The sequence below is a fragment of the Roseateles oligotrophus genome, from assembly GCF_025717515.1.
Taxonomy (GTDB): domain Bacteria; phylum Pseudomonadota; class Gammaproteobacteria; order Burkholderiales; family Burkholderiaceae_C; genus Paucibacter_A; species Paucibacter_A oligotrophus.
Genome location: NZ_JAJIRN010000001.1, coordinates 110,845 through 339,179, shown reverse-complemented (window position 1 = coordinate 339,179; position 228,335 = coordinate 110,845). Strand labels below are relative to the sequence as shown.

Here is a 228,335-nt window from a genome sequence, read left to right as displayed (position 1 = left end):
CACCACCAAAACGCCGGTCTCGTTCACGGAAGGTCTCGATCGCGGCGTCAAGCTGCTTCTCGCCGAACTCGGGCCAGAGGCAATCGGAAAACACGAACTCGGTATAGGCCACTTGCCAGAGCATGAAGTTGCTGATGCGCACCTCGCCGCCGGTACGGATAAACAGATCTGGATCGGGGGCGTAGCTCATTGCCATGAATTCGGACAGGCGCGCCTCGGTCAACTCGGCTGCCGGTACGCCGGCATTGATCGCCGCCTTGCAGGCCTGCACAATGTCCCAGCGGCCGCCGTAATTGAAGGCCACCGACATCGTCAGCTTGGTGTTGTGCGCGGTGGCCGACTCGGCCTCATTCCAGGCATTACGCAACTTAGGCGACACGGCATCACGGTCACCTACGATGCGGATGCGCACGCCCATCCGCCCCATTTTGGCCAGGTAGCGCGAGACCGCCGCCAACACCAATCCCATCAAGCCGGAAACCTCATCGCTGGGTCGCTTCCAGTTCTCGGACGAGAAGGCGAAGACGGTCAAATACTCGACATCACGGTCGATGCAGGCCTGCACCACCTTGACCAAGCTATCGACACCCGCCTTGTGACCAAAAAAACGCGGCAGAAAGCGTTTTTTGGCCCAGCGACCATTACCGTCCATCACGATGGCGATGTGGCGCGGCCCCGCCGCTTGTTCGCCACTAGCGGCCTTTGCGTCTTTTGTCACTCGGCTATGCCCACTCAAACAGCCAGAATTTCGGCTTCCTTGCCGGCGATCAGGCGATCGATTTCGGCAATCGTACGGTCGGTCAGCTTTTGCGCATCGTCAAGGCTGCGGCGCTCGTCGTCTTCGCTGATCAACTTTTCCTTGGTCAGCTTCTTGGCCTGTTCGTTGGCGTCACGGCGCAGATTACGCACCGCGATCTTGGCATCCTCACCGACATTGCGTACCAACTTGGTCAGGTCGCGGCGGCGCTCTTCGTTCAGCGCCGGCATTGGCACCCGAATCAAGTCGCCCTGCGACGCGGGATTCAAGCCCAGATCGGACTCACGAATGGCCTTCTCGATCTTGGCGCCCATGCCTTTTTCCCAAGGCTGCACGCTGATCGTGCGGGCATCCAACAGGGTCACATTGGCAACCTGGGTAATCGGCACCAAGCTGCCGTAATAGTCAACGCTGACCTGGTCCAGAATGCCCGGGTGGGCACGACCGGTACGGATTTTGTGCAACTCGCCTTTGAAAGCCTCGATCGACTTCGCCATCTTTGCTTCGGCGTTCTGCTTGATGTCTGCAATGCTCATGATTCTCGACCTTGATAACCTGATTCACCCATCATTTCTTAATTAACGCTGCTCTACGCTCAAACGTGGACCAGTGTGCCTTCATCCTCACCCATAACGACCCGCTTCAGCGCCCCCGTTTTCAGGATGCTAAAAACCCGGATCGGCAGCTTTTGGTCACGGCACAGCGCAAAGGCGGTAGCGTCCAAGACCTGCAAATTCTTGCTGATCGCGTCATCAAACGAGATCCGGGAATAGCGCGTGGCCGACGGATCCTTCTTCGGGTCGGCACTATAAACGCCGTCCACCTTGGTTGCCTTCAGAACGATCTCGGCGCCGATTTCCGCACCGCGCAGCGCAGCGGCCGTGTCGGTGGTGAAAAAGGGATTGCCGGTGCCGGCAGCGAACACGACAACCTTGCCTTCTTCCAGATACTGCAAGGCCTTGGGACGCACATAGGGCTCGACGACTTGCTCGATGCCAATGGCTGACATCACCCGCGCCACGATGCCTTCTTGACGCATGGTGTCGGCCAGAGCGAGCGAATTCATCACCGTGGCCAGCATGCCCATATAGTCGGCCGTCGCTCGGTCCATGCCGACCGAACCACCGGCCACACCGCGGAAGATATTGCCACCACCGATCACTACCGCGACCTCAACGCCAGTTTGCGTGACTTCGCGAATTTCTTGCACCATCCGCACAATGGTCGCGCGATTGATACCGAAAGCGTCATCGCCCATCAGGGCTTCGCCGGAGAGCTTGAGCAGAATGCGTTTGTACGCGGGCATGATCTTGACCTCTTGATGCTAGGTTGGTACAGGGTTGCTGCTGAGTCGCGGCACTTACTACTGTCTTGCACCGCCACGCTCAAGCCTCGTGAGCGTCCGCGCAGCGGCACAAGTGTAAAGGGCGCCAGTGGCGCCCTTTGTCTTGCGTCGGAGCTTATTGCCCCTTGGCTGCGGCCACTTGCGCGGCCACTTCGGCAGCAAAGTCGTCGACCTTCTTCTCAATGCCCTCGCCCACAACGTAGAGCGTGAAGCCCTTGACCGTCGTAGCCTTATCCTTGAGCATGCCGGCGACGGTTTGTTTGCCGTCCGCTGCCTTGACGAAGACCTGATCCAGCAAGGAAACTTCCTTCAGGAACTTCTGAACCGAACCTTCGACCATCTTGGCGACGATGTCGGCAGGCTTGCCGGACTCGGCAGCCTTCTCGGCAGCGATCTTGCGCTCCTTCTCGACCAATTCTGCCGAAACATCGGCAGACGACAGGGCAGCGGGCTTCATCGCAGCCACGTGCATGGCGACGTCCTTGGCGGCAACTTCGTCGCCGTCGAACTCAACCATCACGCCAATGCGTGTACCGTGCAGATAGGAAGCCAGCTTGGCGCCCGATGCATACAGCTTGATACGGCGCAGCGACATGTTCTCGCCGATCTTGCCGATCAAGCCGCGACGCACGTCTTCCACCGTCGGGCCAAAACCCTCTTGCGCCAAAGGCAAGGCAGCCAGGGCCGCAACGTCGGCAACGGCATGCTCGGCAGCCAACACGGCGCAAGCATTCACGAAAGCCAGGAACGCATCGTTCTTGGTCACGAAGTCGGTTTCGCAGTTCACTTCCAGCAGAGCGCCGGTGTTGCCGATCACGGCAGCAGCAACAACGCCCTCGGCGGTCACGCGCGACGAAGCCTTACCGGCCTTGTTGCCCAGCTTGACGCGCAGAATTTCTTCACCACGGACCAGATCGCCTTCGGCTTCGGTCAGTGCCTTCTTGCACTCCATCATTGGGGCGTCGGTGCGGGCACGCAGCTCAGCCACCATGCTTGCGGTAATTGCAACCATTATTAATCTCCGTATTCAAGCGGTTTGCGGGCAAGACAACAATCGCCACCCGATCAAACCAAAAAGCTATGCTTTGAAAAAAAGGGGACTGAATCAGCCCCCTCCTTATTTAAGCGCCGAGAACTTAAGCGCCTTCGCTGACTTCCACGAACTCGTCGCCTGCAGGAGCGGCGGCTTGCACGACGGTGTTACCGGCGTTAGCACGACCTTCCAGCACCGCATCGGCCACGGCGCGGGCATACAAAGCCACGGCCTTGGCCGAGTCATCGTTACCTGGGATCACGTAGTCGATACCGATTGGCGAGTGGTTGGTGTCAACCACGCCAATGACCGGGATACCCAGCTTCTTGGCTTCGGCCACGGCGATCTTGTGGAAACCCACGTCGATCACGAAGATGGCGTCAGGCAGACCATTCATATCCTGAATGCCGCCGATATTGCGCTCGAGCTTGGTCAAGTCGCGCTGAAACATCAAGGCTTCTTTCTTGATGGCGGGCTGCGTGCCAGCATCAACTTGAGCCTGCATGTCCTTCAACGCCTTCAAGGAAACCTTGACGGTCTTGAAGTTGGTCATCATGCCGCCCAACCAACGCTGGTCGACATAAGGCATGCCGCAACGCTGGGCTTCCAAAGCGATCACTTCACGAGCTTGGCGCTTGGTGCCAATCATCATGATGCGGCCACCCTTGGACGACAGATTGCGGATGAAAGTCATCGCCTCTTCAAACGCAGGCAGCGTCTTCTCGAGGTTGATGATGTGAATCTTGTTGCGGTGGCCGTAGATATACGGGGCCATCTTGGGGTGCCAAAAACGAGTTTGGTGACCAAAGTGGACGCCGGCTTCCAGCATTTCGCGCATTGTTACGGACATATTCATTGACTCCGAAGGTTGTGTCTTAAATCCGGCCCGAATTGCTCTGCAGCTTGACGCTCATTCGCTAGCGCAAGCAAATGCGCACTAACGATAGAACTCGAATACAGCAGCAACACCTCTGAGTGGCCGGTTTGCGATTGACGTACAAAAACTTACCGATGATTCACCAATCGAGACAAGGGCAAACCCTTGTTCGCTCAGCAAAACCCAAGGAGTATACACGATCCTCGGACCCACCCCGAAGGCCGTCAGGCGGAGGCATTGAGACCCCCCTCCATCACCGGGCAGCAGATCATGACTCAAACCACCACCGCAGCCGACCCATTGAGTCGCCGCAACGTCGTCACGCCTTGAGGCACTACACTGGCACGCTTTGGCGCCGCCATTGATCCAAGCAGACCGTTTGTGTATTGGAGCCGGGCAGTCAAGCAGCTCGCAGCGAGCAGCGAGCCCTTCCGTTCCGGGCCATCAGTCCACGCGGCGGCATCGCGATCTCGCCTCCCCGCCATCGACTCGACGAGTTAGCGATGTCCTTGATGGCTTGGCGCATGACCGGACTAGATGACTTAGCGCTGGGGTTGAGCCAGCTTGTTGAAAATACGTTGAGCAGAGAATATTGAGATGCGCATTGCCATCATCGGGGCCGGCATTGCCGGCGTCACCACCGCCTACGAATGCGCAGCAGATGGGCACCAGGTCACCGTCTTCGAGCGCTGCGGCAGCGTTGCCGCCGAGGGCAGCTTTGCGAACGCAGGCATCACCGCCCCCGGCCTGAGCTTGCCGTGGAGCCCTCCGCAGCTGCCGTGCCTTGGCGGCGGCGCCAAGCTGGCCTGGGGCTGGCAACGCTGGCGCGCCGGCCGTGACAAAACTCGAAACGAACAGCATGAGCGCCTGCTGAAGCTGGCTCTTTTCAGTCATGCACGACTAGCAGAACTGCGCCGCAGCTTGCAGATGGACTACGAGCGCGCCGACGGCGTGCTGGTGCTGCTGCGTAGCGAGCGCGAATTGAGCACCGCGCAGGCTGGCTTGGCCCTGCTGGGACAACAGGACATAAGCGCACAAGTATTGTCGGCCGAACAATGCCTGCGCATTGAGCCCGGCCTGAATCCAGACACCCAACTGCATGGCGGCGTGCATTTGGAGCAAGGCGAGGCGGGCAACTGCCGGCAATTCACCCATCTGATGCGCATCGCGGCACAGCGTCTGGGCGTGCAATTTCGCTTTCATACGACGGTGCGGCAACTGACACCCGGCGCACCTGCGCGACTGATTCACGAATACACACCGCCGCCGGCCAATCTGGCCGAGCGCCCTCGGCAGACCGAGAACGGGGAAAGCAACGACAGCGGCGACACCCGACCGGCGCCAATGGGCTGCATCGAAGACAGTTTCGATGCCGTCATCATCTGCGCCGGCGCAGGCGCCGCCAGCCTGTTGCAGACATTGAAACTCAAGCCGGCTCTGACCACCGTACACGGCTACTCGATCACCGCACCACTGCGACAACTTGAGGCCTACCCCGACCTTGGACCCAGGGCCGCCTTGTTTGACCAACAACAGCAAGTCTCGATCAGCCGCATCGGGCAGCGGATTCGGCTTGCCGGTGGCATCGAGCCAGGCGCCGCCAGCGAACGCCAGAAGACCTCGACTCACGCTCTGTTGCACCGCATTCTGAACGACTGGTTCCCGGGCTCGATGCTCAACAGCCAGATACAACAATGGCAGGGTTCGCAAGCGCTGGCGGCCGACGGCCTACCCCTGCTCGGGGCAAGCGGCCGAGACGGTATCTGGTTGAATCTGGCACAGGGTTCCGCGTCGGTACTGGGGTGGCCGCTGGCCTGCGGCGCCGCCCGAGCCTTGGCGACTCAAGTCGCCGGCCGCGAGCGCGGCGGCGAGGCCCCCGACATCACGGGGCTAGACATTTGCCGCTTCGCCTGACAAGCTGTCGGCGTGCTAACCCGACTCCTCCCCACCCAGGTCAATTGGCCCTTGTTCAACGCGGCCAGCAGCCGCCGCATTGAGGCCGAGGCCTTGGCCGCCCTTGCGCCAAGTCGCCAAACCGACAGCCTGATGGAGCGCGCCGGTTTGGCGGCAGCCCGCTTGAGCTTGGCCTTAGCCCCAAACGATGCAGGGCCCATCTGGATTGCCTGCGGGCCCGGCAACAACGGCGGCGACGGCTTGGTGGCGGCGCGACTGCTGCACCAGCGGGGCGTGCCGGTGCAAGTCAGCCTGATCGCCGGCACCAGCAACCCACCCGCTGATGCCGCCGCCGCCTTGGCTGCAGCGCAGCAAGCCGGCCTGAAGATCAGCAACGATATGAGCGCACCGGCAGGTACGCGCTTGGCGCTGGACGCCCTGCTCGGCCTGGGCCTGAGCCGCGCGCCCAGCCCCGCGATGGCTGCCGCCATCCACGCATTGAACGAGCTGTCCGCGCCGGTGTTGGCACTTGACCTTCCGAGTGGCCTGCATTCAGACAAGGGCAGTTTGACCGGAGCAGTCGCCGTGCGCGCCCAGCATTGCTTGGCACTACTGACTCTCAAGCCAGGCCTATTCACCGCTGAAGGCCGTGAGCATTGCGGGCAAATTTGGTTCGATGATTTGGACGTTCGCTCGCCAACAACAGAGGACGCACGGCTGCTCGGCGCCGAACATTTGAAGCATTGGCGGAGTCAAGCCGCCACCGGCCACGCCAAGCACAAAGGCAGCCAAGGCGATGTACTGGTAATTGGCGGCGCCCCCGGCATGCGTGGAGCCGCACGATTAGCTGCGCGCGCCGCCCTCGCGGCCGGCGCCGGCCGCGTCTACGCCAGCCTGCTGGGCGGGCCGGCAGATGAAGTGGACCCGCAGAGGCCGGAGTTGATGCGCTTCGATCAGGCGCAGCTGACGGGTTCGACGGCCGCTGCATGGTCCAGCAAGGTGTTGGTCTGCGGCTGCGGCGGAGGCAGCGAAATCGCCGACCACTTAGCCACGCTACTCCAGCATGGCGAGCGCCTGGTTCTCGACGCCGACGGCTTGAACGCCGTCTCTGCCAACGCATCCTTGCGTGCATTGCTCAAGCAACGGCAAGCCTTGGGCCTGGCCACTATTTTGACCCCGCACCCGCTCGAAGCCGCACGCTTGTTAGGTTGTGAGACAGCGCTAGTTCAGGCCGACCGCGTTGCCGCCGCACAGAGATTGGCCGATGAACTGGCCTGCCATATTGTTCTGAAAGGATCGGGTAGCATCATCGCCGGCCCGCATCACCGGCCCGCCATCAACTCCAGCGGCAGCTCAGCCCTGGCCACTGCAGGCAGCGGCGATGTGCTGGCCGGCTGGCTCGGCGGGCTTTGGGCACAGCAAGCCAAGGCCGACCCCTTTGACATCGCCAGCCTGGCTTGCCATTGGCATGGCTTGGCCGCCGAAACCCAAGCGGCCGGCCCTTTGCGCGCGGCCGATTTGGTGGAGCGCATGCACGCATTCCACGCCGATCCCAGGTCAAGCTAACGGCGCTTGCGAGCGCGCGGCTCGGCGGCAACGGCAGCACCCGACTTGGGCGAAGCCGCACCACGCGCCGTCTGACGCGCAGCCTTGACGGGATGCGCGGCAGCTTGACCACCCCCACCACCACCACGAGCCTGCCTACCCTTGCGGGCATTCTTGGCGTCACTCTTGACTTCGCGATCGGTACGCCGTACTTGCTCCAAGGCCTCGACGGAGTTGCCGGGCTGACGCTCGGCCGCCCCAAGCCCTGCCTTGTCGCGCATCGCCCTCGCCACCAGCTTGGCCTCCTCGTTGTCGGTAACGAGGCGGAAATCAATCTTGCGTGCATCCAAATCAACCCGACTGACCTGCACCTGCACGCGCGCGCCGGTCGCATAACGCAGACCGCTGCGCTCTCCGCGCAATTCCTGCCGAACCTCATCAAAGCGGAAGTACTCACCGCCCAATTCGGTGATGTGAATCAAGCCCTCGACATAGAGCGCATCCAGCTGAACGAACAAGCCAAAACTGGTGACGGCGCTGACGGTTCCGGCAAATTCCTCACCCAGATGCTCGCGCATATAGCGGCATTTGAGCCAGGCTTCGACATCGCGCGAGGCCTCATCGGCACGCCGCTCATTTGCACTGCAATGCGCACCCACCACCTCCCAGCGCTCAATTTCGGTACTCGCCTTGGCGGGGTCAATGGGCGCCGCGCGGCCCGGCCGTTTAGCCGCCATCGGCACATCCATCTTGCCGCTGTCGAGGTGATAACGCTTATCGGCCAGAATCGCCTTGATGACCCGGTGCACCAGCAAATCGGGGTAACGCCGAATCGGGCTGGTGAAATGGGTGTAGGCCAGGTATGACAGACCGAAGTGCCCGGCGTTGGCCGAGGTATAGATCGCCTGTTGCATCGAACGCAAGAGCATGGCGTGGATTTGCGTCGAATCTACGCGATCCTTGGTGGCTGCGGCAATCGCCTGGTACTCGCTGGGCTTGGGGTTGTCGCTGATCGACAGCCCTAGCCCCAGGGCGCGCAGATAGGCCTGCAAGGCGACGCGCTTCTCGGGCGTCGGCCCCTCATGGACACGGAACAAGGAGCCATGCTTGGAATGCGCAATGAAATCAGCCGCGCAAACATTGGCCGCCAGCATCGCCTCTTCGATCAGCTTATGCGCTTCGTTACGGGTACGCGGAATGATCTTCTCGATACGGCCGTTGTCGTCGCAGACGATTTGCGTTTCTACGGTATCAAAGTCGATCGCACCACGGCGCCCTCGTTCGGCCAGCAAGGCCCGGTAAACCTCATGCAGATGCAGCAAATGAGGCACCAATTCGCGCCGTTTGGCGGCCTCGGGGCCATGGGTATTGCCCAGCACCGCCGCCACCTCGGTATAGGTGAAACGGGCATGCGAGCGGATCACGGCCGGGTAGAACTGATAGGCCTGAACCTCACCACTTTCGGTGACCAACATATCGCAGACCATCGACAAGCGATCTTCATTCGGATTCAGCGAGCACAGGCCATTGGAAAGCTTTTCCGGCAGCATCGGGATGACTCGACGCGGGAAATAGACCGAGGTCGCCCGTTCATAAGCATCGCCGTCCAAGGGGTCGCCCGGCTTCACATAATGGCTGACATCAGCAATCGCCACCAACAAACGCCAACCACTGAAAGCCGTCTTGCCACGCCCTTGCTTGTGCGGCTCACAGTAGACCGCGTCGTCAAAATCGCGCGCATCTTCACCGTCAATCGTCACCAGGGCGACGTCACGCAAATCGACGCGCTGTTTCAAATCTACGGCGCGCAGCTTTTCCGGCAACTTGCCGGCCTGCGCCAGCGTTTCGGCGCTGAAGCGATGCGGCACCTCGTACTTGCGCACGGCGATTTCGATCTCCATGCCGGCGTCGTCAATTTCACCCAACACCTCAACGATCCGGCCAACCGGCTTCGAGTACAGCGAAGGCGGCTCGATCAATTCCACCGCGACCACTTGGCCCGCCGTCGCATTGGCCAGCCCGTTCTTGGGAATCAGAATGTCTTGGCCCATGCGCTTGTCCTCGGGCGCCACCAACCACACCCCCGATTCCAATAACAGCCGCCCGATGATGGGGCGCTTTTTACGCTCCAAGATTTCCAGCACCCGCCCCTCGGGCCGCCCCCGTTTATCGGTACGGACAATGCGCACCCGCAGACGGTCGCCATGCATGACGGCGCGCATCTCCTGAACCGACAAATAGACGTCCTGAGTGCCCACATCGGGAATCAGGAAACCATGACCATCGCGGTGCCCTTGCACCACCCCTTCGATTTCGCCCAGCAATCCCGCGCTGTCTTGCGGGGCCGCACTTGCGCTTTTAATATTTTTGATGATAGAATCCTTGCTTTCCTGAGATGCCCAGGTGGCGGAATTGGTAGACGCACTAGTTTCAGGTACTAGCGGGTAACTCCGTGGAGGTTCGAGTCCTCTCCTGGGCACCAAGATTTATATGTGGCAACAAGCTTGCCAATAGAAAAAAGACAAAATACCCGGATTACTGAAATGGCTGCCTGTCGTATGACACGCAGCCATTTTTCATTGTGCAAACAGTTTGCCAAGCTTGTCACGAACGACGTTGCATCCAAGTCGGCACAAATAAAACAAGCCGACTCGCATTCACAAAGTCGGCTTGTTGCTTGCATTGAATAAGGCCAGTCGCTGAACTTAGACGACGAATTTCTTGGCCAATGCGTCCGGCCGCATATCGTCATACTCTTCAAACGGCTGATGTATCCAAGGGCTGCTCTCCAGCATCTCGACATAGTAGTCCGGCGTGTAAGTCGACACACCCTTGGTCCAGATCACCGCCGAGCGCAACTCGGTGATAGCGGGCATGCCGCGCAGGCGCTCCACCACCGCCTTCAGTGTCACGCCCGAGTCGGCCAAATCATCGACCAGCAAAACCCGGCCAGCCAAATCGCCTTTGGGCATGGTGATGTATTTGGCAATGTCCAAACGACCTTGAATCGTGCCGGCCTCGGCGCGATAGGAGCTCGTCGACATGATGCCCAGCGGCCTGTCAAACACCCGCGACAACACATCACCAGGGCGCATACCGCCACGGGCCAAACACAAAATCTGATCAAAGTCCCAGCCGGATGCATGAATCTTCAGCGCCAAGCGCTCAGTCAACATGTGGTACTCGTCCCAGGACACGTACAAATGCTTGCCGTCATCGGTCAACATAAAGGACAACTCCTGTTTGATGAATTAAAAACTAAGCGCTTCAAGCCTGATAGGGGTGGCGCAGCAAAATGGTGTGCTCGCGATCCGGGCCGGTAGAGACCATGTCTATCGGCGCGCCAATCACTTCCTTGATGCGCTGCAGATAATTGCGAGCATTCTGCGGCAAGGCATCCCACTGCGTCACACCGAAGGTCACCTCGGACCAACCCGGGAAAGTCTCGAAGATGGGTTTGCACGCGGCAATTTCGTCTCCATCCAAAGGCAGGATGTCGAGTTGACGACCATCGATTTCATAGCCGACGCACATCTTGATCTCGGCCAGACCATCCAGCACATCAAGCTTGGTGATACATAGGCCGGTAATGCCATTGATGATGACCGAGCGCTTCAGCGCAGCGGCGTCAAACCAGCCGCAACGACGCGCGCGCCCCGTGACCGTGCCGCGCTCTTGACCGACGGTCGCCAGGTGGTAGCCGACGGTGCCGGGCACCTCCCAATCCAGCTCGGTCGGGAATGGTCCCGAGCCAACGCGGGTGGTGTACGCCTTGGTGATGCCGAGCATGTAATGCAGCATCTGCGGGCCCACCCCAGCACCGGCGGCGGCATTGCCGGCAACGCAATTGCTCGAGGTCACATAGGGATAAGTGCCGTGATCAATGTCCAGCAGCGTACCCTGCGCACCTTCAAACAAGACATTGGCGCCGGCCAAATGGGCCTTGTGGATCAAGTACCCAACATCGGCCATCATCGGCTTGATGATTTCGGCCATCTTCATCGCTTGATCGAAGATCGGCTGGAATTCCAAGGCCGTCGAATTCAGGTAGCCGGTCAAAGCGAAGTTGTGCAGTGCCAACAACTCACGCAGCTTTTTGGCGAAACGATCCGGATGCTTCAAGTCCTGCACGCGCAATGCACGGCGAGCGACCTTGTCTTCGTAAGCCGGGCCAATACCCTTGCCGGTGGTGCCGATCTTTCCGGCGCCGCTGCTCTCACGCAGGGCTTCCCTAGCCTTGTCCACTTCCACATGGAAAGGCAGGATCAAAGGGCAGGACTCGCTGATGAAGAGGCGCGAACGCACCTCCACGCCGGCTTTTTCCAAACGCTCGATCTCGCTCAGCAAATGCGTCGGATCGACCACAACGCCGTTGCCGATATAACAAGCCACGCCGTCGCGCATGATGCCCGAAGGGATCAATTGCAAGGCGGTTTTGACGCCCTTGATGACCAATGTGTGGCCGGCGTTATGACCACCCTGAAAGCGCACCACGGCTTGCGCGTGATCGGTCATCCAATCGACAACCTTGCCCTTGCCTTCATCACCCCACTGGGTTCCTACAACGACCACATTACGGCCACGCGCAATTTCGCTATTCATTTTGATTACCCGCTGATCAAAAATTTAGATTCTTCGGTGAACTGCGGCTCAAAGCGCGCGCAGCACCCACTGTGTATCGATCTGCGCCAGTTCGCGGTCGCAGTCGAATTCATCACCTTCGTGTTCGTGGCCCGGCAAGACACAAACCACAGTTTCACCCGCCGCGCGCAAGGCCCGCACCGCGGCACGCAAACCCGCGGCCTCACTCCAGGGTGCCTTGACCGCCGCACGCAGAGGTGTCGGCGGGCTCAAAGCCTCAAGAGCTTTCAAGTCGAGACTGAAACCGACCGCAGGACGACGGCGCCCAAAAACCGCACCAACCTCGTCGTAACGCCCACCGCGCAATACCGCGTCGCTTGACCCCTCGGCATACAGCGCGAAACGAACTCCGCTGTAATACGCGTACCCAGTCAGATCAGCCAAGTCAAAACCAAGCCGAGTCTCGGGATGGGTCTGCAACAAATGCGCAGACAACCACTGCAAGTCATCCAGAGCCGCCGTGATCAAAGGGTGGGCCGGCAACTGCTGGCGAGCCAAGCTCAGGACTTCAATCCCGCCGTACAAAGACAATAACTGCTGAAGCCCCTGGCGCACGCCAAGCGGCAAGGTTTGACTTAAAGCGCCCAAAGCGGCACTGTCCTTGGTTGCCAAGGCCGAGACCAACTCGTCCATCGCCGCCGCACTCAAGACCACTTCACCGAGTACGCCGCGCACCAAACGGGCATCACCCAAATCCAAGGTCGTGTGCTTCAAGCCGGCTCGCTGGACGGCATCCAACGCCAGTTCCTGCACCTCAAGGTCGGCCTCGAGCCCACCATGCCCGTAAATTTCAATGCCGAATTGCAGCGGCTCGCGCGTGGAATGCAAGCCTGCCGGCCGCGTGTGTAGCACAGGGCCGCAATAGCAAAGCCGCGTCACTCCAGCGCGGTTCAGCAAATGAGCATCGATGCGGGCAACTTGCGGCGTGGTGTCAGCGCGCAGCCCAAGGCTGCGCCCGGACAATTGATCGACCAGTTTGAAGGTCTGCAAATCAAGCGCATGACCGGTACCGGAAAGCAGCGAATCCAGGTGCTCCAACAAGGGCGGCATCACCAATTCGCAGCCATAGCTGCGTGCCATGTCCAGCAGTTCGCGGCGGAGTTCCTCGATGCGTCTAGCCTGTGAAGGCAGCACATCGGCAATGTGCTCAGGCAGCAGCCAGGCAGAAGCCATGTTGATAGTGGATCCGGTTAAAAACGGCATTGTACCGGGGGTAAATGCTAGGCAAGTGCAAGGAGCCGCTCATCTCCACACAAACAACAAAGCAAGAGCACCGACCGCAATACTGGACAAACCAATGAATCGGATCTGACCATCGCTCATCGCCAACATGCGGGCAAAAACCTGCCGCCATGCGGCCGGACTGATGAAGGGCAACAGCCCTTCAATCACCAGCATCAGGGCCAAGGCCATCCACAAAGAATCGGACAAAACAGACGGCCCGGTTCTATTACTTGCGCGCCGGCGCCGGAGCGGCCGAACCGGCGGAGCCCGAGCCGCGCATCGCCTTGAAGAAGTCGCTGCTAGGGTCGACAACCATCACGTCGGTCTTGTTGCGGAAGCTGGTCCGGTACGCTTCGAGCGAACGATAGAACTGGGCGAATTGAGGGTCACGCCCGAAAGCGTCGGCATACAAAGCAGATGCTTTCGCGTCGCCCTCGCCCTTGATCTTCTGAGCATCCCGGTAGGCCTCAGCCACGATCACTTCGCGTTGACGATCCGCGTCGGCGCGAATCTTTTCGCCATCGGCGCCGCCAGTAGAGCGCAACTCATTGGCGACCCGCTTGCGCTCGGACTCCATCCGGCGATAGACCGAATCGGTGATGTTGGCCGCAAAGTCCACGCGCTTGATCCGCACGTCCAAGATCTCGATACCGAACTGCTTGGCCTCATCTTCGAGCCGCTTGCGAACGTCATTCATGACCTTGTCGCGCTCGGTGGACAAGACCGCCAAAACGGTACGCTTGGTGACCTCCTCGTTGAACGCCGCCTGCACAACCGGGCTCAGCCTATTCTCAACGTTACGCATATCGGCGCCATTGTTGCGAATGAACTGGCGCGGCTCGGCCACGCGCCACTTCACCAGCCAATCAATCACCAAACTTTTCTTCTCAGCGGTAAATATCGGCCGCGATTCTGGACTGTCCAGGGTTTGCACGCGGCGATCCAGCAAAACCACATTTTGCAGAGGTGGCGGCAGCTTGAACTTCAAGCCCGGCTCGGTGATAACTTCTTTGATTTCACCCAAGGCATAGACAACGGCGAACTGGCGCTGATCAATGATGAACAGCGTGGAGCTGGCCAACATAAATGCGATCAAGGCACCGACAACGATAGAGGCAATACGATTCATCTGTGTAACTCCCTGGACTCAGCGGCCGTCACGGCTGCGCAAGCCGTCGCGCGAGCGAACATCGTTGGCGGCAGCAGGTGCCGCGCCATCGGTCGAAGGCACCGGCGCGGGAGCGGTCGCAGTGACCGTTCCACCAGCCTGCTGGACCAATTTATCCAAGGGCAAATAGAGTAGATTTGAACCGCTGCGGCTATCAACCATGACCTTGCTGACGTTCGAGTAGACCTGTTGCATCGTGTCGATGTAGAGCCGATCCCGCGTCACACCCGGCGCCTTCTGATACTCGGTCAGGACACTGCGAAAACGCTGCGCATCACCTTCCGCTTGCGCCACCACACGAGACTTGTAGCCTTCGGCTTCTTCCAGCAAGCGGGCCGAGGTGCCCTGTGCCTTCGGAATTACATCGTTGGCGTAGGCTTGACCTTCGTTCTTCAGGCGCTCACGATCAGCACCCGCCTTGAACGCGTCATCAAACGCGGCCTGCACCTGCTCGGGAGGCGCCACGTTTTGCACATTGACGTTCTTGATCTGAATGCCAGCTTTCAAGCGGTCGAGCTGAGCCTGCACCGACTTGGCCAAATCCACAGCGATGGCATCGCGCTGCTCATAAAGTACCGAATCCATCTTGCTCTTGCCGACGATTTCCCGCACCGCCGACTCTGCCGCCAAGGTCACCGCCTCGTCCGGATTGCGGTTTTCGAACAGAAAGTCGCGCGCGTTTTTCAGCGTGTACTGCACGGTGAAACGGATGTCGACTATGTTCTCGTCCAAGGTCAACATCGAAGAATCGCGCAGCCCGGTCGCAGCAACGACCGAATTCCGACCCACTTCCACCTGCCGCAACTGGGTCACCGAGACAATCTCATCGGCCTGAAAAGGATAGGGCAGGCGCCACTGAAAGCCCGCCTCGACCGTCTTGCTGAATTTACCGAATGAGGTTACGACGCCCTGCTGGCCTTCTTGCACAATGAAGAAACCGCTGCCCAGCCAACCCAGTAGCACGACGCCACCGATCAGGCCTGCACCGATGCCGGCGTTTTTCATGTCGGGAGCTTGAAAGTTATTTCCACCGCCACCCGAATCGTTGCCGCCCGAACCCTCGGGCTTGCCTCCGAACAAGCCGGAAAGCTTGCGATTGAAATCGCGCCACAACTCGTCAAGGTCGGGCGGACCGTCATTGCGGCCATTGCTCTCATGCCGGCCGGCACGCCAGCCGCTAGGCAACAAGCCCGCAAGCAAGGCCATGGCGGCCGCAGCCAAGGGCTTCAATCGACCGGCCGTGCCGTTTTGCACTTGCCGCTGACGGCTCACTGGCTCAAAGGTATTCATGCTCATGCCTGTGTGGGATGGGTTGCTGCGGAATCCATATCGTTTTCCGCGCTTAAGTCTTCGGGATCAAGCTCAACTTCGCTATCTGGGGGAGGCTCAGGAAAATTCAAGGCCGCAGCAGACGTGGCGATTTCACCTTGGTGGCTCTGCATAGCCAACACAATTTGCTCACGCAAGATATCAAGCCCGCTGCCGTCCAGCGCGCTGACGAAGACGCGCGCGGCCCGCAGGCCAGCACCGTCGCCGTCGCCTGGGCGCTCGACCCAGTCAAGCATTTCGCGCGGGCGCTGATCTTCTTCAAGCATGTCTTGCTTGTTGTAAACAATGATTTGCGGGATAGACGCGGCGCCGATGTCATCCAGCACTCGCTCCACTTCCAACATCTGCTCATCCAATACCGGCGAGGCGGCATCGACGATGTGAAGCAACAAATCGGCATCAGCGGCCTCTTGCAAGGTCGCGCGAAACGCCACCACCAACTTGTGCGGCAGGTCGCGAATGAAACCGACGGTATCCGACAGCGACACACTGGTGCCCGCCTGCTCCAGATAAAGTGAGCGGGTGGTCGTATCCAGGGTCGCGAACAGCTGATCAGCGGCGTAGGTGCGCGCCTTCACCAAGGCATTGAAGAGCGTCGACTTACCGGCATTGGTATATCCGACCAGCGACACACGAAATACGCTATTACGTGCGCGGGCCCGTTGCTGCGTACTACGCTGGCGCTCAACCTTCTTGAGTTTTTCCTTGATGGTCTTGATGCGGTCGTCGATCATGCGTCGATCAAGCTCGATCTGCGCCTCGCCGGGACCACCACGCATGCCGATACCGCCGCTTTGACGCTCCAGATGGCTCCAGCGCCGCACCAGTCGTGTGGCCAGATATTGCAGCCTGGCCAATTCGACCTGCATCTTGCCTTCGGCACTCTTGGCCCGAGCGGCAAAAATCTCCAAAATCAAGGCGGTGCGATCCGCCACCGGCACCCCCAACACCCGTTCCAGATTGCGCTGCTGAGCGGGCGAAATCGCCTGGTCAAACAAGACCGTGTGGGCCTGATGGGCCTGTACCAGCAGCTTAATCTCGTCGGCCTTGCCGGAACCGACAAAGAGTGCGGCGTCGGGTGCTTGGCGGCGTGCAATGACGCGCGCCACCGGCGTGTCACCGGCCGACTCAGCCAGCAAGGCCAATTCATCGAGGGTGGCATCGAACGGTGATCCGGCCTTGGAAGAACGGCCGAAATCGACGCCAACAAGAATCGCACGAGCCTCGTCCGGAGGCGGTTGCGCGGCGTGGGCCAAGTGAGAGGAGGAGGATGCCAAGGTGATTAGATTGGTCTCTGTTCGACTAAGCGGAATGCAACGCTCAGGCAGCGCTGTCGTCTTCGCCGCCGTCGGCGGTATGGAAGTTCACCGCCCGACCCGGCACCACGGTCGAAATAGCGTGTTTGTAGACCATCTGCGTAACGGTATTACGCAGCAGCACCACATACTGGTCGAAGGACTCGATCTGACCTTGCAACTTGATGCCGTTGACCAAATAGATGGACACCGGCACATGCTCTTTGCGCAGCAGGTTCAGGAAGGGGTCTTGCAGAAGTTGGCCTTTATTACTCACGATATGCTCCGTGTTGTGAGAGGGTTAAAAAATATAGATTCGACCTTAACACAGGCGCGCAAGCGCTGACCCGTGAGGCCACTGGCAGAGTTCAGTCTTTGTCGCTGAACGGATTCTTCGAAGAGCGCATTTCAATGCGCATCGGTGTGCCGACCAATTTGTAGTGCGCGCGAATGCGGCCCTCCAAATAACGCTTATAGACCTCGGTCACACCTTCCAGCGAATTGCCATGCACGATCACCAGGGGCGGATTCATGCCGCCCTGGTGGGCATAGCGTAGCTTGGGTCTGAAGTGACCGCTGCGTTTCGGCGTTTGGTGCTCGACCGCCTCCTGAATCAGACGGGTCAATACCGGCGTCGTCATCTTGCGGAAAGCCGAGGCATAGGCGTCGGCAAATGCCCCCCACAAGGGCGCGATGCCCTGGCGCTTGAGGGCCGAAATATTGTGAATCGGGGCGAACTTCAAGAAGCCCAGGCGCTGCACGATCGAGCGTTGCAAGATCTCGCGCTGATAGCTGTCGATGGCGTCCCATTTATTGATGGCCAAGACCACCGCGCGGCCGCTCTCCAGGATGTAGCCGGCAATATGGGCATCTTGGTCCGACACGCCTTGAGTTGCATCCAGCAAGAGCAGCACCACATTGGCGTCGGCAATCGCCTGCAAGGTCTTCACGACCGAGAACTTTTCAACCGCCTCGAACACCTTGCCCTTGCGGCGCAGACCGGCCGTATCGATCAACTCGAACTTCTGACCGTTGCGCTCGAAGGGCACGCTGATGGCGTCGCGCGTGGTGCCGGGCATATCGAAGGCCACCAGGCGCTCCTCACCCAACCAAGTGTTGATCAAGGTGCTCTTGCCCACATTGGGGCGGCCGGCCACAGCCAGGCGAATCACGCCGTCCGGCGCCTGTTCTTCCGCGCCCTCTTCTTCGTCCTCGAACTCAAACGGCTCCAGCACCGCTTCCATCAGGCTACGGATGCCCTGGCCATGCGAGGCCGAAATCGGATGAGGCTCGCCCATGCCGAGCTCAAAGAACTCGCCCAGGAGCGGCGATTCACTCATGCCCTCGGCCTTGTTGACGCACAGGAAAATGCGCTTGCTGGCTTGGCGCAGATAACGCGCAATGTCCGAATCCTGCGCCGACAGGCCCAGCCTCACATCGACCACAAAAACCACCGCGTCGGCCTCGGCCACCGCTTGGCGGGTCTGCTTGGCCATCTCTTTGACGATGCCGGTGGTGCTGTCGGGCTCGAAGCCGCCGGTGTCGATGACGGTGAACTCTTGATTGCCGATGCGGCCATCCCCGTAATGGCGATCGCGGGTCAGGCCGGCAAAGTCGGCCACGATCGCATCACGCGTCTTGGTCAACCGGTTGAAGAGCGTGGACTTGCCCACATTGGGGCGACCTACCAGGGCGATGACGGGTTTCATATTTTTATTTTTCTCACTACAAAGAATTCAAGGCCGATTCGCACAAGGAATCAGGCACCGATTTTCGGTCCTATTCGGGTCGCATGGCAAACAGGCCACCATTTCGGGTGGCTATCAAGATCGTGTTGCCCAGCACGACGGGCGCCGCAACCACGGCCGAGCCATCGGTGGAGAGGCGCAGCTGCGTCTTGCCGGTGGCTGCAGAGAGGAAGTGCACATAGCCCTCGAAGTCCCCCACAATCACCGTAGCGCCCAATAACAGCGGCGAGCTCAAACGCCGATTGAGAAACTGCTCGGCGGTCCAAAGCACATCACCATTGGGCGTGCTCCAGGCGCTTAGGCGGTCGGACGCATCGCCACCGACGATTTGCTTCGCATCGCCGCCGACACCCAAGGTGCCACCGACATTGCGCGTCCACATCAGACTGCCGCGCTCGGCATTGACACAGCCAACAGCCGACTGGAAAGCACGAGCGCAAAGCGTCTCGCCGCTGCGCACGATGGGGCCGACCAAATCGGCCAGACGCTCGACTTCATTGGTGCCTCGCGGGCTGGCCACACTGGCCTCCCAGCGGATCGTGCCGCGCAAAGGGTCAACACCCGCCATGCGGGTACCCTGGCCAACGATCAAGGTGTCTTTGTAGGCTGCAATCACGCCCGGCTGCGCCAACGTCAAGGGCTCGCCCGGGCGGCGCAAGATCCATATCTTGTCGCCATTTTTTGCATCAAACGCATGCACTTGACGGTCAACCGTCAGCACGAAAACCCGCTCTCCGGCCACCAAGGGCGCCGCGACGACCGGCGTCGGCAGCGTCTTGCGCCAGATCACCTGGCCTTCTTCCAGCGCCACCACTTCATTGCCCGTTGTCACGACGGCGGCAAAGCGGCCATCACTGCCCACTCCGGCCGCCAGCTTTTGACCGACATTGGCACTCCATAGCGCACGCCCATCGCTGGCTTGCAGCGACTGCACCGTGCCGTCCCCGCCGGCGACCACGAATTGATCTCGAACTGCCGCGATCGAAAGTGGAAACTTGACGCTATCAAGCCGAGCCGTCCAGACCACAGTGCCGGCAATGGCGGGCGTCACCTGCTCCAACACAGCGGGCTTCGTCGCCGTGGACGAGCTAAATACGGAGCAGCCGGCCAGCAAGCCGACCAACAGAGCCGCAGCAACGAAGTTCTTGCCGATCATTTGGCGGCTCCCTTGGCCGCCCCGGAAGCGGCCGCTTCTACGGACGCCACGCCCAGGGTTGCCAGCTTGGCTTCGATCAAACGACGATAGTCCTGCTTGCTATTCATCGCCGCATAGGCCTTTTGATACTCGGCGCGCGCCAACTCGGGCTTGGCCTGCAGCACAAACAAATCGCCACGGCGGTCGGCCTGCAGCGCGGTGAAGTCGGGCAACTTGATCGCATCAAGCGTCTTGGCGGCCTCGGCGAATTGCTTGGCTTCCATTTGCAAACCGGCCAAACGCAGACGCGCCAGATCACGGTACTCATCGTCGGCGGCGTTGTCGGCCGCCCAAGCCAAGCTGGCGCGCGCAGCCTCGGCCTGACCCTTGTCGTATTGCAGCTTGGCCGCTTGCATCGCCGCCTGGGCGGTGTAAGTCGTTTTCGGGTAGCGCTCTTTCAGATCACCAAACACGCGCCCGGCCTTGTCGGCATCCAAGGCCTGCACAGCACGGTCAAGCTCTTCATACATGGCCGCAGCCTTGACGGCCTGATCACGTTGCCACCAGGTCCAGCCGTTCCAGGCCGCAAAGCCGGCCAACACCAAGGTGATGGTCCAGGTGATCAGGTTGCCATATTGCTTCCAAAAAGCCTTCAGCTGGTCCAGCTGTTCTTGTTCTTCGAGATCGAGATGCGTCGCCATGGATGAAATTTGCTCGGAATTTATTGGAATAGAAATGGGCGAAATTAGCCCGCGATTATGCGTTGAGCAGCTCGGCGGCCCAATCAGCGGCACAAGAAATACTGCGCATCCCCTGCTCGCCGCCTTCGCGGCGCAGTGGCTTGACGGCCACCAGACCCTGCGCCAACTCATCCTCACCGAAGATCAGCGCATAGCCGGCACCGCTGGCATCGGCCTTCTTGAACTGCGACTTCATGCTGCTCTGACCGGGATGGAATTGCACAGACACACCCGCGCCGCGCAGCGCCTCCAAGGCCACCATCACCTGCGGCAGGCCCTGACTTGAGGGCACGATGGCGTAGGCATGCAAGGTCGGCGCAGCAGCCAGCACGCCCACCTCCTCCAGCAGCAAAAGCATGCGCTCCATACCCATGCCAAAGCCGACCGCCGGCGCGGCCTTGCCGCCCAGCTGTTCGATCAAACCGTCGTAACGCCCACCACCACAGACCGTGCCTTGCGAGCCGAGCTTGTCGGTCACCCACTCGAACACGGTCAAGTTGTAATAGTCCAGGCCACGTACCAAGCGCGGATTGATGCGATAGCCCACGCCGGCCGCGTCAAGAATGGCCCGCACCCCGTTGAAATGGGCCATCGAGGCCTCGCCCAAAAAGTCCAGCAACTTAGGCGCCGCATTGACCATCTCCTGCATGGTCGGATTCTTGGTGTCCAGCACACGCAGCGGATTGCTGTAGAGGCGGCGCTGGCTGTCTTCGTCCAGCAAGTCCTTGTGCTGCTCCAGATAAGCGATCAAGGCCTCGCGGTGGGCGAGGCGCTCGGCGGTTTCGCCCAGGCAGTTCAGCTCCAAGGTGAAATGCTCACCGGCGATCAAGCCCAACTCACGCAAGAGCCGGCTGCCCAGCAGGATCACTTCGGCGTCGACATCCGGGCCGGCAAAGCCCAAGGCCTCCACACCCATCTGGTGGAACTGGCGGGAGCGCCCTTTTTGAGGCTTCTCACGCCGGAACATCGGACCGAAGTAGTAAAGACGGCGGCCCGAGTCACGCAGGTAGGAGTGCTCGATCATGGCGCGCACCACGCCGGCCGTCATCTCGGGGCGCAGCGCCAAATGCTCGGCTTGGCCATGCTTGTCGGCGCGGTCTTCGAAGGCATACATCTCCTTCTCGACGATGTCGGTGACCTCGCCAATACCGCGCACAAACAAGGCGGTCTGCTCAACGATGGGCGTGCGCACATTGGCATAGCCATAGCGCTGCAAGACGCTGCGCATCTTGTCTTCCAGCCATTCCCAGCGCGCGGCTTCGGCCGGCAAAATATCGTTCATGCCCTTTACGGCACGCAAGACTTCTGGCTTTTGCGCGCTCTTCTGGGCGTTTGTCTTCAAGTCAACTGCAGTCATTCTCGTATCCAGCTCAGGCACTTGGTTCAGGCAGCGATCACGCCACCAAAACGCTTCTCAATATAGTTTTCAACCAAAACCTGGAACTCATCGGCGATGGCGGCGCCACGCAGCGTCAAGGCTTTTTCGCCGTCGATGAAAACGGGGGCTGCCGGGGCTTCGCCGGTGCCGGGCAGACTGATGCCAATGTCGGCATGCTTGCTTTCACCGGGGCCGTTGACGATGCAGCCCATCACCGCGACCTTCATATTCTCGACGCCCGGATACTTGGCACGCCAGATCGGCATCTGCGCACGCAGGAAGTCATCGATCTGCTTGGCCAACTCCTGGAAGGTGGTGCTGGTAGTGCGACCGCACCCCGGGCAGGCGGTCACGCTCGGGTTAAAGGCACGCAGACCCAAGGACTGCAAAATCTCCAGCCCGACCACCACCTCTTGGGTGCGCGCTTCGCCCGGCTGCGGTGTCAGTGAAATTCGAATCGTGTCGCCGATGCCTTCTTGCAGCAGGATGGACAAGGCAGTCGCCGAGGCGACCGTGCCCTTGGTGCCCATGCCGGCTTCGGTCAGGCCCAGATGCAGCGCGTAGTCGCAGCGCTTGGCCAAGGCTCGGTAGACCGAAATCAGATCCTGCACGCCGCTGACCTTGCAGCTGATGATGATGTTGTCGGGATTCAGGCCGAGCTCGCGTGCGTAGGCGGCCGACGTTAGTGCTGATTGAATCAACGCCTGGTACATCACCTGCTGGGCATCCCAGGGCTCGGCCCGCGCGGCGTTCTCGTCCATCATCTGCGCCAGCAACTCGGAGTCGAGGCTGCCCCAGTTGACGCCAATCCGCACGACCTTGTCGTAACGCGCCGCCGCTTCGATCATCTGACCGAATTGACGGTCGCGCTTATCGCCCTTGCCGACATTGCCTGGGTTGATGCGGTACTTGGACAAGGCCTGCGCCATCGCCGGGAAGTCGGTCAACAAGCGGTGGCCGTTGAAGTGAAAGTCACCGACCAAGGGCACATCGATGCCCATTCGGTCGAGTTGATCGCGGATATGCGGCACGGCCTCGGCCGCCTCGGGCGTGTTGACGGTGATGCGCACCATCTCGGAGCCGGCAATCGCCAGCTCCTTGACCTGAATGGCGGTGCCGATGACGTCAACCGTATCGGTATTGGTCATCGACTGAATGCGCACTGGCGCGTCGCCGCCGACCGTGACGACCCGGTCGCCCCACACCACCCTTGCCTGGCGCGAGCGGCGCGGCGCGGGCCTGGCGGCCGCGATGGCTTCTTCCAAGGAACTGGTGGTGTCAATCAAGGGTGCGCTCATAGTCTTCAATCAATCGGTTCAGTGCAATTCAGTTCAACTCAATACGGGCGACATTGTTCTGGGCTTGCCCAGCAAGATCAACCTTGCTGCCGCGCAAATGCATCTCGGTGCCGGCGACATTGCCGACCTTGACCTTGAGCGGGGGCAAACCGGCCAAAGCCTGCTCTTCGCCGGCCCGCAGGGTCTTGGACAGCAAGACTTGGCCCCTTGCGTCGACGACCTCTACCCAAGTCTCGGCCGAGGCCTTGACGGCCAGCGGCACGGCGCCGGCAGGCGGCGCGCCGGCAACTGGCGCCGAGGCCGCTGGGACGGAAGCCAGGATCGAGTTAAGGGCCGAAACGCCGCGTACCGCCGAAGCCGACGAGGCCGCAGCGGGTACAACGATGGCAACCTTCTCCTCCAGCGCCACCGCGGGGGCCGATGCCGAGGCGGTTGGCTCAATCAGGGTCGGCTCCACGACTGCCGGGCCGGGCAGAGGCACCGACACCGCCTCGGGTGCTTTGGGCTGAGCCTGCCCCAAGCGATCGACCCAGCCCGCCGGCATCAAGTAGATCGCCGCCGCACCCAGCAATAACAAGAGGGAGCCCCACACGAGCGGACGCCGCAAAACCGCCAGAGACAAGCCCTCGGAGCGTCCATCGTGCTCACGATAGGGCTGATTCAAGCCTCGCGAAACCATCAACTCCGGCTCATTGCTTCTGGGCAGCAGGGCCAGCACCGCGGCCGCGTCAACCTTCAAGACCCGGCACATGGCCTTGGCCAGCGCGCGGGCAAACGTTGCGTCGGGCAGCTCGTCCCAACGATCGGACTCCAGCGCCTCCAACTTGGCCTGCGGAACCTTCAACATCGCGGCCATGGCGCCAATGTGCAAACCCTGCTTCATACGCAACTCGCGCAGCATTGCGCCGGCACTTGAATGCGGCGCAGGCGTTAGCAACAAGGGCGGCGCCTCGCTCAGGTCTGAAGACATGCGTTCTCCCTCATTCATCGAAGCGGCCATCATCCAATGCCAGTCGCTCGGGCGACTCTGAATATTTATTCCGCAAGGTCTGGCTCAGCTCATCCACTGTTCTTGTATTGCCCAGGCGGCGCTCAATGCGCAAGGCCAGCCACAGGCTCTGGGCATTGCTGAATTCGGGCTGGGCGTTGACCCGTTTGATATAAAACTGCGCCCGCGTATATTGTCCGTTACGGTAGAGAACCTCGGCGAAATTCACGGCCACGGCCGGGCTCGCCGGATCAAACTCGAAGGCCTTGGCCAGACTGCGCTCAGCCTCACTCATGCGGCCGGAACGCGCTTCGCAAATGCCTTTGGCCATCAATGTTCTGGACGGCGCACGGTAATTCGCTTGCAATAGGGCCAAGTCGAACTGCGCATCGGCCTCGGCCCAGCGCTGCTCCTGACACAGCAGCCAGCCATAGTTATGCAAGGTATCCGGGTCGCGGGGAAAGAGCTGCAAGGCTCGCCTGAAGCTGTCTTCGGCCAACTTGGTTTCGCCCATGGCGGCATAGATCAAACCACGCAGATTGACCGCCTCGCGCAGATCCGGCTTCAAACTCAAGGCCAACTTGACCTCATCCAAGGCGGTATTGAATTGACCGCGACCAAAATAGGCCGCCGCCAACTCCATGCGCACACTGGCGCGGCGATCGGCGTCGGTCTGATCAGACGCGGTCCGGGGCTCTTCTCCTTTGGGCTCCGACGGCACGGCGCAAGCAGCCACAGCCAACACCGCAAGGGCCGCCGCAAAACAGGCGCTCAAGCGCGCCAATACGCTGGGCAGAGCAGAGACTGACAAGGCAATATTCATGCGATTCATGCGGCTATGACTCGTTGTTGGCATTCAGGAAGAACCTGCGCCTTTTACCATCATTGGCGCGCGCACCATGCGCACCTGAACCTGGGTCCGATCCTGAACCTCGCCAGCCAACTGACCGCAAGCCGCGTCAATATCATCACCGCGGGTTTTGCGCACGGTGGTGACCAAGCCGGACTGGATCAAGATTTCGGCAAACGCCATCACCCGCTCACGCGAGCTGCGCTTCAAACCCGATGCGGGAAACGGATTGAACGGGATCAGATTGATCTTGCAAGACACATGGCCGCGCAACAAGTCGACCAAGGCATGCGCCTGCTCCGGCGTGTCATTGACACCGTCCAACATGCAGTACTCGAAGGTGATGAAATCGCGCGGCGCCTTGTCCAGATAGCGATTGCAGGCATCCAGCAACTCGGCGATCGGGTACTTCTTGTTCAGCGGCACCAACTGGTCACGCAGCGGATCGGTCGGCGAATGCAGCGACACGGCCAGCGCCACCGGGCAATCATCGCGCAGACGGTCGATCATCGGCACCACGCCCGAGGTCGACACCGTCACCCGTCGGCGCGACAAGCCGTAGCCATGGTCGTCCAGCATCATGCGCAGCGCCGGCACCAGCGCGTTGTAGTTTTGCAGCGGCTCGCCCATGCCCATCATGACGACGTTGGAGATGACGCGCTCGCTTTTCCCTAAGCGCTTGCGCATGCTGTGCTCGGCGTACCAAAGCTGGGCAATGATTTCGCCGGTGTCCAGATTGCGACTAAAACCTTGATGGCCGGTCGAACAGAAACGGCAGCCGACGGCACAACCGGCCTGACTGGAAATGCACAGCGTGCCACGGTCGGTTTCGGGAATGAACACCGCCTCGACCGCATCGCCGGCGCCAACGTCAAACAGCCACTTGACCGTGCCGTCGGCAGAAAGATGTTCGGAGATCACCGGCAACGCAGTGATATGCGCCCGGGAAGCCAATTTGTCGCGCAGCGACTTGGCCAGGTCGGACATCTGATCAAAATCAGACGCACCTTTTTGATGAATCCAACGAAACAACTGGGTGGCGCGAAAGCGCTTTTCACCCAGCTGCTCGCAGTATGCGGCCAGGCCCTCTAGATCGAAACCGATTAGGTTCGTCAAACCAAGTAGGTTGACCGCGTCCATGATGATGCCTCTCGCCTCTCAGGCCTCAAGGCCCGAGCGGCTGTGAGGCAAAACCAATTCAAGCCAAATTAACGGCTGTAAACATTCATGCCAGGGAAGAAGAACGCGATTTCGACTGCGGCTGTTTCAGCGGCGTCGGAACCGTGCACGGCATTGGCGTCGATGCTGTCGGCGAAGTCGGCGCGGATCGTGCCCTTCTCGGCCTTCTTAGGATCGGTGGCGCCCATCAGATCACGGTGCGTCAGGATGGCGTTCTCGCCTTCCAGAGCCTGGATCATCACGGGACCGGAGATCATGAAGTTCACCAGGTCGTTGAAGAAAGGACGGGCCTTGTGCACGCCATAGAACGCTTCGGCTTCGCCGCGCGACAGGTGCGCCATACGCGCTGCCACGATCTTCAGGCCAGCGCCTTCGAAACGGGCGTAGATTTGGCCGATAACATTCTTAGCCACTGCGTCGGGCTTGATGATGGAAAGGGTGCGTTCGATAGCCATGGGTATTCTCCTGAAATCTTAGGGCTTGGCAAAACCAAGAATTGTACTGTGTGACGGTGACAGACGGCTTGGCCGGGCTGCCGAGCCAATCTGACCCGGCATCAAAACTCAACGGTTGCGGCCGCCGTAGCCGCCGCCCGAACGGCCACCGCCACCCGAGTTGCCGCCCTGCCCGCCTTGGCCGCCACGACCACCGCCACCGCCGCCGCGCCCACTGCGACGCACAAAGGCATCGGCGCCGATATAGCCGACCGAAGTCTGCAGCGGATCGGGCTGACGCGGACCGTCGCCACGACCGCCATCGCCACGGCCGCCTTGCCTGCCGCCACGATCCGGGGCGCTGCCACCGGCACCGAAACCGGATGGGATACCGCGACCCTTGCCGGCAAAGCGACGATCGAAGGTCTGCTCCAGCGGATTGATATTGCGCGGGATTGCGTCTTCGAAATCGTCATCGCCACGATCGGGACCGCGCTCGTTGGCGCGCTCCGGTGGCCGCTCACTGAAGCGCTCGGACGGCCTGTCATTGCCCCGCTCCGGGCCACGGCCTTGCGGACGGTCACCACGATCATTGCGATCACCACGGTCGTTGCCTGGCGCACGTTCCGGACGCTCCGCCACCCGACTTGGGCGTGGGCCTACACCGGCATGGCGGCCATCGGCACGCCGACCACGGGTATTCGCATTGCCACGCTCGGCATTGCGCTCACCACCACGATCCGGTCCGCGCTCGGCACCGCGCTCAAGGCCACGGTTGTCGCCACGCTCGCCACCACGGTTGTCGCCACGCTCATTGGATCGATTGCCGCGCTCACCGCCACGCTCAGCGCCGCGCTCACTACGGTCGCCGCGTCCACCGCGCGCCTGATCACCACCGGCCAAACGACGAATCACCTGCACATCGTCCTCGCCCAACTCGATCCAGACGCAGCGCTTGAGGCCGCGCGGCAGCACCACCGTGCCATAGCGGATACGGATCAAACGGCTCACCGTCAAACCCATCGAGTCGAACAACTTGCGCACTTCGCGATTGCGACCTTCGGTGATGACGACGCGGTACCAGCGATTGATGCCCTCGCCGCCGCCGTCTTCGATGCTCTTGAAGGCCGCCTTCTGGCCCTCAATGATCACGCCTTCAAGCAAACGAGCGCGCTGCTCATTATTCAAGGTGCCTAGGACGCGCACCGCGTATTCACGCTCGACGCCGAAGCGTGGGTGCATCAACTGGTTCGCCAATTCACCCGAGTTGGTGAACAAGAGCAAACCTTCAGTATTCATGTCCAAACGGCCCACCGCCTGCCACTTGCCTTGCTGCAAGCGTGGCAGGTGACGGAACACCGTCGGGCGGCCTTCCGGGTCATTGAAGGTCACGACCTCGCCGGCCGGCTTGTGATACGCCAGGATGCGCGGCGGCGGCGGAGAAATCCGGATGCGGATCGGCTTGCCCGCCACTCGCACATTGTCACCAAAGGAGATGCGCTGGCCGATATGCGCCACTTCGCCATTCACCTCGATCTTGCCATCGGCAATCATGTCCTCGATGTCACGGCGCGAACCGATACCCGCCTGAGCCAACACTTTTTGCAGCTTGGGCGCGTCGGCTTCGGCGGCCAAGACGCGCTTGCTCTCGACCTCTTCTTCCTGAACCTCGGGCAGCTCGTCCACCTCATCATCGGCCTCGCCGAACTCGCCGGCCAGTACCTCGGCAAAGCGCTCACCGACCGCCGCCACCAACTCGGGCGCAGGCTCGACACTTGCAGGCTCGGCACGTGGCGGGCGCTCGTCAAAACCATCGACGCCGTCCTTGCGGCCACGACGGCGATTGCGGTTTCGCCCACCGCGCTCGCCTGCTTCATGAGCTGCATTGGCTTCGCTGGCCTCATTGGCTTGACCGCCTTCAGCACCCTCGGCCAACTCGGCGCCACGCATATCCACTGGCTCCGGCGCCAACGTGAACATTGGCTGAGGCTGGCTTGGCTCGGCCACTGGGGCTTCCGCAACTTCAACGGCGACCGACTTGGCCGCAGTCTTGCGCGGCGCACGGCGCTTAGGCGCTTCTTCGGTGGAAACGCCGGCAATCGCCTCAACCGCCGCCGCTGCTACAGCGACCTCGGCCGCGACATCGGCGACAACAGCAGCAACCTGATCCGGAGCCACCTTCTTGGCGGCCGTCTTGCGCGGAGCGCGCGGCTTGACCGCTGCAACAGCCTCGACGCTGCTTGCCGTATCGGCCACAGCAGCAACGGCCTCAGCGGCCTCAACCTTAGGCTTCGCCGGACTGCGCTTGCGCTTAGGTGCAGCGACCTCGCCCACCTCACTGAGGGAAGCACCGAGTGCGTCGGACTTGGCTTTAGGATCGATATCGTTTGAATTCATGCGTCGGTGTGCACCTGTTCGGCGGCGTCAGACTGTGGATCCGGCATTGCCGGAACGGATACGCCCGTATCGCTGACGATAGGCGCGGAGAGGGAATTAACGGAAAGCTCGGACCCCAATTCAGGGTCACCAGCCTGGTCGGCAGCGGCCTCATCAGGCTCGGCCACCGCAATAGGTTCATCAATCAAAAGGCCTTGCAAGCCGGCCGTATCGGCCAAGGCCTGAGCGGGCGCAACGCCAAACTCCAAAGCCGGCAACTGCTCAAGACTGTTCAGGCCAAGATCGTCTAGAAACTGACGTGTGGTGGCGTACAGCGCCGGTCGTCCGGGCGCCTCGCGGTAACCAATCACATCAATCCACCCTCGATCTTCCAACTGTTTAACAATTTGCGTCGAGACCACAACGCCTCGAATATCTTCAATATCGCCCCGCGTCACCGGTTGCCGATAGGCAATGATGGCCAAGGTCTCCATCACCGCCCGCGAGTAACGTTGCGGCTTCTCGGGATGCAAACGATCCAAATACTCGCGCAATTCGGGCCGACTCTGAAAGCGCCATCCCGAAGCCACGGCGACCAACTCAACGCCGCGGCCCTCCCAATCTTGCGTCAACTCATCCAAGACATTTCGCAAAGTATCCGGCCCGACAGCGTCGGCAAACAAGCTGCGCATTTCACGCAGGGTCAACGGTTGCTGAGCACATATCAGCGCGGTCTCGAGGACGCGCTTAGCATCCTGTGTATTCATTGACTTTCGTCATTTTTCCCGATTCATGCGGGGTTTTATCTGAGTCCAGTCCTCTGGAGCTGACCATGCCTGCAGATATTCATACCTGAGGCTCGCCCGCGTCTTGAGAGGCGGAGAAAGAGCGGTTTGCTTGAACACGACAAAAATCAAACAAAGCGCCCACAAGGAGCCAAGGGAGAAGATGCTCGCCGGTCGGGTTGAATATCTGATATCGCTCACCCAAGGCGTCATTACTGCTTCGGCCAGCGGCAATTGTAGCGCCCTCAATACGCCGAAGCGGGGAATTGAGGTTCGTCCAAACCCAGTAAAGCCCAGGCAGATGCCAAATCCTGTGGCAAAGGCGCATCAAATTGTAGCGCCTCACCGCTGATCGGGTGGGTAAACCCGAGTCTAGCCGCATGCAATGCCTGCCTGGTCAGGCCCAAGGCGGGCACCCCGCCATACAGCGCATCCGCCACAAGCGGATAGCCCTTGTAGGCCAAATGCACGCGGATCTGATGCGTGCGCCCGCTGTGCAACACACAATGAACCGCACTGATGCTGCGCACGCCCTGCTCGCCCACACCCAAGGCATAGACATCCGTGCGCGACGGTTTGCCGGTCGCCAGCACCGCCATCTTGATGCGCGAAATGAGGTCACGGCGAATCGGCGCATTGACTTCCATTTGCTCAGGCACGCGGCCAAACACCAGCGCCAAATATTCCCGGTGCACCTCGCGCGCGCCAATCATCCGCGTCAACGCCGTCACCGCTTCTCGACTCTTGCCCACCATCATCAAGCCGGTGGTGTCTTTGTCCAGGCGATGCACGATGCCGGCCCTTGGCAAAGCCGCCGCCGCCGGATGATGAGCCAATAGACCATTCATGACCGTACCGGACCAATTACCGGAGGCCGGATGCACCACCATGCCTGCCGCCTTGTTCAGCACCAGCAAATGCTCATCCTCATAGACGATGTCCAGATGCAGCGCCTCGGCCTTGAAGGCGCGGCTCTCGGCCGTCGGCTGCAATTCGATGCGCACGTTCTGGCCGGCCTGCAATTTTCGCGAGGCACTTTTGGCGGGCAAGCCGTTGATGGTGACGCAACCAATATCAATCAGGCTTTGCAGATGATTGCGCGAAAACTCCGGCGCAATTTGTACCAACCACCGGTCCAACCTTTGGTTGTGCCAAGTCGCGTCGACCTGCGCCTCACGCGCTTCGACCTCTTCCACAATGCCTGTTTGTTCGGCATCCCATTCGTCATCGCCAACCGTCTGGGCAATGGGCTCACTTGCAGGCAGGGCCTGAACCATATAATCGGTGCTCCGTTTTCAGCGTAAGGGCCGGTGATACGCACCGCCCTGTAGGGATCATGATAGAAAAATGCGTGGAACGCCACCCATCACAGGTGTCGCAGCAGGATGCTTTGGCTTCAGGCCAGGGTTCGCCCGACAAGGCTTCGCGCCGCCCGTCCCGCCCATCAAGCTGGCTGCTCTGTGCTGCAGGTCTGCTTGCCTTGACGCTGGCGGCCTGCTCATCCGATCCAAAGGATGATCCAAACTCTCAAGCCAATTTGGACAAATTGTACGCAGAGGCCAAGGATGACTTGGCTTCGGGCAGTTTTGACCGCGCCATCAAGACGCTGGAAAAGGTCGAAGGTCGGGCCGCCGGCACCTTGCTTGGCCAACAAGTGCAGCTCGACTTGGCTTGGGCCTACCACCGCGCGGGTGAGCGGGCGCAGGCCGTCACTACTTTGGAGCGTTTCATCAAGCTCAATCCGTCCAGCCCTGCGATGGACTATGCGATCTACATGAAGGGCCTGGTCAATTTCAACGAAGATCTGGGCATGTTCGGTCGCTTGGCCAGCCAGGACATCTCGGAGCGGGATCAACAGGCGGCACGCGACGCCTTGCTCGCCTTCAGACAAGTGCTTGAACAATTCCCCGAGTCAAAGTACGCGCCCGATGCAAGCGTGCGAGTGAACTACATCACCAACACCTTGGCCAGCTACGAGGTGCATGTGGCACGCTACTACTACAACCGGAGCGCCTATGTAGCGGCAGCCAATCGGGCGCAGCGCGCGGTGCAGGAATTCCAGAATGCACCGGCCACCGAAGAAGCCCTCTACCTGATGGTCCAGAGCTATGACAAGCTGGGTTTGCTGCCGCTGCGCGACGATGCCCAACGGGTGCTGCAGAAGAGCTTCCCGACCGGCATCTACGCCAGCGGAGGCGCGAATGCCGACAAGGCTTGGTGGAAGTTTTGGTGATTGCCATCGGCTAAAAACAAAACGCGTGCCAGGCACGCGTTTTTTTTGCCTTTCGAACTCTAGCTCCGCTCCTCGGCCAACAGCGCCAGCCAATCCAATGCCTCGACCTCCTCGGCCAAACGGGTCATCGGCGGCAAGGCCTCGCGCAAACGTCGACCGTAATTCATGCCCGCCATGCGGGGGTCGCAAACGACCAGCAAACCTTTATCTTGCTCGGTACGGATCAGCCGCCCACCACCCTGCTTCAAAGCAATCGCAGCCTCGGCGATGAAGTAATGGGCGAAGGCATTGCGCCCGGCCGCCTCGAGGCGCTTGACCCGAGCCTCAACCAGCGGATCGTTCGGCGGCGGGAACGGCAACTTGTCGATCAATACGCATTGCAGCGTATCGCCGGGCACATCGATGCCCTCCCAAAAACTCGCCGATCCGACCAAGACCGAACGCGGATCGTCGATGAACTGTTGCAACAGCACTCGTTTGGGCGCCGCACCTTGCTGCAAGACCATCAAACTGTCACCACCCTGCTCGAACTCGCGCCGCAAGCCGTCGCCGATGGATTGCAATGCGCGCAAAGTCGTCGTTAGCACAAAGGTGCGGCCGCCCAAGGCACGCGCGCAACGGGCCGCCAACGCGGCCACTTGGAGCGGGTGCTCGGCCTCGCTCGGCTTGGGAAAGTTGCGCGGAATATAGAGCCGGGCATGGTCCGCGTAGTTGAACGGGCTGCCGACCCGCAACACGGTCGCATCGTCCAGTCCGGCGGGTTCGGTGAACCAAGTCAGGCGCTCGTCATCGCCTAGCGTGGCCGAGGTAAAGATCCAGGCCTTGGGCGCCCGCGCCAACTGCTCGATCATCGCCTCGCGAATATCCAAGGGCGACTCGATCAAGCGGGCCTGATGAGGTGTCAGGTCGATCCAGCGCACATCGGCCGCCTCGGGTTCACTGGCAAAAACCTCGGCCAGCGCTCGCAACTCGACCGCCCGCTCATGCAGCCGCACAAAGTCGGGCGAGCTGTCCATCACGGTCGCCAACATCTCGATCGCCAGTTCGGCCGCCGCGCTGACATCGGCCAAGGCCACATCAAAGCCAGGCCGGCCGGCGCGCTCGGCCCAGGCGAGTTTGAGCATGCCGCGAACCTCCCGCCCATTGGCCGCCAAGGGCCCCGCGCAGACCAGGCGCAACTCGCGCGCCGCTCGTTCGAGGCGCAACTGCAGGCCCTGCCAGTCCTGTAAACCCCTTGCTTGGGCCAATCCGAGGCCCAAAACATCGCGGCCGAAATCGAGCAACTGTGCCGTGCCTAGCATCTGACCGAGAAACTGCACACCCGCCTCGGCCAGTTGATGCGCCTCGTCAAACACGGCCAAGTCAACGCTTGGCAGCAACTCGGCCACGCCGGTGTCCCGCAAGGTCATGTCAGCAAAGAAAAGATGATGATTGACGACCACCACATCGGCCTCCATCGCCTCGCGCCGTGCTTTGACCACATAGCAGGCGCGGAACTCAGGGCACTCACTGCCCAGGCAGTTATCACGGGTCGAGCTAACCAGCGGAATCACCGGCGAGCGCTCGTCCAGCCCGTCCATTTCGGCCAGATCGCCGCTCTTGGTTTGCTGCGCCCAGATCTCAATCCTGGACAGCGCCATCACCGCCCGTCGATCCGGCAACTCGCTGCTGTAGCGAGCCTGGTTCATGCGATGAATGCACAGATAGCTGCTGCGCCCTTTCAGCAAGGCGATGCGCACCGGCATCTGCAAGGCCTCACAGAGCCGCGGCAGGTCGCGCATAAAGAGCTGATCTTGGAGATTTTTGGTCGCGGTGCTGATCAAGGCGCGCCCGCCGGACAACAGCGCCGGCACCAGATAGGCAAAGGTCTTGCCGACCCCGGTGCCCGCCTCGACCACCAACGTCTCACGACGAGCGATCGCTTTGGCCACGGCCTGGCTCATCGCCAACTGCTGCTCACGCGGTTTATAGCCTTCATCACTTCGCGCCAGCGGCCCGCCCTCATCAAAGGCTGCTGCCACCCATTGCTCGAGCTCGCTGATCGGCGGCAATTGAACTTCAAACGGATCGGCCGACTCGTCTACGAATTCGTCAGGCTTGGGCGGAGAGGGTTGCGTCAAAGTGGCGTCAGTTCAGGCGAAGTGGAAAACGGGTCAAGCCAACTCATCGGGATCGCAAGCCTGCTCGATGCGCACAATCAAATCACGCAGACCCAGACGACGTTTCTTCAAACGCCGCAAACTCAGCTCATCCAGCGGCTGCTCCAAGGCAACACGGTCGATCAAAACATCCAAATCCGCATGTTCCATACGCAATTCGATCAGACGCCGCGGTAGAGAGTGAAGTTGTTCATCCATATGGGCCCGGCCAGGCTGTTGTACTGTTGATAAACGATTATAGTTTTGACGAACTTCAGGCCTCGCCATGACTCGCACCCCCCCGGGCTTTCGCCTGAGCGCCGCCACCGGTACCCACCGGGGCGACCGGCAATACCAACAAGATCAGGTCGAGGTGATCAGACACCCTCACAACAGCGCCTGCCTGCTCGCCGTTGTCGCCGATGGCATGGGCGGCAAGAGCGGTGGGCGCAAGGCCGCCGACCAAGTGTTGCTGACCAGCCAACAGCTGTTTGAACGCTATGTGCCGGGCGAGGAGTCTGCGGAAGACTTGCTCAAGCAGATCCTCTCCGAAGCCCATTTGATGATCAAGTTGACCGCCTTGTCGGCCGAAGAGGAGCCCCACAGCACCTTGGCGGCCTTCATGATAGGGGCAGATCGACGCTGCCATTGGATTCACGCAGGCGACTCACGCATCTATTTATTCCGTGGACCCAATCTGGTCAAACGGACGCTCGATCATTCCTTTGTGCAGCGCCTGGTGGACGAGGGCCAAATCACCGAGTCCGAAGCCGCCGTGCACCCGCAGTCGAACTTACTGACCGGTTGCCTGGGCACGGTGCAAGACCCGGTGGGCAGCAGCGATTGCATCGAGGCGATCGAGGAAGGTGACACCCTGATCTGCTGCAGCGACGGCCTTTGGCATTACTTCACGCCGAGCGAATTGGGCACCGTGCTGCACAGCTTGCCGCCACGCGAGGCGGCCGAACTCTTGATCAGCAAGGCCAGGCAACGCGCTCGCAGTGGCGGCGACAACCTATCGCTGGCGATCGTAAAAATGGAAGCCTTGACTTGATCAGCGCTTGATCGCCGACGCCGCGCTGCCGGCCGCCTCGATCTCGGCTGCACTCGGGATAGGCAGGGCCATCGGCGCCTTCTTGCCCTTCAACTTAGCTTCGGCAATGGCCTGCCTGCGCTCGGCCTCTTTTTGCCGCGCGGCCTGTTCACTTTGAAAGTTTGCCTTTTGCTGCTGGCGGCGCTGAGCGTCCTCTAGCGCCATGACCGATTTGGCCTGCTGTGCTTCTTGAGGGCTGGATGGATGGTGCTTCGATGCGGGCATTGGCTTGGCCTTGGCGGGAGCCGATGCGACCGGGGCGGCGGGGGCCAGTAACTGCGCAGTACGGCGGCGCCCCTCGGCCTCGGCGAACTCGCGTTCACGCTCTGCCACGCGCTCCCGCTGGGCGTCGGCTCTGGCACGCCGCTCATTGGCCTCAATCGCCGCCTCGCGTTCCTGCAGCGATTTCAGGCCGGCACTGCGCTTGGCCTTGGCCTCATCCAGGCAGGCGTTGACGAAGAAGCGGCGCGCGCAAACATCACTCTCGGCCTTGAATTGCGTCTCTATGGCGGAGCGCTCTGCGTTCAGGCGCTGCAGCTCGGCGCGGTCATCCTGGCTCAGCGCGACTAAGGCCTTACTCGGAGCCTCAAGGGCCAGGGCGAGCTGACTCATGGCAAGCGAAGCAAGTGCGATCAAAGTCGACAAATTTCGCATAGCTCGGTCGTCCTTCAAGTCAAAGAGGTGTCGACGTCGCGGCGCGCCAGGGCCAAATACTCCGAGGATTGCATCTCCTGCAGCCGCGACACCGTGCGCGGGAATTCATGCGCCAACGGTCCTTCGGTATAGAGCGCCTCGGGCGCAACGGCGGCCGACATCACCAGCTTGACGCGCCGGTCATAGAGCACATCGATCAACCAGGTGAAACGGCGCGCCTCGCTCGACAGGCGCGGCGGCATCTCGGGCACATTGCTGAGCAAAACGGTGTGGAACTGAGTCGCCAACTCGAGATAGTCGTTCTGCGAGCGCGGCCCGCCGCACAAGGTCGTGAAGTCGAACCAGACCACGCCGCCAGCCCGGCGCCGGGCGCGGATCAAGCGCTGCTCGATATGCAGATCCGGATCTTCGTCGCGCGCCTCGGCCAAGGCCTCAAACGCGGTGTTCAGCGCCTTGTCGGCGGCCTCATCGAGCGGGCAGTGATAAAGCTCCACCTGATCGAGCGTACGGCTGCGGTAGTCAAAGCCGTTGTCGACATTGATGACCTCGAGCCTCTCGTTCAGCAGCGCGATCGCCGGCAAGATGCGGTCGCGGTGCAGGCCATTGGGGTAGAGCCCATCGGGCTTGAAGTTAGAGGTGGTGACGATGCTGACGCGGTTGCGGAACAAGGCATCCAGCAAGCGATGCAGAATCATCGCGTCGGTCACGTCCGACACATGGAATTCGTCAAAGCAAATCAGGCGAAAGCGCTTGGCAATGCGCTTGCCCAACTCCTCCAGCGGATCGGCAATGCCCTTGAGCTCATACAACTCGCGGTGCACCTCGCGCATGAACTCATGGAAGTGCAAGCGGGTCTTGCGCGTCAGCGGCACGGCCTGGAAAAAGCAGTCCATCAAAAAGCTCTTGCCCCGCCCGACGCCGCCGTACATATAGACGCCACGCGGCAAGGGCGGGCGCACCAAGAGCTTGGTCACGACATTGCCGCGGCGCGCCTTGTAGTCGGCCCATTCATCCTGGCAGCGCTGCAGCGCCGCGACCGCGCACAGCTGCGCTGGGTCGGCCGTAAAGCCGCGCTCGGCGAGGGTCTGCAGGTAAAGCTCGGTAACCGTGGTCTCAGGTGACGTCATGCCTAATTTCCAATGAAAAGGGGCGACACCCGCCGCCCCTTCTCGGTCAACACATCAAACTCGAATCAGAAATTCAGCGTGCGCTTGTCAACCGCCAGCGCCGCTTCCTTGGTCGCTTCGGACAGCGAAGGATGGGCATGGCAGATGCGCGCGATGTCCTCGGCCGAGGCCTTGAACTCCATCGCCACCACGGCTTCCGAGATCAGCTCGGAAGCAAACGGGCCGATGATGTGCACGCCGAGGATTTCGTCGGTCTTGGCATCGGCCAGGAACTTGACGAAACCATTGGTGTCGCCCAAAGCGCGCGCGCGGCCATTCGCCATGAAGGGGAACTGCCCCGCCTTGTAGGCGACGCCGTCGGCCTTCAACTGCTGCTCGGTGCGACCGACCCAGGCAATCTCCGGGCTGGTGTAGATCACCCAAGGAATGGTGTTGAAGTTGACATGGCCGTGCTGACCGGCAATGCGTTCGGCCACGGCAACGCCCTCTTCCTCGGCCTTGTGCGCCAGCATCGGGCCGCGCACCACATCGCCGACCGCCCAGACATTGGCCAGATTGGTTTTGCAGTCGCCGTCCACCTCGATGGCACCGCGCTCGTCCAGCTTCAGGCCGACCGCTTCAGCGTTCAGACCGATGGTGTTGGCGACACGGCCGATCGAGATGATCAGCTTGTCGAACTCGGCCTTCTGCTCGACGCCCTTGGCGTCGGTGTAGCTGACGCTAACGCTCTTCTTGCTCGCCTTGACTTCGCCGATCTTGACGCCGAGTTCGATCTTCAGTCCCTGCTTCTTGAACAGCTTGGCGGCTTCCTTGGCCACGCCTTCGTCGACCGCGCCGAGGAAGGTCGGCAGACCTTCCAAGACCGTCACGTCGGCACCCAGGCGGCGCCAGACCGAACCCATTTCCAGGCCGATCACACCGGAGCCGATAACGCCCAGCTTCTTCGGCACCGCGCCGATGCGCAGCGCACCGTCGTTGGACAGAATCATCTCCTCGTCAAACGCCGCGCCGGGCAGCTGACGCGCATTCGAGCCGGTGGCCAGAATCACATGCTTGGCCAGCACGGTTTCCTCGCCGGCCTTGAGCTCGTACAGACCGTCCTTGGCGCCGACAAAGGAGCCGCGACCATGGAAGAACGTGACCTTGTTCTTCTTGAACAGATACAAGATGCCGTCGTTGTTCTGCTTCACGACCATGTCTTTGCGGGCCAGCATTTTGCTGACGTCCATCTTGACGTTATCGGCCGAGATGCCGTGCTCGGCAAAGTGATGGTTGGCGTGGTCGAAATGCTCGGAGGACTGCAGCAAGGCCTTGGATGGAATGCAGCCGACATTGGTGCAAGTGCCGCCGGGCGCAGGGCCGCCCTTCTCGTTCTTCCACTCATCAACGCAGGCCACATTGAAGCCGAGTTGCGCCGCGCGGATCGCCGCGATGTAGCCGCCGGGGCCGCCGCCGATGACGAGGACGTCGAATTGTTTGGTGCTCATGAATCTAGTCTCCGATTCAGATATCAAACAGCAGGCGCGATGGATCTTCCAGCGCATCCTTCATCGTGACCAAGCCCAGCACGGCTTCGCGGCCGTCAATGATGCGGTGGTCATAGGACATGGCCAGATAGTTGATCGGGCGCACCACCACTTGACCGTTCTCGACCACGGCACGGTCCTTGGTCGCGTGCACGCCCAGAATCGCCGACTGAGGCGGGTTGATGATGGGCGTCGACAGCATCGAGCCGAAGGTGCCGCCGTTGGAGATCGAGAAGGTGCCGCCGGTCAGATCGTCAAGCGAGATCTTGCCTTCCTTGGCCTTTTGGCCGAATTCGGCAATCTTCTTCTCGATGTCGGCAAAGCTCATCTGGTCCGCATTGCGGATCACCGGCACGACCAAGCCCCGTGGCGAGCCGACCGCGATGCCGATGTCGAAGTAGCCGTGATAGACGATGTCGTTGCCATCCACCGACGCATTCAAGACCGGGAACTTCTTCAAGGCGGCGACCGCGGCCTTGACGAAGAAGCTCATGAAGCCGAGCTTGACGCCATGCTCTTTTTCGAACTTATCCTGGAAGCGCTTGCGCATCTCCATCAGCGGCGCCATGTTCACCTCGTTGAAGGTGGTCAGGATGGCGTTGGTGGCTTGCGACTGCAGCAGACGCTCGGCCACGCGCGCGCGCAGGCGGCTCATCGGCACGCGCTGCTCGGGGCGATCGCCCAGATTGATAGCGGCCGGTGGAGCCACGGCCGGCAGCGGCTTGGCCACCGCTGCGGCGACAGGCACGGCCACCGGAGCCGGCACGGCGGCCTTGGCACCGCCAGCAACCGCGGCCAACACATCACCCTTGGTGACGCGGCCATCCTTGCCGGAGCCGGCAACGGCGCCGGCCGTCATGCCGGCTTCGGCCAGTAGCTTGGCGGCGGCGGGCATGGCGACATCACCCTTGCTGCTTGTGGCGGCAGGAGTTGCAGCGGCGGGAGCGGCGGCCACCACGGCCTTGACTTCCAGCGGACTGACCTGGGCCTTACCCTCGGTATCGATACGGGCGATGACTTCTTCGCTGAGTACGCTTTCGCCGTCGTTCTTGACGATTTGAGCCATCACGCCGGCGCTCGGCGCGGGCACTTCCAACACCACCTTGTCGGTTTCGATTTCAACCAGAATTTCGTCGATGGCGACGGACTCGCCGGGCTTCTTCTTCCAGGTCAGCAGGGTGCCGTCGGCAACGGACTCGGACAACTGGGGGACTTTGACTTCTACGATGGCCATGATGAGCTAACTTTCAATGTATTCGGGGTGCTGAGCGAGCGGCGTCGCGGACACGCGACGCCGGGCTGCTTACTTGGTGAGGATGAAGCCCTTGAGCTTGCCGAAGGCCTGATCCAGCAGCGACTTCAGCTGCTCCTGATGCAGGTGCGCATAACCGCAGGCCGGCGAGGCCGAGGCCGGACGGCCGGCGTAGCCCAACTTCTGGCCCTCAGACATGTTCTCGTGCACATAGTGCTGAACGAAGAACCATGAACCCTGATTCTGCGGCTCGTCCTGGCACCAGACGATCTCGGCCAGGTTCGGGTACTTCTTCAACTCGGCGGCAAAGGCCTTGTGCGGGAAGGGGTAGAGCTGCTCGACGCGGATCAGCGCCACATCGCTGGCCTTGCGCTCGGCGCGTGACTTGACCAGGTCGTAATAGACCTTGCCCGAGCAAGCGACCACGCGCTTGACCTTTGCCGCATCAATCGTCGTATCGCGCTCACCGATGACGGTCTTGAACTCGCCCTTGGTGAACTCGGTGATCGGCGAGGTCGCGTCCTTGTTACGCAGCAGCGACTTCGGCGTCATGATGATCAGCGGCTTGCGGAACATGCGCAGTTGCTGGCGACGCAGCAAGTGGAAAATCTGCGAAGCGGAGGTCGGCTGCACCACCTGCATATTGTTGTCGGCGGCCAATTGCATGAAGCGCTCCAGGCGCGCCGAGCTGTGCTCGGGGCCTTGGCCTTCATAGCCGTGCGGCAACATCAGCGTCAGGCCATTGGCGCGGCCCCACTTGACTTCACCGGAGGCAATGAACTGGTCGATCACGACCTGAGCACCGTTGACGAAGTCGCCGAACTGGGCTTCCCAGATCGTCAAGGTGACAGGGTCGGCCGAGGCGTAACCGTACTCGAAGCCGAGCACCGCTTCTTCGGACAGCAAGGAGTCGATGACGACAAACGGCGCCTGACCTTCGGCGACGTTTTGCAGCGGCACATAGGTGCCCGAATCCCACTTCTCGCGGTTCTGATCGTGCAAGACGGCATGGCGGTGCACAAAGGTGCCGCGCCCACAATCCTCACCCGAAAGACGCACCGGGTAGCCACTGGCTACCAGCGACGCGAACGCCATGTGCTCGCCCATGCCCCAGTCGACATTGATCTCGCCACGGCCCATCGCTGCGCGGTCGGCCAAGACCTTCTCGACCAAGGAGTGCACCTTGAAGGTATCCGGCACCGTGGTGATGCGCTCGGCCAGGCGCTTGAACTCGGCCGTCGGCAGCGCGGTATCGCAGCTGTCGGTCCACTTCTTGCCCAGGTACGGTGACCAATCGGTCGCGTACTTGCTCTTGAAGTTGGTCAGCACGGGGTCGATGGTGTGACGGCCTTCGTCCATCGCAGCGCGGTAGGCCTTGAACATATCGTCCGGGCCGCTCGCGGTCAGCACGCCTTGGGCAATCAGCTTGTCGCCGTAGAGCTTACGGGTACCGGGGTGCTGAGCAATCTTCTTGTACATCAGCGGCTGGGTCAGCGCCGGTGTATCTTGCTCGTTATGGCCCAGCTTGCGGTAGCAGATGATGTCGACGACGACATCCTTCTTGAACTGCTGACGGTACTCCAAAGCCAGCTGCGTGCACAGCACGACGGCTTCCGGATCATCGGCATTCACGTGCAAGACCGGTGCCTCGATCATCTTGACGACGTCGGTGCAATACAAGGTCGAACGGCTGTCGCGCGGGTCGGAGGTGGTGAAACCGATCTGGTTGTTGATGACCAGATGGACGGTGCCGCCGGTGAAATAGCCGCGCGTTTGCGCCAGCGCCAGCGTCTCCATCACCACGCCCTGACCGGCAAAAGCCGCATCACCGTGCACCAGCACCGGCAGCACTTGCGCGCCAGTCTTGTCGCCGCGCCGGTCCATGCGGGCCTTGACCGAACCCTCGACGACCGGGTTGACGATCTCCAGGTGCGAAGGGTTGAAGGACAGCGTCAAATGGATAGGGCCGCCGCGGCTGGTCACATCGCTGGAGAAGCCTTGGTGGTACTTGACGTCACCGGCGGGCAGATCTTCGGGGGCCTTGTGCTCGAACTCGTCGAACAGGTCCTTGGGCATCTTGCCCAGCGTGTTCACCAGCACATTGAGGCGGCCGCGGTGGGCCATGCCGATGACGATTTCTTGCACGCCGGACGCGCCGCCGCCTTGCACCAACTCGTCCATCGCGGCGATGAAGCTTTCACCGCCCTCGAGCGAGAAGCGCTTCTGGCCCACGTACTTGGTGTGCAGGTAACGCTCCAGTCCTTCGGCGGCGGTCAGGCGGCCGAGGATGTGCTTCTTCTGATCGGGCGTGAAACTGGGCTTGGAGCGGATCGCTTCCAGGCGTTCTTGCCACCAGCGCTTCTCGTTCTGATCGGTGGTGTGCATGTACTCGGCACCGATGCTGCCGCAGTAGGTTTCACGCAGAGCCTGCACGATCTGACGCAGCGTCATGTTCTCGGCGGTCGAGAAATAGGTGTTCGTGGCGCTGAACGGGATGTCCATATCGGACTCGGTCAGGTCGTAGAACGAAGGCTCCAACTCGGGGATGCGCGGGCGCTCGGTGCGCTGCAGCGGGTCCAGATCGGCCCAGCGCGAACCGACATTGCGGTAGGCGGCGATCAGCGATTGCACATGGACCTGCTTGCGGGCCACGGCCAGATCGGCGCCGCTGGCCTTGTTGCCGAAGGCATTGGCCTTGGCACGCTGAGCAAAGGATTCGATCACCGGCGCATGAGCCACATCGCGGGCATCGCTGCCATCCGCTGCGGGCACATGCTGGAGCGCATCGAAATAGGTGCGCCAGGTGTCGGACACCGAGGCCGGGTTGTCGAGGTAAGCCTCGTACATCTCTTCTACATAGGGCGCATTGCCCCCGAACAGGTAGGAATTGGACCTGTGTTGCTGCATCATCTCGCTCACCTCTAACCCGGCTTCCGGGAATCTGGCTGGTTAAAAAAAACCTTCCGCGGCACGGCTCTACCGGTTGGCGGATTGCGACCCACCGAAGCTGTTGCCAGCCAAGGGGACGGGAAGGACCATAAGTCTCAAGGGGCGGACTTTATCACCGTTGCCGATGATGACAGCGCAAAGTCAAGCGCCTGGACTCCCGGCCTTATCGGTACAAAGTCTCGCAACCTGAAGCCCGATGCTCGCGCCCCATGCTCCATACGGCCCATCAAGAAATTCATGCAAACGTTTGCGAAGTCGCTGAGCTTGGCCTAGACTTGCTCCCGCACGCCAGACCCCGCGATTGAATGGCCTGGCGTCGGGACACACAGGAGATCCCATGCAAGTACAGGTTGTTGACTACCGGGCCGCCGACGCGGCCGAGCAATTCACCCGCTCGCTGCACGAGACCGGCTTCGGCGTACTCGTCAATCACCCGATCGAGCAGGCAAGGGTCGAAAAGATCTATGCCGACTGGCTGAGCTTTTTCAACTCCGATGAGAAGCAGCAGTTCGCCTTTTCAAAAGAAACGCAGGACGGCTATTTCTCCACGGCCATCTCCGAGACGGCCAAGGGCGCGGCGCTGAGGGACATCAAGGAATATTTCCATTACTACCCCTGGGGCCGGGTGCCGCCGGCCTTGCAGGCCGAAGCACAGGCCTACTTTGAGCAGGCCAATGGCTTGGCCCAAGAGCTCTTGTCATGGGTCGAACGCTTCACGCCGCCGCAGATTGCCCGGCATTACCGCGAGCCTCTGTCGCACATGATCGAGGACAGCAAGCTGACCTTGTTGCGCGTGCTGCGCTACCCGCCGCTGACGGGGCAGGAGCCGGCCGGCGCCTTGCGGGCTGCCGCGCATGGCGACATCAATCTGCTGACGATTCTGCCGGCCGCCAACGAGCCCGGCCTGCAAGTGCAAGGGCGGGACGGTGCCTGGTTCGATGTGCCCTGCGACTTCGGCATGCTGATCATCAATATCGGCGACATGCTGCAAGAGGCGTCACAGGGCTATTACCCCTCGACCCAGCACCGGGTGGTGAACCCGACCGGTGACGGGGCCAAGCGCAGCCGCATTTCGCTGCCGCTGTTCTTGCACCCGCGCAACGAGGTCGTGCTGTCGGATCGCTACACGGCGGATGAATATTTGCAAGAGCGCTTGAGAGAACTCGGCGTCAAGACCTGACCCTTGGCAAACATAAGGTCGAGGCAGCGCTACAGTCGCGCATGCCCACAAAGCACGATCAAGTCATCCAGATCCACCCGGCCGCGCCGACCAAACCGGCCGAGGGCCAGCCCTGCAATGGCTGCGGCGTTTGCTGCCTGAGCGAGCCCTGCCCGATCGGCATGCTGGTCAGCCGGCGCCGGCAGGGTTCCTGCTGCGCCTTGCTATGGTCAGACCCAGACCGGCGTTATGTCTGCGGCATGTTGATCGCGCCGCTGCAGGTCTTGGGTTGGCGCGGCGCCGCGACGGGCCGCTTGTCCAAGCTGCTGACTCGAATCAGCGCGCGCTGGATCGCGGCCGGTATCGGCTGTGACTCAAGTCTGCAAATCCAATCCGGGCAAGCCACTAGAGCCGAGCCCGGCGCGGACGGCTAGCATCCTGCTCGTTCAGACCATTTGAAGGAAATCAAGATGCACAAATTCAAACGCAGTGCCGCCGCCATCTTGGCGATGACGCTGGGACTGGCCGCCGGTACGGCTCATGCCGTGCCGCTGCGCTGGGCCGCCCAGAACGACATCCAGACGCTGGACCCGCATTCGCAGAATCACGCCACGACCAATGGCATCAATGCTTACGCCTATGAAGGCCTGACGCGCTACAACGAAAAGTTCCAGCCCGAACCCGCGCTGGCGACCAAATGGACCGCCATCAGCCCGACCCAAATTCGTTTCGAGCTGCGCCGAGGCGTGAAGTTTCATGACGGCACGCCCTTCACCGCCGATGACGTGGTGTTCTCCTTCGGGCGCATCAAGCAGCCGCAAGCGAATAACCAGATCTTTGTGGCCGGCATCAAGGAGATCAAGAAGGTCGACGATTTCACCGTCGATCTGATGCTGGACGGCGCCAGCCCGGTGCTGCTGCGCAACTTGACCGACTTCCGCATCATGAGCAAGGCTTGGGCGGAGAAGAATAAATCGGTCAATCCGCAGGACTACAAGGCCAAGGAAGACACCTACGCCGCCCGCAATGCGATGGGAACCGGCCCTTACAAAATCACCAGTTGGCAGCCCGATCAGAAGATCAGCATGGTCGCCAACAAGGATTGGTGGGACCAAAACAAGGGCAATGTGACCGAGATCAGCTATATGCCGATCAAGAGCGACGCGACGCGCGTGGCGGCCTTGCTCTCCGGTGATGTGGACCTGCTGACCGATCTACCGACCCAGGACGTGGCCAAACTCAAGGCCGACCCCAAGCTCAAGGTGCTGGACGGCCTCGAGAATCGAACCATCTTCTTCGCCATGGACGAGGGCAGCGATGAGTTGCGCGGCGCCAGCGTCAAGGGCAAGAACCCGTTCAAGGACAAGCGCGTGCGCGAGGCGATGAGCAGCGCCATCGACCGCGAAGCGATCAAGCGCAGCCTGATGCGCGGCCTATCGATGCCGGCCGGCATCATGGTGGCGCCCGGCGTCAACGGCAACACACCCGATATCGACGTCGCGCCCAAGGTTGACCTTGATCGAGCCAGAAAACTGCTGGCCGAGGCGGGTTACCCGGACGGCTTCGAAGTGCCGCTGAATTGCCCGAATGACCGCTATGTCAATGACGAAGAAATCTGCCAGGCGGTGGTGGCGATGTGGGCCAAGATCGGCATCAAGGCCAAACTGAGCGCGCTGCCGATGTCTCAGCATTCGGTCTTGCTGCAAAAAATGGAATCGCCGCTCTACCTCTACGGCTGGGGCGTGACCACCTTTGACGCTCAATACACCTTGCAAGACGTGATCCACAGTCGCACGACCGGCGTTGATGGCAAGGGCAATTACTCCCGCGTCAGCGACGCCAAGGTAGATGCCATGGTGCAGGCGATGAAGACCGAAACCGATGTCGCCAAGCGCAATGCGCTGATTCGCGAGGCCCTTTTGCGCGTGCGCGATGAATTCCTGTTCATCCCCATCCACCATCAAGTTCGCCCCTGGGCGATGCGCAGCAATGTCGAGACATTGCACCGCGCGGATGACAAGCCACAGGCGCGTTTCACCACGCTGAAGTAAGCCGGAACTTCAACACCCCTCGAGAAACCACCCACGCGGTGGTTTCCTTTTTTTGCTTTCATTCATTCGTGGAATGGATTCCTCATGTACAAGACAAAACTCGCCGCTGCGATCATCACATTGGGCCTGGCCATCGGCAGCGCCGACGCCACGCCACTTCGCTGGGCCGCTCAGAACGACATTCTGACGATGGACCCGCATTCACAGAATCACACGACCACCATCGCCATCCTGATGCATGCCTACGAGGGCTTGACCCGTTATGGCGACAAATACCAGGTCGAGCCAGCGCTGGCGACCAAATGGACCTACATCACGCCAACGCAGGTTCGCTTTGACTTGCGCAAGGGCGTCAAGTTTCATGACGGCTCGCCCTTCACCGCCGACGATGTGATCTTCACCTTCGGGCGTATCAGCCAGCCGCAGGGCACGATGCAGACCTATGTGGCCGGCATCAAGGAGATCAAGAAAATCGACGAGCACACCGTCGATTTCATCTTGAGCGCTCCAACCCCGATCTTGCTTCGCAGCATCATCGACTTCCGCATCATGAGCAAGGCCTGGGCGGAGAAGAACAAGACCAGCAATGTGCAGGACTACAAGGCCAAGGAAGACAACTACGCCTCGCGCAACGCGATGGGCACCGGCGCCTACAAGATCACCGGCTGGCAGCCCGACCAGAAGATCTCCATGGTCGCCAACAAAGACTGGTGGGACGCAAAGAATGCCAGCAATATCAGCGAAGTGGTCTACACCCCGATCAAATCGGACCCGACCCGGGTGGCGGCACTCTTGTCCGGTGACGTGGACATGCTGACTGACTTGCCAACCCAAGATGTGGCCAAGCTCAAGCTTGATGCCAAGCTCAAGGTGGTCGAAGGCCCCGAGGTGCGCACCATCTTCTTCGCGATGGACCAGAGCAGCGAAGAGTTGGCCGGGGCCAGCGTCAAGGGCAAAAACCCCTTCAAGGATAGAAGAGTTCGCGAGGCGATGAGCGTGGCAATCGACCGCGAGGCGATCAAGCGCACCATCATGCGCGGCCTGTCCATCCCCGCCGGCATCATGGTGGCGCCCGGCGTCAACGGCAACACGCCCGATCTCGATGTGCCGCTCAAGGCAGACACCGACAAGGCCAAGAAGCTGTTAGCCGAGGCCGGCTACGCGAGCGGCTTTGAGGTGCCGCTGAACTGCCCGAACAACCGCTATGTCAACGACGAAGAGGTCTGCCAGGCGGTGGTGGCGATGTGGGCCAAGATCGGCATCAAGGCGCGTCTGGCCGCCCTGCCCTTCTCGCAACACAGCCAGACCTTCCAGCGCTTCGAGGCGCCGCTCTATATGCTGGGCTGGGGGGTGGCCACCTTCGACGCACAGTTCACCCTGCAAAGCCTGGCCCACACCCGCACCAGCGGCGCCGATGGCAATTTCAACTATTCAAAGTTGAGCGACGCGCAGCTCGATCATTTGATCGACAGCATGAAGACCGAGGTTGATGTGGCCAAGCGCAATGCCTTGATCCGCGAGGCCTTGCTGCGCGTGCGGGACGAGTCCTTCTTCATCCCGCTGCACCATCAGATGCGGCCCTGGGCGATGCGCGCCAACGTTGAAACCGTGCACCGCTCGGATGACCGGCCGGAAGCTCGCTTCACCAATATCAAGTAAGGGCCAAGATGCTTGCGCGCCTGGACGATTCAGGCCCGCAAGCGCTCGCGCAGACCCGAGGGCGTCTGCCCAAACCAGCGCCGCACGGTGCGGCTGAAGTTGGACGTATCCTCGAAACCGAGCTGTGCGGCAATCTCTTCCACCGAGTTCTGGGTGTGACGCAGCTGCCAAAGCGCCTGCTCCTGGCGCACGCCGTCCAGCAAGGCCTGGTAGCTGCTGCCTTCGGCGCGCAAGCGGCGTATCAGCGTGCGCACCGAAACATGGCATGCCTCGGCCAAGGCCAGCGCCGTCGGATAGGGCTGCGGCGGGCGCCGCTGCAGCAATTGCTGGCGCAAGCGCTGCGACCAGGGACCGATGCCTCCCGCCGTCAGCGCGAGTTCTCGTTCGCAATCTTCGCGCGCCGCCTCAAAGGCGCGTGCATTCGACGTTATGCATTGCGCCTCAAGCATGGCCGCACCGAGGTGAAAAGCCAGCAAAGGCGCATCGAAGACAAGCACACTGCCGTCAGCGCAGCGCTCGTATTGCTCTCGCCAAGCCGGCTCGGTAAAAGGCAGCTCGACGCGCAAGCCCCGCAGCCTGTAGCCCACCACGGTCTCCATCAAGCGCATTGCGGTGCCGAACACGGTGTCCAGCACAAAGCCACGGGCCGCGCCCAGGTCGGTACTTTCATACACCCGCAGTACGGCGCCGCTAGGCTGTTCGTCCAAGTCAAAGCGCAGCAAATCATTGCGCAGGCTGGAAAAACGGACCACCGTGGCCAGCGCCTGGCGCAGGTCGCGGCTGGCCACCACCGCCGAGCCTACCGCGCCGTGGGCCGAGATATGCGCCATCTGCCCCAACTCGATGCCCAACCAGGGCCGGCCACTAGATGCAATTGCCGCTTGCGCCAACAGCTGCACGACAGCAAAGTCCAGCATCTTCTCCTCAGTCGCGAGCCCCTCCCAGCTCAAACCGGCCTCGGCCAACGCCAGCTCCATGTCCGCCCCCAGGCCGCGCAGCAACATGCATAACAGCCGCGCATAGGTGGGATGCACCTTCGCTGCTTGGATGGGGTTTTGCTGATGACTCATTGTTTGTCACTTTAGGACGATCACTTGCCACTTGCCACGGTGTTTGCACGGGGGCGAGCCGGCCACACTGACACAAACAACAGGAGACAGACAATGACCCTCAGCGTGCCCAAGCCTATGCAACAAGAACCGGCCCAAGTCCCCTATGTGGACCGCAAGCGTTATGCCTGGCTGATGAGCCTGCTGGTGCCGGCGTCGGTGACCTTGGGGCCGGCCCTGCTACTGTGGAGCGGCGACGCGCGCCTGCTGTGGCTGCCGGTGGCCTTTCTTTACGGCGTGGTGCCCTTGATCGACTGGCTCTTGGGCAGCGACCGCAGCAACCCGCCCGAGTCCGCCGTGCCGGCCTTGGACGCCGACCTGTTCTATCGCCGCATCACCTATGCGCTGGTGCCGATCTTGTGGCTGGCCTTCACCTTCTGCGCCTGGTTTGTCGCCACGCATGACTTGCCCTGGCATGGCGTGTTGGCTATGGTGATCATCACCGGCTCGGTCGGCGGCTTTTGCATCAACCTGGGCCATGAGTTGGGCCACAAGCAAACAACGCTCGAGCGCTGGCTGGCCAAGCTGGTGCTGGCCACCACCGCCTATGGTCATTTCTATATTGAACATAACCGCGGCCATCACCGGGATGTGGCAACGCCGCTGGACCCGGCTTCCTCGCGCATGGGCGAGTCGATTTACCGCTTCGTGCTGCGCGAAATGCCCGGCGCCTTCAAGCGCGCCTGGGGCTTGGAAAGCACGCGGCTGCGCAAGGCGGAACTGCCGGTCTGGTCGCTGCACAACGAGATCTTGCAGCCGGCGCTGATCACGGTGGCGCTCTGGGGTGGCTTGGTGGTTTGGCTCGGGCCAGCATTGCTGCCTTTCATCCTGGCCACCGCCTTCTGGGCCAACTTCCAGCTGACTTCTGCCAACTACATTGAGCATTACGGTCTGCTGCGCCAAAAGCTGCCCAACGGCCGCTACGAGCAATGCCAGCCGCATCACTCCTGGAACAGCAATCACATCTTTTCCAACTGGGCAGTGTTCCATTTGCAGCGCCACTCGGACCACCATGCCCACCCGCTGCGCCGCTACCAATCGCTGCGCCATTTCGAGAATCTGCCGCAACTGCCCAGCGGCTATTTCGGCATGTTCAGCATCGCCTATATCCCGCCGCTGTGGTTTCGCGTGATGGATGAGCGGCTGCTGGCCGTGGTCGGGCGCGACCCGGCGCGCATCAATTTCGAACCCTCACGCCGAGCCGATTTGATGAGCCGGTACCGCCTGGGCTGAGCGTCGCCGGCTGTTGCCCTGTATGTAAATCCCCTCATATCCAGACCAGCCCGCCGGACGCAAGATGCCGCATCGTCGACATCGGAGTCCATCGTGCAAGCCAAAACACCCATTTACAAATCGCTCTACGCCCAGGTCATCACCGCCATCGTCTTGGGTGTGTTGCTGGGCCATTTCTACCCGGAGAGCGGCGCGGCGATGAAGCCGCTCGGCGACGGCTTCATCAAGCTGATCAAGATGATCATCGCGCCCATCATCTTCTGCACCGTGGTGGTCGGCATCGCCGGCATGGAAGACATGAAGAAGGTCGGCAAGACCGGCGGCCTGGCCCTGCTCTACTTCGAGATCGTCTCCAGCCTGGCCTTGGTGATTGGCCTGATCGTCGTCAACCTGCTGCAGCCCGGCGCCGGCATGAATGTGGACCCGGCCGCGCTGGACACCAAGAGCATTGCCGCCTATACGGCGCCCGGCAAGATGCAGACCACCACCGAGTTCTTGCTCGCCATCATCCCCAGCACCGTGGTCGATGCCTTCGCCAAGGGCGAGATGCTGCAAGTGCTCTTGATCGCGCTGCTGTTTGGCTTTGCCCTGCACCGCTTTGGCGGCCGCGGCACGCTGGTGTTCGACCTGATCGAGAAGAGCTCGCATGTGCTGTTCGTGATCGTCGGCTACATCATGAAGCTGGCCCCGATCGGTGCCTTCGGTGCGATGGCATTCACCATCGGCAAATACGGCCTGGGCTCGCTGCTGCAGTTGGCCAAGCTGATGGGCAGCTTCTACCTGACCTGCCTGCTATTCATCGTCATCGTGCTGGGCAGCATCGCTCGCGCCCATGGCTTCTCGATCTTCAAGTTCATCCGCTACATCAAGGAAGAACTGCTGATCGTGCTGGGCACCTCCTCGTCGGAATCGGTGCTGCCGCGCATGATGGCCAAGATGGAGAACCTGGGCGCCAAGAAGTCCACCGTCGGCCTGGTGATCCCGACCGGCTATTCCTTCAATCTGGACGGCACCTCGATCTATCTGACCATGGCCGCCGTCTTCATCGCACAAGCCACCAACACACCGATGACGCTGACGCAACAACTGACCCTGTTGGCTGTGCTGCTCTTGACCTCCAAGGGCGCGGCCGGCGTGACCGGCAGCGGCTTCATCGTGCTGGCCGCCACGCTCAGCGCCGTCGGCGGCATCCCGGTCGCGGGCCTGGCCTTGATCCTGGGCATCGATCGCTTCATGAGTGAGGCGCGCGCGCTGACCAATTTGATCGGCAACGGCGTGGCCACCCTGGTGGTGGCCAAATGGACCGGTGATCTGGACGTAGAGCGCCTGAACAGTCAACTGAACAACGAGAACGACCTGGAAGCCGACGCGCCCGAGCAGGTGCTGGACCGCGTCAACCTGCAGCTCAAGACCTGATCAGCGCAACGCTAAACGCGCCCGGGCGGCCTGATACTCGGCCGCCAGGCGTGCGACCAGTTGGCCGGCCGGCAGCACCTCGCGCACCGCGCCAATGCCCTGGCCGCAGCCCCAGATTTCTTTCCAGGCCTTGGCGGAGCTGCCGCCGAAGTTCATCGCACTCGGGTCGCTCTCGGGCAGATGGTCCGGGTCCATGCCGGCATTGACGATGGAGCCGCGCAGATAGTTGCCGTGCACGCCGGTGAACAAATTGCTGTAGACGATGTCGTCGCTATTGCTGTCCACAATCATCTGCTTGTAGGCGTCCGCCGCGCGCGCTTCCTCGGTGGCGATAAAGGCCGAGCCGATATAGGCGAAGTCCGCGCCCATGGCCTGCGCCGCCAACACGGCATCGCCGGTGGCGATCGAGCCCGACAAGGCGACCGGGCCGTCGAACCACTGACGAATTTCCTGGATCAGCGCGAACGGGCTCTTCACACCCGCATGGCCTCCCGCGCCGGCCGCCACGGCGATCAGGCCGTCGGCGCCTTTTTCGATCGCCTTCTTGGCGAACTTGTTGTTGATGATGTCATGCAGCACGATGCCGCCCCAGGCATGCACCGCCTGGTTGACATCTTCACGCGCGCCCAGCGAGGTGATGATGATGGGCACCTTGTACTTGGCGCAGACGGCCATGTCATGCTCAAGCCGGTCGTTACTTTTGTGCACGATCTGGTTGATCGCAAACGGCGCGGCCGGCTTGTCCGGGTTGGCCAGGTTGTAGGCCGCCAGCTCGGTGGTGATCTCGTTCAGCCACTCGTCCAGCAGCTCGGCTGGGCGGGCATTCAGCGCCGGCATGGCGCCGACCACGCCGGCCTTGCACTGGGCAATCAGCAGCTTCGGATTGCTGATGATGAAGAGTGGCGAGCCGATGATGGGCAGCGGCAGGTTTTGCAGAATTGGAGGCAAGGACATTGAAATAGTCTCCGATCAGAAAGCGTCGAGCGACATCGCGGTGACGCTGTCCGCGCCCTCGACGATGGCATCGCGCAGGCCGCCGGAGCGGCTCAGAATATGCTCGGCATAAAAGCGCGCGGTGGCGATCTTGGCGGACATGAAGGCGGCGTCCTCGCCGGCCGCCAACCGGTCCTCGGCCACCAAGAGCGAGCGCGCCAATTGCCAGCCAGCGACGAGATTGCCGGCCAACATCAGATAAGGCACCGAGCCAGCATAGGCGGCGTTCGGATTGCTGCGCGAATTCGCCGCGATGAAGTCCACCACATCGAGGTAAGCCAAGCGTGCGGCCGACAAACGCTTCAACATGGATTGGGCCGCCGCGCTGCTAACGCGCAAGACCAACTGCGCCTCGGTCGCCTCGACCAGGCCGGCCACCGAGCGGGCGAAAGCGCCGCCGTCGCGGCCGGTTTTGCGGCCGACCAGATCATTGGCCTGGATCGCGGTTGTGCCCTCGTAAATGGTCAGGATCTTGGCGTCACGGTAATGCTGAGCCGCGCCGGTCTCCTCGATGAAGCCCATGCCGCCATGCACTTGCACGCCCAGGTCGGTGACCTCCAAACTCATCTCGGTGCTGTAACCCTTGACCAGAGGAACCAGGAATTCATAGAAGGTCTGCGCCTGCTTGGCGACCGCTGGGTCACCGTGGTGATGGGCGGTGTCATAGGCGCTGGCCGCCACGCTGGACATCGCCCGGCAACCTTCGGTCAGCGCACGCATCGTCATCAACATGCGGCGCACATCGGGGTGGTGCAGGATGGGTGCTGCGCCGCCACCGGCTGCGGTGCTGCCGTCGACCGGGCGCGACTGCACGCGCTCGCGGGCGAAGCTCGCCGCTTGTTGGTAGGAACGCTCGGCCACCGCAATGCCCTGCACGCCGACGCCGAAGCGGGCCGCATTCATCATGATGAACATGTATTCCAGGCCACGGTTTTCTTCACCGATCAAGGTCCCAACGGCACCACCATGGTCGCCAAATTGCAGCACCGCGGTCGGGCTGGCCTTGATGCCCATCTTGTGCTCGATCGACACGCAATGCGCGTCGTTGCGGGCGCCCAAGCTGCCGTCGGCATTGACCATGAATTTCGGCACCAGGAACAGGCTGATGCCCTTGACGCCCTCGGGCGCGCCGACCACGCGGGCCAGCACCAGATGGACGATGTTCTCGGCCATATCGTGTTCGCCATAGGTGATGAAAATCTTGGTGCCGAAGATCTTATAAGTGCCGCCGGCTTGAGGCTCGGCGCGCGTGCGCACTTGAGCCAGGTCGGAGCCGGCTTGTGGCTCGGTCAGGTTCATCGTGCCGGTCCAGCTGCCGTCGACCAACTTGGGCAGGTAGACCGATTTTTGCTCGTCGGAGCCGGCCGTCAGCAAGGCCTCGATCGCGCCGTCGGTCAGCAGTGGGCACAGCGCAAAGCTGACGTTGGCGCTATTGATCATCTCGCCGCAGGCCGCGCCTATGGTCTTGGGCAAGCCCTGCCCCCCGAACTCGCCCGGGTGCTGCAGGCCCTGCCAGCCACCTTCGGCGAATTGTTTGAACGCTTCCTTGAAACCGGGCGTGGTGAAGACCTGACCGTCTTTCCAATAGGAAGGGTTCTTGTCACCTTCCCAATTCAACGGGGCGATCACGGCCTCGCTCAGCTTCGCGCATTCTTCCAACACGGCTTGCGCGGTGTCGAGGTCGAAGTCGGCAAAAGCGGGAATCTTGTTCAGGGCCGGCAGGTCGGCAAGCGCCTGCATATTGAACAACATGTCTTTAACGGGGGCGCGGTAGCTCATTGTCTTGTCTCCAGAAAAAAGGCGCCGCGACCATGTAGTCGGGCGCCTTCGGGCTTGTTTCTCAAACGGGTGAAATCAAAGCGACTTGACCAGTTCCGGCACGGCCACGAACAGATCGGCTTCCAGGCCGTAATCGGCGACCGAGAAGATCGGTGCTTCGGCATCCTTGTTGATCGCGACGATCACCTTGGAGTCCTTCATGCCGGCCAGATGCTGGATCGCACCCGAGATGCCGCAGGCGATGTAGAGCTGCGGGGCGACGATCTTGCCGGTCTGGCCGACCTGCCAGTCGTTCGGCGCATAACCGGCATCCACAGCGGCGCGCGAGGCACCGAGTGCGGCGCCGAGCTTGTCGGCCAAGGGCGTCAGCACTTCCATGAACTTGTCGTTGGAACCCAGGGCGCGGCCGCCGGAGACGATCACCTTGGCTGCCGTCAGCTCGGGGCGGTCGTTCTTGGTCACTTCACGGCCGGCAAAGCTGCTCTTGCCGCTGTCGGCAGCGGCTGCGATCACTTCAACAGCGGCGCTGCCACCGCTGGCGGCGGCAGCGTCAAAGCCGGTCGTGCGCACGGTCAGGATCTTGACCGCGTCACCGCTTTGCACGGTGGCGATCGCGTTGCCGGCGTAGATCGGGCGCTCGAAGGTGTCGGCGCTGATGACCTTGGTGACGTCGGACAGTTGGGCCATGTCCAGCAAGGCGGCCACACGCGGCGCCACGTTCTTGCCCGAGGCGGTAGCCGGGAACAGGATGTGGGTGTAGCCGGACGCAATCGCCAACACTTGGGCGGCGAGGTTCTCGGCCAAGCCGTTTTCCAGCGCAGCGGCGTCGGCATGCAAGACCTTGGCCACACCGGCGATCTGCGCAGCGGCAGCGGCGGCTGCGGCGGCATTGAAGCCGGCCACCAGCAGGTCAACCTCGGCGCCGATCGCCACAGCAGCGGTGACGGTATTCAAAGTGGCGCCCTTGATATGGGCGTTGTCGTGTTCAGCAATAACGAGTGCGCGCATCTCAGATCACCTTCGCTTCTGTCTTCAATTTACTAACCAGAGTAGCCACATCGGCCACCTTAATGCCGGCGCTGCGCTTGGGCGGCTCCTCGACCTTGAGGGTCTTGATGCGCGGCGCGACGTCCACACCCAGATCGGCCGGCTTGATCACGTCCATCTGCTTTTTCTTGGCCTTCATGATGTTGGGCAGCGTCACATAACGCGGCTCATTCAGGCGCAGGTCGGTGGTGATGACGGCAGGCAGGCTCAGCTTGACCGTTTCTAGGCCACCGTCGACTTCACGCGTCACGGCCACCGAGTCTGCGGTCAGCTCGACCTTGCTGGCAAACGTGCCCTGCGGCATGCCGGTCAGCGCGGCCAGCATCTGGCCGGTCTGGTTGCAGTCATCATCGATCGCCTGCTTGCCCAGGATCACCAGGCCGGGCTGCTCCTTGTCGACCAGCGCCTTGAGCAGCTTGGCAACGGCCAAGGGCTGCAACTCGGCATCGGTCTCGATCAGGATGGCACGGTCGGCGCCGATCGCCATTGCGGTGCGCAGGGTTTCCTGGCATTGCGTGACGCCGCAAGAGACGGCGATCACCTCGGTGACGATGCCCTTCTCTTTCAGGCGCACCGCTTCTTCGATGGCGATTTCATCAAAGGGGTTCATCGACATTTTCACGTTGGCGATATCCACGCCGCTGCCGTCGCTCTTGACGCGCACCTTGACGTTGTAGTCGACCACGCGTTTGACTGGGACCAGGACTTTCATCTTTCGATTACTCCAAGACTAATTGACGTTAACGTTAACCAGATTCTACGGGGGCGGCTCGGCAGCCCGGCAGCTTCTTTGCGGCAAAGGCGCAAAAAAGCACGATCGTTCTATTCTAGCCACGAAGCCGAGGCCGCCTGTCTACAAAAGCTAGACTGCCGCACTTAATGATGACAAGCCCTTCTTCCCCTCAAGCCTGCCTGGGTGTTTTTGACTCTGGTGTGGGTGGTCTGACCGTGCTGCGCGAGTTGCGCCGGCAATTGCCCGATGTGCCGATGCTTTATGTGGCCGACACCGCGCATGCGCCCTATGGTCAGCGCGAACCCGACTACATCATTCGGCGCAGCCTGACCGTGGCCGAACACTTGATAGCCCAGGGCGCCCGCGTTTTGGTCGTGGCCTGCAACACCGCCACCGCGCACGCGATTGGCGCACTGAGGCAGCGCTGGCCGGACTTGCCCATCGTCGGCACCGAGCCCGGCATCAAGCCGGCGGTGGCGGCCAGCCGCAACGGCCGCATTGGCGTGATGGCAACCCCGTCCACCATTGCCAGCGCCCGCTTTGCCGACCTGATCGCCCGCCATGCCGGGCAAACCGAGGTCTTCAGCCAGCCCTGCCCGGGGCTGGTCGCCTTGATTGAACGAGGCGAGTTGGACACGCCTGCCCTGAGGCAATTGCTGATGCAGTTATGCGAACCGCTGATCGCCGCCGAGGTGGACACCGTCTTGATGGGTTGCACCCATTACCCTTTGATTCAGTCGGCGCTGCAGCAGGCGCTCGGGCCGCAGGTACAACTGCTGAATATCGAATCGGCGGTGGCGCAACAGACTGCCAAGCAGTGGCAGGCATTGGGCGTGAGCGGTCAGGCCGCGCCGCCAATTCTGCAGACCACCGGCAGCGCCGAGGCCTTGACGGGCTTCGTGCAGCGGGCTCTCGCTTGGCCTTTGCAAGCCCAGGCCTTGCGGCTCTGAAAGCTCACTTCACCTCGCGCGCCAGCTTCAGCATGTGCGAGCTAAGTATCAAGCCGCGGCGCTTGGCCTCGGTGTGATTGATGCGAAAAGCCAAACCGTTGGGCTCGGCCACCAGCGCGATCACCGCGCCATTGCGGAAGGCTTCGGCGCTGTCACCCACCACCAGGACGGGCTCATTCGTCAGTGCCGCCTGCCAGCGTTGCAATTGGGCCCTGTCGTCAAAACCGAGCAGCAGCAAATGGCATTGCGCCGCCTGCTGGGGGTCGGTCAACACCTGCAGGCGGCTGTTCACTTCGCCATGTGATTTCAAAGTTAGCGCCTGTAGCGCGGTCTGCATGCCGACGTTGCCGGCCACACAATAGATGAACTCTCGCGCCGGCGGTGGCGGCCATTGGGTGAACTGGGCAAAGCGATAGATGAAGGCAGCCTTCAATTGTGCGTCATCCAGCGCCGGGGCGGCGCGAGTACCGAACGCCGACAAAAAGCCAAGCAGCAGCAACCATGTTTTGACTGCGCATCTCATGAGTCGAACCTCCAAGTCAGACCGAGTTGCACCGTGCGCCCGGCTTGTCTGGCCGGCGGCATATCAATCCGGGGGCGATCAAAGTAGGCTGTATTGCCAAGGTTGTAGACACCCAGACTCAAATCCAAATCAAGGCGCGGGCGCCATAGCAAATTGACGTTATTGAGCAAATAACCCGGCAAATCTTCAGCCGCGGTGTGGCGCCTGCTCATCGCAAACACCTGCCATGAAGCTTGCAGGGAGTCGCCCAAAATCGGCTGGCTGAAAAACAGCTTGAACAGCGCCGGCGGCGAATTACTCAGACCAGCGCCCGCCTGATCCCGCGTGCGCTGCAGGGACAGGCCCGCACGCAGTCGCGCGCCCTGATCCCAGCGCCGCTCCAGCTCCAATTCAGCGCCGTAGTTGCGCAACGCCGCGCTGTTTTCATATACCGGCAAGTCCACTTGATTGAGGTCGATCAGATCCAAAAACCTCGAAACATAAAGCGACAGCCGGTATTGCAACTGCGGGGTCAGGGCCTGATCCCAGGCCGCTTCCAGCGTCTTCACCCGTTCCGGCTTTGGCGGAGCCACTTCCCAAGATCTATTGAGCGAAAATTCATTCAAATTGGCGGCCCGAAACGCGCTGCCATACATCAGCTTCAGCGTCGCATCGGGGATGCCGCTCCAGACCCAGGCCAGTCTTGGGTTGACACTGGACTCGGCCACCCTCGAGCTGTCCCGACGCAAGCCAAGAATCAAGCGCTGCGTGTCATTCAAGGTCCACTCATCTTGAATGAAAAAACCCACCCGCCGGTTGTCGCCAAAGAATTCAGCAAAGGGCGGCTCGCCCTCCATGCCCAAAGAGATGCGCTGCTCGGCATCGTCTTGAACTTCGACACCGGCCATCAAGCGATGTGCCACCCAGCGCCTTGTACTCAGGCGCAGATCCCAATTCGACCAGCGACCTCGCGCCGTCATACCGTAAAAACGCTGGCGGCCGGTTTCGGGGTCGTTGGATGGGTAGCGCTCCTTGTACAGGCTGCGCTTGACCGACATACTGGCAAACAAGTCCCAGTCAGGGGTGAGGCTGCGCTCGTGGCTCAATGCAACGAAGCTGTTGTCGCTATGAATAGAGGCTTGCTCAAATGCCAGCGGAATGCTGTTTGGCATCAATTCCGGCAAACCATTGATCAATTCGCTGACGCCGCCACGCAGCGCCCAGCCGCCCGCGCCAACATTACCCAACAGGCGCTTGCTTCGAACCCAAAAGCGTTCACGCCGCCCGTCCACCTCTTCGGCGAGGGTTTCGTAGGGCAAGCGTATGCGGTCTTGCCTGAACTCACTGGCGGCCAGCCATCCTTCCCAACCGGCCTCGGAGCGATGGCCCCAACTGGCTCGCAATTGCTGCAGACCGAGCGAGTCGCGACTGGCATGGACCTCCGCCCCGGCCAATTTATCCGCCCGCTTGGTCATTACATTGACCACACCCAAGAAAGCATTATTGCCATACAGCGCCGAGCCCGGCCCGGGCGCGAACTCGACTCGTTCGATCAACTCGGTGTCGACGAAAAAGTCTCCGCCCAGCAAGCCGGCGTCGAAGACATTTTCATTCACACGCATGCCGTCGACAAGGAAGAGCAGGCGCGAATTGAGGTCACCCGGCCGCCCCAAGCCACGCGCACCCACATAAGTAAAAGTCCCATCCCCTGTGGTGTAAAGCCCGGGTAGAGCCTGCAGAATGTCCGCCATATTGCGCAAGCCGAAGCGGACAATATCTGCGGCCGTGATGACGTAGGTGGCCGACGGCGCCTGCGCGGCGCTTTGCGCGAAACGCGAAGATGTGCTGACTTCGACATCACGCGGCACTTGCGTGAGCGGTTGGCGCAGCAACTCTTCAAGACCCATTTCCTGCGCAGGCTCGTCGCCGGCCTGCGTCAACGCCGGCGCCGCCATACATAGCAGCAACAGGCTTGCAGACAGCAGATTAGGACGAAGCAGCATGTCCGGCCCTCCTAAAGGTGTTCTTGCCGGCCCGCTTGGCCGCATACATCGCCACATCGGCAGCACTCAAAAGCCGTGACGCCTCGACCTCATCGATGGGACAAAAGGCCAGACCCACCGTTGCGCCTATAGGCATCAAATGATCACCGATGATCATAGGCTCCCGAATCGCAGCGATCAGGCGCAGCGCCAAAGCTTCGGCGGGGGCCTCATCGGCCAGTTCCGGCAAGATAAGCCCGAACTCATCGCCACCCAGCCGGCACAGCACGTCGCCCGCCCGCAAAACCCGCGACATGCGGGCGGCCACCTCGCGCAACACCGCATCACCAGCGTCATGCCCATGCTTGTCATTGACGGTTTTGAAGTTATCCAGGTCAATGAACATCAAGGCCATCAACTTGCCAAGTTCGCAACTGCTGGCGATATTCCGCTGCAAGGCCGACTGGAAATACAGGCGATTGGGCAACTGGGTCAGGCTGTCTTGATGGGCCAACTGTTCAAACTGCTGGCCAAGCAATTGCTCGCGTTGCAATTGCTGGTTCAGCTCGGTCTGGCTGATCTCCACCCGCTTGAGCATCTGATTGAAGCGCTCGCTCAAGCGCCCCACCTCGTCGGCACGGTGGACGCGCGCGCGCTGACTGTAGTCCTGACTGGTGGAAACCTGTTCAGCCAGTTCAGAGAGCTCAACGATCGGCGCCAAAGCCCGTTTTTGGACCCAACGCAATAATCGCCCGGCCACCAAGATCGCCAAGCCTATCAAGATCGCCGCCACACCAACCATGCGCAGCACCGTGTGTTGCAATGCTCTCAAACTCTGATGAACGTTCAGTGCCCCCACCAACTCACCCTTGAGCTTGATGGGCACCCAAACATTGAGCGAATTCAGATGCATCTGCCGCAAGGCCGGAATGTTTGCCAACTCAGGCGGCATCAGCTTCAATGCTTGGCTGGCCTGCCCTTGCTCAAGCCAATGAGTAAATGCGGCGTTGCCAACCTTCAAAACCTGCACCTCAAGCACACCGCCACGCCGGGCGAAGACCGTCAATTCAAGCTGGGCTGCATCAACATCCTCAAACACCAGCATCGGTGCCAGGCTATTGGCCAACAATTGCGCATCTTGTTCGGCCGATTGTGCCTGCTGACTTCGGGCCACCAGCAGCGAGGCCGTGGCGATCAAGGCAAAGGTCAGCATCATCGTCACCGCCAATACCAGCAAGTTGACGCGCGTCAAGCGGCGGACCAGCGAGTCCGATTTAGCTTCCGTTTGCAGTTCGGAGTTTGTCATGCGGGCTGACATGAAATGGCCGCTGTCACCTTGACAAGGGCAAGGCCGCAGTTTTACCACCCACAGCGATTTTCCATCAATGGAAAAACACCCCTCGCCGGCACTAGCTCAACTCGCCACCAAACCGTTGCGAATGGCGTACACCGTCAGCTCGGAATTATTCGCCAGGCCCAACTTCTCCAGCACCCGCGCACGGTAAACGCTCACCGTCTTGGGGCTCAGCGTCAATTCTTCGGCAATATCGGACAGGCGCTTGCCCGAGGCGATCATCACCAAGGTCTGCAGTTCGCGGTCGGAAAGCTTTTGGTGCGCCTGCTCATTGACCGGCGCGGTCAGGCTCTCGACCAGCATCTGCGCGATCTCGGGCGTCACGTATTTGCGCCCCTGCGCTACCGTGCGCACCGCCTGCACCAGCACCTGCGGGTCGCCACCTTTGTTGACATAACCATAGGCCCCGGCGCGCAGGGCCCGGATCGCGTATTGATCCTCCGGGTACATCGAGACGATCAACGTGCGGATGGAGGTGCCTTCGTCCTTCATCACATGCAACACGTCAAGGCCACTGCGGCCCGGCATATTGATGTCCAGCACCAGCACATCGATGGCCGAATTCGGCCCCAGATCACGCAGCAGGCTGCGCAATTCGCCATAGTCGGACGCTTCGCCGATGACCTCGATATCGGGCACATCGGACAAGGTGTCGCGGATGCCGCGACGAATCAGCGCATGGTCATCACAAAGAATGACCTTGATCATGGCCGCGCCCACACCGTCGACTCGGTCGACTCGCCCGCAGCGCGCCCAGAGGCCAACTGTTCATCGACGCCGGCGAAGTCCACCGACTCCATTTGCAGTGGCACCGAAAGTATCAGGCTCACGCCTTTGTTATTGCTGCTCAAGTCCACCCATCCCCCTACGGTTGCGGCGCGTTCATGCAGACCGCGAATGCCAAAGCTGCGCGCCTTGGCCAAGGCCCCGGGCGCAATGCCGACCCCATTGTCGCTAACTTCAAGTGTCAAGACCCCGGAATCGACGCTCAGGTCGATATCAACCCGGCTGGCATTCGCGTGTTTGGAAACATTCGTAAGTGCTTCTTGGGCCGTGCGGTAAGCCACCAGGGGCACCCCAGCTGGCAACTGCATGTCGTTTTCACTGCTGCAACGCAGGGTCACCACGATGCCGGTGCGGCGCTCGAAGCGCGCCGCCATCCACTGCACCGCTGCCACCAGACCCTGCTCCAGAATCGCCGGCCGCAGGTTTTGCATGATGCGCTGACTGGCTTCGATCGCGCCGGTGACGGTCTCCAAAGCAGACTCGACACGTTGCAAAACGCCCGCATCCTTGGCGTGACGCTGGATCCAGGCCAAGTCGAACTTCAGGGCGGTCAAGGAGCCACCCACATCATCATGAATCTCGCGCGCTATGGCGGCGCGCTCCATCTCGACACTCGTTTGCAAATGGCCGGCCAATTCATGCAGGCGCTGCTTGGACTTGATCAACTCTCGATCGGCCTCAATCCGCGCGCGCTCCGACTCACTCGCCTCAATCGCATGCAAAAGCGCAGGCGCCAAGCGGGCCAGGTCCTTCTTCAATAGATAGTCGGAAGCTCCGGTGCGCATCGCCGCCACGGCGGTGTCCTCGCCAATTTCTCCCGAGACCAAGATGAAGGGCAAGAGCTGCTTGCTGGCCTTCAACATGTCAAGCACCACCAAGCCCGAAAACCCGGGCAAGTTGTAGTCTGAAATCAAGGCATCCCAGGGCTCGGTCAAGGCACGACTAACCTCGGCCAAGGTATCTATGCGCTCAAGCTGGATATTCAGTCCGGCACGGCGCAACTGCGCCATGATCAATTGATGATCCAGCTCGGAGTCTTCTATATGGAGTACGCGCAAGTGGCGCTCGGCAGTTGGAATCGGCATGGGGGAGAAGTATGCAGGCATTGCGTGAACGTAAACCCTGGGGGAACCCGTCTCATTGGATAGTTTGCTGCATGATTTTGCCCAAACAAGGGGTTAACCCTTGCCACAAATCGGGAGCCTGTGTAGATTCCGAGAAATAGCCTGCTTCTGTAGCCATTGTCCAGTCGACAGACGAGCAAGAAATGCCGAAGATGCGTTCAAGCAACTGGTCGCCGTGGTGTGTCCAAGCCGACTTCTTTTTTGAGGGTCAGGTTTTGCCGCCAGGAGAACAATAAGCATGGAGCAAAGATGCCGATGAACGAATCAATCGATCCCTTCGACCCAGGGATGACCCCTTTGCTGGCGGCCGCCGAGCTGCAGGATCATCTGATGACAGTAACCAATGATCTGGAGCGGCTGCAGCGCCTACTGGATGATGCGGGAGAGGCGCTCTCCCTGCACTTCTACAGCGCATCGAATCATGTCAATGGATTGATCCAGAGTTCTGGAGAGCAGGCGTCAAATGCCAATCCAATTTTGAAAAAAGTCATGGAAGACATTGCCGGAGCCATCACGGCCTTGCAATTTCAGGACATGGCCACGCAGTTGATTGCCCACACCAGCCAGCGCCTGCGCAACTGCGCCGATCAACTCGCACGCGACACCTTTGGTGACGATGAAGACGGCGAATCCGTCGTTGAACTTGCACCCTTGCGACCCAACCCGGTCACGCAAGACGAGATGGACGCCGGTTCGATCGAATTGTTCTAAAGAATCCAAGATATTTACCGAAATCAGCTTGATACCCCGGAGAGACAACAATGCACTCAATCCTTGCCGTGGACGATTCGGCCTCGATGCGCCAAATGGTCGCCTTCACACTCAAAAACGCTGGCTTCAATGTCGTTGAAGCGGTTGATGGGCAAGACGCGCTGGAGAAGTCGACGACACGTGACTTCGACTTGGTACTGACCGACCAGAACATGCCGCGTATGGACGGCATTAGCCTGACCAAGAAGTTACGCGACAACCCCAAGTTCAAGACCACCCCTATCCTGATCCTGACGACCGAGTCCAGCGACCAGATGAAGCAGGCTGGTCGCGCCGCAGGTGCAACCGGCTGGTTGGTGAAGCCCTTCGACCCAGCCAAGCTGATCGAAGTGATTGGCAAAGTCATTCGCTAAACCGTCGTCAAATTGGAGTAGAGCATGGGAGAAATGACTTCCGAGGGCGCCAGCCTGAGCGCTGGAATCGACCTCAGCCAGTTTTACCAGGTCTTCTTTGAGGAAGCCGGTGAGAATCTCGACAATATGGAGCAGATGCTGCTCAACCTCAACATCGAGACCGCCGACGACGAAGAGCTGAATGCGATTTTTCGTTGCGCTCACTCGATCAAGGGCGGGGCCGCGACATTCGGCTTCAGCGATGTGGCCGAGTTGACGCACCAGATGGAGACCCTGCTCGACAAGTTGCGTCGCCACGAGCTCAGCCCGACCTCTCCGATGGTCGACACTTTGCTGCAATCGGGCGATGCCTTGCGCGCCCAGCTGGGTCGCCACCAAGGATCCGGCGCGGCCGCTGTCGACACCACCGATCTCTTGACCAGCATCCGTGGTTTCGTAGAGAGCGAGCAGGAGGAGTTTTACGAACCACAGGCGGCGCCTGCTCCTGCCCCGGTCGCCGCAGCGCCCAAAGCCAGCAAGGCTGCCCCAGTAAGACCTGGCGTGCGCGAATTGGAAATGCGTGTCGGCCCTTTGACCGACCTGAGCTTGGCCGATAACCTGGTTGATCTCTTCAAAGAGATTACCGACCTCGGCACGATTGAACCCTTGGACGGGGGCGTGGCAGCGGACGGCGTGCGTCGCTTCAAAATTCTAACCAGCAGTTCAGACGGTGATCTGCTGGATCTCTTTACCTTCCACGTGGCCCGTGAGCAGGTTGAGCTCTTGCCCCTCGGGCCGGGCTTCGGCTTCCACGAGGGCTCGCCCGGATCTCCCGCTGCGACGCCAGCCTCATCTCAAGAAGCCGACTTGGGCTATGGCTTCTTTGACAATGCGCCGGGCCTGCCCGAAGCCTCCGCCGCCACCAGCGAATTGAAGGTGCAGGCCGAACCGGCCAAGCCCGCCACCGTCACCCCGGCCGCAGTCGCCCGCCCCGCCGCGGGTCCTGCCGCAGGCATGGAGCAATCGACGCTGCGGGTATCGATCGAAAAAGTTGACCAACTGATCAACTTGGTCGGTGAATTGGTGATTACGCAAGCCATGCTGGCACAGAACAGCCGCGATGTGGCGCCAGGCCTGTATCAGCAACTGACCTCCGGCCTGGCCGATCTGGAACGCAACACCCGCGACTTGCAAGAGTCGGTGATGTCGATTCGGATGATCCCGATGTCGATCGTGTTCAACCGCTTCCCGCGCATGTTGCGTGATTTGGCGGCCAAGCTGGGCAAAAAGGTCGAATTGGTAACGCAAGGCGAATCGACCGAACTGGATAAGAGCTTGGTCGAGAAGATCACCGATCCGCTGACGCACTTGGTTAGAAATAGCTGCGACCACGGCATCGAGATGCCTGCCGACCGTTTGGCCAAAGGCAAGCCCGAGCATGGCACCATCACCCTGGTCGCCTCGCACCAAGGCGGCTCCATCGTGATTGAAGTGCGCGACGACGGCAACGGCCTGAACCGCAACCGTCTGATCAAGAAGGCGCGCGAAAAAGGCATCGACGCGCCCGATTCGATGAGCGATTCGGACGTCTGGAACTTGATCTTCGCACCGGGCTTCTCGACCGCCGATCAAGTCACCGATGTTTCCGGGCGCGGAGTCGGCATGGACGTGGTGAAACGAAACATCACCTCGCTCGGCGGCACGGTCGAGATCGACTCCGCCGAAGGCTATGGCATGAAGGTCTCGGTTCGTTTGCCGCTGACCCTGGCCATCATGGACGGCATGAGCGTTGGCGTCGGCGAAGAGGTCTATATCTTGCCGCTGTCTTCGGTGATCGAATCCTTCCAGGTGCAGGCCGACACCATCAAGACGGTGGCCGGTTCGGGCCGGGTGGTCGAGGTGCGTGACGAATACATGCCGGTGATCGGACTCGAGACGATCTTCCAGGTGCCGCGCTTCGACTTTGAGCATGTCAGCACCATCATGGTGGTGGTTGAGGCCGAGGGCGGGCGTGTTGCTCTGCTGGTCGACGAATTGCTCGGCCAGCAACAAGTCGTGGTCAAGAACCTCGAAGCCAACTATCGCAAGGTGCCCGATGTTTCGGGGGCCACCATCATGGGCGATGGCCGGGTTGCGCTGATTCTCGACGTTGGCAGCTTGGTGCGGCGCTCGCGCCATTGACGCCTTCCGTCCTAAAACAAACTTTGAGAAGGTCATTCAATGAATATGAGCGCGATGATTCGCCAGTTCAGTATTCGCACCCGCATGGTCGGTGCGATTGCCATGGTTCTGACGCTGCTGCTGTTAGTGGGCGGCGTGGGCTATACGGGCATGAACACCTTGAGGGATCAGAACCGGCAGATCGTTGAAAACTCGGGCGCCTTGGTCAAACAGGCAACTGCCTTGGCGCAACACCTGGAGTCTGGCGCGGCCAAAGAAGGCGGTGCGCAACAAGACAAGTTGCTGAACGAAATCCGTGCGACGCTGAAGCAGAGTTCGGAGATATCACAAGCCTCCGGCAAGGGCGCTCAAGACAATAGCCTGATGGTCTTCATCATCGTGCTGGGGCTGGGTGCGATCATTGTCGTGCCGCTGACCTTGTTGAATATGCAGAGTATCTGCACACCCTTGGCACAGGCCGATGCTTTGGCCAACGCCATTGCCAATGGCGACTTGACCGGCTCGTCCGCGCAGATTGAAGGTCAGGACGAAGCCTCGCATCTGATGCGCTCCTTGCAGCATATGCAGCAGGCCTTGCAAAGTCTGGTGAGTCAATTGCGCACCTCGGCTGACAGTATTCGCACCGCCTCGGTTGAGATTGCCTCGGGCAACCAAGATCTCTCCAACCGGACGGAGCAAACCGCCTCCAACCTGCAACAAGCAGCGTCCTCGATGGTGCAGTTGACTGGCACGGTCAGGCAAACCGCAGACTCGGCCCGCACCGCCAATCAACTTGCCACCTCGGCATCGCATGCGGCGGCCAAAGGCGGGGAAGTTGTCGGGCAAGTGGTCTCGACCATGGACGACATCAACACCAGTTCGAAGAAGATCAGCGACATCATCGGCGTCATCGACAGCATTGCCTTCCAGACCAACATCCTGGCCTTGAATGCCGCGGTCGAAGCGGCCAGGGCCGGTGAGCAAGGGCGCGGCTTCGCCGTGGTCGCCAGTGAGGTGAGATCCCTGGCGCAGCGCAGCGCCGAGGCGGCCCGGGAAATCAAGACCCTGATTGGCGCCAGTGTTGAGCGGGTCGAAGTGGGCTCTCGCCTGGTGCAAGAAGCCGGCGCCTCGATGACCGACATCGTCTCCAGCGTGCAACGCGTCTCCGACATCATCGGCGAGATCACGGCGGCCGCAAGCGAACAGAGCGACGGCATCGAGCAGGTCAATCAGTCCGTTGTACAGCTGGATCAAATGACCCAGCAAAACGCCGCGCTGGTAGAAGAATCGGCCGCAGCAGCCGAAAGTCTGAAAGATCAAGCCGAGCAATTGGCCGATGCCGTGGGCAAATTCAGAACCAGCGCCGAGGCCAAGCCCCAGCATCGTGTGGCCAAAGCTGTGCACAAGCCCAGTCCAATGAAGCCGGGGGCGAAAACGTCTTTGCACTCGGCAGCAAGTCGTCTGAGCCCTGCCCGCACACCCGCCCCGACTCCAGTCGCTCGGCATGCCGTAGCGCCAAAGGCAGCCGCACAGACCGCTGCCCCAGCGTCCGCGCCGAAAGCAAAAGCTCCCGCCCCGTCCAGTCAGGCCGAGAGCGAGTGGGAATCTTTCTAACAGTATTTGTTCGTCACCCATCCATCCCCGATACACAAGGAGGTAAGCCATGGAAACCACCCGAGAAAACGTGCCGGCCCTGCGTCAAGAAACCGGCAGCCTGACGATGAAGAACCACGGCCCGGCCAGCGGGGAGTTTTTGACCTTCCGCCTGGGCGCCGAAGAATACGGCATCGACATCCTGAAGGTGCAAGAAATCCGTTCCTACGAGCCGCCTACCCGCATCGCCAATGCACCCGACTTCATCAAGGGTGTCGTCAACCTGCGTGGCGTGATCGTGCCCATCGTTGACCTGCGCTTGAAGCTAGGTTGCCCCACGGCCGAGTACAACAGCTTCACCGTGGTGATCGTCTTGAACGTCAGGAACCGCGTGGTTGGCGCCGTCGTTGACTCGGTGTCCGATGTGCTTGAGTTGAACCGCGATGCGATTCGACCCGCGCCGGAACTCAGCTCCACTTCGGTTGACACCAGCTTCATCACCGGTATTGGTACCGTCAATGACCGGATGCTGATCCTGATGGACATCGAAGGCCTGATGAGCAGCGCCGACATGGGCTTGATGGACTCACTGACGGTCTAAGCCAGGCGCCCGCATGTCCCGCGCGAACCGCCAAGCGATGCACTGCGGGGACCGACTGACCAGGGCAGACACATTGAAAAGAACATTGGCGGAGTATTCGCAATGACGACCAAGTCCACCTCGATCGCCCGCCGCGTATCGACCATCGGCGGAATTACCCTTGCGGTCGTTCTGCTCACCGTCAGCGGCATCGTCAGCGTGATGCTGACCCGCGACGCAAACCAACGCGTGCAGACTTGGGTCGGTGACAAAGCACAGTCACTGGTGGACTCGATGCACGCGATGGATGAATCCTCGCGCATCTTGGTGGAGCGTAACTTCGGCTCGCTGCGCCAAGAATTCGGGCCCAGCTTCACCTTGGACGAGACCACCGGTGACCTGCGCGATTGGGGGCCGAAACTGAACGGCAACTTCACGCAAGTAGACAAATTTGCCGGCGCAACCGGTGGCGTCGCAGCCGTATTTGCGGCCAAGGGCGATGACTTCGAACTCATCACCACATCGCTGAAGAACGCCAAGGGCGAGCGCGCGATGGGCACCCTGATGGGCAAGGACCACCCAGCCTTTGCAACGGTCAAGGCGAGCAAGCCCTTCTCAGGCCGCGCCGTGCTGTCCGGCCGAGCCTATATGACGCATTATTCGCCCATCAAAAACGACGACGGCAAGCTGATCGGCCTGCTTTTCGTGGGCTTCGATTTGGACGCATTTGAAGTGGCGATGGCAAGTTTGAGCGCCGGCGCCAAATTTTTCGACAGCGGCGGCACTTTTCTTGTCTCTGCGGGCAAGGATTTGTCCAAGGCCACCTTCGCCGCCCACCCCACGGCCAAAGGCAAGCTGGTCGCCGATTTCATGCCGGGTCTGGACAAGGCCTTGGCCGAGCTGGGCGAAAGCAGCGATGGCTATTTATCCAAGTTCCCCAATGTGCTGGCCTCGCCGCGCGACGATAACTTCGCGATAGTCCGCAAGAGCGACAAGACCGGCCTGTGGGTGGTGGCGCAAGTTTCCAGGGGCGAAGCAATGGCCTCGCATTGGGCCACCTTGATCCCATTTTGGGTCATGCTGACGCTCACCACGGTGGGCCTTGGTCTGGGTCTGTTCTGGATGATGCGCAACTGGGTAGCGACACCCTTAGGCGCACTGACCAGCGCGGTCGGCGCGATCGCGCAAGGTGATTTGTCGCAGTCGGTCATCAGCACGCGTGACGACGAAATCGGCTTGCTGATTCAGCGAACCGAAGCGATGCGCGAGCGCCTGGCCGAAACCATCGGCACGGTGCGGATGTCGGTCGACTCGATAGGCACCGCCAGCGCCGAGATCGCCACCGGCAACCAAGACCTGAGCCAGCGCACCGAGCAAACCGCATCGAATCTTCAGCTGGCTTCTTCGTCCATGACAGAGTTGACCGGCACCGTCAAACAAACCGCCGACTCCGCCCGCACCGCCAATCAACTGGTGATGTCGGCTGCCAATGCTGCGGCCAAAGGCGGCCAGGTCGTGGGTCAAGTCGTCTCCACCATGGATGACATCAACACCAGTTCACGCAAGATCAACGACATCATCGGCGTCATCGACGGCATCGCCTTCCAGACCAATATCTTGGCCCTGAATGCGGCGGTGGAGGCCGCTCGCGCCGGCGAGCAAGGGCGTGGCTTTGCGGTCGTCGCCAGTGAAGTGCGTTCGCTGGCGCAACGCAGTGCCGCCGCCGCCAAAGAAATCAAGACCCTGATTGGCGCCAGCGTCGAACGGGTGGAAATGGGTTCGCGCCTGGTGCAAGACGCCGGCACCTCAATGACGGAAATCGTCTCCAGTGTGCAGCGTGTGCAAGACATCATCGGTGAAATCACCGCTGCGGCCAGCGAACAAAGCGACGGCATCGGCCAAGTCAATCAATCGGTGACGCAACTGGACCAGATGACGCAGCAAAACGCAGCCTTGGTCGAAGAGTCTGCGGCCGCAGCGGAAAGTCTAAAGGACCAAGCGCAACGACTGATCGAGGCCGTCGCCATCTTCCGCTTGGCTCAGGACAGCCGCAGAAATGAGCCCTCAGCGGCACAGCACAAGCGCGCTGCGCCCGCAGGCGCGGCCTACAAAGCAAACGCGCCAACACCAACCAAATCGGTTGCAATGTCTGGCCCTAGGCCGAGCAAGACCGCTGCGTCGCCGTCTCCGGTCGCGCCCAGACCCAAACCGGCGACTGCCACTCCTGCCGCCCCACCCGCCTCGAATGAGAGCGAATGGGAGAGTTTCTAAGCCTTCACCTTTAAGCATCAGTCCTTGACTGGGGAGCATCCATGTTTGATTCAATCAAAACCCGTTTGATCGCGCTGTGCATAGGCGTTGTGGTATTGGGCTTGTGTATTGCGACGACCGCCAACTACGTCATCGTGCGCAGCCATACCCATACTCAAGTACTGGCGAATTTGGACGCCGTGTCCGCCGCACGCGCTTCGACCATCAATCAATGGATAAGCTCCCAGCGCGCCATCGTCGGCGCTCTGGCGCCGGTTGCGCAGCAGGCCGAACCGATTCCCTTCTTGGTGCAAGCGGCCAAATCGGGCGGTTTGGAGGCCGCCTATATCGCCCATTCAGACAAGCGGATCTTCTTCAATTCGCCGCAGAACCTGCCGCCCGACTATGACCCGACCGGTCGGCCATGGTTCACCCAGGCTGCGGCAGCCAGCGGGACCATCTTGACCGAACCCTATATGGACGCGGCGCGCAAACTGCTGGTGGTGACCTTTGCCCAGGCCATCAAAGAAGGCGGGCAAACCAAGGCCGTGGTCGCGACCGATGTGTTTCTGGACGAGGTCTCCAACACGGTCAAGGCCATCAAGCCGACACCGAGCGGTTTTGCATTTTTGGTCTCGACCAAGGGCGTCATCGTGGCGCATCCGGACACCAATCTGGCGCTGAAGCCACTCTCCGCCTTGTCGCCTCAGTTGGATGACAAGGCGATGAAGCAACTCCGCGACGCCGGCGCCGATTGGGTGGAGAGCCGAATCGGCGAGCAAGACTTTTTGCTGCGAGGCGTGGCCATTCCCGATACCGATTGGATCCTCGTCGCGGCCGCTGACAAGAGTGAAGCGCTGGCCTCCGTGAACTCGCTGCTGCGCGCCGCTGCCATCGTGCTCTTGCTGGTGATCGCCGTTGCCGGTGCATTGATGGCGACCATGATCACCGCCATGCTGAGAGGTCTCAGCCGCGTGCAAGCGGCGCTGGACGAAATCAGCGCCGGCGGTGGCGACCTGACCCAACGTCTGCCGGAGAGCGGCAAGGATGAAATTGCCCGCATCGCCGGCGCCTTCAATTTGTTCGCAAAGAAGATCCAAGACATTCTTCTGGACGTGAGGTCGGCCAGCAATTCGATCACGACGGCGTCAAGTGAGATTGCGCTGGGAGCGCAAGATCTGTCGCAGCGCACCGAGCAAACCGCGGCCAATCTGGAAGAAGCCGCCTCGTCGATGGAAACCTTGACCAGCACCGTCAGGCAAACCGCCGACGCGGCGCAAACCGCCAATCAACTCGCCTCCTCGGCCTCCACCGCGGCGGCCAAGGGCGGCACCGTGGTCAGCCAGGTGGTGACCACCATGGACGAGATCAACGCGAGTTCGAAGAAGATCAGCGACATCATCGGCGTGATCGACGGGATCGCCTTTCAGACCAATATTTTGGCCTTGAACGCCGCCGTTGAAGCTGCACGCGCCGGCGAACAAGGTCGCGGCTTTGCCGTCGTCGCCAGCGAGGTACGCTCACTGGCGCAGCGCAGTGCCGAAGCCGCCAAAGAGATCAAGGGCCTGATCGGCGCCAGTGTCGACCGCGTCGAAGTTGGTACTCGGCTGGTCGAAGAGGCCGGCAACTCGATGAACGATATTGTCTCCAGCGTGCAGCGTGTGACCGACATCATCGGCGAGATCACGGCCGCCTCCACCGAACAAAGCGATGGCATCGGGCAGGTCAATGGAGCCGTCGTGCAACTCGACAAAATGACCCAGCAAAATGCCGCCCTGGTCGAAGAGTCGGCCGCCGCCGCCGAGAGCCTGAAGGATCAGGCGCAGCGCCTGACCGAGGTCGTGTCCGTGTTCAAACTCAGCAGCGATGAGGGCCACCGTGCGCATGGCTATACGCCGTCCGCAGCGCCGAAAAGCACTCACATGTCGAAGCCGGCGAGCCACTCCTTCAAGTCGAGCATGAAGCCGGCGACGTCGAAAGCATCGGCCGCTCCGGCTCCGGCGCCCGCACCGGCAAGTCGTGTGGCCAAGCCACCCGCTCCCAAGCCAGCAGCCAATGCCATGAACAGCCCAGCACCGGCTCGCTCCCCAGCCCCAGCTGCCGCCGCAGCCAAGGACGACAGCGACGACTGGCAATCGTTTTAAGACGCCCCCCGAATAACGGGGCACGTCAACGGACTATAAACGGGCCCTCGGGTCCGTTTTTTTATTGAACGTCGGCTTCCCGCAAGGTCTGAGTCACCGGGCGCTTGAGCACGCCGCGCAAGCTCCACCACCCCGCCGTCAATGCCAGGCAGGCACCGGCGGCCATCGTGATCAGCGGAACCCAGTAATTGATGCTCCAGGAAAAGCCGAACACATAACGCGCCAACAAGCCGCTCAAGATCAAAGCGACCAAGCCGGCCAAGAATCCGGCCAATGAGCCAACACCCAGCAGCTCGGCCCTTTGCACCTGACTCAAGAGCCCGGAACTCGCACCCAAGGCTCTCATCAAGGCGAACTCACGCGTGCGAGCATCCCGCGTGCTATTGACGCTGGCCAGCAAGACCACCAAACCGGTCGCCAAGGAAAACGCAAACAGATACTGCACCGCCTGAATCACCTGGTTCAGTACCGCCTGCACCTGGTTGAGCTGGGTCGACACATCGACCAAGGTCAAATTCGGAAACTCGCGTGTGATGGCCCGGTCCAGATCAGTTCCCACAGGGGCACGAAATGCAGCGACAAAGGTACGCGGCAACTCGGGCATCGCCGCGCGCGGGAACATCACAAAGAAGTTCACCCGCATCGACGCCCAATCGACCTTGCGAACACTGTTGATGCGACCTTCAACCGGCACTCCCGCCACATCGAACTTCAAACGGTCACCGATCCGCAAACCCAGCGACTTGGCCAAGCCCTCCTCCACGCTCAAGCCTTCGGCATCATCATTGATCCAGGCTCCACCCACGACTTGGTTGCGTGCCGGCAATAGCTCGGAATGGCTCAAATTGAACTCGCGTTCCGCCAGTCGTTGAGCGCGCTCGTCGTCGAACTTTTGTGTTTGAACTTGCTTGCCATTGATACTCAGCAAACGGCCGCGAATCATCGGGTAGAAATCGTATTGCCGCACCCCGGCCGCCGCCAAACGGGCCTGAAACGGCTCGGCCTGATCGGGTTGGATATTGATCACAAAGCGATCCGGCCCATTCGCCGGCGTCGCTTGGCGCCAACTGTCGATCAGGTCCGTGCGCAAAAGCACCAGCAAGGCCAGCGCCAACAAGCCCACCGCCAAGGACGACACCTGCACCACCGCAAAACCGGGGCGCGCGGCCACCTGCCTTGTCGCCAAAAGCAACCAACGCGGCGCTTGGGTGCCGTTGACCGTCAGCGGCACGATCCGCCGCAGCACGATCACGGCCAACCACGAAAGCAAGGCAAACAAGGCCACCGCAAGGCCGAAACCGCCGGCGGCAATCGCGCCCAGAACCAGGTCACCCGACAAGGCCATCAAGATCGCGGTGAAACCCAGAACACCGGCTATCAGCACCAGCATGGAGCCCGCCTTCAAGCTCCCCAGATCGCGCCGAATGACCCGCAAGGCCGGCACCGCTGCCAACTGCAACACGGGAGGCAAGCCAAAGCCCAATAGCAAGCTCAAGCCCAAACCGAAGCCCAAGCCCACCGGCCACCAACTCGGATTGGGCAAGCTAACGTCGAGAAGCCCCGCCAGCAGGCTGACGAAGCCATAGTGCAAGGCCCAGCCCATCAACACGCCCAAGGCACTGCCGACCAAGCCTGCGACACCAAACTCGAGCCCATAGGTCCAGGCGATGCGCCGCTGCGACTGCCCCAGCACCCGCAGCATCGCGCAATCATCCATATGGCGGGCGGCAAAGTCGCGCGCGGCCAAAGCCACCGCCACCGCCGCCAGCAGCGCCGCCAGCATCGCCACCAAGCTCAGGAACTTGGCGGCTCGGTCGAGGGTTTGACGCATTTCTGGGCGACCGCTTTCAAGCGAATCCAGCCGCACACCGCGCCAGCCCGAACTCTCGATCAAGGCCTTTGCGCGGCTCACGAAACTCGCCACCGCCTTGCCATCGCCGCCACTGGACGCCACCGCCAGCCGGTAGCTGACCCGGCTGGCCGGTTGCACCAGACCGGTGGCCGCGAGATCTGCCTCTGCAAGCATCACGCGCGGCGCGAAATTGAGAAAACCGGCCCCCCGATCGGGTTCCGTCGCGATGATGCCGGCGATGCGCAAGCTCTTTTCGCCCAGCAGCAAGGAATCCCCTTGCTTGAGCGCCAGGGCCGTCAACACGGGCCCATCCACCCAGACCTCGCCCGCCGCCGGGGCTTGCACCGACCGCCCATCTTGCAAGACCAGTCGGCCGCGCAAGGGATAGGCGGCCCCGACCGCCTTCACCGCCACCAAACGACTGCCTCCGCCTTGCGCCTCCGAAGCCCTCGCCATGCTGGGGAAGTTGACACTGATCAAGTGTTGCAGCTTCAGCTCATCGGCCAGCGCCAACAAGGGCAGCGGCGTGGGCTGATCACTGAGCAAGACGGCGTCGCCGCCCATCAACTGAGCCGCGTCGCGGCGCAGGCCTTGATCCAAACGGTCCGACAAAAAACTCACCGCGCATAGGGCGGCCACCGCCAGCGCGACCGCCAACATCAAAAGGCGCAACTCGCCTGCTCGCCAATCGCGCCAGAGTTGGCGCCAAGCCATCTGCAGCACGGTCGGCGGACGCATGATTTGGGCGTGCGCATGGAGATTGTTTGTACTCATGGCTCGCACTGTAGCGATTGTCCGAGGGCATCAACTGCTCGGCATGCAAAAGCCCTGAACGACGGATTCAATTGCCCGCCACCACGGCACGGCCAGCCTCGGATTCAATCAAGCCCATGATGAACACAGATCACTTCCCCCCCTTGTTTCTTTCACATGGCTCGCCAATGACCGCCTTGGAGCCGCGTGAAGCGGGTGCCTTCATGCACAAACTGGGTCGAGTCCTTGATACCGGCTTGGGGCGCCCGCGCGCGGTCTTGATGATTTCGGCTCACACCAGCGCCAAGCAGGTGCTCCTGCTTGGCGGCTTGCAGCATCAAGCCATTTATGACTTCGGTGGCTTTGCCGATCAACTCCGCACACTGCGTTACGACGCAAACGGCGCGCCCGACTTGGCCGAAGAAATCGTCGCTCTGACCCGACACGCCGCGCAATCGATACAGCTCACTGAGCAAAGTGGTCTGGACCACGGCGCCTGGGTGCCGCTGCGCTACCTCTATCCGGATGCCGACGTGCCCGTCCTGCCGCTGGCATTTGTCGCCAACGCGAGCCCGGCGCAGCAATTCGCGCTCGGGCAAATGCTGGCGCCCTTGGCCCAGTCCGGCGTGCTGATCATTGCCAGCGGCAGCATCACCCACAACCTCGGTCTGGTCTTTGGCCAAGGCCGACCGCCGGCCATTGACGCCCCCGAAATTGAAGCCTCGCGGGTCTTTCGTAACTGGTGGCTTGAGCGCAGTGCCGCAAGAGACTGGCAGGCCTTGCTCGATTACAGAGCGCAAGCGCCGTTCGGTATTGCCATGCACCCGACCGATGAGCATCTGCTGCCCTGGTTCATCACCGCAGGCGCTGGCGGTGTCGAGGCCGCGCCGCATCGCCTGCACTCAAGCCTGACCTTTGGCTCACTGGGAATGGACGCTTATGCCTTTGGTCCAGCCACGCCCAGGCTCGTTCAGGCCCTGGCCACCAATCAGTCGGCAGCCGCTATACTGCCGGCCATGCGGGTGTAGTTCAATGGTAGAACTCTTGCTTCCCAAGCAAATCACGTGGGTTCGATTCCCATCACCCGCTCCAAATGTGTGAATGACAAGAATTCACAAAGCATCAAACCCCTAAGTAAATCAAAGACTTAGGGGTTTTTTACGTCATACCGGCACATATCGGGGCTAGACAGCGCAATAAGTACGGGGGGAACAATGCGGGGAACAAGCCGGGATGCCGGGACACCAACGAAGTGACTGTTCCCCCTGTTTTGCTCTCCGGTCGTGCGACAGCCGAAGCCGGCAAATGCGCTGCCGACAAGCGCCGGCGCGCGCAAGCTACTTGACGCGCACGAAGTCGACTGTCCCCACCAGAAAGCCGCCCTTCCGACTCGTGGTCGCCATCCAGAAGCCCTTGACCTCGTAGGCATGCGTGAGCTTCAAGGACATCACGCCATGCGAACGCAAGGTGGACTCGGGGTCATCGGAATGAACGAAGGTGTACTGCAGATACGCCGCCCCCCGAAAATGGGAGCCCAGGCCATAGATCAAGCCCGGCATCTTGGCCTCGCCAGGCCTTGTCAGAGAGGTGCTGCAGACGAAGCTCGCGCGGTCGGCCGTCAGCCGAATGCGTGCATCCTCGATGTCCTCGTACGCATTCAACTGCGCGTCTTCGATGGGTTCGAGAACCAAGTCGGTCGAGATGTATGAGTCGCGGAAACGACCGCGACAGTGAATCTCTTCGATCACCTGATCCGAGGGCAGTTCGTCGCGCACCCGCTCACGGGCAATCGACTTGCGGATTTCATTGCAGGCCGGACCGAGCGCGGCCGCCAAGTTCGCGGCCGCGCGCTGCGGGTCGTAGGTCGCCAGCGTGATGCCTGCGAGATCCGATGGCAACTTGAAGTTGGCCTGTTCGCTGCGCACGACGAAGGTTCTGTTGCGCCCGAGCCGCCCCATGAAAAGACCTAACTCGAAGATCACGTTGTCGCGCGGCGCCTGCGCCTCTCCGCCCTTGGAGAGCACGAAGTCGTCAGTCGACAACACCAAGACCGCGAAATCGAATTCCTGCACGCTGCGGTCAAGTTGCTCGAGTGTCCCGCTGCTCAACTCGAACAGGCCCTGGTTCCAGACCGTTGTGTCGGCGTGGCTCTTCAGTTGGGCCTGAATCTCATAGGCTATCTCTGAACCCTGGGTCGATGAGCCGATGAACAAAGTAGGTTTTTGCCGCATCACAGTGATCTCCCCAAACCAGCCTCTGAAGCGCGCCAAGCCGCATGCCTAGCCACTCGCTGTCGATGCTAGCCAGGCGTATGCCGACGGGCTTGCGTTCCGTCAACGCCGTGACCAGGCCGGCGGTGAACCGCCGCAAGCTAGAACATCAAGCCTTGTTTTTGACCGCCCCATAACGCGCCAAAGTGGCGGTGCGCGCTTCGTCGTGGCGAACAATGGGCAAGGGGTAGTCGCGGCCCAGCAAGACGCCGCAAGCCTGCAAATCCAATGGCTTGGCGGACCAGGGTGCGTGGATCAACTTCGGCGGCAACTTGGCCAACTGCGGCAAATAACGTTTGATGAATTTGCCCTCGGCATCAAATTTTTCGCTCTGCGTGACCGGATTGAAAATCCGAAAATAAGGTTGTGCGTCACAGCCGCTGGAGGCCGCCCATTGCCAGCCGCCGTTATTGGCCGCGAGGTCAAAGTCCAAGAGTTTCTCGGCAAAGTAGGCCTCACCGCGGCGCCAATCCAGCCCCAGATCCTTGATCAGGAAACAGGCGGTGACCATGCGCAGCCGGTTATGCATATAGCCGGTTTGATTAAGCTGCAGCATGGCCGCGTCGACCAACGGGTAGCCGGTGGCACCCGCACACCAAGCGTCGAAAAGCCGGTCTGCCGCAGGGCCTTGCTCCCAGATGATCGCGTCATATTCCGGACGGAAGGCGCTGCTCATCGCGTGCGGGTGGTGGTGCATGATTTGGTGATAGAAGTCGCGCCAGATCAGCTCGGACAGCCAAACTTCAGCGCCATGCTGGCCGGCCTGCATGCGTTGCCAAGCCGCCATCGCCAATTGCCGGATCGACACCGTGCCAAAGCGCAGGTGCACGCTGAGGTAACTGGGTCCTTTGACGGACGGGAAGTTGCGGTTGTCGTCGTAGCGGTCGATGCGCTGCAAAAATTCATCCAACAAGTCTTGCGCGCCGGCACTGCCCGCCCCCAGATGTGGACTCAATCCCGCCGCCTCAAAACCAATCTCGGCCAAGCCGGGCACGCCCGTCGCGAGCGGACTGGTGGCCAATGCATCGGCGTAAGGAGCCACCGGGTAGGCCAATAGATAGAAGGGCTCCAGCTTGCGCAGCCAAGCATTTTTATAGGGTGTGAACACGCTATAGGGCTTGCCCACGGCCGTCAGCACCTCGCTGCGCTCGAAGATGACATGGTCCTTGAAGCTCTTGAAATCGCAGGCAAAGCTGCCTAGGCGCTGTGCCACCAGCGCGTCGCGAGCCAAAGCGGCGGGCTCATCGTCGTGGTTGCACAACACCGCCTGAACCTTCAGTTCGGCCGCCAATTGCGGAATCAAATCGCCGGCGTGGCCATGACGCACGATCAGGCCGGCGCCGGGTTTGAGCCCACGCAGGTCGGCGTCGAGCGCGTTCAAAGCGGCCCAGATGAACTCGACCCGGCGGTCGGCACGCGGCAGGCCGTCGAGGATGTCGCGGTCAAGCACAAAGACGCAAAACACCTGTTCGGCCGATTTCAAAGCATGGTGCAAGGCGGCTTGATCGGCCACACGCAGGTCACGTCTGAACCAGAGCAAGACTCGTTTGAATTTCTTTTCCATAGGCCAAGTGTCGCCGGCCAGCGATGGGCGAATAAAATGATGCCATGTCACAAGCCCGGATCGTCCTCACCAATCAATTTTTGATCGCCATGCCCGGCATGCTTGATGAAGGCTTCAAAGGCGCTGTGATTTATATGTGCGAGCACAACGAGAACGGCGCCTTGGGATTGGTCATCAACCGGCCCATCGCGATGACGCTTGGCAATCTATTTGAAAAAGTCGACTTGAGCCCCCCCAAAGACGCCTTGGCGGATCGGCCGGTGTTCTACGGCGGGCCGGTTCAGCCCGAACGTGGCTTCGTACTGCATGAACCGCTGGACGCGGCCGGCAACCATTACAACGCCACCATGATCGTGCCCGGCGGCCTTGAGATGACCACCAGCCGCGATGTGCTCGAGGCCTTGTCGAATGGCGCGGGCCCCAAACGGGTGTTTGTCACCCTGGGTTATAGCGGCTGGGCTGCGGGGCAGTTGGAGGAAGAAATCGGCCGCAATGGCTGGCTGACCGTTGAAGCCAGTCATGAAATTATTTTCGACACCCCGGTTGAGCTGCGTTACGAGCGCGCCTTGGGTTTGCTCGGCGTCGACCCCCGCATGCTGAGCCAAGAGGCCGGTCACGCATGATCTCGTCGGCAAGCTCTGCGCAGTCTCTGCTGGCCTTCGACTTCGGCACCAAACGCGTCGGTGTCGCCAACGGCAGCCGTTTCACCGGCCGGGGCGAGCCGCTCAAAGCGATTGCCGTTGACGGCGAGGCGCGCTTTTTGGCGATCGCCAAGCTGATCAAGGACTGGCAGCCCGACGCCTTGGTGATTGGCGTACCTTTTCATCCCGACGGTGCCGAACATGAAATCACCCAGCGCGCGCGCCGCTTCGGCCGCCAGCTCAAAGGTCGCTTCAAGCTGCCGGTATTTGAGGTCGATGAGCGCTACACCAGCGTCGAGGCCGAGAGTTATGGCGTTCGCGATGTCGACTCCACCGCCGCCGCGCTGATTCTTGAACAATTTTTTAACGAGAACATATGACAACCCCCACGCAAACCTTGTTTGCTGCCCCCCGAGGGGGCGCAGTCCTTTCTTGGGGCGGCCCGGCGAAAGGACTCGCATGAGCACACTCCTACTTGATGCCGAGGCGATTTATGCCGATCTGCTGCAGGGCGTCCGCAAACTGATGCGCCCGGACAGTGCGCTGGTCGGCATCTGGTCCGGCGGCGCCTGGCTGGCCGAGCGCTTGCAGGCCGATCTGGGCCTGGCGGGCAGCGCCGGCGTGATCTCCAGCTCGCTGCACCGCGATGACTTCGGCTCGCGCGGCATGTCCGCCAGCGCCGATCACACCAAGCTGCCTTTTGACGTCAGCGGGCGCCACATCCTGCTGATCGACGATGTGCTGTACACCGGCCGCACGACGCGCGCGGTGATCAACGAGTTGTTCGACTTTGGCCGCCCGGCCAGCGTGACGCTGGCGGTGCTGGTGGACCGCGGCGGGCGCGAGCTGCCGATCGAGCCGGCGTTTTCCGCAGCGCGCATTCATCTGGCGGCCGAGCAACGTTTGCGGCTCGCCAAAGATGCCGAAGGTCGCTTCCAATTTGATTTGAAGGGGGACTGACCCATGCTCTCCAAGCGCAATCCTCAACTGAACAAGCATGGCGAACTGGTCCACCTGCTCTCCGTCGAAGGCCTGCCGCAGGCCAATATTCATCAGATTCTGGACACCGCCGGCAGCTTTCTCTCGGTCAATGACCGCGAGGTCAAGAAGGTGCCGCTGCTGCGCGGCAAGTCGGTGTTCAATCTGTTTTTCGAGAACAGCACGCGCACCCGCACCACCTTCGAGATCGCGGCCAAACGCCTGTCGGCCGATGTATTGAATCTGGACATCGCGCGCAGCTCAACGGCCAAGGGCGAGACCCTGCTCGACACCGTGGCCAATCTGTCCGCCATGCATGCCGATATGTTCGTCGTGCGCCACAGCGAGAGCGGCGCGCCCTATCTGATCGCCCAGCATTGCGCGCCCCATGTGCATGTGGTCAACGCCGGTGACGGCCGCCACGCCCACCCGACGCAGGGTCTGCTGGACATGTACACGATCCGGCATTTCAAGAAGGACTTCCGCAATCTGACGGTGGCCATCGTCGGCGACATCGTGCATTCGCGCGTCGCCCGCTCGGACATCCATGCGCTGAACATCCTCGGCGTGCCCGAGATTCGCGCCGTCGGCCCCAAGACCTTGGTGCCCGGCGACCTGCGGGAGATGGGCGTCAGGGTCTGCCACGATATGGCCGAGGGCGTGCGCGGCGCCGACGTGATCATCATGCTGCGCCTGCAAAACGAGCGCATGAATGGCGGCATGTTGCCCAGCGCCGGAGAGTTCTTCAAGAACTTCGGCCTGACGCCGGAAAAGCTCGCGCTGGCCAAGCCCGACGCGATCGTGATGCACCCGGGGCCCATCAACCGCGGCGTGGAAATCTCGTCCACGGTGGCCGACGGGGCGCAAAGCGTGATCCTGCCGCAGGTGACCTTTGGTATCGCGGTGCGCATGGCGGTGATGTCGATACTTGCTGGAAACGAAGCATGAAGATTTTGATCAAGAACGGTCGATTGATCGACCCCGCCTCCGGCCTTGACTGCATCGGCGACCTGGCGATTGCCAACGGCCGCATCGTGGCCCTGGGAGAGCCCAGCGAGTTCGCTGCCGACCGCGTCATTGACGCAGGCGGCCTGATCGTCGCCCCCGGCCTGGTCGACTTGGCGGCGCGTTTGCGCGAGCCCGGTCACGAACATGAAGGCATGCTGGAGAGCGAGTTGGCCGCGGCCGCGGCCGGTGGCGTCACCAGCCTGGTCTGCCCGCCCGACACCGAGCCGGTGCTGGATGAGCCGGGCTTGGTCGAAATGCTGAAGTTCCGCGCCCGCAAGCTGAGCCGTTGCCGGCTCTTTCCCCTCGGCGCCTTGACGCAGGGTTTGCAGGGTCAGTCCTTGACCGAGATGGCTGAGTTGACCGAGGCCGGTTGCATTGGTTTCTCGCAGGCCGAAGTGCCAGTGCGCGACACCTTGGTGCTGGCGCGCGCCCTGCTCTATGCTGCGACCTATGACTATCAGGTCTGGCTGCGCCCGCAAGACGCTTATCTGGGCGGCGGCGTCGCGGCCAGTGGCGCGATGGCGACAAGGCTGGGCCTGAGCGGCGTGCCGGTAATGGCCGAGACCGTCGCGCTGCACACCATTTTCGAGCTGATGCGCTCGACCGGCGCGCGCGTGCACATCTGCCGTATTTCGAGCGCAGCCGGCGTCGCCTTGGTGCGCGCAGCCAAGCTTGAGGGCCTGAAGCTGACCGCCGATGTGTCGATCAACTCGCTGCACCTGACCGATGTGGATATCGGTTACTTCAACCCCGCGATGCGCGTGACGCCGCCGCTGCGCCAGGGCCGAGACCGCGATGCGCTGCGCGCCGGCTTGGCGGACGGCACGCTGGACGCCTTGGTCAGCGACCATATGCCGGTCACCGCCGATGAGAAGAACGTGCCCTTTGCCGAAGCCACGCCGGGTGCCACCGGCCTGGAGCTGCTCTTGAGCCTGGCCCTGCGCTGGGCGGCCGACGAGGGCTTGAGCGTGGCGCGCGCCTTGGAGGTTGTCACCGCCAAGCCGGTGCAGGTCTTGGGCCAAGCGCTGGGTTCGCTGGGCGCCAGTGCGGGCCGTTTGGTGAGCGGCGGCGTCGCCGACATCTGCGTGTTCGACCCGGCCGCACATTGGGCCGTAACGCCTGCAGGCTTGAGCAGCCAGGGCAAACACACGCCGTTCGCCTATGAGACCAGCGGCTTCGAGCTGCCGGCAAAAGTGCGCTACACCTTGGTGGCAGGGCATATCGCGTTCGAGGCCGCGCCAGAGGTGGCCCAAGCCGCATGAGGAATTTGCTCGCGGTCTATCGGCTCTTGCGTTTCAGCCTGCATGTGCTGCACGGCCTGGCCTTGATCAAGCTGCGCTTTGGCGGCTTGGACATGCCGGCCAGGCAGGCCCATATCAAGCGCTGGTCCGGCAAGATGCTGGCCATCTTCGGCGTTCAATTGGAGGTGTCGGGTCTTGCCGCAAGACCTGGCGCCAAGCTGCTGGTCGCCAATCACATCTCCTGGCTGGATATCGCCGCCGTGCATGCGGTGATCCCGGAGGCTCGTTTTGTTTCCAAGGCCGATGTCAAGCATTGGCCGGTGGTGGGATGGCTGGTCGACGGCGTGGGCACGCTCTTCATCGAGCGCGCCAGCAAGCGCGACGCCTTGCGGGTCGTGCACCAGACGGCCGAGGCCCTGAAGGCCGGCGACACGGTGGCCGTATTCCCCGAGGGCACGACCAGCGCCGGCCCCGAGCTGCTGCCCTTTCACGGCAATCTGCTGCAAGCGGCGATCTCGACCGAGACGCCAATCCAGCCGCTGGTGCTGCGCTGGTTCGAGCCCGGCGAACGCTTCAGCAGTTCCGCCCGCTTCATCGGCGACACGACCTTGGTCCAAAGTCTTTGGCTGGTATTGACCGCCAAGGGCTTGGGCGTCAAGGTGCAGGTGCTGCAGCCGATGGCGACGGTCCATGCCGACCGGCGCCTGCTGGCCGAGCATGTGCGCGACGAAATCCAGCAGCAATTGAATCGGAGCTGAGGGGCGACAACGCATCGCCCCCCGGCTCATTCGCGCCGCTCGACAATGCGGTGGCCACCCTCGGCATAGCGCTGATGCAAGTCATCAATGCCCTCCCCGATCCGCTGCGCCAGCGGCGCGGGGAGCTGCTGCCCATGGTGGTTCAAGGTGGCGCGAGCCAGCTTGATGATGCGGGTATTGAGGCTGCGCCCGGCCAGCTCCAACAAGGCCTCCAAGGTGAGCTGGTGCTTCTTGCTGACCAGATGCGTCATCGCATCACGGGCCGCTTCATTGATGCCGGCCGCGGCATTGCGCACCGCCGTCTCCAGCGAAGGCAGCTGCACCGCGGCCATCTCCAGCAAGCGCGTGCGGGGTTTCGAGATCGCATAGCGCTGCGCCGCCAACTCGGCCCAGCGCATGGCGCCGGGCACCCGTTGATTGCGGGCGCAACGGGACAATAGCTGCAGCAGGTTGCAGGCCATCTCGAAGGTGAATTCCGGCTGGTCAAGCTGCGCCGCCATTTGCCCCAGCGCCGCCAGGCTTGCCTCCTGCCGGCGCAGCAGCATAGACATCGCGGCCTCCAGCGCCAACACCAGCATCTGCAGACGATAGCTATAGGTCGGGTAGCGGGCAATGGCGTCCTGCAGACATTGCTGAGCACGGTCGCAGCCATCTTCGTCGCCGGTATCCACGCAAGCAATGCCCAGCGCCACCACACCTTGAAAATCAAGCGCACGCGAATGCAGGCCTATGTTCAAGGCCGCGCCCAGATGCCGGGCCGCCGCTTCGCTATCACCCAAAAAGAGCTGAAGTGAGCCCAGCTTTTGAAGCCGCGCCACATTGCCCGGCGTGATTTGAACGGCCTTGCCTAGCATCTCTACCGCGGCCTCAAACTTCATCTCCTCCAGCAAGGCTCGGCCATAAACGTCGTAGGCGTCCACATAGGCGGGGTTATCGGCCAGCAGCGTCTCCAGCGTGCGGCAAGCGGTCGCCGAGTCGGCATTGGCCAACTCAATTTTCGCCAGGCCTAGCCGCGCCCAGGGCACAGCCTTTGTCGCCAGCAAAGCCTCGAACATGCGCTTGGCCGCGTCGATTTGCCCCAGCCGCAGATAAAGCTCCGAGCCAATCCTTGCCGCATAGACGCGGTAGGTGGCGCTGGCCGCAAACATGGCCTCGCAGAGCTGGGCGGCCAGCACAAAGTCGCTCGCATCGATGGCCGCAAAGACCTCCCGCAACGCATGCTTGCGCTCAAGAATCACGCGCAGCCGCTCATCAAACTGGCGTGCATTGAAGGGCTTGAGCAAATAGTCATCGAGTGCGCCCTCGACGGCGTCGGCCACATGCTGATAGCGGGCCTCATCGGTGACCATGATGAAGGCGGTCTGCATCGGCAGCCCGCGCGCTTGGCGCAACTCGTCAAGCAGGTCCTGGCCGGTCAAATCATGCGAGCTTTGGCGCGAGAAGTGGAAGTCGGTGATGATGATGTCGTAGGCCGGCGAGGCGCCCTTGATCATGCTGCGCGCCGCCTCCGGCCGCCTGGCCGAATGAACATGAGCCACACCAAGATCGCGCAGCATATTGCTGAGCACCGAACGGGTCAGCTCGCCCTCATCGATGATCAGGGCCTTCAGTCGACTCGGGTCTACCCCGGCCGGCAAGCCTCGAGGCCGCTTGTGCTCCAATCTCCCACCCCTTGCTGTTTACGCGACGCCACAGAGCCGCTAGCGTAACGCCTTCTTCGCGCAGGGCGCGCGCCTATCGCCTAATTTGCCGCCGGCAAACGTTGAATACGCCCGGGCGAAATCTGCGTCGCTGCGGCCGGATTTTCCTGCAACAACTCGACCATCGCATCCACGTCCACGCCGATGCTGGCCCTCTCGCTCCCCTGGCGCAAGACACCTTGATCGTCGCCCCCCTCGGCCATGAAATTATTCACGACCAAACGGTACTTGCGCGCCATGTCCAAGGGCTGGCCGCCAACGGTGACATTGAGGAGTTGCGCCACGCCATCCGCGCCCATCCGCCATTGGTAGCGCAGGCTGTTCGACACCTGCAATAAGCGCGGCGGCGCATCGCCCTTGGGCAATTGGCGCTGCAGCAAGTCGCGCAGTTGCGCGCCGCTGATCGTCATCACCACCAACTCATTTGCAAAGGGCTGGATCGCGAACAAATCGCTCATCGTCACCGGACGGCCGGGCTCCACCGTCAGGTCGGCGCGGATGCCGCCCGGATTCATCAAAGCCAGGTCGGCCGGGCCGCGCTTCTTGGCATAGGCCAGCTGCGAGTCGGCGACCAGATTGCCCAGCGGCGAATCGCCGTAAGGCGCCGCAGACGAGCGCTGCGCGCCCTGCTTCAACTCGGCCACCGGCTTGTTGCGCACGGCGGCCGTCAACTCGGCGGCACGCTGCACCAAGGCCACAAAGGCCGGGTTCGGCGCGTAGACGGACTGTAAGACCGGATGATTGACCGCCTGTGAGTTCAATACCTTGCCACCGGCGTCGAGCGTGAGCCGGCTCTCGGTCACCCAGCCGCCATAACTGCCCGCTTGCACGAGCAGCCGCCCGTTGATCTTGCAGGTATAGGCCTGGTGGGTATGGCCGCTGATGATGACGGCGTAGGCCGGGTCAAGGCGGCGCGCAATATCGACACCGCGCCCTTGCAGACCCGGGCATTCGTAGCTGGCGTCATTCGCACCACCTTGATGCGTTGCACCTTCATGCATCACGGCCACCAAGATTTGTGCACCTTCGGCGCGCAGCTGTGGCAGCAGCGCATTGAGCGTGTCGGCCTCGTCCGCAAAGCGCAGGCCGACAATTGATTTGGGCACCACGACCATCGGCGTGTCGCGCGTCACGGCGCCCACAAAAGCGACCTTGAAACCGGCAATTTCCTTGATGACATGAGTACCCAGAATCGGCTTTCCGGTCTGTGCATCTAACATATTAGCCGCCAGGTAGGGGAAGCCCGGCCCCTTGTAGCCTGGCCAAGCGCAGCCATCTTTCGGGCATTCGCCCTTGGCCTTGCGGGCGAGTTCGAACAAGCCGGCGTCCAACTCATGATTCCCCAAGGCGCTGGCGACCAGATCAAGTTCACCCAAGGCGGCCAGGCTGGGCTCATCCTTCAACAGCGAAGACAGCAAGGGCGAGGCGCCGATCAAATCGCCGGCCGCGACAAACGCCGAATGCTCTCGCCCGGCGCGCAGCTTGCTCATCGCCGCAGCAAGATAGGCGATCCCGCCGGCGGCCTGCGGCTTGATCTCACCGGTCTGCGCGTCGGGCAGGCGCGGCATCAAGGGCGTCGGGGACTTGGGTTGAATATGGCCGTGAAAGTCGTTGATCGAAAAGATGCTCAACTCACGCGTTGCCGGCGCAGTCGAGGTCGGCAAGGGCTCCCGAGTGGAACAAGCCGACAAGCACAAAGCGAACAAGGCCGCTAGCAACGCAGCCGAAGTCGACTTCGGAGCCGGTGAGCACGCGCGCTCGCTGGCCTGCTGCGCAAGACGGGAATGAGTAGGCGACATCAAGACAGGCTCCGGTAGACAAGGTTTGGCCATTTGAAAGGCCAAGGGCGGCGGATCTTAACGCCGCCCCGCCCGACCTTCGGATCAGCCAGCCGCACTGCCCGGTGTCGGCTCAGCCACCCCTGTCGCACAAACGCTACACAGCCTTGAAAATCCTCAGCCGTCACATAGCTTGCACATTCAAACCGCAAACTCCGCCAAGAAGCTTGTGGATTTGAGTCAATTTTTGTTTGTTTGAGTGCTTTGTGCGGCAGTGCCTCGTCGCAAGGTCAAGATCCACTGGCGTCGCGTTTGCGAGGCAACCCTGCAAGGGGAAGCAAAACGGCAAAGCAGGCACAAAATTTGCTGGTAATGAATTTGCGCAAACGTTTACTTGCCCAGGAACTGAGGCCCGGCTCTGATTTTCCAGTTGCTTGCACAAGGCTTGAAATTTTGCAAGACGGGCTTTCTTCAATGTGGCGATGGCGCGCATTTGCAAACCAAGTAAACGTTTGCGCGCACCTTCGGTGTACATTTTTGTTAATGGTTTTTTACGCATATCTGCGTTTTTTTGAGGAGTCTTTGCGATGAGCAATAGGTGTTGGTCAGAGTTTTCACGGACGGCGGTCTGCGCTGCCATTTCAACGATTGCCATCGTGGCAGCAGCGCCCGCAATGGCGCAGAACACGACCTCGGCGGTCAGCGGCCGTGTGACCACCGCCGACGGTAAACCCGTCGCTGGCGCAAACGTTGCCGTCGCTCACCAAGAGTCCGGCTCGGTCAACAATCTGGTCACCGACGCGGATGGGCGCTACTCGGTGCGTGGCCTGCGCGTAGGTGGCCCTTACATCATCACCGTCAGCAAGGGCGGCGACAAGGTTGTCCGCGAAGCCGTTTATCTGCAGTTGGCTGAGAACCAAGCCATCGACCTGACGCTGGGCGCCCAGCAACTCAGCACCGTGGTTGTCGCGGGCAGCAGCGCGGCCAACAACCGCTTCAACTCCTCGTCCATGGGTGCCGGCACCAGCATTGGCCGCAAGGAACTGGAAGCGCAGGCCTCGATCGCGCGCAATCTGCAGGACTACGCCCGCAGCGACCCACGTGTGGCGCAAACCGACAAGGAACGCGGCGAAATTTCGGCCCTGGGCCAGAACGTTCGCTTCAACTCGCTGACCATCGACGGTGTGCGCACCAACGACACCTTCGGCCTCGAGGCCAACAATATGCCGACGGCCAAGCAGCCGATCTCGATCGATGCGATCCAGGCGGTGCAGGTCAACCTGTCCAACTACGATGTCACGCAGCAGGGCTACACCGGCGCCAACATCAATGCGGTGACCAAGTCCGGCACCAACGAGTTCAAGGGCAGCGTCTATTACGTCTATCGCGATGACAGCATGGCCGGCAAGCGCTATGACCGCGTCAAGGACAGCTTCTACGATCCACCCAGCTTCAAGGAAGACACCAAGGGCTTTACGCTGGGCGGCCCGATCATCAAGGACACCTTGTTCTTCTTCGGCAGCTATGAAGAGCTGAAGAGCACCCGCGCCGCGCCCGCCTATGGTCCGGTTGGCAGTGCGATGACCAATGTGGGCATCACGCCGGCACAGATTGCCGCCGCTCAGGCGGTGGCCAAGGCCAAAGGCATCGACATTGGCACGTCCGACATCCCGGCCGGCACCGAGTTGGCGGTCAAGGACTATTTGCTGAAGCTGGACTGGAACATCAACGCGCAGCACCGCGCCAGCCTACGCTACGCCAAGACCGAGCAGGGCGAGCCGACTTTTGCCGGTTTCGGCTCAACCGCGCTGTCCTTGAGCAGCTACTGGTGGACCCAGAAGAAGGACATCGAGACCGTCGTCGGCCAATGGTTTGCCGACTGGACCCCGGACTTTTCGACCGAGTTCAAGATCTCCAACCGCAAGTACGACAGCACGCCAACGAACAACGCCAACCTGCCACAGATCGGCCTGGTCTTCCCGGGTGATCCCAAGGCCGGCGGCATCTACCAGAACGATCGCACGCTGTTCTTCGGCACCGAGAACAGCCGCCATTTCAACGAGTTGCACACCAAGACGCTGGACGCCTATCTGGCCGGCAACTGGGTCAAGGGCGATCATGAAATGAAGTTCGGCGGCGACTATGCCTCCAACGACACCTTCAACGCCTTCCTGCAAAACACCAAGGGCACTTACACATTCCGGGGCGCCGATCCGGCCGCCCTGTGGTCTGCCGGCGTCCCTTCGTCCTACTCGGTGCAACTGCCTCTCAACGGCAACACGATAGACAGCGGCGCGGCCAACTGGACCTTGCAGAACATCGGTCTGTTTGTGCAGGACACCTGGACCGTCAATGATCAGCTGACGCTGACCGGTGGCCTGCGTCTGGATCAAGCCAAGACCGGCGACAGCCCCTTATTCAATCAGGCCGCGCTGACTAAGTTTGGCTACAACAACAGCCAGACCATTGATGGCCAAAAGCTGTTCCAACCTCGCGTCGGCTTCAACTACGCCTTTGCCGGCCTGGAGAAGAAGAAGTCGCAGCTGCGGGGCGGCTTCGGTTTGTTCCAAGGTGCGGCGGCCAATGTCTGGTTGTCCAACCCCTTCTCGAACACCGGCATGGCGACGGCCAACTTCAGCTGCGGCGCGACCACCGTGCCTTGCAACACGGTCAAGTTCAATGCTGACCCGGCCAGCCAGCAGGAAATCAAGGGTGTGCCACCGGCCGCCAATATCGATTTCATCTCCACCGAGCTGAAGCAGCCTTCGGTCTGGAAGATGAACCTCGCCCTGGACACCGAGCTACCTTGGGCGGGCCTGGTGGCCGGCGCCGAATGGTTGCACACCAAGACGCAGGACGGCATCTACTACAAGCACCTGAACCTGGGTGCACCAAGTGCCGTCAAGGGCATTGACGGTCGCGAGCTGTATTACGACGCCAAGGGCCTGAGCACCGGTTGCTGGACGGCCGGCGGCTCAACCGCCACGACCGGTTGCGGCGCCAACTCCAAGGCCTTGCGTGACAAGAACTGGGGCAACGTCTTGCTGGCCGAGCGCACCTCGCAGGGCGGCGGCGACGCCTTGACCTTCAGCTTGTCGCAGCAAAACCTGGGCTGGGGCTGGCAAGCGGCCTACACCCGCACCAATGCGAAGGAAGTCAGCCCGCTGACCTCCTCGACCTCGGGCTCCAACTACGCCAACCGTGCGGTCTTCAACCCGAACGAAGAAGTCAACTCGACCTCCTCGTCCTTGATCAAAGACCGTTTCAACGGCTCGCTGAACTGGTCGCAAGCCTTGATCGGCAAGTACCGCACCACCTTCGGTCTGTTCTATGAAGGCCGCGCCGGCAAGCCCTATAGCTGGACCTTCAAGAACGATATGAACGGCGACGGCTATAGCGGCAATGACTTGATGTACATCCCCACAGCTGCGGGTTCGGGCGAAGTGCTGTTCCGTCTGCCGGGTCAAACCGTGGCGGCCTCCGGCGCTGCGGCAGAAGCCAAGTTCTGGGCTGTCGTGGATGGCAATGCGGACCTCAGCTCGGCCAAGGGCGGCGTGATCGGCCGCAACACGGCCAAGTCCAAGTTCGCCAACACCTTTGACTTGCGCCTGAGCCAGGAAGTACCCGGCTTCTTCGGCAACCAGAAGGGCGTGGTCTCGCTGGACATGCTCAACTTCGGCAATATGCTGAACAAGAAATGGGGCCATATCGACGAAATCCCGTTCACCGCCGGTGGCGGAAACGGCGGCAATCGTCGCGGCTTTGTGAACTTCGCCGGCATGGAAAATGGCAAATATGTCTACAGCGTGCTGGACGCCGATGACTATGAAACACGCCAGGCCAAGGGCGAATCGCAGTGGGCCGTTCAAGTCACGCTTCGCTACGAGTTCTGAGCTCGCACACAAATGCCGGAAGGCATTTGTGGTTGCCAACAAACAAAGAGGCCCCTCGCGAGGGGCCTCTTTTTCGTTCGGCGTCTACCGAGGCATCACTTGTTGATGTCCCCCAAGCACAGATACTTGATCTCCACATAATCATCCACGCCCTGATGCGCGCCCTCGCGGCCCAGACCACTTTGCTTGACGCCGCCAAACGGCACTTCGGCGGTGGCGATCAGGCCGGTGTTGATGCCGACCATGCCGTATTCCAGCGCCTCGCCGACACGGAAAACGCGGCCGATGTCGCGGCTGTAGAAATAGCTGGCCAGTCCGAACTCGGTGTTATTGGCCAAGGCGATCACTTCCGCCTCGCTCGTGAACTTGAACACCGGCGCCACCGGGCCGAAGGTTTCTTCGCGCGAGCAGAGCATGGCCGGCGTCACGTCGGCCAGCAAGGTCGGCTCGAAGAATTGCGCGCCGGTCTCGACCGAGCGCTTGCCGCCGGCCACCAGGCGCGCACCCAGCGCCAGCGCGTCGGCCACATGCGATTCGACCTTGGCAACGGCCGCCTCATCGATCAGCGGACCCACGTTGATGCCCGGCTCGAAGCCATTGCCCACCTTCAAGCCGCCCACCTTGGCCGCCAGTTTCTCGAGGAAGGCGTCGTACACGCCGGCCTGCACATAAAAGCGATTCGCACAGACGCAGGTCTGGCCGGCGTTGCGGTATTTGCTGGCGATGGCGCCCTCGACCGCGCTGTCCAGGTCGGCATCGTCAAACACGATGAAAGGCGCGTTACCGCCCAACTCGAGTGACAGCTTCTTGACCGTCTGCGCGCATTGGCGGGCCAGGATGCGGCCGACCTCGGTCGAACCGGTGAAGGACAGATGGCGCACCACATCGCTGTCGCACAGCACATGGCCGATGGCGACCGAGTTGTCCGCGTCGGCCGTCAACACATTCAAGACCCCGGCCGGCATGCCGGCGCGCTGCGCCAACTCGGCCACGGCCAGCGCCGACAGCGGCGTCGCCTCGGCCGGCTTGATCACCACCGTGCAACCGGCGGCCAAGGCGGGCGCCACCTTGCGGGTGATCATCGCGACGGGGAAGTTCCAGGGCGTGATCGCCGCGCAAACGCCCATTGCCTGCTTGATGACCAGATAGCGCTTGTTGTTGTCGGTGGTCGGGATGGTTTCGCCGTAGATGCGCTTGCCTTCCTCGGCAAACCACTCGATGAAGCTGGCGCCGTAGACCACCTCGCCGCGCGCCTCGGCCAAGGGCTTGCCCTGCTCGGCCGTCATGATGCGGGCCAGGTCGTCGGCATGTTTGATCAGCAATTGTTGCCAGCGCATCAGAATGGCGCCGCGCTCCTTGGCGGTCTTGGCGCGCCAGGGGGCGAGCGCATTGTTGGCGGCGGCGATGGCGCTCTCGGCCTCGGCCGCGCCCAGATTGGCCACCTCGGCCAGCAAGGCGCCAGTGGCCGGGTCGGTAACGGCGAACTGAGCGCCGCCGGCGACCCATTCGCCATTGATCAGCGCCTGCGTGCGCAAAAGGCTGGCGTCATCCAGGCCGGCCAGCGGTGAAATCTTGTTGCTCGTCATTTGTCCATCTCCTAATGCGCAGGTATTGAGTCAGCACTCTAACCGCTCTCGATGAACTCGCTGTCGCGGCTGGGTCACCCCCCGCCCTTATAATCAAAAGCTCCAAAAATCAAGCATTTACTGCACTCACCAGCGCAGTCACAGCAGAAAGCCCCCGGGAATGAAAGCAGCAGAAATCCGTTCGACCTTTCTGAAGTTCTTCGAGAGCAAGGGTCACCAGATAGTCGCGTCCAGCCCGGTCGTGCCCGGCGATGACCCGACGCTGCTGTTCACCAACGCCGGCATGAACCAGTTCAAGGATGTGTTCCTGGGCTTTGACAAGCGCGCCTACAGCCGCGCCACCACCAGCCAGAAATGCATACGCGCCGGCGGCAAGCACAACGACCTCGACAACGTCGGCTACACCGCGCGCCACCACACCTTCTTCGAGATGCTGGGCAATTTCAGCTTCGGCGACTATTTCAAGGAAGACGCGATTGCCTACGCCTGGGAGCTGCTGACCGAGCATTTCCACCTGCCGGCCGAAAAGCTCTGGGTGACGGTCTACGCCGAGGACGACGAGGCCTACGAGATCTGGAACAAAAAGGTCGGCATCCCGGCCGAGCGCATCGTGCGCATCGGCGACAACAAGGGCGGCCGCTACCTGAGCGACAACTTCTGGATGATGGGCGACACCGGGCCTTGCGGGCCTTGCACCGAAATCTTCTTCGACCATGGCCCCGAAGTGGCCGGCGGCCCACCCGGCAGCCCGGACGAAAACGGCGACCGCTATATCGAAATCTGGAACAACGTCTTCATGCAGTTCAACCGCACCGAAGACGGTGTGATGCACAAGTTGCCCAAGCCCTCGGTCGATACCGGCATGGGCCTGGAGCGCTTGGCGGCGGTGCTGCAACATGTGCACTCGAACTATTCGATCGACACCTTCTCCGCGCTGCTCGAAGCGGCCAAGAAGGCCGTCGACGAAGCCGGCGCGCTGGACTGCGACAAGGACAGCGCCTCGCTGAAGGTCATCGCCGACCATATCCGCGCTTGCAGCTTCACCATCGTGGACGGCATCATCCCGGGCAATGAAGGTCGCGGTTATGTGCTGCGCCGCATCGCGCGCCGCGCCATCCGCCATGGCTACAAGCTCGGCGCCCGCACCACCTTCTTCCACAAGATCGTGGGGGAGTTGGTCAACCAGATGGGCGACGCATACCCTGAGCTGCGCCAGGCACAAGCCCGCGTGACCGAAGTGCTGCGCCAGGAAGAAGAGCGCTTCTTCCAGACCATCGCCAATGGCATGGAAATCTTGGAAGGCGCGCTGACGCCGGGCCTGAAGCAACTCGACGGCGAGCTGGCCTTCAAGCTGCATGACACCTTTGGCTTCCCGGTCGACCTGACCGCCGATGTCTGCCGCGAGCGCGATGTGACGGTTGATCAAGCCGGCTTCGACGCCGCGATGGCGCGCCAGCGCACGCAGGCCCGCGCAGCCGGCAAGTTCAAGATGGCGCAAGGCCTCGCCTATGCCGGCGTGCCGACCGCCTTCCACGGCTATGAGCACCTGGTCTGCGAGACGTCCAAGGTCACGGCCGTCTATATCGACGGCGTCAGCGTCGCTTCGGCCAAGGCCGGCGACGATGCGGTGGTGGTGCTGGATCACACGCCTTTCTACGCCGAGAGCGGCGGCCAAGCCGGTGACGCGGGCGAGCTGCGCAACCCAAGCAGCCGCTTCGCGGTGGAAGACACGCTGAAGATTCAGGCCGATGTATTCGGCCACCATGGCCGCGTGCTTGAAGGCGCGGTCGCGGTCGGCGATGTGTTCACCGCCAAGGTCGACGCCGAGTTGCGCATCAAATCGGTGCGCAACCACAGCGCCACTCACTTGATGCACAAGGCCTTGCGCGAAGTGCTGGGCAGCCATGTGCAGCAAAAGGGCTCGCTGGTGAATGCCGAGCGCACCCGCTTTGACTTTGCGCATAACGCGCCGGTCACGGCCGAGGAGATCGCCAAGATCGAAGCGATCGTCAACGCCGAGGTGCTGGCCAATGCCGCCGCCTCCGCCGAAGTGATGGCGCTGGACGACGCCCAGAAGAGCGGTGCGATGATGCTGTTCGGCGAGAAATACGGCGAGACCGTGCGCGTGTTGACGATCGGCAGCTCCAAAGAGCTGTGCGGCGGCACCCACGTCAAGGCCAGCGGCGATATCGGTCTGTTCAAGATCGTCAGCGAAGGCGGCGTGGCCGCCGGCGTGCGCCGGATTGAAGCCGTCACCGGCGACAACGCCTTGGCCTATTGCCAGTCCCTGGAGAACCAAGTCGGCCGCGCCGCTCAGGCCTTGAAGACCGCGCCGGCCGAGCTGGAAACGCGTCTGCATGCAGTGCTGGACCAGGTCAAGTCGCTGGAAAAAGACTTGGCTGCCGCCAAGAGCCGGCTGGCCTCGGCGCAGAGCAACGAGTTGCTGAGCCAGGCCGTTGATGTGCAAGGTGTCAAGGTGCTGACGGCGACGCTGAGCGGTGCCGATGCCAAGACCCTGCGCGAAACCATCGACAAGCTGCGGGACAAGATGCAATCGGCGGTGATCGTGCTGGGCGCGGTCGATGGCGACAAGGTCAATTTGGCGGCCGGCGTGACAGCCGACCATATGGCCCGCGGCTTCAAGGCCGGCGAACTGGTCAATTTTGTCGCCCAGCAATGTGGCGGCAAGGGTGGTGGCAAGGCCGATCTGGCGATGGCAGGCGGCACAGTACCCGCAGCCTTGCCGGCGGCATTGGCCAGCGTGGTGGGATGGGTAAGCGCCAAGCTTTAGTTTGCAGGGCCTCAGGGGTTCTAGGGTAATACCTCCCCCTTAAGTAGTGGGGTACCGCTAATTTCCTATCTATACGGTGGCAATATCCCGATCTTGTGAAATCGAAAAGATCAGGGAGAGACTATGCGACGTCAAAGTTTGGAAATCAGCTTGGCTGCTGTTTTGGGATTGCTCGGCTGCGAATTGGCTTTAGCAGATGGCACCGCCTTCACCAGTCTTGGCAACCTCAAGTACTACGTCATCGACACCGACCTCAACGACGGCATTTCGGCGTCGGCGACCTTTCTTGGATTGGCTTCGCATATGGTCGAAGCAGAATCCACGGAGGGTGTCACCTCGGGAGGAGCCTCACTTCCTAGCATTGCCTATATGGACAGCGGCAATGGGATCGTTCAGGCGTCATTGACCGGCGGTACTGCGCTTGACAGCTTTGCGCTCAACGCAGCAGCGGCCTCAACCTTTTCCTATGGCACAGCGAGAAGCACGATTTACCTGAACTTTTCCCTCAGCAAAAATGCGATCTTTGTTTTAAGCGGAGATGCTTCCGTGTCTGCAGCAACGACAATTGGGCAGACCGCCAGAGGTCCCGAAAGGTCAGATGCCATAGCACAGATGGAATTCACGCAAACGGGTAGCAATACGCGTCTTGGATCGACTGGAGTCTTAAGTGCCGGATTGCATGGCAAGGCCGGCCAAGTTAGTAACAGTGGAACCATCTTGGCAAGTTTTCAAAACACGTCTGGAGCAGAATTTCTTTTGACAGGCTACGCAAAATCTTGGGCGCAATCCTTCGTCCCTCCAACGCCGGTACCCGAACCCTCCACCTACGCAACCTTGCTCGCAGGTCTTGGCCTCTTGGTCCTGTTGCAACGCCGCCGTCGGGTTTGATTCAACCCGCAATTGTGAAGAGCCACCTCCGGGTGGTTTTTTTATGGCCGCTCACTCGGTCAGGGCCGAGCTTCAGCGGACAATCGCGACCTAAACCACTGATCAGCAGGACACAGCAATGAACGACAGCACCACGATTGACCATGCCAACGCCGAACGCCTGGCTGCCCTCTTGCAAATGCTGGCCGCCAATACGCCCGAAGACGAAGACGCGGTGCCGATCGACACGCTGGACGGCTACCTGACCGCCTTGATCGTCGGGCCGACCGACGCCGGCCCGCTGGAAGCAATGGACGCGCTGTTCGGTGACGATTGGGCCGATGAGCTCGACGAGCAAGACGTCACCGAAGAGTTCATGACCGTGCTGCATGAACGCTGGAACGAGATCACGCTCAGCCTGGAGCCGGTCGCCCTCGGCGCCGACCCGGAAGCGATGCTGATCGAGCCGCTGATCACCGAGTTTGACGAAGCCACCAAGGCCGGCCTCTTGAGCCAAGGCGTGCTGACGGCCGAGCAGCTGGAGCAGCTGCCGCCGAACGGCCTGATGTGGGTCGAGGGCTTTATGCAGGCGGTTGAGGACAATGAGGCCGACTGGTATATCTTCGATGAAGACAGCGAAGACGGGCAGATGCTGGATGCGATGCTGATGGGCGTGGCGGCGGTGGCGATGCCGCCGGGCGATCAGCTCGAGGCCTATATCGACGAGCAGTACGACGAAGACGAAGAAGTCGATCAAGACGTTTTGCTCGACGACGCGCTGTTCTCGGTGCAAGACCTGCGCACCTTCTGGTTGCAGCAGCGCTTGGCCCGGCAGGTGCCGACCCTGGCCTCCTGAGCCTTCCCGAATCGGCCCATTTCCGCGCTACAAGGCGAGTCAAGCGGCGCGAAGAGGCGCTAATTGAGCGGATGCCGACGGCCGGCCTCGGGATATATTGGCTAGGCGGCGCATGCTGCCGCATTCCGGAGAGTGCCGATGACGCGGAAGTTCAATGTCGTGACGCCGCTGGTGACAGCGGGGATCAGCGTGCTGGCGCTGCTGATGGCCTTGGCCGCCGGCCCTGCCGCCGCCGGCGCGGTACTGGACCGCATCAAGAGCAGCAAGCTGATGCGGGTCTGCATCTGGCCGGACTATTACGGCATCAGCTTGCGCAACCCCAAGACGCAGCAGTTGGGTGGCATCGACATTGAACTCTCGGCCGAACTGGCCAAGGATCTGGGCGTCAAGCTTGAGTACATCGACTCCTCCTTCCCCAAGCTGATCGAGGATCTGAGCAGCGAACACTGCGACATCGCGATGTTCGGGGTCGGTGTGCTGCCGGCCAGGGCCCAGCACCTGAGCTTTTCCAAGCCCTATCTGCAAAGCGATATCTACGGCGTGACCACGCGTGGCAATCGTCAAATCCGCAGCTGGGACGATATCGACAAGCCCGGCGTGCAGGTCGCGGTGCAAGGCGGCACTTTTATGGAGCCGGTGATGCTGGCGGCCTTGAAGCAGGCCCGCGCCGTCATCATCAAGCCTCCGCAAAGCCGCGAGCAAGAACTTGAAGCCGGCCGGGTTGATGTCTTCATGACCGATTTCCCCTACAGCCGGCGCCTGCTTGACAACGCCGACTGGGCAAGATTGGTGGCGCCGAGCAAGCCCTTCTTCGTGCTGCCCTATGCCTATCCGATCAAACCCGGTGACGCCGAGATGTTGCAGCAGGTCAATGACTTCGTCGCCCGCATCAAGAAGGACGGCCGGCTTGAGGCCGCCGCCAAACGGTTCGGCCTGCAAGAGATTGTGGTGAAGTAGCCGCAAGCATGCCGCCCGCCTCAAGCCCTGACTCGAGTGTGACCGAGCAACTGCCAAGCGAGGAGTTGGAGCCGGGCGCCGCTTTGCCGCCGGCCGAGGAGCCGCTGCCATTCTGGCTGCGGCCGGGCTTTTTGCTCATGGCCGTGCTTGCCTTGGTGCTGCTCTCCTTGGCGGGCGCGGCGGGCTTTTTGCGGCTGCAGCAAGTCGCGCTGGAGACGCAGGCCTTGCACGAGACCGAGCTGTACGCGCGCGTGCTGGTCGATCATGCGAATCGCACGCTGGACACCGTGGATATCACGCTCAAGAGCTTGGCCGAGGTGCTGCAGGGCGAGCCCGATGCCAAGGCACAGGAGGCGGCGTTGGCCAATGCGGTGCGCGCCCTCCCCTTCCTGCGCAGCTTGAATCTGGTCGACGCCGAGGGGCGGCTGCTGGCCAGCTCCAACCCCAGCAACCGCGATGTGCAAGTCGGGCCGGCCCTGCTGGCCGGCCAAGGCCGCGGCAACCGGGCCGAGGTCGGCACACTCTTGGCCGGGCGCGATTTGGCCGATCAGAATATCCGTCTGCCCAAGCAGGCAGCGGGCAGCCGCTGGTTCATACCCCTGCTATGGCCTTTGGCCGCACAAGGCCAGCGGGCCCCGCCCAGCCTGCTGGCCGTGTTGAATCTGGACTTCTTTGCGAACAATTACGAGCTCAGTCTGAGCGGCACGCCACGGGCGGCCGCGCTCTTGCAACTGGATGGCCGCCTGATCACCGCGACCGAGGCGATTCAAATGCCCAGCGGCCAAAGCGCCGCGCAACACCAGGCCTTCAAAGCCTATTTGCCGGCCAAGGAATTTGGCAGCTTCATCGCTGCCGGGTTGGACGGTCAGCCCGCGGTCAGCGCCTTTCGCAGCACCCGCCATGCGCCCTGGGTAATTGTGGTTGAGCAACCCTTTGCCACGGTCGAGGCCGAATTCAAACAGTCGCTGCGCCAGATCGGCTCGGCATTGCTGGCGCTGTGGCTGGTTATCTTCGGCTTGGCGCTGCTGGCCTGGCGCAGCCTGCAAGCCTACCGAATTGCCCGTCAAGAACGGGCACAGGCAGCGCAAGGGCTGAGCGAGCAGGCCGCCTTTACCGCCCGCTTGCTGGATGCCAGCCCGGCGCCTTTGTTCGTCACGGACGCGAGCGGCCGGCTCTTGATGGTCAACCGCTCCTGGAGCGAGTTCACCGGCTTTGAGAGCCAGGCCGTGCTGGGGCTGGCGCTGAAGGACTTGCGCCCGGAGCTCTTGCCCAGCGCAGAGGCCGCAGGGGTAGCAGCGAGCGCCGGGCAGGGCTTTGAGGTTCAACTGCCCGATGCCCAAGGGCGCTTGCGTGATGTGCTGGTGCGCCGAACGCCGTTTGCGGGCGGCCAGTGGCAGGCGACCGGCCATATCGGCAGCCTCGTTGATGTCAGTGAATATCGCGAGATCGAACGCCGCACGCTCGAAGCCAAGGAGATCGCCGAGCAAACCTCGGCGATGAAGACCGAATTTATCGCCAACGTCAGCCACGAGTTGCGCACGCCCTTGCAAAGCATCATTGGCTTCTCGGAGCTGGGCTTGACCCGCTTTCCCGAGCAACCCAAGGTCGGGCAGAGCTTTCAACGCATTCATGGCGCGGGCCAACGGATGCTGACGCTGGTCAATGACCTGCTCGACTTCTCGGGCACCGAGTTGCTCAAAGGGCGGCTGCAATTGCAGCGCCAGCGCCTGCTGCCGCTGCTGGAGTCGGCGCTGGGCGAGCAGCAAGAAGCGGCGGACAAGGCCGGCATCGCCTTGCATTTGAGCTGCCAAGCGCCGGACTTGTCGGCCGCCGTCGACAGCGCGACCTTTCAGCAGGTGCTGCGCAAGGTGTTGGCGAACGCGCTGCGTTTCTCCGAGCGCGGCAGCTGCGTCACGCTGACGCTGCTGCCGGCCAATGCCGCAGGCGCCGCGGAAGGAGGCGTGCAGTTGAGCATCCGCGATCAGGGGCCGGGCATTCCCGCGGACGAGTTGGAGGGCATTTTCGAGCCCTTTGTGCAAAGCAGCCGCACCAAGGATGGCTCGGGAGGCAAGGGTTTGGGGCTGGCAATTTGCCGGCGCATTCTGGACGCCCATGCCGGCAGCATCCGCGCCGAGAACCACCCTGACGGCGGCAGCATTTTCATCATTGAGTTGCCGGCCCTGCAGGACTAAAGCCTGCCGCTGCAATTCGCCGCGCCGCAGCGGCAACTCAAGCGGCCCTCATGGTGGCTTTCGCCGTAATGGCAGGTCAGCTCCTCACCGGGTTCAATATCCCGCAGCGCATAGAACTCGACCCGCCCCTGGCTGATGCGCAGCACCGCGTTGGGCGCGCAGCAATGGTTGATATTGCGCAGCGCGGTGGTCGATTCGGTGGCATCGACGGCGCGGGTTTCCGACACTTCGACGATGTGAATGCGCGCCCTGCCTTTGGCGCGGCGCCTCGCTTCCCGCACCGAGATCGACTCGCCGCGCAGCTCGCCGATCTTGCGCCGCACCGGGATCGCCTCCAACGCGAACACGCCCAGACCGTCGATCGCGCTGTCGCCGACACGCAGCGCAAAGCGCTCGGCCGGCTGCAAATCGCGCTTGCCCGGCGTCGCGCTGACCGCGTCGGGCTTGACGTTTAAGGCGCAGGGGATGGGGCTGAGTCTTGGCATGGTGGCCGGATTGTCGCTTGCGCGCCGCAAATTTCAAGAACGCTTGACCAACATCCGGGCGAGCCAGCATACTGGCCCGATGCAAGCCGCCCCGCAAACTCTAACTGCCAACATCAGCGCCTTGATGCTCGCCATCTGCGGGCATCTATTTATGCTGCCCGAGCAGTCTTGGCGGGGTCTGTGGCGGCAGACCTAGGTCCAGTGAATCCCCCCAAAAAAAAGCCCGCCGACCCAGCGGGCTTTTTTGTTTTTCAGCCCTCGTCCTTGAACAGGAGAACTCCGATGCAGATCACCATCCGCCGCGCCCAAGTCAGCGATGCCGCCGCCTTTGCGGACATGATGTCCCACCCCGAGGTCTTCGCCGGGCTGCTGCAAAACCCCCACCCGAGCGAAGAACAATGGCGCCAACGCCTGCAGGACGGCAGCGCGCCGGGCAAAACCGATCTGAATCTGGTGGCCTTGAACGAAGCCGGCCGTTTGCTCGGCAGCGCCGGCCTGCATCCGGCCGGCGCCGCGCTGCGCCGCCGCCATGTGGCCAGCCTGGGCGTGAGCGTCGCGCAATTTGCACAAGGCCAGGGGGTTGGCACCGCGTTGCTGGCGGCGCTGATGGACTATGCCGACAACTGGGGTCAGATCTTGCGCACCGAGTTGACGGTCTACGCGGACAACGCCCGCGCGATCAAACTTTATCAGCGCATGGGCTTCGAGCAGGAGGGTCGCATGAAGGCCTATGCGCTGCGGGCCGGTGTCTATGTGGACACCTTGGCGATGGCTCGGCTGCACCCCAAGCCGCCGAGCTGGAGTTAAGCAAGAATGGTCGGCGGCCGGCCGAAAAACTTCAAATCGGCTGGAATTGCGCCCGCTTGCTTTCGGGCACGCGCAGCAGCACGACTTGCTTCGGGCTGCTGCCCTCACTCTGACCCTGCAGCACCACCCGTGGCAATTGCTCGGCCACGGCGCGGTGCTGCGGCATCGCGCTGAGGCGCTTGCCGGTCATCACCAAACGAGCCAGCTTGACGACCTCGCTGGCCTCGGCCGGGCCGGCAGGCAGCAGGCAGGCCGACAGCACAGCGATGCTCAAGGTCAAGGATGTCAAAAGCCCACCCCGGCCGTGCGAACTACGTTTATCACTGCTGAACAACATCTTCAGAACTCCCCCGCTCGCTATGGAGCAAAACTTGTGAACGAAGTATCGCCAGATCGCCCCCGACCCTCCACTGCCGAGTGACGAACTGCAGTTTTTAGCGCATCAAGCGCGGCGGAGCGGTGTGAAGCTAGAGGTTCAGGCGTACTTCAACTCCCCCGATTTACCCCAGAACACCCGGTAGGCGAACACCGTGTAGACCAGAATGGCCGGCACCGTGCCCGCCACGCCCCACAAGATGAACTGCAAAGATTTGGGGGCTGCGGCGGCCTGCCAGACCGTCAGCTGGTCGATCAAGACATAGGGATAGAGGCTGTAGGCCAAGCCAATAAAGCCCATCAACATCACCAGCACCATCAGCGCAAACGGCAGCCAGCAGAGCTTGCCCAAGACGCGGTGCGAGTTCAAGAGTGCCCGCAAGGCCAGCAGCGCCAGCGCCGTCGACAAGGGGATGGGCAACAAGGCGATCAGCTCGGGCATCCGGAACCAGCGCTCGCTGACGGTTTGGCTGAGCAGCGGCGTGACGACAGACACCAGCGCCAGCCCCAAGACCACGGCCGGCCAGGCCAGCTTGGCACGCCGCACCGCCAGCAGCTGCAATGTGCCCTCGCCTTTCATGATCAACCAGGCCGCGCCCAGCAAGGCATAGGCGGCGGCCAAGGCCAGCGCGATCAGCAAGGCGAACAAGGTATAGCCCCAGCCCTGCGCAAAACCGGTGATATAGCGTGCCAGCATCCAGCCCTGCGACAAGGCGGCCAAGGCCGAGCCGGCCATGAAAGCGCGGTTCCACAGCGGCTGCCAACGTGTTTGCGCCTTGACCCGAAAATCAAACGCGACGCCGCGCAGCGTCAGCCCCAAGAGCATCAGCGCCACCGGCAGGTACAAGGCCTGCAAGATCACGCCGTGTGCCTTTGGGAAGGCCACCAGCAAAATACCCACGCCCAGCACCAACCAGGTTTCATTCGCGTCCCAGAACGGGCCGATCGAGGCCACCATCTGGTCCTTGTGCTCGCCGCTGGCGCCCAGCATCAACAGACCGACACCCAGGTCATAACCATCCAGCACCACATACACCAACAAGGCCAGACCCATCAGGCCCATGAAGACCAAGGGCATCCAGATATCGGCACTCATGCAGCACTCCCGGTGGTGACTTCGGTTTTTTCGGCCATGTACTTGATCACCGACACATAGGCAATGATCAGGGCCAGGTACAAAACGATATAGCCGATCAAGGTGGTGGCGATCATCGGCGCCGGCACGGCGGAGGCCACATCGGCGGTGCGCAGCAGACCATAGACGATGAAGGGCTGACGGCCGATTTCGGTCACATACCAGCCGGCAATCGTGGCCAGCCAGCCGGAGAAAGTCATCCAGGACAGACCGATCAACAAGACCCTGGGCAGGTCCGCCGCACTCCAACGCCGGCGCTTGTAAAGCCACAAACCGCCCCAGCTGAAAACGAGCATCAACAGCCCCGTGCCGACCATGATGCGAAAGCCAAAAAACAGCGGAGCCACCGGCGGGTGTGCGCCCTTGAACTCGTCCAAGCCTTTGATCTCGCCATCGGCGTGGTGCGTCAGCACCAGGCTAGCCAACTTGGGGATGCCGATCTCGAAATCATTGCTGCGGGTCTGTGCATTCGGCCAGGCGAACAGCAGCAGCGGCGCGCCGCGTTCGGTCTGCCACACCCCTTCCATCGCCGCGATCTTGGCCGGCTGATACTTCAAGGTGTTGAGCCCATGCATATCGCCGACCAGGATCTGCAAGGGGATCAGCAAAGCGCCCAGGGTCAGGCCGACCCGCAGCACCCGCGCCGTGTGGGGCTGGGTCTTGCCCTTGAGCAACTGCCAGGCGCTGACGCCGGCCAGCAAGAAGCTGACGGTCAAACCCGACGCCAGTAACTTGTGGGTCAAGCGGTAGGGGAAAGACGGATTAAAGATCACCGCCCACCAGTCCAGCGCATGGAACTCGCCGTTGATGATCTCAAAACCCTGCGGCGTGTGCATCCAGGAGTTCAGGCTCAATATCCAGAAGGCACTCAGCGTGGTGCCAAAGGCCACCATCACGGTGGCCACCAGGTGCACGCGCTCGCTGACCCGGCCATGGCCGAACAGCATCACGCCCAAAAAGCTGGCCTCCAAGAAGAAGGCCGTCAGCACCTCGTAGCCGAGCAAGGGGCCGGCGATATTGCCGGCTTTCTCCATGAAACCGGGCCAGTTGGTGCCGAACTGGAAACTCATCGTGATGCCGCTGACCACGCCCAGCGCAAAGCTCAAGGCGAACACCTTGGTCCAAAAACGATAGGCGCTCAGCCAGGCCGCGTCATGGGTCAAGAGCCAGCGCGCGCGGAAGAACAAGAGCACCCAGGCCAGCGCGATATTGATGGTGGGAAAGAGGATATGAAAGGTGATGTTGGCGGCAAACTGCATGCGGGCCAGAACGACGGCGTCCATTTCTTCACCCTTGATCCAGGCTCGATTTGCCGCTGACCGCCCTGCCGATGCGCCCGGGCAGCTCCAGCATCTTCTGCACCTTGGAGCCCATCTTCATCAACTGGCCCAGCGTCTGCGAATCCATTTTTTGCACATCGTCAAACCAGGTCGTCATCAGCTCGATCAGATCGTGCATGCCGCGCATGCGCTCTTGGGCGACACGGTCTTCCTCACAAGTCGGCGTCTCCAGCAAGGCATTGCGCAGCATCGACAAGGTCGGCTCGATCTCGCGCCGGCGCCGCTCTTCGGCCAGCGTGCGAAAAATCTCCCAGGCATCGCTGGGTGCTTCGAAATACTCGCGCCTGTCGCCACTCAGGTGGCGCAGTTTGACCAGGCGCCAGGCCTGCAACTCCTTCAGCCCCATCGACACATTGGAGCGGCTGAACTCGAGCGCTTCGGCAATTTCATCGGCATTGATGGCCTGCGGCGAGACAAAAATCAGCGCGTAAATCTGCCCCACCGTGCGGTTGATGCCCCAGCGACTGCCCATCTCTCCAAAATGAGCGACGAAGCTGCGGACCAGCGGACTCATTGCATTCATGCGCGAATTCCTTGTGTTGACTCAATCAAAAGCGAGATCGCCTTTGACACAACGCAAAGTTTATCCAATTTTCAGTAAATACTGAAATATCAGTAAAAAGAAACATCCACCGTGCTGCCAAGACCTCGTCAGCCGAGCCACAAGATGCTCATCAATAATCGCGGCCATGCTCGGCTTTAGCTCACCCCTCTCGATGTCTTCACCTATCCAATCTCTTGCAGGCTTGGCCGCATTGCTGCTGGGCCTCGGCGCTGGCGGCGCCCAAGCCACACAAGCACAAGTGCAAGTCCCCAGCCTCGACCAGCGCGAAGGCCAAGCCCTGCCTTTGATCGGCCATTGGTTTGCGGCCAAGGCAGCAACGAGCGCCAAGCCGGCGCCAGCCGTCCTGCTGCTGCACGGCTGCGGCGGCCCCTACGACAAAAAAGGTGGTTTGTCCGAGCGCATGCTGGATTACGTCAGCGTGCTCAACGCCGAAGGCTGGCACGCCTTGGTGCTGGATTCGCTGACGCCGCGCGGCGAAAAAGAGTTGTGCACCCAGAAAATCGGCACGCGCGCCGTCACCATGACCGAGCGGCGCCGCGACACGTTTGGCGCGCTGCAATGGCTCTCGGCCCGCCCCGAGGTGGACGCCCAGCGCTTGGCGCTGCTGGGTTGGTCCAACGGCGGCAGCACCGTTTTGGCGAGCAGCAACACCCAGCACCCCGAGGTCAAGGCGGCCACGGAAAAGGCGCTGAAGCCACGCGCCGCCGTGGCCTTTTATCCAGGCTGCGAGGCCGATTTGAAGCGCGGCTATTCGCCCAGTGCGCCGCTTTTGATTCTGAGCGGAGGCAGCGATGACTGGACGGCCGCCGCCCCTTGCCAGGCCTTGGTCAAAGCGTCCGAAACCTTGAGCTTGGCGAAGCCGCAAATCAAGGTCTACCCCGGCGCCTTCCACGGTTTTGACTCGTCGGCGCCGGTGCGCCTGCGTGCCGACGTCCCCAACGGTGTCACGCCCGGTGCGGGCGTTCATGTCGGCGGCCAGCCCGCCGCGCGCGAAGCCTCGCGGCAAGACATGCTGAGTTTTTTACGGGAACAGCTGAAATGACGAACGCCGTCCCATTGCAACTGCGCAGCGAGCGGCTGCTGCTGCGGGCGCCATCGGCCGCGCTGGCGCCGGCCGTCAATGGCTTTCAGATGCGCAATCTGGCCCATTTCGCGCCCTGGGACCCGCCTTATGCGGCCGACTATTTCGAACCCGAGGGAGTCAGCGCTCGCTTGGACAAGGCCGAACAAGACTTTGCCGCCGGCAACGCCTTCGGTTTCTGGTTCAGCCGCCTGGAGAAACCCGCCGAACTGATCGGCAAGGTCAATGTGACGCAAGTCAGCCGCGGGCCATTCCAGAGCGCCTCACTCGGTTACGCCATCGATGCCCAAGCACAGGGCCAAGGCCTGATGCATGAGGCCTTGCAAACAGTGATCGCGCTGATGTTCGCACCGCCCGTGCGCCTGCACCGCCTGCAAGCCGCGGTGCGGCCGGAGAACCGCGCCAGCTTGGCGGTGATGAAACGCCTGGGCTTTGCACATGAGGGCCTCAGCCGGCGCTACTTGTTCATCGCCGGCGCCTGGCGCGATCACGAGACTTTTGCGCTGATCAACCCGGACTGGGGTCTTGACGAAGCCCCCTGAATCCATCGATTCGGCTATTTACAATAATTTATTATTGTTTTACAGTAAACAATTATTGTATTTGCTGAATCATGTTCATGGACGAAAAGCCCCATCAAGACAGAGACAAGCTTGGCCGCGTGCGCAGGCTGAGCTGGTGGGTGCGGCTTTTTTGCCTGCTGGGTGGGCTGGCCTTGCTGCTCGTCCCGGCAATGCTGTGGAGCCAGCCCGAATGGTTGGAATCGGTCGCGCGCAAGAACTGGCTCACCAACGGCGCGCCTTTGCAGCTCGACGCTGGCAGCCGTTTTTGGGGCTGGCTGAGCAGTTGTTTGCCGGGCGCCGTCTTGCTGTATGCGCTCTGGCAAGTCTGGTCGCTGTTCGGCTACTACCGGCGCGGCGAAATTTTCAAAACCGGCCCCGCCACTCATTTGCGCAGACTCGGTGCCGCGTTGATGGTGAACGCCATCGCGCAGCCGCTCTCGACAACCTTGGCCGTGCTGGCCTTGACGCTGGGCAACCCGGTCGGCCAGCGTCAACTCGTCCTGGCCCTGAGTCTGGAGCAATACTCCAGCTTCGGCTTTGGCCTCGCCGTCTTGGTCATCGGCATCGTGATGCAAGAAGCGGCGCGGGTGGCGCAAGAGAACGCGGAGTTCGTCTGATGCCGATTCAAGTGACGCTGGACGTGATGCTGGCCAAGCGCAAGATGCGCTCGCGCGAGTTGGCCGAAGCGGTGGGCATCACCGAGGCCAATTTGTCGCTGCTGAAATCGGGCAAGGTACGCGGCGTGCGCTTCGACACGCTGGCCGCCATCTGCCAGGCGCTGCAATGCCAGCCCGGTGAACTGCTCATTTATCTAGACGGACCCGAGTTGCCGCCGCAAGCATGATGAGCTTCGAAGCGGACGCCGCGCGAAGCCGGCGCCAACTCGCCCTGCTGCCGCTGCTGGCCTTGCTGCACCTCGCGATCGGGCTAGGGCTGGCCGCCCATTGGCGGCACAGCAAGCCAGCGCTGCAGGCCACCGAGCGCATCGAGCTGCGCTTGCTGGCGGCACCGCTTGCAACCAAGCCGCCGCCAATGCCGACTGCGGTTCAGCCCCGGACAACGGCCCGCATGCCCTTAACCACGCCCAAGCCAACCGATATGCAAGAAAGCACGGCGCCCTCGCTGGCGTCCGAGCCCTTGGAGGCGGCGGCTTCGGCGCCTGCGGCTCCCCCAGCGGCCTTGTTGGTCATCGCCCCCGGCCTCTTGATCAACACCGAGGCCACCCGGCGCGCGCTGCGCCAAGCCGGTCGCAGCCCTTTGCTCTCGGAGCGCGCGGCGACCGCGATGGGCGACGGCCCGCCACTCGAACGATCCGAGTTGCTGGGCCAGGAATTCAGGAAGGCCGGCAATGGCGACTGCTTGAAGGGCGAGTTTGCAGGTGGCGGGGCGGGCATCTTGAGCCTCCCGTTTTGGCTGCTGGCCGAAGCACGCGGCAAATGCGCAAAATGACACAGGCTTCGCGCAACTATCTGAACCAACGCTCGGTCGCTGCACGCTGGGGCTGGCTGCTCGTGCTGCTGCTGCACCTCTTGATGTGGGCTTTGCTGCGAGAAGTTCGGCGCCATGAGTCCTTGCCGCCTGAGTCGAAAGTGAGCAGTGGCTGGCTGATTCCTATGCCGCCATTGCTCACCAAGAAGCATCGGCCCGAACAAGCTGAGCCGCTGCGACCACGCTCGGCGCCCAACCCAAGAACCAGCAGCCTCGCCTCGCCAACCCTGGCGCCCCTGCCGCCCATCGGTATGACCGCAAACGCGGCCGACATCAGCGCAGGCAAAGCGCCCGAGGCCAGCCCGATGGAGCGCGGCCCGGAGCGCTTGAAGCTTGGCCTGCCGGCCAGGCCGGCCTCCGCAGCGCAGAGTACGCCGGCGCAGATGGCGGCAACCGACCCGCGCGGCAACTCGCACCGCCCCGATATGGGCGAGCGCATGGCCGCAGCACTCGGCAGCGACCCCAGCCTGCGGGAAGAAATCATTGCCCCGGGGCACCGGCGCTTTCGCCAGGGCAGCACCTGCCTTGACGTCCAAGACACCCGCAACTCGCAGTTGAACCCCTTTGACGAGAACGCCCGCATGGGCGCCAAGCTGGTGTCCAAGTGCAAAGAATAGCCCGCCCCGATTCGCCCATTTTCCCGACCCAAACAGCCATCGCCCCTATGAAACTATCGACTCGATCAATGCTCCTCGGCGCCGCCATGATGGCGCTGTCTCACTCCGCGGTTCAGGCCCAGGACAGTCCCGCGCAAGCAACCGAAGTGCTGGACGCCGTCTCCGTCAATATGAAGCGCGACAGCAGCATTCAGCCCTACGGCCGAATGAACGAAGTGCTGAGCATGGTGCAACGCTACGGGCAGGGGCTGTTCCGGCTGGAATTCAAGTTAGAGGCCAAGGACCCCAAAGTGCCGCTGCCGGCAAGCCCGAAGCTGGCGGTGATGCATGCCGACGCCTATGTGCCGATTGCCTTCAAGGCCGACAGTACGTTCGAGTTACCCGTGCTGCCCAAAGAGCAGGCCAAAGACGCAGAGATCGCCAGCAATCTGGTCAAGGGCACGGCCAAGATGAGCGGCAAGCTCATATTGACCGTCAAGCCCGAACAGCTCGATATGGCGACGGTGCGAAAAATCATGAAGACCGCCAGAACCATGCGCAGCGAGATCCTGCCCTGGTATTTGCGCTGGGCTTTTCCGCAGATCGAAGGCGTGCGGGTTTGCAGCACTCAAGCAAACTGGGAGCTTGAGTGGCCCGACGCAAGCACGGCAGGTCAGTTGCTGAGCGTAGCGCTGAGCGCCGACGGCAAGGATATGGATCCCGAGGAAAGCGGCGCAGCCAAAAAACCACCCTCGACCCGCCGCCAATGCAGCACCATCACCGGCGAAGAACGCTGGCCCGACAACGCCCGCCTAGTGGCGCCGGGCGACGCGAGCCTAAGCGTCAGACTCAGCACTCAGTCTTGAGCCAAAAGCTCACGGGTTTGGCGCTTCGCGCGCAGGCCCTTGAGCCGGGCGCGCGCCTCCTCTTGCAAGCGCAGCACGCGCCGCTGCAGCTTGCCGGTCGTCGTCATCGGCAGTGCATCTATGAACTCGATCTCCTTCGGGTACTCATAGGGCGCCAAGGCCGCACGCACATGGTCTTGCAACTCGGCCACCAGCGCGGCCGACCCGAAGTGCCCAGGGCTCAAGACCACATAGGCCTTGACCAGATTGCCGCGTTCGGCATCGGGCTTGGGCACCACCGCAGCATTGGCAACCGCCGGGTGTTTGATCAGGCAATGCTCGATTTCTCCGGGGCCGATGCGGTAGCCGGCCGACTTGAACATATCGTCGCTGCGGCCCTCGTACCAAAAATAGCCCTCGGCATCCATATGTGCCCGGTCGCCGGTGCGGCACCAACTGTTGCCGGCATCGCCGCAGAACTTTGCTTTTGAAGCGGCCTGATTGCCCCAATAACCCAGGAAAAACACCGGATCGAGTGCCCCTTGCACATCGCGCCGATGCACCGCCACCTCACCGCTGACGCCTGGGGGGCAGGTCTTGCCCTCTTCATCGATCACCGCCACCCGGTGGCCCGGAAAGGCGCGCCCCATGCTGCCTGGCCGGGCCGGCCAGAAGCGACTGCAATTGCCCACCACATAGTTGATCTCGGTCTGGCCGAACATCTCGTTGACCATAACGCCGAGTTGCTTTTGACAATAGGTAAAGACCGCGTCGCCGACCGACTCGCCGGCGCTCATGATGGCCTGCAGCTTGAGCTGGTAGCGCTTGCTGGGCTGGGGCACCGCCTTCATCATCGCCTTCAAGGCGGTGGGGAACAAAAAACTGTGCGTGACGGCATGGCGCTGCATCAACTCAAAGGCCTTCTCGGGCGCAAAGCGGCCCTGGCAAGCAACGATCGTGCGGCCGAAATAGAGGGTCGGCAGCAAGGCATCCATCAAGCCCCCCGTCCAGGCCCAATCGGCCGGACTCCAGAACACCGCGTCCGATGGTTTGCCCGGCTCGGCAGGATCAAAGCCGAACCAATTCTGGCTGGCGATAAAACCGCTCAAATTGCCGATCAAAGCGCGCTGCGGAATCAGCGCACCCTTGGGGTCGCCGGTGGTGCCGCTGGTGTAGATCAGCAGCGCCGCCTCATCCGCCTTGGTCTGCACCGCCGTGAAACGGGCCGGCTCGGCCTGCAGTGCCGCCATCCAGCAAACCTCATGCTCGCCCTGGGGCTGACCGCCTACCGTGATCAAGGTTTGCAGTGACGGGCACTGGGTCCGCAAGGCCTGCAGCAGCGGCAGCCCCACCTCGTCGGCAATCGCCAGCAAGGCGCCGCTGTCGCGCAGTCGGAATTCCAGCGCATCTGCGCCAAAGAGATGCGTCAGCGGCATCGCAATAGCGCCGAGTTGGCTGATCGCAATATGGGCGACGACGGTCTCAAAGCGCTGCGGCAGCACGATGGCCACCCGGTCGCCACGCCCCACACCGCGGCGCTGCAAGGCGTTGCTCAGACGATTGGCGGCGCGTTGCAACTGGCCATAGCTGTACTGGGCGCGGCAACCGCTGTCGCTCTCGAAAATGATCGCCAAGGCATCCGGCGTGTCGCGTGCCCAGCGGCCGCAGCAGACCTCGGCCAGATTGAACTCGGCCGGCACCTGCCAGTGAAAACCGGCATGCAAGGCGGCATAGGAATCATTGGATTGGACAACAAGGTTTTCCATCGAGTTCCCTTTATGCAGCGCCAGCGAGTCGGCCATGGTAGCCAGGGAGTGCCGAAAGGCACTCATGGAATGCCCTTGGTCAAACTAAACTGCGGCGATGAATATTCAGCTGATTCACAACCCCCGCTGCTCCAAATCACGCGAGGCCTTGAGCCTGCTGCAAGCCGCCGGCCACACCGTCGAAGTGATTGACTACTTGAAAGCCCCGCTGGCGCTGGCCGAGCTGAGCGACTTGCAACAAAAGCTCGGCCTGCCGGCCCGCGAGTTGCTGCGCAGCGGCGAAGACGAGTACGCCGCGCTGGGCTTGGCACGCCCGGAGCTGAGCGACGCCGAACTGCTAGCCGCCATTGCCGCCCACCCCAATCTGCTGCAACGGCCCATCGTGATCAAGGGTGAGCGGGCGATGATTGCACGGCCGCCCGAACTCTTGAATCGCTTCTTGCTTGAATCTGAATCGCCTTGAACCTTCTTCAGGCCTTGAAACGTTTCAGCGCATCCCCACTGAGTCGGCAGATCCGCCAGTCGGGCATCACGCTGGCGCCCATGTTTTCGTAGAAGCGAATCGCGTCTTCGTTCCACTCCAGCACGCTCCACTCGAAGCGGCCGTAATCGCGATCAACGGCGATCTGCGCCAAGCGGGTCAGCAAGCCCTTGCCCAAGCCCGTGCGTCGGTGCGCGTGACGCACATACAAGTCCTCGAGATACAGCCCGGGTTTGGCCAAAAAGGTGCTGAAGTTGGTGAAGAAGAGCGCAAAGCCGACCACCTCCCCCTCAATCTCACCGACCAAGGCCTCGACCACCGGCTTGGGGCCGAATAGATAGGGCGCCAGCTTGTCGGCGGTCAGCGCCAGCATATGGGTGAGTTGCTCGAACTCGGCCAAGTCGCCAATCAGGCCGACGATGGCCGGCACATCGCGTGGCTCGGCGGGACGTATGGTGTATGAAATCATGGCGGCGATTTTGCCTGGGATTCGAATCATTCCCCCTGTCACAAAGCCGACAGCCAACCCTTCTGACGCCGGGCTACAGTTCGCCGCATGACTGCGCCCACCTATTTTGCCCGCCGCCCTCACCAAAGCCGCTTCACCCTGCTGCGCGGCTTGCGCCACCATGTCTTGCAATGGGGCGGCAACGACGAGCTGGACGCCAATTTGCCGCCATTGCTGATGTTGCACGGCTGGATGGACGTGGGCGCTTCGTTCCAGTTTGTCGTCGATGCCTTGCAAGAACAGGGGCGCCGCGTGATCGCTCTCGACTGGCGCGGCTTTGGCTTGAGCGCCGGCAGCGGCAGCGACGCCTATTGGTTCCCCGACTATCTGGGCGACCTCGACGCCTTGCTGGACGCCGTCAGCCCCGAGGCTCCCGTCGACCTCCTGGGCCACAGCATGGGTGGCAATGTGGTGATGAGTTATGCCGGCGTACGCCCCGGCCGGGTGCGCCGTTTGATCAATCTGGAGGGCTTTGGTCTTCCGCAAACGCAAGCAGAGCAAGCTCCGGCCCGGCTGACGAAATGGCTGGATGACTTGAAGACGCCGCAAGAGCTGAAAAGCTACCCCGATCTTGCGGCGGTGGCCGCAAGACTGATGAAGACCAACCCGCGCTTGAGCGAGGCCAAGGCCGCTTGGCTGGCGCCGCATTGGTCACGCGAGTTGGACGGAGCCCGGCATATCTTGGCCGACGCCGCGCACAAGCGAGCCAACCCGATGCTCTACCGCAAGGACGAAATCCTCGCCACTTGGGCACGCATAGAAGCCCCATTGCTATGGGTCGAAGGTGCTTGCACCGATCTGAGTAAATTCTGGGGCTCGCGTTACCCGCGCAGCGACTTCGAGAGCCGACTGGCCGTGGTGCCGAATGTGCAGCGTGAGGTGCTCGCCGACGCCGGACATATGCTGCATCACGATCAACCGGAAGCGCTGGCCGCCTCGATCGAGGCTTTCTTGGCTTGAGCCCGGTGGGCGTCATCGAGCTTGCGCATGGCGTGGGCGTAATAGGCGATCAAAACGCAATAGAGCAACACAGCGCCCTGCGCGGCCAGCCAAAAACTGAAGGGCCAGCCAAAGAAGCTGAAGTTCAGTTCGCGAGCATAGAAGGTGCCGCCAAACGTGACCAGCGCCCAAATCAGCAATAGACCGAAGCTCAGGCGACGGCTACGCTGCCAATAAAAGGCGTCAGCGGCGACCTGCGCCGGCGCGCCCCATGTCTTGTCGGGAACTTTCATTTCATCCTCTTGCTTGGCCAAGCTGGCTCAACCTTGATCAACATTTGGTGACCTCACCGGCATTGCGCCAAGCCCACGATCAGGCAATAACGCAACTTCAGCCCCGTCGCGAGCAACCATAACAACAGCAGCAGCGCCACCAGCAGCCAACGCAAACGCCGCTCACCCAACCCCGGGCCGAAGCGTCGCAGGCCCGCCAGCAGCGGCGCAGTCAGCCATTGCAGCAGTCGGTAGACCGAATTGCGCGCCCGTGCCTGCCCCGCCAGCAAAGCCAGCAAGCCCTGGCCGGCCAAAGCCATCAGGGCAATCTCGACCCACATCTTCAAGGCGCTAGCGAATATCAACATCGGCGCGAGTGTGCCGCAATCAAGCCGCTTGCAACAGGCTGAAAGCCCTCATTCCACCCTCCTCGGCGCGACCTGCCGCGGCCGTGTGAAAATAGCGGACTCTGGACGGTCGAGGACAGCCGCACTTCAGCGCGCTCAAACATCATCCGCACACGACCGGCTCCGCAAGGAATAAAGAATATGGACATCGAACACATCAACGCCATTGGCGCCTCCCTGGCCGATCTGACAGCGCGGACCGCCGCGCTAAGGGGGTATCTTTGACTACGACCGCAAATCACTGCGCCTGAACGAAGTCAACGCTGCACTCGAAAACCCCAGCGTCTGGAACGAGCCCAAGCGCGCCCAGGAGCTGGGCAAGGAAAAGCGCACACTGGAGAACGTGGTCGAGACCATCAACCACCTCGACAGCAACCTCGCCGACAACAGCGAGTTGTACGAGATGAGCAAGGCCGAGGACGACTTTGACGGTCTGCTCGCCATCGAGGGCGACGCCGCCAAGCTGAACGAGATCGTCGAACAGATGGAATTCCGGCGCATGTTCAACAAGCCCGAAGACCCGAGCAACTGCTTCATCGACATCCAGGCCGGCGCCGGCGGCACCGAGGCCTGCGACTGGGCCGGCATGCTCTTGCGCCAATACCTGAAGTACTGCGAACGCAAGGGTTTCAAGACTACGCTGGAAGACGAGTCCAGCGGCGATGTGGCCGGCATCAAGAGCGCCACCATCAAGGTCGAGGGCGAATACGCTTTCGGATTGTTGAGAACCGAAACCGGCGTGCACCGACTGGTGCGCAAGAGTCCCTTCGACTCGGCCGGCGGGCGCCACACCAGCTTTGCCTCGCTGTTTGTCTACCCGGAAGTGGATGATTCGATCGAGATCGACATCAACCCGGCCGATGTGCGCACCGACACCTTCCGCGCCTCGGGCGCCGGCGGTCAGCACATCAACAAGACCGACTCGGCAGTGCGTCTGACCCACATTCCGACCGGCATCGTGGTGCAGTGCCAAGACGGCCGCAGCCAGCATGGCAACCGCGATGTGGCCTGGAAGCGCCTGCGCTCGCGCCTGTATGACTTCGAAATGCGCAAGCGCATGGAAGAGCAGCAAAAACTCGAAGACACCAAGACCGATGTGGGCTGGGGCCATCAGATTCGCAGTTATGTGCTGGACCAGAGCCGCATCAAGGATCTGCGCACCAACGTCGAAACATCGGCCACCCAGAAGGTTCTGGACGGCGACCTCGACCTCTTCATCTCCGCCAGCTTGAAGCAAGGCGTCTAAAGGCGACTGAATCGCCCCAAAGCGTCATCAAGTCACTCCGACTCCGTCTCCTTCGAGCGGAGTTTTTTTCGAATACCACCCAAGGATGCCCGCCATGCGTGAAGGCACTGCCACTCTGATTCGCCGCGAAGACTATCAAGCTCCCGCGTTCTGGATCCGCACCGTTGACCTGACCTTTGATCTGGACCCGGCCAAGACCCTGGTCACCGCCAAGATGGCGCTGGAGCGCAATAGCGCCGTCGCCCACGGCCCGCTGCGGCTGCACGGCGAAGCGCTGAATGTGCTGCGCGTGCTGATCAACGGCGAGAGCGTGTCCTTCCGTCAGGACGGCAATGAGCTGGTGATCGACAACGCGCCGGACGCCGACTTCGCGCTCGAGCTGCGCAACACCTGCGCGCCCGACAAGAACACCACGCTGAACGGTCTCTACACCTCGGGCGGCAGCTTCTTCACGCAATGTGAGGCCGAAGGCTTTCGCCGCATCACCTATTTCCTCGACCGCCCCGACGTGATGGCCGTCTACACCGTGCTGCTGCGCGCCGACAAGGCCAAGTATCCGGTGCTGCTGTCGAACGGCAATCTGCTCGAAAGCGGCGAGCTGCCGAACGGCCGCCACTTCGCCAAATGGCATGACCCGTTCCCGAAGCCGAGCTATCTGTTCGCGCTGGTGGCGGGCGACCTGGTGGCGCGCGAGCAGCGCGTACGCACCCGCGCCGGCAAGGATCATTTGCTGCAGGTCTATGTGCGCCGCGGTGATCTGGAGAAGACCGAACACGCGATGAACTCGCTGATCGCCTCCATCGTATGGGACGAAGCGCGCTTCAATTTGCCGCTTGACCTGGAGCGCTTCATGATCGTCGGCGTGTCCGACTTCAATATGGGCGCGATGGAAAACAAGGGGCTGAACATCTTCAACACCTCGGCGCTGCTGGCCTCGCCGGCCACCGCCACCGACGCCGACTTCGGCCGCATCGAGTCGATCGTCGCGCATGAATATTTCCATAACTGGACCGGCAACCGGGTCACCTGCCGCGACTGGTTCCAGCTCTCGCTGAAAGAAGGCCTGACCGTCTTCCGCGACCAGGAATTCAGCATGGACATGGCCGGCGGCGCCTCCGCCCGCGCGGTCTGCCGCATCCAGGACGTGCGCAATCTGCGCAGCGCGCAATTCCCCGAGGACTCCGGCGCGATGGCCCATCCGGTGCGCCCGGACAGCTACGTCGAGATCAACAACTTCTACACCACCACGATCTACGAGAAGGGCTCCGAAGTCGTGCGCATGTACCAGACCCTGGTCGGACGCGCCGGTTTCGAGGCCGGTTTGAAGCTGTATTTCGAGCGCCATGACGGCCAGGCCGTCACCTGCGATGACTTCGCCGCCGCGATTGCCGACGCCAACCCCGGCTCGGCCCTAACGACCCGACTGGACGCCTTCAAGCGCTGGTACTCGCAAGCCGGCACGCCTCATGTGCAAGCGCGCGGAGCCTACGACGCGGCCGCCCAGAGCTACACGCTGACGCTGAGTCAACATTCACCCGCCACGCCGGGCCAGCCCGACAAATTGCCGCAGGTGATCCCGGTCGCGATGGGCCTGCTCAGTCACGAGGGTCAGGCCTTGACGCTGCATTTGCAGGGCGAGGCCGCAGCAATCGGCGCCGAGCATGTGCTGGTGCTGGAGCAGCCCGAGCAGAGCTTTGTCTTCATCAATGTCGCCTGCGCACCCGTGCCTTCGCTGCTGCGCGGTTTCTCCGCGCCGGTGATTCTGGATGACGGCTTGAGCGATGCCGAACTGCTGGTGCTCTTGCAGCATGACAGCGACGCCTTCAACCGCTGGGAAGCCGGCCAACGCCTGAGCCTGAACCGCATCCTCGCGGCGCTGCGCAGCGGCGCAGCGCTGCAACTCGATGACGCCTATCTCGGCGCGATGCGCGCGGTGCTGCGCCATCCGCAGTTGGACGCCGCTTTCAAGGAATTGGCGCTGACCTTGCCGGGCGAAGGCTATATCGCCGAGCAGGTCGAGATCGTCGACCCGCAAGCCATTCATGCGGTGGTCGAGTCCGCGCAGAAGCAAATGGCCGCCGCCTTGCGTGAGGACTGGATCGCGGCCTTCGAGGCCAATCAAGTCATGGGCGGCTACACGCCGGACCCGGTCTCCAGCGGCAAGCGCGCGCTCGCCAATCTGGCCCTGAGCATGCTGGTGCTGGAGGCGCCCCGCGCGCAAGACAGCGTCTGGCCTGGCCGCGCCTATCAGCGCTTCAAGGATGCCGGCAATATGACCGACCGCCTGGGCGCCCTGGCGGCCTTGGTCAATGCCCATGCCGAGTTGGCCGACAGCGCCTTGGATCGTTTCCACGAACTGTTCAAGGATGACCCCTTGGTGGTAGACAAATGGTTTGCCTTGCAAGGCCGCGTGCCGGAGCAGGACGGCAAGACATTTGCTCGCGTCAAGCAATTGACCAAGCATGCCGACTTCACATTGAAGAACCCGAACCGTGCGCGCAGCCTGCTGTTCTCGCTCTGCATGTACAACCCGGCGGCCTTCCACCGCGCCGATGCTGCAGGTTATGTTTTCTGGGCCGAGCAGGTCTTGGCGCTGGACGCCATCAACCCGCAAATCGCCAGCCGTCTGGCCCGCGTGATGGACCGCTGGACCACCTTGGCCACGCCTTATCGGAGCGCCGCGCTCGAAGCGATCCGTCGCGTCGCCGCCAAGGCCGATTTGTCCAATGATGTGCGCGAAGTCATCAGCCGCGCGCTGGCCTCGGTCACTGCCGCTTAAACAGCTTTCTGCACCCTAACTCTGAATGTCCTCATCATGACCCGACGCATCAGCCTGACCCAATACCTGATCGAACAGCAGCGCGAACATGGCCAGATCCCGCAGGAGCTACGGCTCCTGATCGAGGTGGTGGCGCGCGCCTGCAAGCGCATCTCCATCAGCGTCACCAAGGGCGCCTTGGGCGAGGTGCTGGGCACGGCCGGCAGCGAGAACGTGCAGGGCGAGATCCAGAAGAAGCTCGACATCATCGCCAACGAGGTCTTGATCGAGGCAAACGAATGGGGCGGCCATCTGGCGGCGATGGCCTCCGAGGAAATGGAAGGCATTCACGTCGTGCCCAACCGTTACCCGCAGGGCGAATACCTGCTGATGTTCGACCCGCTGGACGGCTCATCCAATATCGACGTCAATGTCTCGATCGGCACGATCTTCTCGGTCTTGAAGAAGGCCGAGGGCGGCAAGGGCGTGTCGGAAGACGACTTCTTGCAGCCCGGCACCGCGCAAGCGGCAGCCGGCTACTGCGTCTACGGCCCGCAGACCACGCTGGTCTTGACCTTCGGCCAAGGGGTGGCGATGTTCACGCTCGACCGCGAGCAAGGCTCCTTTGTGCTGACCAGCGAGGGCGTCAAGATCCCCGAGGACACCAAAGAGTTCGCCATCAATATGTCGAATATGCGCCACTGGGACGCCCCGGTAAGCCGTTACATCGACGAAGCCCTGGCCGGCAGCACGGGCCCGCGCGGCAAGGATTTCAATATGCGCTGGATCGCCTCGATGGTGGCCGATGTGCACCGCATCCTGACCCGTGGTGGTGTGTTCCTCTACCCCTGGGACAAGCGCGAGCCCAACAAGGCCGGCAAATTGCGGCTGATGTATGAGGCCAACCCGATGGCCTTCCTGGTTGAGCAAGCCGGTGGAGCCGCCACCAACGCTCGCCAACGCATCATGGACTTGCAGCCAACACAGCTGCACGAACGCGTCGCCGTTGTGCTGGGTTCGAAGAAGGAAGTTGAGCGCGTCACCGCCTATCATCTCGAGGCTGGCAAAAAATAAAGCTAGAATCATAGGCTTGATGCCGGTGTAGCTCAGTCGGTAGAGCAGCTCATTCGTAATGAGAAGGTCGGGTGTTCGATTCATCTCTCCGGCACCAATAAAAACAAGCACTTAGCCCAGACTAACCCTCTGGGCTTTGTTGTTTCTGGGGCTCATGTATCACTTCTATCTGCTGGGTCAGGACTTGCGCGGCGTCACGATGGAGCGGGAGCGGGAGCTGGCGCGGCTGAGGCAGTGGCAAGGTTGAATGATTGCCGCCAAGCTTGCCAAAACAGGCTAGCCATCCCAGGCCCATGCCCCCAGGTCGAACACCTTGCCACTGTCGGGGTACAGAAACCAATCAAGGTCGGTCTGGCCGCCCGAGCTCAGGTAGTTGCGCAGGCGCGGATAGGCCAGCCCCAGGTCGGTCTCTTCGCAGGCATGGCGCCAATTCGGCGGCAACATCAAGGCATAGGGGTAGCCGTTCGCATCGCGCAGCAGCGGGTCGATCACCCGGCCGCTGTGCTGGACCAGCAGATAGGGCGTGGCCGCGCCAATGCTCGCCGGGTCCAGCGCCTGCTCCAGCTGCACCGAGAGCCTCATATGCGGGGCTTGTTTCGGCGCAATGCCGCATTGGGTATTGACGTTCCAGCCACTGACGATGCCGAAGGCCGTGCCGCTGTTGTCGATCGAACCAAAGGCCTGCGCCTGCAGCATGCCCCCGCTCAAACTGGCACTGCAGGGGGCGCTGCCTGCAGCGCCCGGCAATTTGCGCTGACAGTTGATCACGCCGGATCCGGGCACGGGCAGGCGGAAGTTCCAATCGAGCTGGTATTGGGCCCCATCGGCCAGCAGGTAGGCCTCGGCCTCGATGCGCATCACTAGGCCGGAGAAGTCCAGGCCCAGCTTGTAGCGAAAGGCCACCACCGCATCGTTGAAGTCATAGTCGCCGCGATCGGGATAGTTGTCCTCATAGGCCACGTAATACCAATCGCTCGCCGAAGGGTAGTAGCTCCAGGCCGATGGAGATGTGACCGAAGCGCTGTCGTTGGAGACGATGCCCTCGACGGTCTCCACCGCAGGCGCGCTGGCGCGGAAGTCGCTGCTCTCCACCAGGGTGGTGTTGAGGAACAGCGAGTCCGTCCGATTCAACAGCGCCAGATCTTCAAAGCCGCCAGAGAAGTCATAGAAATTTTCGGGCTCATTCAGCGCCTTGTTGACCGCCAGCAACTCGATCGACAAGACCGCCGAGCTGGCACCCAGCAGGCTATCGGGCACAAAGATATCCAGCGTGCTGTCGAAATGCTGCTGCACATCGTTGGACCCGGTGATACGGCTGGAGCCCCCTTCGCCCAGCAGGGTGTAGTACTGAGATCGCTGCTGGCTGCCGGCTTTGGCCAGCAGGGCCTGGGTGGCGCTGCGGTAGTCGGTGTAGACCCGCGTCTCATTGGGCCAAGTCACCGTCAAGCTGACCTTGGCCAGTGTGACGCCCTGGGCCGACGAGTTCTCCAGGCCCTTGTTGTTCTCATTGATATCGACGCCGAGGCTCAAGAAATTCCGCTGGCTGCCGGTCGAGTAATCGCGGTGATCCAGCCGCAACTGCTCGAGTTGGGCCACCGTGATGGCCGCATTGCCCGAGGCCCGCAGCAAGTTGATGCTACCGCGGCCATTGGCGGCGATCACATCCGACAGACGCACCGAACTGACCTGGGCCGCCGCAAGCCCTCCCCAAAGCAGGCAGAGCAGGCAGAAAAGGCGCCGACCCAGGCTGTTCCAGAAGGTCGCAGGAATGAATGGGGTCTTCATGGCAGGCTCCAGGTGGCGCTGACCGAACCAGCGCTGTTGTACAACTCGTAAGCGACCTTTTGAACCGCGACGGGAACCTGAATGCGGGGCGGCCGCCCCTCGGCCCGCCAGGGCCCGAGCCAGAGCAGGCTAGGCGTGCTGGAGCCGGCATAGGTGACCGTCACCTTCAGATAGGTTCGCCCCGGCGCGGCCGGCAGGCCTTGTGCCGTCTGCGCAATCTGGTCCTGCGGCATCGACAGGGGGCCGCGGTAGGTCTCAGGCACTGCGGCACTGAGCTTTTGAGCGCTCAATGCGCTGCTCAGCGGCGCCGAGCTGCTGGCGGCATTGGCGGCACTCGGGGTGCTGGGCGCGTTGCCTCCCGCGTCACCACCACCGCCACCGCAAGCGGTCAACAAGAGCAGCATTGCGGCGGCGCAGCCATGCCCAGCGCGCGCCGACCGGCGCAAGGGTTTGATGGGAAGAGATTTCATGCTGGCTCCGGTCTGCTTGCGATGGCTCATTGAATCGCAACAGCCGAGCTGAATCGTGACCAGATTGCAATTTCTGGCCCGTCACCGCCCCCCTCTGGCAGGGTCACGCCTGGCAAGGTCAGGTCTTGCCGGGCAGCATGAGGGCGCTGCGGCCTCAGGCCGCCGCGCGCGCGGGCCGGTTGATGGCGTCCGGAGGCAACTCGCCGCGCAGAGCGGCGAGGATGTTGTCGGCGGCACGGTGCTCAATGGCCTGGCGCACAAGGCTCACCGCCGAGCCCAGATGCGGCGTGAACAGGGTGTCGCTGCGCGCCAGCAAGGCGTTTGAAATCTGCTGCGGCCGGTCGGCAAGCGCCCAGTCTTCGCACTCAAACACATCCGCCGCATAAGCACCCAACTGACCTGACTCCAGCGCCGACAGCACCGCCGCCTCATCCACCACCGAACCGCGCCCGATATTGATCAATAGTTGGCCCCGCTTGGCCCGTAGATGGGCGGCCGCGAAGGCGTGCATGAGGCGGTGGCGCAAGGCCTGGGCCTGGGCCAGGGCGTGGCGCCGCTGACCTGCCTTGGGCGGGAGTTGCCCCTCTGCGGCGTCTTCACTTGCCCCGCCCGTTTTGCCTGGCCTGGCTCAGTCCTTGCGCTGCGCAATCGTGGCGCTGCCGCTTTGGCGCAATGCCAGTTGGCTGTAGCGCCCGCTGGCATCGGGCAAGAACTCGACACTGAAGCCGTTGCGGCCCTTGACCTCGAAACGACTGCCGCGCAGACCCAGCAGCTCCGACGGCGCGCCGGCCCGACCGCCCAGGGTCAGCACACCATCCGGGCGCAGCGTGACCGTCATCTCATTGCTGCCGATCGCATAGACGCCGGCGAACTTGGCCAGATAGGCCTGGTCCTTGAAATGCCGATCGGGTAAACGCTTGAACTCGATCGCCTTGACGGCCGGCTCCAGCTCGACGCGCAGCTTCTCCACATCTCCTTCAAAGTTGGAGAGAAACTGCACACGCACCTCGCTCAGCTCAGAGAGCTTGTCTTTCGGCGTCTGAAAGACCTCGTAATGCCAATGGGGCAGCGCCGCCTTCATGTCGTTGTATTGCAGTGCCAGGCCCTGCGCCCCCGCGCCGGCGCCGGCAATGGTCAGAACGCCGTAACCCGGATGCTCATACTCGCCCTGATATTCGGCCAATTCGAGCGCGGGCTTGGTGCCGGGTTTGCCGGTGTTGATTTGCTGCGTCTCGGCCGCCTTCTCGGCGGCTTGGGCCTTCAGGTAGTTGCCATGCAGGCGCGCCGTCCAATCCACTGGCGGCATGCCCAGCAGCCTGTCAATGGCGGCATAGAGGATCACATCGCGCATCGCGCTGGTGCCGACGTTGACGGTCGCGTAGACGCCGATATTGCGCCCCGGCACAAAGCCCAGGGTCGTCGCCGCACCGGGCATATTGCCGCCATGATCGACCAAGGTCACACCGCGGTAATTGCTGACAAACCAGCCCATGCCGTATTGCGGGCTATTGCGCTCGGGCCACAGGCGCGAGTCAGGCAGGGTCATCTGGCCCGAGGTCATCGCGCGCAAATCGCCCGAGGTGATCAAGGTCTTGCCTTTGTAGCTGCCATCGGCGGTCAGCATCAGCAAGTAATTGGCCATGTCCCGGGCGTTGGAGTTCAAGGATCCGGTCGGCCCCATCGCATCGATGTGCGTGTAGGGCTTGGCCTGTGGCCGCTCCTCATTGTCCAAGGTGTAGCCGCTGCCATGGTCCGGCGACTTGAGCAGATCCTTGATGCTGAAATTGATGGCGTTCATGTCCAGCGGCTTGAGCACCTTGTCGCTGACCAGCGCTTCCCAACTGCTGCCGGCGACCTTGCCGCCCAGGTAACCCGCCGTCATATACATCAGGTTGTTGTACTGAAAGCGGGCGCGCGGCTCGGCGCTGAGTTCGAAATGGCGCACGCGCTTGAACAGGTCTTCGCGGCTGAGTTGGCTGTTGAACCAAACGGCATCGTGGCGAGGCAGGCCGCTGCGATGGGTGACCAGATCGCGCACGGTGACGGTCTGGGTGGCGTAATCGCTGTGCAGGCGGAAGTCGGGCAGATACTCGCGCACCGGCTCGTCCCACTTGATCTTGCCGTCACGCACCAGCGTGGCCAAGGCAGCGACGGTGAAGCTCTTGGTGGTGCTGGCAATCGGCTGCAGCGTGTGCTCGGTCATCGGCAGCTTCTTCTCGATATCGCGAAAGCCGTAGCCGCGCGCGAGCACAACCTTGCCGTCTTTGACGATAGAAATAGACAGGCCGGGCACCTTCCACAGCGCCAGCTGTTCGGCGACAAATGCGTCCCAATCGGCGAACTCGGGAGGCAAAGGCGCTGTTGTTTGCGCTTGTGCCGCGAGGCTGAGCAGGCAGGCGGCGCTGAGAAGCAGTAATTTCATGGGGCTTGTTCCTGACAAAGGGATTCAGTCAGATTGACTTGAGGATTTCAAAGCCCGCCAGGGTAGCGGAGCGGCGAGCATGCCACCAGTGCTTGTGGACATGGGCTGGGTTTTCCCCTGTGTTGGCCTCTACCCCAATATCGCAGGGAACCCGACGCGCAGCGGCGGGCGGTTTCACAGGGGTGATTTCTTTGCCTTCTTTCTTGTTCGAACAAGAAAGAAGGTCGCCTGCCGGGGCGAACTCCCGGCTCGGTGGTGGCGGAGCAACCACTCCAGCAAAGAAAATCCGACAAACCAGCAATAAAGCAAAAGGCCCGGATCGTTGCCGAGCCGGGCCTTCAAGGGGGAGAACTGAACGTCTACTTCCGCGTCGGCGGCAGATCCGTACAAGACCCATGCGCCACTTCCGCAGCCATGCCGATGCTCTCGCCCAGCGTCGGGTGCGGGTGGATCGTCTTGCCGATGTCCACCGCATTCGCGCCCATCTCGATCGCCAAGGCGATCTCGCCGATCATGTCGCCGGCATGGGTGCCGACGATACCGCCGCCGAGGATCTTGCCGTGGCCGTGCGCTTCCGGCGAATCGTCGAACAGCAACTTGGTGAAGCCTTCATCGCGGCCATTGGCAATCGCGCGGCCCGACGCCGTCCACGGGAACAGGCCCTTCTTGACCTTGATGCCTTGGGCCTTGGCCTGGTCTTCGGTCAGGCCGACCCAAGCCACTTCGGGGTCGGTATAGGCCACGCTCGGGATCACGCGGGCGTCGAACTGGCTCTTGGCCAAGTTGGCGTCCCCTAGCTGCACGCCGGCCGCCACTTCGGCCGCGACATGGGCCTCGTGCACCGCCTTGTGCGCCAACATCGGCTGGCCGACCACGTCGCCGATGGCGAAGATATGCGGCACATTGGTGCGCATCTGCACATCGACATTGATGAAGCCGCGATCGGTGACGGCGACGCCGGCCTTCTCGGCCGCAACCTTCTTGCCGTTGGGCGTGCGGCCCACGGCTTGCAAGACCAGGTCGTACAGGCCTTCACTCTTGACCCCGTCCAGCGTCTCGAACTGCACCTTGATGCCATCGGGCGTCGCCTCGGCACCCACCGTCTTGGTCTTCAACATGATGTTGTCGAAGCGCTTGGCATTGAGCTTTTGCCAGACCTTGACGAGGTCCCGGTCGGCGCCTTGCATCAGGCCGTCGAGCATCTCGACCACGTCCAGGCGGGCGCCCAGCGTCGAGTAGACGGTGCCCATTTCCAGGCCGATGATGCCGCCGCCGATGATCAGCATCTTCTTCGGCGTGCCCTTCAATTCAAGCGCCCCGGTCGAGTCAACAATGCGCTCGTCTTGAGGCAGGAAAGGCAGGCGCACCGCTTGCGAGCCGGCCGCGATGATGGCTTGGCTGAAGTGGATGGTCTTCTTGGCGCCGGTCTTGTCCTGCGCGCCGCCGCTGGTTTCTTCGACCTCGACATGGTGCGCGTCGATGAAGGAACCATAGCCGCGCACGACCGTGACCTTGCGCATCTTGGCCATCGCGGCCAGGCCGCCGGTCAGTTTACTAATGACCTTTTCCTTGTGGCCACGCAGCTTGTCGACATTGACCATCGGCGCGCCGAAGTCAACGCCCAGATCACCCAGATGCGAGACCTCGTCCATCACCGCCGCCACATGCAGCAGCGCCTTGGACGGGATGCAGCCGACATTCAGGCAGACGCCACCGAGTTGGGCATAACGCTCAACCACAATGACCTTTAAACCCAGATCGGCCGCACGGAAGGCGGCCGAATAGCCACCGGGGCCGGCGCCCAGCACCAGCAAATCACAGCTGAGGTCGGCGCTGCCGGCGTAGGCTGCGGCGGCAGTCGGGGCGACCACAGGCGCAGCAGCGGGGGCAGGTGCTGCCGGGGCGGCAGGAGCCGCAGCCGCAGCATCGGCGCTCTCCAGCGTCAGCACCAAAGTGCCCTGATTGACCTTGTCGCCGAGCGAAACCTTGATTTCTTTAACCACGCCGGCATGCGATGAAGGGATCTCCATCGAGGCCTTGTCGCTTTCGACCGTGATCAGGCTTTGCTCAAGTGCCACCTGGTCGCCGGGCTTGACCAGCAGCTCAATGACGGCCACATCCTTGACGTCACCGATGTCAGGTACCGTTACGTTTATCAATGCCATGTTCAGCTCCGATCAGAGAACGATGCGACGGAAGTCCGCCAGCAAGGATGCAAAGTAAACATTGAAGCGAGCCGCAGCCGCGCCGTCGATGACGCGGTGATCCCAGCTCAGGCTCAGCGGCAACATCAGGCGCGGCTGGAAGGCCTTGCCGTCCCATTTCGGCTCGATCTGGCTCTTGCACACACCCATGATGGCCACTTCGGGCGCATTGATGATAGGGGTGAAGTAGCGCCCACCGATGCCGCCCAGCGACGAGATCGTGAAGCAGCCGCCGCTCATCTCGGCCGGGCCCAGCTTGCCGTCGCGCGCCTTCTTGGCCAGCTCGCCCATCTCCTGGCTGATCTGGAAGATGCCCTTCTTGTCGGCATCCTTGATCACCGGCACGACCAGGCCATTCGGCGTGTCGGCCGCAAAACCGATGTGGTAATAGCTCTTCAGCACCAGCTGATCACCGTCCAGCGAGGCATTGAACTCGGGGAACTTCTTCAAGGCCGCCACCGCCGCCTTGATCATGAAGGCCAGCATCGTCACCTTGACGGCCGCCGGGTTCTTCTCGTTTTCCTTGTTCGTCGAGACGCGGAAGGCTTCGAGCTCGGTGATGTCGGCATCGTCATGGTTGGTGACATGCGGGATCACGACCCAGTTGCGATGCAGATTGGCGCCGCTGATCTTCTTGATGCGCGACATGTCTTTGCGCTCGACCGCGCCGAACTTCTCGAAATCCACCTTGGGCCAGGCCAGCAGGCCGGGGAAGGCGCCACCCGTGGCTGCTGCCGACGCGGCTGGTGCGGACGCTTTTTGCGCCAGCGTCTGCACCGCACCGGCCATCACCGACTTCACAAAGCCTTGTAAATCGATCTCCTGGATACGGCCATGCGGGCCACTGCCCTTGACCTCGGCCAGCGGCACGCCTAACTCGCGCGCTTGACGGCGAATGCTGGGGGACGCGTGGGGCAGCTTGGTGTTGAAAACGGTCGGCTCATGCGCGGCCACAGCGGCAGTCACTACGGCTGCAGCGGCGGCAACGGGTGCAGCGACGGCAACGGCAGGCGCGGCTGCCACCGGGGCAGCGGGAGCGGCAGCCGGTGCTGCAACAGCGCCGCCCTTCACTTCCACGATCGCCAGCAAGGAGCCCTTGGCGACCTTGTCGCCGAGCTTGACCTTCAACTCCTTGATCACGCCGGCATGCGAGGAAGGAATCTCCATCGAGGCCTTGTCGCTCTCGACGGTGATCAGGCTTTGCTCGACCTTGATGGTGTCGCCGACTTTCACAAACACTTCGATCACCGCGACCGACTCGAAGTCGCCGATATCGGGCACGAAGACCTCGACCAGCGAGCTGGCTGCGGGGGCAGCAGCAGGCACGGCGGCTACCACGGGCGCGGCGACCGGTGCAGCGGCTGCAGCCGGGGCTGGTGCTGCCGCTTCTCCGGCAGTCTCCAGCAAAAGCACCAAGCTGCCTTCATTGACCTTGTCGCCGATGGCGATCTTGATCTCCTTGACGACGCCGGCCGCCGAACTGGGGATCTCCATCGAGGCTTTATCGCTCTCGACGGTGATCAGGCTTTGCTCCAGCGCGACCGTATCGCCCACCTTGACCATCAACTCGATGACGGCCACATCCTTGACGTCCCCAATATCGGGAACCTTGACTTCTACCAATGCCATGTTTTTTCCTAGCTAGTTGGTGACAGAGCTACTCGCTACGCTCGGGCGGTCTGCCACGCAAGTCCGTCAAATTCGCTGCGCTTATGCGTAAAGCGGGTTGATCTTGTCGGCTTTGATGCCGTACTTGGCAATCGCCTCGGCCACCTTGGCCTTGGGCAACTTGCCTTCATCGGCCAGCGAGTTCAAAGCGGCCACAACGATGTAATGCCGGTTGATCTCGAAATGCTCGCGCAGCTTGGCTCTGAAGTCCGAACGGCCAAAACCGTCGGTGCCCAGCACCTTGTAGGAGCGCCCCGCCGGCACATAAGCCCGGATCTGCTCGGCAAAGTTCTTCATATAGTCGGTCGAGGCGATCACCGGGCCACTGGTCTGGCTGAGCTGCTCGCCGACAAAGCTGACTCGCTGCGCCTCGGTCGGGTGCAGGAGGTTCCAACGCTCGGTGTCCTGGCCTTCGCGGGCCAACTCGTTGAAGCTTGGGCAGCTCCAGACATGGGCGCCCACGCCCCAGTCGGCTTCCAGCAAGGCCTTGGCGGCCTGGCTTTCGCGCAGGATGGTGCCGGAGCCGAGCAGATTGACCGTCAGTGGCTTGTCAGCGGCTTCTTCCAGCAAATACATGCCCTTCAGAATCTGCTCTTCGGTGCCGGCCTTCAGGCCCGGCATCGCGTAGTTCTCGTTCAGCAGCGTGATGTAGAAATACACGTTCTCCTGCTGCTCGACCATGCGCTTCAGGCCGCTGTGCAGAATCACGCCGACCTCATGCGCGAAGCTCGGGTCATAGCTGATGCAGTTCGGGATGGTGCTGGCCAAGATATGGCTGTGGCCGTCTTCATGCTGCAGGCCTTCGCCATTCAGCGTCGTGCGCCCCGAGGTGCCGCCCAGCAAGAAGCCGCGCGCTTGCATATCGCCGGCCGCCCAGGCCAGATCGCCAATGCGCTGGAAGCCGAACATCGAGTAGTAGACGTAGAACGGGATCATCACCCGGTTATTGGTCGAGTAGCTCGTCGCCGCGGCGATCCAGCTGGCCATGCCGCCGGCTTCGTTGATGCCTTCTTGCAGGATCTGGCCATCCTTGGCCTCGCGGTAATACATCACCTGGTCCTTGTCGACCGGGGTGTAGTTCTGACCTGCGGGGTTGTAGATACCGATCTGGCGGAACAGGCCTTCCATACCGAAGGTGCGCGCCTCGTCGACCAGAATCGGCACGACGCGCGGGCCCAGTTCCTTGTCACGCAGCAACTGGGTCAGGAAGCGCACATAGGCTTGAGTCGTCGAGATCTCGCGGCCTTCGGCGGTCGGCTCCAACACGGCCTTGAAGGTATCCAGCGAGGGCACGGTGAAGCTCTCTTCGGCCTTGACGCGGCGCTGCGGCAAGTAGCCGCCGAGGGCCTGGCGGCGCTCGTGCAGATAGCGCATCTCGGGCGTGTCTTCGGCCGGCTTGTAGTAAGGCAGCTTGGGCAGTTCGCTGTCCGGAATCGGGATGGCGAAGCGGTCGCGGATGTACTTGATGTCTTCGTCGGTCAGTTTTTTGGTCTGGTGGACCGTGTTCTTGCCCTCGCCGGCCTTGCCCATGCCGTAGCCCTTGACGGTCTTGATCAGCAGCAGCGTCGGCTGGTTCGAAACATTGTTGTGGGCGGCATGGAAGGCGGCAAACACCTTCTCGGGCTGGTGGCCACCGCGGCGCAGATCGAAGATCTCGTCGTCGCTCATATGCTCGACCAGCTTGGCGGTCTCGGGGTATTTGCCGAAGAAGTTCTTGCGCACAAAGGCGCCGTCATTGGCCTTCATCGCCTGGTAGTCGCCGTCGACCGTTTCCATCATCAGCTGCTTGAGCTTGCCGCTCTTGTCGCGCGCCAGCAGCTCGTCCCAGCCCTTGCCCCAGACCAGCTTGATCACATTCCAGCCGCTGCCGCGGAACTCGCCTTCGAGCTCCTGGATGATCTTGCCATTGCCGCGCACCGGGCCGTCCAGGCGCTGCAGATTGCAGTTGATGACGAAGACCAGATTGTTCAGGCCTTCGCGTGCGGCCAGGCCGATGGCGCCGAGCGATTCCGGCTCGTCCATCTCGCCGTCGCCCATAAAGGCCCAGACCTTGCGGTTGGCCGTATCGGCAATGCCGCGGGCATGCAGATATTTCAGGAAACGCGCTTGGTAGATCGCCATCAAGGGGCCCAGACCCATCGAGACGGTCGGGAACTGCCAGAACTCGGGCATCAGCTTGGGGTGCGGATAGCTGGACAGGCCCTTGCCGTCGACTTCCTGGCGGAAGCTGTCCAACTGCTCTTCGCTCAGGCGGCCTTCGAGGAAGGCGCGGGCATAGATGCCGGGCGCGCTATGGCCCTGGATGTAGAGCAGGTCGCCGCCGTGATTCTCACTCTCGGCACGCCAGAAATGATTGAAACCGGCGCCCAACATCGAGGCCAGCGAGGCGAAGGAGCCGATATGGCCGCCCAAGTCGCCGCCATCTTCCGGGTTCAGGCGGTTCGCCCGCACCACCATCGCCATCGCGTTCCAGCGCATATAGGCGCGCAGGCGCTTTTCGATCTCGATATTGCCGGGGCAGCGCGCTTCCTGGTCGGCGGGAATGGTGTTCACATAAGGCGTGGTGGCCGAGAACGGCACATCGATGCCGGCTTGGCGGGCATGGTCGATCAGCTGATTCAACAAGAAGTGCGCGCGCTCGCCGCCCTCCTCACCAATCACGGCGGACAGCGCGTCCAACCACTCCTTGGTTTCCATCGCATCGGTGTCGTTGGCTAGGGCGCCAAAAAATGACTGGGGCTGGGCGGACATGGGCTGAGTTCTCCGTCTGAGTGATTCGGGCCGGCCTCCAACATGAAAGAAGAGGCTGCGGACCAATTGATTTAGAGGTTTACATCGAATACATCGCAGCGGAGTGTCGCACAACTTTCGCTCACTCTCAAATCGTGCGAGACAGTTTCACATAATGAAATTCACTAAGCAATTAGGCCATGACGAACTTGATGACGGCGTTCGGTCATCGCTGCGGCCGATGCCCGGATAATTGCCGCCATGCCCAATGCATTCGACCTCAAATCCGCCAAACGCAGACTGCTGCTTCCCTTGCAACGCGTGGCCACCGGTTGGTGGCGCCGCCAGTCTCCGGCCCGTCAAGACCGCTTCGCCACTTTGGGACCCTTGGTCTCGGTGTTGTTATTCCTGACCGCCATCATCCTGGCCTTCTGGTATTTGCGGAACGAGGAAATCGAGCGCGAGTCTGAGGCCGTCAAGCGCGACACCGAAATCGCCCAGCAGCAAATCCGTCTGCGCCTGATCGAGAACCAGGAACAGTTGATGCGCATTGCGCGCGAGATCGTGACGCGGGCAGTCGACACCCATGACTTCAGTGCCCAGGCCAAGGGCTTTGCGCGCGAGCGCCCCGAGGTGACCCATGTGACCTGGATCAACGCCAGGCGCGAAACGCGTGCCAGCGTCAGCGGCGCCGGCTTTCAAGATGACAGCTTGATGCGCTCCGATGGCAATGACCCGTCGATGCCGGTGGCCAATCAATCGAATCCGCCTGAGTCGGCCTTTCAGAACGCCAAGGAGCGGCGTCAGCCGGTCTATTCGCAGGTCTTCAGCGACTACAACGGCACGCCGGTCTTCCAAGTACAAGTGCCCTTGATTGATCGCAGCGGCTTCTCCGGTGTCTTGATCGCGGAATACTCGGTCGAGGCCTTGCTGCGCTATTACGTGCCGACCGAGGTGTCATCCCGCCACAGCATGGCCGTGCTGGACGACGGCGACAAGATCGTCGCCAGCTCGGTCACGCAGATGCCGGGCAAACGCAGCAAGCGCGCCTCCATCCTGCATGAGGCGCCGCTCGCCCCGGCCATGAACGGCCTGGTCCTGCGCGGCGAGGGCTACCGCACCTCGATCGGCCTGATCAGCAACACCTTGTTCTGGATGGTGGTGGCGCTGTCCACCCTGACCGTCTGGATGCTGCTGGGCACCTGGCGGCATATGCGAAGGCGACTGCAAATCCAGACCGCGCTGACCTCTGAAACCAACTTCCGCCGCGCGATGGAGAACTCGATGTTGACCGGCATGCGGGCGCTGGACATGGAGTCGCGCATCTCCTACGTCAACCCGGCGTTTTGCGCGATGACGGGCTTCTCGGAGGCCGAGCTGATAGGGCGCAAGCCGCCCTTCCCGTTCTGGCCGCCGGACCGCCTGGAAGAAAACGCCCGCCTGCTGCAACAAGAAATCCATGGCCGCAGCCCGGCCGGCGGCGTCGAGGTGAAGATGCTGCGCAAGGACGGCAGCACCTTTGATGGCCGCATGTATGTGTCGCCGCTGGTCGACACCAAGGGCAAGCAGACCGGCTGGATGACCTCGATGACCAATATCACCGAGGCCAAGCGGGTGCGCGACCAGCTCTCGGCCTCGCACGAACGTTTCACCACCGTGCTCGAAGGGCTGGACGCAGCGGTGTCGGTGCTGTCGGTGCAGCAGGGCGAGTTGCTGTTCGCCAACCGCAGCTATCGGCTCTGGTTCGGTGCCGACCCGGCCGGCCATGCGCTGCTGTCGGGCAGCCAACTGGGCCGCAGCACCGGGCCCGATGCGGACGAAGAAGTCGATGATTATTCGGGGCTGCCGCCCCAGCATTTGACCGATGCGGGCGCCGATCCGCGAGAGGTGTTTGTCGAGTCGCTGGAGATGTGGTTTGACGTTCGCACGCGCTATCTGCAGTGGACCGACGGCCGCCTGGCGCAAATGCTGATTGCCACCGACATCACGACGCGCCGGCGCGCCGAAGAGCAGGCCGCGCTGCAGGCCGAAAAAGCGCAAATGACCAGCCGCTTGATGACGATGGGCGAGATGGCATCGAGCGTCGCGCATGAGCTGAACCAGCCGCTGACCGCGATAACGAATTACTGCAACGGCATGGTCTCGCGCGTGCGCAACGACGCGATCCAAAAGGACGATCTGCTGGCGGCGCTGGAGAAGACCGCCAAGCAGGCGCAACGCGCCGGCCAGATCATTCACCGCATCCGCAACTTCGTGAAGCGCAGCGAACCCAAGCGCGAAGCCGCGCAAGCGCATGACATCGTCGAGGATGCGGTCGAGTTGGCCGGCATCGAGCTGCGGCGCCGCAATGTCGCCATCCACACCTATGTCGCGCAGCGCCTGCCGCAGCTGATGGTGGACCCGATCCTGATCGAACAGGTCTTGATGAACCTGTTGAAGAACGCGGCCGAGGCGATCGACAACGCCGGCCTGCCGGCCTCGCGCCGTCACATCGAGCTGCGTGTGGTGCCCAAGCACACGCCCGAGTTGGGCGGCCATATCGACTTCAGCGTCACCGACATGGGGCCGGGCATGCCCGAGGAAGTGATCTCGCGCATGTACGAGGCCTTCTTCTCCACCAAGTCGGACGGGCTGGGCATCGGCTTAGGGTTATGCCGGTCTATTGTGGAGTCGCACAAGGGGCGAATCAGGGCCGAGAACTTATACAATGGCGCAGCTATTGTGGGCTGCAGGTTCGCCTTCAGCATCCCGGTAGACATCTCCCGCCTTGATCCGACACTGCCGACTGCGGCAGCCGGGCCGAGCGGGCCGACAGCTTCAGCAGTAGTAAACCAAATTCCGACACCATGAGTCTGATTCCGAAGAAGGGCAATGTCTACGTTGTCGATGATGACGAGGCCGTACGCGACTCGCTGCAATGGCTGCTAGAAGGCAAGGACTACCGGGTCAAGTGTTTTGATTCGGCCGAGTCTTTCCTGAGCCGCTACGACCCGCGCGAAGTCGCCTGCTTGATCGCCGACATCCGCATGGAAGGCATGAGCGGCCTGGAGTTGCAAGACCGTTTGCTGGAGCGCAAGAGCCCGCTGCCGGTCGTCTTCATCACCGGCCACGGCGATGTGCCGATGGCGGTGCAGACGATGAAAAAAGGCGCGTTGGACTTCATCGAAAAGCCCTTCAAGGAAGACGAATTGGCCGCCATCGTCGAGCGCATGCTCGAGCAGGCCCGCGCCGCGTTCTCCACCCATCAAGAAGCCGCCAGCCGCGACGCCTTGCTGCAGCGCCTGACAACACGCGAGTCGCAAGTGCTCGAGCGCATCGTCGCCGGCCGCCTCAATAAGCAGATCGCCGATGACCTCGGCATCAGCATCAAGACGGTGGAAGCGCACCGCGCCAACATCATGGAAAAATTGAATGCCAACACGGTTGCCGATCTGCTGAAGATCGCCCTCGGCGCTGCCGCCAAGGCTTGAGAGAGCACCGCCTAGAACTGCCCCAAGAAGCGCGCCCTGAGCGCGCTTTTGCTTTTACGGAGATGAATATGACTGCCCAATTGATCGACGGCAACGCCCTATCCCAACAAGTCCGCGCCGAGGTTGCGCAGCGCGCCGCCGCGCTGACGGCCAAGGGCGTCAAACCCGGCCTTGCCGTGGTGCTGGTCGGAGACAACCCGGCCTCGCAGGTCTATGTGCGCAACAAGGTCAAGGCCTGTGCCGATGCCGGCCTGCACTCGGTGCTGGAGAAGTACGACGCCAGCATGAGCGAGGCCGAGTTGCTGGCCCGCGTCGAGGCCTTGAACAATGATCCCAGCATCCACGGCATTCTGGTGCAGCTCCCCTTGCCCAAACATATCGACGATCACAAGGTCATCGAAGCGATCTCGCCCGAGAAGGATGTGGACGGCTTTCACATCGCCAGCGCCGGCGCGCTGATGGTGGGCGAGCAAGGCTTCAAGGCCTGCACGCCTTACGGATGCATGAAGATGCTGGAGGCTATCGGCATGAAGGATCTGCGCGGCAAACATGCCGTCGTGATCGGCCGCAGCAATATCGTCGGCAAGCCAATGGCGATGATGCTCTTGCAGGCCAACGCCACCGTCACGGTCTGCCACAGCGGCACGGCGGATCTGGCCTTTCACACGCGCCAGGCCGATATCGTTGTCGCGGCGGTTGGCAAGCGCAATGTACTAACGGCGGAGATGGTCAAGCCCGGCGCCGTCGTCATCGACGTGGGCATGAACCGCAATGACGAGGGCAAGCTCTGCGGCGATGTGGACTTCGACGGCGTCAAAGAAGTGGCCGGCTGGATCACCCCGGTGCCCGGCGGCGTTGGCCCGATGACGATCACGATGCTGCTGGTCAACACGATTGAATCGGCGGAACGAGCCACAGCGGAGGCCGTATGAGTAACCCATTACTCAGTACCGCCGCCCTGCCCGCTTTCGCCAGCATCAAGCCCGAGCACATTGCCCCGGCGATCGAGCAACTGCTGAACGAATCGCGCGCGGCGCTGGCGCTCGCCACCTCGGACGCGACGCCGGCCGACTATGACGCCTTGTCGGCCAGCTTGGGCGTTGCCACCGAACGTTTCGGAGCGTCTTGGGGCGCCGTCAGCCATCTGAACGCGGTCGCCAACACGCCCGAGCTGCGCGAGGCCTATAACGCGATGCTGCCGGCCGTCACCGAGTTCTTCACCGAACTCGGCGCGGACGAAAAGCTCTATGCCAAGTACAAGGCGATCGCCGCCAGCCCAGCCGCCGCCGGCTTGAGCGCGCCGCGCCGGCAAGCACTGAAGCTGTGGTTGCGCGACTTCGTGCTGTCGGGGGCCGAGTTGCAAGGTGAGGCCAAGGCCCGCTTCGCCGCGATCCAGGAGCGCAGCGCCGAACTCGGCCAGCAGTTCTCCGAACATGTGCTCGACGCGACCGACGGCTTTGCCTATTACGCGACGGCCGAGGAGATGGACGGCGTGCCTGCCGACGCCGTCAGCGCCGCACAAGAGGCCGCCAAAGCCGAGGGCAAAGAGGGTTTCAAGCTAACGCTGCATTTCCCCTCATACCTGCCGGTGATGCAATACGCGAGCCATCGCGACTTGCGTGCTCGCCTGTATCGCGCCTATGTGACGCGCGCCAGTGAGCTTGGCGACAAGCCAGAGTGGGACAACAGCGCCATCATCGAAGAGCTGCTGCGCCTGCGCCATGAAGAGGCGGCGCTGCTCGGCTTTGCCAACTATGCCGAGGCCTCGATGGTGGCCAAGATGGCCGACTCGCCGACCCAGGTCCTGGACTTCTTGCGTGACCTGTCGCGTCGCGCCCGCCCCTTTGCCGAGAAGGATCTGGCCGAGCTGCGTGACTTCGCCGCCACCAAGCTGGGCCTGAGCGAGCTGCAACCCTGGGACACCGCTTACGCGTCCGAAAAACTCAAGGAAGCCCGCTACGCCTTCAGCGATCAGGAGGTCAGGCAATATTTCACCGTGCCGCGCGTGCTGGCCGGCCTGTTCGACATCATCGAGCGCCTGTTCAATGTGAAGATCAGCGAGCAGCCGGCCGAGGTCTGGCATGAGTCCGTCAAGTTCTACCGCCTTGAAAGAAATGGCGCACTGGTCGGTCAGTTCTACCTCGACCTCTATGCCCGCAGCGGCAAACGGCCGGGTGCCTGGATGGACGAGGTGCGCAGCCGCTGGGCGCGGCCGGACGGCGCGCAGCAGACGCCGGTGGCGCAGTTGGTCTGCAACTTCTCCTCACCTGTCGGTGACAAGCCGGCCCTGTTGAGCCATGACGACGTGACCACGCTGTTCCACGAATTCGGCCACGGCCTGCACCACCTGCTGACGCAAGTGGACGAGCTCGGCGTCTCCGGCATCTCCGGCGTCGAATGGGATGCCGTCGAACTGCCCAGTCAGTTCATGGAGAACTTCTGCTGGGAATGGGAGGTCGTGCAACAGCTGACCAGCCATGTCGACACAGGCGAGTCACTGCCGCGCGACTTGTTCGACAAGATGACGGCGGCCAAGAACTTCCAGAGCGGCCTGCAGACGCTGCGCCAGATCGAGTTCTCGGTCTTCGATATGCGCTTGCATGCCGAGCCCGGCAGCGAGGCGGCCGTGCAAGCGCTGCTCGACGAAGTGCGCGCCGAGGTCGCCGTGATGCCCACGCCCAGCTTCAACCGCAGCCAGCACAGCTTCTCGCATATCTTTGCGGGCGGCTATTCGGCCGGCTACTACAGCTATAAATGGGCCGAGTTGCTGAGCGCCGATGCCTGGAGCGCGTTTGAGGTCGAGGGTGTTTTCAATGCCGCCACTGGCCAGCGTTACTTGCAAAACGTGCTGGAAGTGGGCGGTTCTCGGCCCGCGATGGAGAGTTTCAAGGCCTTCCGTGGCCGCGAACCCCAGATTGATGCGCTGCTGCGGCATCAGGGCATGAGCTGAACGAGTAAAGGCGAGAAACGGCGTTGTAAGGTCTAAGGCGTGCCGGCGACTGAAGGAGAAATCAGTCACCGGGTTTCGCCATGACCATGCCTCGCCGCAGCTTCTGCCTGTCTGCCTCCGTCCTGCTATTGACCGCCTGCGGTGGCGGCGCTTCCAGCGACCCAGAATCGGTCACCGCTCCAAGCGCCGCCGAGCCGCAGGCCCGCTACAAACTCACCAGTTGAAGGAGCGCCTGGCTCGTCCTGCCGCCTTGCAGCAAGGCGCAAGCAAGGTCAACGCCCAAAGCGCCAGCCTGTCCCTCTATCAATTCAAGACCTGCCCGTTCTGCATCAAGGTTCGCCAGGAAATCCATGCGCTGGCGCTGCCTATCGCGCGCCTAGATGCCCAGCATGATGAGCAGAACCGCCAAGCGCTGTTGCAGGGCCGGGGTGCGACCAAGGTGCCCTGCCTGAAGATCACCGAGGCCAACGGTTCGGTACGGTGGCTGAGCGAGTCGGGCGCGATGGTTGACTATTTGAGCGGGCGCTTTGCTGGGCCATTCCAAAAAGGACTTTGCCGGATAGCCGGGCCAGACGCCAAGCTAGCTCAGCGGCCCATTGACCACCTGCCAAGTCGGACGCTCGGGCCGGCCACCGGCACAGCCGCTCTTGGCAAGCGCTGCATCAAAGACCTCTCTGGCGCAGTCCAGGCAGCAAGCGCAAGCCGAGGCCACACCGGTCTCGTCTTGCAGAAGCTCGAAATTGCTGATGCCTTCAGCCACGCTGCGCTTGATATCGCGATCGGACACTCGGTGGCAAAGGCAAACAATCATGGCGCGTTAGAGCCTTAGGCTTCAGTTGGTTCTCTTAACCAGACTTTAACGCAAATGCGAACCACTCTCAATCAAATTTTCACAAGGCCCTGAGTACCGCAGGTCTAATGCCCGGGCCACAAGCTACTGCCCCAGCGACCTTTACCACTCAGGAATTGGCGCCGCCCATTTGCGATTGCAGCCAATTTTGCTCGCCCACTTGAGCGACCAAGCCGATCTGTGTTTCCAGATGATCGATGTGGTCCTCGGTGTCTTTGAGGATGCTGCCAAGGACATCGCGCGAGACATAGTCACGCACAGTCTCGCAGTGGGCAATGGCCTCCTTGAGCCCAGGCTGGGAGCCGGCCTCAAGCTTCAAATCGCAGTGCAACACCTCAATCGCGTTCTCGCCGATATAGAGCTTCCCAAGGTCTTGCAAATTAGGCAGCCCGTCGAGCATCAGGATGCGATCCATCAACTTGTCGGCGTGCTTCATTTCCTCGATCGACTCATCGTGCTCATGCTTGGCCAATCGCTCGAAGCCCCAATTTTTCAGCATCCGGTAATGCAAAAAATACTGATTGATCGCGGTCAGTTCGATCTTCAACTGAGCATTCAGATACTCCAGAACCTTGGTGTCGCCTTGCATGACTCTCTCCTTAATTGGTCAGCGGGCATTGTGCTTCGCCGCTTGTAGCCGGCCAAGGAAAATCCACAGCTTTCTGCTCTGCATAGGAAGCGTTATCAGCGCCGATCTGCAAACGGAAAAGAGAGATTCGATGATAAATTGATTGCCAGTACGAATCATTCGTATTTAGAATGCAAAAATGCATAACTCCAAGCCTCCAGAACCGCTAACCCAGACCCCTTCACATGCGATTGATTTCGCCCTGGAAGCGGCAGCGCTACCCATCGGCGTGCATGTTCGCAAACGCATCAGCAGCAAAACATTGCTGGGTAGCGAGCGCGAGGTCGAGATTGAGCATGGAGGTCAGCTCTATCGCCTGCGCTTGACTGCACTCGGCAAGCTGATTCTCACCAAATAGATTTGACAATAAAGCAACGGACACCCGGAACGCCAAGCTTCAACTTTCGGTGACCGTTGGCCGCGCGCCCGGACGCGGCGGCCGATTGCCCACTTACCAAGGAATCAAAGTCAGATCGCCCGCAAGGCCAACGTCGTTTTGTTAAATATATTTATAATATTTACAAACAAGCAAACCGAAAGAGCACCCATGTCTGACTCAAACTCGACTCACACCAACTTCGTCGCCGGACAATGGATGGAAGGAGTCAGCGCCCGCGCCAATATCAACCCGTCGGACACAGGCGACACAATCGGCCGCTACACCCAAGCCGACCATGCCCAGACGGAACTCGCGATTGCAGCGGCCCACGCGGCAGCTCCAAGTTGGGGTCTAAGCAACCCGCAGGTTCGCGCCGACGCATTGGACCGAATCGGCAGCGAGATCCTGGCCCGCAAAGACGAGTTAGGGGAGTTGCTGTCGCGCGAAGAAGGCAAGACGCGCCCCGAAGGCATCGGAGAGGTGGCCCGCGCCGGAGCTATCTTCAAATTCTTTGCGCAAGAAGCGCTGCGCTTGCGCGGCGACAAACTGGCCTCGGTGCGACCCAATATTGAGGTCGAGGTGACAAGAGAGCCGGTCGGGGTGGTCGGCGTGATCGCGCCCTGGAACTTTCCCGCTGCCATTCCCGCGTGGAAGATTGCCCCCGCCCTCGCCTATGGCAACACGGTCTTGTTCAAGCCGGCCGAGTTGGTGCCCGGTACAGCCTGGGCCTTAAGTGAAATCATCAGCCGCGCCGGCCTGCCTCAAGGCGTGTTCAATCTGTTGATGGGGCCGGGTTCGGTGGTCGGCCAAGCCTTGCTGAACTCTCCGCAAGTGAATGCCTTGAGCTTTACCGGTTCGGTCGCCACCGGCGCCCGCGTGGCGCAGGCTGCCGTGCAACGCGGCGCCAAGTTTCAATTGGAAATGGGCGGCAAGAATCCTTGCGTCGTGCTGGATGATGCCGACCTCGACCTGGCGGTCAACTGCGTGGTGCAAAGCGCCTTCTATTCGACCGGCCAGCGTTGTACGGCGGCCTCGCGGATCATTGTCCAAAAAGGCATCTACAAGGTATTTCTTGAGCGCTTGGCCGCAGCCACCGCCGCCTTGCGCGTCGGCCATGCGTTGCACGCCGAGACCCAGATCGGCCCCGTTGTTGACGCCAGCCAACTGGCCCAGAACCTGCGATACATCGCCATGGCCAAGGCCGAAGGCGCTCGCCATGTCTGCGGCGGCGAGACGCTGAACTTGGCGACGCCCGGCCACTACCTGAGCCCGGCCTTGTTTGCCGACTGCGACAACGCGATGCGTCATTGCCAAGAAGAAATCTTTGGCCCGGTGGCCAGTGTGATCCCGGCCGATGACTATGAGCATGCTCTGCAACTCGCCAATGACACGCCGTTTGGCCTGTCCAGCGGCATCTGCACCGGCTCGCTCAAATACGCCAGCCACTTCAAGCGTCATGCTCAAGCCGGCATGGTGATGGTCAATCTGCCGACCGCCGGCGTCGACTATCACGTCCCGTTTGGCGGCCGCAAAGCATCCAGCATGGGCTCGCGCGAGCAAGGCAGCTATGCCGCCGAGTTTTTCACCACGGTCAAGACCAGCTATTTGCAGGCTTGACGAGAACTGGCCGGCCAACGCCCGCCAGTTCGGCGATTTGAGCCAGGAATTTCGTGCAAAGCGCACAAACCAAAGCAATACCAATTCAAGTGAATCGGGCTTTTCATCCGTATTTTCCCTAGAATTTCGGTCATGGCGAAGGATCCTTCGCTGAGATCGCAAACTCAACCTACAGGGGTCTTTTAGGTGAAAAGCAAAATGTTGAATCGTACAAGTGGTCTGAAGTTGGTTTCTATCGCCGCGGCAGCATTATTGGCCAGCGCGGTACAGGCCGTGCCGGTGCAGAACCTCGACTTGGGCGTTGCCTCGAAATACAGCGGCTTCTTCTTTGGCGATGCCAGCAAGGTTATGGACGTTGAAGGCAAGTTCGCCGTGGGCGGCAACTTGGACACCTCCGGCTTTTCTTTTGGGTATCGCACCTCGTCAGACGTTGACGGCCCGAGCTTGGTCGTAGGCGGCAATGTAAGACTTGGCACAGGCCAGATCTTCAAGGGTCCAGGGAACAACATCGATACCAACGCCACCGTCGGACCTATTACCAGTTGGACAAAGCCAGTTGGCTATGGTGTCTACGGCGGTGCCAATGATTCCTCCCAACCACATGATTTGCGTAAAGGCAATGTGATCGACTTTGGCGCCGCCGAGACTCAACTTAAAGCACTGTCTTCAACGCTAGCGACCGGAACTGCAAATGGCACGGTTGAAAGCAAATGGGGCGGACTTTATTTGACGGGCAACAACACAGCCGACGTACAAGTATTTGATGTAGCAGGTGGTCAACTAGGCAACCTGTTTTTGCAGAATGTCAAACAGGGCGCCCAAGTATTGGTGAATGTGCATGGAAACGCGGTGACGTTTTCGGGTGGCCAAGATGGCCAATTGGAAGCTCTACGCGGCAGCGTTCTGTTCAACTTGGTTGACGCCACCAGTGTCAACATTGCTACCTTTACGTACGGCACTATCTTGGCGACCAAGGCCAACGTCATCGGCACGGGTCACATAGAAGGATCGATCATCGGCAACTCTATTTCTGCGCAGGTGGAAATCGGCCATGAACCTTTCCGCAATATTTCCGCCGTCCCCGAGCCAGAGACCTATGCTTTGATGCTGGCCGGCCTGGGCGTCGTAACCTTCATGGCGCGTCGCCGCAAGATGACCGGCAACTAAACCCGATTTAACTTCTCACCGCTCACAAGGGCTCCTTCGGGAGCCTTTTTTGTTTCCAGCCGATATTCAAATCAAATCAGAGGCGAGACAAGTCCCCAGGCCATGGTTCTCTCCAGCCCCCACATCTCGCGGACTGCTGCTGCCCCGACCGAGCTGCCCACGAAGAGCTTTGCTACGGCTACGGCAAGAGCGGAGCCATGCTCGCGTCCGTCCCGACAGAATCGGCGCCCGCCACGGAGCAAGAGCGCCGTTCGCAGAAAATGGCATAGAGGGCAGGAGACAGTGGCTAGGTGTGCCAGAGCAAAGGACGAAGCGCAAAGGGCGCCCAATGGGCGCCCTCCTTTTAGCGTTCAATCACGACCTAGCGGCGGCCAGACGGCCGACCGAAACGTCAGCCCTGTTTGTTTTTACGCCGACGAGCAAGCAAACCGAAACCAGCCAAACCCACGGCCATCAAGGCAAAACCGCTAGGCTCGGGTACAGCGGTGACGGTTAATAAGTCTTGGAAACCATTACTAGTCAACTTGGTCAGTGTGTAGAGATCTTGCCCAGCGTAAGCATCGGCTTTTCCCAGAAAGGAATTCACTTGAAACACGAATCCTTCTGTCTTCAAGGGATCGGCAAGGTTCGTGACCGAAAAGTCGCCCGCGCCTTTGCTCACGTCCATCACAGCCTCGGTCTCATGGGTGATTTCCCAAATAGCCGTCTGAAACGCCGCCCTGTCGGTGGCGCTCGCGAGCCCGGCATAGCTGCTGCTGAACAACCCATTCAGGCGGGTCGCTTGCACACCGTCGAACTTGCCCACCGTGTAGGTTTGAAAGCCGTCACCAGCCACCGCGTGGTCTTCAACCAATTCCACACAATAGGCGTAAAAGCTGGCGTTGCTCTGCGTAGTCCGGAACTCGAGCCGTCCCGTCGGGTAAGCAGTCGCGAAGCTCGTCGTCAATATCGTCTCGCTGTCTTTGCCAACGAACTTCAGGTCCAAGCTGTCCGCCACAGCAATGCCAGTCATAGACATCGTCAACACGGCAAGAGCAATCGCTTTCTTGTTTGCAAACATTTCAGTTCCTCTTCTTACGATCAAATAGTGACTCTGAACGTGGTTCAGATTTCGTTGGGCAATCTGGTGGCTTCAAGCCTTGCGCAGACGCTTGACGGCAACGAGCCCGCATAAAGCCAGGAGACTCAGGGCCAGGGTCTGTGGCTCAGGCACAGCATTTACCCCAGTTAATTGCAATGAATAGGAGTTCGCCTGTTTGCCACCCTTTATCAGGCCGCCCTTGCCTTCAACATGCAGCACCCAGTCACCAGCCGTCAAAACGACGTTAGACAGCGTCCAAGTTTCAACGCCCAGATCATCAGCATCAGAGCCAACGAGCTCAATCGGTGCCAGATTTTTGTTGTCGGCGCTCGTCAAATAGACCTTGGTGATATCTAGCTTGGATTTCACTGCTTTTTGACCGAACTTATGCCCGGCTGTCATCAGGGCGCCGGACAATTTTTGCGCGCTAGCCAGATGGAAATTGAACTCATCCTTAACATCGTCGTCCTTGATGCCGGTGCGACCAACCTGATCCATTAAGTTCTCACTGACTTTGAACATAACCGGACCCGCTACGACCTGCGTCGCACCAACCAGCAGGCCCAAGGCCAAGGAAGCTGCTCCCACCGCTCTTCTTGTACGCATGAAAATTACCCTCTTTAAGTTTCAACTCTGGGCCGATAGCCGCTGGATTCGCGGCCATCAAGATCACCATCAATCCAAGTACGAATCGTAGGGGAATGCACCCATTTAGCCGCCCCCCTGACTGGGTGGCCGTAAGCGGGTAGCGTGTGAAATGCACGGCAAAAGCCGGTCATTTCGAGGCCTCTGCATGAGCAGACGAGGGAAGGCGTCGAGGATGCGCTGCCCGTAGGCAAAAAAAGGGCCGCATCCTTGCCGGATGCGGCCCTTCTGATGGGTTGAGACGGTGAGTTCTGAATTGCCCGTCAGGCCAGCTTGCCGTGGCAGAGCTTGAACTTCTTGCCGCTGCCGCAGGGGCAAGCGTCATTGCGGCCGACATGCCCGTACTTGCCCGCATCGAAATCAGGCGCAGCGTCTTGCGACACCGAACCGTCTTCATTCGGGTGGGTGTAGGTGACGTTGCTGACCCGCTCGGCGCGCGCTTCAATGGCCTCGGCGGCGCGATTGGCTTCCTCTTGCGACTGGATACGCACATTCATCAAGGTGCGAGTGACTTCCATCTTCACCACATCCAGCAACTGCGAGAACAGATCGAAGGCTTCGCGCTTGTATTCCTGCTTGGGGTTCTTCTGTGCGTAACCGCGCAGATGGATGCCCTGGCGCAGATAGTCCAGCGATGCCAGATGCTCGCGCCAATGTTGGTCGATGCTTTGCAGCAAGACCATGCGCATGAATGGCGTCAACTGATCGATGCCGACACGCTCAACCTTGTCGGCGAACACGGTGTCGCCGGTCTTCACCACCAACTCCAACACATCTTCATCGGTGATGGAATCGCTCTTCTCGACCATCGCGGTCAACGCCACTTCAAGCTGCCACTCGTCGCGTAACACGCGCTCAAGGCCGGGCAAGTCCCACTGCTCTTCGACGCTCTGCGACGGCACAAAGGTGCGCACCACATCGCCCAGCGTGCTGGCACGCAGATTGTCAATTTGCTCGACCAGGCTCTGCGCTTCGAGGATGTCATTGCGCTGCTGATAAATGACCTTGCGCTGATCGTTCGAAACGTCGTCGTACTCGAGCAACTGCTTGCGCACATCAAAGTTGCGAGCCTCGACCTTGCGCTGCGCGCTTTCGATCGAACGGCTGACGATGCCGGCCTCGATCGCCTCGCCTTCGGGCATCTTCAGGCGATCCATGATGGCGCGCACGCGGTCACCCGCGAAGATGCGCATCAACTGATCGTCAAGCGAGAGGTAGAAACGCGAAGCACCGGGGTCGCCTTGGCGGCCGGAGCGACCACGTAACTGATTATCGATACGGCGGCTTTCATGCCGCTCGGTGGCGATGATGCGCAAGCCACCGGCCGCCTTGACCTGCTCATGCAACCCGGCCCATTCGTCCTTGAGCGTCTGAATCTGCTGGGCCTTGTCGGCCTCGGCCACGCTTGCGTCAGCCTCGATCAACTTGATTTGATTCTCAACATTACCACCCAACACGATGTCGGTGCCGCGACCGGCCATATTGGTGGCAATGGTGATCATGCCCGGCCGACCCGCCTGCGCGACGATCAAGGCTTCCTGCGCATGCTGCTTGGCGTTCAGAACCTTGTGTGGCAGCTTCTCGGCTGTCAGCAACTTCGAGATGTATTCGGAGTTTTCGATTGAAGTCGTGCCAACCAAGGTGGGTTGACCGCGCTCATGGCTGGCCTTGATGTCGGCGACGACGGCATGGAACTTTTCAACCGTGGTCTTGTAGACCAAGTCCTGCTCATCCTTGCGCCGAGTTGGGCGGTTAGGCGGAATCACCACCGTTTCAAGCCCATAAATTTCTTGAAATTCGTAGGCCTCGGTGTCCGCCGTGCCGGTCATGCCGGACAACTTACCGTACATGCGGAAGAAGTTCTGGAAGGTGATCGAGGCCAGCGTCTGGTTCTCGCTCTGGATCGCCACGCCTTCTTTGGCCTCTACCGCCTGGTGCAGACCATCGCTCCAGCGGCGCCCGGTCATCAAACGGCCGGTGAACTCGTCGACGATGATGACCTCACCGCTTTGCACCACGTAATGCTGGTCGCGGTGGTAGATGTGGGTGGCCCGCAGCGCGGCATACAGATGATGCATCAGCGTGATGTTGCCGGCGTCGTAGAGGCTGGCGCCTTCCATCAGCAGGCCAGCTTCGCTCAGCAAGCGTTCGGCGTTCTCATGGCCGTCTTCGGTCAAATAGACCTGATGCGATTTTTCATCAACGGTGAAGTCACCGGGCTCGATCACGCCTTCGCCGGTACGAATATCCAACTCGCCGATCTGCTTCTTCAAGCCGGGAGCGACCTTGTTGATGGCCAGATACACATCGGTCTGGTCATCGGCTTGGCCGGAGATGATCAGCGGTGTGCGCGCCTCGTCGATCAGGATGGAATCAACCTCGTCAACGATGGCGAACGCCAATGGACGTTGCACGCGGTCCGAGACCTCGTGCACCATATTGTCTCGAAGATAGTCAAAGCCGTATTCGTTGTTGGTGCCGTAGGTAACGTCAGCGGCGTAAGCGGCCTGCTTCTCTTCGCGCGACATTTGCGCCAAGTTGACGCCAACGGTGAGGCCCAGAAAGTTGTAGAGCCGCGCCATCCATTCAGCGTCGCGCTTGGCCAAATAGTCATTGACGGTGACCAGATGTACGCCCTTGCCCGTCAGCGCATTCAGATAAACGGCCAGGGTACCCATCAAGGTCTTGCCTTCGCCGGTGCCCATCTCGGCCACCTTGCCGGCGTTGAGCACCATACCGCCGATCAACTGCACATCGAAGTGCCGCATCTTCAGCGCGCGTTTACCGCCTTCCCGCACCACCGCAAACGCTTCCGGCAGCAAAGAATCCAAGGTCTCGCCCTTGGCAAGACGCTGCTTGAACTCGTCGGTCTTGGCCTTCAAGGCCGCATCATCGAGTTGCTCGAATTGCGGCTCCAGCGCATTAATCTGCTGGACGGTGCGGCGGTAGCCCTTAAGCAAGCGCTCGTTACGGCTACCGAAAATCTGGGTGAGAAGCTTGGGCAACATGCAGCGTATTGGTTGAATCGTAAGTTTCGGGGGAGCCACTTGGCTGCTCCCTGGGGTTGGCGGTCGCCGCCGACAAACATTCATGTTTGCCACGAGCTAGGCCTCTGAATTCTTCTTCGTGCTCGGCCCATATGAGGCGCACTCGACGTACTGCAATAGCTCACGTCACTTGCTGCCCAAAACTGCCAAGCGCAAAACTCCGGGAGTTTAGCATCCGGCTCAAGTCACGCAGAAACCGCAGGCTCGCGGACATACACTGGCAAGATGCGCGCGCCCTTTCGCCCCAGAATGAAATTTCGCAACGGTCAACAGGTCCCTGAGCCGTTATCAATCTCCAGCGCCTTGCTGCAGCATGAAGGCTTGGCTCGACTGAGCCTGCTGATGCGCGAATCCAATCGGCGCATGGAGTTGATCAAGCATTGCCTGCCGGGTGCTCTAAGCAGGTTTGTCCGGCCAGGTCCGGTCGATGAGGAAGGCTGGACCTTGCTTGCCGCCAATGCGGCGGTTGCCGCCAAGTTGCGCCACCTGCAACCCCGCCTGCAGGAACTGCTCGAAGAAGCCGGACTGCAACCGTCCAAGGTCAGGGTAAAAGTGCAGCAGTAAGGGCGGAAATACTCAAGCCAAAGCCAAAACGCCCAGGCAAAAAAATACCGCTTATGGAAGCGGTATTTTCAACTTTGGTGCCGGCTATCGGATTCGAACTGATGACCTACCGCTTACAAGGCGGTTGCTCTACCAACTGAGCTAAGCCGGCGAAAGACCAAGAGTATAGCCCTTAATTAACGGGCCGGTCAACTACTTTATTCGCTTCAATGAAGGCCGGCCCGAGCTTGGGGGTGTTGCATCGGGCTCATCGCCGTCAACCGCACCCAAAGCAGAGGGAACTTCAGCAAGAATTGCCTTACCGTCTGCCGAAGCTGACTCCACACTTTGCGTCAGCTTCACAGCGCGCAATGGCGCAGCCGCCGGCCGATCCTCCGGCACGGCCGGCGCCGGAGCGCTAACCGCAGGCGCTTGCACCGGCCCCATCGCTGTCTGCACATCGGGTGCAGGGAATGCCATGCCTTGCCCGTTTTCACGGGCGTAGATGGCAACCACATGGTCTATCGGCACAATGATCTCGCGCGCCGTGCCGCCGAACCTGGCCTTGAACTGAATGAACTCGTTGCCAAGCTCCAGACTGCTGGTGGCGTCGAAGCCGACGTTGAGGACGATTTCGTTATTGCTGACGTATTCCATCGGCACCTGCACAAACTTGTCCACTTGCACGGCGATATAGGGGGTGAAACCGTTATCGGTACACCAATCGTGCAAGGCTCGAATCAAGTAAGGCCGAGTCGATGCACTGCCCGATCCGCCGTTCTGACTGCTTTGTTCCATATGCCGATCGCTTACTTGCGCATGACCTTCTCGGACGGCGTCAACGCCTCGATGTAGGCAGGACGCGAGAAAATCCGCTCGGCATATTTCAGCAGCGGCAGCGCATTCTTGGACATATCGATGCCGTAGTAATCAAGGCGCCACAGCAGCGGAGCAATGGCCACGTCCAGCATCGAAAAATCGTCGCCGAGCATGTACTTGTTCTTCAGGAAGATAGGGGCCAACTGAGTCAAGCGGTCGCGGATCTGCGAGCGGGCCTTTTCCAACTGCTTGTCGGCTGCCTTGGCGGCTTGGCTACGACCTTCCAGCACATTGACGTGAGCGAACAGTTCCTTCTCGAAATTCAGCAGGAACAGGCGCACCCGTGCGCGAGCGACTGGGTCGCCGGGCATCAATTGCGGGTGAGGGAAACGCTCATCGATGTATTCATTGATGATGTGCGACTCATACAGAATCAAGTCTCGCTCAACCAGGATCGGCACTTCGTTGTAGGGATTCATCAAGGCGATGTCTTCGGGCTTGGCGAACAAGTCCACATCGCGAATTTCAAAGTCCATACCCTTTTCGAACAGCACGAAGCGGCAGCGATGCGAGTAAGGGCAGGTGGTTCCAGAATAAAGCACCATCATGGCGGCAGGCTCCCAAAGGGTAAGGTAAAAAGGTTCGCGGACGTTACTGAACAAATCCGCGCAAAATGCAAACGCAGTGGGAGCTTATGCAAGCTTCCCACTGCGCTTTCGGCCAGGCAAAGATGCCCGAGCCTGATCAACTATTTCACGTCTTTCCAATAGGCCGCATTCAGGCGCCAGGCAAAGACGGTGAACACCAACAAGAACAAGAGCACCATCACGCCCAGGCGAAAGCGCTGGGTCTGGGCCGGCTCACCCATCCACTGCAGGTAGGCAACCAAATCAGCCACCGCATTGTCATATTGACCCGGGGTCAAGGTGCCGGGCGTCAGTTGCTCGAAACCCTTGAAGACGTGAATCTTCTTGGCATGATCATGTGGGTCAGATTCTTCGGCAAACTTGGCTGCGCGCAGACCCTGCAACTCCCACAACACATGAGGCATGGCCACACTTGGAAAGGCCAGGTTATTCCAACCCGTCGCTTTGGTGTCGTCGACGTAATTGCTACGCAGATAGGTATACAAATAGTCGGCGCCCGAACCCTTGGCACCATCGGCACGCGAACGAGCGATAACGGTCAAATCGGGCGGAGCAGCGCCAAACCATTCTTTGGCCTGACGTGGATCCATCGCAACCTTCATCGTATCTCCAACTTTGTCGGAGGCGAACATCAGGTTGTTCTTGATCTGCAACTCGGTCAAACCGATATCGCGCATGCGGTTGTAGCGCATGAAGGCCGCCGAGTGGCAGTTAAGACAGTAGTTGACGAACAACTTGGCGCCATTCTGCAGCGCCGCCATGTCCTGCATTTTCTCTTTGGGGAACTTGTCCCATTCCATGCCGCCCGCGTTGGCAAAGGCACCGGATACCAAGCCAAAGCAGGTCAGCAACGTAGCGATGAGTTTTTTCATTCTTTGGTCTCCGTGGCTCAGTGGGCGTGGAAGGTCACACGATCAGGCACAGGCTTCGGCGTACCGAGCTTGCTCCACCAAGGCATCAACAAGAAGAAGCCAAAGTAGTACAAGGTGCCAATCTGAGCGACCAAGGTGCCCATATCGGTCGGTGGTTGAATGCCCAAGTAACCCAACACCAGGAAGAACACGACAAACACGGCATACACATATTTGTGCCAATCAGGACGATAGCGGATCGACTTGACCGGGCTGTGATCCAGCCAAGGCAGGACGAACAGAATCACAACCGCGCCGCCCATCACTACCACGCCCCAGAACTTGGCATCAAAGGTCTTCAGCAGTGCTGCAGCGACAAGGGCAATCACCAGCACCGCCACTTTGGCCTTGCCGGAGAAACTGCCTTTCAAGACTGCCAAGATCGCCGACAAACCAACAATACCGGCCAACACATTCACCATCGTGTCGGTCGTTGCACGCAGCATCGAGTAGTAAGGCGTGAAATACCAGACCGGCGCAATGTGAGCCGGGGTCTTCAGTGGATCAGCCGGGATGAAATTGTTGTATTCAAGGAAGTAGCCACCCATTTCAGGCGCAAAGAAAACGATCGCCGTGAACACCATCAAGAACAGGCTCAAGGCATAGATGTCATGCACGCTGTAATAAGGGTGGAACGGGATGCCGTCAAGCGGATGACCATTGGCGTCCTTCGGAGCCTTGGGGCCCTTGATCTCGACGCCGTCCGGGTTGTTCGAGCCCACTTCATGCAGCGCAATGATGTGCGCCACCACCAAGCCCAGCAAGACCAGCGGCACGGCAATCACGTGGAAGGCAAAGAAGCGATTCAGCGTCGCGTCACCGACCACAAAGTCACCGCGAATCAGCAAAGCCAGATCAGGGCCGATGAAGGGCACGGCGGCGAACAAGTTCACAATCACCTGCGCACCCCAATAGGACATCTGGCCCCATGGCAGCAGATAACCCATGAAGGCCTCGGCCATCAGGCACAAGAAGATACCGCAACCGAAGATCCAAACCAACTCACGCGGCTTGCGGTAAGAGCCATAAATCAGGCCCCGGTACATATGCAGATAAACGATGATGAAAAACGCCGAGGCGCCGGTCGAGTGCATATAGCGGATCAACCAACCCCAAGGCACATCACGCATGATGTACTCGACCGAGGCGAACGCCATCACCGCATCGGGCTTGTAATGCATCACCAGGAAAATACCCGAGACGATTTGAATCACCAGCACCACCAAGGCCAGCGAGCCGAAGATGTACCACCAGTTGAAGTTTTTCGGAGCGTAGTACTCCGACAAATGCTCTTTATAGAGCTTGCTCGCCGGGAAGCGGTTATCCACCCAAGTCAGGAGCTGCTCACCCATCGGTGCGCCTGCTGGAGCTTCTTTGAATTCAGCCATGTTGACCTCTGTCCTTTAGCCTAATGCGGCGATTAAGCCGGCTTGTCTTCACCAATGATGATTTTGGTGTCGGACAGGTACATATGGGGAGGCACTTCGAGGTTATCGGGCGCCGGCTTATTCTTGAACACGCGACCCGCCAAGTCGAAGGTCGAACCGTGGCAGGGGCACAAAAAGCCACCGCGCCAGTCATCCGGCAACGAAGGCTGAGGGCCGGGGGTGAATTTCTCGCTGGGCGAACAACCCAGGTGCGAGCAAATACCCACCGCCACCATGAACTCTGGCTTGATCGAACGAGCCTCGTTTTTGGCGTATTCCGGCGTCGGGAATGCCGTGCGCTTGGACAAAGGGTCCGCCAGCTCGGCATCACGGCCGCTCAGGGCAGCCACTTGCTCGGGCGTACGACGCACGATCCAGACGGGCTTGCCGCGCCACTCAACGGTCAATTTCTCGCCCGGTTTGATGGCACTGATATCGACTTCCACTGCCGCTCCAGCGGCCTTGGCGCGCTCAGACGGGGCGAAAGAACTAACGAAAGGTACGGCGACGGCTACACCGCCAACGGCGCCGGCGCAACTTGTGGCTATTAGCCAAGTGCGCTTGCCGTGGTCCACTTGCTGGTCACTCATGAGCATCCTCAAACGAGACTTCTGATCGGGGTCAACCCGAGATTCTAACGGACGCCGCCGCCTATTGGCTTCGACATCATTCCGCAGACGCATTTTCACACGACAATATGGTCGTTTTGAGCAATTGCGGGCACCAATCATCACGCAAGCCACAAGCTGCCGATGCGATGCCCGCCCAAATACAACCGGCCCTCGAGCCAACAGTGGAGCAATTTATGGGAATGTTGTCCGAATTCAGGGAATTTGCGGTCAAAGGCAATGTGGTTGACTTGGCCGTTGGCGTGATCATTGGCGGCGCCTTCGGCAAGATCGTCGACTCGGTTGTCAAGGACTTGATCATGCCGGTGATCGGCCGCATTGTCGGCGGCCTGGACTTCTCCAACTATTTCATCACCTTGGCCAGCCCTCCGGCTGATTACAAAGGCCCCGCCACTTATGAGGCGCTCAGCAAGGCTGGCGTTCCCTTGTTCGCCTATGGCAGCTTTCTGACCGTGCTGCTGAATTTCATCATCCTGGCCTTCATCATCTTCATGATGATTCGGCAGATCAATCGCTTGAAGCGCGACGAGCCGGCCGCTCCAGTCGAGGCCGCCGCCACGCCAGAAGACATCGTGTTGCTGCGTGAAATTCGCGATTCCTTGAAGCGCTAAGTTAGCCAGCAAGGCAGCCAAAACACTTGTAAGCAAAGGTTCCTGCTTGACAAGGCGTTAGCTATTTGACGACCGGGGCTGGGTTTTCGGATGTCTGCGTCCCCGGCCACCCGATTTAGGCTCGATACTTGACCCCATATAGACTGTAGCAATCTAGCTACATACATCGTCAACCGCGCCCATGAACTCGCCCGAAGTCAGTCGACTGAACCCGCATTTGGAAGCTGCCGTCCAACGCGTTCGCACGGCCGCCGACCAAGCAGCCGAGCGTTGTGCCGAAGGTCTGGGCTTGTCAGCCCTTTCCGCGGGCCAGGTCAAACGTCGCGAAGCATTGCTCACGACGCAGTTTTTATTCCGCAAACAACAGTCCTTGTTCGGGCTGCAGTTCTACCAAGCCTTGCGTGCCGCGCTGAACCTTGAGCAAGGTGTCAAGGCGGCATCCAACTCGACCGGTAAAAAAGATTGGGGCGAACTGTCCCTGATGGATGACGACCAAGTTGACGCTCTGGTCGTTGGTGACCGTATCGGGCTCGCCATCGGCCACCAGAGTGAATGGGAGTTGCGCGAGGTCGAGTCCTATATGCCGGGCCTGAGCAGCGGAGATCGCAATCCCTTGCGCCCCGAATTGATTGGCCAGGCCTTGTTGACCGCGGTTCACGCGATTGCCGAAGAAGAAGACACTCGCCAGCTTCTCATTGATGAGTTGACTCGCGCCTTGGCGCAAGAAATGCGCATCTGCTATGCCGACATCGCGGAGCTGTTTCGCAACCGCGGCTTGCGCCCGCAAGACCTGCGCGTACGGGCGGTTGACTCAAGCCCTTCCACCCGCGCTCAGGCGCTGTCCGGCCACAGCCAAGCTGGCCAGTTGGATGAAGGCGGCCACAACAGCGGAAGATTTGGCGGGGCCGGTCTTGGCCACAGCCAAAGTCCTGGTGGAGGCGGCGGGGGCTTTGGCAGCGGTTTTGGCGGATCCAGCCAGAACTCGAACTTGGCGGGCTCCGCGCGTGGTGAATATGGCGGGGGCACGCCACAAGGATTCTCGAACCAGCAAGCCGGCGGGCTGGGGACTGTTGACGCTCAATTGATGGATTTGCTGCGTCGCCTGGCCCATGTGCCGGGCGGCAGCGGCGCGCAGCCATTCGCTTCGAGCGGATGGGGCGCCGCGCCCGACAGCGCAGCAGGCATGGGCTACACCCAGCCCGCCGGGCTGCCCTCAAACAGTCAATGGAGTGAGGATTTCAATGCCCCGACCTGGCAGGGCGGCCCGCCTCCCAATTTGATCCATTTGCACCGCGAAGAGCTGCGCCAAGCGGCCAGCGGCAGGCTCGACCATATGGTGATCGACGTGGTCAGCAGCTTGTTCGATCAGGTGCTGTCCGACCCCAAGGTGCCGCCTCAAATGGCCCGCCTGCTGGCCAGTTTGCAACTTCCGGTTTTGCGCGCGGCGCTCGGTGACCAGACCTTCTTTTCGTCCCGCCGCCATCCGGTGCGCCGCTTCATCAACCGTATGGCCTCGCTGGCCTGCGCCTTCGATGACTTCAGCGAGGGTCCCGGCCTGGCCTTTCTGGCCCATGTTCAAGAGCTGGTTCATGAAGTCGCCAATGGCGACTTCGACCGCATGGATGTTTACGAGCGCAAGCTGGACACGCTTGAGCAATTCATTGCCGAGCAGATCGGCAACGCGCTCACTCAACAAGGCGACGCCGCCACATTGCTGGCCCGCAAAGAGGTTGATCTGCGCTTGCAGCAGCGTTATTCACAACAGCTGCAAACCGCCTTGGTGGCGGTGCCAATGCCCGATTTCATTCGGGACTTCTTGGCGCAGGCCTGGAGTCAAGCCATTATCCTGGTCAGCCGCGATGCGACCAGCACGCCCGAGCGCACGCAGCGTATTCGCCAATTTGGTCGCGATCTGGTGATGAGCGTGCAGCCCAAATCGGGCACCGCTCAGCGACAGGTTTTCCTGGGGCAATTGCCCAAGTTGATGCAGACCCTCAACGAAGGTTTGGACCTGATTGCTTGGCCGGAGGAGCAGCGCAAGGCCTTTTTCGGCCAGCTATTGCCTGCCCACGCCGAGTCCCTGAAGGGTCAAGCACTCAGTGCACTTGAGACCAACTTGCTGGCCAAGCAACTCGACGGGGTGTTTGGCTGCACGCCACCCGAGGAGAAAGACTTGGGGCCGGACAGCACGGCCGGCCTGCCGCAAGATGTAGACATGGGGGCGCGTTTGAGTGCCACCGAAGCCAAGTCGCTCGGGCTTATCAATGAGTCCGCAGTGGATTGGTCGGGGCAAATCGACATTGATCTCTCTGCCGATGCGCCACTTCAAGCGGTCGACATCAGCATCGACGGGCTACCAGCCTCAACGGAGGCGCCGGAACCTAGTGAGGGCGAGCTGTTGATCGAGCACCTGCAACTCGGTTTCGCCTATCAGATGCATACCGGCGACAGCTGGCACAAGGTCAGGCTGGCCCATATCAGCGCGGGCCGCAGCTTCTTTATCTTTACGCAGGGCACCAAGCACCAGGAGACCGTCACCATGACGGCTCGCATGCTCAAGCGTCTGTGCGAGGCAAAACGGCTGCGCGCGTTTGAGAATGCCTATCTGATGGAGCGCGCCATCTCCCGTGCACGCAAGCAGTTAGCCAGCATCAAGGTCTGAGCGCCCTCGGAGCGCTGAGGGGCAGCAGGCGGCAGGCCATCGCCAAGGCTGCCTTCAGACTGGAAGCGTCGGCGCGGCCGCTGCCGGCCACATCAAAGGCGGTGCCGTGATCCGGGCTGGTACGCACAAAGGGCAAACCCAAGGTGACATTGACACCCTGCTCCACGCCCAGGTATTTGACCGGGATCAGGCCATGGTCATGCGTCATTGCCACCACCACATCGAACTCACCCGGATGGCCTGCGACATCGCGCGCGCGCATGAATACGGTATCGGGCGCAAATGGCCCGCTGGCATCGATACCTTCGGCGCGCGCCTGCGCAATCGCCGGAGCGATGTGGCGGATTTCTTCATCGCCGAACAGCCCCCCCTCACCAGCATGGGGATTCAAGCCCGCCACCGCGATCCGCGGCGCGGCAATGCCAAAACTCAGCATCGCCCGCTGGGCGATTCGCACGGTTTCGAGCACGCGCTCGATATTGATCAAATCGATCGCTTGCCGAAGCGAACAGTGGATTGTCACCAGCACCGTACGTAATTCATTATTTGCCAACATCATGCGTACCGGCGCGGCTCCGCCACCTTCGGCCGCCAAGGCCTGCAGCATCTCCGTATGGCCGGGATAACCAATGCCCGCTGCATGCAAGGCCTCCTTGTGGATGGGCGCCGTCACCAGCGCATCGGCCTTACCCGCTTGAATCGCACGCACCGCCGCCTCGATACACACTGCCGCCGCGGCGCCGGCCTTGGCGTCAATCGCGCCCATGCAGCAATCCAGCAAACCCGCAGGCAAGCCGTCCGGCTGCCAGACAGCCACACAGCGCGGCGGCAAATCGACCAACTCATCCAGCGAACTCAAGTGGAGCAAGGGCAATTCGACACCGGTCCATGCCATCGCGCGGCGCATCACCGCCACATCGCCCAGCACGCACAGGCGCGCGTCCAGGTCGGGCTCGGGAGCCGCCACGGCCATCGCCACGATTTCGGGGCCAATGCCGCAAAGGTCACCCATCGTCACCAGAATGGTTTTAGCGGAACTCATACTCTTCATGCCGGATTCGCGATATCAATGAATTGCTGCGTCACACCGAGTTCTTGCGCCAAATGCGCAGCCACCGCCTGTACACCATAACGTTCGGTCGCATGGTGGCCGGCAGCAATGAAGGCAACCCCGGTTTCGGCGGCCAGATGCGCCTGCGGTTCGGAGATTTCGCCGGTCACGAAAACATCGACTCCGGCTGCGATGGCCCCCTCAAAATAGCCCTGCGCCCCGCCCGAGCACCAGCCCACCCTGTTGATTTCACGGCTATCTCCGCCCGCCACCAGCACCGCCCGATCCAGTTGCCGCTCCAACTGCGCGCCGAATACCGCCAGACTTTGCGGCGCCGCCAGCGAGGCGGTAAAACCCAAATCCTGCTCACCGAAACGGCCATCCACCGGCCAGCCAAAAAGTCGCCCGAGTTGGGCGTTATTGCCAAATTCGGCATGGGCATCCAGCGGCAAATGATAGGCAAATAGATTGACGTCGGCAGCCAGCAAGCGGGCCAGGCGCTGCTTCATCCAACCGGTGACGCGACCGTCTTGGCCGCGCCAGAACAGGCCATGGTGGACCAGAATCGCATCGGCGCCGGCGTCTATCGCCGCCTCAATCAAGGCCAAGCTCGCGGTTACCCCACAGACGATATGCCGAATCTCGTCCCTGCCCTCAACCTGCAAACCGTTCGGCCCATAATCCTTGAAACGATCGACCTCCAACAGGCGCTTCAGATGGAGATCGATGACATGGCGTTGAGGCATAGGAGACTTTGAGAGTGCGTAAGCTTTGGTTGATTTTCGCTCAGACCGCTACGGTGGTGATGGGCATTCTTTTTGTGCTGAGCACATTAAAGCCGGAATGGCTGCGCTCGGCACCGACCGCTGCCCTGCCCGCAACCATTGCGCCGTCGCTGGCCGCAGCCTACCCCCCGGCCGGTGCCGCCAGTGGCGCACAGCGGGCCGGCTACAGCCTGGCTTCCCGGCGGGCCTCTCCGGCCGTGGTCAGCATCACCGCCAGCAAGGCGCCGTCGCGCAATAGCGAGGCCCAAGATCCCTGGTTCAAATTCCATTTCGGGCAACGCGGCCGAGGCAAGGAGGCCGCGCGCCCGCAAACCGGCCTGGGCTCGGGCGTGATCGTCTCGGCCGATGGCTATTTGCTGACCAATAACCATGTGGTCGAGCGCGCCTCGGACATCGAAGTGATGCTGACCGACGGACGCCAAGCCCGCGCCACCCTGATCGGCACCGACCCGGAAAGCGATTTGGCCGTATTGAAAATAGAACTGGAGCGTTTACCCGTCATCCATCTGGGCACGGCAGACAGCCTGCAGGTCGGTGACGTGGTGCTGGCCATCGGCAACCCCTTCAATGTCGGGCAGACGGTGACCTCGGGCATCGTCAGTGCACTGGGGCGGAGCCAGTTGGGCATCAACACCTTCGAGAATTTCATTCAAACCGATGCGGCCATCAACCCTGGCAACTCGGGTGGCGCGCTGGTCGACGTTGACGGCAACTTGGTCGGTATCAATACCGCCATTTATTCGCGCAATGGCGGCAGCCTGGGGATAGGTTTTGCCATTCCGATCAGTTCAGCACGCTTGGTGATGGACGCCTTGTTGCGAGATGGTCAGGTTGCTCGGGGTTGGATCGGTGTGCAGACCCGCGAACTCACGCCCGAGTTTGCCGAGGCCTTCAAGCTGCCGCTGACATCTGGGGTACTGATCAGTGGCGTGCTGGCGAATGCGCCGGCCGCCAAAGCCGGTGTCAAGCCGGGCGATGTCTTGACCAAGGTCGGCAACACCGCCGTTCAAAGCCCCGCCCAATTGCTGGCGGCAGTGGCGGCGCTGAAGCCCCTGAAGCCGGCCACCTTGGCCTTGCAACGCGGCGAGCAACAATTGGAAATCGAAGTGTTGGTCGGGCAAAGGCCCAAACCGCAACCGGTGCAGGACGGGGAGCGCTAAAGCCTCAGCCGGCCGCTTCGTCCGGCGCCTTTGAGTAACGGTTGAAATAGCCGGCGGCGAACACGCCGAGCTCATACAAGATACACATCGGAATCGCCAGCGCCAACTGCGACACCACGTCGGGCGGCGTGATGACCGCCGCAATGACGAAGGCCAAGACGATGAAATAGCCACGGAATTCGCGCAGCTTCTCGACCGTCACCAAACCCATGCGAACCAGCAGCACCACCACCACGGGCACCTCAAAGGCCGCGCCAAAGGCAATAAACATCGACATCACAAAGCTCAGATAGGCCTCGATGTCGGGCGCTGCGGTAATGCTTTTGGGCGCGAAGCTTTGAATGAACTTGAAGACCTGCCCGAACACGAAGAAATAGCTGAAGGCCACGCCGACGAAGAACAGCAAGGTGCTGGAGAACACCAAAGGCAGCACCAAACGCTTTTCATGCGAGTAAAGCCCCGGCGCCACAAAGGCCCAGACCTGGTACAAAACCACCGGCAGAGCGATCAAGAAGGCCGCCATCAAGGTGATCTTCAATGGCACCAAGAAGGGCGAGATCACATTGGTGGCAATCAGCGTCGAGCCGGCCGGCAGTTGTGCCACCAGCGGCGCGGCAAGCATGTCGTACAAGGCCGAAGGCCCGGGGAAAAATGCCAGCACGCCAAAGGCGACCGCCACCGCGATCGAAGCGCGCACCAAGCGGTCACGCAACTCGATCAGATGGGAGACGAAAGGCTGTTCTGTGCCGGCGAGTTCATCGTCGGGCTTGGCGTCATTGCTCATGCGGTGGGGGCGTAGCGCTCAGGCTGGATTCAACGTTAGATATTGGGCCGAACGGGGCGAAAGCGCGCGACGCGGGCGGCGCCGGACTGCGCATGGCGGCGCACACCTTGCTGCTGCTTGTACCACTGCGGCGTGGCACCGCGCTTCAAACGCCAATTCTTCTTCGGCCGCCGATAAGCAGACGAGCCAAAAGAATTGTTGTCATAGCCATGCTGCCCGCCCATATCGCCAATATCGCCCAGGCCGCCAATGCTGTTGGAACTGACATCGGACCAAGTCTGCTCAAAGGCCTGACCGGCGCTATTGACTTCTTGCTGGACGGTTTGCCCAACGTCACGCGCCGCAGCCTCCATCTCGGTCTTCATTTTCTTGAGCTCTTCGAGCTCCATCGAGCGACTCACCTCGGCCTTGACGTCAGACACATAGCGCTGCGCCTTGCCGATCAGGTGACCGACGGTGCGCGCCACTCGAGGCAGCCGCTCGGGGCCAATCACGACCAAGGCCACCGCGCCAATCAGCGCCAGCTTGTCAAATCCAAAATCAATCATGCAGCGTCAGACCGGCCGTCAATCAGGACTTGGTCTTGGCCTCGACGTCGACGGTGTTGCTGTCGCTCGCCTTTTGGCTGTTTTGGCTGTTTTGGCTGTTGCTGACCTGCTGAGCCGGTGCAGCCGGCGCCGCAGCATCAGCACTGCTGCCGCCCTCCTTCATGCCGTCCTTGAAGCCCTTGACGGCGCCACCAAGATCGCTACCGATGTTCTTGAGCTTCTTGGTGCCAAAGACCAGCACAACGATCACCAGCACAATCAGCCAGTGCCAAATACTCAACGAACCCATTATTTATCTCCTACAAACAATCTCGGCATTCTAGTTGGGCCACATGACAATTCGCGCAGGCCGACACATGACACTGTCATAGATCAAGGTTTTTAGCCCTTCAACCAGGGCCTTGGGCCACCCATCACATGCATATGCAGGTGGTACACCTCCTGCCCGCCGTCCGGGCCGGTGTTGATGACGGTACGAAAGCCATTCGTCACCCCCAAGTCGCGCATCAATTTGGGCGCCAACACCGACATATGACCCAGCAACTGCACATGCTCATCGCCCAATTCGCTCATCATCGCGATGTGCTGCTTGGGCACGATCAGCACATGCACCGGCGCCCAAGGGTGAATGTCATGAAAGGCCAGCACCAACTCATCCTCATAGGCCTTGCGGCTGGGAATCTGGCCGGCGACGATTTTGCAGAACAGGCAATCGGGGTCGTGTGACATAAAAAGACTCAAAGCAAAGTTTCACAAACCAGGCAAAGGCGAATCGACTCAGCGTGGCATGGGCCGGCCGGCGCTCATCGCGGCCCAACCGCGCACGACGCGGTAGAGGAACCAGATCGACACCAGCGCCCAGGCGATCATGCCCGGCACATACAACAGCAAGAACAAGGGACTGGTCAACAGATACAGCGCCCCGGCCCAAGCCACGCTTCGCAGGCGCCAACTGAAATGCGATTCCTGCCAACTGGCCCTGGCCTCATCGCGTTTGATCAGATCGATCAACACGGCCACCAGCAGCAAAAACACGCTGGCCTGCACGCCTGGCAGCACCGCGGCTATGGCCACCACGCCATGCAGCAAGTAACTCACCACACCCACGGTACGCAGACTGCGCTCGCGCTCGGCATCCAGCAACTGGTTCGGCTCGATCAGCGCATTTGCATCAGTCATTGGGTTCATCCTCTTGTGCTTTGCCGCGCTGGGCAAATTCCTGCAAACCCGACAAACCCTCGCGGCGGGCCAATTCGGCCAGCACCTGTTCGGGCTTCAATCCGAAATGGCTCAAAGCGATGATGGAGTGGAACCATAAATCGGCCACCTCGTAGACAACTTTCTGCGCGTCCCCATCCTTGGCCGCCATGACCGTCTCGGTGGCCTCTTCGCCGATCTTCTTCAAGATCGAGTCCAAGCCTTTGTCGAACAACTTGGCCACATAGCTGGTGGCCGGGTCGCCGCCATGGCTGGGCTTGCGTGATTCGATCACGGCCGCAATGCGGGCCAAGGTGTCATTGCCCGGACTAGTTGACTCAGTCATTTGCATCATTCACTTGTAGATTTGACCGGGATCTTTCAGCACCGGCTCGACCGCTTGCCAATCAAGCCCGTCGCCTTGCTCCAACCGTTGATAAAAGCAGGAGTGCCGCCCGGTGTGGCAAGCAATGCCTGGAGTGCCTGGACTTTGGCCGTTCTGAGTAATCTTCAAGAGCAAGACATCGTTGTCGCAGTCCAGCCGCATCTCGTGCACCGTCTGCGTATGACCGGACTCTTCGCCCTTGTGCCAAAGCTTGGCCCTGGAACGGCTCCAATACACAGCCTCGCCAAGCTCCTGGGTGCGCGCCAAGGCCGCCCGGTTCATCCAGGCAAACATGACGACGTCGCCGCTGCTTTGCTCTTGCGCGATCACCGGCACCAGGCCGTCCGCGTCCCATTTGATTTGATCCAACCAGTTCATAGGCCTCAGTGTAGTGGCGACCCGCATGGCCATCAGGCCAGATGGGTTGGACCCACGAATGCCCGCTCGGCCGCGAACCAATCCAGCACCGGAATCGTGCCCGGCAAGACCGGCTGCATCTGCACCGGCAGGCTCTGCCAGGCCATCGCCTGCTGCTCGCGCATTTCGAACTCACCGCTCCACTCGAAGACCTTGCAGAAGTGCAGGCGAACCCGAGCGTGCGGATAGTCCATCACCAGCTCCTGCCAGGGGTGAACTGCGGCAATCGTAATGCCGAGTTCCTCTTGCAACTCACGCCTCAAGGCCTGCTCTACCGTCTCGCCGGCCTCCAGCTTGCCGCCGGGGAATTCCCAGTAACCGGCGTAGACCTTACCGACCGGCCGACTGGTGAGCAAAAAACGAGCTTCACGCCCCTCCCCATCACGCTCGACCAGCACACCCACGGCCACATCGACCGGCACCCGTTCGGCTCCCCCCAACTCAGACATGATCGAGTCCGGTTGGTGGCACGCTGTCGGTCACCACGGGCGGCATTGCCTCCAGGCCGCCACGCCCGGCCAAGTCGCGCGCGAACTGATAGGCGACCCGGCCCGAACGCGAACCGCGTTCCAGCGCCCAGACCAGGGCCGGCTGACGCGCCGCAGCAATGGTGTCCTCCGCCACCTCAAAGTAACGCAACCATTGAGCGGCGATGGCCAAGTATTCGTTTTGGCTGAAGGGGTAAAAACTCAACCACAGGCCAAAGCGCTCGGACAGAGAAATCTTTTCCTCGATCGCCTCACCCGGATGAACCTCGCCATCGGGCTGGTGCGTATAGGACAGGTTGTCCTTCATCTGCTCGGGCAAGAGGTGGCGTCGGTTGCTGGTGGCGTAGATCAACACGTTGTCGGTGGCCGCTGCGACCGAGCCGTCCAACATCGACTTCAAGGCCTTGTAGCCGAGTTCACCTTCATCAAAGCTCAGGTCATCACAGAAGATCACAAAACGTTCGGGCCGTTCCGCCACCAGGTCGACCAGATCGGGAAGGTCGACCAGATCGGCCTTGTCGACCTCGATCAGACGCAGTCCGCGCGGGGCAAATTCATTCAAGCAGGCCTTGATCAGCGAGCTCTTGCCGGTGCCGCGTGCGCCGGTCAAGAGCACGTTATTCGCCAAACGGCCGGAAACAAACTGCTCGGTGTTCTGCAGCAGACGCTGCTTCTGAGGCTCAACCTCAAGCAAGTCGCTCAGGCGTATCGTGGCCGCGTGGCGCACCGCCTCCAGCACCGGCACACCGCGCCGGCGCCGATACCTGAAGGCCGCTGCGGCCTGCCAGTCGGGCGCGGCCAAGACAGGCGGCAGCAAGGTCTCAACGCGAGCCAGCAAGGCCTCGGCACGTTGCAGAAAACCCTGCAGGGAAACTTGTACGGGATCAACCATGGTCAGCGCGCTTTAAGGGGCTGGCCAGTGTAGCGGTGAGCTTCAGCCCAGCAACATGCGCAAGGCCGAATCAAGCTGCTCGATCGGGCTGCGCTTGAAGCCACTGCGCGCATAACGCTGCAGGCGACCGACGATGAAGCTGACCAAGACCGAGGCCTGCGCATTCGCGTCAACCGTCGGCGTGCTGGAGCCATTCGCTTCCGCCGCGTTGCGCAGCACTTGGCGCAGCGAAGACTCGACCCGATCAAAAAACTGATTCATGCGCAACACCAGGCGCTCGTTCTCATAAACCAGCGCATCACCGACCATCACGCGTGTCATGCCCGGGTTGCGTTCACCGAACTGCAGCAGCATCGAAACAATCTTTTGCGCCTGCAGCAAGCCCGATCCGTCGCGCTCGGTGATTTGATTCAAGAGTGTGAAAATGCTGCCCTCGATGAACTCGATCAGGCCCTCGAACATCTGCGCCTTGCTGGCGAAGTGGCGGTAGAGCGCCGCCTCGCTGACCTCCAGCTTGGCCGCCAACGCCGCGGTGGTGACACGGTCCGCACCGGGTTGCTCCAGCATGCTGGCCAGAGTCTGCAGAATTTGCACCCGGCGCTCACCCGGCCGCGGGCGCTTGCGCGGTGGCGCAGCGCTTGCGGACACAGCGGCTGCGACAAGATTCAATTTGGGCTCTGAAGCGGACATGGGCATAGCGGCTTGGGGTTGATCGCAGATTCATGCGAGCGCTTCATTGCTGAAGTGCCAACTTGCTAAAGCGCGCGGCCCATGACGGCAGCCGGCGGCCGATTCTGGCACAGCCGCGCGCCACTGCGAGTCAACGCTCGACGGCAATGCCGAACCGAGCAGACCGCCGCCCTAAGCCGGCAACAAGTCGAGCAGCCGGTTGATGCGCCTATCGACATAGACCGGCCGCCGGCGCAGACCCACATGGGCCTCGGGGCCATGTGGATTGCTTTGCGAACGGCGCAACCAGCGCTGCATCCAGACCGTGCGCATGCCGACCCGCTTGGCGGCCTTTTGATGCACCAGCGTGTCTTCCACCAACACACAGTCGCTGGGCCGCAGCTTCAGCCCGACCAGCAGATGGCGGAACATGCGCATGTCTGGCTTAGGTCGCAACTGGCCAAACATGCGCATTTGCTCAAAGGCAATCACCGCCTCGAAACAATGCGCGATGCCCAACACGGCCAGCACCCGCTGGGCGTAGGCCAGCGGAGCGTTGGTCAACAAAAACTTGCGCCCCGGCAGGCGCTGGAGTGCTGCCAGGTCATGCGCATGGCCATGCAATAGCGGCTCGACACCCTCCAAGCGATGGGTATGGTGCAAAAAATGCGCCGGCTGCACGCCATGGTGGCGCACCAAGCCCAGCAGCGTGGCACCGTAGCGATGCCAATAGAGTGCCCGCAGACGGCTGGCTTCATCGCGTGGCACCCCGACATGGGTCTGGATGTAATCGGTCATCGCCACATTGAGCGCCCCGAACACATGAGCCGAGGCGTTATGCAGGGTGTTGTCGAGGTCGAAGAACCAGACCCGCTTGGATGCTCCTCGCATCAGACAGACTCAGTGCGACCGGATCATCGTCCCATAAGCCTGGTCGCTCAAAATCTCCAGCAGCATCGCATGCGGCACGCGGCCATCGATGATGTGGACCGCATTGACGCCGCTCCTGGCTGCGTCCAGCGCCGAGGCAATCTTGGGCAACATGCCGCCGGACAAGGTGCCGTCGGCGAACAACTCGTCGATCTCGCGCGCGCTCAGGTCGGTCAGCAGATTGCCGGCCTTGTCCAGCACCCCCGGCGTATTGGTCAGCAGCACCAATTTCTCGGCCTTCAAAACTTCGGCCAACTTGCCGGCCACGACATCCGCATTGATGTTGTAGCTCTCGTTGTGCTCGCCAAAACCGATCGGGCTGATGACGGGGATGAACTGGTCATCCTGCAGCGCCTTCACCACGCTAGGGTCGATGCTGACGATATCGCCGACCTGGCCGATATCGTGCTCTTTGGCCGGGTCATCCTTGTCCAGCATCTTGAGCTTCTTGGCGCGAATCATGCCGCCGTCGCGGCCCGTTAGGCCCACCGCCTTGCCACCAGCCACATTGATCAGGCCGACGATATCTTGCTGAACCTGACCGGCCAACACCCACTCCACCACTTCCATGGTTTCTTCGTCGGTGACGCGCATGCCCTGGATGAAGTGGCCCTTCTTGCCCAGGCGAGTCAAGGCGCCCTCGATCTGCGGGCCGCCGCCATGCACGACCACCGGATTCAGGCCGACCAGCTTCAAGAGCACCACATCCTCGGCAAAGTCTTGCTGCAAGGCCGGGTCGGTCATCGCATTGCCGCCGTACTTGATGACGATGGTCTTGCCATGGAACTTGCGGATATAGGGCAGCGCCTGCGAGAGGATCTCGGCCTTTTCGCGCGGGGCGATATGGGAGACATCGGTGCTGTGGGCCGAGCTGGCTTCGTTCTTCATGGCTGATCCAGACAAAAACAAGGTGAGGTCACAAAATCTGGCGGGATTGTAGGTCGCCGCTTGCGCCGAAGTTCGGGCTTGCGGCCACAATGCCAGCCGCAGCTCGAACACCATAATCAGCATCGTCACCCGTCACCAAAGGAAGAGATTTGATCGCGATTTTGCAAAGAGTGCGCCATGCGCAGGTTGAGGTCGGCGGGCAAGTCATCGGTGCGATTGGTCCCGGCCTGCTGATGCTGGTCTGCGCCGAGCCCGGCGACAGCGAGGCGCAGGCCGAGAAACTGATCAACAAGGTCTTGAAGCTGCGCATCTTCGGCGACGCTTCGGCCAAGATGAACCTCAGCCTGCAGGACGTGGGCGGCGGCTTGCTGATCGTTTCGCAATTCACCTTGGCGGCCGATTGCAGCGGTGGCAACCGGCCCAGCTTCACCGGCGCTGCAAGGCCCGAGCCGGGCCAGCGCTTGTATGAGCATTGCGTCAGATATGCCCAAAGCCAGCACCCGGTGGTGGCCAGCGGCGAGTTCGGCGCGGATATGCAGGTGAGCCTGCTGAACGACGGCCCGGTGACGATTCCGCTGCGGGTCAACTGATGCAGCATCGCGCACTCGGCGGTACATAAAACCGATGTATTTGGCCCTGTGTCGAGCGGAGGCAGCACCACACTGGTTCTTCGTCAACCGGCCTGCATGGCCATAGGCGCGCCGGCGCCGAGCTCCAAGCAGCGGCCTTGCTGCCATTGAGCCTGCAACTGCTGCATCAGCGTCTCGGTCTCTTGCCGCTGCGAGGCCAAGGTTTTTTGCATGGCATCGATTTCGGCCAAACGCTCTTGCAGGCTTTGCATCACCAAATCATGCGGCATCTCGCGCCCTTGATGGCCGGCCAAGCGGCGCAAGGTCTCCAGCGAGAAACCCAAGCGCTGCGCGATCTGAATCACCAGCAGCCGCTGCAAGGTCTCGTCGTCATATTGCCGATAGCCATTGGCGCCCCGTTTGGCCGGAGGCAGCAAGCCGCTGGATTCATAAAACCGAATCGCCGACGCCGCCATCCCGGTGCGCTGAGCCAAGTCACCAATCTTCATCCAGATGTACCCCGTCCGAACAATCAAAAATCGCTTGACCTTCAAGTCAGCTTGAAGCTTAGCATGGCGACCATGAACACAAACCTCACCATCAACGGCCAGCGCCACAGTTTGACCCTGGAGCCCGAAACCCCGCTGCTGTGGGTGTTGCGCGACGAGTTAGGCCTGACCGGCACCAAGTTCGGTTGCGGCATCGCCAACTGCGGGGCCTGCACGGTCGAGGTGGACGGTGTCGCGACGCGCGCCTGTGTGATGCCCATCATGGCGCTGGAGGGCAAGAGCGTGCGCAGCATCGAGGCCGAGCCCGATCGCATCGTGGCGGCCTTGCAGGCAGCCTGGATCAAGCACCAAGTGCCGCAATGCGGCTATTGCCAGAGCGGCATGATCATGGCCGCAGCCAGCCTGCTGCGCGTCAAGCCAAAGCCCAGCGACGCCGACATCGACGCCGACATCAGCAATATCTGCCGCTGCGGCACCTACCAGCGTATTCGAGCGGCGATCCATGGCGCTGCGGCTCATCTGGACGGGAGCGCCGCATGAAGCGCCGCGGCTTTCTGATTGCCGGCGGCCTCTTGGGCGGCGGCGTGCTGCTGGGCGTGAGCCTGACGACGCCGCCTGCGGCCAAATCACGCCTGGGTGACAAAGCCAGCTGGCCCGCCAGCGGGGATCAGGTCGCGCTGAACGGCTGGGTCAAGATCATGCCGGACGGGCGCGTCATCGTCGCCACACCCAGAGCCGAAATGGGCCAGGGCGTGCACACGGCACTGGCGATGCTGGTGGCCGAGGAAATGGACGCCGACTGGCTCAAGGTCAGCACCGAGCAGGCGCCGATCGCGCAAATCTACGCCAACACGGCGCTGCTGCTCAATGTGCTGCCCTTCGCCAGCGATGACGACAGCTTGCTGGCTCGCATCGCGCGCCGCTCCGTGCAGAAGGTCGGTTATGCGCTGAGCCTGCAGGTCACCGGCGGCTCCTCCAGCGTGCGCGATGCCTGGGCCCCGATGCGCTTGGCCGGCGCCACCGCGCGCGCAATGCTGGTGGATGCGGCCGCGCAGCGCTGGGGCGTAGCCCCTGAGGCATGCCAGGTGCACGCCGGCGTGGTCAGCCACCTGCCCAGCGGCCGCTCGGCCGGCTTTGGTGACTTGGCGGCAGCTACCGCGCAGATTGCACCGCGCAGCGAGGTCAAGTTCAAAGACCCCAGCGAATTCCGCCTGATCGGCAAGGCCACGGTACGCACCGACATCCCGTCCAAGGTCAATGGCAGCGCCGAGTTCGGCATCGACGTCAAGCCCGCGGGTCTGCTTTATGCGGCGATTCGGCAATGCCCGGTCTTGGGCGGCAAGGTCTTGCGTTTCGACGCCGCGCAAGCCAAGGCCGCGCGCGGCGTGACGGACGCTTTTGTGATTCAAGAACAAGCGCTGGTCGTCGTGGCCGACCGCTATTGGCGCGCCAAGACCGCGCTCGAGGCCTTGTCCATTGAATGGGACGAAGGCCCCAACGCCACAATCGATTCGGCACAAATCACCGCTCGGCTGCAGGCCGCATTGGCCGGCAGCGAGGACGGCACAGGTTTTCGCAGCCAAGGAGACGCCGACAAGGTGCTGAGCCAAGCCAGCAAGAAACTTGAAGCCACTTACTCGGCGCCATTCTTGGCCCATGCCGCGATGGAGCCAATCAATTGCACGGCACAGTTCAAAGACGGACATTTGACCGTCTGGTGCGGCACGCAAGTCGCCTCCTTGGCGCGCTGGCGCGCCGCCAAGATCGCCGGTCTGGACAGCGAACAGGTGACGTTGCATGTGCCGCTCTTGGGCGGCGGCTTCGGCCGCCGGCTGGAGCTCGACATGATCGAGCAGGCGGTGCTGATCGCCCAGCGAACGGGCGGCCGGCCGGTCAAGCTGATCTGGTCGCGCGAGGAAGACATGCAGCACGATATGTACCGGCCGGCCGCGATGGCCAGCTTCGCCGCAGCCCTGGACGAACAAGGCCGGCCCATGGCCTGGCTGAACCGGGTGGCCGCGCCCTCCATCGGCCTGTCCACCACCGAGCGCTTGTTGCCCGCCTTCGCCGCCGACTCACCGGACAAAAACCAGATCGAAGGCGCCTTCGACTTGCCCTATGCGATCCCGCATCTGAGCGTGCGACAGCTGCGCGTGAAGACGCCTGTGCCGGTGGGCTCCTGGCGCAGCGTCGGCCACTCCTACAACGCCTTCTTCACCGAAGGTTTCATCGATGAGCTGGCCCACGCGGCCGGCAAGGACCCGTTCGAATACCGCCGCACCCTGCTGGCCGACAAACCTCGCCACCTTGCTGTGCTGGAGTTAGCCGCGGCCAAGGCCGGCTGGGGTCAGGTCTTGCCTGGCGGGCGCGCCCAAGGGATCGCTGTGCATGAGAGCTTTGGCTCATGGTGCGCTCAGGTAGCCGAAGTGTCGGTGCAAGACGGCCAGCCGCGGGTGCACCGGGTGGTCTGCGCGATCGACTGCGGCGTCGTCGTCAACCCCGACACGGTGGAGGCGCAAATGCAAAGTGCGATCGTCTACGGCCTGTCGGCCGCCTTGTTTGGCGAGATCACGGTCAAGAACGGCCGCATCGAGCAGAGCAACTTCCCCAGCTACGAAGTGATTCGCATGGCGCAGATGCCTGTCATCGACGTTCATATCGTCGCCAGCAGCGCAGCGCCCGGCGGCGTCGGTGAACCGGGTACGCCGCCGATCGCACCGGCGGTCGCCAACGCTTTGTTCGCGCTGACCGGCCAGCGCCAGCGGCGACTGCCCTTGAAGATCGCGTCGGTTTGACCGGCCAGGCCAAATCAGGCATGCCCTATTTGTACGACCTCGCATCCTCGATCACCAGCCCATCATTGGGCAAGCTGCCTGGAGGCAGCTGGACGACCTCGGCGCGCAGCTTTGTGACTTCGCGGATCACCTCGGCAATGCGTTCGTTCAAGCCTTCATTGGCTCCCGCCGCCGTCTCGATCCGCAGCGTCAAGCGGTCTTGCGCCATCTCGCCTTCGATCACCAGGCGCGCGCGCCCAAGCGCCGGGAAGCGCCGCATGATCTCGGCCACTTGGGCCCCATGCACAAACATCCCGCGCACCTTGGCCGATTGATCGGCTCGGCCCATCCAGCCCTTGATGCGGGTATTGCTGCGCCCGGTCGGGCAGTGGCCCGGCAACAGCGCCGACAGATCACCGGTGCCGAAGCGGATCAGCGGATAGTCCGGGTTCAAACTGGTCACGACAAGTTCACCGACCTCACCCTCGGGCAATGGGTCCGATGTGCCGGGCCGCACGATCTCGACAATCACACCCTCGGCCAAGACCAAGCCTTGCCGCGCTGCAGTCTCATAGGCGATCAGGCCCAAATCGGCGGTGGCATAGCATTGGTAGGCGTCCACACCGCGCGCCAAGAACCAATCGCGCAGCGAAGCCGGCAACGCTTCTCCGCTGACCAGGGCCTTGTTCAGCGACGTGACGTCAACACCGGTTTCCGCGGCCTTGTCGAGCAATATCTTCAAAAAACTCGGCGTGCCGGCATAGGCTTGCGGCCGCAAGTCGGCGATCGCCTGCAACTGCAAATCGGTGTTACCCACGCCGCCGGGGAAAACGGTGCAACCCAACGCATGAGCGCCGCCCTCCATCATCGAGCCGGCCGGCGTCAGGTGGTAGCTGAAGCTGTTGTGCAGCAGGTCACCGACGCGCACACCCGCAGCAAAGAGCGCGCGCGCAGCCCGCCAATAGTCGGCGCCCTGGCCTTCCGGCTCATAGATGCCGCCGGGTGACTGGAACACCCGGCGCGCCGTTTTGTTGCCGCGCCCGGCCCAAGCAATCGTTGAGTAACCACCAAACGCATCGGTGGCTCGCAGCCGCTGCTGGCGCGCCATCAACTCGGTCTTGCGCGTGATGGGCAGGCCCGCCAGCGCAGCGCGGCTGTTGATGGCGGCCGCGTCGAGCCCGGCGAAGAGCTCGGCATAGGCCGCCGTATGGGCCTGGGCATGGGCGATCTGCGCCGGCAGCGCGGCCATCAAGCCTCGTTCACGCTCGATCGGGTCGCAGCGTTCCAGCGCGTCAAAAAATTCTCCGGCCGCTGACGCTCTCATACCGTCTCGTCCGTCCAGCGCGCCACGCGGCGCTTGATCTCGTCTTGCAGCGCCCGCAGCTCGGCGCTGTTCTTGCAGTCGCGCAACTCCCAGTCCGGGCTGCGCGCAGGGCGCTTGGCCAGGCGAGCTCGCAAGACCTTGTCCACCACGGTCAACTCCAGCACGACCTGACCCTGCAGGCTGAAATGGTTGTTGCGCTCGCTCAACGAACGAATGTCGCGCAGCGCCCTTTTAGCCTGGGCCAGCGCCTCGTCAGGCTTGAAAGCCACGGGGGCGAAAAAGTTATCGTCATTCATGCGGCTCTCCAGAACTTTCGCCATTCAAGCCAACCAGCGCTTGCGGCGCTTATAGCTCTTCACGTCCTTGAAACTCTTGCGGTCGCCGCCCCCCATGCCCAGATAGAACTCCTTGACATCCTCGTTCTCGCGCAGCGCAGCCGCAGCGCCGTCCATCACGACACGGCCGTTCTCGAGGATGTAGCCGTAGTCGGCATAACGCAAAGCCATATTGGTGTTCTGCTCGGCCAGCAAAAAAGTCACGCCTTCTCTTTGGTTGAGGTCCTTGACGATCTCGAACACCTCCTCGACGATTTGCGGCGCCAAGCCCATCGAAGGCTCATCGAGCAAGACCATCTTGGGGTTGGCCATCAAGGCGCGCCCGATCGCACACATCTGCTGCTCGCCGCCCGAGGTGTAGGCGGCCTGGGATTTGCTGCGCGTTTTCAGGCGCGGAAAGTAGTTGTAGACCTTCTCCAGCGTGGCGGCAACCGCCGCCTTGCCGTCCTTGCGGGTGTAGGCGCCGGTCATCAGGTTCTCTTCGATGCTGAGGTGGGCAAAGCAATGCCGGCCCTCCATCACCTGAATCACGCCGCGGCCGACCATCTCGGCGGTCGAGAGTTTTTCGATCCGCTCGCCGCGCAACTCGATCGAGCCCTTGGTGACGGCGCCGCGCTCCCCGGCCAGCAGGTTGGAAACCGCCCGCAGCGTGGTTGTCTTGCCCGCGCCGTTGCCGCCCAACAAGGCCACCACGGCGCCTTCCTTGACCTGCAAAGAAACGCCCTTCAGCACCAGGATCACATGGTTGTAGATGACCTCGATGCCGTTGACGTTCAGCAATATGTTTTCATTGCTCATAGCTGCCCTCAAACTCGCCACCCCCTCCCCTCGGGGGAGGGTTGGGGTGGGAGCAAACGTTCCCTGGCGCAGCCAATCTTGATCGCACAGCGATCAGGATTGGCAGTCTTCTGGAGTTCTGCGCGTCAGCTTCTTCTCCGTCGCATATCGCTCGGCGGTGGCCTTGACCATCGGCTTGATGATGCTGTCGTCGGCCTGATACCAGTCGGACGTGAAGTTCCATTGCTTGCCGTCCCAGCTGTGCACACGCGCCCAGCTCGATCCCATGTGATCGACACAGGAGGTTGACACCGGCCGCATCACGCCGGCCAGGCCCAGCGCGTCCAGCTTCTTCTGGTCCAAGGCGAGGTTCTCCAGGCCCCAACGGACCTGGTCACCGTCCATATGCTTGCCCTTGCCGAAACGCTCTTGTGCACGCTTGACGCCTTCAACCCCGAGCATCGCCGACAACAGACCGCGCATATAGAGCACCTGCCCGACCTCATCTTTAGGCCCCGTACCCTGCCCCTTGGCATGCACTTCCTTCAGGATGTCCTGCACGACCTTGGCGTTAGGCTCGGCACCATGCTGAATGGTGACGGCGCTATAGCCCTTGGCCCCATCGCCGACGTCCTTCACATCGGGCTCGGCACCGGCCCACCAGACGCCGTACATCTTCTCGCGCGGGTAGCCAGTGGCCTGCGCTTCTTTCAGTGCGGTCGAATTCATCACGCCCCAGCCCCACAGCAAGGTGTAGTCGGGCTTGCTTTGGCGCACTTGCAGCCAGGTGGCTTTTTGCTCGACACCGGGCGCCGTCACCGGCAACAGTTGCAACTCGAAGCCATGCAGCTTGGAGCGCTCTTGCAGCAGCGGGATCGGCTCCTTGCCATAGGGACTGTCGTGATAGACCAGCGCGATCTTCTTGCCCTTGAGCTTGTCCCAACCGCCCTCCTTCTTGGCGATATGTTGCAAGAGCACATCGGCGGCCACCCAGTAGGTACCCAGCAGCGGGAAGTTCCATTTGAAGACGCCGCCATCGGCCGACTCGCTGCGGCCATAGCCGGCGGTGACCAAGGGAATCTTGTCGCCGGGGGCCTTCTCGGTCAGCGCAAAGGTGGCGCCGGTCGAGAGTGGCTGCACCAGGGTCGCGCCGCCCCCTTTGCCCTTCAGGCGCTCATAGCATTCGACCGAGCGGTCGGTGGCATAGCCGGTTTCGCATTCCTCAAAAGTGATCTTGACGCCGTTCATGCCGCCGCGCGCGTTGACCAGCTTCAGATAGTCGACATAACCATTGGCCCAAGGGGTACCGTTGGGCGCATAGGCGCCGGTGCGGAAAACCAAGACCGGGAAGAACTGTTCGGCTGCTGTTGCTGCTGCTGCGGCGGCCTGACTCAGCGCGGGCAAGCCGGCCAGGCTGCTGGCGGCCACCGTGGCCATCAAAGCGAAAGACTTCAGTTTCATGCTTATCGTCTCCTTGTTATGCACGCGGGGTGCGGTTACCAATCAGGGTTTCAATGCGGGAAGGGCCACAGGCGCAGCTTTTCTTTGGCGGTTGACCACAGGCGTGCAATGCCATGCGGTTCAACGATCAAGAAGAACACGATCAGCGCGCCAAAGATCATGAATTCCAGATGCGAAGCCGTTTCGGTTTGAATAGGCAAGCCAAACCAATGCGGGATTTGAGCCAGCACGATGGGCAAGATGATGATGAAGGCGGCGCCGAAGAAGCTACCCATCACCGAACCCAGGCCGCCGATGATGACCATGAACAAGAGTTGAAACGAGCGGTCGATCGAGAAGGCCGCCGGCTCCCAGCTGCTCAGGTGGACAAAGCCCCAGAGCCCACCCGCCACCCCGACGATGAAGCTGCTGACGGCAAACGCACTCAGCTTGGCGTACACGGGGCGAATGCCGATCACGGCGGCCGCCACATCCATATCGCGCATCGCCATCCACTCGCGGCCTATCGCCGAGCGAACCAGATTCTTGGTCAAGAGCGCAAAGAGCGCCACAAAGCTCAGACAAAACAGATACTTCTGCACCGGCGACTCGATGCTGTAAGCCATTATTTGCAGACCCGACACCGAGACATTGCCGGACGGTGAATCATGGGTGAACCATTTGATACGCAGAAAAGCCCAGTCACAAAAGAACTGCGCCGCCAGCGTGGCGACCGCCAGATACAGGCCCTTGATGCGCAGCGAGGGGATGCCGAACAGCACGCCGACCACGGTGGCGCACAGACCGCCCAATAGCAAAGAGGCGATCAAGGGCATGCCTTCGATGCGCACATGGAAGTTGTAGGCCGCGTAGGCCCCCACCGCCATGAAGGCACCGGTGCCCAACGAGATCTGCCCGCAGTAACCGACCAGCACATTCAGACCCAGGGCGGCCAGCGACAGGATCAGAAATGGAATCAGGATGGCGCGAAACAGATACTCGGATGCAAACAGCGGCACGAGCACGAAGGCGATCAGCAAGAGCAGCGCGATGGCGATCTGGTCCTGCCGAATCGGGAAGATCTGGCTGTCGGCGCGATAGCTCGTTTTGAACTGGCCGTTTTCTCTGTAGAACATGGCTCTTTCTCAATGATCTTTTAGTTACGACCCGCTTCGCTTAACTTGGCTGCGCCTAGTTAGTCTGCTCTGAAAAATCATTGACCGCGCTACACGCGGTCAATGATTTTCTCGCCAAACATACCTTGCGGCCTGAACAGCAGAAACAGCAGCGCCAGCACATAGGCAAACCAGATCTCGATGCCGCCCCCCAACAGCGGGCCGACATAGACCTCGCTGAGCTTCTCGCCAACCCCGATCACCAGGCCACCGATGATGGCGCCGGGCACCGAGGTCAAGCCGCCCAGAATCACCACCGGCAAGGCCTTCAGCGCCACCAGCGAGAGCGAGAACTGCACCCCCAACTTGCTGCCCCAGATGACACCGGCCACCAGTGCCACAAAGCCGGCCACGCTCCAGACAATCACCCAGATGGTGGACAGGGGGATGCCGATCGACTGCGCTGCCTGGTGGTCATCGGCCACCGCCCGCAAGGCCCGGCCGGTCGCGGTCTTCTGGAAGAACAGCGCCAGCAGCGCGACCATTGCCGCCGCGATCAGCGCGGCGTAAAGGTCTTCCTTGTTGACCAGCAGCCCACCCTCAAAAGTCTTCTCGAGCAAGAAGATCGGGTCCTTGGGCATACCGACATCGATCTTGTAGATGTCCGAGCCGAACAGCGTTTGCCCCAGGCCTTCGAGAAAATAGGTGACGCCCAGCGTGGCCATCAGCAGCGTGATGCCCTCCTGATTGACCAGCCGGCTCAGGACCAGCCGCTCGATGCTCCAGGCGACGCCAATCATCACCACGAAGGCGCCGGCAAAGGCCAACACATTCACCACGATGGGGTTGGCGATGCCGCTGTACTTCGGTATCCATTCGGCAAAACGCGCCATCGCCAGGGCCGCAAACAGCACCATCGCGCCCTGCGCGAAATTGAACACACCGCTGGCCTTGTAGATCAGCACAAAGCCCAAGGCGATCAGCGAATACAGCATGCCCGTCATCAGGCCGCCGAAGAGAATTTCAAGGAAGGGTCCCATGCCGGATGTTCTCAGTGGGAGGTGCCGAGATAGGCACTGATCACGTCATCATTACGCCTTACTTCAGCGGGCGTGCCGTCGCCAATTTTCTTGCCGTAGTCCAAAACCACGACACGGTCGGAGATGTCCATCACCACGCCCATATCATGTTCGATCAAGACAATCGTGCAGCCGAACTCGTCGTTAACGTCGAGGATGAAGCGGCACATATCCTGCTTCTCCTCGACATTCATGCCGGCCATCGGCTCGTCCAGAAGCAGCACCTGGGGCTCCATCGCCAAGGCCCGACCCAGGTCCACACGTTTTTGCAGACCATAGGACAGGCGTCCGACCGGCGTCTTGCGAAATGCCTGTATTTCCAGGAAATCGATAATGCGCTCGACCTTCTCGCGCTGCTCGTTTTCCTCCCGCTCGGCCGGCCCCCAGCGCAAGGCCTGCCAAAGCAGATTGCGCTTCATATGCAGATTGCGGCCGGTCATGATGTTGTCCAGCACGCTCATGCCCTTGAACAGCGCCAGATTCTGGAAGGTACGCGCGACGCCCATCTCGGCCATCGTTCGCAAACGCAGGCGCGAATTCATGCGTTCGAAGCTACGGCCGCGCAAGCTGATGGCGCCCTGCTGCGGCTGATAGACGCCGTTGATGCAGTTCAGCATCGAGCTCTTGCCGGCGCCGTTGGGCCCGATGATGGCGCGGATTTCATGCTCGCGCACATCGAAGCTGATGTCGGTCAAGGCCTTCACGCCGCCAAAGGCCAGCGAGATGTTTTTGACTTCGAGGATGACCTCGCCGATCTTCTTTTCTGCCATCAGGCGGCACTCCTGACGGGGCTGAATTTCTTCGCGTCGGCGAGCTTCAAATCGGCCGCAACCACACCGCTGCGGCCATCTTCGAACTTGACCGCGGTCTCGATGTACTGAGCCTCGCGGCCCTCGTACAGCGCCTCGACCAGGACCGCGTATTTCTCCGCGATGGCGCCGCGCTTGACCTTGCGGGTACGGGTCAACTCGCCGTCATCGGCATCAAGTTCCTTGTGCAGCACCAGGAAGCGGCCGATCTGGCTGCCGGCCAGAACGCCGTCTTCGGCCAGATCGGCATTGACCTTCTCGATGCAATCTCGGACCAACTCATAGACCTCGGGCTTTTGCGCCAGATCGGTGTAGCCGGCATAGGACAGATTGCGCCGCTCGGCCCAGTTGCCGACCGCCTCAAAGTCGATATTGATGAAGGCGCAAACGCTGGCACGCCGGTCACCAAAGGCCACTGCCTCCTTGATGTAGGGGAAGAATTTCAGCTTGTTCTCCACATATTTGGGCGCAAACATCGCGCCGCCATAGCTGCCGCCGACCAGATGACCGACATCCTTGGCGCGGTCGATGATCTTCAGATGGCCATGGCCATCGATGAAGCCGGCGTCGCCGGTGTGATACCAACCGTCGGGCGTCAAGACCTCGGCGGTGGCCTCGGGGTTCTTGTAATAGCACTTGAGCAGGCCGTCCGACTTGACCAGGATTTCGCCGCTGTCGGCCAACTTGATTTCGACCCCGTCAATTGGCACGCCGACGGTGTCGGCGCGGGCCTCATGGTCGGGCTGAAGACAGACAAACACGGCCGTCTCGGTCGAGCCATAGAGTTGCTTCAGATTGATGCCGATCGAACGGTAGAAGCTGAACAGATCCGGCCCGATCGCCTCGCCCGCCGTGTAGGCCACCCGCACCCGCGAGAAGCCCAGAGTATTGCGCAGCGGGCCGTAAATGAGCAGATTGCCTAATGCGTATTTGCAGCGGTCAACAAGGCCGACCGCCTTGCCGTCCATCAGCGCCGGTCCGACCCGCCGTGCCAGAGTCATGCAGCGCTCGAACAGAAACCGCTTGGCCCGGCTGGCGTCCTCCATCCTGATCGACACGCTGGTCAATAATCCCTCAAACACACGGGGCGGCGCGAAGTAGTAGGTCGGGCCGATCTCCTTCAGATCGATAGACACCGTGCTGGCGGATTCGGGCGCATTGACCACATAGCCGCAGACCAGCCACTGCGCGTAGCTGAAGATGTTCTGCCCGATCCAGGCCGGCGGCAGATAGGCCAAAACCTCCTCGCTCGATGTCAGCTTGTCAAAGCGGGCACCGGCTTGGGCCCGGTCGATCAGACTCAGATGGGTGTGGACAACGCCTTTGGGATTGCCGGTGGTGCCCGAGGTGAAGAACATCGCGGCGGTGTCGCCGGGTTGCACCGCCGCCACTTGTTCGGCGAAGAAGGCCGGCCGCTCGCCGGCATGCTGGCGCCCTTGGGCGCACAAGTCATCGAGCGACGCGAGGCCGGGCTCGTCGTAATTGCGCAGGCCGCGTTTATCATCAAACCAGATGCGTTGCAACTGCGGGCAAAGCTCCCGCAACTCCAGCATCTTGTCGACCTGCTCCTGGTCCTCGACCACGGCAAAGGCGATCTCGGCGTTATTGATCGGGAACACAAATTCGGCCGCCACCGCGTCCTGATACAGCGGCACCGGTATGGCACCCAGGACCTGCGCCGCCAGCTGTGTGGCCGACAAGCGCGGCCGGTTCTCGCCCACCACGACCAGGTGGTCACCACGCCGCAGGCCGGCCGCCGCCAAGCCATGCGCCAACTCACGCACCAGCGCCTCCAGCTGACGCCAGCTCAAACTCTGCCAGATGCCGTACTCCTTCTCGCGCAGCGCCGGCGCATCTGGGCGCTGGGCGGCATGTTCGAGCAAGAGCCTGGGGAAGGTCGTCGCCACGGTTGACTTGTCTCCTTGTGATGTGATCGGCTACCGGCCGCATTGATCGCCGGTATGGCAGCATCCTAGGCCTGACTTTGACGCCATGCTGTCGTCGCAATGACATTCCTAGGGACTTCCCTGCCAGGTGTTTTCACCTAGGTTTGGCGGCACTCCGTGTAAGCCAGACGTCATGTGAAACAGTCGACACTGGGCCCATGCACCCGCCAAGCCACCACAACCCATTGCGTCAACGCGCCCGCTCCGCGACCCCACAAGAGCTGGTCGCCATTCCCTGGATGACGGTGCTGACGCCGGCGCAGCGCGAGTCCGTGGTGGCGCAATTGCAGGTGGCGGACGCCGAGGTCGGCGAGCGTATCTGCCGTATCGGCCGACCCGCCAATTTCTGGTTCGGCGTGATCGATGGCCTGTTGAAGATGAGCAATGACGAGAGCAGCGGCCAGGCCGTCACTTTCACCGGTGTGCCGCCCGGCGGTTGGTTCGGCGAAGGCACGCTGCTCAAGCGCGAAAGCTATCGCTACAACATCCAGGCGCTGCGCCGCAGCGTGGTGGCCGGCTTGCCGATCGAGGTTTTTCACGATTTGCTGGGGAACAGCATTGCCTTCAACCGCTTCATGCTGAACCAACTCAATGAGCGGCTCGGTCAGTTCATCGCCGCACGCGAGATCGACCGCATCTCGGACCCCGAGTTGCGCGTGGCGCGCAATCTGGCCGCGCTATTCCATCCGCAGCTCTACCCCGGCGTGGGGAACCTGCTGCGCATCACCCAGCAAGAGTTGGGCTATCTGGTCGGGCTGTCACGCCAGCGCGTCAACCAGGCACTCAACGAACTGGCCACGCGCAAATTGATCAGCATCGAATATGGCGGCTTGCGGGTGCTCAAGCTGCAAGGCTTGCGTTGTTTTCCGCACCCCCCCCTGAATTAAGGGGCGCATGAACCCTCGGTCGGGAGCGGCGACTTGGGTTTGCCCGGATAGGCCAGACCTGAGGCCGCTGCTACCGTCAAGCAATCGCATTACGCCACCGTCACAGAATGTCTACGAAAATCAAGCTTACTCGAGGCCTCCTCAGCGCCGCCATCCTCGCCATCGGCGCTCTTGGCACCGTTGCCAGCCTGCCGGCGCATGCGGCGCCGTTCAGCAGCGTGGTCATTTTTGGAGACAGCCTGTCGGACAGCGGCAATAACTATCTGGCCGGCCTCTACAACCCTGCGCAGGTGATCACCGGCAACACCTACATTCCCTCCTTCACCTATGACAAGGGCGCTCGTACTTTTGGCACCTATAGCAACGGCGCCACCTGGGCGACGCAGTTCACCGCATCCTTGGGCCTGAGCGCAATCCCCTCCTTGGCCGGCGGCACAAACTACGTCTTTGGCGGCGCGGTCACCAGCGGCGCTGGCTTCCCCTACAGCTTGACGGCCCAGGTCGGCCAATTCCTCGCCGCCCATCCGGCGGCTCCGAGCGACGCCCTCTATGTGATTGAAGGCGGCGGCAACAATTTGCGGGCTGCCGCAACCGCTTTGTCTGCGCCGGGCCTGTCATTTGCCCAGCAGATCAGCATCATTTCCGACAACGCCAGCCGCTTCGCGACCGACATCGGCAATATGGTCGATAGCCTGCAAGCCGCCGGCGCGCACAACATCATCGTCTGGAATACGCCGAACTTCGCAGCCACGCCCTTCGCCGGCGCGACCGGTTCGCAATACATCAGCGGCCTCTTGGGCGCCACGATGAACAGTGCTTTGGACTATCGCCTGAGCACCGAGGCTGGCGTCAAGACCTTTGACGTCTTTGGCCTGATCAGCACCATTGCAGCCAACCCGGCCGCCTACGGACTCAGCAATATCAGCGACGCCTGCGGCGCGGCGATCAACAACTGTGACCCCGCCACCGCCTTGTACTGGGACGCCATCCACCCGACGGCCAAGGGTCATCAGATACTCGCCGACGCGATGATGGCGGCCGCGGTGCCCGAGCCATCGAGCTATCTGCTGTTCGCCGTCGGCCTGGCCGGTATGGCGGCCTGGCAGCGTCGCCGGGTCTGAAACAAGCGGGGCTGGCGATCATTCGGCAAGCAAAGTCAGTTGAATCCAAGGATCTGAAATGAAAAGAACGCTTCGCGCCGGCCTGCTCACTGTGGCCTGCATCACCGCCATGGCAGCGACCTTGCCCGCTTGGGCAGAAAGCTGCCACGACAGCAATTTCAGCAGTTTGGCGGCGGCGGATTGCCGTGGTTCACAGGCCGGGTTTCTAAGCGGCAACGCCTCGGAAATCAGCTACTTGAGCAGCCAGTGGGTCGGTCAGTGGGCTTACGCGGGCAGCAGCGCCGACATCGGCAACGGCCCCTTCACCCAGAACCCGCAAGTGATGTTCAGTGGTCTGCTGAGCTTTGATACACCCATCAGCGGCGATTTCATCATTGGCATGGAGGTCGGTGAGCAGCACAGCTTCTACCTCTTCCATGCGCCGAATGGATTGACAAGCGTGACCTTCGATAGCACCGAGGGGGTCGGCACCGACCCCCAGGGCAACCCTCTGCCTCTGACACATGCCACGCTCTACACACCTTCCCCGGTGCCCGAGCCGGCCAGTTATGCCCTGCTATTGGCGGGTCTGGGGACCGTTGGATTTGTGAGCGCAAGAGCTAGGCAGGGCCGCAACTGAACGACACGGCATTGAACCTAAGCGCCGACCCTGCCCTGTGTGGGGGTCGGACTTTTTGGGAGCGAGTACCGCATTTTCTTTTGCGTTGAGAATCAAGTCCTCGCCAACGTAGGACACCTTATGCCCCATATCACCCTCGAATACACCAGCAACCTGCCCCTGTTCAAGGCAGCTGACACCTTGCTGGCGATCAACAAGGTACTGCTGAGCAGCGGTGAGTTTGAGGAACTGGACATCAAGAGCCGAGCCATTCGACTGGAAACCTATCTGGTCGGCACCCAGGCCAGCAACCACCCGGATAACCAAGCCTTTGTGCACGCCAAGCTGGCTTTGCTGAGCGGCCGCTCGGTGCAGACCAAACAGGCCTTGTCGGCAAGTCTGTTATTGGTCCTCGAACAGAGCTGTGCCTGGCCCAAGACCCAGTCGGTGCAACTCTGTGTCGAGGTGCAGGACATTGAGCGGGAGAGCTATGCCAAAGCAAAAGCCTGCCCCGCCGACTCGACGGCAACGGCAGCCCTCATCACGCCTGCGGCACCCTGAACTCGCAACAGTACCCGGCTAGACCCCGACAAGCGGCACAAAGTTGCAGACGTATTGCTGTCATGTCCATCAGGAGAGCTATGACTCACGCCATGTTTGACTACGCCAAAGATTGCCGACGCAACTGGTGCTTTGCGATAGCGGCTCTGGGCTGTCTGTTGTCGATGGGTGCAAACGCGTACGCGGCATCGACGCCCGTGTCCGGCGTCAAAGGCCGGATCACCTTGTCACCAGCCTGTGGTGGCCCGCCCCGTGAAGGGGAAGATTGCCAAGCCCCCTATGCCCAGGTTGAGATCAGGTTGCTGAATGAGGCCGGCAGCATCATTGGGCAGACACGAACAACTTCGTTGGGCCTGTACCAAATTACTGCCGCGGCAGGTCGCTACCAACTGCAGGTTATGCCGGCGGAAAAAATCACCCGTTGTCCGCTTATCAATGTGCTGATCAGCGCCAACTCTTTTACTTCGATGAGTTTGGACTGCGACAGCGGTATGCGTTGATAAGACCTAAAACCTAGGGAAACTCACAAGCTCCATTACCCGCCAGTACCCCTAAGACTAGGGATGCGTTCGCCCAAATGAGCGCTACGCTAACGGCAAGCTCTAGCGGTGACTTAAGCACAGCATGAATGACCGGAGAGCCAAGCAAAGTATTCCAGATCGGGATACTCTTTTTTTGCGGAGACGGACACCCACATCATGATTTCAAATCAAGGAAAATTCACCAAAAATGCGTTGCTGCTGGCGGCATCGGCGCTTACCGTACTGGCCTCGGCCGCGGCCCAGGCCGCCACCTTCCGCGGCTTCGAGGGTACATCACAGCTCGACAATTGCTTGCTCTTGCAATGCTTCCGTCCGCCGGACACGATGGGTGCAGTCGGCACGACCCAGTTTCTTGAAACCAGCAACGGTAGCATCGCGATTTACGACAAGGCCTCGGGCGCCTTGAGCTCACGTGTGGACACGACTGCGTTTTGGACCGCCGCCGGCCAAACAGCCTCCAGAGGCGACCAGCGCGTGCTGTTTGACCATTACACCAACCGCTGGCTGGCAATTGGCTTCGGTGCCACAGGCAACGTCCTGAATATCGGCGTGTCCGACACCGACAACGCCCTGGGTGGATGGAAGTCAACCGCCATCACCGCCTTTGCCTCCACCGGCAGCACCGCCGACTACCCAACCTTGGGTTTGGACGACAAGGGCATCTATATTGGCACCAACAACTTCACGCCGGGCTTCAGCGGTACCAGCCTGTTTGTGATTCCCAAAACCGATGTTTTTGGCGGCGCGCCCAGCACCACCAATATGACGCGCTTTGATACCGCCAGCGCCGCCGCCAAGCGCGGCTTTGCGATTCAGGCAGCAGTTAAATGGGACGGCAATCCAAGCAATAGTGCGGCCATGGTTGCTCAGTCTCGCAGCAGCAACGACCTGGTTTTCTACAAGGTCGACGGGGTTGACGGGCCAGGCGCTACGCAGGGCGTGCCCAACATCGTTGCCGGCACAGGCTTCACGACAGCCGGCCCAGCACGCCAGCCCGACGGCACTCGCACGGTCGATGTCTTGAGCCCGCGCATCACCGCCAACGCGGTGCAGGTGGGCAATAAGCTTTACTCGGTGAGCACCATCAAGGGCACTAACGACTATGCCGATGTACGTTGGACGGTGATCAACGCCGACAATGGCAGCTTGATCTCCAGCGGCAAAATTGAAACCGGCGATTTCGACTACTTCGAGGGGTCGATCGCCGTCAACGAGCATGGCGAAGCCGTGATCGGCTACAACCGTTCGGGCTTGCAAACCGAAGATCTGAACGGCGATGGCAAGGCCGACGGCACCATCAGCTTCATGGCGCAGGCCTTCAAGGTCGACGCCAATGGCGGCTTGGTCGCGGATGGCGGCGAGATGCTTTTACGTGCCAGCGACACCAATGACTATCACTGCTCCACGGTGGACCCTGCTAGCCCTTGCCGCGAACGCTGGGGCGATTACGCTGCCGTGACCATTGACCCGACCAATCATCACAAGTTCTATGCGATTGGTGAATATGCTGCGCCTTGGTCCTTCTTGCCCCCACCTAACCAGACCCTCAACCGGGCGATTTGGCACACCTATATCGCCGAGATTGATGTATCGGCGGTGCCCGAGCCATCGAGCTATGCCTTGATGGCGCTGGGCTTGATGGCCGTGACCGGCCTGGCACGGCGCCGCAAGACTGCATAAGACCGGCCAAGCAGGCCGCCCGCACTTGGGCCTCAACAAAAAACCCGCCTCGGCGGGTTTTTTTACGTCCTTGTCAACGTCCCGATGACAAGCTCTCAAGCCCCGAACGGTGTCGGCGCTGGTTGCACCTTGGGCAGGCCGGCAAAACGCAAGGCGGTGAGTTCATAGACCAGGCTGGGCGGCTGGCCCGGCACATCGGCCAGCGCACTCTTCAAGAGCATGCCGATGCGCTCCAGGGTCTTGCGCGAGGGCGTATTCGCCGGCAGCACAATGGCCAGCACCTGAGCCTGTTTGAGTACGGTGAAACTCAGGTCCAGCGCCCGCAAGGCCATCTCCGACGCGAAGCCCTGGCCCCAGGCTTGCGGGCGAAAGCGGAAATACAGATAGGGGCCGCTGATACCGTCTATGGTCTTGTGCATCACCCCGCCAAAGCCGATCACGGCATCGGGCTGCTCGCGTGCGCTGATCACCCAGTAACCAAAGCCATGCGTCTGCCAATGGGCGAGCCAGCCTTGCAACAAGGCCTGCGCTTCATCGCGGCGCCCCAAGGTCGCGCTGGCACTGCAGCGGGTGCATACCGGATCGGCATGCAGCTCGAACACCGCATCCAGATCGTCGGCCCTTGGCTCGCGCAACAACAGGCGCGCAGTGGCCGAGGCCGCGAAGGCAGCCAACACCTGCGCAGATGCCGAAGCGACATCAAAATCTTCTGTCAACACCATCTAAGCTCGCCTCGATTGATCGAACAAGAATGAAGAATTGGTAAAAACCCTGAGATTACATGAGGCGAAGACCTGTTCTGGCCGGGTCGCCGGATCTACCCCCTCATCTGCAGGGTGGATGCGGCAAAGGCACAACAGATCGAAACGGGTCGCCGCAGGCACTTGGGCTCGGCCTTGCCTGAAAATCAAGCCCTCTTCACTGCGATGCCTCCATGCAACGTACAGCCCCCGATCGCGCCATTCGCCATGCGCGCACCTTGCTGCTGGTGCTGGCGTTTGCTGCACAGCCGGCATTCGCACAACCGAACTCGGAACCCAAGCCGGATGGCGCTGGCCTCAAAGAGTTGCGCACGCTCGGCGGCATCAGCGAATACCGTCTGAGCAACGGTCTGCAAATACTCTTGATGCCCACACCGAAACACTCGCTCACTCGGGTGACGATGACCTACCGCGTCGGCAGCCGGCATGAGGGTCCGGGCGAAGCCGGCATGGCGCATCTGCTTGAACATGTGACCTTCAGGGGCACCCAGGATGCCCCCGATCTGGCGGCCGAAATGCAACAGATGCAGGTGCGCTGGAACGGCACCACCACCATGGACCGAACCAATTATTTCAGCTGGTTCAACCCGGACCCGAGTACGCTGGCACGGGTGTTGAAGCTGGAGGCCTCGCGCATGCGGGGCGCGCGCCTGAGCGAGCAGGACTTCGCGAAAGAAAAGCCCATCGTGCTCAACGAGATGGGTTTGCGTGGCGGCCAGATTGCCCAGCAATTGCATCAAGCCCTGCAGGCCAGCGCCTATCGACAGCACCCTTACGGCCGTCCGGTGATCGGCTTCACACCGGACATTGAGGCGCTGTCGCTGCAGCGCCTGCGCGGTTTTTACGAACGCCATTACCAAGCCCACAAGGCGGTGCTGATGATCTCGGGCGCCTTCGATTCGGCCCAGGCGCTGAGCGCCGTAGTCGACGCTTTTGGAGCGCTGCCGGACTCGGCTCAAACAAGCTCATCGCCCGAGCAGGAAGCCCCGCCGGAGCCACCCCAGCAAGCACCCAGGCTCAGCACCCTGCACACCTCGCAAACGGCGCTGGCCGTGGCCTACCGCACGCCCGGCATGGCGCACCCGGATGCGCCGGCGTTGATGGTCTTGAGCCAACTGCTGCTGGGAGTCAGCCAGCGGCTGATGCAAGACCCGGCCTGGCCCGGTCGGGCGCTGCTGATGAACGGCATGCCGATCTCGCGCGACCCCAATCTGCTTGGCCTGGGCTTGCTCTTGCCCAATAGCGCCAGCGACCAGGCCTCGGCCCGCCGCGAGCTGGAGCAGTTTGAAGAACGCTGGCTGAATGAGCTGGGCCAGTTCATCGACCCGCAACGCATGGGCGACGCGCTGGTGCGCCGGGTGGCGGTGGGCAGCGCCGCCCAGCTGAAGAGCCAGTTGCAGGACCCCGACGCCGCCGCTCAACTGATCAGTCACGCCATCGGTGCCGGCGACTGGCGGCTGCCCTTCAAACTGCTCGACGCCCTGCCCGAGCTGCGCGCCTACGATGTGCGCAAGGTGGCCGCCAACTATGTGCGGGCGGAGAACCGCAGCGTCGCGCGCGGCGTCACCGATGCCAGCATTCGCAACGCCGAATCGGGCGAAGCGCCAAGGGGTTTGTTGGCGGGTCTGTTCGCCAAAGCGGCCGAGGTGCAGGTGGTCACCGACCCCTCATCAGGGCTGGAGAAGATCAAATCGGGTGGGGCCATGCTCGGTGGCCAGCAAAGCCCGGCCGAGCGTTTCGATGCGGACCCGGCCGCGATCGAATCGCGCGTGCAACGCCTGCGCTTGAGCAGCGGCATGCAGTTGGCCCTGCTGCCCAAGCCCAGCGCCAACGAGCAGGTCAGCCTGCTGCTGTCGCTGCGCTGGGGCAGCGCCGATGAAATGGCCGGTCAGCAAGGCTGGCGGCCGCTCGCCGCGATGTTGGAGGACGGTGCGGCCAAGCATTCGGCGGCCGACATCCAGCGCCTGCGCCAGCAATTGCAGGCCGACATCCGCATACAAAGCGGGCCGCAGGGTTTGCAGCTGCAGTTGCAAACCCGCAAAGCCAGCCTGCTGCCCGCGCTGGAACTGCTGCGCGACCTGCTGCGCCGGCCGACGCTGTCGGATGCCGCCTTCGAGCGTGTGCGCAAAGCGACATTGGCGAATTTGGAGGCGGCCGCGCGCGCGACCGCCGGTTCGGTGCAGGACAGGCTGCGCCGCTATCTGAATCAGCAGCAAGGCTTGGCGCCGGATGCCGCCGACTACCAACAATCGGCCGAAGAGTTGCTGCAAATCTGGCGCGGTCTGGATGCTCAGCAGGTGCGTGACTTTCATGCGCGATTCTGGTCGGCCAATCAAGCGCAGATCGCCGTCGTCGGCAATCTGCCCGATCAGCTGAGCGCCCGCCTGGAGACGCTTTTCGGCGATTGGCAAGGCCTCGCGGCACCGACCTTTGTGCGGCAGCGGCAGGCCCATAGACCGGTGGCGGGCGCACGCTTCATCGCGGTGAGCCAGCAACAAGCGGCAGAGGGCGCGGCCAGCGTCGCCATGCAGCAAGACCTGGCCCTCACGCAGCAGTCGATTGATTACCCGGCCCTGCTCTTGGGCACCCGCTTGCTGGCAGGTGACGGCGCCTCCGCCAGCGGCTCGCGTCTGGCCGAGCGGCTGCGCCAGCAGGATGCGCTCAGCTACAACATCAGCGCCAATTTGCGCGTGCCCAACCATCCGGCCGATGATGCCGCCCGCTTCAGCCTGCAAGCCAGCAGCGCCCCGGCCAGCGCCTTCAAGGTCGAGACGGCGCTGCAAGAAGAAATCACCCGTTTGCTCAGCTTCGGGCCCAGCGCAGCCGAATTGGAGCGGGTGCGCCGGCAACTGCTGGCCGACCGACGCCAGCAGCGCGGCCAGGACGCCCATCTGGCCGCAGCGCTGCTGGCGCATTTCGATCTGGACATGAACTTCATCAGCCAGCAAGCGGCCGAGGACGCGGCGCTGGAGGCAGCCAGCCCGGAGCAAGTCTTGCAAGCGCTGCGCCGCGCATTACGGCCACGGCAATGGGTCGTCTTGATCAACGGAGTCTTGAGCGCCGAACCCTGAGCGAGGCACAGGCCCGAGCATGACGAATGCCTGAGCGCTGCGGGCGCGGCACAATGGCGGGGCTCGCCGGACCCGTATCGGCGCAACATCAAAACCGCCACAAGCGAAGAGACCGCCCATGAAATTGACCGCCATCGCCCTTGCCGCAGCGACCCTGCTGCTGCTCAGCAACGCACAAGCCGCCACAGCCGCCCCGACCAAACCAGTCGCCAGTGCCGCCAGCAAGGCCAGCACGCAGCAATGGGACCTGACCCAGCTCTACGCCGATGACGCCAAATGGGAGGCCGAGCGCCTCGCCATCATGGCCGAATTCCCCAAGCTCAAGGCGATGCAAGGCAGCTTGGGCCAAGGCGCGCAGAGCCTGCTGGCCGGCATGGACTTGATGTCGGCGCTGCAGCGCCGCCTGTCGCGCCTGCAGTCCTATTCCAGCATGAAGGCGGACGAGAACACCCAGATCACCGCCAACCAGGCGCGCAGCCAGTTGGGCGACCAGATCTACAACCAATATGGCGAGGCGACCTCGTTCGTCAACGCGGAAGTGGCTGCCATTGGCCGCAGCAAGGTCGAGGGCTTCATCGCAGCCGAGCCGGGCCTGGCCAAGCACAAGCAAACATTGCAGACCATTCTGCGCATGGCCGAGCACACCTTGAGCCCCAAGGAAGAAGCGCTGCTCGCCGCCGCCAGCGAGACCTTGCAGCAACCGGGTCAGATCTATACCTTGCTGACCAACGCCGATCTGCCCTGGCCCAAGATCAAGATTCGCGGCAAGGAGGTGGTGCTCGATCAAGAACAATACGGCGCCCATCGCTCCGACCCCGATCCGAAGGTACGCAAGCAGGTCTTCGACGCCTTCTGGCCGACCTACAAAAACTATGAGCGCACGATTGGCGCCGTCTACGCGGCCAATTTGCGCGGCACGGTATTCAACGCCAAGGCGCGCAAATACCCGAGCAGCGTGGCGATGGCGCAGGCCGAGTACAACATCCCGGAGGCCGTCTATCTGACTCTGGTGCAAGAAGCCAATGCCGGCCTGCCGACGCTGCACCGCTACCTGAGCTTGCGCAGCAAGGTGCTGGGTTTGAAGCAAGCCGGCTACCAGGACATGTATGTGCCGCTGGCCAAGCCCTCGGGCACCTACACCCAAGCCGAGGCGGAGGCCTTGACCTTGGCCGCATTGAAGCCACTGGGCGAGGACTACACAAACCAGCTCGGCGCCGCCTTCAAGCAGAACTGGATGCATTCGCAGCCACAGCGCGGCAAGCGCTCGGGCGCCTATATGAACGGCTCGGCCTACGATGTGCACCCCTATCTCTTGATGACTTACAACGGCGACTACAACAGCGTCTCGACGCTGGCGCATGAGTGGGGCCACGCGATGCACACGGTCTACTCGAACTCGCAGCCCTACGAGACTTCGGGTTATGCGACCTTCATCGCCGAGATCCCGTCCACCGCCAACGAGCTGCTGCTGGCCGACCATATGGTCGCCAACGCCAAGACCCGCGACGAGAAGATTTTTGCGCTCAGCCAGCAGCTGGAAAATCTGCGCGCCACTTTCTTCCGTCAGGCCATGTTTGCCGAGTTCGAGTTGGCCGCGCATGCCGCGGTCGAGAAAGGCGAGCCGATCACCGGCGAGGGCCTGAGCAAGATCTATCTGGATCTGCTCAAGCGCTATCACGGTGACGCCAAGGGCGTGGTCAAGATCGATGATATCTACGGCATCGAGTGGGCCTATATCCCGCATTTCTACCGCGACTTCTATGTCTATCAATACGCCACCTGCATCAGCGCTGCGGCCTTTTTTGCCGAGGGCATTGGCAACGGTGACACCGATCTGCGTGCGCGTTACTTCGCCATGCTGAAGGCCGGCAACTCCGCCGACCCTTATCCGCTGACCCGCGCCGCCGGCCTGGATCTGGCCTCACCGGAGCCCTACCGCGCATTGGTACGGCGAATGAACCGGGCCATGGATCAGTTGGAAACCTTGCTGGCCGAGAAAAAGTAAGCCGTCAGAGGCCAACACAAGCTCCGCGGCAAAGACCGGCCTACAACGGCCGGTTTCGTCGTGATCTTGATGAGTCCGACGAACTGGGCGATGCGGCCGAGCTCAAGCGGATTCGCTGCCTGACCCTGGTGTGCTGCCCCTTGGTCGGCGTGGCCTGGGCGGGCGCGGCTTGACTGCTTGCTCTGCTGCGGGTTTTGCCGCTGGCCTCATCGCGCAATTTAGCGCGCAGCAACTTGACCGCAGCCTGCTTGCGCAGCAAAGCCTGCGTTAAGTGAAAGAGCCCAAACAAGAGCAGCGCCGTGATCGCCCAGGGTTTGATATCTTCGATCAACTGTTCGGTCAACAGCGCGATCCGCCAGGCGCCCAAGCGACGCTCCTCTTCGGACAGCGGGCGCCCCGTCGAGCCCATGGTCTGATCTCGAGCAGACTTGGCCTCATCGAGGCGACGCACCAATCTCGCTTGCTCGGCTTCGCTCTCGGCCTGTGAATTCTTGAAATAATCGCCGGTGATTTGATGCAACTCGCCGCGCAGATCCTTCAAGACATTCTTGACCTCGGCGGATATCAGCATATTGTCCTTGGCTCCGCCACCGAACAGATCCTGCTCGGTTCGGCTGCTGGGCCGCAGACCGGTGCCGTGAACCAACTCACCCTTGGCCAACACCGTCTCGAACTCGGCGCCGGGCTGCTTGGTCAAATCCGCAAGCGAGGGGCTGTTAGCGATTACTGCGACGCCCGCCTCCGGCTTCGGCGGCTGCCCCTGCAATGAGCTCGCCTGAGCATGCTCGGCCCCGAGTTGTTGCTCCCATTTCTGTTGATCTTGCTCCAGCGGCGGCACCACGGGCGTGGCGAAGGCGGCCGTATCCGCAAGCAGATAAGCCAAGCAAAGCCAGACCGTTTTGTTATTCATCACGCAGATATACAGCTCTATGCAGGCGTTCAGGCCCGGACAGGATTCTAAGAGAACCAAGCAACCCTCTTGCCGAGCCCCCACCCCCTAAATCGGCTTGCTCGTTCAGCTCAGGGTCGTATACTGTATAAAAATACAGCTACCAGCAAGCCATGTTTGCCGCCGACCCCATACCGCCACCACCTTCGTCCGCCGCCGCCAACAGCGCAAGGCTGGACGCGCTGCTGCAAGCGCGGGTCTGGCGCGCCAGCAGTTTGGGCAGCAGCCACAGCATGTGCGTTGGCAGTGGCTTTTCCGCCTTGGACGCCGAGTTGCCAGGTGGCGGTTGGCCAACGCAAAGCTTGAGCGAGATCCTCAGCGACAGCGTGGCCACCTTGGAATGGCGCTTGCTGGCACCGGCCTTGCGCTTGCTGCTTCAGACCGAGGCCGGCAAGCCGCCCGCTGCAAGCGGCAACAAAAAAAAAGCCGGCCGGGGCGCCGCCAGTCGGCTCAGCGCCACACACCCCGAGCGCCCGCTCTTGCTGATCAACCCACCGCTGGCCCCGCATCTACCCGGCTTGCAACGCGCGGGGCTGCAGCCCCAGCGCCTGATCTGGGTCGCGCCGCAGACGCCGGCCCAGCAACTCTGGGTGCTGGAGCAAGCGATCAAGGCCAATGCCAGTGCCGCCATCCTGGCTTGGCTGCCCAACGCAGCGCCCGAACAAATCCGCCGCCTGCAAAGCTGCGCCCAGCTGATGGATGCGCCGATCTTCCTGTTCCGCCCGCTCGCCGTACAAACACAGTCCTCGGCCGCACCCTTGCGCCTGTGCGTCAGCGCCGGGCCGGGCTGGACGCTGCAACTGCACATCCTCAAGCGCCGCGGTCCGGTGCATGAGGGACTCTTGAGCCTGCCGGCCATGCCGGCCGACTTGGCGCAGGTGCTGACCCCGCGGATGCTGGGCCTGGCGCTGCCACGGGCTCAACATCCTGGCCCTATCGCCGTGGAGGCTCGCCATGCATTGGCTCGCCCTGCTACTCAGCCCGCCAACCAGCTGCGATGAGCAACAGGGCTGTGCCGCAGCACCGGACCAAACCCAGCAAGCGCTGGCCTGGTGGGCACTGCAGTTCAGCCCCAAGGTCGCGCGCCTGGAAGATGCGGTGGTGCTGGAGGTCCATGCCTGCCTGCGCCTATTCCGCGGCGCCGACGCGCTGCACGCGCGAGTGCGCGACGGCGCCGCCTCATCCGGCCTGGCATTGCAAGCCCTTGCCTGGGCTCCGACCAGCCTAGCCGCGCTGGCCCTGGCCCGCGCCGCCGTCAGCGACGGCTTGAGTCGACCCATAACTCAAATTCTCGACGGCCTGCCCTTGCACTGCCTGAGCGCCGTGCAAGCGCATGCGCCGATGCTGGCGCGGCTGGGCTGCCGCACGCTGGGCGATGTGCGGCGGCTGCCGCGTGCCGGCCTGAGCCGGCGCTTCGGCAAGGCGCCGCTGCAAGCCCTCGACCAGGCGCTGGGCCTGCTGCCCGAGGCTCATGCCTGGCTGCAGGCACCGGCCGAGTTCGAGGCCAGGCTGGAGCTGCCGCAGCGGGTCGAGAACGCGCAGCTGCTGCTGCAGTTCGTGCGCCAACTGCTCTTGCAGTTATGCGCCTGGCTGGCGGCACGCCATGCTGGCATTCAGGAACTGACCCTGCACTGGGATCACGACGCGATGCGCGCCCGCGACGCCGGCAGCGGCGGCGCCTTGAGCATCCGCACCAGCTGTTGCACGCGCGACTTCGGCCACCTCTCGCGCCTGCTGGCCGAGCATCTGGCGCAGCTGACGCTGGCCGCGCCGGCCGGCGAGATCCGCCTGCAAGCGGGCGAGGTGCTGGCGATGGAAGAACTCAGCGCCAGCCTGCTGCCGGCCGCCCCCGACCAGGCCCATGAGCCGCTGACCCAATTGCTGGAACGCATCTCGACTCGTTTGGGTCCGGAGCGGGTGCGCTGCGGTCATTTGCTGGCAGACCACAGGCTGGAGGCGATGCAGCATTGGCAGGCCTGGGCGGACAGCGGCACGGCGCCCAAAATGTCCCAGCCGCCGCGCGGCCCCGCCACCGCGCAGCCGACCTGGTTGCTGAGCCCTCCGCTGCGCCTGGCGGTGTACCAAGACAGGCCGCAGTACCAGCAGGCGCCGCTGCAATTGCTGGCCGGGCCGCAGCGCATCGAGGGCGGCTGGTGGCAGCTCAGCGCGGCCTTGCCGAATGGCCACGCCCAGGTGCAGCGCGACTATTTTCTTGCGCTGAGCGCCGGCCACCTCGTGCTGTGGGTGTTTCAGCAGCGCTTGTCCGAGTTCGAGCATGGCTGGTTTCTGCATGGGGTGTTTGCCTGATGATCGGTTTGAGTGCTTATGCCGAGCTGCATGCCTTGAGCAACTACACTTTTCTGCGCGGCGCCTCGACGCCGGCCGAGCTGGTGGAGCGCGCTCATGCGCAGGGTTATGCCGCCTTGGCCCTGACCGATGAATGCTCGCTGGCCGGCGTCGTGCGCGCCCACGTTGCCGCAAAAGCATGTGAGCTCAAGCTGATCATTGGCGCCGAATTCAGCATTCAAGGCGAGGACGACCAACCCCTGTTCAAGCTCTTGGTCCTAGCGCGCCATCTGAACGGCTATGGCAATCTCTGCCAGTTCATCACCGAGCTGCGCCGCGCCGCCGACAAGGGCACGTACTGCCTGCGCTGGTCGCAATTGCGGCCGGCGGCCTTGGCCGATTGTTTGTTCATCGCCCTGCTGCCGCGCGAGGCCAGCGACGCACAACTGCTCGCCCCGGCGCGCTGGCTGCTGCAGCATATGCCGGGCCGCGCCTGGTTAGGTGTCGAGTTGCTGCGCGAACTGGGCGATGAGGTCTGGCTGCAGCGGATGCGTGCGCTGGCTGAGCAAACCGCCCTGCCCTTGGTCGCCTGCGGTGATGTGCATATGCACCGGCGCTCGCGCAAGCCGCTGCAGGATGTGATGACCGCGACGCGCCTGAACAGACCGATCGCCGCATGCGGCTTTGAGCTGCAGCCTAACGCCGAGCGCCATCTGCGCAGCCGCCTGCGCCTGGCCCAGCTCTACCCGGCCGAGCTGCTGGCCGAGACCCTGGTGGTGGCGGGCATGTGCAATTTTTCGCTCGACGAGATCCGCTACCAATACCCCAGCGAGGTGATCCCCGCCGGCAGCACCGCGACCGACCATCTGCGCGCGCTGACCGAGACCGGCGCCGCGCGGCGCTGGCCCAATGGGTTAACGAGCAAACTGCGCGCACAAATCGAACATGAGCTGGGCCTGATCAAGGAACTCGGCTACGAGCATTACTTTCTCACCGTGGCCGACATCGTGCGCTTCGCGCGCGGCCGCAAGATTCTCTGCCAGGGCCGTGGCTCGGCCGCCAACAGCATCGTCTGCTTTTGCCTGTTCATCACCGAGGTGGACCCGGCGCGCAGCAGCATGTTGTTCGAGCGTTTCATCAGCCGCGAGCGCAATGAGCCGCCCGATATCGATGTGGACTTCGAACATGAGCGGCGCGAGGAAGTCATCCAATACCTGTACCGCAAATACGGCCGCGAGCGCGCCGCGCTGACCGCCGTCGTCATCAGCTACCGGCCGCGCAGCGCGATCCGCGACGTCGGCCGCGCCTTAGGGCTGGACGAGACCTTGGTCGAAAAGCTCGCCAAAGACCACAGCGGCTGGAGCGAGGAAAGCCTGCCGGATGAGCGCCTGCAAGCTTTGCAGATCGAACTGGGCCTGGACCCGCAGGACTTGCAGCTGCGCCAGCTGGTACGCCTGAGCCGCCAGCTGATGGGCATGCCGCGCCACCTCAGCCAGCATCCCGGCGGCTTTGTGTTGACCGAGGGGCCGCTGTCACGGCTGGTGCCGATCGAGAACGCCAGCATGGCCGAGCGCACGGTGATCCAGTGGGACAAGGACGATATCGACGCGCTCGGCCTGATGAAGGTCGACGTGCTGGCGCTGGGCATGCTGAGCGCGCTCAAACGCAGCTTCGACCTCATCAGCAGCCTGCGTGGCAAGCCCTTCGGCATCAAAGACGTCCCCGAAGGCGATGTGCCCACCTACGACATGATCTGCAAGGCCGACACCATCGGCGTGTTCCAGATCGAGTCGCGCGCGCAGATGTCGATGCTGCCGCGCCTGAAGCCGCGCTGCTTTTACGACCTGGTGATCGAGGTGGCGCTGGTGCGCCCCGGGCCGATTGCCGGCGGCATGGTCCACCCCTATTTGAAGAACCGCGCGCTGCCACCCGAACAGATCAAATATCCGAAGGACGAGTTGCGCGCGGCGCTGGAGCGCACCTGCGGCATCCCGATTTTCCAGGAGCAGGTGATGCAGGTGGCGATGATCGCCGCCGGTTTCAGCGCCGGCGAGGCCGATCAGTTGCGGCGTGCAATGGCGGCCTGGAAGCGGCCCGGCGACCTGGCCCGCTTCCACGAAAAAATCCTCACCGGCATGAGCGCGCGCGGCTATCAGGACGAATTCGCCGAGGCGATCTTTCGCCAGATCAAGGGCTTTGCATCCTACGGTTTCCCCGAATCCCATGCGGCCAGTTTCGCGCTGCTGACCTATGTGTCCTGTTATGTCAAACGGCATGAGCCGGCGGCGTTTTTATGCGCCTTGCTGAACTCGCAACCGCTGGGCTTTTACACCCCCAGCCAGTTGGTGCAGGATGCGCGCCGGCACCAGATCGAGGTGCGTGCGGTCGATGTCAATGAGAGCGAGCGCCTGAGCACGCTGGAGCTTCGCGACGGGTTTAAACAGCCGGCGGTGCGCCTGGGTCTGCAGCTGATTTCGGGGCTCAGTAACGCTGCGGCCGAGCGGATTGAAGCCGCCCGCAGCGCCCACCCCTTCAGCGACGCGCAAGACCTGGCCCTGCGCGCCGAGCTGGACCAGCAAGACATGCAGCAACTCGCCGCCGCCGATGCGCTGATGTCGCTGGCCGGCCAGCGCCGCCAGCAGGTCTGGCAGGCCTCGGCGCTGCGTGCGCATCCGCGCTTGTTGCAGGGCTCATTCAGCGCGGATGAGGACTTGGACCTGCCGGCCGCGCCCGAAGGCGAAGAAGTGATCTGGGACTACGCCGCCTTGGGCCTGACGCTGCGCAGCCATCCGCTCAAGCTCTTGCGCCCGCGCCTGGCCAAGCTGGGCCTCAAGAACTCCGAACAACTGCAGCATTGGCCGAACGGCCGCAAGGCGCATGCCTGCGGCATCGTCACCGTGCGCCAGCGCCCGCAGACCGCCAATGGCACGCTTTTCATCAGCCTCGAGGACGAGAGCGGCAGCGTGCAGGTGATCGTCTGGCCCGCTGTGTATGCGGAGCACCGCCGCGTCGTGCGCGCCGCAAGGCTCTTGGCCGTGCACGGGGTCTGGCAGCATGAAAACGGCGTACGCCATCTTGTTGCGCGCAGCTTCGACGACTTGACGCCGCTCTTGGGCCGGCTGGGGCTGGAGCGGAGTCGGGATTTCAAGTGAGGTGGCGGGTGCGACTGCTCGGTAACGATCGCCTATTTCAACAAGGCACCCGGCCCGAATTGATATTGCTTCAGCCTTAAATTCAGATGCTTGCTATAGGGTCGAAAGTCGAGCTTGCCTATGCCTCCCTCGAAACGACTCAGGAAGCGCGTCGCTTCCGGCTTGCTGAAGAGCATGAACATCGGCCGCTCCAGTTCGAGGCCTTCGTCGCTGAAGTCGCGGCCTTGGGCATGGTCGTAAATCATCACCAAGGCCCAGGCACCGGTCATGAAATGGCCGCCGGCCAGCGCCGCGAAGCGCCCGTCTATGCGTGCCTGCATCGCCTCTGTCGAGGTGTTGATGGCCGACACCAGCATGTCCCGACCGGGTTTGCGCTCACGGGACTCCAGGGCCTCAAGGGCGCCAAAAGCCATCAGATCACTGGCGGCCCAGAGCAATTGGGCCTCCGGATAGCGCTGCAGCAGGCCTTGCGTCTTCTCCTTGGCCAGATCGCGACGCCAGTCGCCAAAGGCTTGCTCCTTCAACTCGACCTGCGGATTCTCGGCAAGGGCCTGGCGGAGGCCTTCATTGCGCTGAATCGAGACCGGGGTTGAACGGTCACCGGCCAGCGCCAGCATGTGCAACTTGCCATCTGCGGCCAGGCGTTTCTCGGCCAGACCTTGCTGAATCAGCGCACGGGCGGTCAGGTAGCCGGCATCGCGAGCGCGCGGCTCCAGGCTGCCCAGCAGCAGCGGCAGGCCCTTGCGCGGCGCCCATTGCGCCCGTTCCTGCGGCAGCAGGCCACTGTAGGCGGCAAAGGTCTTGATCCCGGCTGCGCCCAGAGCTTGCGCGCTTTCAACCAGGGTTCCTTTTTCGTTGACCAGGATCACATAGTCGGGTCGCTTCGCGGCGGGTCGCTGGGCAATCTCCTGTGCGATCTCCAACGCTCGCTTCGGCTCACGTTCGGCGTAGAGAACTTCCAGTCTGATGCCGAGGCTGTCGGCGGCGGACTGCATGGCTTGGCTGGAGGCCAACCAGAAGGCCTCGTTCGAACGGCCCGGATTGACAAAGGCTACGTTCAAGGCGATTGCCCAAGGTGCCGCCAATTGCAGCAGCAAGACTAGCAGGCCGGCGCGCAGTGTTCGCATACAGGGCGGATCCTTGGTCGGACGTGGGAGAAACCCATTGTCACGCAATTGACGCTGCCAAATTTCGGCGGAGTGACGGCACTGGCCGAGAACTGAGCCCACTTTTCGGTGAGCCATGCAGACCAACCCGCAGCGCTCAATCAGCGGAACGCCGCCCTACCCCCAGTTGTTTCTCCAACCCCTCGGGGGGCTGGCGCAAAACGACAGGCCTGCGGGTCTCCCAATGCAAGGCCGCATTCTTGATAGCACTTTCAAAAACCGATGAATTTGGTTCTGTGCTTAGGCATAGACCGCAGGGACACCAAGTGGCGTCGCGAGGATTTGCAACGACGACATGGGGGGGGGGGGCACCGATGATGTTCTACGTGCCGCCAAGCTTGCAAAACCACACCAAAACTGGCCCATCCAAATGTCGGCAGAGCTTGCTCAGATGGGCCACTTAAGGAGCGATGCCAATATCCAGACTCCCACATACAAGGGTATTCCACATGGACGGCCTTTTCGTTTGCTCATATCGTTCGGCAATCATGAAAGCGCTTTCAGAAACCGCTTTCATGATTAGGGTGACCAGCCGCAGTGAATCGGCCTTGCCCCGTTTCTGGAAATCAATCCCACCCCCAAAAAACCAAGGAAGAGACATGAAGAATTTGAAGATGAACCTGGTCGCCCCCCTCTTGTTCGCAACTTTGGCTGTTGGTCTGGTCAATGCCGCCGGAGCAGCCACAAGCAACGGTTTCGCCAACGGCGGGTTTGAAACGGCCAATAGCGCCGCCAATCCGCCCGGCGACGCGACCTACTTCGCCCAAGGCTGGTTAGCAGCCCCCACCGGCAACCCCGCCATGTGGTCGACCGATGCTCACAGCGGCTCACATTCGGCCCTGCTCACCAATCCGAACGGTTTCGGTGGCTCGACCCTGTTCCAGAACTCGATGGACCACGGCGGTCTGTTGGCACTGGACGCGGCCAATATCGGTACCAGCCCGAGCTTGAGTTTCTGGGCCAAGGGCGATGTGAGCGAAACAGGCAATGTCTTGTTCGCCTTGCGATATTTGAGTGCTGACGGCAGCATCCTCGGCACCAGCGGCAATCAGTTCTTCCAAAACAGCCTCAGCACCAGCAATTGGTCGCAGATCACGTACCAAGGCGGCGTCATACCTGCCGGTACGGTGGCGCTATTCCTGGAAATGAACACAGCCGTCGGCCCTTTGCTCAGCAATCGCCAGAACGCGGTCTTGATCGATGACATCAATCTGAGCGTGATTGCTGCAGCCGTGCCGGAGCCGCAGACCTATGCCCTGATGCTGGCTGGCCTGGGCATACTCGGCGCCGCAGCGCGCAGGCGTCGCGCCTAGGAGCCCCGGACCTGTCGCTTCGCCCCCGCCCTCTCCCCGAGGGCTGGCGAAGCGATTTGAGAATCTGCGCGGCAGAAAAGCGGCGATGGCAATTTGTGCCGGGTTTGCGGCCTCATAGCTCTGCTGTGCGGCAACAAGATGGTTCATTCGACGTCGTCCAACTTCTTGCAAATATTGATCCGCCTTGGCCCCTTGCCTGCGGACTCTTCTCCGGAGATATCGGTATGAAATTCGAAATCCAAGGACACTTGAAAATTCCCGTCCTGCTCTTGCTGAGCGGACTGGCTACTCATGTCCATGCCTCAGGCACCGTCGTGTTGGACTCCTTCGGCCCCGGCGATGCGGTCGAAGGCTGGCCGACACAGCTTTACCAAGACGGCTCGGGCCGCCAAGACGTAGCCATCCCCTTCACTCTGAGTGTTGCAACGTCGATCGAATCCATTCTCACGTCCATCGATGGCTTGGGCGGAGTCACCGTAGGCATCATGGCCAAGCAAGGCGCTGTGCCGTCCGCCTCCGCATGGCTTTACAGCAGCCACCTGGACAACCCGGTAGCCAATTCCATGCTTACGCCCGGAGCTTGGACGCTGGCCGCCGGCAACTACTGGCTGGCGGCCATCGCCGACAACGGCTTCTCGGGTTCCTGGCAAAGCGGCACCGATGTGCCCACCGTCAATTGGGCCTACACATCGAACGCAGGCGCCTGGCAAGAAGTAACCAGCCAATTCATCGGACTGCCGGCCGCCCGCATCACGGTCAGCGCCGTGCCGGAACCGGCCAGCTACGCCCTGATGTTGGCCGGAGGCTTGCTGATTGCTACGGCCCTGCGGCGCCAAAACCGCAAAGCGGTAGGCGCCCCATTGAACTCCTGCACGCAAGGATGAACCCGATGAATCGCCAAGAAAACTCACCAGCCTCTTGGGCACAGCGCCACTTGCTGCAAGCCTTGCTCGGCGGCGCGCTGCTGAGCTGCAATGTCGGCAGCTTCGCCAGCGTGACCAGCCCCGTCATTGGCAAGCTGCTTTGGTCCGAAGAGTTCAACGCAGCCAGCCTGGACACCAGCGTCTGGACCGCAACAAACGGCAATGGCTGCCAGATCAACCTCTGCGGTTATGGCAACCAGGAACTGCAGTTCTATAGCCCCAACAATCTCAGTATTGCCAACGTGCCATTCGAGCCGGGCACTCGAGCACTGGCCATCACCGCGCTGCGCCAGAACATCGGCGGCAACGCCTTCAGCTCGGGCAAGCTCGACACGTCCGGCAAGGTGCAGGTTCAGTACGGAATGATCGAGGTCCGCATGGCCACGCCGCAGGTAGGCATCGGGCTGTGGCCGGCCGCATGGCTCTTGGGCGTCAGCCCGCAGGTTTGGCCACGCAACGGCGAAATCGACATGATGGAAATGGGCGGCAAGCTCCCGGCCGGATTGCCATCGATTTCGCCCGACCAATTTGTGGGCTCCAACGTCATCACCTTCCAGCAAGCCGCCTGCGTGCCGGGCAACGAAAGCTGCGCCGGTTCGACCTCTTGGCAGACCCGCAACTGGTACACACCAAGCCGATCACTGGCGAACCGTTTCGTCACCTACCGCCTGTACTGGACGGAGTCGCAGATGCGCTTCAGCGTACTCGACAACGGGCGTGAGTACGATATGTACAAGAGTCCGCTCGCGGTCAACTCGCCCTCCCTGCAAGCGCCGTTCTACATGTTGCTGAACATGGCCGTGGGAGGCAACTTCACGCCCGCCGCAACGGCGGCCCAGGTGACAGCGCCCCTGCCGGGCACGATGTATGTGGACTATGTGCGCATATACGAGCTGGACGGCAAGGGCGAGGTCAAGCTCGGCCTGCAGAGCCAGCCCGAAGTCGGCAAATTCGGCGTCTTCACAGATTTAACGCTGGTCAACAACAAGCAGGTGCCGGGCGTATCGTCCGACATCTTCGTCTGGAACAACCTTGCCGCCGGCGACATCCCTCCGTTTGAGGGCGGCGGCGTGTTGGCTTGGCGTTATGTAACGCCAGGACAGTGGTTTGGCGGTAGCGTGCAGTCCAAGCAATTGCATGACATGACAGGATTTCGCAACGGGCAGATCAAGCTGAAAATCAAGATCCCGGCCAACGTTGCCTTCAAGGTGGGCATTCAAGACAACTTCACCAATCAGAACGCGGTCACTTTCCCGGCCAACACAAGCGCCTACGGTCTGCTGCGAGATGGTGAATGGGGTACGGCCACCATCCCGGTCGCTGAAATTGCCGGACCCAAGGTGGCCCTGCAAGCGATGTTGGACATGTTCCAAATCTACAGCGTCGATGGTGCCTTGCCGACAACCTCATTCCAGATGGCGATCGACGACATCATTTGGGACTCGGGCAGCACGAGCCTCAAGACCACCCAAGTGGCGCTGAAGAAGCTGTTGCCGGCGGGCTTGGCTTCAACGGCGTCCGCGCAGACCAGCCCTAGCAGTCTTGAATTTTCGGTCAGCTCGGCAGGCTGGGCGGATGTGCACTACACGGTCAATGGCGGGGAAACCCAGTCGGTGCGCTTGCGCCAAGACGGCACGGGCAGTCGCTATGCAGCAGGTGGACTCAAGAAGGGGGATGTCGTCGAATTCCGCTTCACTTACTGGGACAATATGCGTCAATTGGCGGTCGATTCGCCTTCCCGCAGCTTCACCATGAGGTAGCCCCTGCTCGCGCAGGATCCGGACTTGCATGCCCGGGGAAAGATCTCATCCAGGGATCTCTCCCCGTTGGCTTTGCTGGATTGTCAGCAGGCCACGCAGCCTGCGTCAATTGGCCAAGCCGATTGGCCGGCATGATGAAACCGGCCAGAGCGAGCGCCGTAAAAAAAGGGGCCCCCAACGGAAGCCCCTTTGCGTCAATTACCGGGCTCAGGCCCGGCTCGGTGCAGGTTTACGGTGCGACTGGGCAGCGGTAAACCATCACGTCGTCCAGATACCAGCCAATGGTGCCGCCGCAGCCGTCGTTGGACATTTCAAAGCGGAGTTTGATCTTGTCATTGACCTTGGCGTAAGGCGCCAGATTGACGATCGAACGGCCCCATGAACCACTCACCGAACCACCATCACCACCCGAGAAGGCGGCTTGGCCGGCGAGCGGATTGTCATTACCGCCAGCGGCCGAAATCAAGTTCATGTTGTAGGGGTTGTAGACAAAGTCGCTGCCCTTGACCAGGGTCCAGGCGCCACCGTTCACGCTGATCTTGAGGTTGCCGCCGTCATAACCAACCTCGCTTGCGATCCAGTGATCGAAGGTGAGCTTGGGCGCCGTGGCATCGGCAGGAATCGTGATTTCCGGGCTCTCCAGACGCTGCAGACCGGCCTCGTTGCCGCCCGGTGAGCAGGTGCCGATATTGGCATCGGCGGCAAAGATGGCGTAGCCAGCGCGCTGGCTCGGCAGCTTGGTGACAACGCCCCAATCACGTGCGGTGAAGTCGCCCGAGACGCCCGCATGACTCACCAGCCAACGCGCGCCGCCTCGTTTGCCGCCATCGAAGTTGTCCGCCATCAAGGACGTAGGGTTGCCCACTGCACACAAGGCCGGTGGCGACTTTGCCAGCAATGGCTTGAAGTTGCACTGGGTCGGTGGCGTGCGCAGTTCGACGGCGAGCGCCGCCTTCGAGACTTGGTCGCAATCCGCTGCGGCAATGACTTCGCCCGAGGCCGCGCCGGTTTTCAGATGAGCCAGGTTCACGCCGGTGAGGTCTTTGCAGGACTGCAGCAAGGCATCGGCATGGTCGGCGAAACCGCTGGCCGGGCCCTGGTAAACGCTTTGCGCCCGGTAGTAGATATGGGCGGCCTTGGTCAGGCCAATGCCGGCGACGGACTGACCGTTGTAGTTGCCGCCATCGACCAGCAGCGCATAGCCGTGGTTGGGCACGCCGGAGTTGCTGTGCACGCCGCCAGAATCGGCGGTTGTGCAACGGTACTTCGCATCCGAGACCTTGCCCGCGTTGCCGTAGCAAATCGGGTTGTACATGTCCCGGATCGCGCCGCCGAAGGCCGACGAGTCCTCGCCCATCAGCCAGCGCACGGAGTTATCGGTGCCGGGAACGCCGCCGACCTTGGTGAAGACGGAGCAGGCGCCGTCCGAGCGCGCGGCATCGGGGGTGTCTCCGCCGCGGCCGTTGAGGCGGTCAACCGTCTCGCCCCAGATGTCCGAGTAGGACTCGTTCAAAGCGCCGGGTTGCCATTGGTAGATCAGGTTGTCGGTGTACTCGGTGTAGGCATGGCCCCACTCATGCGCGGTCACGTCATCGGTGGTGGTACCTGGGCAGAAGGAGATGAAGCGTCCGTTCCACGACGCATTCGGGCAACTGTCGCCACGGTTGAAGATCGAATCCATGGTGGCACCCTTGCCGTCGAAGGAGTCGCGGCCGAAGGCGACCTTGAACAAGTCATAGATTTCCGACGAGGCGGCGATCATATTGTCGGCCTCGCTGGTGCCGGTCGGGAAGGGCTGACCTTCGACCCAGAACGGCGAGGCAGGGTAGTTAGGCCCTGGCGCCGTAACGCCCAACCCGTTGTAGGCACGGCGATTCTTGGCCTCGTGGATACCGGTGATCTTGTCGATGACCTTGCCCGAGTGCGCATCGACATAGACGAATTCGCGCACGTTCGCGCGATTGCCAACTTCGACTTGCCAGGCCAGATGGTTGGCGCCCTCGATGCCCCTGGCCAAGCCTTCACGATAAATCATCAGGGTCGGCGCGGCAGCCGTCAGCTTGGTCGCACGGCCGAGCTCGGTGCTGACCAAGCCCAGCGCAATCTTGCTCGCCTGCTCGGCCGAGCGGTTGGGCGTGGCATTGACGTTGATACCGGGAATGAAGGTACCGTTCACGACGATCAGATTGTCCGATGCGTCAAAATGGGACTTCAGTTCGGCGCCAAAAACCGGCAAACCTTGATAGACCTGCTTTTGGGTCAGGTGCGTTCCGCCTTGACGATCTTTCTCGACGCGGGCGGCGGCGAGTTCGGTGGCGGCGTTGGTGATACCGAACAGGCTGCCGTATTCGTTCAGGAACTGCTGCGAGCTGCTCTGCTTGGCGGCGTCGCTGGCGGCACCGCCGCGGACCTGCGCGCCGAGCTTGCCTCCCGGCGCCACGCGAACAAATCGAGCCGCACCGGTGGCGGCATGCATGGACACATCGGCAGTGCCGCCGGTGGCGGCGGCCAGGCGGGCGACAGCCTCGCGCTGGCCCTGCAAGCTTTCAGGAACTTGAGCCTGCGCCTGGGCCGCCAAGGCCAAACCCACTGAAAGGGCAATGACCGACATTTTCAATGTAGCTTTAGACATAATCACTTTCTTGTGCGGCATAAAACCGCATCAACAATGTATTGAGGATGAGGCGCGCTGCGCCCGCGTCGGACCAATCAGACCGTGCGCCGACGTGCAGCGATCAAGCCGGCCAAACCCAAGCCCATCAAGGCCCAGCTGCTTGGCTCCGGCACTGCGCTCACGCCGACCGTCAGGTTGTCGACGCCGACATACAAAGACGCGCCCGCCGCACTCATCACCAGCGAGCTGATGCCCACATTCGAGGTGAAACCGCGGTAGCTGTCGAGCACCGAGGTCGGGGTGAAGGTCGTGACCGTGCCGTCGTTCAAGGTGATGGTGAGCGACACCGCCTGAAACTGGTCAGAGATATTGGTGGAGTAGAAGTTGCTGCCGACCGCGGTGACATTGCCGCCGGTGAAAGTAATCGTTAGCGCCTCGTCGATCTGGTTGGTACCCAGGAATTCGCCCGAAGCATAGAGATCGCTAGGCGCGGAGACGGCATAAGAAAAACCGCCGCCCGCGAAAGCTCCGCCCGCTGGAGGGCTGCTGAGTCCGTTGAAGTTCTCGGTGTAGGAGCCCGCCACGACATGGCTCATGAAGTCCGCCGATGAGGTGTAAACCGTTGACGCGGCAAAAGACGATGCGGACAGCAAGGTCAGTGCGGCGGCCGAAAGAAAGCGAAGCGATGGCTGCATTCAATATCCCCTGAAACAGTTAATGGAGGTCGAACCCTGCAGGATTCTTGTGCTCGAATGTTTCCATGAGCCCTCCTCCGCAAGGGAGAGGGGATGCCACGATAGGGGAAGCCACGACAAGGGAAAGCCAGGAGAGGGAAAGCCACTATGGCACCGCCGTGACGCCAAGTTTCGAAGGTCAAGCGGTCGAGCAGCCCTCAACCCCTGAAGGTCTGCCGCCAAGCCCGTGGCGAAACCCCGAACGCACTGCGGAAATGCGCCCGTAGCGACACCACCGAGCCGAAGCCGGCCAACTCGGCGATCTGCTCGACGCTTTGATCGCTGCCCTCCAGCAAGGCCTGGCTGCGCGCCAGGCGCTCGCTGAGCAACCAGGCGCCGACGGTCGTGCCCGTTAGCTGCCGAAAATGCCGGGTGAAGCTGCGCCGACTCATGGCGACGCTATCGGCCAGGCTGTCCAGGCTGTGCGCCTGCGTCAGATCGCCGCGCACCCGCTCGATGACGGCGGCCAAACGAGAGTCGCGCGCGGTCTCGGGCAGCGGCTGTTCAATGAACTGCGCCTGCCCGCCCTGCCGATGCGGCGGCACGACCAAGCGCCGCGCCACAGTGTTTGCCGAGGCCGCGCCATATTGCCGACGCAGCAGATGCAAGCAGGCATCGATGCCGGCGGCGGTTCCGGCCGAGGTCAGCACATCTCCCTCGTCGATATAAAGCACATCGGCATCCACCTGCACGCGAGGGTAGCGCGCAGCAAAGTCCTGCGCATAGGCCCAATGCGTGGTGGCGCGCCTCCCATCCAGCAAGCCCGCCTCGGCCAGCACATAGGCGCCCAAGCACAGGCCGACCATTTGTGCGCCGGCCTTGTGGGCCCGGCGAAGCGCATCCAGCAAGTCCGGCGCCGGACGCTCCTGCGGGTCACGCCAACTCGGCACGATGACGGTGCGCGCGCCCTTCAAGGCCTCCAGACCCGCAGACAAGCTGAGGCCAAAACCGGCCGTCGTCATCAAAGTACCGGGCTCGGCGGCGCATACCCGCAACTCGAAAGGCGGCGCGCCCGGATGCGACTCGCCGAACACGGCACAGGGCACGGCCAGGTGAAATGGGCTGATCTGGTCAAAGGCCAGCACGGCAATCGGGTGGGCTTTCATCGATTTGCACGCGGTTTGCTCGGTCGGGAAGTTTGGCCCGATTTTATCGATAAATGTCAATCAGGCCACTCGTCAACCAAACCGCCGCTTGCAACAATTTGCCCATCGATTCATCAACAAAGCCGGAGACCAATCCCCATGAAACAGCAACAAGCCCTGCTCGTCATCGATGTCCAAATGGACTATTTCCCCGATGGCAACTACCCGCTGCACAATGCCGAGGGCGTGCTGACGCAGGTCGAAGCGGCCATCCACAAGGCCCAAGCGGCGCAGGTACCGGTGATCCTGATTCAGCACATCGCCGATCCGGCCAAAGGCCCCTCACCCTTCTTCAATGCCGGCAGCGCGGGCGTGGCCACTCACCCGCGCGTGCTGGCGGCAGCACCTCAAGCGCCGCTCGTGATCAAGCGCTTCGCGGACAGTTTTGACGACACCAATCTGGCCCAGACGCTGTCCGAGCTGGGCGTTAGCGAGTTGCTGATCTGCGGCATGATGACCCAGAATTGCGTCACCCATACCGCCATCTCGAAGGCGGCGGAGCAATATGCCAAGGTCAGCATCCTTTCAGACTGCTGCGCCACCGTCACCGAGATGCTGCACCAGATCGCGCTGAGCGCGGTGTCTAGGCGTGTGACCGTGCTGCCCTTGGCCGAGGCGTTCTAAAACCGCCCCCGAGGACGACATGCCAACTCCGTCACGGGCCGGCGCGGTCTAGAAAAACCAGCGCCGCTACAGCCGCGCCAACAAAGCTCGCTGCATGCCGCCTATGTCACGAAACGGCCGCCTGCATCGCCGCTCAGGCCTATTCAGACGCCTTCGCTGCTTTGAGAATTGTTGCATCGGGCCAAGTTTTGGCCCCGCACTGAAGCCAGCCGAGGTATTGCCATGTTCACAGCCAGCGCCAAGTTCCTGACCCGCAGCCTGCTCTTGGCCACGGCCGCTTTGGCCTGCTCGGCAGCAACGCTGGCCGCTCCGCAGCCGCTGGGTGACGAAGAAATGCGCTCGGTCAACGGCGGCGCGCAAACAAGCCCCCTGCTCGCGGCGTTGCCGAGCATGGCGCTGCCAGGTCTATTGAACCTGCTGGACAGCGACAAGTTGGCGGCCGAAAAGACAAAGCTCTCACCGGCCGAATTTGCCGCCGCCATCCAGACCGCCGGCATGAACGGAGCATTGCAAACCGGCTACGACGGTCAGGGCGGCAGTCAGCTCATCATCGGTGCCGGCAAGCTGAACTTGCAGGTCGGTTTGGCCGACCTACTGGCGGCCGGCGCGGGCCAATACAACAGTGCAAACTCGATGGGCAACATCGCCATCAGCAATCTGGATGCCAGCGGCACCCGCCTGCTGTTCTGGCATCACTGATCGCGACTAGGCAGTAGTAGCGCTGCCTCAGAAATGAATCCCCTTCATCATCTGCTGCATCGCGATCGCCTCGGGTGAGAGCTGCGATTTGCCGCCCTTGCCCAACTTGTCGCCCTTCGACGCATCGCTGTCCGGGAACATGCGGAAGGTCGTATTCATCACGATCTGCGCCACCCGCGGCATCGCCGCATGCAGCAATTCACCCGTAATACCTAACCTCGTCGCCACCCGCACCGGCTTCGAGATACAAGCCTGCGCCACCATATCGGCCGCTTCCTCGGGAGCCAGTGTCGGCACGTTCTTGTAAATCTGCGTCGGCGCGATCATCGGTGTCCGCACCAAGGGCATATTGATGGTGGTGAAGGTGACGCCCTGGTCGGCGAACTCCGACGAGGCGCAGCGCGTCCAGGCATCCAGCGCTGCCTTGCTGGCCACATAGGCGGAGAAGCGCGGCGCATTCGTCAGCACGCCAATGCTGGAGATATTGACCACATGACCCTTGCGTTTGGCCACCATGCCGGGCAAAAGGCCCATGGTGACGCGCAGGCAGCCGAAGTAGTTCAGCTGCATGGTGCGCTCGAAGTCATGGAAACGGTCGTAACTGCCTTCGATGGCGCGGCGGATCGAGCGGCCGGCGTTGTTGATCAAATAGTCGACACCGCCGAAGGTCTCGGTCAGCCAAGTGATCATCGCCTTGCAGCTTTCCTCGTTGGAGATATCGGCCGAATAGCTGTGAATCTTGGCGTCAGCGCCGGCGGCGGCGCGAATCTCGGCCACCGCCTCGGCCAGCTTGACCTCATCGCGGGCGCAGATCACCGTGATCGCGCCGGCCTCGGCAAATTTGATCGCGGAGGCCAGCCCGATGCCGCTTGAACCGCCCGTTACCAATACCACCTTGCCGCCGCAAGCGCCGCGCAGGCTGCGGTCGATGAAGAGATCGGGGTCGAGGTGACGCTCCCAGTGATCCCACAAACGCCAAGCATAGTCATGCAGGCTTGGGCAGGCAATACCTGACCCTTTGAGTGCGGCGGCGGTCTCGCGGCAATCAAAGCGGGTCGGGTAGTTGATGAAGGTGAACATATCGTCCGGCAGGCCCAGATCCTTCATCACCGCATTGCGGATGCGCCGCACCGGTGCCAAGGCCATCAAGCCCTTCTTGACGCTCTTGGGGATGAAGCCGAGCAGCGCGGCGTTGATGAACAGATTCATCTTCGGTGCATGCGCGGCCTTGGAGAAGATATCCAGCACATCGCCGACGCGGTAGCCGACCGGGTCCACCAAATGGAAGCAACGCCCCGTCGCCCGCGTCAGATGGCTGATGTGATCGAGCGCATCGACGACATAGTCGACCGGCACGATATTGACGCGCCCGCCCTCCAAGCCGATCGAGGGCAGCCAAGGCGGCAGGATCTGGCGCAGGCGCTGGATCGGCTTGAAGAAGTAGTAAGGCCCGTCGATCTTGTCCATCTCGCCGGTTTTGGAGTCGCCCACCACCATCGCCGGGCGATACACGGTCCAGGGCCGCTTGCACTCCTGGCGGACGATCTTCTCGCTCTCGTGCTTGGTGTTGAAGTAAGGGTGCTCAAGCCCTTCGGCCTCGTCGAACATGTCCTCGCGGAATACGCCTTCATAGAGACCGGCAGCCGCGATCGATGAAACATGGTGGACGTGGCCGGCCTCGACGGCCTGCGCGAACTCCACCATGCTGCGCGTACCGTCCACATTGGCGGCGATCTGCGCGGCCTCGTCGGCCTTCAGATCATAGACGGCGGCGAGATGGTAGACATGGTCGATCTGACCCTTCAGCGCTTTCAGGTCCGCCGCCGAAACGCCGAGCTTCTTGCCCGTTAAGTCACCAAACACCGGCAGCGCACGGGCTTTACCGGTCTTGGTCAGGCCCCAAAACTCCAACAACTCGGGCAATTTGTCGCGGCTTCCCTCGCGCATCAGGAAGTGAACCGTGCTGCCGCGCCGCGCCAACAACTTCTTGACCAGGCGTTTACCAATGAAGCCGGTGGCCCCGGTGACGAAATACTGCATGTCTGACTCCCACGTGTAGCTACTGCCATCGATTCTTGACCATCTGGCGCTCCTTACCGATGGGCGATTACCCGCAGTCCTGCTCACTTACTTGCCGGCGCTGGTGTGAGCACACTAGATAGAGCTCACTGCCTAGGATCGCACTACACATCAACGCCTGTGGCATTTATAGTGAAAGCAATTCCCGTGCAATCAGTGCGACAACCACCACCAAGGACGAACGACATGGTCAAGAAGCTTCAGAAAATGGCAGCCAAAAAGAACAATGCTTCCAACACGGGCTTCGGCGCTGCATTGCCGGCAGGCCTGCTGGACAGCCAGCTCGCACAAGGTATCAAGGACTCCGCTCAACATATCTGGGCCGCCGGCCTGGGCGCATTCGCCAAGGCTCAGGGCGAAGGTGGCAAGGTGTTTGAGGCGCTCGTCAAGGAAGGTCTGAACTTGCAGAAGAAAACTCAGTCCGCTGCCGAAGAAAAGCTCGGCGCGATGGCCAGCAAGGTTACCGGCATGGCCGGCGGCGTCGGCAACAAGGCCGGCCAACATTGGGACAAGCTGGAGTCGATCTTTGAAGATCGCGTTGCCCGCGCGCTGAACCGACTGGGTGTGCCTTCGGCCAAAGATGTGGCCGAGCTGATCGCCAGTATCGACGCGCTGAATGCCGCCGTCGGCATCAAGGCCCCGGCGAAGAAGGTCGTTGACAAGGCCGCTAAGCCTGTTGCCAAGCCGACAGCAAAGGCGGCCGCCAAACCTGCAGCCAAAGCTGCGACCAAGAAGGTCGCCACCAAGGCTCCGGCAAAGGTAGCAGTCAAAGCGGCCGCCAAGGTTGCTCCCGCCAAGGCAGCTCCCGTCAAGGCTGCAGCGAAGCCCGTCGCCAAGGCGAAGCCGGCCGCCAAGCCTGCGCCAACGCCCTTCAAGAAGCCAGCCAGCAAGGCCTCCAGCAAGAAGATCGCCGCAGCCGCTCCGGCCGTGAGCGATGTGGCAGAAACCGTCGCCGCAGCCATCGAAGGCTGAATCGGCTCCTTGACTGAGACCTCTTACAGTGGCCGCTTCGATTGAAGACTAGCTCCCCGGCAGGACCACGCATCGGTTTGGCGCTGGCAGGTGGCGGCCCCTTGGGTGCCATCTATGAGATTGGCGCCCTTTGTGCCCTGGAAGAGGCGATCGAGGGCCTGAACTTCACCGACTGCGCCGGCTATATCGGCGTCAGCGCCGGCGGCTTTATTGCCGCCGGCTTGGTCAACGGCCTGAGCCCGCGAGCGCTCTGCGCGGCCTTCATTGAAAACAGCGCGCATTCACCCGACAGCTTCGACCCGGCCCAACTCTTGCGGCCGGCCTGGGCCGAATATGGCTCGCGGTTGAAGTTGCTGCCCGGCCTATTTTTTCGCGCCAGTTGGGCCGCCTTGGTGCAGGGCCGCTCGGTGTTGGGCTCGTTCGAGCGACTAGGGGCTGCTTTGCCGACCGGGCTTTTGTCCGGCGAGGCCATGGCGGCACAGATGGCGCGGCTGTTCGGCCAACCCGGCCGCAGCAATGACTTCCGGCAGCTGAAAAAACGCCTGGTGCTGGTCGCCACCGACCTGGACAGCGGCGAGGCCGTGCCATTTGGCCTACCGGGCTGGGATCACATTCCGATCTCGCGGGCGGTCCAGGCCAGCGCAGCCTTGCCGGGTTTGTTTCCACCGGTCACCATCGACGGACGGCATTATGTGGACGGTGCGCTCAAGAAGACCCTGCATGCCTCGGTGCTCTTGCAAGAAGGCATGGATCTGCTGATCTGCCTCAACCCCTTGGTGCCCTATGAGTCCGACCCGGCCGAGTCGACAAGGGTCAAAAATGCCCGCATCCCGCGGCTGGTTGATGGCGGCTTGCCCTTGGTGCTGAGCCAGACCTTTCGCTCCTTGATCCATTCGCGCCTGGAACTGGGATTCAAGCGCTATGAGCACAGCCACCCGGAAACCGAAATTCTGCTCTTCGAGCCCGACCACCGGGATGCCGAGATGTTCCTGGCCAACACCTTCAGCTACTCACAGCGCCACCATTTGGCCGAGCATGCTTACCAAAGCACGCGCGCGGCGCTGCTTCAGCGCGCACCTCAATTGAGCGAGCAACTGGCCCGCCACGGACTGCGGCTGAACACCGAAGTTCTGGAAGACCTCAGCCTGCGACTGCTGGGCGAGCCGGGCGAGCACCGCATGGCGGCCGCGCTGCGCAGCTTGCGCCGCACGCTCAAGCAATTGAAGGCCGGTTTGCTCTGAACTTGAGCCCGGCTCGCCACATCAAATCAAAACCCCGTGACCTAAGTCACGACTGCTGGCTCACCCCCCTTGAGTCGCGGGGATGACCGCTGCGAGACGGAATCCGAAAATGCATTGCAGAACATCTTCAATGCTGCATAACAAGAGAAATTCGGATTCCGACCCATGAAAAAACTACTGATCATCGCCCTCGCCGCCGCTCCTTTGCTGGCCTCAGCATCTCCGGCACTGGGCCCCAATTTGGTCACAAACGGCGGCTTTGAAATCGTCAAGGCGGCCACCGCGACCCAAGCGGCGACATCGCAGAAGAACCACTCATACAGTGTCTACAGCAGCATTTATGGCTGGAAGGCCAGCCATGGAATTGAACTGCGCAACGACTTCGTCGGTACAGGCCACAAGAGCCCAACGTTTGCCGAGTTGGATGTCAACGTGAACAGCGCCATCAGCCAGGTGATCACCACCGATATCGGCCAGTGGTACCAATTGTCGTTCGACTATGCCAATCGTGCCGGCGCAACAAATGGCCTGGGCTGGAGCTTCGGCGAAACCGCAGGCGCCGCGATCATCGCAGCGCCCAAACTGGACAAAGCCGGTTGGACCACCTTCACCACGCAAGTCCGAGCCACCAGCAATCACATGACATTGAGCTTGGCCGCTTTGGGCAAGAGCGACGGCGTCGGCAGCTCGCTCGACAACGTTCAGCTCAACGCCGTCCCTGAGCCGACCAGCTTGGCCCTGATGGGCCTGGGTCTCGCCGCAATGGGCTTGGTGTCACGCCGCAAAAAGCAGAAGCGAGGCTGAAAGAGTTAACTGGAGAGCGCTTGATGGGGTAGAGGCCGGAAAGCGTTGATCAGCAAGCAAAAAGGGCGACTCACCGGGTCGCCCTTTTCTTTTTTCAGGCGCAAATCAGGCCAGATAGCGCGCCTGCAAATGCGCCTTGAAATGCGCCGGGTTGAGCGTCTCGCCGCTGGCGGCTTTGACCAAGCCGGGCGTTTCCAAGCGGCTGCCTTGCAGCCAGATATTGCTGCGCAGCCAGTCGAATATCGGCGCCAGATTGCCGGCCGCAATATCGGCGTCCAAGCTCGGCATGCTGCGGCGCATCGCGGCAAACCACTGCGCCGCATACATCGCGCCCAAGGTGTAGCAAGGGAAATAGCCGATCAGGCCACAGCCCCAGTGAACGTCCTGCATGCAACCGTCTTTGTAATTGCCGCGCGTATCCACGCCCAGCAATTCCATCATCTTGGTATCCCAAAGTGCAGGGATATCCTCGCATTCGATCTGACCCTCGATCAAGGCGCGCTCGATCTCATAACGCAAGATCACATGGGCCGGATAGGTCACCTCATCGGCGTCGACTCGGATAAAGGCCGGATGCACACGCGTCAGCAGGCGATTCAAGTTAGCCGGTTCGAACGCGGCCTGCGCCCCCAGATGCTTGATGACCAGCGGGCTCAGCAGCTTGGCAAAAGCCGGGTGGCTGCCGAGCTGCATCTCGAAGCTCAGCGACTGGCTCTCATGCACGCCCATCGAGCGGGCTTGGCCAAGCGGCTGACCCAGCCATTCGCGCGGCAGGTTCTGCTCGTAGCGGGCGTGGCCGGTCTCGTGGATGACGCCCATCAAACTGGGCAAGAAGTCATCTTCGCGGTAGCGCGTGGTGATGCGCACATCCTCGGGCACGCCGCCGCAAAACGGATGGGCACTCTCATCAAGCCGACCGGCCTCGAAGTCGAAGCCAACCAATTGCATCGCCGCCAGACCCAAGGCGCGCTGCGCATCTTTGGGGAACGGCCCCTGCGGACGCAGGGTCTGTTCTTGGGCCTGCTTGGCCTGCACCTCCTTGATCAAAGCCGGCAGCCAACTGCGCAAATCACCAAAGACGCGGTCGACCTCGGCTGCTCGCATGCCGGGCTCGTATTGATCCATCAAGGCGTCATACAAGCCCAAGCCACTGCTCTCCGACAAACAGCGCGCCTCTTCACGCGCGAGCCTGATGCACTCGCGCAGCAGCGGCAGATGACCGGCCCAATCGTTGGCCGGACGCTGCGTGCGCCAAGCGTGCTCGCAACGCGAGTTGGCCAAGGACTTGGCTTCGACCAGGCTTTGCGGCAAAGCGTTCGAGGCCTTCCAGCTGCGCCTCATTTCGCGCAGGTTGGCGCGTTGATCGCCGCTCAAGGCCTCGGCCTCAGCGGCGTCAAGCAAGCCTTTGAGTTGCGGTTCGGTCGCCAGTTGATGCAGCATGCCGCCCATTTCGGCCAGGGCCAAGGAGCGCGCCTCATTGCCCTTGGACGGCATATTGGCCGACTGGTCCCACTGTGCAATGGCCTGCAAATGAGCCAAACGGTGCAGGCGTTGATGACGCTGGTGAAGTTCGTTGTAAGCGGGTGTGCTCATATATGGGCTTGTTTGCTGATGGGCATAAAGGACAGAACCAGCATTGTCCACGCAAGCCGACCCGCCATGCCCAAGTCCAAACTCATATCGACCCCGGGAATACCCATATCAACGCCCCCGTCATCGCCACATAACGGGCAAACTTGCCGATCGCCATATAAGCAACACAAGGCCAAAACGGCAGCCGCAACCAGCCGGCCAACGCGCACATCGGGTCACCAATCACAGGCAGCCAACTCAGCAGACAGGCCTTGGCGCCAAACTGGCTAAACCAAGCCAGCAGCCGAGGATTTTGCGGTTTTTGATGGGTGGCGCGCTCATACACCGCCTCGGCGCCATAGCCCATCCACCAGCTGATGGCCCCACCCAGCGTGTTGCCCAGCGTCGCGACCGCGATGGCCGGCCAGAACAAGGTCGGGTCGGCCTTGACCAACAAAAACACCGCCGGCTCCGAGCCCAGCGGCAGCAAGGTGGCCGACACCAAGGAAACCAAAAATACGCTGATCAACCCAACTTCGGGCACGGCAAGTATCATCAGCAAACTGTGCAGCAATGATTCCAAATGAGCTTCCATTGAGCCCATTATGCTGACCGCTTGGAGCATTCCATTGAACAAACCTCATGCCGGTCTCTCCGTTCGCTGTTGCAAACTGTTTGCCTCGGCCTTGCTGACCCTGATCAGTTTGCCTCAGGCCTTGGCCCAGGAGGCCTGCACCATGCTGCTGGCTTCGGGAAACCCGCAATACCCGCCCTATTTATGGCGCGACCCGGCGGACGAAAACCGCTTGATTGGCGCCAACGCCGACCTGATGCAAATGCTGGCCAAAGAGATTGGCGTTCCAATCGAGCTGCGCTATGTGGGCCCCTGGGGCCGTGTGCAAGAAGAAGCGCGGGCCGGCCATATCGACTTGATTGCGGGCGCTTTTTGGACCATGCCGCGCACCGAGTACATGGACTATTTTTACCCGCCCTTTCATGACACTCGCTCGGTCATTTGGGTGCGCGCCAACGCCAAGATCAACTACTCACGCTGGAACGATCTGATCGGCCTGCAAGGCGTGACCGTCATCAACAATAGCTTCGGCGAGGACTTTGACCGCTTTGCCAAGCAGTCGCTGAAGATGACTCAGGTCGCCAGTTTGGAGCAGGCGATACAGATGCTCAAACGTTCGCGCGCCGATTACATGATCTACGAAGACAGCCCCGGCCAGGCCTTTCTGTCCAAACTGAGCGTTGGCGACGTGAAGATGCTCTCTCCTGCGGTCGCGAACGAAAGCCTCTTTCTCACGCTCTCACACAAGTCGGCCTGCAATAGCGGCGAAATGCGCGGCCGCATCACCCGCGCAATGATCAAACTGATCAGCCAGAAGTCGCTGGCGGCGCTGCTGGAAAGCAATATCCAACTCTGGCGTCGCCAGAACGAAGGCGCCAAGCCGACAAGCACAAGCAAGCCGCATTGAGCCAAGCAGGTATAATTTTGCCTCTTTTTTAGGCAAGACCTGCTCCCCGTCCATGCACACCATCCCTCCGGTCTTTCGTATCGGCCCCCACAACTTGCCGAACAATCTGTTCGTGGCACCGATGGCCGGCGTCACCGACAGGCCGTTTCGCCAGCTCTGCCGGCGCCTGGGTGCGGGCTATGCAGTCAGCGAGATGGTGACCTCGCGCAAGGACCTGTGGACCAGCCTGAAGACCTCGAGGCGCGCCAACCATGAGGGCGAAGCCGGCCCGATCGCGGTACAAATTGCCGGCACCGACGCGGCCATGATGGCCGAGGCTACCCGCTACAACATCGACCGCGGTGCGCAGATCATCGACATCAATATGGGCTGCCCGGCCAAGAAGGTCTGCAATAAATGGGCCGGCTCGGCCTTGATGCAAGACGAACCCTTGGCCTTGCAAATCATCGAGGCGGTGGTCGAAGCCGCGGCGCTGCAAGGCGTACCGGTGACACTGAAGATGCGCACCGGTTGGTGCGAGAGCGAAAAGAATGCCGTGAGTTTGGCGCTGGCGGCCGAACGTGCCGGCGTGGCCATGGTGACCGTGCATGGCCGCACCCGCGAGCAGGGTTACAAGGGCGCGGCCGAATACGCGACGGTGGCAGCCGTCAAGGCAGCGCTGAAAATTGCGGTGGTCGCCAATGGCGACATCGACTCGCCTCAAAAAGCCAAAGAAGTCTTGGCGCTGACCGGTGCCGACGCGGTGATGATTGGTCGCGCGGCCCAGGGTCGGCCCTGGATTTTTGCCGAAACCGCCCATTTTCTGGCCACCGGCGAACAACTGCCTGCCCCCACCGTACTGCAAGCGCGCGACTGGCTGATCGAGCATCTGCACGACCATTACAGCCTCTACGGCGAGCTGACCGGCATGCGCACGGCGCGCAAACATATCGGCTGGGCGGTCACTGAGCTTCCCGGCGGCGAAGAGTTCCGCCAAGCGATGAATTTGCTGGACAGCAGCGCGGCCCAAGTCAAGGCGCTGCAAGCTTGGTTTGACACACTCGGGGCCTCGTATCAGCGCTTGCCCTATCTTGCCAAGCCGCCAGAAGCTCGAACAATAGCTTCCCATGAAAACAAGCAACTGAGACAACAGGCATGATGACCCCGAAACCGATCGATGCCTGCGTGCGCGAGAACCTTGAGATCTATTTCCGCGACCTGGACGGCGAAGAGCCGCACTCGATGCACGAGATGCTGATCCAAGTGGTTGAGAAACCTCTGCTGGAGGTGGTGATGAAACACGCCGCTGGCAACCAAAGCAAAGCCGCCGAATGGCTGGGCATCAACCGCAACACGCTGCGGCGCAAGTTGACGGAACATAAATTGCTCTAGCCAGTGCAAGCACAAGCAAGCGCAAACACCCGGCGCGAACGCATCTTTCTAACGTAGTAGCTCCCCGCACATCATGTCCAAACTGACTGCCCTCACCGCATTGATCTCCGTGTCCGACAAGACCGGCATCCTCGAATTCGCCACCGCGCTGAACGGCCTGGGCGTGCGCCTGCTGTCCACCGGCGGCACCGCCAAGCTGCTCGCCGACGCCGGCCTGCCCGTCACCGAGGTGGCCGAGCACACCGGCTTCCCCGAGATGCTGGACGGCCGCGTCAAGACCCTGCACCCCAAGGTCCACGGTGGCCTGCTGGCCCGCCGCGACCTGCCCGAGCATATGGCGGCAGCGGCAAAACACGACATCACCATGATCGACATCCTGGCGGTCAATCTCTACCCCTTTGAAGCGACCGTGGCCAAGCCCGGCTGCACACTCGAAGACGCGATCGAGAACATCGACATCGGCGGCCCGGCGATGGTGCGCAGCGCGGCGAAGAACTGGAAAGATGTGACCGTGCTGACCGATGCCGGCCAATACGCGCAGGTGCTGGAAGAACTCAAGAGCAGCGGCAAGACCAGCGACAAGACCCGTTTCGCTGCCTCGGTCGCCGCCTTCAATCGCATCGCCCAATATGACGCTGCGATCAGCAATTACTTGAGCGCACGCCAGGACGATGGCTCGATGGCCGAATATCCCGGCCAGATGAACGCCACCTTCGTCAAGGTACAAGACCTGCGCTATGGCGAAAACTCGCACCAGACCGCCGCCTTGTACCGCGACCTCATGCCCGCGCCCGGCTCGCTGGTCACCGCCCGGCAGTTGCAGGGCAAGGAGCTGAGCTACAACAATATCGCCGACGCCGACGCTGCCTGGGAATGCGTGAAGGCTTTTGAAGCCCCCGCCTGCGTCATCATCAAGCATGCCAACCCTTGCGGCGTGGCCGTAGCCGAGAACGCGGCGAGCGCCTATGCGAAAGCTCTGCAGACTGACCCGACCAGCGCCTTCGGCGGCATCATCGCCTTCAACCGCCCGGTAGACGCGGCGGCCGCCAGCCATGTGGCCAAACAGTTCGTTGAAGTGCTGATGGCACCTGCCTTCAGCGATGAAGCGCGCGCGATCTTCTCGGCCAAAGCCAATGTGCGGCTGTTGGAAATCGCGCTGCCCGCCGGAGGCTCAACGCCATTCAGTCAGGGCCGCAACGCCATTGATACCAAGCGCGTCGGCTCCGGCCTGCTGGTGCAAACCGCCGACAACCACTTTCTGAAGGCCAGCGACCTCAAGGTCGTCACCACCAAACAGCCTAGCGCGCAAGAACTCGAAGACCTCTTGTTCGCCTGGACGGTGGCGCAATATGTGAAGAGCAACGCGATCGTCTTCTGCGCCGGCGGCATGACCTTGGGCGTCGGCGCGGGCCAGATGAGCCGCATCGACTCGGCCCGCATCGCCAAGATCAAGGCCGAGAACGCCGGCCTGACATTGGCGGGATCGGCAGTCGCCAGCGATGCCTTCTTCCCCTTCCGCGATGGCCTGGATGTGGTCGTTGACGCCGGTGCCACCAGCGTCATCCAGCCGGGCGGCTCGATGCGCGATGACGAGGTGATCGCCGCCGCCAACGAGCGTGGCATCGCGATGGTCTTCAGCGGAGTGCGCCATTTCCGGCATTGAGAATACCGAGATGGATGTCGACCCGCAGGATGTGATCGAGACGGCCGAACGCGCCGTAGATGCCCTGCAGGTTAAACCCGGCGGTGGCGATCACGGTCGCCTTGCTGGCCACCTTCATGGGCATCTGCAAGGTCAAGGACGACAACATCGTTCAGGCCATGCAGCAGGCCCAGGCCGACAAGCTCGATCACTGGGCCTTCTACCAAGCACGCAATCTGCGCCAAGAAATTTCCGAGGCCACGGTAACCCAGCTTGAGTTGGCCCAACTCGGTGCGCCGGCGAGTTCGGCGGCTAGCTATGACAAGGCGATTGCCAAATATCGCGTTCTGGCCAGCGATCAGGATGAGAAGAAGCTGGAGTTGAAGGCGCAGGCCGAGCAGGATCAAAAAAACTACGACGCCCTGAACTTCCGCGACGATCAGTTTGACCTCTCCAATGCCTTGATTGCGATCGCCATCGCGATGTTGGCCGTCACCGCGCTGACGCGGCTTCCGGCGCTTTTCTTTATCGCCCTGCTCCCGACGCTGAGCGGGGTTTTCATGGGCGTGGCCGGCCTGGCCGGTTTGGCATTCCATCCCGAGACGCCGGTGAAGTTGTTGTCCTGAAAACGGGTCCGCTGAGGTCGGCTGTTGACAGCCTCTGGCAATGGGCAACTAAATGGACCTGACCCATTTTCTCTACCCCGTCTATTTTTCTTAGAGCCGATTCGACAACTTGAACTCAACCGCACGCCGACGCGACATTTCAATGCTCAGCTCACCCTTCAGGGTCAGCGTCAACCCGCCCGCAGCCGAAGGCGCGATGCCGGTGACAAACTGCAGATTGGCAATGTAGCGCCGGCTGACACGGACAAAGTGTGCGGGGTCAAGCCTCAGCTCCAGTTGATTGAGTGAGCGCAGCAGCAAGGGCCGTTCATTGTCGAAAAAGACCCGCGTGTAATTGCCTTCGGATTCAAACAAGGCGATTTGGTCGAGTGCGACGAACCAGCAGCGCTCGCCGTCTTTGATGAACACCTTGCTCTCACCCGCCTGAACCTGCGGCGCAGCGACGCGAGGATGAAGCTGGCGGGCGCAGCGCAGCAGCGCGGACTCCAGTCGCTGAGGGTCGACAGGCTTTTGCAGGTAGTCCAATGCGTTGACCTGAAACGCGCGAATGGCATAGCTGTCAAAGGCTGTCGTGAAGATCACCGCAGGCGCCTCTTCAAGCGATTCCAGCAATTCGAAACCATTGCCACCCGGCATCCTTATATCGAGGAAGATCAAGTCGGGCGCCAGCGTCTCAATAGCGTGACGTGCCTCCACCACATTGGTCGCCTCGCCAACAATGTTTACCTCGGCGTGGTTTTTCAAGAGCCGGCGCAATTCATCCCGTGCAAGGCGCTCGTCATCGATGATCACAACGTTCATGGCTGCGTCCAGGGCAACACCAGGCTGGCAATCACCCAGCCATCGCGCTCGACCAACTCGCAAGACGCAAGCCCACCAAACAGCAGGCCAAGCCGCCTGGCGGTGTTGGCCAAGCCCATCTGGGTAGAGTTGCCCGCAGCGCCAAGTACGCCCTGGTTGGCCACGCGCAAGGTGACAAGGTCGCCAATGTGTTGCGCCGTGATGCGGATGACGCAAGCGCCCATGCTTAACTCAACGCCATGTTTGACCGCGTTCTCCACCAGCGTTTGCAAGGCCATGGGCGGAATGGCGGTCTCCTCGAGACCGGCATCGATGGCCAGTGTCACCTGCAGCCGATCTTCGAAACGAATCTTTTCCATGCTCAGATAGGCTTGGACGGCTTCGATCTCGTCGGCCAACCGCACCGTGTCGGATTGGCCCGCCTGCAGGCTGTAGCGCATCATGCCTGCAAGCTTGCCAACCGCCTGCGCAGCAGCGTCCACATCCTGATAAATCAGGGCTCGGATGCTGTTCAAGCTGTTGAAGAAGAAATGCGGATTCACTTGGGCCTGCAAGGTGCGCAACTCGGCCTCTTTGACGCTGACTTCCAACTGCAATTTTTCTAGCTCAAAGCGCACTGCGCGCCGCCGGGACAAGACTACAGCGTAGACCAATGTCCAAATCAGGAAGATGAAAAACCAGCTCAGGACAACCACTGGCAGATTGGCCGAGTCCTTGGCAAGGCTGGCGCGGCGAAAGATCGCATAAGCCGCCAAGCCGGCGGAAGTTTGCGCCAGGCTAAGCAGCAGCAAGCCGAAAAAGATACCCAGGAAGGGGAATACTCGGTTGCGATCAAGCCAGCCTCGCCGTCGCAGGAAATGGCGCCAGCCGTGGGACAGCGCCAGCCCCGTCAGCAAGCTCCAAACTTTGATGATGCCGTAATTCAAGGCCTCTCTTGGAGTCTCGCCGGACGCCGAAAGAAACAGGCTGAACGCCGTGAACAAACACCACCCGACCAGCTGGCATGACCAGTAGTCACGCGTTGACCCCAATGGCTGAGCCGCGCTGTCTACGGTTGGCGCTCGGCTCGGGTGGTGTTTCACAGCGTCACCAACATGCTTACTCCTTGGCCGCTTCTAATGAGATGTTCAGCATCACTTCGTCAGCGACGAAGGGCGCGTATTTGCCGGCGTTGAACTCGCTGCGCTTGATCTTGGCGCTCGCGTTGGCGCCGCAATAGTCTTTTCTGAACAGCGGATGCATTTTGCACATAAATGAGCTCAGCACCAGGGTCACTGGCTTGGAGATACCCTTGATCGTCAAATTGCCGTCAACGCTGATCAGCTTGTCCCCTTCAAAATTGAACTTGTCTGATTTGAAGGAGATCGAAGGATATTTCTTGGTGTCGAAATAATCCTCTCCCTGCAGGTGTTCATTGAATTCGGCTGAACCAGCGCTGACTGATTTTGCGTCGATGACCACGTCCACCGAACCGAGCTTTTTCTCCGTATCAATCGTTACCTTGCCTGCGGTGCGGTCAAAGCGCCCCCCTACCGAGGTGTAGCCCCAATGGTTGTACTCGAAGCGCGCGAAACTGTGCAGTGGGTCGACAACATAGGTTCCGTTGGCGCCCAGGGCCGCGCCGGAAAATGCCAGCGCAAGAGCGAGCAGGGAAAGTTTTTTCATGACTGAGATCCAGTTTGTTCAAGGCACAAACTCTATTCTTCAAGGCCGCCTCAAGCCATCGTTTTGGTAGCAACGGTCAAACCCAAGGATGAGTGGTAACCGCCGCCCATGATCACATGCCGTGATGGAGCTCTGGCGCGCTCTTGATCAAGTCTTGACCCCGGTTCAGTCTTGCAAGGCCGGCCGCTCAGAGGCAAAACCAGCGCCTATGCAATGACCGGCATCGTGGCGGCGGACCCATCCCTGCGGGTCTGGAAAATCAGCATTCAATGAAACGGGACTGCCCGTCTACTTCCGCGCCAGCGGCAAAAGACACACTTCAATGGTTGTCCATTTGCGAACCCAGGCGCCGAAGCAGCAGGGCATGCGCCCAGTCCATAAAAGCTTGTACACGTGCGGCGCGCTTGCGGGTAGCGGGCGTCACCAGGTGCAGCGGAAGCGACGGGCATTGCCAGCCCGGCAGCACCCGCACCAGGGCGCCGCTCGTCAGGTAATGGCTGGCTACGAACTCCGCCAGCACGACGATACCCAACCCATCCAGGCCTGCATTCAAGGCTGCCGCGCTGTCCGTGGTTTGAAAGCGCGCAGGCACATCGAATTCCACCTTGAGGCCTTCGCGCATCAACGTTACGGGGCGCACCTTGCCAGTCGATGCGAGCACATACCCGACCTGATGGTGGAGGACCAGGTCCTCGGGTGTGCTCGGCAATCCGCGTTGATCGATGTAGTGAGGCGCGGCACACAGGGCAAAGCGCAGATCGCCGACGCGGCGCGCCGATAGCCGCGAGTCCGGCAACTGGCCGCCACGCAGCGCGCAGTCCACTCCTTCCTGCACCAAGTCGACAGCCCGGTCGGTACAACCCAGCTCAATCGTGATCTTGGGGTAGCGCTCGAGAAATCCGCGAATCTCGGGCGCAAAGACCAGTCGCCCCATGGCCACAGGCACGTCAATGCGCAGGTGCCCCGCTGGCGCGCTGGTCCCCTTGCGCAACTGCGACTCCACCTCGTCCACCTGTTGCAGGATGGCGCAGGCATGCGCGTAATACGCCATGCCCTCTTCCGTCGGTGTGACCGAACGGGTAGTGCGCGTGAGCAGGCGCGTGCCGAGCTTGTCTTCGAGTTGCTGTATCTGCTGGCTGACGGTCGCCTTGTGCAGGTTCAACTGCAGGGCCGCCTTGGTGTAGCTGCCGCTTTCCACCACCTGAACAAATGCGCGCATGGCATCGAATCGGTCCATCAGAAAGCTCCAGTCTTGTGACTTGCGATTGTCAACGAAGACCAAACAGTGTGTCTCGGCCTTCGGTCTAGGCGCGGCAGGGTGCGCCTCATACAGTCCCGGCAACAAGCACACACCGGAAGCAAACTATGCTGAACCTTCTCCCGCTCGACCCTGCATGCCCCATCGACCAACAATTGCAGAGCACGGCCGACCCGGTTGTTCTGGTGAACCTGTTTACGGTGGCCGAGGCTGATGTCCCGGCGCTGATGTCCGCATGGGAGAAAGATGCGATCTGGATGAAGCAGCAGCCGGGATTCCTGTCCACGCAGTTGCACCGCGCCATCGGCGGCAGCCACATGTTCATGAATTACGCCATGTGGGACTCGGTGGGAAGCTTCCGCGCTGCATTCACGCACCCGGACTTCGCGAGCGCGCTGGCGGCCTACCCGTCGAGCGCGGTCGCGCAGCCGCACCTCTTCGCCAAGGTCGCCGTGGCCAACTTGTGCGCGGCTTGATTCGCATCCCTGCCAAAAGGACTGTCATGCCCAAACTTGCCCACATGATCGCGGGGCTTCTCGCCCCGCTGTGCATTGCCACTTTCTTCATTGCCACCATCCTCACCGAGCTGTTCGGCTCGCACGCCGCAGTGGCACAGCTGAAGTCGCTCATCGTCACGCCGGGTCTGTGGATCATGGTCCCGCTGATGGCGGCTGCAGGCGGTAGCGGCATGTTTCTCGCCAAGTCGCGCAAAGGCCGCCTCGTCGACAGCAAGAGGAAACGCATGCCGCTCATCGCCGCCAACGGGTTGCTGGTGCTGGTGCCCTGCGCGATCATGCTGAACCGCTGGGCTTCAGACGGCACGTTCGACGCCGCCTTCTATGTGGTCCAGGCCATCGAATTGATCGCTGGCGCGACGAACCTCACGCTGATGAGCTTGAACGCGCGCGATGGGCTGCGCATGGCCGGGCGGCTGCGCACCAGCTCCACGCCTGCCACGAAGACTCACTGAGCACCACGTTGAACGCTGAGCAGCCGAAGCTTGGGCGTCCGCTCCGTTCACCTTGTAGGCTTTCAAATCGAACGGATCGTCAGGGAAATTTGGCGTTCTGCGAAGCGAGTGCGGCAGCTTGCCCCTTTTGAAATCGCCGAGCTGCGCAAAGGCTCAATGCGCGTTCGCAACAAGTCGAAGGGCTTGGAGCGACTCTGTGGCCTGAATAAAGGGGCGAAAGACTTCAAAGAATTAGCGGCTGTGACCAGTTCCTCAATTCACCAAACGCAATTCATGCAGCAAGGCCAAGTAATAGTCCAAGGCCGGCGTCGGCCGCCCCGGCAGCTTGGCCTGATCATCCCAGCGCCGCAAGCTGATTGCATCCTGCGCAAACGGCAAGGCCTCGAACGCCGCCTGTTCGGCCACCGACATCGGCCCACCCTGCAGTCCCAGCGAATGCACCGAGGCCGGCGTCAGCTGCGCCCCATAGCCGGCGTCCACCGCGACCAAGTAACGCTTGGCGGCCACATGCCAACGCACCGGCTCAGCCACCGCCGGGCCAAATACGCGCGTCAGCAGTGGCTGTGCACGTGCCTCATGCACATCATCGACATCATCGCCAGCGTCAGCGTCAGCTAGGCCGGTGGTTTCAATGAAATGCCCAATGTCATGCAGCAAGGCCGCCGCCACCAAGGGCGCTGGCGCACCGGCCCATTCGGCCAGCTGCGCACATTGCAAGGCATGGGCCAGGCTGCTGACCGGCTCGGCACGGTCGCCTTCATAGGCGATAGCCGCGTTCTCAAGCAAAAGCCGCTCGATGCTTTCAAGACTCATGATCAGGGGTCACCGTTCAAACCAGACGTTTGCGCACCTGCGCCGACAACATGTCGATCACCGACACGCTGAGCACCAGCATCATGAGCACCGTGCAAGTCTGCTGGTACTGAAAGCCGCGCATCACATCCCACAACACCATGCCGATGCCGCCCGCCCCCACCATGCCAACCACCGAGGCCGAGCGCACATTCGACTCCAGCCGGTACAAGGTGTAGGAAATCCATAGCGGCAAGACCTGCGGAATCACGCCGTAGATGATCTCGGCCAGCGGGTGCGCCCCGGTCGCACGGATACCCTCGACCGGCTGCGGGTCGATCGCCTCGACGGCCTCCGAGAACAGCTTGGCCAGGATGCCGGTCGTGTGCACCCACAAGGCCAGCACACCGGCAAATGGCCCCAGGCCCACGGCGACCACAAAGATCAGCGCGAACACCATTTCATTGATCGAGCGAAAGGCGTCGAGCAAGCGCCGCACCGGCTGCCGGACCCACCAAGGCGTCAAGTTAGCGGCCGCCAGCAGGGACAGTGGGGCGGCGCAGATGACGGCCAAGGCCGTGCCCCAGAGCGCGATCTGCAAGGTGATGATTAACTCTTGCAGGTAATAGCGCCAGTCGTGCAGATCGGGCGGGAAAAAGCTCTTGGCGAACTGCAGCATATTGCCGCTGTCGCGCCACAGCTCGGCCGGGCGCATGTCGGCGCCCTTCCAACTACCGGCCAGCAGGGCCAGCAGCACGCCCCAGGTCAGCAGACTGGTCATGGTCCTCGGAGGTGGTTCGGGCATGGCCCGGCCAGCGATCACGGCTGCGTTCATTTTTATTGTTAGGCCTTGAACTCGGATTTACTTGGCGCTGGCGGTCTGGCGGCCCAGCTCGTCCAGGCGACGCTCTACATCTTGCAGCTTGCGGCTCTTTTCTTCCGCGCTCAGATTCGCGTCGGCCTCGATCTTGCCGCGCTCGGCCGCCAAGGCGAGTTGGCGGATAGGGGTCAGCTGAGCGTTGTCGGAGCGCAAGAAGCCGCTATAGGTCAGCGTTTTCAGCGCGTCTTTCTCGCGCTGATCCCGGCCGTAATTGGCGAAGAAGTCGGCGATCTTCTTCTTGGCATCGGCGTCAACATCCTTGCGCCAGACCAGCGGGTCGCTGGCGATCAGCGGTGAGCGCCAGACTTCGCGCAGCTCGGCCGCCTTCTCGGGCATCTTCAGCTTCATGCGCTCGATGCCGTCACTGGCGACAGCCGCCACATCGACCTGCTTGGCCGCCACGGCCAGGATATTGGTCTCGTGGTTGGCCCGCACCGTGCGCTTGAAGTCGCGCGTCGGGTCAACCTTGCTCGGCGCAAAGGCATAGAAGCCGGGCACCAGGGTGCCGCTGGTCGAGTTCGGATCACCCAGGCCCAGGTTCAGGCCGGCGCGGGCCTTGATCACATCATCAAGGCTGCGCAGCGGGCTGTCCTTGTGCACGATCATCAGGCTGTAATAGCCTTGCGAGCCGTCGAGATTGACAACCTTGGCGAAGATTTCGCCTTGCGCGCGGTCGACCGCTTCCATCGCGGATTTGTTGCCCATCCAGGCGAGCTGCACCTTGTTGAAGCGCATGCCCTCGATCACGCCGGCATAGTCGGGCGCGAAGAAGGTGTTGATCTTGATGCCGGTGGCTTTTTGCAAGTCTTCCAGCAGCGGCTGCTAGGCGGCCTTCAGGTTGTTGCTCGACTCGGTCGAGATGATGCCGAAGTTGAGTTCCTTGGCAGGGCTTTGGGCCATAGCGGGCTGGGTCAGCAGGCCGGCGGCCAGCAAGGAGAAAGTCAGGGCAAGGCGGCGATTCATGGTGACTCCGATGCGGGGTTGAATTGAGGAAACTGCGTTTGAAATTCAGGCGGCGCGCAAGCCATCCAGCGAGTAACTCGGCGACTGCGCTGGCACGGCCGGCGCCAAGCCGGGCGAGACAGGGGTGATTAACTCGTCAATCTGGCTGCCATAGAGCTCGCGCAGCCTGACCGGGGTCAGATCTTGCGTCGGCCCATCGAAGACGACCTGACCCTGGCGCAGCGCCACGGTGCGGGGGCAAAAGGCAAAGGCGTAGTCAACTTGGTGCAGCGACACCAGCACGGTGACGCCGAGCTCGCGATTCAGCTCCGCCAGCAAGCTCATCACGCGGCGCGAGGATTCGGGGTCGAGCGAGGCAATCGGCTCGTCCGCCAGGATGATCTCGGCGCCTTGCACCAGCGCGCGCGAAATGGCGGCGCGCTGCTGCTGGCCACCCGACAGAGTGGATGCACGCTGCCAGGCGCAGGCCTCAATGCCGACGCGGGCCAGCGCGGCATAGGCCCGCTGTTGTTCGGCGCGCGGAAACAGGCCCAGCAAACCGCGCCACAGCGGCAGCCGGTGCAGCGCGCCGGCCAAGACATTCGTCATCACCGGCAGGCGCTCGACCAGATTGAATTGCTGAAACACGGTCGCAAGTTTGGCGCGCGAAGCCCGCACATCACCGGCCAATCGGCCACCGCTTTGCAGCTCGCGGCCGAGGATATTGACGACCGAGCGGCTGCCCGCGTCGGCCCGGTGCAGGCCGCTCAGATGGCGCAGCAGGGTGGACTTGCCCGAACCTGAAGCGCCCAGCAACGCGACCATCTCGCCGCGCCGCACCTGCAAGTTGATGTCGCGCAAGGCGGGCGCCTTGGCCGCGCCAAAGCTCTTGCGCAGGCCTTGCACGTCGATCACGAGAGGATTCCGAGAATTGGTCATTGCCTGACTCCAAAGTCAAGCCGCAATCATCTAGATGACATGTGACGAGACCGTGATGCTGCTGTGACAATTGCTTGAACCGGCGCTGGCGTCACAGCTTGCCGCATGCTTTGGCATGCAGCGGCTGCCTTTTGCCTCGGCAACGGCGATGCGGCGGATACGGCTGCGGTCACTGGGGGGGGATTGCTCAGGCTCGGCGTGAGCATCCGAAACTACCGCCCGCCAAGGGTCGCATGAACCAGCGCAATCTAAGGCTCAGCGCCAAGCTGAACTCGCGGCGACGGGGGCTACTTCATGCGGATCAGGCTTGCGGGCGCAGGCCGACCGTATTGCCCTATCGCCCCTTTCGCCCTTTCGCCCTATCGGTACGGACCTTGAGGCGCCTTCGTGCGCGTGTCTGGTTCCCAAATGAGCCTATAGGTCAGGCCGAGAACCAGGGTGATGGCAGCAAGCCCAAGCAGAGTGACGGGATCGATCTGATCAATGTCCAGCACGATGAATTTGCGGGCCAAGGCGAGCAAAGCGATCAGCACCACCACCTTGGTTTGAATAATGGTTTGCTGGCGCGTTGCTACGTATTGGAGGGTATGGTTGAACTCCAGGGCAATCAGCAAAGTCAATATTTCCCCGAAGACATTCTGAAACACCATATGGTCAAGCGGGTTCATTGCGCCAAAGACCAATCCTGAAACCACCCGTACAAAAAGGCGAATCAAGGCGACGAGGATCACCAAGGAAATCAGCAGGGTGAGTGCCAACGCGACGACGCTTTCGAAGCGCTGATAAATGGTCAGAGTTGGCCAGTCAGTACTCAGCTGCTTCCACCATTTTCGGACCATAGTTTTTCGAATTCACAACTCTCGTCATTCAACGATATGGATCCAATGTATCGGCAGTGATTCGCGAGCTTTTGAGAAATCGCAAGCAGATCCGATCAGCACTCCAGGCCGGCAAATCTCACCGCCAGATCAAGGCTTCGTCTGGGTGCGAATAGGTCGCCCGCACGAGAGTTCTCAGCCCTTCAGGCGCTTGAAGTACTGAATCTCTCTTTCGTGCTTGCGAGCCGCCTCAAGCGTCTCGAAGGTCCCCAGATTGCGTCGCTTTCCGGTCAGCGGATTGGTCTTGCGTGAATAGATGCGGTACATGCCGGAGCGAAGTTTTCGGATCATGAATATCCTTCACTTGATGCCAAGGGGAAGATTGCCGGTCATGCCGATCAGGGTGCCGGTCGAACCGTCGGCATAACGCTAGGCCGAATCGGGCCGCCGGGCTTGCGCGTACTCAACAATGCCGGCGTCAGGCGAGCCGCCTGGAGTCTCGGCCCCGGGCGCCCCGGCACGTCACATCACATCACTTCAGCAGCCCGGCCACATCAACGATCTCCACACCCTGCAACTGGCCCAGCCAGGCGTCGAACCAGGGCTTGTGCGAGGCGCCGACAATAGACAGAACGCGAGCGCCACGGCGTTCGCGGAAGGTTTCGCGGATATTGGCGACCATGCGCAGATTGCGAACTTCCCAGCCGGCAACAAACATCTGCGGATAGCCTTCCGGGGACTTTGCGCGCATCGGTTCCCTAACGTTGACATCGGTGAGTATGCGCAGATATTCCGGGTCGTTGACGAAGCGATACAAGGGCAGCAAGTCGGAGGCCTGCTTCAGCACCTGCTCCTGCTTCTCCTTTTCGTTCAGCTCAGATCTGCCCGCAGCCCAGGCCGCCTCGAGTTGCTGCACATAGGCTTTGACGTCCGGCACATCGATGTTGTCGCCGGTATGGTTGTCAACGGCGTAGACGCGTTGCAGCCCCAGTCGCGCGGCCAGGCGAGCGGCCAACTGGAAGTCTTCGTTGTTACGCGTCGCGACCTTTGCCAATAGTTCCACCACCGCGGCGTTCAAATGCTCGTCGGCCCGGCGCTCGGTCTCGGGCAGTTGCAGCCACTGCACATAGGCCGAAGCGCGGTCGTTCGCGGCGAGGAACAGCGCGGCCAAGCGCCGCCGCTGCGCCGGCGCCGGCTCGGCGGGCCAGGCCTTGAGCGTCTTGTTCACTTCGGCCATCGCCGCCGGTATGTCCAGACCGGTAGCGGCCTTGGCCGCGTCGGTCGGGGCGCAATAGTCGGCGCCATACTTTGCGGGGAAGCGCAAGGCCAACTCACATTCCTCACCGGGCAGCGCCTCGATGGTGATGATGTCGGGCTTGAACGCTGCCAGCCGCTCGCGCACACCATTCAACGCCGCCGGATTGAAGCCGGCGGGCAGCTCGCTCAGGTGGACGGTACCCAGCACCAGCAGTTGCGTCCTTGGCCCGGCCATGCCTCGATCAAGCGCCGTCAGATCAATCTGCGGCCGCGTCTGCACCTGCGCCT

Annotated in this window: 203 protein-coding genes, 4 tRNA genes and 1 pseudogene (2 of these 208 only partly in view); 89 read left to right on the top strand and 119 right to left on the bottom strand. The window is 61.6% G+C overall.

Features of this window, described 5'->3' with window-relative positions; genetic code table 11:
- The 5 genes from uppS to rpsB all read right to left on the bottom strand — a co-directional run.
- A protein-coding gene (gene uppS / locus LNV07_RS01640) for a polyprenyl diphosphate synthase (RefSeq protein WP_263569419.1) crosses the window boundary here: on the bottom strand, positions 1–718 show its 5' portion. The gene continues 32 nt to the left of window position 1, outside the view; 718 of the gene's 750 nt are visible here — the first part of the coding sequence; its start codon is at positions 716–718; its stop codon lies off the left edge, out of view.
- A 14-nt stretch (positions 719–732) separates the two neighbouring features.
- A complete protein-coding gene (frr, locus tag LNV07_RS01635; RefSeq protein WP_263569418.1) occupies positions 733–1,293 on the bottom strand; it encodes a ribosome recycling factor in 561 nt (186 codons plus the stop codon).
- Between the two features lie 59 nt (positions 1,294–1,352).
- The gene (pyrH, locus tag LNV07_RS01630; RefSeq protein WP_263569417.1) at positions 1,353–2,063 is read right to left on the bottom strand and encodes a UMP kinase; all 711 of its coding nucleotides are present in this window, start codon (positions 2,061–2,063) and stop codon (positions 1,353–1,355) included.
- A 154-nt stretch (positions 2,064–2,217) separates the two neighbouring features.
- Positions 2,218–3,114, bottom strand: coding sequence for a translation elongation factor Ts (gene tsf / locus LNV07_RS01625; protein WP_263569416.1), 897 nt, complete (start codon positions 3,112–3,114; stop codon positions 2,218–2,220).
- Positions 3,115–3,238: 124 nt separating this feature from the next.
- Complete coding sequence (gene rpsB / locus LNV07_RS01620; RefSeq protein WP_263569415.1) at positions 3,239–3,985, bottom strand: 30S ribosomal protein S2; 747 nt, start codon at positions 3,983–3,985, stop codon at positions 3,239–3,241.
- Positions 3,986–4,609: 624 nt separating this feature from the next.
- Here rpsB and LNV07_RS01615 point away from each other — a divergent pair.
- Positions 4,610–5,926 carry an FAD-dependent oxidoreductase gene (locus tag LNV07_RS01615; RefSeq protein WP_263569414.1) on the top strand — a complete coding sequence of 439 codons (1,317 nt, stop codon included), beginning with the start codon at positions 4,610–4,612 and terminating at the stop codon, positions 5,924–5,926.
- A gap of 12 nt (positions 5,927–5,938) precedes the next feature.
- Positions 5,939–7,471 carry an NAD(P)H-hydrate dehydratase gene (locus tag LNV07_RS01610; RefSeq protein WP_263569413.1) on the top strand — a complete coding sequence of 511 codons (1,533 nt, stop codon included), beginning with the start codon at positions 5,939–5,941 and terminating at the stop codon, positions 7,469–7,471.
- Here LNV07_RS01610 and rnr read toward each other — a convergent pair.
- Positions 7,468–9,771 (bottom strand): ribonuclease R, encoded by a 2,304-nt coding sequence (gene rnr / locus LNV07_RS01605; protein WP_397545518.1) that lies wholly within the window; start codon positions 9,769–9,771, stop codon positions 7,468–7,470. The genes LNV07_RS01610 and rnr overlap by 4 nt on opposite strands.
- Positions 9,772–9,847: 76 nt before the next feature.
- Here rnr and LNV07_RS01600 point away from each other — a divergent pair.
- Positions 9,848–9,932, top strand: a tRNA-Leu gene (locus LNV07_RS01600).
- 223 nt (positions 9,933–10,155) lie between these two features.
- Here LNV07_RS01600 and LNV07_RS01595 read toward each other — a convergent pair.
- From LNV07_RS01595 to LNV07_RS01500, 20 genes are all read right to left on the bottom strand, one after another.
- Positions 10,156–10,677, bottom strand: coding sequence for a phosphoribosyltransferase (locus LNV07_RS01595; protein WP_263569412.1), 522 nt, complete (start codon positions 10,675–10,677; stop codon positions 10,156–10,158).
- 40 nt (positions 10,678–10,717) lie between these two features.
- Positions 10,718–12,052, bottom strand: coding sequence for an adenylosuccinate synthase (locus LNV07_RS01590; RefSeq protein ID WP_263569411.1), 1,335 nt, complete (start codon positions 12,050–12,052; stop codon positions 10,718–10,720).
- A 48-nt stretch (positions 12,053–12,100) separates the two neighbouring features.
- Positions 12,101–13,264, bottom strand: a complete 1,164-nt coding sequence (locus LNV07_RS01585) for an ATP phosphoribosyltransferase regulatory subunit (RefSeq protein WP_263569410.1) — start codon at positions 13,262–13,264, stop codon at positions 12,101–12,103.
- Between the two features lie 69 nt (positions 13,265–13,333).
- Positions 13,334–13,504, bottom strand: a complete 171-nt coding sequence (locus LNV07_RS01580) for a DUF2065 domain-containing protein (RefSeq protein WP_263569745.1) — start codon at positions 13,502–13,504, stop codon at positions 13,334–13,336.
- A 37-nt stretch (positions 13,505–13,541) separates the two neighbouring features.
- The gene (gene hflC, locus LNV07_RS01575; protein WP_263569409.1) at positions 13,542–14,444 is read right to left on the bottom strand and encodes a protease modulator HflC; all 903 of its coding nucleotides are present in this window, start codon (positions 14,442–14,444) and stop codon (positions 13,542–13,544) included.
- Positions 14,445–14,462: 18 nt separating this feature from the next.
- On the bottom strand, positions 14,463–15,689 hold the full coding sequence (gene hflK / locus LNV07_RS01570; protein WP_263569744.1) for an FtsH protease activity modulator HflK: 1,227 nt from the start codon (positions 15,687–15,689) through the stop codon (positions 14,463–14,465).
- Positions 15,690–15,775: 86 nt separating this feature from the next.
- The gene (gene hflX / locus LNV07_RS01565) at positions 15,776–17,089 is read right to left on the bottom strand and encodes a GTPase HflX (RefSeq protein WP_458296240.1); all 1,314 of its coding nucleotides are present in this window, start codon (positions 17,087–17,089) and stop codon (positions 15,776–15,778) included.
- 43 nt (positions 17,090–17,132) lie between these two features.
- On the bottom strand, positions 17,133–17,384 hold the full coding sequence (hfq, locus tag LNV07_RS01560) for an RNA chaperone Hfq (RefSeq protein ID WP_263569408.1): 252 nt from the start codon (positions 17,382–17,384) through the stop codon (positions 17,133–17,135).
- A 91-nt stretch (positions 17,385–17,475) separates the two neighbouring features.
- Positions 17,476–18,816 carry a ribosome biogenesis GTPase Der gene (gene der, locus LNV07_RS01555; RefSeq protein ID WP_263531929.1) on the bottom strand — a complete coding sequence of 447 codons (1,341 nt, stop codon included), beginning with the start codon at positions 18,814–18,816 and terminating at the stop codon, positions 17,476–17,478.
- A gap of 70 nt (positions 18,817–18,886) precedes the next feature.
- Positions 18,887–20,011 carry an outer membrane protein assembly factor BamB gene (gene bamB / locus LNV07_RS01550; RefSeq protein WP_263569407.1) on the bottom strand — a complete coding sequence of 375 codons (1,125 nt, stop codon included), beginning with the start codon at positions 20,009–20,011 and terminating at the stop codon, positions 18,887–18,889.
- Positions 20,008–20,691 carry a YfgM family protein gene (locus LNV07_RS01545; protein WP_263569406.1) on the bottom strand — a complete coding sequence of 228 codons (684 nt, stop codon included), beginning with the start codon at positions 20,689–20,691 and terminating at the stop codon, positions 20,008–20,010. The genes bamB and LNV07_RS01545 overlap by 4 nt, the downstream gene beginning before the upstream one ends.
- A 55-nt stretch (positions 20,692–20,746) precedes the next feature.
- Positions 20,747–22,087, bottom strand: a complete 1,341-nt coding sequence (gene hisS, locus LNV07_RS01540; RefSeq protein ID WP_263569405.1) for a histidine--tRNA ligase — start codon at positions 22,085–22,087, stop codon at positions 20,747–20,749.
- Between the two features lie 26 nt (positions 22,088–22,113).
- Complete coding sequence (gene ispG, locus LNV07_RS01535; protein WP_263569404.1) at positions 22,114–23,406, bottom strand: flavodoxin-dependent (E)-4-hydroxy-3-methylbut-2-enyl-diphosphate synthase; 1,293 nt, start codon at positions 23,404–23,406, stop codon at positions 22,114–22,116.
- Between the two features lie 28 nt (positions 23,407–23,434).
- Complete coding sequence (locus LNV07_RS01530) at positions 23,435–24,376, bottom strand: helix-turn-helix domain-containing protein (RefSeq protein ID WP_263569403.1); 942 nt, start codon at positions 24,374–24,376, stop codon at positions 23,435–23,437.
- Between the two features lie 10 nt (positions 24,377–24,386).
- The gene (gene pilW, locus LNV07_RS01525; protein ID WP_263569402.1) at positions 24,387–25,226 is read right to left on the bottom strand and encodes a type IV pilus biogenesis/stability protein PilW; all 840 of its coding nucleotides are present in this window, start codon (positions 25,224–25,226) and stop codon (positions 24,387–24,389) included.
- A gap of 24 nt (positions 25,227–25,250) precedes the next feature.
- On the bottom strand, positions 25,251–26,384 hold the full coding sequence (rlmN, locus tag LNV07_RS01520; RefSeq protein ID WP_263569401.1) for a 23S rRNA (adenine(2503)-C(2))-methyltransferase RlmN: 1,134 nt from the start codon (positions 26,382–26,384) through the stop codon (positions 25,251–25,253).
- 68 nt (positions 26,385–26,452) lie between these two features.
- Entirely contained in the window at positions 26,453–26,878 is a 426-nt protein-coding gene (gene ndk / locus LNV07_RS01515) for a nucleoside-diphosphate kinase (RefSeq protein WP_263557590.1), read from the bottom strand.
- A gap of 108 nt (positions 26,879–26,986) precedes the next feature.
- Entirely contained in the window at positions 26,987–29,254 is a 2,268-nt protein-coding gene (locus LNV07_RS01510; RefSeq protein ID WP_263569400.1) for a pseudouridine synthase, read from the bottom strand.
- Entirely contained in the window at positions 29,251–30,000 is a 750-nt protein-coding gene (gene scpB / locus LNV07_RS01505; RefSeq protein ID WP_263569399.1) for an SMC-Scp complex subunit ScpB, read from the bottom strand. Before scpB ends, LNV07_RS01510 begins: the two co-directional genes overlap by 4 nt.
- Positions 30,001–30,263: 263 nt before the next feature.
- Complete coding sequence (locus LNV07_RS01500) at positions 30,264–31,295, bottom strand: RluA family pseudouridine synthase (protein ID WP_263569398.1); 1,032 nt, start codon at positions 31,293–31,295, stop codon at positions 30,264–30,266.
- A gap of 176 nt (positions 31,296–31,471) precedes the next feature.
- Here LNV07_RS01500 and LNV07_RS01495 point away from each other — a divergent pair, with 176 nt between their 5' ends.
- Positions 31,472–32,251 carry an outer membrane protein assembly factor BamD gene (locus LNV07_RS01495; protein ID WP_263569742.1) on the top strand — a complete coding sequence of 260 codons (780 nt, stop codon included), beginning with the start codon at positions 31,472–31,474 and terminating at the stop codon, positions 32,249–32,251.
- A 59-nt stretch (positions 32,252–32,310) separates the two neighbouring features.
- On the opposite strand, the gene LNV07_RS01490 is transcribed toward LNV07_RS01495, so the two are convergent.
- Together LNV07_RS01490 and LNV07_RS01485 are read right to left on the bottom strand one after the other, a co-directional pair.
- Positions 32,311–34,293 (bottom strand): ATP-dependent DNA helicase, encoded by a 1,983-nt coding sequence (locus LNV07_RS01490; protein ID WP_263569741.1) that lies wholly within the window; start codon positions 34,291–34,293, stop codon positions 32,311–32,313.
- 111 nt (positions 34,294–34,404) lie between these two features.
- Positions 34,405–34,608 carry a YdcH family protein gene (locus LNV07_RS01485; RefSeq protein WP_263569397.1) on the bottom strand — a complete coding sequence of 68 codons (204 nt, stop codon included), beginning with the start codon at positions 34,606–34,608 and terminating at the stop codon, positions 34,405–34,407.
- 67 nt (positions 34,609–34,675) lie between these two features.
- Between LNV07_RS01485 and LNV07_RS01480 the strand changes: the two genes are divergently transcribed.
- On the top strand, positions 34,676–35,443 hold the full coding sequence (locus LNV07_RS01480) for a PP2C family protein-serine/threonine phosphatase (protein WP_263569396.1): 768 nt from the start codon (positions 34,676–34,678) through the stop codon (positions 35,441–35,443).
- Here LNV07_RS01480 and LNV07_RS01475 read toward each other — a convergent pair whose 3' ends face one another.
- The 5 genes from LNV07_RS01475 to LNV07_RS01455 all read right to left on the bottom strand — a co-directional run bounded on the left by LNV07_RS01475 (position 35,444) and on the right by LNV07_RS01455 (position 42,951).
- Positions 35,444–36,094: a hypothetical protein gene (locus LNV07_RS01475; RefSeq protein ID WP_263569395.1), complete on the bottom strand. Its 651-nt coding sequence runs from the start codon at positions 36,092–36,094 to the stop codon at positions 35,444–35,446.
- Positions 36,095–36,150: 56 nt separating this feature from the next.
- A complete protein-coding gene (zapE, locus tag LNV07_RS01470; RefSeq protein WP_263569394.1) occupies positions 36,151–37,263 on the bottom strand; it encodes a cell division protein ZapE in 1,113 nt (370 codons plus the stop codon).
- 65 nt (positions 37,264–37,328) lie between these two features.
- A complete protein-coding gene (gene lpdA, locus LNV07_RS01465; RefSeq protein ID WP_263569393.1) occupies positions 37,329–38,750 on the bottom strand; it encodes a dihydrolipoyl dehydrogenase in 1,422 nt (473 codons plus the stop codon).
- Between the two features lie 16 nt (positions 38,751–38,766).
- Positions 38,767–40,023 (bottom strand): 2-oxoglutarate dehydrogenase complex dihydrolipoyllysine-residue succinyltransferase, encoded by a 1,257-nt coding sequence (odhB, locus tag LNV07_RS01460; RefSeq protein WP_263569392.1) that lies wholly within the window; start codon positions 40,021–40,023, stop codon positions 38,767–38,769.
- Between the two features lie 69 nt (positions 40,024–40,092).
- The gene (locus tag LNV07_RS01455; RefSeq protein ID WP_263569391.1) at positions 40,093–42,951 is read right to left on the bottom strand and encodes a 2-oxoglutarate dehydrogenase E1 component; all 2,859 of its coding nucleotides are present in this window, start codon (positions 42,949–42,951) and stop codon (positions 40,093–40,095) included.
- A 376-nt stretch (positions 42,952–43,327) separates the two neighbouring features.
- On the opposite strand from LNV07_RS01455, the gene LNV07_RS01450 reads away from it, so the two are divergent.
- From LNV07_RS01450 to LNV07_RS01435, 4 genes are all read left to right on the top strand, one after another.
- A complete protein-coding gene (locus LNV07_RS01450) occupies positions 43,328–44,170 on the top strand; it encodes an isopenicillin N synthase family dioxygenase (RefSeq protein WP_263569390.1) in 843 nt (280 codons plus the stop codon).
- 41 nt (positions 44,171–44,211) lie between these two features.
- Positions 44,212–44,583, top strand: coding sequence for a hypothetical protein (locus LNV07_RS01445; RefSeq protein ID WP_263569389.1), 372 nt, complete (start codon positions 44,212–44,214; stop codon positions 44,581–44,583).
- 36 nt (positions 44,584–44,619) lie between these two features.
- Positions 44,620–46,200, top strand: coding sequence for an ABC transporter substrate-binding protein (locus LNV07_RS01440; protein WP_263569388.1), 1,581 nt, complete (start codon positions 44,620–44,622; stop codon positions 46,198–46,200).
- Between the two features lie 84 nt (positions 46,201–46,284).
- Positions 46,285–47,859, top strand: a complete 1,575-nt coding sequence (locus LNV07_RS01435; RefSeq protein ID WP_263569387.1) for an ABC transporter substrate-binding protein — start codon at positions 46,285–46,287, stop codon at positions 47,857–47,859.
- 29 nt (positions 47,860–47,888) lie between these two features.
- Here LNV07_RS01435 and LNV07_RS01430 read toward each other — a convergent pair whose 3' ends face one another.
- A complete protein-coding gene (locus tag LNV07_RS01430; protein WP_263569386.1) occupies positions 47,889–48,929 on the bottom strand; it encodes an AraC family transcriptional regulator in 1,041 nt (346 codons plus the stop codon).
- A 93-nt stretch (positions 48,930–49,022) separates the two neighbouring features.
- Between LNV07_RS01430 and LNV07_RS01425 the strand changes: the two genes are divergently transcribed.
- Positions 49,023–50,201 (top strand): alkane 1-monooxygenase, encoded by a 1,179-nt coding sequence (locus LNV07_RS01425; RefSeq protein WP_263569385.1) that lies wholly within the window; start codon positions 49,023–49,025, stop codon positions 50,199–50,201.
- Positions 50,202–50,294: 93 nt separating this feature from the next.
- Complete coding sequence (locus tag LNV07_RS01420) at positions 50,295–51,617, top strand: dicarboxylate/amino acid:cation symporter (RefSeq protein WP_263569384.1); 1,323 nt, start codon at positions 50,295–50,297, stop codon at positions 51,615–51,617.
- On the opposite strand, the gene LNV07_RS01415 is transcribed toward LNV07_RS01420, so the two are convergent.
- The 4 genes from LNV07_RS01415 to LNV07_RS01400 form a co-directional block, all read right to left on the bottom strand.
- A complete protein-coding gene (locus LNV07_RS01415; protein ID WP_263569383.1) occupies positions 51,618–52,571 on the bottom strand; it encodes an NAD(P)H-dependent flavin oxidoreductase in 954 nt (317 codons plus the stop codon).
- Positions 52,572–52,586: 15 nt separating this feature from the next.
- Positions 52,587–54,389 carry an acyl-CoA dehydrogenase gene (locus tag LNV07_RS01410; protein ID WP_263569382.1) on the bottom strand — a complete coding sequence of 601 codons (1,803 nt, stop codon included), beginning with the start codon at positions 54,387–54,389 and terminating at the stop codon, positions 52,587–52,589.
- Between the two features lie 75 nt (positions 54,390–54,464).
- Complete coding sequence (locus LNV07_RS01405; RefSeq protein ID WP_263569381.1) at positions 54,465–55,397, bottom strand: electron transfer flavoprotein subunit alpha/FixB family protein; 933 nt, start codon at positions 55,395–55,397, stop codon at positions 54,465–54,467.
- Position 55,398: 1 nt separating this feature from the next.
- The gene (locus tag LNV07_RS01400; protein ID WP_263569380.1) at positions 55,399–56,148 is read right to left on the bottom strand and encodes an electron transfer flavoprotein subunit beta/FixA family protein; all 750 of its coding nucleotides are present in this window, start codon (positions 56,146–56,148) and stop codon (positions 55,399–55,401) included.
- A gap of 170 nt (positions 56,149–56,318) precedes the next feature.
- On the opposite strand from LNV07_RS01400, the gene murI reads away from it, so the two are divergent.
- Positions 56,319–57,119: a glutamate racemase gene (murI, locus tag LNV07_RS01395; protein WP_263569379.1), complete on the top strand. Its 801-nt coding sequence runs from the start codon at positions 56,319–56,321 to the stop codon at positions 57,117–57,119.
- 4 nt (positions 57,120–57,123) lie between these two features.
- Here murI and LNV07_RS01390 read toward each other — a convergent pair whose 3' ends face one another.
- The 5 genes from LNV07_RS01390 to LNV07_RS01370 all read right to left on the bottom strand — a co-directional run bounded on the left by LNV07_RS01390 (position 57,124) and on the right by LNV07_RS01370 (position 62,828).
- The gene (locus LNV07_RS01390) at positions 57,124–57,642 is read right to left on the bottom strand and encodes a YfiR family protein (RefSeq protein WP_263569378.1); all 519 of its coding nucleotides are present in this window, start codon (positions 57,640–57,642) and stop codon (positions 57,124–57,126) included.
- On the bottom strand, positions 57,639–59,624 hold the full coding sequence (locus LNV07_RS01385; protein ID WP_263569377.1) for a TonB-dependent receptor plug domain-containing protein: 1,986 nt from the start codon (positions 59,622–59,624) through the stop codon (positions 57,639–57,641). The genes LNV07_RS01390 and LNV07_RS01385 overlap by 4 nt, the downstream gene beginning before the upstream one ends.
- A complete protein-coding gene (locus tag LNV07_RS01380; RefSeq protein WP_263569376.1) occupies positions 59,608–60,909 on the bottom strand; it encodes a sensor domain-containing diguanylate cyclase in 1,302 nt (433 codons plus the stop codon). Before LNV07_RS01380 ends, LNV07_RS01385 begins: the two co-directional genes overlap by 17 nt.
- 108 nt (positions 60,910–61,017) lie before the next feature.
- Positions 61,018–61,665, bottom strand: a complete 648-nt coding sequence (locus tag LNV07_RS01375) for a response regulator (protein WP_263569375.1) — start codon at positions 61,663–61,665, stop codon at positions 61,018–61,020.
- Positions 61,662–62,828 (bottom strand): hybrid sensor histidine kinase/response regulator, encoded by a 1,167-nt coding sequence (locus tag LNV07_RS01370; RefSeq protein ID WP_263569374.1) that lies wholly within the window; start codon positions 62,826–62,828, stop codon positions 61,662–61,664. The genes LNV07_RS01375 and LNV07_RS01370 overlap by 4 nt, the downstream gene beginning before the upstream one ends.
- 288 nt (positions 62,829–63,116) lie before the next feature.
- On the opposite strand from LNV07_RS01370, the gene LNV07_RS01365 reads away from it, so the two are divergent.
- From LNV07_RS01365 to LNV07_RS25420, 7 genes are all read left to right on the top strand, one after another.
- On the top strand, positions 63,117–63,578 hold the full coding sequence (locus LNV07_RS01365) for a hypothetical protein (RefSeq protein WP_263569373.1): 462 nt from the start codon (positions 63,117–63,119) through the stop codon (positions 63,576–63,578).
- 50 nt (positions 63,579–63,628) lie between these two features.
- The gene (locus LNV07_RS01360) at positions 63,629–63,991 is read left to right on the top strand and encodes a response regulator (protein WP_263531893.1); all 363 of its coding nucleotides are present in this window, start codon (positions 63,629–63,631) and stop codon (positions 63,989–63,991) included.
- Positions 63,992–64,015: 24 nt separating this feature from the next.
- Positions 64,016–66,151 carry a chemotaxis protein CheA gene (locus tag LNV07_RS01355; protein WP_263569372.1) on the top strand — a complete coding sequence of 712 codons (2,136 nt, stop codon included), beginning with the start codon at positions 64,016–64,018 and terminating at the stop codon, positions 66,149–66,151.
- A 39-nt stretch (positions 66,152–66,190) separates the two neighbouring features.
- On the top strand, positions 66,191–67,744 hold the full coding sequence (locus tag LNV07_RS01345) for a methyl-accepting chemotaxis protein (RefSeq protein WP_318013660.1): 1,554 nt from the start codon (positions 66,191–66,193) through the stop codon (positions 67,742–67,744).
- A 106-nt stretch (positions 67,745–67,850) separates the two neighbouring features.
- Positions 67,851–68,324 (top strand): chemotaxis protein CheW, encoded by a 474-nt coding sequence (locus LNV07_RS01340; protein WP_263569740.1) that lies wholly within the window; start codon positions 67,851–67,853, stop codon positions 68,322–68,324.
- A gap of 102 nt (positions 68,325–68,426) precedes the next feature.
- Complete coding sequence (locus tag LNV07_RS25425) at positions 68,427–70,574, top strand: methyl-accepting chemotaxis protein (protein WP_318013659.1); 2,148 nt, start codon at positions 68,427–68,429, stop codon at positions 70,572–70,574.
- 41 nt (positions 70,575–70,615) lie between these two features.
- Positions 70,616–72,697, top strand: coding sequence for a methyl-accepting chemotaxis protein (locus tag LNV07_RS25420; RefSeq protein WP_318013658.1), 2,082 nt, complete (start codon positions 70,616–70,618; stop codon positions 72,695–72,697).
- A gap of 61 nt (positions 72,698–72,758) precedes the next feature.
- Here LNV07_RS25420 and LNV07_RS01315 read toward each other — a convergent pair whose 3' ends face one another.
- Entirely contained in the window at positions 72,759–75,323 is a 2,565-nt protein-coding gene (locus tag LNV07_RS01315) for an ABC transporter permease (protein WP_263569371.1), read from the bottom strand.
- Between the two features lie 119 nt (positions 75,324–75,442).
- Here LNV07_RS01315 and LNV07_RS01310 point away from each other — a divergent pair, with 119 nt between their 5' ends.
- Positions 75,443–76,330 carry a dioxygenase family protein gene (locus LNV07_RS01310; protein WP_263569370.1) on the top strand — a complete coding sequence of 296 codons (888 nt, stop codon included), beginning with the start codon at positions 75,443–75,445 and terminating at the stop codon, positions 76,328–76,330.
- Positions 76,321–76,394: transfer RNA gene (locus tag LNV07_RS01305), tRNA-Gly, on the top strand. The genes LNV07_RS01310 and LNV07_RS01305 overlap by 10 nt, the downstream gene beginning before the upstream one ends.
- A 245-nt stretch (positions 76,395–76,639) precedes the next feature.
- Here the strand turns inward: LNV07_RS01305 and LNV07_RS01300 are convergent.
- On the bottom strand, positions 76,640–77,533 hold the full coding sequence (locus LNV07_RS01300) for a nucleotide-binding protein (RefSeq protein WP_263569369.1): 894 nt from the start codon (positions 77,531–77,533) through the stop codon (positions 76,640–76,642).
- 148 nt (positions 77,534–77,681) lie between these two features.
- Positions 77,682–79,136 (bottom strand): cryptochrome/photolyase family protein, encoded by a 1,455-nt coding sequence (locus tag LNV07_RS01295; RefSeq protein ID WP_263569368.1) that lies wholly within the window; start codon positions 79,134–79,136, stop codon positions 77,682–77,684.
- Between the two features lie 44 nt (positions 79,137–79,180).
- Between LNV07_RS01295 and LNV07_RS01290 the strand changes: the two genes are divergently transcribed.
- From LNV07_RS01290 to LNV07_RS01265, 6 genes are all read left to right on the top strand, one after another.
- On the top strand, positions 79,181–79,759 hold the full coding sequence (locus LNV07_RS01290) for a YqgE/AlgH family protein (protein ID WP_263569367.1): 579 nt from the start codon (positions 79,181–79,183) through the stop codon (positions 79,757–79,759).
- A complete protein-coding gene (gene ruvX / locus LNV07_RS01285; protein ID WP_263569366.1) occupies positions 79,756–80,157 on the top strand; it encodes a Holliday junction resolvase RuvX in 402 nt (133 codons plus the stop codon). The genes LNV07_RS01290 and ruvX overlap by 4 nt, the downstream gene beginning before the upstream one ends.
- A 79-nt stretch (positions 80,158–80,236) precedes the next feature.
- Positions 80,237–80,737 carry a bifunctional pyr operon transcriptional regulator/uracil phosphoribosyltransferase PyrR gene (pyrR, locus tag LNV07_RS01280; RefSeq protein ID WP_263569365.1) on the top strand — a complete coding sequence of 167 codons (501 nt, stop codon included), beginning with the start codon at positions 80,237–80,239 and terminating at the stop codon, positions 80,735–80,737.
- Between the two features lie 3 nt (positions 80,738–80,740).
- Entirely contained in the window at positions 80,741–81,703 is a 963-nt protein-coding gene (locus LNV07_RS01275; protein WP_263569364.1) for an aspartate carbamoyltransferase catalytic subunit, read from the top strand.
- Positions 81,700–83,025 carry a dihydroorotase gene (locus LNV07_RS01270; protein WP_263569363.1) on the top strand — a complete coding sequence of 442 codons (1,326 nt, stop codon included), beginning with the start codon at positions 81,700–81,702 and terminating at the stop codon, positions 83,023–83,025. Before LNV07_RS01275 ends, LNV07_RS01270 begins: the two co-directional genes overlap by 4 nt.
- The gene (locus LNV07_RS01265; RefSeq protein ID WP_263569362.1) at positions 83,022–83,762 is read left to right on the top strand and encodes a lysophospholipid acyltransferase family protein; all 741 of its coding nucleotides are present in this window, start codon (positions 83,022–83,024) and stop codon (positions 83,760–83,762) included. The genes LNV07_RS01270 and LNV07_RS01265 overlap by 4 nt, the downstream gene beginning before the upstream one ends.
- Before the next feature lie 26 nt (positions 83,763–83,788).
- Here LNV07_RS01265 and LNV07_RS01260 read toward each other — a convergent pair whose 3' ends face one another.
- From LNV07_RS01260 to LNV07_RS01250, 3 genes are all read right to left on the bottom strand, one after another.
- On the bottom strand, positions 83,789–85,399 hold the full coding sequence (locus LNV07_RS01260) for a response regulator (protein WP_263569361.1): 1,611 nt from the start codon (positions 85,397–85,399) through the stop codon (positions 83,789–83,791).
- 104 nt (positions 85,400–85,503) lie between these two features.
- Positions 85,504–87,126 (bottom strand): bifunctional metallophosphatase/5'-nucleotidase, encoded by a 1,623-nt coding sequence (locus LNV07_RS01255; RefSeq protein ID WP_263569360.1) that lies wholly within the window; start codon positions 87,124–87,126, stop codon positions 85,504–85,506.
- Positions 87,127–87,424: 298 nt separating this feature from the next.
- On the bottom strand, positions 87,425–87,895 hold the full coding sequence (locus tag LNV07_RS01250) for a hypothetical protein (protein ID WP_263569359.1): 471 nt from the start codon (positions 87,893–87,895) through the stop codon (positions 87,425–87,427).
- Between the two features lies 1 nt (position 87,896).
- Between LNV07_RS01250 and LNV07_RS01245 the strand changes: the two genes are divergently transcribed.
- Entirely contained in the window at positions 87,897–91,133 is a 3,237-nt protein-coding gene (locus LNV07_RS01245) for a TonB-dependent receptor (RefSeq protein WP_318013657.1), read from the top strand.
- Between the two features lie 95 nt (positions 91,134–91,228).
- Here the strand turns inward: LNV07_RS01245 and LNV07_RS01240 are convergent, their stop codons facing one another.
- A complete protein-coding gene (locus LNV07_RS01240) occupies positions 91,229–92,719 on the bottom strand; it encodes an NAD-dependent succinate-semialdehyde dehydrogenase (protein WP_263569358.1) in 1,491 nt (496 codons plus the stop codon).
- A 160-nt stretch (positions 92,720–92,879) separates the two neighbouring features.
- Here LNV07_RS01240 and alaS point away from each other — a divergent pair, with 160 nt between their 5' ends.
- The 5 genes from alaS (at position 92,880) to LNV07_RS01215 (ending at position 100,382) form a co-directional block, all read left to right on the top strand.
- On the top strand, positions 92,880–95,510 hold the full coding sequence (gene alaS, locus LNV07_RS01235) for an alanine--tRNA ligase (protein WP_263569357.1): 2,631 nt from the start codon (positions 92,880–92,882) through the stop codon (positions 95,508–95,510).
- Between the two features lie 123 nt (positions 95,511–95,633).
- Positions 95,634–96,398, top strand: coding sequence for a PEP-CTERM sorting domain-containing protein (locus tag LNV07_RS01230; RefSeq protein WP_263569356.1), 765 nt, complete (start codon positions 95,634–95,636; stop codon positions 96,396–96,398).
- 118 nt (positions 96,399–96,516) lie between these two features.
- Positions 96,517–97,233 carry a YecA family protein gene (locus LNV07_RS01225; RefSeq protein WP_263569355.1) on the top strand — a complete coding sequence of 239 codons (717 nt, stop codon included), beginning with the start codon at positions 96,517–96,519 and terminating at the stop codon, positions 97,231–97,233.
- 138 nt (positions 97,234–97,371) lie between these two features.
- The gene (locus tag LNV07_RS01220) at positions 97,372–98,190 is read left to right on the top strand and encodes an ABC transporter substrate-binding protein (protein ID WP_397545511.1); all 819 of its coding nucleotides are present in this window, start codon (positions 97,372–97,374) and stop codon (positions 98,188–98,190) included.
- Positions 98,191–98,198: 8 nt separating this feature from the next.
- Entirely contained in the window at positions 98,199–100,382 is a 2,184-nt protein-coding gene (locus tag LNV07_RS01215; protein WP_263569354.1) for a cache domain-containing sensor histidine kinase, read from the top strand.
- Here LNV07_RS01215 and LNV07_RS01210 read toward each other — a convergent pair.
- Positions 100,379–100,867, bottom strand: coding sequence for an SET domain-containing protein (locus LNV07_RS01210; RefSeq protein WP_263569353.1), 489 nt, complete (start codon positions 100,865–100,867; stop codon positions 100,379–100,381). The genes LNV07_RS01215 and LNV07_RS01210 overlap by 4 nt on opposite strands.
- A gap of 282 nt (positions 100,868–101,149) precedes the next feature.
- Here LNV07_RS01210 and LNV07_RS01205 point away from each other — a divergent pair, with 282 nt between their 5' ends.
- A complete protein-coding gene (locus LNV07_RS01205; RefSeq protein ID WP_263569352.1) occupies positions 101,150–101,674 on the top strand; it encodes a GNAT family N-acetyltransferase in 525 nt (174 codons plus the stop codon).
- 31 nt (positions 101,675–101,705) lie between these two features.
- Here the strand turns inward: LNV07_RS01205 and LNV07_RS01200 are convergent, their stop codons facing one another.
- The 4 genes from LNV07_RS01200 to LNV07_RS01185 all read right to left on the bottom strand — a co-directional run bounded on the left by LNV07_RS01200 (position 101,706) and on the right by LNV07_RS01185 (position 105,047).
- Positions 101,706–101,948 (bottom strand): hypothetical protein, encoded by a 243-nt coding sequence (locus LNV07_RS01200; protein ID WP_263569351.1) that lies wholly within the window; start codon positions 101,946–101,948, stop codon positions 101,706–101,708.
- A 201-nt stretch (positions 101,949–102,149) separates the two neighbouring features.
- Complete coding sequence (locus LNV07_RS01195) at positions 102,150–103,145, bottom strand: cytochrome d ubiquinol oxidase subunit II (protein ID WP_263569350.1); 996 nt, start codon at positions 103,143–103,145, stop codon at positions 102,150–102,152.
- Complete coding sequence (locus LNV07_RS01190) at positions 103,142–104,467, bottom strand: cytochrome ubiquinol oxidase subunit I (protein ID WP_263569349.1); 1,326 nt, start codon at positions 104,465–104,467, stop codon at positions 103,142–103,144. Before LNV07_RS01190 ends, LNV07_RS01195 begins: the two co-directional genes overlap by 4 nt.
- Before the next feature lie 4 nt (positions 104,468–104,471).
- Positions 104,472–105,047: a GbsR/MarR family transcriptional regulator gene (locus LNV07_RS01185; protein ID WP_263569348.1), complete on the bottom strand. Its 576-nt coding sequence runs from the start codon at positions 105,045–105,047 to the stop codon at positions 104,472–104,474.
- A gap of 193 nt (positions 105,048–105,240) precedes the next feature.
- Here LNV07_RS01185 and LNV07_RS01180 point away from each other — a divergent pair, with 193 nt between their 5' ends.
- From LNV07_RS01180 to LNV07_RS01150, 7 genes are all read left to right on the top strand, one after another.
- Complete coding sequence (locus LNV07_RS01180; RefSeq protein WP_263569347.1) at positions 105,241–106,131, top strand: dienelactone hydrolase family protein; 891 nt, start codon at positions 105,241–105,243, stop codon at positions 106,129–106,131.
- On the top strand, positions 106,128–106,712 hold the full coding sequence (locus tag LNV07_RS01175; protein WP_263569346.1) for a GNAT family N-acetyltransferase: 585 nt from the start codon (positions 106,128–106,130) through the stop codon (positions 106,710–106,712). The genes LNV07_RS01180 and LNV07_RS01175 overlap by 4 nt, the downstream gene beginning before the upstream one ends.
- A gap of 77 nt (positions 106,713–106,789) precedes the next feature.
- Positions 106,790–107,350: a DUF2975 domain-containing protein gene (locus LNV07_RS01170; protein ID WP_263569345.1), complete on the top strand. Its 561-nt coding sequence runs from the start codon at positions 106,790–106,792 to the stop codon at positions 107,348–107,350.
- Entirely contained in the window at positions 107,350–107,577 is a 228-nt protein-coding gene (locus LNV07_RS01165; protein ID WP_263557509.1) for a helix-turn-helix domain-containing protein, read from the top strand. Before LNV07_RS01170 ends, LNV07_RS01165 begins: the two co-directional genes overlap by 1 nt.
- Positions 107,574–108,182 (top strand): hypothetical protein, encoded by a 609-nt coding sequence (locus LNV07_RS01160; protein WP_263569344.1) that lies wholly within the window; start codon positions 107,574–107,576, stop codon positions 108,180–108,182. Before LNV07_RS01165 ends, LNV07_RS01160 begins: the two co-directional genes overlap by 4 nt.
- The gene (locus tag LNV07_RS01155; protein WP_263569343.1) at positions 108,170–108,838 is read left to right on the top strand and encodes a hypothetical protein; all 669 of its coding nucleotides are present in this window, start codon (positions 108,170–108,172) and stop codon (positions 108,836–108,838) included. The genes LNV07_RS01160 and LNV07_RS01155 overlap by 13 nt, the downstream gene beginning before the upstream one ends.
- Positions 108,839–108,885: 47 nt before the next feature.
- Complete coding sequence (locus LNV07_RS01150; protein WP_263569342.1) at positions 108,886–109,683, top strand: hypothetical protein; 798 nt, start codon at positions 108,886–108,888, stop codon at positions 109,681–109,683.
- Here the strand turns inward: LNV07_RS01150 and LNV07_RS01145 are convergent.
- Complete coding sequence (locus tag LNV07_RS01145; RefSeq protein WP_263569341.1) at positions 109,674–111,428, bottom strand: acyl-CoA synthetase; 1,755 nt, start codon at positions 111,426–111,428, stop codon at positions 109,674–109,676. The two genes, LNV07_RS01150 and LNV07_RS01145, sit on opposite strands and share 10 nt — an antisense overlap.
- 97 nt (positions 111,429–111,525) lie before the next feature.
- On the opposite strand from LNV07_RS01145, the gene arsC reads away from it, so the two are divergent.
- Positions 111,526–111,891: an arsenate reductase (glutaredoxin) gene (gene arsC / locus LNV07_RS01140; protein WP_263569340.1), complete on the top strand. Its 366-nt coding sequence runs from the start codon at positions 111,526–111,528 to the stop codon at positions 111,889–111,891.
- A gap of 7 nt (positions 111,892–111,898) precedes the next feature.
- Here arsC and LNV07_RS01135 read toward each other — a convergent pair whose 3' ends face one another.
- Positions 111,899–112,378, bottom strand: coding sequence for a GNAT family N-acetyltransferase (locus tag LNV07_RS01135; RefSeq protein ID WP_263569339.1), 480 nt, complete (start codon positions 112,376–112,378; stop codon positions 111,899–111,901).
- Positions 112,379–112,465: 87 nt separating this feature from the next.
- Between LNV07_RS01135 and LNV07_RS01130 the strand changes: the two genes are divergently transcribed.
- Complete coding sequence (locus LNV07_RS01130; protein ID WP_263569338.1) at positions 112,466–113,377, top strand: alpha/beta fold hydrolase; 912 nt, start codon at positions 112,466–112,468, stop codon at positions 113,375–113,377.
- Here the strand turns inward: LNV07_RS01130 and LNV07_RS01125 are convergent.
- Positions 113,332–113,649 (bottom strand): DUF4212 domain-containing protein, encoded by a 318-nt coding sequence (locus LNV07_RS01125; RefSeq protein WP_263569337.1) that lies wholly within the window; start codon positions 113,647–113,649, stop codon positions 113,332–113,334. The two genes, LNV07_RS01130 and LNV07_RS01125, sit on opposite strands and share 46 nt — an antisense overlap.
- 53 nt (positions 113,650–113,702) lie before the next feature.
- Positions 113,703–113,996 carry a YggT family protein gene (locus tag LNV07_RS01120; protein WP_263569336.1) on the bottom strand — a complete coding sequence of 98 codons (294 nt, stop codon included), beginning with the start codon at positions 113,994–113,996 and terminating at the stop codon, positions 113,703–113,705.
- A gap of 180 nt (positions 113,997–114,176) precedes the next feature.
- On the opposite strand from LNV07_RS01120, the gene prfB reads away from it, so the two are divergent.
- From prfB to LNV07_RS01100, 4 genes are all read left to right on the top strand, one after another.
- Positions 114,177–115,281 (top strand): peptide chain release factor 2 gene (gene prfB / locus LNV07_RS01115; protein WP_263569335.1). Its coding sequence is split into 2 segments (ribosomal slippage): positions 114,177–114,257 and positions 114,259–115,281, totalling 1,104 coding nucleotides; the frame shifts between segments, so codons are not numbered across the junction.
- 94 nt (positions 115,282–115,375) lie between these two features.
- On the top strand, positions 115,376–118,060 hold the full coding sequence (gene pepN, locus LNV07_RS01110; protein ID WP_263569334.1) for an aminopeptidase N: 2,685 nt from the start codon (positions 115,376–115,378) through the stop codon (positions 118,058–118,060).
- A 36-nt stretch (positions 118,061–118,096) separates the two neighbouring features.
- Positions 118,097–119,113, top strand: coding sequence for a class 1 fructose-bisphosphatase (locus LNV07_RS01105; protein WP_263569333.1), 1,017 nt, complete (start codon positions 118,097–118,099; stop codon positions 119,111–119,113).
- Positions 119,114–119,134: 21 nt separating this feature from the next.
- A tRNA-Thr gene (locus LNV07_RS01100) sits at positions 119,135–119,210 on the top strand.
- Positions 119,211–119,389: 179 nt separating this feature from the next.
- Here the strand turns inward: LNV07_RS01100 and LNV07_RS01095 are convergent.
- From LNV07_RS01095 to aceE, 7 genes are all read right to left on the bottom strand, one after another.
- Positions 119,390–120,898 (bottom strand): LruC domain-containing protein, encoded by a 1,509-nt coding sequence (locus LNV07_RS01095; RefSeq protein ID WP_263569332.1) that lies wholly within the window; start codon positions 120,896–120,898, stop codon positions 119,390–119,392.
- On the bottom strand, positions 120,895–121,368 hold the full coding sequence (locus LNV07_RS01090; protein WP_263569331.1) for a hypothetical protein: 474 nt from the start codon (positions 121,366–121,368) through the stop codon (positions 120,895–120,897). The genes LNV07_RS01095 and LNV07_RS01090 overlap by 4 nt, the downstream gene beginning before the upstream one ends.
- 154 nt (positions 121,369–121,522) lie before the next feature.
- A complete protein-coding gene (locus LNV07_RS01085; RefSeq protein WP_458296239.1) occupies positions 121,523–121,879 on the bottom strand; it encodes an NAD(P)-dependent oxidoreductase in 357 nt (118 codons plus the stop codon).
- A gap of 117 nt (positions 121,880–121,996) precedes the next feature.
- Positions 121,997–123,790 (bottom strand): serine hydrolase, encoded by a 1,794-nt coding sequence (locus tag LNV07_RS01080; protein WP_263569329.1) that lies wholly within the window; start codon positions 123,788–123,790, stop codon positions 121,997–121,999.
- Between the two features lie 359 nt (positions 123,791–124,149).
- Positions 124,150–125,955 carry a dihydrolipoyl dehydrogenase gene (lpdA, locus tag LNV07_RS01075; RefSeq protein ID WP_263569328.1) on the bottom strand — a complete coding sequence of 602 codons (1,806 nt, stop codon included), beginning with the start codon at positions 125,953–125,955 and terminating at the stop codon, positions 124,150–124,152.
- A gap of 12 nt (positions 125,956–125,967) precedes the next feature.
- On the bottom strand, positions 125,968–127,623 hold the full coding sequence (gene aceF / locus LNV07_RS01070; RefSeq protein ID WP_263569327.1) for a dihydrolipoyllysine-residue acetyltransferase: 1,656 nt from the start codon (positions 127,621–127,623) through the stop codon (positions 125,968–125,970).
- Between the two features lie 81 nt (positions 127,624–127,704).
- Positions 127,705–130,413, bottom strand: a complete 2,709-nt coding sequence (gene aceE, locus LNV07_RS01065) for a pyruvate dehydrogenase (acetyl-transferring), homodimeric type (RefSeq protein WP_263569326.1) — start codon at positions 130,411–130,413, stop codon at positions 127,705–127,707.
- A gap of 240 nt (positions 130,414–130,653) precedes the next feature.
- Here aceE and LNV07_RS01060 point away from each other — a divergent pair, with 240 nt between their 5' ends.
- The 6 genes from LNV07_RS01060 to LNV07_RS25620 all read left to right on the top strand — a co-directional run bounded on the left by LNV07_RS01060 (position 130,654) and on the right by LNV07_RS25620 (position 137,641).
- Positions 130,654–133,242, top strand: a complete 2,589-nt coding sequence (locus tag LNV07_RS01060) for a PAS domain S-box protein (RefSeq protein WP_263569325.1) — start codon at positions 130,654–130,656, stop codon at positions 133,240–133,242.
- Positions 133,239–133,862, top strand: a complete 624-nt coding sequence (locus LNV07_RS01055) for a response regulator transcription factor (RefSeq protein WP_263569324.1) — start codon at positions 133,239–133,241, stop codon at positions 133,860–133,862. Before LNV07_RS01060 ends, LNV07_RS01055 begins: the two co-directional genes overlap by 4 nt.
- Before the next feature lie 68 nt (positions 133,863–133,930).
- Positions 133,931–134,794: a bifunctional methylenetetrahydrofolate dehydrogenase/methenyltetrahydrofolate cyclohydrolase FolD gene (gene folD / locus LNV07_RS01050; protein WP_263569323.1), complete on the top strand. Its 864-nt coding sequence runs from the start codon at positions 133,931–133,933 to the stop codon at positions 134,792–134,794.
- Positions 134,791–136,812 carry a M3 family metallopeptidase gene (locus LNV07_RS01045; RefSeq protein ID WP_263569322.1) on the top strand — a complete coding sequence of 674 codons (2,022 nt, stop codon included), beginning with the start codon at positions 134,791–134,793 and terminating at the stop codon, positions 136,810–136,812. Before folD ends, LNV07_RS01045 begins: the two co-directional genes overlap by 4 nt.
- 80 nt (positions 136,813–136,892) lie before the next feature.
- Entirely contained in the window at positions 136,893–137,036 is a 144-nt protein-coding gene (locus tag LNV07_RS01040) for a hypothetical protein (protein ID WP_263569321.1), read from the top strand.
- On the top strand, positions 137,033–137,641 hold the full coding sequence (locus LNV07_RS25620; RefSeq protein ID WP_458296238.1) for a glutaredoxin family protein: 609 nt from the start codon (positions 137,033–137,035) through the stop codon (positions 137,639–137,641). Before LNV07_RS01040 ends, LNV07_RS25620 begins: the two co-directional genes overlap by 4 nt.
- A 130-nt stretch (positions 137,642–137,771) precedes the next feature.
- Here LNV07_RS25620 and bfr read toward each other — a convergent pair whose 3' ends face one another.
- Positions 137,772–138,251, bottom strand: a complete 480-nt coding sequence (gene bfr / locus LNV07_RS01025; RefSeq protein WP_263569320.1) for a bacterioferritin — start codon at positions 138,249–138,251, stop codon at positions 137,772–137,774.
- 178 nt (positions 138,252–138,429) lie between these two features.
- Here bfr and hemP point away from each other — a divergent pair, with 178 nt between their 5' ends.
- The 3 genes from hemP (at position 138,430) to LNV07_RS01010 (ending at position 141,453) form a co-directional block, all read left to right on the top strand.
- On the top strand, positions 138,430–138,648 hold the full coding sequence (hemP, locus tag LNV07_RS01020) for a hemin uptake protein HemP (protein ID WP_263569319.1): 219 nt from the start codon (positions 138,430–138,432) through the stop codon (positions 138,646–138,648).
- A gap of 189 nt (positions 138,649–138,837) precedes the next feature.
- Positions 138,838–140,286 carry an aldehyde dehydrogenase family protein gene (locus LNV07_RS01015; protein WP_263569318.1) on the top strand — a complete coding sequence of 483 codons (1,449 nt, stop codon included), beginning with the start codon at positions 138,838–138,840 and terminating at the stop codon, positions 140,284–140,286.
- 198 nt (positions 140,287–140,484) lie between these two features.
- Complete coding sequence (locus LNV07_RS01010; RefSeq protein WP_263569317.1) at positions 140,485–141,453, top strand: choice-of-anchor A family protein; 969 nt, start codon at positions 140,485–140,487, stop codon at positions 141,451–141,453.
- 391 nt (positions 141,454–141,844) lie between these two features.
- On the opposite strand, the gene LNV07_RS01005 is transcribed toward LNV07_RS01010, so the two are convergent.
- From LNV07_RS01005 to secA, 3 genes are all read right to left on the bottom strand, one after another.
- A complete protein-coding gene (locus LNV07_RS01005) occupies positions 141,845–142,513 on the bottom strand; it encodes a PEP-CTERM sorting domain-containing protein (protein WP_263569316.1) in 669 nt (222 codons plus the stop codon).
- 72 nt (positions 142,514–142,585) lie between these two features.
- Positions 142,586–143,140 carry an FxDxF family PEP-CTERM protein gene (locus LNV07_RS01000; protein ID WP_263569315.1) on the bottom strand — a complete coding sequence of 185 codons (555 nt, stop codon included), beginning with the start codon at positions 143,138–143,140 and terminating at the stop codon, positions 142,586–142,588.
- 302 nt (positions 143,141–143,442) lie between these two features.
- Positions 143,443–146,187, bottom strand: a complete 2,745-nt coding sequence (secA, locus tag LNV07_RS00995) for a preprotein translocase subunit SecA (RefSeq protein ID WP_318013656.1) — start codon at positions 146,185–146,187, stop codon at positions 143,443–143,445.
- Between the two features lie 288 nt (positions 146,188–146,475).
- Here secA and LNV07_RS00990 point away from each other — a divergent pair, with 288 nt between their 5' ends.
- Complete coding sequence (locus LNV07_RS00990; protein WP_263569314.1) at positions 146,476–146,790, top strand: DciA family protein; 315 nt, start codon at positions 146,476–146,478, stop codon at positions 146,788–146,790.
- A 75-nt stretch (positions 146,791–146,865) separates the two neighbouring features.
- On the opposite strand, the gene LNV07_RS00985 is transcribed toward LNV07_RS00990, so the two are convergent.
- The 6 genes from LNV07_RS00985 to petA all read right to left on the bottom strand — a co-directional run bounded on the left by LNV07_RS00985 (position 146,866) and on the right by petA (position 151,163).
- Positions 146,866–146,941 (bottom strand) — tRNA-Thr (locus tag LNV07_RS00985).
- A gap of 41 nt (positions 146,942–146,982) precedes the next feature.
- Positions 146,983–147,567 carry a ClpXP protease specificity-enhancing factor gene (locus tag LNV07_RS00980; RefSeq protein WP_263569313.1) on the bottom strand — a complete coding sequence of 195 codons (585 nt, stop codon included), beginning with the start codon at positions 147,565–147,567 and terminating at the stop codon, positions 146,983–146,985.
- 11 nt (positions 147,568–147,578) lie between these two features.
- On the bottom strand, positions 147,579–148,196 hold the full coding sequence (locus tag LNV07_RS00975; RefSeq protein ID WP_263569312.1) for a glutathione S-transferase N-terminal domain-containing protein: 618 nt from the start codon (positions 148,194–148,196) through the stop codon (positions 147,579–147,581).
- A gap of 140 nt (positions 148,197–148,336) precedes the next feature.
- Positions 148,337–149,107 carry a cytochrome c1 gene (locus tag LNV07_RS00970; RefSeq protein ID WP_263569311.1) on the bottom strand — a complete coding sequence of 257 codons (771 nt, stop codon included), beginning with the start codon at positions 149,105–149,107 and terminating at the stop codon, positions 148,337–148,339.
- 17 nt (positions 149,108–149,124) lie between these two features.
- On the bottom strand, positions 149,125–150,534 hold the full coding sequence (locus LNV07_RS00965) for a cytochrome b (protein WP_263569310.1): 1,410 nt from the start codon (positions 150,532–150,534) through the stop codon (positions 149,125–149,127).
- Between the two features lie 32 nt (positions 150,535–150,566).
- Complete coding sequence (petA, locus tag LNV07_RS00960; RefSeq protein WP_263569309.1) at positions 150,567–151,163, bottom strand: ubiquinol-cytochrome c reductase iron-sulfur subunit; 597 nt, start codon at positions 151,161–151,163, stop codon at positions 150,567–150,569.
- A gap of 215 nt (positions 151,164–151,378) precedes the next feature.
- Here petA and mscL point away from each other — a divergent pair, with 215 nt between their 5' ends.
- Entirely contained in the window at positions 151,379–151,813 is a 435-nt protein-coding gene (gene mscL / locus LNV07_RS00955; protein ID WP_263569308.1) for a large conductance mechanosensitive channel protein MscL, read from the top strand.
- Positions 151,814–151,994: 181 nt separating this feature from the next.
- Positions 151,995–154,475: a DUF1631 domain-containing protein gene (locus tag LNV07_RS00950; protein ID WP_263569307.1), complete on the top strand. Its 2,481-nt coding sequence runs from the start codon at positions 151,995–151,997 to the stop codon at positions 154,473–154,475.
- Here the strand turns inward: LNV07_RS00950 and pdxA are convergent.
- Together pdxA and LNV07_RS00940 are read right to left on the bottom strand one after the other, a co-directional pair.
- Positions 154,465–155,526, bottom strand: a complete 1,062-nt coding sequence (gene pdxA / locus LNV07_RS00945; RefSeq protein ID WP_263569306.1) for a 4-hydroxythreonine-4-phosphate dehydrogenase PdxA — start codon at positions 155,524–155,526, stop codon at positions 154,465–154,467. The two genes, LNV07_RS00950 and pdxA, sit on opposite strands and share 11 nt — an antisense overlap.
- Positions 155,523–156,272, bottom strand: a complete 750-nt coding sequence (locus LNV07_RS00940; protein ID WP_263569305.1) for a Nif3-like dinuclear metal center hexameric protein — start codon at positions 156,270–156,272, stop codon at positions 155,523–155,525. The genes pdxA and LNV07_RS00940 overlap by 4 nt, the downstream gene beginning before the upstream one ends.
- Positions 156,273–156,286: 14 nt before the next feature.
- Between LNV07_RS00940 and LNV07_RS00935 the strand changes: the two genes are divergently transcribed.
- Positions 156,287–157,471 (top strand): trypsin-like peptidase domain-containing protein, encoded by a 1,185-nt coding sequence (locus LNV07_RS00935; protein WP_263569304.1) that lies wholly within the window; start codon positions 156,287–156,289, stop codon positions 157,469–157,471.
- A gap of 4 nt (positions 157,472–157,475) precedes the next feature.
- Here LNV07_RS00935 and tatC read toward each other — a convergent pair whose 3' ends face one another.
- From tatC to argB, 12 genes are all read right to left on the bottom strand, one after another.
- Complete coding sequence (gene tatC, locus LNV07_RS00930; RefSeq protein WP_263569303.1) at positions 157,476–158,255, bottom strand: twin-arginine translocase subunit TatC; 780 nt, start codon at positions 158,253–158,255, stop codon at positions 157,476–157,478.
- Positions 158,256–158,290: 35 nt separating this feature from the next.
- Positions 158,291–158,803, bottom strand: a complete 513-nt coding sequence (gene tatB, locus LNV07_RS00925; protein WP_263569302.1) for a Sec-independent protein translocase protein TatB — start codon at positions 158,801–158,803, stop codon at positions 158,291–158,293.
- Positions 158,804–158,825: 22 nt separating this feature from the next.
- Entirely contained in the window at positions 158,826–159,092 is a 267-nt protein-coding gene (tatA, locus tag LNV07_RS00920) for a Sec-independent protein translocase subunit TatA (RefSeq protein WP_263569301.1), read from the bottom strand.
- A gap of 92 nt (positions 159,093–159,184) precedes the next feature.
- Positions 159,185–159,532: a histidine triad nucleotide-binding protein gene (locus LNV07_RS00915; protein ID WP_263569300.1), complete on the bottom strand. Its 348-nt coding sequence runs from the start codon at positions 159,530–159,532 to the stop codon at positions 159,185–159,187.
- A 48-nt stretch (positions 159,533–159,580) separates the two neighbouring features.
- Positions 159,581–159,982 carry a DUF4870 family protein gene (locus tag LNV07_RS00910; protein WP_263569299.1) on the bottom strand — a complete coding sequence of 134 codons (402 nt, stop codon included), beginning with the start codon at positions 159,980–159,982 and terminating at the stop codon, positions 159,581–159,583.
- A complete protein-coding gene (locus LNV07_RS00905) occupies positions 159,975–160,346 on the bottom strand; it encodes a phosphoribosyl-ATP diphosphatase (protein ID WP_263569298.1) in 372 nt (123 codons plus the stop codon). The genes LNV07_RS00910 and LNV07_RS00905 overlap by 8 nt, the downstream gene beginning before the upstream one ends.
- Before the next feature lie 9 nt (positions 160,347–160,355).
- Entirely contained in the window at positions 160,356–160,772 is a 417-nt protein-coding gene (gene hisI / locus LNV07_RS00900) for a phosphoribosyl-AMP cyclohydrolase (protein WP_263569735.1), read from the bottom strand.
- A 23-nt stretch (positions 160,773–160,795) separates the two neighbouring features.
- Entirely contained in the window at positions 160,796–161,251 is a 456-nt protein-coding gene (locus LNV07_RS00895) for an NUDIX domain-containing protein (RefSeq protein WP_263569297.1), read from the bottom strand.
- The gene (locus LNV07_RS00890; RefSeq protein WP_263569296.1) at positions 161,244–162,182 is read right to left on the bottom strand and encodes an ATP-binding protein; all 939 of its coding nucleotides are present in this window, start codon (positions 162,180–162,182) and stop codon (positions 161,244–161,246) included. Before LNV07_RS00890 ends, LNV07_RS00895 begins: the two co-directional genes overlap by 8 nt.
- A gap of 42 nt (positions 162,183–162,224) precedes the next feature.
- The gene (gene slmA / locus LNV07_RS00885) at positions 162,225–162,872 is read right to left on the bottom strand and encodes a nucleoid occlusion factor SlmA (RefSeq protein WP_263569295.1); all 648 of its coding nucleotides are present in this window, start codon (positions 162,870–162,872) and stop codon (positions 162,225–162,227) included.
- 171 nt (positions 162,873–163,043) lie between these two features.
- Complete coding sequence (locus tag LNV07_RS00880) at positions 163,044–163,742, bottom strand: pyrimidine 5'-nucleotidase (RefSeq protein ID WP_263569294.1); 699 nt, start codon at positions 163,740–163,742, stop codon at positions 163,044–163,046.
- Positions 163,743–163,751: 9 nt separating this feature from the next.
- On the bottom strand, positions 163,752–164,669 hold the full coding sequence (gene argB / locus LNV07_RS00875) for an acetylglutamate kinase (protein ID WP_263569293.1): 918 nt from the start codon (positions 164,667–164,669) through the stop codon (positions 163,752–163,754).
- A 149-nt stretch (positions 164,670–164,818) separates the two neighbouring features.
- On the opposite strand from argB, the gene dtd reads away from it, so the two are divergent.
- Complete coding sequence (gene dtd / locus LNV07_RS00870) at positions 164,819–165,259, top strand: D-aminoacyl-tRNA deacylase (protein ID WP_263569292.1); 441 nt, start codon at positions 164,819–164,821, stop codon at positions 165,257–165,259.
- A gap of 83 nt (positions 165,260–165,342) precedes the next feature.
- Here dtd and LNV07_RS00865 read toward each other — a convergent pair whose 3' ends face one another.
- On the bottom strand, positions 165,343–165,747 hold the full coding sequence (locus LNV07_RS00865; RefSeq protein ID WP_263569291.1) for a MerR family transcriptional regulator: 405 nt from the start codon (positions 165,745–165,747) through the stop codon (positions 165,343–165,345).
- Positions 165,748–165,819: 72 nt separating this feature from the next.
- On the opposite strand from LNV07_RS00865, the gene LNV07_RS00860 reads away from it, so the two are divergent.
- Positions 165,820–166,287 carry a (2Fe-2S)-binding protein gene (locus LNV07_RS00860; RefSeq protein ID WP_263569290.1) on the top strand — a complete coding sequence of 156 codons (468 nt, stop codon included), beginning with the start codon at positions 165,820–165,822 and terminating at the stop codon, positions 166,285–166,287.
- Entirely contained in the window at positions 166,284–168,542 is a 2,259-nt protein-coding gene (locus LNV07_RS00855) for a xanthine dehydrogenase family protein molybdopterin-binding subunit (RefSeq protein WP_263569289.1), read from the top strand. Before LNV07_RS00860 ends, LNV07_RS00855 begins: the two co-directional genes overlap by 4 nt.
- Positions 168,543–168,567: 25 nt before the next feature.
- Here the strand turns inward: LNV07_RS00855 and LNV07_RS00850 are convergent, their stop codons facing one another.
- The 8 genes from LNV07_RS00850 to LNV07_RS00815 form a co-directional block, all read right to left on the bottom strand.
- Entirely contained in the window at positions 168,568–169,845 is a 1,278-nt protein-coding gene (locus LNV07_RS00850) for a phenylacetate--CoA ligase family protein (protein ID WP_263569288.1), read from the bottom strand.
- Positions 169,842–170,141 carry a hypothetical protein gene (locus LNV07_RS00845; protein WP_263569287.1) on the bottom strand — a complete coding sequence of 100 codons (300 nt, stop codon included), beginning with the start codon at positions 170,139–170,141 and terminating at the stop codon, positions 169,842–169,844. The genes LNV07_RS00850 and LNV07_RS00845 overlap by 4 nt, the downstream gene beginning before the upstream one ends.
- 24 nt (positions 170,142–170,165) lie before the next feature.
- Positions 170,166–170,978, bottom strand: a complete 813-nt coding sequence (locus LNV07_RS00840) for an ABC transporter ATP-binding protein (protein WP_263569286.1) — start codon at positions 170,976–170,978, stop codon at positions 170,166–170,168.
- 93 nt (positions 170,979–171,071) lie between these two features.
- Positions 171,072–172,418 carry an ABC transporter substrate-binding protein gene (locus LNV07_RS00835; protein ID WP_263569285.1) on the bottom strand — a complete coding sequence of 449 codons (1,347 nt, stop codon included), beginning with the start codon at positions 172,416–172,418 and terminating at the stop codon, positions 171,072–171,074.
- A gap of 50 nt (positions 172,419–172,468) precedes the next feature.
- Positions 172,469–173,533 carry a branched-chain amino acid ABC transporter permease gene (locus LNV07_RS00830; protein WP_263569284.1) on the bottom strand — a complete coding sequence of 355 codons (1,065 nt, stop codon included), beginning with the start codon at positions 173,531–173,533 and terminating at the stop codon, positions 172,469–172,471.
- 89 nt (positions 173,534–173,622) lie between these two features.
- On the bottom strand, positions 173,623–174,552 hold the full coding sequence (locus tag LNV07_RS00825) for a branched-chain amino acid ABC transporter permease (protein WP_263569283.1): 930 nt from the start codon (positions 174,550–174,552) through the stop codon (positions 173,623–173,625).
- An 11-nt stretch (positions 174,553–174,563) separates the two neighbouring features.
- Entirely contained in the window at positions 174,564–175,361 is a 798-nt protein-coding gene (locus tag LNV07_RS00820) for an ABC transporter ATP-binding protein (protein WP_263569282.1), read from the bottom strand.
- Positions 175,361–177,307, bottom strand: coding sequence for an AMP-dependent synthetase/ligase (locus LNV07_RS00815; RefSeq protein ID WP_263569281.1), 1,947 nt, complete (start codon positions 177,305–177,307; stop codon positions 175,361–175,363). Before LNV07_RS00815 ends, LNV07_RS00820 begins: the two co-directional genes overlap by 1 nt.
- Before the next feature lie 197 nt (positions 177,308–177,504).
- On the opposite strand from LNV07_RS00815, the gene LNV07_RS00810 reads away from it, so the two are divergent.
- The 6 genes from LNV07_RS00810 (at position 177,505) to LNV07_RS00785 (ending at position 182,735) form a co-directional block, all read left to right on the top strand.
- Positions 177,505–178,233 (top strand): Crp/Fnr family transcriptional regulator, encoded by a 729-nt coding sequence (locus LNV07_RS00810; protein ID WP_263569280.1) that lies wholly within the window; start codon positions 177,505–177,507, stop codon positions 178,231–178,233.
- 107 nt (positions 178,234–178,340) lie between these two features.
- On the top strand, positions 178,341–179,354 hold the full coding sequence (locus LNV07_RS00805; protein WP_263569279.1) for an SGNH/GDSL hydrolase family protein: 1,014 nt from the start codon (positions 178,341–178,343) through the stop codon (positions 179,352–179,354).
- A 58-nt stretch (positions 179,355–179,412) separates the two neighbouring features.
- Complete coding sequence (locus tag LNV07_RS00800; RefSeq protein ID WP_263569278.1) at positions 179,413–179,973, top strand: PEP-CTERM sorting domain-containing protein; 561 nt, start codon at positions 179,413–179,415, stop codon at positions 179,971–179,973.
- A gap of 120 nt (positions 179,974–180,093) precedes the next feature.
- Complete coding sequence (locus LNV07_RS00795; RefSeq protein ID WP_263569277.1) at positions 180,094–180,513, top strand: 5-carboxymethyl-2-hydroxymuconate Delta-isomerase; 420 nt, start codon at positions 180,094–180,096, stop codon at positions 180,511–180,513.
- Between the two features lie 92 nt (positions 180,514–180,605).
- Positions 180,606–181,013: a peptidase associated/transthyretin-like domain-containing protein gene (locus tag LNV07_RS00790; protein ID WP_263569276.1), complete on the top strand. Its 408-nt coding sequence runs from the start codon at positions 180,606–180,608 to the stop codon at positions 181,011–181,013.
- Positions 181,014–181,211: 198 nt separating this feature from the next.
- Positions 181,212–182,735: a PEP-CTERM sorting domain-containing protein gene (locus tag LNV07_RS00785; protein ID WP_263569275.1), complete on the top strand. Its 1,524-nt coding sequence runs from the start codon at positions 181,212–181,214 to the stop codon at positions 182,733–182,735.
- Positions 182,736–182,830: 95 nt separating this feature from the next.
- On the opposite strand, the gene LNV07_RS00780 is transcribed toward LNV07_RS00785, so the two are convergent.
- The gene (locus tag LNV07_RS00780) at positions 182,831–183,457 is read right to left on the bottom strand and encodes a GNAT family N-acetyltransferase (protein ID WP_263569274.1); all 627 of its coding nucleotides are present in this window, start codon (positions 183,455–183,457) and stop codon (positions 182,831–182,833) included.
- A 212-nt stretch (positions 183,458–183,669) separates the two neighbouring features.
- Between LNV07_RS00780 and LNV07_RS00775 the strand changes: the two genes are divergently transcribed.
- Together LNV07_RS00775 and pepF are read left to right on the top strand one after the other, a co-directional pair.
- Positions 183,670–186,567, top strand: a complete 2,898-nt coding sequence (locus tag LNV07_RS00775; RefSeq protein ID WP_263569273.1) for a M16 family metallopeptidase — start codon at positions 183,670–183,672, stop codon at positions 186,565–186,567.
- A gap of 118 nt (positions 186,568–186,685) precedes the next feature.
- Positions 186,686–188,572: an oligoendopeptidase F gene (pepF, locus tag LNV07_RS00770; protein ID WP_263569272.1), complete on the top strand. Its 1,887-nt coding sequence runs from the start codon at positions 186,686–186,688 to the stop codon at positions 188,570–188,572.
- A gap of 40 nt (positions 188,573–188,612) precedes the next feature.
- Here pepF and LNV07_RS00765 read toward each other — a convergent pair whose 3' ends face one another.
- A complete protein-coding gene (locus tag LNV07_RS00765; protein WP_263569271.1) occupies positions 188,613–189,482 on the bottom strand; it encodes a hypothetical protein in 870 nt (289 codons plus the stop codon).
- Between the two features lie 152 nt (positions 189,483–189,634).
- Between LNV07_RS00765 and LNV07_RS00760 the strand changes: the two genes are divergently transcribed.
- The 3 genes from LNV07_RS00760 to LNV07_RS00750 are packed head-to-tail and all read left to right on the top strand — an operon-like array spanning position 189,635 to position 194,959.
- A complete protein-coding gene (locus LNV07_RS00760) occupies positions 189,635–190,522 on the top strand; it encodes a recombinase RecA (protein ID WP_263569270.1) in 888 nt (295 codons plus the stop codon).
- Positions 190,476–191,828, top strand: coding sequence for a Y-family DNA polymerase (locus LNV07_RS00755; RefSeq protein WP_263569269.1), 1,353 nt, complete (start codon positions 190,476–190,478; stop codon positions 191,826–191,828). Before LNV07_RS00760 ends, LNV07_RS00755 begins: the two co-directional genes overlap by 47 nt.
- Positions 191,828–194,959, top strand: a complete 3,132-nt coding sequence (locus tag LNV07_RS00750; protein WP_263569268.1) for an error-prone DNA polymerase — start codon at positions 191,828–191,830, stop codon at positions 194,957–194,959. The genes LNV07_RS00755 and LNV07_RS00750 overlap by 1 nt, the downstream gene beginning before the upstream one ends.
- 32 nt (positions 194,960–194,991) lie before the next feature.
- Here LNV07_RS00750 and LNV07_RS00745 read toward each other — a convergent pair whose 3' ends face one another.
- On the bottom strand, positions 194,992–196,086 hold the full coding sequence (locus LNV07_RS00745) for an ABC transporter substrate-binding protein (protein WP_263569267.1): 1,095 nt from the start codon (positions 196,084–196,086) through the stop codon (positions 194,992–194,994).
- A 638-nt stretch (positions 196,087–196,724) separates the two neighbouring features.
- On the opposite strand from LNV07_RS00745, the gene LNV07_RS00740 reads away from it, so the two are divergent.
- The 3 genes from LNV07_RS00740 to LNV07_RS00730 all read left to right on the top strand — a co-directional run bounded on the left by LNV07_RS00740 (position 196,725) and on the right by LNV07_RS00730 (position 200,121).
- Complete coding sequence (locus LNV07_RS00740; RefSeq protein ID WP_263569266.1) at positions 196,725–197,438, top strand: PEPxxWA-CTERM sorting domain-containing protein; 714 nt, start codon at positions 196,725–196,727, stop codon at positions 197,436–197,438.
- A gap of 224 nt (positions 197,439–197,662) precedes the next feature.
- Positions 197,663–198,322 (top strand): PEP-CTERM sorting domain-containing protein, encoded by a 660-nt coding sequence (locus tag LNV07_RS00735; protein WP_263569265.1) that lies wholly within the window; start codon positions 197,663–197,665, stop codon positions 198,320–198,322.
- Between the two features lie 5 nt (positions 198,323–198,327).
- A complete protein-coding gene (locus LNV07_RS00730) occupies positions 198,328–200,121 on the top strand; it encodes a glycoside hydrolase family 16 protein (RefSeq protein WP_263569264.1) in 1,794 nt (597 codons plus the stop codon).
- Between the two features lie 229 nt (positions 200,122–200,350).
- On the opposite strand, the gene LNV07_RS00725 is transcribed toward LNV07_RS00730, so the two are convergent.
- The 3 genes from LNV07_RS00725 to LNV07_RS00715 form a co-directional block, all read right to left on the bottom strand.
- Positions 200,351–202,753 carry a M4 family metallopeptidase gene (locus LNV07_RS00725; protein WP_263569263.1) on the bottom strand — a complete coding sequence of 801 codons (2,403 nt, stop codon included), beginning with the start codon at positions 202,751–202,753 and terminating at the stop codon, positions 200,351–200,353.
- A gap of 77 nt (positions 202,754–202,830) precedes the next feature.
- Positions 202,831–203,430: a PEP-CTERM sorting domain-containing protein gene (locus LNV07_RS00720; RefSeq protein WP_263569262.1), complete on the bottom strand. Its 600-nt coding sequence runs from the start codon at positions 203,428–203,430 to the stop codon at positions 202,831–202,833.
- A gap of 197 nt (positions 203,431–203,627) precedes the next feature.
- Entirely contained in the window at positions 203,628–204,575 is a 948-nt protein-coding gene (locus LNV07_RS00715) for a helix-turn-helix domain-containing protein (protein ID WP_263569261.1), read from the bottom strand.
- A 138-nt stretch (positions 204,576–204,713) separates the two neighbouring features.
- Between LNV07_RS00715 and LNV07_RS00710 the strand changes: the two genes are divergently transcribed.
- Positions 204,714–205,238, top strand: a complete 525-nt coding sequence (locus tag LNV07_RS00710) for an isochorismatase family protein (RefSeq protein ID WP_263569260.1) — start codon at positions 204,714–204,716, stop codon at positions 205,236–205,238.
- 222 nt (positions 205,239–205,460) lie between these two features.
- Positions 205,461–205,937, top strand: a complete 477-nt coding sequence (locus LNV07_RS00705) for a hypothetical protein (protein WP_263569259.1) — start codon at positions 205,461–205,463, stop codon at positions 205,935–205,937.
- Positions 205,938–205,964: 27 nt separating this feature from the next.
- On the opposite strand, the gene LNV07_RS00700 is transcribed toward LNV07_RS00705, so the two are convergent.
- The gene (locus LNV07_RS00700; protein WP_263569258.1) at positions 205,965–207,977 is read right to left on the bottom strand and encodes an SDR family oxidoreductase; all 2,013 of its coding nucleotides are present in this window, start codon (positions 207,975–207,977) and stop codon (positions 205,965–205,967) included.
- Between the two features lie 246 nt (positions 207,978–208,223).
- Between LNV07_RS00700 and LNV07_RS00695 the strand changes: the two genes are divergently transcribed.
- The 3 genes from LNV07_RS00695 to LNV07_RS00685 all read left to right on the top strand — a co-directional run bounded on the left by LNV07_RS00695 (position 208,224) and on the right by LNV07_RS00685 (position 211,033).
- Entirely contained in the window at positions 208,224–208,988 is a 765-nt protein-coding gene (locus tag LNV07_RS00695; protein ID WP_318013655.1) for a phasin family protein, read from the top strand.
- A gap of 41 nt (positions 208,989–209,029) precedes the next feature.
- Positions 209,030–210,229 carry a patatin-like phospholipase family protein gene (locus tag LNV07_RS00690; RefSeq protein ID WP_263569256.1) on the top strand — a complete coding sequence of 400 codons (1,200 nt, stop codon included), beginning with the start codon at positions 209,030–209,032 and terminating at the stop codon, positions 210,227–210,229.
- Between the two features lie 165 nt (positions 210,230–210,394).
- The gene (locus tag LNV07_RS00685) at positions 210,395–211,033 is read left to right on the top strand and encodes a PEP-CTERM sorting domain-containing protein (RefSeq protein ID WP_263569255.1); all 639 of its coding nucleotides are present in this window, start codon (positions 210,395–210,397) and stop codon (positions 211,031–211,033) included.
- A gap of 105 nt (positions 211,034–211,138) precedes the next feature.
- Here the strand turns inward: LNV07_RS00685 and LNV07_RS00680 are convergent, their stop codons facing one another.
- Positions 211,139–212,626 carry a carboxypeptidase M32 gene (locus LNV07_RS00680; protein WP_263569254.1) on the bottom strand — a complete coding sequence of 496 codons (1,488 nt, stop codon included), beginning with the start codon at positions 212,624–212,626 and terminating at the stop codon, positions 211,139–211,141.
- Positions 212,627–212,708: 82 nt separating this feature from the next.
- On the bottom strand, positions 212,709–213,200 hold the full coding sequence (locus tag LNV07_RS00675; protein ID WP_397545510.1) for a YqaA family protein: 492 nt from the start codon (positions 213,198–213,200) through the stop codon (positions 212,709–212,711).
- Positions 213,201–213,234: 34 nt separating this feature from the next.
- Here LNV07_RS00675 and LNV07_RS00670 point away from each other — a divergent pair, with 34 nt between their 5' ends.
- From LNV07_RS00670 to LNV07_RS00650, 5 genes are all read left to right on the top strand, one after another.
- Positions 213,235–214,086, top strand: a complete 852-nt coding sequence (locus LNV07_RS00670) for a substrate-binding periplasmic protein (protein WP_263569253.1) — start codon at positions 213,235–213,237, stop codon at positions 214,084–214,086.
- Positions 214,087–214,138: 52 nt separating this feature from the next.
- Complete coding sequence (gene dusB, locus LNV07_RS00665) at positions 214,139–215,224, top strand: tRNA dihydrouridine synthase DusB (protein WP_263569252.1); 1,086 nt, start codon at positions 214,139–214,141, stop codon at positions 215,222–215,224.
- Positions 215,224–215,457, top strand: a complete 234-nt coding sequence (locus LNV07_RS00660; protein ID WP_263569733.1) for a Fis family transcriptional regulator — start codon at positions 215,224–215,226, stop codon at positions 215,455–215,457. Before dusB ends, LNV07_RS00660 begins: the two co-directional genes overlap by 1 nt.
- Before the next feature lie 73 nt (positions 215,458–215,530).
- Positions 215,531–217,120, top strand: coding sequence for a bifunctional phosphoribosylaminoimidazolecarboxamide formyltransferase/IMP cyclohydrolase (purH, locus tag LNV07_RS00655; protein ID WP_263569251.1), 1,590 nt, complete (start codon positions 215,531–215,533; stop codon positions 217,118–217,120).
- Positions 217,121–217,179: 59 nt separating this feature from the next.
- Positions 217,180–217,725: a DUF4337 domain-containing protein gene (locus tag LNV07_RS00650; protein WP_263569250.1), complete on the top strand. Its 546-nt coding sequence runs from the start codon at positions 217,180–217,182 to the stop codon at positions 217,723–217,725.
- A 90-nt stretch (positions 217,726–217,815) separates the two neighbouring features.
- On the opposite strand, the gene LNV07_RS00645 is transcribed toward LNV07_RS00650, so the two are convergent.
- The 4 genes from LNV07_RS00645 to LNV07_RS00630 all read right to left on the bottom strand — a co-directional run bounded on the left by LNV07_RS00645 (position 217,816) and on the right by LNV07_RS00630 (position 221,428).
- Positions 217,816–218,526, bottom strand: a complete 711-nt coding sequence (locus tag LNV07_RS00645) for a LytR/AlgR family response regulator transcription factor (RefSeq protein ID WP_263569249.1) — start codon at positions 218,524–218,526, stop codon at positions 217,816–217,818.
- Positions 218,523–219,452, bottom strand: a complete 930-nt coding sequence (locus LNV07_RS00640) for a sensor histidine kinase (protein WP_263569248.1) — start codon at positions 219,450–219,452, stop codon at positions 218,523–218,525. Before LNV07_RS00640 ends, LNV07_RS00645 begins: the two co-directional genes overlap by 4 nt.
- Before the next feature lie 172 nt (positions 219,453–219,624).
- Positions 219,625–220,191 (bottom strand): YceI family protein, encoded by a 567-nt coding sequence (locus LNV07_RS00635; protein WP_263569247.1) that lies wholly within the window; start codon positions 220,189–220,191, stop codon positions 219,625–219,627.
- Positions 220,192–220,510: 319 nt separating this feature from the next.
- The gene (locus tag LNV07_RS00630; protein WP_263569246.1) at positions 220,511–221,428 is read right to left on the bottom strand and encodes a LysR family transcriptional regulator; all 918 of its coding nucleotides are present in this window, start codon (positions 221,426–221,428) and stop codon (positions 220,511–220,513) included.
- 128 nt (positions 221,429–221,556) lie between these two features.
- Here LNV07_RS00630 and LNV07_RS00625 point away from each other — a divergent pair, with 128 nt between their 5' ends.
- Entirely contained in the window at positions 221,557–221,925 is a 369-nt protein-coding gene (locus LNV07_RS00625) for an antibiotic biosynthesis monooxygenase family protein (RefSeq protein ID WP_263569245.1), read from the top strand.
- 26 nt (positions 221,926–221,951) lie between these two features.
- Positions 221,952–222,419, top strand: a complete 468-nt coding sequence (locus LNV07_RS00620; RefSeq protein WP_263569244.1) for a hypothetical protein — start codon at positions 221,952–221,954, stop codon at positions 222,417–222,419.
- A 252-nt stretch (positions 222,420–222,671) separates the two neighbouring features.
- Here LNV07_RS00620 and LNV07_RS00615 read toward each other — a convergent pair whose 3' ends face one another.
- The 7 genes and pseudogenes from LNV07_RS00615 to LNV07_RS00585 form a co-directional block, all read right to left on the bottom strand.
- Positions 222,672–223,232: an HD domain-containing protein gene (locus LNV07_RS00615; protein ID WP_318013654.1), complete on the bottom strand. Its 561-nt coding sequence runs from the start codon at positions 223,230–223,232 to the stop codon at positions 222,672–222,674.
- 16 nt (positions 223,233–223,248) lie between these two features.
- A complete protein-coding gene (phnE, locus tag LNV07_RS00610; protein WP_397545509.1) occupies positions 223,249–223,992 on the bottom strand; it encodes a phosphonate ABC transporter, permease protein PhnE in 744 nt (247 codons plus the stop codon).
- Positions 223,993–224,073: 81 nt separating this feature from the next.
- Positions 224,074–225,054, bottom strand: a pseudogene (gene phnD, locus LNV07_RS00605) (phosphonate ABC transporter substrate-binding protein).
- 45 nt (positions 225,055–225,099) lie between these two features.
- Positions 225,100–225,972: a phosphonate ABC transporter ATP-binding protein gene (phnC, locus tag LNV07_RS00600; RefSeq protein ID WP_263569242.1), complete on the bottom strand. Its 873-nt coding sequence runs from the start codon at positions 225,970–225,972 to the stop codon at positions 225,100–225,102.
- Between the two features lie 359 nt (positions 225,973–226,331).
- On the bottom strand, positions 226,332–226,811 hold the full coding sequence (locus LNV07_RS00595) for a phosphate-starvation-inducible PsiE family protein (RefSeq protein ID WP_263569241.1): 480 nt from the start codon (positions 226,809–226,811) through the stop codon (positions 226,332–226,334).
- Between the two features lie 174 nt (positions 226,812–226,985).
- A complete protein-coding gene (locus LNV07_RS00590; protein WP_263569240.1) occupies positions 226,986–227,141 on the bottom strand; it encodes a hypothetical protein in 156 nt (51 codons plus the stop codon).
- 181 nt (positions 227,142–227,322) lie between these two features.
- Positions 227,323–228,335: the 3' portion of a DUF5694 domain-containing protein gene (locus LNV07_RS00585; RefSeq protein WP_263569239.1), read on the bottom strand. It continues 58 nt past the right edge of the window; only the last 1,013 of its 1,071 coding nucleotides appear in the window; its start codon lies beyond the right edge, outside the window; its stop codon occupies positions 227,323–227,325.

What these genes read in the sequence shown, in the direction of transcription:
- frr (WP_263569418.1), bottom strand. Translation starts at nt 1,293, where the DNA reads ATGAGCATTGCAGACATCAAGCAGAACGCCGAAGCAAAGATGGCGAAG.
- pyrH (WP_263569417.1), bottom strand. Translation starts at nt 2,063, where the DNA reads ATGCCCGCGTACAAACGCATTCTGCTCAAGCTCTCCGGCGAAGCCCTG.
- tsf (WP_263569416.1), bottom strand. Translation starts at nt 3,114, where the DNA reads ATGGTTGCAATTACCGCAAGCATGGTGGCTGAGCTGCGTGCCCGCACC.
- rpsB (WP_263569415.1), bottom strand. Translation starts at nt 3,985, where the DNA reads ATGTCCGTAACAATGCGCGAAATGCTGGAAGCCGGCGTCCACTTTGGT.
- LNV07_RS01615 (WP_263569414.1), top strand. Translation starts at nt 4,610, where the DNA reads ATGCGCATTGCCATCATCGGGGCCGGCATTGCCGGCGTCACCACCGCC.
- LNV07_RS01595 (WP_263569412.1), bottom strand. Translation starts at nt 10,677, where the DNA reads ATGTTGACCGATGACGGCAAGCATTTGTACGTGTCCTGGGACGAGTAC.
- LNV07_RS01590 (WP_263569411.1), bottom strand. Translation starts at nt 12,052, where the DNA reads ATGAATAGCGAAATTGCGCGTGGCCGTAATGTGGTCGTTGTAGGAACC.
- LNV07_RS01585 (WP_263569410.1), bottom strand. Translation starts at nt 13,264, where the DNA reads ATGGCTTCTGCCTGGCTGCTGCCTGAGCACATTGCCGATGTGCTGCCT.
- LNV07_RS01580 (WP_263569745.1), bottom strand. Translation starts at nt 13,504, where the DNA reads ATGGCCTTGGCCCTGATGCTGGTGATTGAAGGGCTGTTGCCCTTCATC.
- hflC (WP_263569409.1), bottom strand. Translation starts at nt 14,444, where the DNA reads ATGAATCGTATTGCCTCTATCGTTGTCGGTGCCTTGATCGCATTTATG.
- hflK (WP_263569744.1), bottom strand. Translation starts at nt 15,689, where the DNA reads ATGGCCTTGCTTGCGGGCTTGTTGCCTAGCGGCTGGCGTGCCGGCCGG.
- der (WP_263531929.1), bottom strand. Translation starts at nt 18,816, where the DNA reads ATGAAACCCGTCATCGCCCTGGTAGGTCGCCCCAATGTGGGCAAGTCC.
- bamB (WP_263569407.1), bottom strand. Translation starts at nt 20,011, where the DNA reads ATGATCGGCAAGAACTTCGTTGCTGCGGCTCTGTTGGTCGGCTTGCTG.
- LNV07_RS01545 (WP_263569406.1), bottom strand. Translation starts at nt 20,691, where the DNA reads ATGGCGACGCATCTCGATCTCGAAGAACAAGAACAGCTGGACCAGCTG.
- hisS (WP_263569405.1), bottom strand. Translation starts at nt 22,087, where the DNA reads ATGACTGCAGTTGACTTGAAGACAAACGCCCAGAAGAGCGCGCAAAAG.
- ispG (WP_263569404.1), bottom strand. Translation starts at nt 23,406, where the DNA reads ATGAGCGCACCCTTGATTGACACCACCAGTTCCTTGGAAGAAGCCATC.
- LNV07_RS01530 (WP_263569403.1), bottom strand. Translation starts at nt 24,376, where the DNA reads ATGTCTTCAGACCTGAGCGAGGCGCCGCCCTTGTTGCTAACGCCTGCG.
- pilW (WP_263569402.1), bottom strand. Translation starts at nt 25,226, where the DNA reads ATGAATCGCATGAATATTGCCTTGTCAGTCTCTGCTCTGCCCAGCGTA.
- rlmN (WP_263569401.1), bottom strand. Translation starts at nt 26,384, where the DNA reads ATGGACGCGGTCAACCTACTTGGTTTGACGAACCTAATCGGTTTCGAT.
- ndk (WP_263557590.1), bottom strand. Translation starts at nt 26,878, where the DNA reads ATGGCTATCGAACGCACCCTTTCCATCATCAAGCCCGACGCAGTGGCT.
- LNV07_RS01510 (WP_263569400.1), bottom strand. Translation starts at nt 29,254, where the DNA reads ATGAATTCAAACGATATCGATCCTAAAGCCAAGTCCGACGCACTCGGT.
- scpB (WP_263569399.1), bottom strand. Translation starts at nt 30,000, where the DNA reads ATGAATACACAGGATGCTAAGCGCGTCCTCGAGACCGCGCTGATATGT.
- LNV07_RS01500 (WP_263569398.1), bottom strand. Translation starts at nt 31,295, where the DNA reads ATGGTTCAGGCCCTGCCTGCAAGTGAGCCCATTGCCCAGACGGTTGGC.
- LNV07_RS01485 (WP_263569397.1), bottom strand. Translation starts at nt 34,608, where the DNA reads ATGGATGAACAACTTCACTCTCTACCGCGGCGTCTGATCGAATTGCGT.
- LNV07_RS01480 (WP_263569396.1), top strand. Translation starts at nt 34,676, where the DNA reads ATGACTCGCACCCCCCCGGGCTTTCGCCTGAGCGCCGCCACCGGTACC.
- LNV07_RS01475 (WP_263569395.1), bottom strand. Translation starts at nt 36,094, where the DNA reads ATGAGTCAGCTCGCCCTGGCCCTTGAGGCTCCGAGTAAGGCCTTAGTC.
- zapE (WP_263569394.1), bottom strand. Translation starts at nt 37,263, where the DNA reads ATGACGTCACCTGAGACCACGGTTACCGAGCTTTACCTGCAGACCCTC.
- lpdA (WP_263569393.1), bottom strand. Translation starts at nt 38,750, where the DNA reads ATGAGCACCAAACAATTCGACGTCCTCGTCATCGGCGGCGGCCCCGGC.
- odhB (WP_263569392.1), bottom strand. Translation starts at nt 40,023, where the DNA reads ATGGCCATCGTAGAAGTCAAAGTCCCCCAGTTGTCCGAGTCCGTTGCC.
- LNV07_RS01455 (WP_263569391.1), bottom strand. Translation starts at nt 42,951, where the DNA reads ATGATGCAGCAACACAGGTCCAATTCCTACCTGTTCGGGGGCAATGCG.
- LNV07_RS01450 (WP_263569390.1), top strand. Translation starts at nt 43,328, where the DNA reads ATGCAAGTACAGGTTGTTGACTACCGGGCCGCCGACGCGGCCGAGCAA.
- LNV07_RS01445 (WP_263569389.1), top strand. Translation starts at nt 44,212, where the DNA reads ATGCCCACAAAGCACGATCAAGTCATCCAGATCCACCCGGCCGCGCCG.
- LNV07_RS01440 (WP_263569388.1), top strand. Translation starts at nt 44,620, where the DNA reads ATGCACAAATTCAAACGCAGTGCCGCCGCCATCTTGGCGATGACGCTG.
- LNV07_RS01435 (WP_263569387.1), top strand. Translation starts at nt 46,285, where the DNA reads ATGTACAAGACAAAACTCGCCGCTGCGATCATCACATTGGGCCTGGCC.
- LNV07_RS01430 (WP_263569386.1), bottom strand. Translation starts at nt 48,929, where the DNA reads ATGAGTCATCAGCAAAACCCCATCCAAGCAGCGAAGGTGCATCCCACC.
- LNV07_RS01425 (WP_263569385.1), top strand. Translation starts at nt 49,023, where the DNA reads ATGACCCTCAGCGTGCCCAAGCCTATGCAACAAGAACCGGCCCAAGTC.
- LNV07_RS01415 (WP_263569383.1), bottom strand. Translation starts at nt 52,571, where the DNA reads ATGTCCTTGCCTCCAATTCTGCAAAACCTGCCGCTGCCCATCATCGGC.
- LNV07_RS01410 (WP_263569382.1), bottom strand. Translation starts at nt 54,389, where the DNA reads ATGAGCTACCGCGCCCCCGTTAAAGACATGTTGTTCAATATGCAGGCG.
- LNV07_RS01405 (WP_263569381.1), bottom strand. Translation starts at nt 55,397, where the DNA reads ATGCGCGCACTCGTTATTGCTGAACACGACAACGCCCATATCAAGGGC.
- LNV07_RS01400 (WP_263569380.1), bottom strand. Translation starts at nt 56,148, where the DNA reads ATGAAAGTCCTGGTCCCAGTCAAACGCGTGGTCGACTACAACGTCAAG.
- murI (WP_263569379.1), top strand. Translation starts at nt 56,319, where the DNA reads ATGACAAGCCCTTCTTCCCCTCAAGCCTGCCTGGGTGTTTTTGACTCT.
- LNV07_RS01390 (WP_263569378.1), bottom strand. Translation starts at nt 57,642, where the DNA reads ATGAGATGCGCAGTCAAAACATGGTTGCTGCTGCTTGGCTTTTTGTCG.
- LNV07_RS01385 (WP_263569377.1), bottom strand. Translation starts at nt 59,624, where the DNA reads ATGCTGCTTCGTCCTAATCTGCTGTCTGCAAGCCTGTTGCTGCTATGT.
- LNV07_RS01380 (WP_263569376.1), bottom strand. Translation starts at nt 60,909, where the DNA reads ATGACAAACTCCGAACTGCAAACGGAAGCTAAATCGGACTCGCTGGTC.
- LNV07_RS01375 (WP_263569375.1), bottom strand. Translation starts at nt 61,665, where the DNA reads ATGATCAAGGTCATTCTTTGTGATGACCATGCGCTGATTCGTCGCGGC.
- LNV07_RS01370 (WP_263569374.1), bottom strand. Translation starts at nt 62,828, where the DNA reads ATGCCGATTCCAACTGCCGAGCGCCACTTGCGCGTACTCCATATAGAA.
- LNV07_RS01365 (WP_263569373.1), top strand. Translation starts at nt 63,117, where the DNA reads ATGCCGATGAACGAATCAATCGATCCCTTCGACCCAGGGATGACCCCT.
- LNV07_RS01360 (WP_263531893.1), top strand. Translation starts at nt 63,629, where the DNA reads ATGCACTCAATCCTTGCCGTGGACGATTCGGCCTCGATGCGCCAAATG.
- LNV07_RS01355 (WP_263569372.1), top strand. Translation starts at nt 64,016, where the DNA reads ATGGGAGAAATGACTTCCGAGGGCGCCAGCCTGAGCGCTGGAATCGAC.
- LNV07_RS01345 (WP_318013660.1), top strand. Translation starts at nt 66,191, where the DNA reads ATGAATATGAGCGCGATGATTCGCCAGTTCAGTATTCGCACCCGCATG.
- LNV07_RS01340 (WP_263569740.1), top strand. Translation starts at nt 67,851, where the DNA reads ATGAAGAACCACGGCCCGGCCAGCGGGGAGTTTTTGACCTTCCGCCTG.
- LNV07_RS25425 (WP_318013659.1), top strand. Translation starts at nt 68,427, where the DNA reads ATGACGACCAAGTCCACCTCGATCGCCCGCCGCGTATCGACCATCGGC.
- LNV07_RS25420 (WP_318013658.1), top strand. Translation starts at nt 70,616, where the DNA reads ATGTTTGATTCAATCAAAACCCGTTTGATCGCGCTGTGCATAGGCGTT.
- LNV07_RS01315 (WP_263569371.1), bottom strand. Translation starts at nt 75,323, where the DNA reads ATGAGTACAAACAATCTCCATGCGCACGCCCAAATCATGCGTCCGCCG.
- LNV07_RS01310 (WP_263569370.1), top strand. Translation starts at nt 75,443, where the DNA reads ATGAACACAGATCACTTCCCCCCCTTGTTTCTTTCACATGGCTCGCCA.
- LNV07_RS01300 (WP_263569369.1), bottom strand. Translation starts at nt 77,533, where the DNA reads ATGCGGCAAAAACCTACTTTGTTCATCGGCTCATCGACCCAGGGTTCA.
- LNV07_RS01295 (WP_263569368.1), bottom strand. Translation starts at nt 79,136, where the DNA reads ATGGAAAAGAAATTCAAACGAGTCTTGCTCTGGTTCAGACGTGACCTG.
- LNV07_RS01290 (WP_263569367.1), top strand. Translation starts at nt 79,181, where the DNA reads ATGTCACAAGCCCGGATCGTCCTCACCAATCAATTTTTGATCGCCATG.
- ruvX (WP_263569366.1), top strand. Translation starts at nt 79,756, where the DNA reads ATGATCTCGTCGGCAAGCTCTGCGCAGTCTCTGCTGGCCTTCGACTTC.
- pyrR (WP_263569365.1), top strand. Translation starts at nt 80,237, where the DNA reads ATGAGCACACTCCTACTTGATGCCGAGGCGATTTATGCCGATCTGCTG.
- LNV07_RS01275 (WP_263569364.1), top strand. Translation starts at nt 80,741, where the DNA reads ATGCTCTCCAAGCGCAATCCTCAACTGAACAAGCATGGCGAACTGGTC.
- LNV07_RS01270 (WP_263569363.1), top strand. Translation starts at nt 81,700, where the DNA reads ATGAAGATTTTGATCAAGAACGGTCGATTGATCGACCCCGCCTCCGGC.
- LNV07_RS01265 (WP_263569362.1), top strand. Translation starts at nt 83,022, where the DNA reads ATGAGGAATTTGCTCGCGGTCTATCGGCTCTTGCGTTTCAGCCTGCAT.
- LNV07_RS01250 (WP_263569359.1), bottom strand. Translation starts at nt 87,895, where the DNA reads ATGGCAATCGTTGAAATGGCAGCGCAGACCGCCGTCCGTGAAAACTCT.
- LNV07_RS01240 (WP_263569358.1), bottom strand. Translation starts at nt 92,719, where the DNA reads ATGACGAGCAACAAGATTTCACCGCTGGCCGGCCTGGATGACGCCAGC.
- alaS (WP_263569357.1), top strand. Translation starts at nt 92,880, where the DNA reads ATGAAAGCAGCAGAAATCCGTTCGACCTTTCTGAAGTTCTTCGAGAGC.
- LNV07_RS01230 (WP_263569356.1), top strand. Translation starts at nt 95,634, where the DNA reads ATGCGACGTCAAAGTTTGGAAATCAGCTTGGCTGCTGTTTTGGGATTG.
- LNV07_RS01225 (WP_263569355.1), top strand. Translation starts at nt 96,517, where the DNA reads ATGAACGACAGCACCACGATTGACCATGCCAACGCCGAACGCCTGGCT.
- LNV07_RS01220 (WP_397545511.1), top strand. Translation starts at nt 97,372, where the DNA reads ATGACGCGGAAGTTCAATGTCGTGACGCCGCTGGTGACAGCGGGGATC.
- LNV07_RS01215 (WP_263569354.1), top strand. Translation starts at nt 98,199, where the DNA reads ATGCCGCCCGCCTCAAGCCCTGACTCGAGTGTGACCGAGCAACTGCCA.
- LNV07_RS01210 (WP_263569353.1), bottom strand. Translation starts at nt 100,867, where the DNA reads ATGCCAAGACTCAGCCCCATCCCCTGCGCCTTAAACGTCAAGCCCGAC.
- LNV07_RS01205 (WP_263569352.1), top strand. Translation starts at nt 101,150, where the DNA reads ATGCAGATCACCATCCGCCGCGCCCAAGTCAGCGATGCCGCCGCCTTT.
- LNV07_RS01195 (WP_263569350.1), bottom strand. Translation starts at nt 103,145, where the DNA reads ATGAGTGCCGATATCTGGATGCCCTTGGTCTTCATGGGCCTGATGGGT.
- LNV07_RS01190 (WP_263569349.1), bottom strand. Translation starts at nt 104,467, where the DNA reads ATGGACGCCGTCGTTCTGGCCCGCATGCAGTTTGCCGCCAACATCACC.
- LNV07_RS01185 (WP_263569348.1), bottom strand. Translation starts at nt 105,047, where the DNA reads ATGAATGCAATGAGTCCGCTGGTCCGCAGCTTCGTCGCTCATTTTGGA.
- LNV07_RS01180 (WP_263569347.1), top strand. Translation starts at nt 105,241, where the DNA reads ATGTCTTCACCTATCCAATCTCTTGCAGGCTTGGCCGCATTGCTGCTG.
- LNV07_RS01175 (WP_263569346.1), top strand. Translation starts at nt 106,128, where the DNA reads ATGACGAACGCCGTCCCATTGCAACTGCGCAGCGAGCGGCTGCTGCTG.
- LNV07_RS01170 (WP_263569345.1), top strand. Translation starts at nt 106,790, where the DNA reads ATGGACGAAAAGCCCCATCAAGACAGAGACAAGCTTGGCCGCGTGCGC.
- LNV07_RS01165 (WP_263557509.1), top strand. Translation starts at nt 107,350, where the DNA reads ATGCCGATTCAAGTGACGCTGGACGTGATGCTGGCCAAGCGCAAGATG.
- LNV07_RS01160 (WP_263569344.1), top strand. Translation starts at nt 107,574, where the DNA reads ATGATGAGCTTCGAAGCGGACGCCGCGCGAAGCCGGCGCCAACTCGCC.
- LNV07_RS01155 (WP_263569343.1), top strand. Translation starts at nt 108,170, where the DNA reads ATGCGCAAAATGACACAGGCTTCGCGCAACTATCTGAACCAACGCTCG.
- LNV07_RS01150 (WP_263569342.1), top strand. Translation starts at nt 108,886, where the DNA reads ATGAAACTATCGACTCGATCAATGCTCCTCGGCGCCGCCATGATGGCG.
- LNV07_RS01145 (WP_263569341.1), bottom strand. Translation starts at nt 111,428, where the DNA reads ATGGAAAACCTTGTTGTCCAATCCAATGATTCCTATGCCGCCTTGCAT.
- arsC (WP_263569340.1), top strand. Translation starts at nt 111,526, where the DNA reads ATGAATATTCAGCTGATTCACAACCCCCGCTGCTCCAAATCACGCGAG.
- LNV07_RS01135 (WP_263569339.1), bottom strand. Translation starts at nt 112,378, where the DNA reads ATGATTTCATACACCATACGTCCCGCCGAGCCACGCGATGTGCCGGCC.
- LNV07_RS01130 (WP_263569338.1), top strand. Translation starts at nt 112,466, where the DNA reads ATGACTGCGCCCACCTATTTTGCCCGCCGCCCTCACCAAAGCCGCTTC.
- LNV07_RS01125 (WP_263569337.1), bottom strand. Translation starts at nt 113,649, where the DNA reads ATGAAAGTTCCCGACAAGACATGGGGCGCGCCGGCGCAGGTCGCCGCT.
- LNV07_RS01120 (WP_263569336.1), bottom strand. Translation starts at nt 113,996, where the DNA reads ATGTTGATATTCGCTAGCGCCTTGAAGATGTGGGTCGAGATTGCCCTG.
- pepN (WP_263569334.1), top strand. Translation starts at nt 115,376, where the DNA reads ATGCGTGAAGGCACTGCCACTCTGATTCGCCGCGAAGACTATCAAGCT.
- LNV07_RS01105 (WP_263569333.1), top strand. Translation starts at nt 118,097, where the DNA reads ATGACCCGACGCATCAGCCTGACCCAATACCTGATCGAACAGCAGCGC.
- LNV07_RS01095 (WP_263569332.1), bottom strand. Translation starts at nt 120,898, where the DNA reads ATGAAGACCCCATTCATTCCTGCGACCTTCTGGAACAGCCTGGGTCGG.
- LNV07_RS01090 (WP_263569331.1), bottom strand. Translation starts at nt 121,368, where the DNA reads ATGAAATCTCTTCCCATCAAACCCTTGCGCCGGTCGGCGCGCGCTGGG.
- LNV07_RS01085 (WP_458296239.1), bottom strand. Translation starts at nt 121,879, where the DNA reads ATGCACGCCTTCGCGGCCGCCCATCTACGGGCCAAGCGGGGCCAACTA.
- LNV07_RS01080 (WP_263569329.1), bottom strand. Translation starts at nt 123,790, where the DNA reads ATGAAATTACTGCTTCTCAGCGCCGCCTGCCTGCTCAGCCTCGCGGCA.
- lpdA (WP_263569328.1), bottom strand. Translation starts at nt 125,955, where the DNA reads ATGGCATTGATAAACGTAACGGTACCTGACATCGGTGACGTCAAGGAT.
- aceF (WP_263569327.1), bottom strand. Translation starts at nt 127,623, where the DNA reads ATGGCATTGGTAGAAGTCAAGGTTCCCGATATTGGGGACGTCAAGGAT.
- aceE (WP_263569326.1), bottom strand. Translation starts at nt 130,413, where the DNA reads ATGTCCGCCCAGCCCCAGTCATTTTTTGGCGCCCTAGCCAACGACACC.
- LNV07_RS01060 (WP_263569325.1), top strand. Translation starts at nt 130,654, where the DNA reads ATGCCCAATGCATTCGACCTCAAATCCGCCAAACGCAGACTGCTGCTT.
- LNV07_RS01055 (WP_263569324.1), top strand. Translation starts at nt 133,239, where the DNA reads ATGAGTCTGATTCCGAAGAAGGGCAATGTCTACGTTGTCGATGATGAC.
- folD (WP_263569323.1), top strand. Translation starts at nt 133,931, where the DNA reads ATGACTGCCCAATTGATCGACGGCAACGCCCTATCCCAACAAGTCCGC.
- LNV07_RS01045 (WP_263569322.1), top strand. Translation starts at nt 134,791, where the DNA reads ATGAGTAACCCATTACTCAGTACCGCCGCCCTGCCCGCTTTCGCCAGC.
- LNV07_RS01040 (WP_263569321.1), top strand. Translation starts at nt 136,893, where the DNA reads ATGACCATGCCTCGCCGCAGCTTCTGCCTGTCTGCCTCCGTCCTGCTA.
- bfr (WP_263569320.1), bottom strand. Translation starts at nt 138,251, where the DNA reads ATGCAAGGCGACACCAAGGTTCTGGAGTATCTGAATGCTCAGTTGAAG.
- hemP (WP_263569319.1), top strand. Translation starts at nt 138,430, where the DNA reads ATGCATAACTCCAAGCCTCCAGAACCGCTAACCCAGACCCCTTCACAT.
- LNV07_RS01015 (WP_263569318.1), top strand. Translation starts at nt 138,838, where the DNA reads ATGTCTGACTCAAACTCGACTCACACCAACTTCGTCGCCGGACAATGG.
- LNV07_RS01010 (WP_263569317.1), top strand. Translation starts at nt 140,485, where the DNA reads ATGTTGAATCGTACAAGTGGTCTGAAGTTGGTTTCTATCGCCGCGGCA.
- LNV07_RS01005 (WP_263569316.1), bottom strand. Translation starts at nt 142,513, where the DNA reads ATGTTTGCAAACAAGAAAGCGATTGCTCTTGCCGTGTTGACGATGTCT.
- LNV07_RS01000 (WP_263569315.1), bottom strand. Translation starts at nt 143,140, where the DNA reads ATGCGTACAAGAAGAGCGGTGGGAGCAGCTTCCTTGGCCTTGGGCCTG.
- secA (WP_318013656.1), bottom strand. Translation starts at nt 146,187, where the DNA reads ATGTTGCCCAAGCTTCTCACCCAGATTTTCGGTAGCCGTAACGAGCGC.
- LNV07_RS00990 (WP_263569314.1), top strand. Translation starts at nt 146,476, where the DNA reads ATGAAATTTCGCAACGGTCAACAGGTCCCTGAGCCGTTATCAATCTCC.
- LNV07_RS00980 (WP_263569313.1), bottom strand. Translation starts at nt 147,567, where the DNA reads ATGGAACAAAGCAGTCAGAACGGCGGATCGGGCAGTGCATCGACTCGG.
- LNV07_RS00975 (WP_263569312.1), bottom strand. Translation starts at nt 148,196, where the DNA reads ATGATGGTGCTTTATTCTGGAACCACCTGCCCTTACTCGCATCGCTGC.
- LNV07_RS00970 (WP_263569311.1), bottom strand. Translation starts at nt 149,107, where the DNA reads ATGAAAAAACTCATCGCTACGTTGCTGACCTGCTTTGGCTTGGTATCC.
- LNV07_RS00965 (WP_263569310.1), bottom strand. Translation starts at nt 150,534, where the DNA reads ATGGCTGAATTCAAAGAAGCTCCAGCAGGCGCACCGATGGGTGAGCAG.
- petA (WP_263569309.1), bottom strand. Translation starts at nt 151,163, where the DNA reads ATGAGTGACCAGCAAGTGGACCACGGCAAGCGCACTTGGCTAATAGCC.
- mscL (WP_263569308.1), top strand. Translation starts at nt 151,379, where the DNA reads ATGGGAATGTTGTCCGAATTCAGGGAATTTGCGGTCAAAGGCAATGTG.
- LNV07_RS00950 (WP_263569307.1), top strand. Translation starts at nt 151,995, where the DNA reads ATGAACTCGCCCGAAGTCAGTCGACTGAACCCGCATTTGGAAGCTGCC.
- pdxA (WP_263569306.1), bottom strand. Translation starts at nt 155,526, where the DNA reads ATGAAGAGTATGAGTTCCGCTAAAACCATTCTGGTGACGATGGGTGAC.
- LNV07_RS00940 (WP_263569305.1), bottom strand. Translation starts at nt 156,272, where the DNA reads ATGCCTCAACGCCATGTCATCGATCTCCATCTGAAGCGCCTGTTGGAG.
- tatC (WP_263569303.1), bottom strand. Translation starts at nt 158,255, where the DNA reads ATGAGCAATGACGCCAAGCCCGACGATGAACTCGCCGGCACAGAACAG.
- tatB (WP_263569302.1), bottom strand. Translation starts at nt 158,803, where the DNA reads ATGATTGATTTTGGATTTGACAAGCTGGCGCTGATTGGCGCGGTGGCC.
- tatA (WP_263569301.1), bottom strand. Translation starts at nt 159,092, where the DNA reads ATGGGTTCGTTGAGTATTTGGCACTGGCTGATTGTGCTGGTGATCGTT.
- LNV07_RS00915 (WP_263569300.1), bottom strand. Translation starts at nt 159,532, where the DNA reads ATGTCACACGACCCCGATTGCCTGTTCTGCAAAATCGTCGCCGGCCAG.
- LNV07_RS00910 (WP_263569299.1), bottom strand. Translation starts at nt 159,982, where the DNA reads ATGACTGATGCAAATGCGCTGATCGAGCCGAACCAGTTGCTGGATGCC.
- LNV07_RS00905 (WP_263569298.1), bottom strand. Translation starts at nt 160,346, where the DNA reads ATGACTGAGTCAACTAGTCCGGGCAATGACACCTTGGCCCGCATTGCG.
- LNV07_RS00895 (WP_263569297.1), bottom strand. Translation starts at nt 161,251, where the DNA reads ATGTCTGAGTTGGGGGGAGCCGAACGGGTGCCGGTCGATGTGGCCGTG.
- LNV07_RS00890 (WP_263569296.1), bottom strand. Translation starts at nt 162,182, where the DNA reads ATGGTTGATCCCGTACAAGTTTCCCTGCAGGGTTTTCTGCAACGTGCC.
- slmA (WP_263569295.1), bottom strand. Translation starts at nt 162,872, where the DNA reads ATGTCCGCTTCAGAGCCCAAATTGAATCTTGTCGCAGCCGCTGTGTCC.
- LNV07_RS00880 (WP_263569294.1), bottom strand. Translation starts at nt 163,742, where the DNA reads ATGCGAGGAGCATCCAAGCGGGTCTGGTTCTTCGACCTCGACAACACC.
- argB (WP_263569293.1), bottom strand. Translation starts at nt 164,669, where the DNA reads ATGAAGAACGAAGCCAGCTCGGCCCACAGCACCGATGTCTCCCATATC.
- LNV07_RS00865 (WP_263569291.1), bottom strand. Translation starts at nt 165,747, where the DNA reads ATGAAGATTGGTGACTTGGCTCAGCGCACCGGGATGGCGGCGTCGGCG.
- LNV07_RS00860 (WP_263569290.1), top strand. Translation starts at nt 165,820, where the DNA reads ATGAACACAAACCTCACCATCAACGGCCAGCGCCACAGTTTGACCCTG.
- LNV07_RS00855 (WP_263569289.1), top strand. Translation starts at nt 166,284, where the DNA reads ATGAAGCGCCGCGGCTTTCTGATTGCCGGCGGCCTCTTGGGCGGCGGC.
- LNV07_RS00850 (WP_263569288.1), bottom strand. Translation starts at nt 169,845, where the DNA reads ATGAGAGCGTCAGCGGCCGGAGAATTTTTTGACGCGCTGGAACGCTGC.
- LNV07_RS00845 (WP_263569287.1), bottom strand. Translation starts at nt 170,141, where the DNA reads ATGAATGACGATAACTTTTTCGCCCCCGTGGCTTTCAAGCCTGACGAG.
- LNV07_RS00840 (WP_263569286.1), bottom strand. Translation starts at nt 170,978, where the DNA reads ATGAGCAATGAAAACATATTGCTGAACGTCAACGGCATCGAGGTCATC.
- LNV07_RS00835 (WP_263569285.1), bottom strand. Translation starts at nt 172,418, where the DNA reads ATGAAACTGAAGTCTTTCGCTTTGATGGCCACGGTGGCCGCCAGCAGC.
- LNV07_RS00830 (WP_263569284.1), bottom strand. Translation starts at nt 173,533, where the DNA reads ATGTTCTACAGAGAAAACGGCCAGTTCAAAACGAGCTATCGCGCCGAC.
- LNV07_RS00825 (WP_263569283.1), bottom strand. Translation starts at nt 174,552, where the DNA reads ATGGGACCCTTCCTTGAAATTCTCTTCGGCGGCCTGATGACGGGCATG.
- LNV07_RS00820 (WP_263569282.1), bottom strand. Translation starts at nt 175,361, where the DNA reads ATGGCAGAAAAGAAGATCGGCGAGGTCATCCTCGAAGTCAAAAACATC.
- LNV07_RS00810 (WP_263569280.1), top strand. Translation starts at nt 177,505, where the DNA reads ATGCACCCGCCAAGCCACCACAACCCATTGCGTCAACGCGCCCGCTCC.
- LNV07_RS00805 (WP_263569279.1), top strand. Translation starts at nt 178,341, where the DNA reads ATGTCTACGAAAATCAAGCTTACTCGAGGCCTCCTCAGCGCCGCCATC.
- LNV07_RS00800 (WP_263569278.1), top strand. Translation starts at nt 179,413, where the DNA reads ATGAAAAGAACGCTTCGCGCCGGCCTGCTCACTGTGGCCTGCATCACC.
- LNV07_RS00795 (WP_263569277.1), top strand. Translation starts at nt 180,094, where the DNA reads ATGCCCCATATCACCCTCGAATACACCAGCAACCTGCCCCTGTTCAAG.
- LNV07_RS00790 (WP_263569276.1), top strand. Translation starts at nt 180,606, where the DNA reads ATGTTTGACTACGCCAAAGATTGCCGACGCAACTGGTGCTTTGCGATA.
- LNV07_RS00785 (WP_263569275.1), top strand. Translation starts at nt 181,212, where the DNA reads ATGATTTCAAATCAAGGAAAATTCACCAAAAATGCGTTGCTGCTGGCG.
- LNV07_RS00780 (WP_263569274.1), bottom strand. Translation starts at nt 183,457, where the DNA reads ATGGTGTTGACAGAAGATTTTGATGTCGCTTCGGCATCTGCGCAGGTG.
- LNV07_RS00775 (WP_263569273.1), top strand. Translation starts at nt 183,670, where the DNA reads ATGCAACGTACAGCCCCCGATCGCGCCATTCGCCATGCGCGCACCTTG.
- pepF (WP_263569272.1), top strand. Translation starts at nt 186,686, where the DNA reads ATGAAATTGACCGCCATCGCCCTTGCCGCAGCGACCCTGCTGCTGCTC.
- LNV07_RS00765 (WP_263569271.1), bottom strand. Translation starts at nt 189,482, where the DNA reads ATGAATAACAAAACGGTCTGGCTTTGCTTGGCTTATCTGCTTGCGGAT.
- LNV07_RS00760 (WP_263569270.1), top strand. Translation starts at nt 189,635, where the DNA reads ATGTTTGCCGCCGACCCCATACCGCCACCACCTTCGTCCGCCGCCGCC.
- LNV07_RS00755 (WP_263569269.1), top strand. Translation starts at nt 190,476, where the DNA reads ATGCATTGGCTCGCCCTGCTACTCAGCCCGCCAACCAGCTGCGATGAG.
- LNV07_RS00750 (WP_263569268.1), top strand. Translation starts at nt 191,828, where the DNA reads ATGATCGGTTTGAGTGCTTATGCCGAGCTGCATGCCTTGAGCAACTAC.
- LNV07_RS00745 (WP_263569267.1), bottom strand. Translation starts at nt 196,086, where the DNA reads ATGCGAACACTGCGCGCCGGCCTGCTAGTCTTGCTGCTGCAATTGGCG.
- LNV07_RS00740 (WP_263569266.1), top strand. Translation starts at nt 196,725, where the DNA reads ATGAAGAATTTGAAGATGAACCTGGTCGCCCCCCTCTTGTTCGCAACT.
- LNV07_RS00735 (WP_263569265.1), top strand. Translation starts at nt 197,663, where the DNA reads ATGAAATTCGAAATCCAAGGACACTTGAAAATTCCCGTCCTGCTCTTG.
- LNV07_RS00730 (WP_263569264.1), top strand. Translation starts at nt 198,328, where the DNA reads ATGAATCGCCAAGAAAACTCACCAGCCTCTTGGGCACAGCGCCACTTG.
- LNV07_RS00725 (WP_263569263.1), bottom strand. Translation starts at nt 202,753, where the DNA reads ATGTCTAAAGCTACATTGAAAATGTCGGTCATTGCCCTTTCAGTGGGT.
- LNV07_RS00720 (WP_263569262.1), bottom strand. Translation starts at nt 203,430, where the DNA reads ATGCAGCCATCGCTTCGCTTTCTTTCGGCCGCCGCACTGACCTTGCTG.
- LNV07_RS00715 (WP_263569261.1), bottom strand. Translation starts at nt 204,575, where the DNA reads ATGAAAGCCCACCCGATTGCCGTGCTGGCCTTTGACCAGATCAGCCCA.
- LNV07_RS00710 (WP_263569260.1), top strand. Translation starts at nt 204,714, where the DNA reads ATGAAACAGCAACAAGCCCTGCTCGTCATCGATGTCCAAATGGACTAT.
- LNV07_RS00705 (WP_263569259.1), top strand. Translation starts at nt 205,461, where the DNA reads ATGTTCACAGCCAGCGCCAAGTTCCTGACCCGCAGCCTGCTCTTGGCC.
- LNV07_RS00700 (WP_263569258.1), bottom strand. Translation starts at nt 207,977, where the DNA reads ATGCAGTATTTCGTCACCGGGGCCACCGGCTTCATTGGTAAACGCCTG.
- LNV07_RS00695 (WP_318013655.1), top strand. Translation starts at nt 208,224, where the DNA reads ATGGCAGCCAAAAAGAACAATGCTTCCAACACGGGCTTCGGCGCTGCA.
- LNV07_RS00685 (WP_263569255.1), top strand. Translation starts at nt 210,395, where the DNA reads ATGAAAAAACTACTGATCATCGCCCTCGCCGCCGCTCCTTTGCTGGCC.
- LNV07_RS00680 (WP_263569254.1), bottom strand. Translation starts at nt 212,626, where the DNA reads ATGAGCACACCCGCTTACAACGAACTTCACCAGCGTCATCAACGCCTG.
- LNV07_RS00675 (WP_397545510.1), bottom strand. Translation starts at nt 213,200, where the DNA reads ATGGAAGCTCATTTGGAATCATTGCTGCACAGTTTGCTGATGATACTT.
- dusB (WP_263569252.1), top strand. Translation starts at nt 214,139, where the DNA reads ATGCACACCATCCCTCCGGTCTTTCGTATCGGCCCCCACAACTTGCCG.
- LNV07_RS00660 (WP_263569733.1), top strand. Translation starts at nt 215,224, where the DNA reads ATGACCCCGAAACCGATCGATGCCTGCGTGCGCGAGAACCTTGAGATC.
- purH (WP_263569251.1), top strand. Translation starts at nt 215,531, where the DNA reads ATGTCCAAACTGACTGCCCTCACCGCATTGATCTCCGTGTCCGACAAG.
- LNV07_RS00650 (WP_263569250.1), top strand. Translation starts at nt 217,180, where the DNA reads ATGCCCTGCAGGTTAAACCCGGCGGTGGCGATCACGGTCGCCTTGCTG.
- LNV07_RS00645 (WP_263569249.1), bottom strand. Translation starts at nt 218,526, where the DNA reads ATGAACGTTGTGATCATCGATGACGAGCGCCTTGCACGGGATGAATTG.
- LNV07_RS00635 (WP_263569247.1), bottom strand. Translation starts at nt 220,191, where the DNA reads ATGAAAAAACTTTCCCTGCTCGCTCTTGCGCTGGCATTTTCCGGCGCG.
- LNV07_RS00630 (WP_263569246.1), bottom strand. Translation starts at nt 221,428, where the DNA reads ATGGACCGATTCGATGCCATGCGCGCATTTGTTCAGGTGGTGGAAAGC.
- LNV07_RS00625 (WP_263569245.1), top strand. Translation starts at nt 221,557, where the DNA reads ATGCTGAACCTTCTCCCGCTCGACCCTGCATGCCCCATCGACCAACAA.
- LNV07_RS00620 (WP_263569244.1), top strand. Translation starts at nt 221,952, where the DNA reads ATGCCCAAACTTGCCCACATGATCGCGGGGCTTCTCGCCCCGCTGTGC.
- LNV07_RS00615 (WP_318013654.1), bottom strand. Translation starts at nt 223,232, where the DNA reads ATGAGTCTTGAAAGCATCGAGCGGCTTTTGCTTGAGAACGCGGCTATC.
- phnE (WP_397545509.1), bottom strand. Translation starts at nt 223,992, where the DNA reads ATGACCAGTCTGCTGACCTGGGGCGTGCTGCTGGCCCTGCTGGCCGGT.
- phnC (WP_263569242.1), bottom strand. Translation starts at nt 225,972, where the DNA reads ATGACCAATTCTCGGAATCCTCTCGTGATCGACGTGCAAGGCCTGCGC.
- LNV07_RS00595 (WP_263569241.1), bottom strand. Translation starts at nt 226,811, where the DNA reads ATGGTCCGAAAATGGTGGAAGCAGCTGAGTACTGACTGGCCAACTCTG.
- LNV07_RS00590 (WP_263569240.1), bottom strand. Translation starts at nt 227,141, where the DNA reads ATGATCCGAAAACTTCGCTCCGGCATGTACCGCATCTATTCACGCAAG.